This window comes from Lactobacillus sp. WILCCON 0059, from assembly GCF_057197985.1.
This window is the reverse complement of sequence record NZ_JBUBHN010000001.1, coordinates 1,254,685-1,485,370: the sequence shown is the minus strand read 5'-3', so window position 1 is coordinate 1,485,370 and position 230,686 is coordinate 1,254,685. Positions and strand designations below refer to the sequence as shown.

General features: G+C 48.8%; 192 protein-coding genes, 1 tRNA gene and 3 pseudogenes (1 of these 196 cut by a window edge). 151 read left to right on the top strand and 45 right to left on the bottom strand.

Annotation, left to right across the window (positions count from 1 at the left end; all coding sequences use genetic code 11):
• From rpsP to ACYVUT_RS06925, 11 genes are all read left to right on the top strand, one after another.
• Positions 1 to 231, top strand: partial view of a 30S ribosomal protein S16 gene (gene rpsP / locus ACYVUT_RS06975; RefSeq protein WP_002879737.1) — the 3' portion only. Its footprint begins 42 nt before the window's first position; the window shows 231 of its 273 coding nt (coding positions 43–273); the start codon falls outside the window, past its left edge; its stop codon occupies positions 229 to 231.
• A gap of 63 nt (positions 232 to 294) precedes the next feature.
• Complete coding sequence (gene rimM, locus ACYVUT_RS06970; RefSeq protein ID WP_270447732.1) at positions 295 to 798, top strand: ribosome maturation factor RimM; 504 nt, start codon at positions 295 to 297, stop codon at positions 796 to 798.
• Positions 798 to 1,526, top strand: a complete 729-nt coding sequence (trmD, locus tag ACYVUT_RS06965; protein ID WP_484500423.1) for a tRNA (guanosine(37)-N1)-methyltransferase TrmD — start codon at positions 798 to 800, stop codon at positions 1,524 to 1,526. The genes rimM and trmD overlap by 1 nt, the downstream gene beginning before the upstream one ends.
• 19 nt (positions 1,527 to 1,545) lie before the next feature.
• Positions 1,546 to 5,094 (top strand): DEAD/DEAH box helicase, encoded by a 3,549-nt coding sequence (locus ACYVUT_RS06960; RefSeq protein WP_484501740.1) that lies wholly within the window; start codon positions 1,546 to 1,548, stop codon positions 5,092 to 5,094.
• A 121-nt stretch (positions 5,095 to 5,215) separates the two neighbouring features.
• The gene (gene rplS, locus ACYVUT_RS06955; protein ID WP_003612033.1) at positions 5,216 to 5,563 is read left to right on the top strand and encodes a 50S ribosomal protein L19; all 348 of its coding nucleotides are present in this window, start codon (positions 5,216 to 5,218) and stop codon (positions 5,561 to 5,563) included.
• Positions 5,564 to 5,829: 266 nt separating this feature from the next.
• The gene (locus tag ACYVUT_RS06950; RefSeq protein WP_484501739.1) at positions 5,830 to 7,680 is read left to right on the top strand and encodes a bifunctional metallophosphatase/5'-nucleotidase; all 1,851 of its coding nucleotides are present in this window, start codon (positions 5,830 to 5,832) and stop codon (positions 7,678 to 7,680) included.
• Between the two features lie 153 nt (positions 7,681 to 7,833).
• Positions 7,834 to 9,747 (top strand): TerB N-terminal domain-containing protein, encoded by a 1,914-nt coding sequence (locus tag ACYVUT_RS06945; RefSeq protein ID WP_484501738.1) that lies wholly within the window; start codon positions 7,834 to 7,836, stop codon positions 9,745 to 9,747.
• Complete coding sequence (locus tag ACYVUT_RS06940) at positions 9,747 to 11,069, top strand: ATP-binding protein (RefSeq protein ID WP_484501737.1); 1,323 nt, start codon at positions 9,747 to 9,749, stop codon at positions 11,067 to 11,069. The genes ACYVUT_RS06945 and ACYVUT_RS06940 overlap by 1 nt, the downstream gene beginning before the upstream one ends.
• A 23-nt stretch (positions 11,070 to 11,092) precedes the next feature.
• A complete protein-coding gene (locus tag ACYVUT_RS06935; RefSeq protein ID WP_484501736.1) occupies positions 11,093 to 13,327 on the top strand; it encodes a DEAD/DEAH box helicase in 2,235 nt (744 codons plus the stop codon).
• A gap of 56 nt (positions 13,328 to 13,383) precedes the next feature.
• The gene (locus ACYVUT_RS06930) at positions 13,384 to 13,917 is read left to right on the top strand and encodes a hypothetical protein (protein WP_484501735.1); all 534 of its coding nucleotides are present in this window, start codon (positions 13,384 to 13,386) and stop codon (positions 13,915 to 13,917) included.
• A 195-nt stretch (positions 13,918 to 14,112) separates the two neighbouring features.
• On the top strand, positions 14,113 to 14,973 hold the full coding sequence (locus ACYVUT_RS06925; protein WP_484502050.1) for a transporter substrate-binding domain-containing protein: 861 nt from the start codon (positions 14,113 to 14,115) through the stop codon (positions 14,971 to 14,973).
• Positions 14,974 to 15,066: 93 nt separating this feature from the next.
• On the opposite strand, the gene ACYVUT_RS06920 is transcribed toward ACYVUT_RS06925, so the two are convergent.
• Both ACYVUT_RS06920 and lexA read right to left on the bottom strand, forming a co-directional pair.
• Positions 15,067 to 15,915 (bottom strand): GRP family sugar transporter, encoded by an 849-nt coding sequence (locus ACYVUT_RS06920; protein ID WP_439776233.1) that lies wholly within the window; start codon positions 15,913 to 15,915, stop codon positions 15,067 to 15,069.
• 209 nt (positions 15,916 to 16,124) lie between these two features.
• Positions 16,125 to 16,745: a transcriptional repressor LexA gene (gene lexA, locus ACYVUT_RS06915; RefSeq protein ID WP_439776232.1), complete on the bottom strand. Its 621-nt coding sequence runs from the start codon at positions 16,743 to 16,745 to the stop codon at positions 16,125 to 16,127.
• Between the two features lie 152 nt (positions 16,746 to 16,897).
• Between lexA and ACYVUT_RS06910 the strand changes: the two genes are divergently transcribed.
• The 4 genes from ACYVUT_RS06910 (at position 16,898) to ACYVUT_RS06895 (ending at position 21,143) form a co-directional block, all read left to right on the top strand.
• The gene (locus ACYVUT_RS06910) at positions 16,898 to 17,134 is read left to right on the top strand and encodes a DUF896 domain-containing protein (protein WP_484500416.1); all 237 of its coding nucleotides are present in this window, start codon (positions 16,898 to 16,900) and stop codon (positions 17,132 to 17,134) included.
• Between the two features lie 112 nt (positions 17,135 to 17,246).
• The gene (locus tag ACYVUT_RS06905; protein ID WP_296226826.1) at positions 17,247 to 17,471 is read left to right on the top strand and encodes a YneF family protein; all 225 of its coding nucleotides are present in this window, start codon (positions 17,247 to 17,249) and stop codon (positions 17,469 to 17,471) included.
• A gap of 128 nt (positions 17,472 to 17,599) precedes the next feature.
• Positions 17,600 to 19,360, top strand: a complete 1,761-nt coding sequence (locus tag ACYVUT_RS06900; RefSeq protein WP_439776230.1) for an ABC transporter ATP-binding protein — start codon at positions 17,600 to 17,602, stop codon at positions 19,358 to 19,360.
• Positions 19,353 to 21,143 carry an ABC transporter ATP-binding protein gene (locus tag ACYVUT_RS06895; protein WP_484500415.1) on the top strand — a complete coding sequence of 597 codons (1,791 nt, stop codon included), beginning with the start codon at positions 19,353 to 19,355 and terminating at the stop codon, positions 21,141 to 21,143. The genes ACYVUT_RS06900 and ACYVUT_RS06895 overlap by 8 nt, the downstream gene beginning before the upstream one ends.
• Before the next feature lie 57 nt (positions 21,144 to 21,200).
• Here ACYVUT_RS06895 and ACYVUT_RS06890 read toward each other — a convergent pair whose 3' ends face one another.
• Positions 21,201 to 21,635: an ACT domain-containing protein gene (locus ACYVUT_RS06890; protein WP_439776228.1), complete on the bottom strand. Its 435-nt coding sequence runs from the start codon at positions 21,633 to 21,635 to the stop codon at positions 21,201 to 21,203.
• Positions 21,636 to 21,774: 139 nt separating this feature from the next.
• Here ACYVUT_RS06890 and ACYVUT_RS06885 point away from each other — a divergent pair, with 139 nt between their 5' ends.
• Genes ACYVUT_RS06885 through ACYVUT_RS06875 form a run of 3 tightly spaced genes read left to right on the top strand, consistent with a single transcriptional unit; the run spans position 21,775 to position 25,243 of the window.
• On the top strand, positions 21,775 to 22,923 hold the full coding sequence (locus ACYVUT_RS06885) for a homoserine dehydrogenase (protein WP_484500414.1): 1,149 nt from the start codon (positions 21,775 to 21,777) through the stop codon (positions 22,921 to 22,923).
• Positions 22,916 to 24,256 (top strand): aspartate kinase, encoded by a 1,341-nt coding sequence (locus ACYVUT_RS06880; protein ID WP_484500413.1) that lies wholly within the window; start codon positions 22,916 to 22,918, stop codon positions 24,254 to 24,256. The genes ACYVUT_RS06885 and ACYVUT_RS06880 overlap by 8 nt, the downstream gene beginning before the upstream one ends.
• A complete protein-coding gene (locus ACYVUT_RS06875) occupies positions 24,257 to 25,243 on the top strand; it encodes an aspartate-semialdehyde dehydrogenase (RefSeq protein ID WP_484500412.1) in 987 nt (328 codons plus the stop codon). It abuts the gene before it with no gap.
• 81 nt (positions 25,244 to 25,324) lie between these two features.
• On the opposite strand, the gene ACYVUT_RS06870 is transcribed toward ACYVUT_RS06875, so the two are convergent.
• Positions 25,325 to 25,939, bottom strand: coding sequence for a lysophospholipid acyltransferase family protein (locus ACYVUT_RS06870; protein ID WP_439776224.1), 615 nt, complete (start codon positions 25,937 to 25,939; stop codon positions 25,325 to 25,327).
• 70 nt (positions 25,940 to 26,009) lie between these two features.
• Between ACYVUT_RS06870 and ACYVUT_RS06865 the strand changes: the two genes are divergently transcribed.
• The 26 genes from ACYVUT_RS06865 to ACYVUT_RS06740 all read left to right on the top strand — a co-directional run bounded on the left by ACYVUT_RS06865 (position 26,010) and on the right by ACYVUT_RS06740 (position 56,897).
• On the top strand, positions 26,010 to 27,020 hold the full coding sequence (locus tag ACYVUT_RS06865; RefSeq protein ID WP_484500411.1) for a GIY-YIG nuclease family protein: 1,011 nt from the start codon (positions 26,010 to 26,012) through the stop codon (positions 27,018 to 27,020).
• A 163-nt stretch (positions 27,021 to 27,183) separates the two neighbouring features.
• A complete protein-coding gene (gene rpsB / locus ACYVUT_RS06860; protein WP_270447754.1) occupies positions 27,184 to 27,945 on the top strand; it encodes a 30S ribosomal protein S2 in 762 nt (253 codons plus the stop codon).
• Positions 27,946 to 28,007: 62 nt separating this feature from the next.
• Entirely contained in the window at positions 28,008 to 29,036 is a 1,029-nt protein-coding gene (gene tsf / locus ACYVUT_RS06855) for a translation elongation factor Ts (RefSeq protein WP_439776222.1), read from the top strand.
• A gap of 149 nt (positions 29,037 to 29,185) precedes the next feature.
• Positions 29,186 to 29,911: a UMP kinase gene (gene pyrH, locus ACYVUT_RS06850; protein ID WP_296226799.1), complete on the top strand. Its 726-nt coding sequence runs from the start codon at positions 29,186 to 29,188 to the stop codon at positions 29,909 to 29,911.
• A complete protein-coding gene (gene frr, locus ACYVUT_RS06845; RefSeq protein WP_050890309.1) occupies positions 29,911 to 30,468 on the top strand; it encodes a ribosome recycling factor in 558 nt (185 codons plus the stop codon). The genes pyrH and frr overlap by 1 nt, the downstream gene beginning before the upstream one ends.
• A gap of 2 nt (positions 30,469 to 30,470) precedes the next feature.
• Entirely contained in the window at positions 30,471 to 31,202 is a 732-nt protein-coding gene (uppS, locus tag ACYVUT_RS06840) for an undecaprenyl pyrophosphate synthase (protein ID WP_484500410.1), read from the top strand.
• A gap of 5 nt (positions 31,203 to 31,207) precedes the next feature.
• Positions 31,208 to 32,005, top strand: a complete 798-nt coding sequence (locus tag ACYVUT_RS06835; protein WP_439776090.1) for a phosphatidate cytidylyltransferase — start codon at positions 31,208 to 31,210, stop codon at positions 32,003 to 32,005.
• A gap of 9 nt (positions 32,006 to 32,014) precedes the next feature.
• Positions 32,015 to 33,262, top strand: a complete 1,248-nt coding sequence (gene rseP / locus ACYVUT_RS06830; protein WP_439776089.1) for an RIP metalloprotease RseP — start codon at positions 32,015 to 32,017, stop codon at positions 33,260 to 33,262.
• 39 nt (positions 33,263 to 33,301) lie between these two features.
• Entirely contained in the window at positions 33,302 to 34,999 is a 1,698-nt protein-coding gene (locus ACYVUT_RS06825; protein WP_439776088.1) for a proline--tRNA ligase, read from the top strand.
• Positions 35,000 to 35,011: 12 nt separating this feature from the next.
• Positions 35,012 to 39,349, top strand: coding sequence for a PolC-type DNA polymerase III (locus ACYVUT_RS06820; protein ID WP_484500409.1), 4,338 nt, complete (start codon positions 35,012 to 35,014; stop codon positions 39,347 to 39,349).
• 109 nt (positions 39,350 to 39,458) lie between these two features.
• The gene (rimP, locus tag ACYVUT_RS06815) at positions 39,459 to 39,935 is read left to right on the top strand and encodes a ribosome maturation factor RimP (RefSeq protein ID WP_439776086.1); all 477 of its coding nucleotides are present in this window, start codon (positions 39,459 to 39,461) and stop codon (positions 39,933 to 39,935) included.
• Between the two features lie 19 nt (positions 39,936 to 39,954).
• On the top strand, positions 39,955 to 41,151 hold the full coding sequence (gene nusA, locus ACYVUT_RS06810) for a transcription termination factor NusA (RefSeq protein ID WP_439776085.1): 1,197 nt from the start codon (positions 39,955 to 39,957) through the stop codon (positions 41,149 to 41,151).
• Positions 41,152 to 41,160: 9 nt separating this feature from the next.
• On the top strand, positions 41,161 to 41,460 hold the full coding sequence (gene rnpM, locus ACYVUT_RS06805; protein ID WP_072551267.1) for an RNase P modulator RnpM: 300 nt from the start codon (positions 41,161 to 41,163) through the stop codon (positions 41,458 to 41,460).
• A 26-nt stretch (positions 41,461 to 41,486) separates the two neighbouring features.
• Positions 41,487 to 41,771, top strand: a complete 285-nt coding sequence (locus ACYVUT_RS06800; RefSeq protein ID WP_484500408.1) for a L7Ae/L30e/S12e/Gadd45 family ribosomal protein — start codon at positions 41,487 to 41,489, stop codon at positions 41,769 to 41,771.
• 4 nt (positions 41,772 to 41,775) lie between these two features.
• Positions 41,776 to 44,253 carry a translation initiation factor IF-2 gene (gene infB, locus ACYVUT_RS06795; RefSeq protein ID WP_484500407.1) on the top strand — a complete coding sequence of 826 codons (2,478 nt, stop codon included), beginning with the start codon at positions 41,776 to 41,778 and terminating at the stop codon, positions 44,251 to 44,253.
• Between the two features lie 12 nt (positions 44,254 to 44,265).
• Entirely contained in the window at positions 44,266 to 44,628 is a 363-nt protein-coding gene (locus ACYVUT_RS06790) for a ribosome-binding factor A (RefSeq protein WP_270447765.1), read from the top strand.
• Between the two features lie 50 nt (positions 44,629 to 44,678).
• A complete protein-coding gene (truB, locus tag ACYVUT_RS06785) occupies positions 44,679 to 45,575 on the top strand; it encodes a tRNA pseudouridine(55) synthase TruB (RefSeq protein WP_484500406.1) in 897 nt (298 codons plus the stop codon).
• Positions 45,576 to 45,589: 14 nt separating this feature from the next.
• Positions 45,590 to 46,531, top strand: a complete 942-nt coding sequence (gene ribF, locus ACYVUT_RS06780; protein ID WP_484500405.1) for a riboflavin biosynthesis protein RibF — start codon at positions 45,590 to 45,592, stop codon at positions 46,529 to 46,531.
• Between the two features lie 135 nt (positions 46,532 to 46,666).
• Positions 46,667 to 47,710 (top strand): heat-inducible transcriptional repressor HrcA, encoded by a 1,044-nt coding sequence (gene hrcA, locus ACYVUT_RS06775; RefSeq protein WP_439776080.1) that lies wholly within the window; start codon positions 46,667 to 46,669, stop codon positions 47,708 to 47,710.
• Positions 47,711 to 47,721: 11 nt separating this feature from the next.
• Positions 47,722 to 48,339 carry a nucleotide exchange factor GrpE gene (grpE, locus tag ACYVUT_RS06770; RefSeq protein ID WP_484500404.1) on the top strand — a complete coding sequence of 206 codons (618 nt, stop codon included), beginning with the start codon at positions 47,722 to 47,724 and terminating at the stop codon, positions 48,337 to 48,339.
• A 58-nt stretch (positions 48,340 to 48,397) separates the two neighbouring features.
• Positions 48,398 to 50,242, top strand: a complete 1,845-nt coding sequence (dnaK, locus tag ACYVUT_RS06765) for a molecular chaperone DnaK (RefSeq protein WP_439776078.1) — start codon at positions 48,398 to 48,400, stop codon at positions 50,240 to 50,242.
• An 82-nt stretch (positions 50,243 to 50,324) separates the two neighbouring features.
• Complete coding sequence (gene dnaJ / locus ACYVUT_RS06760; RefSeq protein ID WP_484500403.1) at positions 50,325 to 51,464, top strand: molecular chaperone DnaJ; 1,140 nt, start codon at positions 50,325 to 50,327, stop codon at positions 51,462 to 51,464.
• Between the two features lie 122 nt (positions 51,465 to 51,586).
• Positions 51,587 to 53,425 carry a translation elongation factor 4 gene (gene lepA / locus ACYVUT_RS06755; RefSeq protein ID WP_484500402.1) on the top strand — a complete coding sequence of 613 codons (1,839 nt, stop codon included), beginning with the start codon at positions 51,587 to 51,589 and terminating at the stop codon, positions 53,423 to 53,425.
• Positions 53,406 to 54,107, top strand: coding sequence for a class A sortase (locus tag ACYVUT_RS06750; RefSeq protein ID WP_484500401.1), 702 nt, complete (start codon positions 53,406 to 53,408; stop codon positions 54,105 to 54,107). The genes lepA and ACYVUT_RS06750 overlap by 20 nt, the downstream gene beginning before the upstream one ends.
• A complete protein-coding gene (gene recJ / locus ACYVUT_RS06745; RefSeq protein WP_484501734.1) occupies positions 54,104 to 56,380 on the top strand; it encodes a single-stranded-DNA-specific exonuclease RecJ in 2,277 nt (758 codons plus the stop codon). Before ACYVUT_RS06750 ends, recJ begins: the two co-directional genes overlap by 4 nt.
• Complete coding sequence (locus tag ACYVUT_RS06740; RefSeq protein ID WP_439775577.1) at positions 56,370 to 56,897, top strand: adenine phosphoribosyltransferase; 528 nt, start codon at positions 56,370 to 56,372, stop codon at positions 56,895 to 56,897. The genes recJ and ACYVUT_RS06740 overlap by 11 nt, the downstream gene beginning before the upstream one ends.
• 86 nt (positions 56,898 to 56,983) lie before the next feature.
• Here ACYVUT_RS06740 and ACYVUT_RS06735 read toward each other — a convergent pair whose 3' ends face one another.
• Positions 56,984 to 57,286, bottom strand: a complete 303-nt coding sequence (locus ACYVUT_RS06735; protein WP_439775576.1) for an ArsR/SmtB family transcription factor — start codon at positions 57,284 to 57,286, stop codon at positions 56,984 to 56,986.
• Between the two features lie 114 nt (positions 57,287 to 57,400).
• Between ACYVUT_RS06735 and ACYVUT_RS06730 the strand changes: the two genes are divergently transcribed.
• The 3 genes from ACYVUT_RS06730 to ACYVUT_RS06720 all read left to right on the top strand — a co-directional run bounded on the left by ACYVUT_RS06730 (position 57,401) and on the right by ACYVUT_RS06720 (position 60,768).
• Positions 57,401 to 58,288: a cation diffusion facilitator family transporter gene (locus tag ACYVUT_RS06730; RefSeq protein WP_484501733.1), complete on the top strand. Its 888-nt coding sequence runs from the start codon at positions 57,401 to 57,403 to the stop codon at positions 58,286 to 58,288.
• 203 nt (positions 58,289 to 58,491) lie between these two features.
• Complete coding sequence (locus ACYVUT_RS06725) at positions 58,492 to 59,517, top strand: branched-chain amino acid aminotransferase (protein ID WP_439775574.1); 1,026 nt, start codon at positions 58,492 to 58,494, stop codon at positions 59,515 to 59,517.
• 117 nt (positions 59,518 to 59,634) lie between these two features.
• The gene (locus ACYVUT_RS06720) at positions 59,635 to 60,768 is read left to right on the top strand and encodes an AI-2E family transporter (protein WP_484501732.1); all 1,134 of its coding nucleotides are present in this window, start codon (positions 59,635 to 59,637) and stop codon (positions 60,766 to 60,768) included.
• Between the two features lie 120 nt (positions 60,769 to 60,888).
• Here the strand turns inward: ACYVUT_RS06720 and ACYVUT_RS06715 are convergent, their stop codons facing one another.
• Both ACYVUT_RS06715 and ACYVUT_RS06710 read right to left on the bottom strand, forming a co-directional pair.
• Positions 60,889 to 61,836, bottom strand: coding sequence for an LCP family protein (locus tag ACYVUT_RS06715; RefSeq protein ID WP_484501731.1), 948 nt, complete (start codon positions 61,834 to 61,836; stop codon positions 60,889 to 60,891).
• Positions 61,837 to 61,896: 60 nt separating this feature from the next.
• Positions 61,897 to 64,155 carry an HAD-IC family P-type ATPase gene (locus ACYVUT_RS06710; protein ID WP_484501730.1) on the bottom strand — a complete coding sequence of 753 codons (2,259 nt, stop codon included), beginning with the start codon at positions 64,153 to 64,155 and terminating at the stop codon, positions 61,897 to 61,899.
• A gap of 194 nt (positions 64,156 to 64,349) precedes the next feature.
• Between ACYVUT_RS06710 and ACYVUT_RS06705 the strand changes: the two genes are divergently transcribed.
• Complete coding sequence (locus ACYVUT_RS06705) at positions 64,350 to 65,201, top strand: LysR family transcriptional regulator (protein ID WP_484501729.1); 852 nt, start codon at positions 64,350 to 64,352, stop codon at positions 65,199 to 65,201.
• A 134-nt stretch (positions 65,202 to 65,335) separates the two neighbouring features.
• Entirely contained in the window at positions 65,336 to 66,520 is a 1,185-nt protein-coding gene (locus ACYVUT_RS06700; protein WP_439776294.1) for a class I SAM-dependent methyltransferase, read from the top strand.
• Positions 66,521 to 66,592: 72 nt separating this feature from the next.
• Here ACYVUT_RS06700 and ACYVUT_RS06695 read toward each other — a convergent pair whose 3' ends face one another.
• Together ACYVUT_RS06695 and ACYVUT_RS06690 are read right to left on the bottom strand one after the other, a co-directional pair.
• Positions 66,593 to 68,095 (bottom strand): ABC transporter substrate-binding protein/permease, encoded by a 1,503-nt coding sequence (locus ACYVUT_RS06695; RefSeq protein ID WP_439776295.1) that lies wholly within the window; start codon positions 68,093 to 68,095, stop codon positions 66,593 to 66,595.
• Positions 68,096 to 68,117: 22 nt separating this feature from the next.
• Entirely contained in the window at positions 68,118 to 68,858 is a 741-nt protein-coding gene (locus ACYVUT_RS06690; protein ID WP_484501728.1) for an amino acid ABC transporter ATP-binding protein, read from the bottom strand.
• A 516-nt stretch (positions 68,859 to 69,374) separates the two neighbouring features.
• On the opposite strand from ACYVUT_RS06690, the gene ACYVUT_RS06685 reads away from it, so the two are divergent.
• Positions 69,375 to 69,983, top strand: coding sequence for a DUF4230 domain-containing protein (locus ACYVUT_RS06685; RefSeq protein ID WP_484501727.1), 609 nt, complete (start codon positions 69,375 to 69,377; stop codon positions 69,981 to 69,983).
• 84 nt (positions 69,984 to 70,067) lie between these two features.
• Here ACYVUT_RS06685 and ACYVUT_RS06680 read toward each other — a convergent pair whose 3' ends face one another.
• The 3 genes from ACYVUT_RS06680 to eno all read right to left on the bottom strand — a co-directional run bounded on the left by ACYVUT_RS06680 (position 70,068) and on the right by eno (position 73,421).
• Positions 70,068 to 71,558 (bottom strand): DUF6693 family protein, encoded by a 1,491-nt coding sequence (locus tag ACYVUT_RS06680; protein WP_484501726.1) that lies wholly within the window; start codon positions 71,556 to 71,558, stop codon positions 70,068 to 70,070.
• Between the two features lie 34 nt (positions 71,559 to 71,592).
• Positions 71,593 to 71,982, bottom strand: a complete 390-nt coding sequence (locus tag ACYVUT_RS06675; protein ID WP_484501725.1) for a DUF2752 domain-containing protein — start codon at positions 71,980 to 71,982, stop codon at positions 71,593 to 71,595.
• 161 nt (positions 71,983 to 72,143) lie between these two features.
• Entirely contained in the window at positions 72,144 to 73,421 is a 1,278-nt protein-coding gene (gene eno / locus ACYVUT_RS06670) for a phosphopyruvate hydratase (RefSeq protein WP_002879863.1), read from the bottom strand.
• A 303-nt stretch (positions 73,422 to 73,724) separates the two neighbouring features.
• Here eno and ACYVUT_RS06665 point away from each other — a divergent pair, with 303 nt between their 5' ends.
• Positions 73,725 to 74,561: a DegV family protein gene (locus tag ACYVUT_RS06665; protein ID WP_484499007.1), complete on the top strand. Its 837-nt coding sequence runs from the start codon at positions 73,725 to 73,727 to the stop codon at positions 74,559 to 74,561.
• Positions 74,562 to 74,615: 54 nt separating this feature from the next.
• On the opposite strand, the gene ACYVUT_RS06660 is transcribed toward ACYVUT_RS06665, so the two are convergent.
• Positions 74,616 to 75,203, bottom strand: coding sequence for a phosphatase PAP2 family protein (locus ACYVUT_RS06660; protein WP_484501724.1), 588 nt, complete (start codon positions 75,201 to 75,203; stop codon positions 74,616 to 74,618).
• Between the two features lie 247 nt (positions 75,204 to 75,450).
• Between ACYVUT_RS06660 and ACYVUT_RS06655 the strand changes: the two genes are divergently transcribed.
• Complete coding sequence (locus ACYVUT_RS06655) at positions 75,451 to 76,275, top strand: hypothetical protein (RefSeq protein WP_484501723.1); 825 nt, start codon at positions 75,451 to 75,453, stop codon at positions 76,273 to 76,275.
• 70 nt (positions 76,276 to 76,345) lie between these two features.
• On the opposite strand, the gene ACYVUT_RS06650 is transcribed toward ACYVUT_RS06655, so the two are convergent.
• Complete coding sequence (locus ACYVUT_RS06650; protein ID WP_484500388.1) at positions 76,346 to 77,248, bottom strand: LysR family transcriptional regulator; 903 nt, start codon at positions 77,246 to 77,248, stop codon at positions 76,346 to 76,348.
• A 404-nt stretch (positions 77,249 to 77,652) separates the two neighbouring features.
• On the opposite strand from ACYVUT_RS06650, the gene ACYVUT_RS06645 reads away from it, so the two are divergent.
• The 3 genes from ACYVUT_RS06645 to ACYVUT_RS06635 all read left to right on the top strand — a co-directional run bounded on the left by ACYVUT_RS06645 (position 77,653) and on the right by ACYVUT_RS06635 (position 85,484).
• Complete coding sequence (locus ACYVUT_RS06645; protein WP_484500387.1) at positions 77,653 to 79,392, top strand: ABC transporter ATP-binding protein; 1,740 nt, start codon at positions 77,653 to 77,655, stop codon at positions 79,390 to 79,392.
• On the top strand, positions 79,389 to 81,158 hold the full coding sequence (locus tag ACYVUT_RS06640) for an ABC transporter ATP-binding protein (protein ID WP_484500386.1): 1,770 nt from the start codon (positions 79,389 to 79,391) through the stop codon (positions 81,156 to 81,158). Before ACYVUT_RS06645 ends, ACYVUT_RS06640 begins: the two co-directional genes overlap by 4 nt.
• 255 nt (positions 81,159 to 81,413) lie before the next feature.
• A complete protein-coding gene (locus ACYVUT_RS06635; protein WP_484501722.1) occupies positions 81,414 to 85,484 on the top strand; it encodes an EAL domain-containing protein in 4,071 nt (1,356 codons plus the stop codon).
• Positions 85,485 to 85,518: 34 nt separating this feature from the next.
• On the opposite strand, the gene ACYVUT_RS06630 is transcribed toward ACYVUT_RS06635, so the two are convergent.
• A complete protein-coding gene (locus ACYVUT_RS06630) occupies positions 85,519 to 86,418 on the bottom strand; it encodes a YitT family protein (protein WP_439775489.1) in 900 nt (299 codons plus the stop codon).
• Positions 86,419 to 86,492: 74 nt separating this feature from the next.
• Here ACYVUT_RS06630 and ACYVUT_RS06625 point away from each other — a divergent pair, with 74 nt between their 5' ends.
• A complete protein-coding gene (locus ACYVUT_RS06625; RefSeq protein ID WP_484500384.1) occupies positions 86,493 to 87,683 on the top strand; it encodes a CCA tRNA nucleotidyltransferase in 1,191 nt (396 codons plus the stop codon).
• 25 nt (positions 87,684 to 87,708) lie between these two features.
• Here ACYVUT_RS06625 and trhA read toward each other — a convergent pair whose 3' ends face one another.
• Complete coding sequence (gene trhA, locus ACYVUT_RS06620) at positions 87,709 to 88,371, bottom strand: PAQR family membrane homeostasis protein TrhA (protein WP_484500383.1); 663 nt, start codon at positions 88,369 to 88,371, stop codon at positions 87,709 to 87,711.
• 135 nt (positions 88,372 to 88,506) lie between these two features.
• Here trhA and ACYVUT_RS06615 point away from each other — a divergent pair, with 135 nt between their 5' ends.
• From ACYVUT_RS06615 to gtfB, 24 genes are all read left to right on the top strand, one after another.
• Complete coding sequence (locus ACYVUT_RS06615; protein ID WP_439775505.1) at positions 88,507 to 89,352, top strand: DegV family protein; 846 nt, start codon at positions 88,507 to 88,509, stop codon at positions 89,350 to 89,352.
• A gap of 3 nt (positions 89,353 to 89,355) precedes the next feature.
• Positions 89,356 to 89,586, top strand: coding sequence for a YozE family protein (locus tag ACYVUT_RS06610; RefSeq protein WP_484501721.1), 231 nt, complete (start codon positions 89,356 to 89,358; stop codon positions 89,584 to 89,586).
• A gap of 74 nt (positions 89,587 to 89,660) precedes the next feature.
• The gene (ylqF, locus tag ACYVUT_RS06605) at positions 89,661 to 90,518 is read left to right on the top strand and encodes a ribosome biogenesis GTPase YlqF (protein ID WP_439775507.1); all 858 of its coding nucleotides are present in this window, start codon (positions 89,661 to 89,663) and stop codon (positions 90,516 to 90,518) included.
• Positions 90,508 to 91,278, top strand: a complete 771-nt coding sequence (locus tag ACYVUT_RS06600) for a ribonuclease HII (RefSeq protein ID WP_484500382.1) — start codon at positions 90,508 to 90,510, stop codon at positions 91,276 to 91,278. The genes ylqF and ACYVUT_RS06600 overlap by 11 nt, the downstream gene beginning before the upstream one ends.
• 96 nt (positions 91,279 to 91,374) lie before the next feature.
• A complete protein-coding gene (dprA, locus tag ACYVUT_RS06595) occupies positions 91,375 to 92,214 on the top strand; it encodes a DNA-processing protein DprA (RefSeq protein ID WP_484500381.1) in 840 nt (279 codons plus the stop codon).
• A 126-nt stretch (positions 92,215 to 92,340) separates the two neighbouring features.
• Positions 92,341 to 94,515, top strand: a complete 2,175-nt coding sequence (topA, locus tag ACYVUT_RS06590; protein ID WP_439775510.1) for a type I DNA topoisomerase — start codon at positions 92,341 to 92,343, stop codon at positions 94,513 to 94,515.
• A gap of 137 nt (positions 94,516 to 94,652) precedes the next feature.
• On the top strand, positions 94,653 to 95,972 hold the full coding sequence (gene trmFO, locus ACYVUT_RS06585; protein ID WP_439775511.1) for a methylenetetrahydrofolate--tRNA-(uracil(54)-C(5))-methyltransferase (FADH(2)-oxidizing) TrmFO: 1,320 nt from the start codon (positions 94,653 to 94,655) through the stop codon (positions 95,970 to 95,972).
• Positions 95,972 to 96,859 carry a tyrosine recombinase XerC gene (gene xerC, locus ACYVUT_RS06580; RefSeq protein WP_484500380.1) on the top strand — a complete coding sequence of 296 codons (888 nt, stop codon included), beginning with the start codon at positions 95,972 to 95,974 and terminating at the stop codon, positions 96,857 to 96,859. The genes trmFO and xerC overlap by 1 nt, the downstream gene beginning before the upstream one ends.
• Before the next feature lie 116 nt (positions 96,860 to 96,975).
• A complete protein-coding gene (gene hslV, locus ACYVUT_RS06575; protein WP_003618695.1) occupies positions 96,976 to 97,509 on the top strand; it encodes an ATP-dependent protease subunit HslV in 534 nt (177 codons plus the stop codon).
• A gap of 2 nt (positions 97,510 to 97,511) precedes the next feature.
• On the top strand, positions 97,512 to 98,906 hold the full coding sequence (hslU, locus tag ACYVUT_RS06570) for an ATP-dependent protease ATPase subunit HslU (RefSeq protein WP_484500379.1): 1,395 nt from the start codon (positions 97,512 to 97,514) through the stop codon (positions 98,904 to 98,906).
• A 63-nt stretch (positions 98,907 to 98,969) separates the two neighbouring features.
• A complete protein-coding gene (locus ACYVUT_RS06565) occupies positions 98,970 to 99,866 on the top strand; it encodes an aldose 1-epimerase family protein (protein WP_439774645.1) in 897 nt (298 codons plus the stop codon).
• A 182-nt stretch (positions 99,867 to 100,048) separates the two neighbouring features.
• Positions 100,049 to 101,404: a Rib/alpha-like domain-containing protein gene (locus tag ACYVUT_RS06560; RefSeq protein ID WP_484500378.1), complete on the top strand. Its 1,356-nt coding sequence runs from the start codon at positions 100,049 to 100,051 to the stop codon at positions 101,402 to 101,404.
• 151 nt (positions 101,405 to 101,555) lie between these two features.
• A complete protein-coding gene (locus ACYVUT_RS06555; RefSeq protein ID WP_484501720.1) occupies positions 101,556 to 102,290 on the top strand; it encodes a TFIIB-type zinc finger domain-containing protein in 735 nt (244 codons plus the stop codon).
• Between the two features lie 128 nt (positions 102,291 to 102,418).
• Positions 102,419 to 102,490 (top strand) — tRNA-Gln (locus ACYVUT_RS06550).
• 140 nt (positions 102,491 to 102,630) lie between these two features.
• Positions 102,631 to 103,941, top strand: a complete 1,311-nt coding sequence (lysA, locus tag ACYVUT_RS06545) for a diaminopimelate decarboxylase (RefSeq protein ID WP_484500375.1) — start codon at positions 102,631 to 102,633, stop codon at positions 103,939 to 103,941.
• Positions 103,942 to 104,121: 180 nt separating this feature from the next.
• Entirely contained in the window at positions 104,122 to 105,306 is a 1,185-nt protein-coding gene (locus ACYVUT_RS06540; protein ID WP_484501719.1) for an aminotransferase class I/II-fold pyridoxal phosphate-dependent enzyme, read from the top strand.
• Between the two features lie 249 nt (positions 105,307 to 105,555).
• On the top strand, positions 105,556 to 106,767 hold the full coding sequence (secY2, locus tag ACYVUT_RS06535; RefSeq protein ID WP_484501718.1) for an accessory Sec system protein translocase subunit SecY2: 1,212 nt from the start codon (positions 105,556 to 105,558) through the stop codon (positions 106,765 to 106,767).
• Positions 106,768 to 106,785: 18 nt separating this feature from the next.
• Positions 106,786 to 108,351 carry an accessory Sec system protein Asp1 gene (gene asp1 / locus ACYVUT_RS06530; protein ID WP_439775827.1) on the top strand — a complete coding sequence of 522 codons (1,566 nt, stop codon included), beginning with the start codon at positions 106,786 to 106,788 and terminating at the stop codon, positions 108,349 to 108,351.
• Positions 108,351 to 109,904 (top strand): accessory Sec system protein Asp2, encoded by a 1,554-nt coding sequence (asp2, locus tag ACYVUT_RS06525; RefSeq protein ID WP_484501717.1) that lies wholly within the window; start codon positions 108,351 to 108,353, stop codon positions 109,902 to 109,904. The genes asp1 and asp2 overlap by 1 nt, the downstream gene beginning before the upstream one ends.
• 2 nt (positions 109,905 to 109,906) lie before the next feature.
• The gene (gene asp3, locus ACYVUT_RS06520) at positions 109,907 to 110,524 is read left to right on the top strand and encodes an accessory Sec system protein Asp3 (RefSeq protein WP_439775103.1); all 618 of its coding nucleotides are present in this window, start codon (positions 109,907 to 109,909) and stop codon (positions 110,522 to 110,524) included.
• A 4-nt stretch (positions 110,525 to 110,528) separates the two neighbouring features.
• Entirely contained in the window at positions 110,529 to 112,916 is a 2,388-nt protein-coding gene (gene secA2, locus ACYVUT_RS06515; protein WP_484499021.1) for an accessory Sec system translocase SecA2, read from the top strand.
• Positions 112,909 to 113,115, top strand: a complete 207-nt coding sequence (locus ACYVUT_RS06510) for a hypothetical protein (protein ID WP_484499022.1) — start codon at positions 112,909 to 112,911, stop codon at positions 113,113 to 113,115. The genes secA2 and ACYVUT_RS06510 overlap by 8 nt, the downstream gene beginning before the upstream one ends.
• A 9-nt stretch (positions 113,116 to 113,124) precedes the next feature.
• Complete coding sequence (gtfA, locus tag ACYVUT_RS06505) at positions 113,125 to 114,630, top strand: accessory Sec system glycosyltransferase GtfA (protein ID WP_484501716.1); 1,506 nt, start codon at positions 113,125 to 113,127, stop codon at positions 114,628 to 114,630.
• Positions 114,623 to 115,963 (top strand): accessory Sec system glycosylation chaperone GtfB, encoded by a 1,341-nt coding sequence (gene gtfB, locus ACYVUT_RS06500; protein WP_484501715.1) that lies wholly within the window; start codon positions 114,623 to 114,625, stop codon positions 115,961 to 115,963. Before gtfA ends, gtfB begins: the two co-directional genes overlap by 8 nt.
• Positions 115,964 to 116,819: 856 nt before the next feature.
• Here the strand turns inward: gtfB and ACYVUT_RS06495 are convergent.
• The 6 genes from ACYVUT_RS06495 to ACYVUT_RS06470 form a co-directional block, all read right to left on the bottom strand.
• Positions 116,820 to 117,173 (bottom strand): hypothetical protein, encoded by a 354-nt coding sequence (locus tag ACYVUT_RS06495; RefSeq protein ID WP_484501714.1) that lies wholly within the window; start codon positions 117,171 to 117,173, stop codon positions 116,820 to 116,822.
• A gap of 21 nt (positions 117,174 to 117,194) precedes the next feature.
• Positions 117,195 to 117,482, bottom strand: coding sequence for a hypothetical protein (locus tag ACYVUT_RS06490; protein WP_484500365.1), 288 nt, complete (start codon positions 117,480 to 117,482; stop codon positions 117,195 to 117,197).
• An 837-nt stretch (positions 117,483 to 118,319) separates the two neighbouring features.
• Positions 118,320 to 118,640 carry a hypothetical protein gene (locus ACYVUT_RS06485; protein WP_484500364.1) on the bottom strand — a complete coding sequence of 107 codons (321 nt, stop codon included), beginning with the start codon at positions 118,638 to 118,640 and terminating at the stop codon, positions 118,320 to 118,322.
• Between the two features lie 750 nt (positions 118,641 to 119,390).
• Positions 119,391 to 119,603, bottom strand: coding sequence for a hypothetical protein (locus ACYVUT_RS06480; protein WP_484500363.1), 213 nt, complete (start codon positions 119,601 to 119,603; stop codon positions 119,391 to 119,393).
• Between the two features lie 420 nt (positions 119,604 to 120,023).
• Entirely contained in the window at positions 120,024 to 120,506 is a 483-nt protein-coding gene (locus ACYVUT_RS06475) for a hypothetical protein (RefSeq protein WP_484500361.1), read from the bottom strand.
• Between the two features lie 237 nt (positions 120,507 to 120,743).
• Positions 120,744 to 127,052 carry a MucBP domain-containing protein gene (locus tag ACYVUT_RS06470; protein WP_484501713.1) on the bottom strand — a complete coding sequence of 2,103 codons (6,309 nt, stop codon included), beginning with the start codon at positions 127,050 to 127,052 and terminating at the stop codon, positions 120,744 to 120,746.
• 94 nt (positions 127,053 to 127,146) lie between these two features.
• Between ACYVUT_RS06470 and ACYVUT_RS06465 the strand changes: the two genes are divergently transcribed.
• From ACYVUT_RS06465 to ACYVUT_RS06455, 3 genes are all read left to right on the top strand, one after another.
• Positions 127,147 to 127,728, top strand: a complete 582-nt coding sequence (locus ACYVUT_RS06465) for a hypothetical protein (protein WP_484500358.1) — start codon at positions 127,147 to 127,149, stop codon at positions 127,726 to 127,728.
• 209 nt (positions 127,729 to 127,937) lie between these two features.
• Positions 127,938 to 128,822 (top strand): YitT family protein, encoded by an 885-nt coding sequence (locus tag ACYVUT_RS06460; RefSeq protein ID WP_439775545.1) that lies wholly within the window; start codon positions 127,938 to 127,940, stop codon positions 128,820 to 128,822.
• Between the two features lie 66 nt (positions 128,823 to 128,888).
• Positions 128,889 to 129,158, top strand: a complete 270-nt coding sequence (locus ACYVUT_RS06455; protein ID WP_439775546.1) for a PepSY domain-containing protein — start codon at positions 128,889 to 128,891, stop codon at positions 129,156 to 129,158.
• Positions 129,159 to 129,217: 59 nt separating this feature from the next.
• Here the strand turns inward: ACYVUT_RS06455 and ACYVUT_RS06450 are convergent, their stop codons facing one another.
• On the bottom strand, positions 129,218 to 130,075 hold the full coding sequence (locus ACYVUT_RS06450; protein ID WP_439775547.1) for a pyruvate, water dikinase regulatory protein: 858 nt from the start codon (positions 130,073 to 130,075) through the stop codon (positions 129,218 to 129,220).
• Between the two features lie 168 nt (positions 130,076 to 130,243).
• On the opposite strand from ACYVUT_RS06450, the gene rpsU reads away from it, so the two are divergent.
• The 17 genes from rpsU to lpdD all read left to right on the top strand — a co-directional run bounded on the left by rpsU (position 130,244) and on the right by lpdD (position 147,074).
• Positions 130,244 to 130,420, top strand: coding sequence for a 30S ribosomal protein S21 (rpsU, locus tag ACYVUT_RS06445; protein ID WP_002880182.1), 177 nt, complete (start codon positions 130,244 to 130,246; stop codon positions 130,418 to 130,420).
• Positions 130,421 to 130,574: 154 nt separating this feature from the next.
• A complete protein-coding gene (locus ACYVUT_RS06440) occupies positions 130,575 to 131,522 on the top strand; it encodes a PhoH family protein (RefSeq protein ID WP_296226704.1) in 948 nt (315 codons plus the stop codon).
• Entirely contained in the window at positions 131,522 to 132,046 is a 525-nt protein-coding gene (gene ybeY, locus ACYVUT_RS06435) for an rRNA maturation RNase YbeY (RefSeq protein ID WP_439775548.1), read from the top strand. Before ACYVUT_RS06440 ends, ybeY begins: the two co-directional genes overlap by 1 nt.
• Before the next feature lies 1 nt (position 132,047).
• Complete coding sequence (gene cdd / locus ACYVUT_RS06430) at positions 132,048 to 132,467, top strand: cytidine deaminase (RefSeq protein WP_439775549.1); 420 nt, start codon at positions 132,048 to 132,050, stop codon at positions 132,465 to 132,467.
• Positions 132,451 to 133,356: a GTPase Era gene (gene era, locus ACYVUT_RS06425; protein ID WP_484501712.1), complete on the top strand. Its 906-nt coding sequence runs from the start codon at positions 132,451 to 132,453 to the stop codon at positions 133,354 to 133,356. Before cdd ends, era begins: the two co-directional genes overlap by 17 nt.
• Positions 133,356 to 134,105: a DNA repair protein RecO gene (gene recO, locus ACYVUT_RS06420; RefSeq protein ID WP_484501711.1), complete on the top strand. Its 750-nt coding sequence runs from the start codon at positions 133,356 to 133,358 to the stop codon at positions 134,103 to 134,105. Before era ends, recO begins: the two co-directional genes overlap by 1 nt.
• A gap of 265 nt (positions 134,106 to 134,370) precedes the next feature.
• Positions 134,371 to 135,282: a glycine--tRNA ligase subunit alpha gene (gene glyQ / locus ACYVUT_RS06415; protein WP_003618715.1), complete on the top strand. Its 912-nt coding sequence runs from the start codon at positions 134,371 to 134,373 to the stop codon at positions 135,280 to 135,282.
• Complete coding sequence (gene glyS, locus ACYVUT_RS06410) at positions 135,275 to 137,341, top strand: glycine--tRNA ligase subunit beta (RefSeq protein WP_484500354.1); 2,067 nt, start codon at positions 135,275 to 135,277, stop codon at positions 137,339 to 137,341. Before glyQ ends, glyS begins: the two co-directional genes overlap by 8 nt.
• A 25-nt stretch (positions 137,342 to 137,366) precedes the next feature.
• Positions 137,367 to 139,205: a DNA primase gene (dnaG, locus tag ACYVUT_RS06405; protein WP_484500353.1), complete on the top strand. Its 1,839-nt coding sequence runs from the start codon at positions 137,367 to 137,369 to the stop codon at positions 139,203 to 139,205.
• A gap of 4 nt (positions 139,206 to 139,209) precedes the next feature.
• A complete protein-coding gene (rpoD, locus tag ACYVUT_RS06400; protein ID WP_484502049.1) occupies positions 139,210 to 140,295 on the top strand; it encodes an RNA polymerase sigma factor RpoD in 1,086 nt (361 codons plus the stop codon).
• A 42-nt stretch (positions 140,296 to 140,337) separates the two neighbouring features.
• On the top strand, positions 140,338 to 141,459 hold the full coding sequence (gene rpoD / locus ACYVUT_RS06395) for an RNA polymerase sigma factor RpoD (RefSeq protein ID WP_439775071.1): 1,122 nt from the start codon (positions 140,338 to 140,340) through the stop codon (positions 141,457 to 141,459).
• Between the two features lie 35 nt (positions 141,460 to 141,494).
• Positions 141,495 to 142,631: a sigma-70 family RNA polymerase sigma factor gene (locus ACYVUT_RS06390; protein ID WP_439775070.1), complete on the top strand. Its 1,137-nt coding sequence runs from the start codon at positions 141,495 to 141,497 to the stop codon at positions 142,629 to 142,631.
• A 155-nt stretch (positions 142,632 to 142,786) separates the two neighbouring features.
• Positions 142,787 to 143,521 (top strand): DUF554 domain-containing protein, encoded by a 735-nt coding sequence (locus ACYVUT_RS06385; protein ID WP_484499027.1) that lies wholly within the window; start codon positions 142,787 to 142,789, stop codon positions 143,519 to 143,521.
• A gap of 110 nt (positions 143,522 to 143,631) precedes the next feature.
• Positions 143,632 to 144,510: a LysR family transcriptional regulator gene (locus ACYVUT_RS06380; protein ID WP_484501710.1), complete on the top strand. Its 879-nt coding sequence runs from the start codon at positions 143,632 to 143,634 to the stop codon at positions 144,508 to 144,510.
• Between the two features lie 90 nt (positions 144,511 to 144,600).
• Positions 144,601 to 146,085 carry a UbiD family decarboxylase gene (locus ACYVUT_RS06375; RefSeq protein WP_484501709.1) on the top strand — a complete coding sequence of 495 codons (1,485 nt, stop codon included), beginning with the start codon at positions 144,601 to 144,603 and terminating at the stop codon, positions 146,083 to 146,085.
• A 15-nt stretch (positions 146,086 to 146,100) separates the two neighbouring features.
• Positions 146,101 to 146,667, top strand: coding sequence for a UbiX family flavin prenyltransferase (locus tag ACYVUT_RS06370; RefSeq protein WP_484500346.1), 567 nt, complete (start codon positions 146,101 to 146,103; stop codon positions 146,665 to 146,667).
• A complete protein-coding gene (lpdD, locus tag ACYVUT_RS06365) occupies positions 146,664 to 147,074 on the top strand; it encodes a prenylated flavin chaperone LpdD (protein WP_484500345.1) in 411 nt (136 codons plus the stop codon). The genes ACYVUT_RS06370 and lpdD overlap by 4 nt, the downstream gene beginning before the upstream one ends.
• A gap of 114 nt (positions 147,075 to 147,188) precedes the next feature.
• Here the strand turns inward: lpdD and ACYVUT_RS06360 are convergent, their stop codons facing one another.
• Positions 147,189 to 148,634 carry a 6-phospho-beta-glucosidase gene (locus tag ACYVUT_RS06360; RefSeq protein WP_484500344.1) on the bottom strand — a complete coding sequence of 482 codons (1,446 nt, stop codon included), beginning with the start codon at positions 148,632 to 148,634 and terminating at the stop codon, positions 147,189 to 147,191.
• Positions 148,635 to 149,109: 475 nt separating this feature from the next.
• Between ACYVUT_RS06360 and ACYVUT_RS06355 the strand changes: the two genes are divergently transcribed.
• The 10 genes and pseudogenes from ACYVUT_RS06355 to ACYVUT_RS06310 all read left to right on the top strand — a co-directional run bounded on the left by ACYVUT_RS06355 (position 149,110) and on the right by ACYVUT_RS06310 (position 158,963).
• On the top strand, positions 149,110 to 149,430 hold the full coding sequence (locus ACYVUT_RS06355; protein ID WP_439775666.1) for a PTS sugar transporter subunit IIB: 321 nt from the start codon (positions 149,110 to 149,112) through the stop codon (positions 149,428 to 149,430).
• A 162-nt stretch (positions 149,431 to 149,592) separates the two neighbouring features.
• Positions 149,593 to 149,913, top strand: a complete 321-nt coding sequence (locus ACYVUT_RS06350; RefSeq protein WP_439775672.1) for a PTS lactose/cellobiose transporter subunit IIA — start codon at positions 149,593 to 149,595, stop codon at positions 149,911 to 149,913.
• A gap of 21 nt (positions 149,914 to 149,934) precedes the next feature.
• Complete coding sequence (locus tag ACYVUT_RS06345; RefSeq protein ID WP_484500343.1) at positions 149,935 to 150,474, top strand: hypothetical protein; 540 nt, start codon at positions 149,935 to 149,937, stop codon at positions 150,472 to 150,474.
• A 65-nt stretch (positions 150,475 to 150,539) separates the two neighbouring features.
• On the top strand, positions 150,540 to 151,898 hold the full coding sequence (celB, locus tag ACYVUT_RS06340) for a PTS cellobiose transporter subunit IIC (RefSeq protein ID WP_439775668.1): 1,359 nt from the start codon (positions 150,540 to 150,542) through the stop codon (positions 151,896 to 151,898).
• Positions 151,899 to 152,041: 143 nt separating this feature from the next.
• A complete protein-coding gene (locus tag ACYVUT_RS06335) occupies positions 152,042 to 152,368 on the top strand; it encodes a heavy metal-binding domain-containing protein (protein WP_439775669.1) in 327 nt (108 codons plus the stop codon).
• 5 nt (positions 152,369 to 152,373) lie between these two features.
• A complete protein-coding gene (locus ACYVUT_RS06330) occupies positions 152,374 to 153,096 on the top strand; it encodes a PTS sugar transporter subunit IIA (RefSeq protein WP_484499031.1) in 723 nt (240 codons plus the stop codon).
• A 22-nt stretch (positions 153,097 to 153,118) separates the two neighbouring features.
• Positions 153,119 to 153,919, top strand: a pseudogene (locus ACYVUT_RS06325) (glycoside hydrolase family 36 N-terminal domain-containing protein); the annotation flags it as partial.
• A 127-nt stretch (positions 153,920 to 154,046) separates the two neighbouring features.
• Positions 154,047 to 154,925, top strand: coding sequence for an IS982 family transposase (locus ACYVUT_RS06320; RefSeq protein WP_484499368.1), 879 nt, complete (start codon positions 154,047 to 154,049; stop codon positions 154,923 to 154,925).
• Between the two features lie 205 nt (positions 154,926 to 155,130).
• Positions 155,131 to 156,456, top strand: coding sequence for an RNA-guided endonuclease InsQ/TnpB family protein (locus ACYVUT_RS06315; protein WP_484501708.1), 1,326 nt, complete (start codon positions 155,131 to 155,133; stop codon positions 156,454 to 156,456).
• A 773-nt stretch (positions 156,457 to 157,229) separates the two neighbouring features.
• The gene (locus tag ACYVUT_RS06310) at positions 157,230 to 158,963 is read left to right on the top strand and encodes a sensor domain-containing diguanylate cyclase (RefSeq protein WP_484501707.1); all 1,734 of its coding nucleotides are present in this window, start codon (positions 157,230 to 157,232) and stop codon (positions 158,961 to 158,963) included.
• 47 nt (positions 158,964 to 159,010) lie between these two features.
• Here ACYVUT_RS06310 and ACYVUT_RS06305 read toward each other — a convergent pair whose 3' ends face one another.
• Together ACYVUT_RS06305 and ACYVUT_RS06300 are read right to left on the bottom strand one after the other, a co-directional pair.
• On the bottom strand, positions 159,011 to 159,883 hold the full coding sequence (locus ACYVUT_RS06305) for an AraC family transcriptional regulator (protein ID WP_484500339.1): 873 nt from the start codon (positions 159,881 to 159,883) through the stop codon (positions 159,011 to 159,013).
• A gap of 4 nt (positions 159,884 to 159,887) precedes the next feature.
• Complete coding sequence (locus tag ACYVUT_RS06300; RefSeq protein ID WP_484500338.1) at positions 159,888 to 160,778, bottom strand: alpha/beta hydrolase; 891 nt, start codon at positions 160,776 to 160,778, stop codon at positions 159,888 to 159,890.
• A 210-nt stretch (positions 160,779 to 160,988) separates the two neighbouring features.
• Here ACYVUT_RS06300 and ACYVUT_RS06295 point away from each other — a divergent pair, with 210 nt between their 5' ends.
• From ACYVUT_RS06295 to ACYVUT_RS06275, 5 genes are all read left to right on the top strand, one after another.
• Complete coding sequence (locus ACYVUT_RS06295; protein ID WP_484501706.1) at positions 160,989 to 162,185, top strand: MFS transporter; 1,197 nt, start codon at positions 160,989 to 160,991, stop codon at positions 162,183 to 162,185.
• Between the two features lie 127 nt (positions 162,186 to 162,312).
• Complete coding sequence (locus tag ACYVUT_RS06290) at positions 162,313 to 164,205, top strand: alpha/beta hydrolase family protein (protein ID WP_484501705.1); 1,893 nt, start codon at positions 162,313 to 162,315, stop codon at positions 164,203 to 164,205.
• Between the two features lie 120 nt (positions 164,206 to 164,325).
• Positions 164,326 to 165,189, top strand: a complete 864-nt coding sequence (locus tag ACYVUT_RS06285; protein ID WP_484501704.1) for an aldo/keto reductase — start codon at positions 164,326 to 164,328, stop codon at positions 165,187 to 165,189.
• 137 nt (positions 165,190 to 165,326) lie between these two features.
• Positions 165,327 to 166,172, top strand: a complete 846-nt coding sequence (locus tag ACYVUT_RS06280; protein WP_484502048.1) for an alpha/beta hydrolase — start codon at positions 165,327 to 165,329, stop codon at positions 166,170 to 166,172.
• Positions 166,173 to 166,190: 18 nt separating this feature from the next.
• A complete protein-coding gene (locus ACYVUT_RS06275) occupies positions 166,191 to 166,652 on the top strand; it encodes a GNAT family N-acetyltransferase (RefSeq protein ID WP_484500334.1) in 462 nt (153 codons plus the stop codon).
• Positions 166,653 to 166,707: 55 nt separating this feature from the next.
• On the opposite strand, the gene ACYVUT_RS06270 is transcribed toward ACYVUT_RS06275, so the two are convergent.
• Entirely contained in the window at positions 166,708 to 166,926 is a 219-nt protein-coding gene (locus ACYVUT_RS06270) for an antitoxin of toxin-antitoxin stability system (protein WP_439775963.1), read from the bottom strand.
• A gap of 394 nt (positions 166,927 to 167,320) precedes the next feature.
• Here ACYVUT_RS06270 and ACYVUT_RS06265 point away from each other — a divergent pair, with 394 nt between their 5' ends.
• The 3 genes from ACYVUT_RS06265 (at position 167,321) to ACYVUT_RS06255 (ending at position 169,977) form a co-directional block, all read left to right on the top strand.
• Positions 167,321 to 167,755 carry a hypothetical protein gene (locus ACYVUT_RS06265; RefSeq protein ID WP_484500333.1) on the top strand — a complete coding sequence of 145 codons (435 nt, stop codon included), beginning with the start codon at positions 167,321 to 167,323 and terminating at the stop codon, positions 167,753 to 167,755.
• 93 nt (positions 167,756 to 167,848) lie between these two features.
• Positions 167,849 to 169,039 (top strand): glycosyltransferase family 2 protein, encoded by a 1,191-nt coding sequence (locus ACYVUT_RS06260; RefSeq protein WP_484501703.1) that lies wholly within the window; start codon positions 167,849 to 167,851, stop codon positions 169,037 to 169,039.
• Positions 169,036 to 169,977: a hypothetical protein gene (locus tag ACYVUT_RS06255; RefSeq protein ID WP_484501702.1), complete on the top strand. Its 942-nt coding sequence runs from the start codon at positions 169,036 to 169,038 to the stop codon at positions 169,975 to 169,977. Before ACYVUT_RS06260 ends, ACYVUT_RS06255 begins: the two co-directional genes overlap by 4 nt.
• Positions 169,978 to 170,315: 338 nt before the next feature.
• Here ACYVUT_RS06255 and ACYVUT_RS06250 read toward each other — a convergent pair whose 3' ends face one another.
• Positions 170,316 to 171,695: an IS3 family transposase gene (locus ACYVUT_RS06250; RefSeq protein ID WP_484499678.1), complete on the bottom strand. Its 1,380-nt coding sequence runs from the start codon at positions 171,693 to 171,695 to the stop codon at positions 170,316 to 170,318.
• Between the two features lie 42 nt (positions 171,696 to 171,737).
• Here ACYVUT_RS06250 and ACYVUT_RS06245 point away from each other — a divergent pair, with 42 nt between their 5' ends.
• Positions 171,738 to 172,280 (top strand): DNA-3-methyladenine glycosylase family protein, encoded by a 543-nt coding sequence (locus ACYVUT_RS06245; RefSeq protein WP_484502047.1) that lies wholly within the window; start codon positions 171,738 to 171,740, stop codon positions 172,278 to 172,280.
• Between the two features lie 483 nt (positions 172,281 to 172,763).
• Here ACYVUT_RS06245 and ACYVUT_RS06240 read toward each other — a convergent pair whose 3' ends face one another.
• Positions 172,764 to 173,675: a LysR family transcriptional regulator gene (locus ACYVUT_RS06240; RefSeq protein WP_484501701.1), complete on the bottom strand. Its 912-nt coding sequence runs from the start codon at positions 173,673 to 173,675 to the stop codon at positions 172,764 to 172,766.
• 113 nt (positions 173,676 to 173,788) lie between these two features.
• Between ACYVUT_RS06240 and ACYVUT_RS06235 the strand changes: the two genes are divergently transcribed.
• The 8 genes and pseudogenes from ACYVUT_RS06235 to ACYVUT_RS06200 all read left to right on the top strand — a co-directional run bounded on the left by ACYVUT_RS06235 (position 173,789) and on the right by ACYVUT_RS06200 (position 188,606).
• Positions 173,789 to 175,015: an MFS transporter gene (locus ACYVUT_RS06235; protein WP_484501700.1), complete on the top strand. Its 1,227-nt coding sequence runs from the start codon at positions 173,789 to 173,791 to the stop codon at positions 175,013 to 175,015.
• Positions 175,016 to 175,040: 25 nt separating this feature from the next.
• On the top strand, positions 175,041 to 176,621 hold the full coding sequence (locus ACYVUT_RS06230) for an FAD-dependent oxidoreductase (RefSeq protein ID WP_484501699.1): 1,581 nt from the start codon (positions 175,041 to 175,043) through the stop codon (positions 176,619 to 176,621).
• Between the two features lie 209 nt (positions 176,622 to 176,830).
• A pseudogene (locus ACYVUT_RS06225) lies at positions 176,831 to 178,924 on the top strand (DUF262 domain-containing protein); the annotation flags it as partial.
• Positions 178,925 to 179,434: 510 nt separating this feature from the next.
• Positions 179,435 to 182,671 carry a helicase-related protein gene (locus tag ACYVUT_RS06220; protein WP_484501698.1) on the top strand — a complete coding sequence of 1,079 codons (3,237 nt, stop codon included), beginning with the start codon at positions 179,435 to 179,437 and terminating at the stop codon, positions 182,669 to 182,671.
• Complete coding sequence (locus ACYVUT_RS06215) at positions 182,672 to 183,295, top strand: DUF4391 domain-containing protein (protein ID WP_484501696.1); 624 nt, start codon at positions 182,672 to 182,674, stop codon at positions 183,293 to 183,295.
• Positions 183,288 to 185,162, top strand: a complete 1,875-nt coding sequence (locus ACYVUT_RS06210) for a site-specific DNA-methyltransferase (RefSeq protein WP_484501695.1) — start codon at positions 183,288 to 183,290, stop codon at positions 185,160 to 185,162. The genes ACYVUT_RS06215 and ACYVUT_RS06210 overlap by 8 nt, the downstream gene beginning before the upstream one ends.
• A 1-nt stretch (position 185,163) precedes the next feature.
• A complete protein-coding gene (locus ACYVUT_RS06205) occupies positions 185,164 to 188,277 on the top strand; it encodes a type III restriction-modification system endonuclease (RefSeq protein ID WP_484501694.1) in 3,114 nt (1,037 codons plus the stop codon).
• A gap of 110 nt (positions 188,278 to 188,387) precedes the next feature.
• A complete protein-coding gene (locus ACYVUT_RS06200; protein WP_484501693.1) occupies positions 188,388 to 188,606 on the top strand; it encodes a hypothetical protein in 219 nt (72 codons plus the stop codon).
• A gap of 299 nt (positions 188,607 to 188,905) precedes the next feature.
• Here the strand turns inward: ACYVUT_RS06200 and ACYVUT_RS06195 are convergent, their stop codons facing one another.
• The 6 genes from ACYVUT_RS06195 to ACYVUT_RS06170 form a co-directional block, all read right to left on the bottom strand.
• Entirely contained in the window at positions 188,906 to 189,124 is a 219-nt protein-coding gene (locus tag ACYVUT_RS06195; protein ID WP_484499460.1) for a hypothetical protein, read from the bottom strand.
• Positions 189,102 to 190,853, bottom strand: a complete 1,752-nt coding sequence (locus tag ACYVUT_RS06190) for an IS1634 family transposase (protein WP_484501648.1) — start codon at positions 190,851 to 190,853, stop codon at positions 189,102 to 189,104. The genes ACYVUT_RS06195 and ACYVUT_RS06190 overlap by 23 nt, the downstream gene beginning before the upstream one ends.
• A 256-nt stretch (positions 190,854 to 191,109) precedes the next feature.
• The gene (locus tag ACYVUT_RS06185; protein ID WP_484499283.1) at positions 191,110 to 192,453 is read right to left on the bottom strand and encodes an IS66-like element short variant transposase; all 1,344 of its coding nucleotides are present in this window, start codon (positions 192,451 to 192,453) and stop codon (positions 191,110 to 191,112) included.
• The gene (locus ACYVUT_RS06180; protein ID WP_484501692.1) at positions 192,410 to 192,643 is read right to left on the bottom strand and encodes a transposase domain-containing protein; all 234 of its coding nucleotides are present in this window, start codon (positions 192,641 to 192,643) and stop codon (positions 192,410 to 192,412) included. Before ACYVUT_RS06180 ends, ACYVUT_RS06185 begins: the two co-directional genes overlap by 44 nt.
• Positions 192,644 to 192,698: 55 nt before the next feature.
• Complete coding sequence (gene tnpB, locus ACYVUT_RS06175) at positions 192,699 to 193,046, bottom strand: IS66 family insertion sequence element accessory protein TnpB (protein ID WP_484499044.1); 348 nt, start codon at positions 193,044 to 193,046, stop codon at positions 192,699 to 192,701.
• Complete coding sequence (locus ACYVUT_RS06170) at positions 193,039 to 193,221, bottom strand: hypothetical protein (protein WP_050890867.1); 183 nt, start codon at positions 193,219 to 193,221, stop codon at positions 193,039 to 193,041. Before ACYVUT_RS06170 ends, tnpB begins: the two co-directional genes overlap by 8 nt.
• 204 nt (positions 193,222 to 193,425) lie before the next feature.
• Here ACYVUT_RS06170 and ACYVUT_RS06165 point away from each other — a divergent pair, with 204 nt between their 5' ends.
• The 6 genes from ACYVUT_RS06165 to ACYVUT_RS06140 all read left to right on the top strand — a co-directional run bounded on the left by ACYVUT_RS06165 (position 193,426) and on the right by ACYVUT_RS06140 (position 202,130).
• A complete protein-coding gene (locus ACYVUT_RS06165; RefSeq protein WP_484501691.1) occupies positions 193,426 to 193,989 on the top strand; it encodes a restriction endonuclease subunit S in 564 nt (187 codons plus the stop codon).
• The gene (locus tag ACYVUT_RS06160) at positions 193,982 to 195,424 is read left to right on the top strand and encodes an N-6 DNA methylase (protein ID WP_484500323.1); all 1,443 of its coding nucleotides are present in this window, start codon (positions 193,982 to 193,984) and stop codon (positions 195,422 to 195,424) included. Before ACYVUT_RS06165 ends, ACYVUT_RS06160 begins: the two co-directional genes overlap by 8 nt.
• A gap of 79 nt (positions 195,425 to 195,503) precedes the next feature.
• A complete protein-coding gene (hsdR, locus tag ACYVUT_RS06155; RefSeq protein ID WP_484501690.1) occupies positions 195,504 to 198,704 on the top strand; it encodes a type I restriction-modification system endonuclease in 3,201 nt (1,066 codons plus the stop codon).
• 19 nt (positions 198,705 to 198,723) lie between these two features.
• Positions 198,724 to 200,172: a class I SAM-dependent DNA methyltransferase gene (locus ACYVUT_RS06150; RefSeq protein WP_484500321.1), complete on the top strand. Its 1,449-nt coding sequence runs from the start codon at positions 198,724 to 198,726 to the stop codon at positions 200,170 to 200,172.
• Positions 200,162 to 201,664 (top strand): restriction endonuclease subunit S, encoded by a 1,503-nt coding sequence (locus ACYVUT_RS06145; RefSeq protein WP_484501689.1) that lies wholly within the window; start codon positions 200,162 to 200,164, stop codon positions 201,662 to 201,664. Before ACYVUT_RS06150 ends, ACYVUT_RS06145 begins: the two co-directional genes overlap by 11 nt.
• 22 nt (positions 201,665 to 201,686) lie before the next feature.
• Positions 201,687 to 202,130, top strand: a complete 444-nt coding sequence (locus tag ACYVUT_RS06140) for a hypothetical protein (RefSeq protein WP_484501688.1) — start codon at positions 201,687 to 201,689, stop codon at positions 202,128 to 202,130.
• A gap of 77 nt (positions 202,131 to 202,207) precedes the next feature.
• On the opposite strand, the gene ACYVUT_RS06135 is transcribed toward ACYVUT_RS06140, so the two are convergent.
• The gene (locus ACYVUT_RS06135) at positions 202,208 to 203,080 is read right to left on the bottom strand and encodes a helix-turn-helix transcriptional regulator (RefSeq protein WP_484501687.1); all 873 of its coding nucleotides are present in this window, start codon (positions 203,078 to 203,080) and stop codon (positions 202,208 to 202,210) included.
• A 129-nt stretch (positions 203,081 to 203,209) separates the two neighbouring features.
• On the opposite strand from ACYVUT_RS06135, the gene ACYVUT_RS06130 reads away from it, so the two are divergent.
• The 6 genes from ACYVUT_RS06130 (at position 203,210) to ACYVUT_RS06105 (ending at position 210,610) form a co-directional block, all read left to right on the top strand.
• The gene (locus ACYVUT_RS06130; protein ID WP_484501686.1) at positions 203,210 to 204,940 is read left to right on the top strand and encodes an FAD-dependent oxidoreductase; all 1,731 of its coding nucleotides are present in this window, start codon (positions 203,210 to 203,212) and stop codon (positions 204,938 to 204,940) included.
• Between the two features lie 96 nt (positions 204,941 to 205,036).
• Entirely contained in the window at positions 205,037 to 205,660 is a 624-nt protein-coding gene (locus ACYVUT_RS06125; protein ID WP_484500317.1) for a CatB-related O-acetyltransferase, read from the top strand.
• Positions 205,661 to 205,838: 178 nt separating this feature from the next.
• On the top strand, positions 205,839 to 207,575 hold the full coding sequence (locus ACYVUT_RS06120; RefSeq protein WP_484501685.1) for a mucin-binding protein: 1,737 nt from the start codon (positions 205,839 to 205,841) through the stop codon (positions 207,573 to 207,575).
• Between the two features lie 361 nt (positions 207,576 to 207,936).
• Entirely contained in the window at positions 207,937 to 209,136 is a 1,200-nt protein-coding gene (locus ACYVUT_RS06115) for a hypothetical protein (protein WP_484501684.1), read from the top strand.
• A gap of 20 nt (positions 209,137 to 209,156) precedes the next feature.
• On the top strand, positions 209,157 to 209,384 hold the full coding sequence (locus ACYVUT_RS06110) for a hypothetical protein (RefSeq protein ID WP_484500313.1): 228 nt from the start codon (positions 209,157 to 209,159) through the stop codon (positions 209,382 to 209,384).
• Positions 209,385 to 209,554: 170 nt separating this feature from the next.
• On the top strand, positions 209,555 to 210,610 hold the full coding sequence (locus tag ACYVUT_RS06105) for a bifunctional transcriptional activator/DNA repair enzyme AdaA (RefSeq protein ID WP_484501683.1): 1,056 nt from the start codon (positions 209,555 to 209,557) through the stop codon (positions 210,608 to 210,610).
• Positions 210,611 to 210,658: 48 nt separating this feature from the next.
• Here ACYVUT_RS06105 and ACYVUT_RS06100 read toward each other — a convergent pair whose 3' ends face one another.
• Positions 210,659 to 211,489 (bottom strand): M23 family metallopeptidase, encoded by an 831-nt coding sequence (locus tag ACYVUT_RS06100; RefSeq protein WP_484501682.1) that lies wholly within the window; start codon positions 211,487 to 211,489, stop codon positions 210,659 to 210,661.
• Positions 211,489 to 211,929 carry an NUDIX domain-containing protein gene (locus ACYVUT_RS06095; RefSeq protein ID WP_484500310.1) on the bottom strand — a complete coding sequence of 147 codons (441 nt, stop codon included), beginning with the start codon at positions 211,927 to 211,929 and terminating at the stop codon, positions 211,489 to 211,491. The genes ACYVUT_RS06100 and ACYVUT_RS06095 overlap by 1 nt, the downstream gene beginning before the upstream one ends.
• A 143-nt stretch (positions 211,930 to 212,072) precedes the next feature.
• On the opposite strand from ACYVUT_RS06095, the gene ACYVUT_RS06090 reads away from it, so the two are divergent.
• From ACYVUT_RS06090 to pepT, 3 genes are read left to right on the top strand one after another with little or no spacing between them, the layout of a single operon-like run.
• Positions 212,073 to 212,765 carry a tRNA (adenine(22)-N(1))-methyltransferase gene (locus ACYVUT_RS06090; protein WP_484501681.1) on the top strand — a complete coding sequence of 231 codons (693 nt, stop codon included), beginning with the start codon at positions 212,073 to 212,075 and terminating at the stop codon, positions 212,763 to 212,765.
• A complete protein-coding gene (locus tag ACYVUT_RS06085; protein WP_484501680.1) occupies positions 212,758 to 213,558 on the top strand; it encodes a Nif3-like dinuclear metal center hexameric protein in 801 nt (266 codons plus the stop codon). The genes ACYVUT_RS06090 and ACYVUT_RS06085 overlap by 8 nt, the downstream gene beginning before the upstream one ends.
• A gap of 40 nt (positions 213,559 to 213,598) precedes the next feature.
• Complete coding sequence (gene pepT, locus ACYVUT_RS06080; protein ID WP_484501679.1) at positions 213,599 to 214,837, top strand: peptidase T; 1,239 nt, start codon at positions 213,599 to 213,601, stop codon at positions 214,835 to 214,837.
• Positions 214,838 to 215,196: 359 nt separating this feature from the next.
• Here pepT and ACYVUT_RS06075 read toward each other — a convergent pair whose 3' ends face one another.
• The 4 genes from ACYVUT_RS06075 to ACYVUT_RS06060 form a co-directional block, all read right to left on the bottom strand.
• Entirely contained in the window at positions 215,197 to 215,382 is a 186-nt protein-coding gene (locus tag ACYVUT_RS06075) for an LBP_cg2779 family protein (protein WP_439774892.1), read from the bottom strand.
• Between the two features lie 69 nt (positions 215,383 to 215,451).
• Positions 215,452 to 216,021, bottom strand: a complete 570-nt coding sequence (gene lepB / locus ACYVUT_RS06070) for a signal peptidase I (RefSeq protein WP_439774891.1) — start codon at positions 216,019 to 216,021, stop codon at positions 215,452 to 215,454.
• Positions 216,022 to 216,080: 59 nt separating this feature from the next.
• Complete coding sequence (gene lepB, locus ACYVUT_RS06065) at positions 216,081 to 216,647, bottom strand: signal peptidase I (protein WP_484501678.1); 567 nt, start codon at positions 216,645 to 216,647, stop codon at positions 216,081 to 216,083.
• 42 nt (positions 216,648 to 216,689) lie between these two features.
• A complete protein-coding gene (locus ACYVUT_RS06060; RefSeq protein ID WP_484501677.1) occupies positions 216,690 to 217,526 on the bottom strand; it encodes a site-specific integrase in 837 nt (278 codons plus the stop codon).
• Positions 217,527 to 217,753: 227 nt separating this feature from the next.
• Between ACYVUT_RS06060 and ACYVUT_RS06055 the strand changes: the two genes are divergently transcribed.
• From ACYVUT_RS06055 to ACYVUT_RS06030, 6 genes are all read left to right on the top strand, one after another.
• Positions 217,754 to 218,593, top strand: a complete 840-nt coding sequence (locus tag ACYVUT_RS06055; RefSeq protein ID WP_484501676.1) for an alpha/beta hydrolase — start codon at positions 217,754 to 217,756, stop codon at positions 218,591 to 218,593.
• 37 nt (positions 218,594 to 218,630) lie between these two features.
• Positions 218,631 to 218,822 (top strand): hypothetical protein, encoded by a 192-nt coding sequence (locus ACYVUT_RS06050; protein ID WP_439774888.1) that lies wholly within the window; start codon positions 218,631 to 218,633, stop codon positions 218,820 to 218,822.
• A gap of 60 nt (positions 218,823 to 218,882) precedes the next feature.
• The gene (locus ACYVUT_RS06045; RefSeq protein ID WP_484500304.1) at positions 218,883 to 219,473 is read left to right on the top strand and encodes a sugar O-acetyltransferase; all 591 of its coding nucleotides are present in this window, start codon (positions 218,883 to 218,885) and stop codon (positions 219,471 to 219,473) included.
• Between the two features lie 187 nt (positions 219,474 to 219,660).
• Positions 219,661 to 221,544 carry a sugar MFS transporter gene (locus ACYVUT_RS06040; RefSeq protein ID WP_484501675.1) on the top strand — a complete coding sequence of 628 codons (1,884 nt, stop codon included), beginning with the start codon at positions 219,661 to 219,663 and terminating at the stop codon, positions 221,542 to 221,544.
• A gap of 3 nt (positions 221,545 to 221,547) precedes the next feature.
• Positions 221,548 to 224,565 carry a beta-galactosidase, LacZ type gene (gene lacZ, locus ACYVUT_RS06035; RefSeq protein WP_484501674.1) on the top strand — a complete coding sequence of 1,006 codons (3,018 nt, stop codon included), beginning with the start codon at positions 221,548 to 221,550 and terminating at the stop codon, positions 224,563 to 224,565.
• 49 nt (positions 224,566 to 224,614) lie between these two features.
• A complete protein-coding gene (locus tag ACYVUT_RS06030) occupies positions 224,615 to 225,622 on the top strand; it encodes a LacI family DNA-binding transcriptional regulator (RefSeq protein WP_439774884.1) in 1,008 nt (335 codons plus the stop codon).
• A 63-nt stretch (positions 225,623 to 225,685) separates the two neighbouring features.
• Here ACYVUT_RS06030 and asnS read toward each other — a convergent pair whose 3' ends face one another.
• The 3 genes from asnS to ACYVUT_RS06015 form a co-directional block, all read right to left on the bottom strand.
• Positions 225,686 to 226,984 (bottom strand): asparagine--tRNA ligase, encoded by a 1,299-nt coding sequence (asnS, locus tag ACYVUT_RS06025; protein WP_484500301.1) that lies wholly within the window; start codon positions 226,982 to 226,984, stop codon positions 225,686 to 225,688.
• A gap of 59 nt (positions 226,985 to 227,043) precedes the next feature.
• Positions 227,044 to 228,060, bottom strand: a complete 1,017-nt coding sequence (gene asnA, locus ACYVUT_RS06020; protein ID WP_484500300.1) for an aspartate--ammonia ligase — start codon at positions 228,058 to 228,060, stop codon at positions 227,044 to 227,046.
• A gap of 363 nt (positions 228,061 to 228,423) precedes the next feature.
• The gene (locus ACYVUT_RS06015) at positions 228,424 to 229,038 is read right to left on the bottom strand and encodes a DedA family protein (protein WP_484500299.1); all 615 of its coding nucleotides are present in this window, start codon (positions 229,036 to 229,038) and stop codon (positions 228,424 to 228,426) included.
• A 400-nt stretch (positions 229,039 to 229,438) separates the two neighbouring features.
• Between ACYVUT_RS06015 and ACYVUT_RS06010 the strand changes: the two genes are divergently transcribed.
• From ACYVUT_RS06010 to ACYVUT_RS06000, 3 genes and pseudogenes are all read left to right on the top strand, one after another.
• Entirely contained in the window at positions 229,439 to 229,939 is a 501-nt protein-coding gene (locus tag ACYVUT_RS06010) for a hypothetical protein (protein ID WP_484501673.1), read from the top strand.
• An 85-nt stretch (positions 229,940 to 230,024) separates the two neighbouring features.
• A complete protein-coding gene (locus ACYVUT_RS06005) occupies positions 230,025 to 230,525 on the top strand; it encodes a GNAT family N-acetyltransferase (RefSeq protein ID WP_439774649.1) in 501 nt (166 codons plus the stop codon).
• Positions 230,515 to 230,646, top strand: a pseudogene (locus ACYVUT_RS06000) (plastocyanin); the annotation flags it as partial. The gene ACYVUT_RS06005 and the pseudogene ACYVUT_RS06000, both read left to right, overlap by 11 nt.
• Between the last annotated feature and the right edge of the window lie 40 nt (positions 230,647 to 230,686).

The following is a 230,686-nucleotide window of genomic DNA, read 5'->3' as shown; positions in this document are numbered from 1 at the left end:
AAGCCATTTTACCGGATTGTTGTAGCAGATTCACGTGCACCTCGTGACGGCCGCTTCATCGAAGAAGTTGGTTACTACAACCCAGTTTCACAACCAAAGGAATTGAAGCTTGACGAAGACAAGATCTTTGAATGGTTGAAGAAGGGTGCACAACCTTCAGACACTGTTCGTTCACTTCTTTCAGGCGCTGGCTTGATGGCTAAGTTGCACGACGAAAAGTACAACAAATAATTGGAAAAGGTTTGGGGCACTAGCTTCAAACTTTTTTTATTTGAAAAGGAAAAAACAAACAATATGAATTACTACAATGTTGGCAAAATCATCGCGACCCACGGCTTGAAGGGTGAAGTCAAGGTCGCTTTGACCACCGACTTTCCGGAAGACCGCTTCAGAACTGGGTCACGTCTCTACCTGGGCGATGGCAGCCGGGAAGTGACGGTCGCTGCTGGCCGGCCCTTTAAGCAGTTCTGGCTGGTAACTTTTGAGGAAATCACTGATATCGATCAGGCTGAAAAGCTGAAGGGAACGGAAATCTTGATCAGCGAAGAAGACCAGGGGGAACTGCCTGACGGAGTCTACTACTACCGGGACCTCTTGGGCTGCAAGGTTTTCGACGATGAAAGCGGGGAAGAAATCGGCGAATTGACCGATATCGAAGCTCCAGGCGCCAATGACATCTGGGAAGTAACTGACGAAAACGGCAAGAGCTTCTGGCTCCCATACATCCCGCAAGTCGTTAAGAGCGTGGATATTGCTAAAAAAGAAGTCCGGGTTGAATTAATGGAGGGCTTGAGATAGTGAACATCAACGTATTGACCCTTTTCCCTGAAATGTTTACCCCCTTGCAGGTATCCTTGCTGGGCCGGGGGCAGGAAGATGGCAAGTGGAAGTTGAACTTGGTTAACTTCCGCGATTTTTCAGACCGGCCGCACAAATCCGTCGATGACACCCCTTATGGGGGCGGGGCCGGGATGGTTTTGCAGGTGATGCCAATCAAGAAGGCCTTAGATTCGCTTGAAAACAAGGGCAAGGTCATCATTACGGCTCCTCAGGGGAAGACTTTCAACGAGCAGATGGCTCAAGAGTGGTCCAAGGAAGAAAATCTGACTTTCATTTGCGGGCACTTTGAAGGCTTTGACCAGCGGGTTTATGACCTGGCTGACGAAACTGTCTCCATCGGCGACTACGTTTTGACTGGCGGGGAGCTGCCAACCATGAGCATGATCGACGCCACTGTCCGCCTTTTGCCAGGAATCTTGGGCAATGCCTTGTCACCAGTTGAAGAATCCTTCTCAGACGGCCTGTTGGAATATCCGCAATACACCCGGCCAGCTGATTTTGAAGGGCAAAAGGTACCGGAAGTCCTCCTTTCAGGCAACCACGGCAAGATCGATGAATGGCGGCACTACCAGGCCTTGAAGGCCACTAAATTGCACCGGCCGGACCTGCTGGAGAAGCGGAATTTGACGCCAGAAGAGGTCAGAATGCTGCGGCAGATCAGAGCAGACGAGCAGGCAGAAGACTAACTAAGGAATAGGTGATTAGATGACGCTGCAATGGAGAAAGCTTTTTTCCAACCGGATCCTGGACCGGGGAAGGGACTACTGGAAAAGGGACTGGGTTTACGCGCCCAGCTACAGTGAATTGCCTGCTGGCATTCACTGCCGGGTTGGCAAGCCAGGGAACAGCTATGATGTAACGATCGACTTCTCTGACGACTGGAGCGAGATCAAATGGATGGACTGCGACTGCCCCTACGCTGCTGAAGGCTACAACTGCAAGCACGAGGCAGCTTGTTTGTACGCCACGGAGCTTTTTATCGAAGGGATGCAGGCCATCCAGGAACCCTTGACCAGTGATTTGACAATTGACGAGCGCAAAAAGCGTCAGAAAGAGATAATTGACAAAGTATATGGAATGGGCCAGAAATACGTCAATTATATTTTTGACGCTGGCAAGATCCTTGAATCTGTCGACTTTGACCCGGTCCTTTGGGAGCGGATCAATAAAAATCCTGCCTTGGCCAATTTGGGATTTGTCAAGGTGAGTGAAGATGGTGAGCAGCTTCTGACCGCTAAGTCATTCGGCCAGTTTTCTCCCCGTACAGGTCAAGACGAAGAAGCCGAGGTCAAGGTCAGCCCGGATAAAGCGATCGAGCTGAAATGCACTTATGACGAATGCCAGCAGGACCAGATCACTGGACCTTGCCGGCATGAAATTGCCCTTTTGCAGAAGCTGGTCTATATAATCATGCGGGAAAACCCGGGTGAAGTAACCGACTATCAGGCAGACCAGGCCTTGACCAGGGCAGAGATGCTGGAAGAATTCGACCAGGATGCCTTGCAAGACGTTAAGCTTTTGGCTCAGCTGGAAAGCGAGCTTGGCGGATCTTTTTTAGTCAAATTTAAAGTCGGCAAAAAGCGGCTCTATGTGGTGAAAAACATCGAGACCTTCGTAAATGACGTTATAAACTGGCGGCCAATTTCCCTGGGGAAAGAAGAAGTTTTGCTGTCACCGGATTCTTTTGACCCGGCCAGCCAGCGCCTGTTCAGCTTTTTGGCCACGATCGCGGCCGATGGTGCCGATATATACGGGGAGACAAAAAGAAGCATTGAGATTGCTTCCGGCCGAATTGACAGCTTTTTCGCGGCTGTTGAAGGCAGTAAAGTCGAGAATTTGAACAATAAGCAGCTTGTCCCAGCCAAGCGGGGTGAGCTGGAAAAAGCTGACCTCGAAATCGACGATTACCAAGGCCGGGGGATCAGCATTACCGGGTCCTGTCCGCCGGTTCTCCGGGGCATCCAGGCCAGCTACCAGCTGACTGATGAGGCATTTGTAGCTAGCAAGCTTGGCAATATGTTATACGCTCTGTTTAACAATCAAGAAAACATTGACGCAACTTTTGACTTAAACCAGCTGAGCCAATTCAAGGCCACTGTCCTGCCCCTTTTGAAAAAATACAGCAACTTGACCATTAGTCCGGCTGCCCAGCAGCTTTTAGAAGAAGCAGGAGGCCTGGAAAAGAGCCAGCTGCGCCTGGATGTAGAGGGCGATGAAGTAGTTGGCCAGGCCCGGGTCTTTTACCAGGGTAAATCGCTTCGCTTGGGCGAAAGCGGCGAGCGGGAAATTAAGCGGGACTGGTACAAGGAAAAGAAGCTGGCTGAGCTTTTAGAGAAATTTTTTGACCTGGAAGACGGCGACTGCCGCTTGGACAAGGGGGATGACGACGCGGTATACCAGCTTTTGCAAGGGATGCCGAAGTTGCTTTCCGCCTTTGATGAAGTTGAAGTCACCCCGGCTTTTAAAAAGCTCAAGTTTAAAGACAAGCTGAATCTGGCTTTTGGCCTTTCCTTAAGTGACGGGCTTCTGCACCTGGATCTGAAAAGCGACCTCACGCCAGAAGAATTGGCGGAAGTTCTCAGCCAGTACAAGGACCGAAAGAAGTACATCCGCTTGAAAAACGGCAACTTTGTTAACCCGGACAGCCAGGACTTGGCAAAGCTGGCTCTTTTGGCCCAGAATTTGGATTTAACCGCCAAGGATTTTGGCAAAGAGCAGCTGGAAATGCCGGCCTACCGGGCCCTTTACGTCGACCAGCTCTTAAAAGAGCAGGAGATGGGCGAAATTGAAAGAGACGACCACTTCCAGCAATTGATCGACGACTTTGACCAAAAAGAAGCGCCGCTAAAATTGCCAGAAAGTCTGGACAAGATCCTCCGGCCTTATCAAAAGACCGGGACGGCTTGGATGAACCGGCTGGCCCAGCATGGCTTTGGCGGGATTCTGGCGGATGAAATGGGTCTGGGCAAGACCCTGCAGGTGATCAGCCTCCTGGCCAGTCAAAAGGACAAGCCAAGCCTAATCGTGGCTCCGGCCTCTCTGGTCCTTAACTGGGAAGCGGAGTTTAAAAAGTTTGCCCCGGAAATGAAGACCCTGGTTTTAGCCGGCTCTAAGAAAGAGCGCAGCGAACAATTGGCAGATTTGACGGATATCGACGTTGTGATCACTTCTTATGACCTGCTTAAGCGCGATATTGCCAACTATGAGCCGCATACTTTTGTCTATGAAGTAATCGATGAGGCGCAGATGATCAAAAATCCGCGCACAGCCGCGGCTAAGGCGGTTTCTGTCGTCAAGGCCAAACACCGCTTTGCCCTGACCGGGACACCGATTGAAAACCGCTTGAGCGAGCTTTGGAGTATTTTTAACTTCATCATGCCGGGCTTTTTAAAGAGTTACCGGGAATTCAAGAAGGATTTTGAAAGCCCGATCGTTAAGGAAGATGACCAGGACTGCTTGACCCGGTTAAGCCAGATGGTTGGTCCCTTCATCCTCCGCCGCTTGAAAAAAGATGTCCTCAAGGACCTGCCAGACAAGCTGGAGGAAGTCCGCTACGTCGGCATGGGAAAAGAGCAGAGAAAGCTTTATGACGCTGAAATTGCCCGCTTGAAAAAGAAAGTCATGGCTGAGGACGATGAGGGCATCAAGCGCGAGCAGATTCAGATTCTGGCGGCATTGACCAGAATTAGGGAAATCTGCTGCGACCCGGGCCTGCTTTATGAAGATTACAAGGGTGAATCTGAAAAGCGCCTGGCCTGCGTGGATTTGATCAAGAGCGCGATTGACGGGGGCCACAAGGTCCTGCTTTTCTCCCAGTTCACCAGCATGCTGGACCTGCTGGAAGAAAGCCTGAAGGCAGAGGAAATCGGCTTTTTACGGATCGATGGCCAGACTCCTAAGGTCAGACGGCTGACTTTAGTCAACGTCTTCAACCATAAAGACAGTCCGGCTAAGGTCTTCTTGATTTCCCTTAAAGCCGGAGGGACGGGCCTTAACTTGACCGGGGCGGATACCGTCATTCACTATGACCCATGGTGGAACGTGGCGGCCCAGAACCAGGCGACTGACCGGGCCCACCGGATCGGCCAGGAAAAGAAGGTAACGGTCTACAAGCTGATTGCCAAGGATACGGTTGAGGAAGCTATTTTGGACTTGCAGGAAGCCAAGAGCCAGCTGGCCCAAGGTATTTTGACGGCAGAATCTGTTTCCAGCGCCAGCCTGCAAAAGGAAGACTTGCTCAAGATTTTGGACTAAAGAAGCTTGCTTTGCCTGGCCAAAGATGGTATTCTATTAGACGTGGTATTTTGCCAATAAAGATTAGGGGTGTTCCGCTGGCCCAGAGAGGTTGATGAATGCCGTAGAAGGAGAAACAATAATGGATCCATTAATTCAAGAATTGACTAAAGAACAACTTCGTGACGACATGCCTGAATTCCGTGCCGGGGACACTGTTCGTGTTCACGTACGTGTTGTTGAAGGTACTCACGAACGTATCCAGATCTTCGAAGGTGTCGTAATCAAGAAGAAGGGTACTGGCATCGGTGCTACTTACACTGTTCGTAAGATCGCTTCCGGCGTTGGCGTTGAACGGACTTTCCCAGTTAACACTCCACGTGTTGCCAAGGTTGAAGTTACCCGTCACGGCCGCGTACGTCGTGCTAAGCTTTACTACCTGCGGACTCGTAGCGGTAAGGCTGCTCGTATCGCAGAACGTCGTCGTTAATTCTGACAACGAATCTGAAACTGCTTTGCATTTTGCAAGGCAGTTTTATTTTTGCAAAAAATGAGAAAAAACAAAGTGATTTTTTCTGACTAATTATAGTTTTTGCCTTAAAAATAATCCGTGTTTTACCGAGAACATTGCTTAATATATTTGAAAAAAGCAATTGTTTGCCTTTGGTAGCCGAACTTTTCCTGTTAGCCAACTCTTTTTTGCGCTATACTAGCAGCATGCTGTTGTTTAATATTGAGTAATTCACGGAGGAAAACATGGCTAGATCCATCAAAAAAGAACTTGCTGCCCTGCTTTTGGCCGCGGCAGTTTTAGCGCCGGGCCAGGCTAGCGCCAGCAAATTGAAAGTTACCAGCAAGGCTGACACTGCCAGCAAGCCTGCTCAAAGCAAGGACTGGAAGAATTCCAAGAAGTACAGCAAGGACATTCCAGTGCAGTTTTTGAGCATCAATGACCTGCACGGCAACCTGTCAACGACTGGTACGGCAACTCTGGGGCAAAAGAGCTACAGCAATGCCGGTACGGTTGCCCGCCTGGCTGCTTACTTGAATCAAGCCCAGAAGGATTTTAAGCAGAAAAACAAGCAAGGGACGACCTTCAGAGTCGAGTCTGGGGACATGGTGGGGGCATCCCCGGCCAATTCCTCACTTTTGCAAGATGAATCAACCATGCATGCCTTAAAGGCCATGAAGTTTACCATCGGAACCTTGGGCAACCATGAATTCGATGAAGGCTTGGGCGAATTCAACCGGATTCTTTTAGGCAAAAAGCCAATTAAGAAGTACAATTCTGCTGAAATGGCCTACCCCCACCAAAAATCGGGCTTAAAGATTATTGTGGCTAACGTTGTTAGAAAGTCCACCGGCAAGGCACCATATGGCTGGAAGCCTTACACGGTCAAGACGGTCAAGGCAGGCAAGAAGAAGGCCAAGGTCGGCTTTATCGGGGTTTTGACCACGGAAATGCCAACTTTAACGACCAAGAAAAACTACTCTGCCTTCAAATACCTGGATGAAGCCAAGACCATTGCCAAGTATGAAAAGGTTCTGCGCAAGAAGGGCGTTAAAGCAATCGTTGTTTTGGCCCACAAGGGGGTTGAAACGGCAGCAGATAGTAAGGGTAAGCTGACTACCAGCGGCGACAGCGTGAAGATCTTAGAGAAGCTAAACAAGATAGATCCGAAAAATACCGTCGACTTGATTATCGCCGGCCACTCCCACCAGTATGCCAACGCCAAGGTCGGCAAGACCCGGCTGGTTCAAGCTTTGAAGTATGGCCAGGCCTACACTGACTCAATCGGCTACATCAGTCCAAAGACTAAGGACTTCGTCAAGGGTAGCCTGGTTTCCCATGTCTACCCAGTCCTGTCAGCTGCTGATGACCCGAAGACTAAGGACAACAAGACGGTTGCCAAGATTGTGGCTGACGCTGACAAGCGGGTTTCAGCCATCACCAAGCAAAAGATTGCTACTGCCCAAAAGGCGGAAACGATCACTGGCCGGGAAAACAACAATGCTTCCAATGAAAACGCGGTTGGCGACTTGGTCGTTGACGCGCAATTGTCTGAAGCCAACCGGCAAGGTTTCAAGGCTGACTTTGCCATGACTAACGGCGGCGGGGTCCGGTCTGGCCTGGTTGTGGGCAGCGACAAGTCAATTACTTATGGTGCAGCTATGGCTGTTCAGCCTTTTGGCAACAGCCTGCAGGTTTTGACCATGACTGGCAAGCAGATCTTGGCCGCCCTTAACCAACAATACCAGCTGGATGGCCACTACTACCTCTTGATCAGCGGTCTGCACTATGTCTACACCAAGGACGCGGCTGGCAAGGTCAAGATCGTTAAGATTTATGTTGGCGAAGGCGAGAAGACTGAACTCTCTTTGACTAAAAATTACCGGGTTGTAGCTAACGAATTTATCGCTGGCGGCGGCGACCACTTCAGCCAATTTACTGCTGGCAAGAAGGTTGGCATCTTGACGGGAACGGACACGGAAACCTTCATCAGCTACCTCAAGCAGCAGACGGCCAGTGGCAAGCAGATTGCCAGCCCGGCTTTGAACCGTAAGGTAGAAATTTCTGCTGACCAGGCAGCTGCTTTGGAAAAATAGAAATAGGCCGTAAATAGCTTGCAAACAGGCGACAATTAATTTTTGCTAACTTGAAATCTTCCCTCTCGGGAAGATTTTATTTTTGCACGTTTTGGAACTAACGTTCGAAAAATCGTGCTATAATTATGATAAAAACAGCAAGGAGGGGCAGGCATGCGCTTGGCGGAAGTAGCCAACTACATTCAAAGCAAATATGGAATTGAGGCCAGCTATGTCGACCTGGCTGGGCAAACCCTGGCCGCGGTCACGGTCCCAGGAGCAAACGAAAGCTTCGCCCTGCTTCTTAAGAAGGATGGCCGCGAAACGGTTGAACTGAAATGCGGGTCATTGGCTAAGTTTTTGGCTGCCCAGCCGGCTTTTGGACCGGCCATCTTTATGCAGGATCTGGCCTGGATCAGCGTTGATTTAGCAAATCCTGCTTTAAACGACCGCTTCTTTTACAAGACCCTGGATTCTGCCTACCAGAGTTCCCGGCCGCTGGAAGCTGGAAAAAAAGAAGATATAAATAGGCGAGAAAGTAGCGAAGAACAAGAAAATAGCCAAGAGCATGAAATCTACCTGCTAGACGATGAGGGAGAAGACTTCCAAGAAGAAGTGATCCCAAAGCGGCCAGCCTTTTTCAAAGACAGCGACTTTGACCGTCTGCTGGCTGAGAAGGGCAAGCACGTGGTTCCGGAAGGGATCAAGCAGATGCAGGAAAGTTACGACTATCTGGCTGTTCCCCGGCGGGAGAGCAATTTTTACCGGCAGGGGATGCTGATGGCCAATTATGAAGATGACTTTGGTAAAATGGTCCCAATTAACAAGCAGCGGCCAGTCTACCATGATCTGAATGTTGACCAGTTGCGGTCCTATTTTTCCTGGCGGACCAAATTCCGGCAGGGCAAGTACAAGTCTGCTTCTAGCGCCTATATTTACCTTCTGGCCAGTGAATTGGTCTGCCAGATTGGGGTTAAGGATAAAGCCGACGGTCTGCGCCAGCTGCGCCTGCTTTTTGCCAAGTGCGCGGAACAAAAAGATATTTCCACCAGTTGGCAGCAGAAACACATCCTGCAGAATTACCTGGTCTATTATGATTTTCCGCTTGATGAAGTCCGGCCAGCCTTTGAAGACGAGCTGATGCGGGGGGAAGTTTATCATAATCTCCTGTCTGCTGAAGCAAGCGGGCAGGAACTCTACCAAGCCATCTGCTGCTTGTCTTCATATTTGCCCAAGAACAATCCCTTGCTGAAAAAAGAGCCGGAAAAGTTTTATGAACTTTTAGCCCAGGTTTGGCAACAGGTCCGCTTGAACCCTTACCAGCTGCTCAAGCTTTTGGTGGGAGAAAAGACCACTTTTCCGGTAGAAATGTTTGCTGACACGGTCTTCTTCAGCCTTGATCCGGTAAAAGAGGCTGAGCTTGTTTTAGGCCCTGGCCTGGTCTACCGCTGCCAAGGCGGGCAGTGGAGTAATGAAGTCTACTGGCCTTCCAGCCGGCAGAGGCAGCTTTTGGCCAATTTCATGCATGAATTTGACCGCTTAAGCCGGCAGGCTTTTAAACAGGGGCGGGCCCTAAAAGAAAAAGACCTGCCCCCGGCTTTTAAACAGGCAATCGTGCAAGGAATTGCCGACTACCAGGAAATTCTGGCTGAAAGAACCCGGCCAAAGGTTAAAATCAACCTGGCCAGCTTGGACCAGATCCGGGCCGATGCCGCTGAAACCAAGGAAAGCCTGCTGACTGAGGAAGAGCGGCAGCTGGAGGCGGAAGAAGCTGAGATAAGTAAGCAAGTAACTGATTCTTCTGCTGCAGAAGAAAAGCTGACAAAGGACATCGATGAAATGGCTGCCATCGACCTGGGCTTAAACGACACTGAGCAAAAGCTCTTGCTGGCCATATATAATGATCAGCCCTACCAGGACTTTTTGCGCCAGCAGCACCTGCTTTTAAGCGTAGTCGTGGACCAAATTAATGAAAAGATTTTTGACGAAATCGGCGATGCCGTAATCGACTGCGATGGCCAAAAGGCGGAAATCGTGGAGGATTACCGAAGCGACCTCGCTGACTTATTAGGAATTGAGGAGAAATAGTGGAGCAAAAGAAACGGATTCCCAAGCGGATTGCCCAAACAGTTATCAGTTCACTTAAAGGCGGGGTAGTGCCTCGGATCGGCCTGCCCTATATTACAGTGGGCCGGAAGGCGGAAATCGCGGCCCTTTTACATGACGTCGACTTAGTCAAAGAAGGCGGGGCTTCCTTCCGCTTCGTCGTGGGCCGGTACGGGTCGGGCAAGAGCTTTTTGCTGCAGACCATCCGCAATTATGTGATGGACAGGAATTTCATCGTCTTAGACGCTGACCTGTCCCCGGAACGCCGCCTGCAGGGCAGCAAGGGGCAAGGTTTAGCTACCTACCGGGAACTGATCCAGAACCTGGCAACTAAAACCCGGCCGGAAGGCGGGGCCTTAACTTTAGTTTTGGACCGCTGGATCAACAATGTCCAAACGGCAGTAGCCAGCGAAATTTCTTTTGAGGACCCCGGCTTTCAGACCGCTGTTGACCAGAAGATCGTCAGCCAGATTTCTTCTTTGAGTGAAATGGTGCATGGCTATGACTTCGCCCAGCTTTTAGAGCGCTACTACCATGCTTACCTGGCTGGTGACGAAGAGACCAAGGGTAAGGTAGTTAAATGGTTCAGAGGGGAATACCGGCTGAAAACCGAGGCCAAGCAGGACCTGGGCGTCAACATTATTATTTCTGATGAAGACTGGTACGAGTACTTGAAGCTTTTTGCCGTCTTCTTCCGCCAGGCTGGCTACAGCGGCATGTTCATCATGGTCGATGAATTAGTCAACCTCTACAAGATTCCCAACGCCATCTCTCGCCAGTACAACTATGAAAAGCTGCTCAGCATGTATAATGATGCCATGCAGGGCAAGGCCAAGTACCTGGGCATTATTATGGGGGCCACGCCGCAAGCGATCGAAGACCGGCGGCGGGGTGTTTACTCTTATGAAGCCCTCAGGTCCCGTCTGGCTGAAGGCAAGTTTGCCAAAGAAGGGCAGCGGGACCTGTATGCCCCAGTTATCCGCCTGGAGCCCTTGACCGCTGAGGAAATGCTGGTTTTAACTGAAAAGCTGGCTGACATGCATGCCAGCCTTTACGGCTATGAACGGACGATCAGCGAAAAGGATCTGGCTGACTTCATCAAGATTGAATATGGCAGAGTCGGCACGAGCAGCATGATCACCCCAAGAGAAATTATCCGGGACTTTATTGAGCTGCTGGACATTGTCTTGCAGAATCCAGGCCAGACCGTGCAGAGTCTTTTAACAGACGGGGATTTTGCTTATACTGAGCCAGACGCCGTCTCAGATGAAAAGACCAGCGATTTTGCTGAATTTACGATTTAAGATGTGCTAAGGGAAGTTTGTTTATGGATACTTTTTCCCGCTATGCTCCCTTCATCCAGGACTATATTTATTCCCGGGGCTGGGAGACCTTGCGGCCAATGCAGACGGCAGCGGCCCAGGTGATTTTTGATACGGATGACAATCTGCTTTTGTCGGCTTCGACTGCTTCCGGGAAAACCGAAGCAGCCTTTTTTCCCATCTTGACAGATTTGGCGGAAAATCCGGCTGACTCCATTGCCTGCCTCTATATCGCCCCTTTAAAGGCCTTGATCAATGACCAGTATGACCGGTTAAAAGACATCTGCGAAGGCAGTGACGTCCCGGTTTGGCGCTATCATGGGGATGTTTCGGCTTCTCAAAAGCGGAAAATGTTCAAAAGGCCCCAGGGAGTCCTGCAGATAACGCCGGAGTCTTTAGAGAGCCTCATGATCAACAAGCACGCGGATATTCCCCGCTTATTTGGCGACTTGCGCTATGTCGTCATCGACGAGCTGCATTCCTTTTTAAGAAGCGACCGGGGCGGGCAGACCTTTTGCCTTTTAGAGCGCCTAAACCGGCTGGCGGCCGTTAAGCCGCGGAGGATTGGCCTGTCAGCTACTATCGGTGATCCAGGGGCGGCTGGACAGTTTTTAGGGGCAGGATCGGGCCATAAGACCAGGATCCCTAAGGTTAAAAGCCAGCCCCAACGCTGGCGCTTGTCAATGGAGCACTTTTATAAGAGCGGTGAGCAGGCAGGCGAGCATTCTGCCCTGCCGGCCCAAGCCGTTTTAGCTAAGGCCAGTGACCAGGCACCAGAATTGGCTGACCCGGGTCTTGCTTATATTTTTGACCATACTCGGGGCAAAAAGTGCCTGGTCTTTACCAACAGCCGGGAAGAATGTGAAGCTGTCTGTCAAGTTTTGCGGCAGTATTGCGAATATAAGCACGAACCAGACCGCTTCATGATCCACCATGGCAACCTGTCCGCGGCTCTCAGGCAAGGGGCGGAGGCCATCATGAAGGATGAAGACGCCAACGTTACGACCTGCGCGACGGCTACGCTTGAACTGGGCATTGATGTCGGCCAGCTGGAGCGGGCCTTTCAAATTGAAGCGCCCTTTACCGTTTCCGGCTTTTTGCAGCGGATGGGGCGGACCGGCCGGCGGGGCAATCCAGCAGAAATGTGGTTTGTCATGCGCGAAGAGCAGGCCGAAAGCCGGGCCATGCTGCCGGTCTTGATTCCTTGGTCACTTCTGCAGGGGATTGCCCTGGTTGAGCTGTATTTACAAGAGCGCTGGGTTGAACCGCCAAGAGACCACCAATTGCCTTACAGCCTCCTTTACCACCAGACTATGAGCACTTTGATGGCCGGCGGGGAGATGAGCCCGGCAGAACTGGCCTCCCGGGTCTTGACCCTGTCCTACTTCCGCTGGGTCAGCCAGGATGACTATAAAGTTTTGCTCCGCCATCTGATCAAGACCGACCAGATCCAGCTGACGGAAAATGGCGGTTTGATCGTTGGCCTGGCTGGCGAGCGGGTTACCAACAATTTCAAGTTTTACGCCGTTTTCCAAGAAAATGAGGAATACAGCGTTCACGCTGAGTCTGAAGAACTGGGGACGATCGTCAAGCCGCCGCCCTTGGGGGAAAAAATCGCCATTGCCGGCCATGTCTGGGTGGTTGAAGAAATCGACCGCCGCCGCCGGCAGGTCTATGTCCACCAGGTCAAGGGCCGGATTCCGGCTTACTTTGGGGATGTAGCGGGCGACATCCATCCCAAAGTCCTCCAGCAGATGAGGAAGATTCTGGCAGAGGAGCGTCAGTATCCTTACTTGATGAAAAACGCGGCTGCCCGTTTGAGCGAAACCAGGGCAATGGCGCAAGCGGCCGGCCTGCCAGGTAAGCAGCTGGTCAATTTGGGCGCTAAAACCTACTGCCTGTTTCCTTGGACGGGTTCTTATGCCTTCCTGGCTTTGGAGCGCTTCTTGCGCCTTAAATGCGCAAGCCGCTTAGGGCTGAAGAATTTTGACTCAGTCCGGCCCTACTACATCCAGTTCAGCATGGATGTCAGTGAAGGAGACTTTTACCAGATTCTGGCTGAAGAAGCCGCTAAGGACTTTGACCCCTTGGACCTGCTCTATCCTAAGGAAGTGCCAGTTTTTGACAAGTATGACGAATACCTGCCAGATGACCTGGTCAGAAAAGAATTTGCCTATAGCGTCCTGGATTTGGCTGAAATGCGGCGGGCAATCGGAGAGATTACGAGACAAGAGGGCTGAAAAAGATGTACAATAATGTCTAATAATCAAATCTCGATTTTTTAGAAAGGAAATTTATGTCAGTAAGCAAGCGTCCGATTTCCAGTTTTCAAGAATTAGAAACAGCCGCTGATGACAGCGATGAGATACATTTTAAGTTAAACGGCCAGCAGTGGCTTTTAGTTGATGATGGCAATCCTTTGACTCCAGAAAGCAAGACCTTGATCAACTGCGACTTGCCGGAAGAGCAGCAGTTTTTTGCCAATACAGAGGAATTTCTGGCCTGTGAGATTGGGGGGCAATCTTTAGCCGCCTGCTGGCCCCAGATGAGCGAGGTGGCCATTTGGAGCGTGCAATTTGAGAGCTTGGAGGAGTTTGTCCAGGCAATCAAAGACGGCTGCGACATTCAGTTCTCTCTGGAAGGCCGCCAATACAGTCTGGGCCAGTCCAGTGAGCGGAAGGTTTACCGGCAGCTGACCTGGCGCTTGGAAAAAGGCGGGCAGGTAAAGGTAAAAAAATTTGCTGACCTGGACCAGCTCTTAGCCTTTGAAATTGCTGGCAAAAGCTTGGGCAAGCAGTGGTCAGCCATGAAAAATGTCGACTACGGTTGATTTTAATTTAAATTTTTTCGAGGACAAAAACTCCAGGAAAAGGCTTTTCTTTTCTGAAATCATAATTTTTCAAACTTTTCACTGGGCTTAACTTAATAAAATAAGAAAAATAGACTTTTAATATAAACAAAAGAAACTTCCTTGATTATCGGGTATAATGTTAAATAGATCCTATATGATAGAAAGATGAAAAACATGAAGAGACAGCCGCAAACAATTAAGAGAATCATCCAGGCCTTGGCTTTGAGCCTGCTGCTTTTGCTGGCGACCAGCCTGACTGCTTGTTCCAGCAAGCAGGAAAGCAGCTATGCCCGGGCCAAGCAGTCCAAGCAGATTACCTGGGGGGTTCGGCCGGACACGAAGCTGTTCGGGCTGACCAACATCAAAACCGGCAAGATCGAAGGTTTTGAAATCGATCTGGCCACGGCCATCACTAAGCAGATCTTAGGGCCTAAAGGCAAGGCTGTCTTCCGGCCGATCACGGAAAAGACCCGGATCACGCTTTTGCACAACGGCTCCCTTGATGCCGTCATCTCAACTATGACCATCACCAAGGAGCGGATGAAGGTGATTGACTTCTCAGACGTTTACTTTAACGCCAACGAATCGATGATCGTCAAGAAGTCCAGCAAGATCAGAACGATTGCTGACCTTAACAAGAAAGGCGTTGTCGTCATTGCCATCAAGGGGACCGACGTGGCCAATCAGGTGGCCAAGCTGGCACCAAAGGCCAGCGTCAAGCAGTTTGACGATTATGGTTCAGCCTTCAATGCCTTAAAGGCAGGGCAAGGGGACGTCATGATCGACGACAACGGGATTCTGGCCGGCTTGATTGCTGACACGCCGGAATTCACCTTGACCAAGGCCAGTTTGGCTGAGGAGCCTTACGGTATCGGGGTTGAAAAAGGGCAAACCGAAATGCGCCAGGCCATTAATAAGGCCTTGAAGAAGCTGCGGGCCAGCGGTAAATATGACCAGCTGGTTAAGAAGTGGTTTGGTAAGGTCTCCGGCTTTGACGTCAAGCAGGCAGAAAGCCAGAAGGTCAAGATTCAATAAAGAATCAGAATAAGACAGAAAGCAAAAAAGCTAGGAGCGTCAGCTCCTAGCTTTTTTGCTAGCACGTAAAATTTTTGATTTTTATTTTTAGTCTTAAAGAATGGCGCCGACAACGATGAGGCAGAGGCCTGCAAGCGTAGCGACCAGTTCTTTGCCTTGCTTGCGTTCACCTAGCAGGGTCATCCCGCCGATAGTGGAGATGATGACGCTCAGCTGCCCGTAGATAAAGGCGTTAGTCACCCCATTGACTTGCGCGGAGATGATGTAGGCGTAAGCGGCAATACCGAAGCTGATCCCGGCGAAGAGGTCAAGGTAGCTGGCCTTTTCCTTGAAGGCAGCCTTGTTGCCGCTGAAGGCCAGGTAGAGCACTGAACCCAGCAGGATCCCCAGGGTTTGCGGCAGGAACATTGATTCAGCATCAGCCGTAATAGTCTTAGGGAAGGCGGAGTAGGCCAGGTAGCCGACCGTGGTCAAGACCAGGAAAAGAATATCCTTGTTGGTAGTCTTCTGGCTGAAGTCGTCGCCTTTTTCCGTGTAGGCGGTCAAGACAACGCCGACCATGATAATGGCCAGGGCGATGATCCCGAAGATGAAGTCGTTGCTGGTCTTCCATTCACCGAAGATCAAAGCCCCGATGATGGTGTTGCCGACCAGCTGCAGGCCAGTTGAGATCGGCATGGTCTTGCTGACCCCAATCCGGGTAAAGGAAATGAACTGGCCGATTTGGCCGATGGTCCATAGAGCACCGGACAGTAGTGACAGGAAGAAGACCGGCATGGACATGGCCGGATGCTGAATTAAAGTCACGATAATGCCAACGATAGTGGCACCCATGCCGACGCCGAAGATTTGGTTGGCCGGCTTGCTGTTAGGAACCTTGTTGACGATCCATGGCATAACCCCCCAGCCAATGGCTGGCAGTAAAGCAATGATGATATTCATTAATTGAAAACCCCTTTAACTAATAATTTGTCGAATAGTTACTAGGTTAACGGAGTTTTAGGAAAATAGCAATAGAAAACGCTATGAAAATGTCAACCGTTTTCAGAAAACGGTTAAAATAAAAAGATGATTTGCATAAAACAAAGCACCTTTTTCAAAAAATATTAGTCAATATCAGTCAATATTGGTCACTTACCGGCAATAATGAATTAATCAATATTTGTTCTGTAAAGGCCAACAACCTTGCCTAAAATCTGCACATGGTCCAAGATAATTGGATCCATGGCATCATTTTCCGGCTGCAAGCGGTAGTGGAGGTCTTCTTTGTAGAAGCGCTTGACTGTTGCTTCACCGTCATCAGTCATGGCGACCACGATTTCCCCGTTTTGGGCCGTGGTCTGCTTGCGGACGATGACGTAGTCACCGTTCAAGATACCGGCATTGATCATTGAAGTGCCGTGCACCCGGAGCATGAAAAGCTCACCAGCATCACTGGCCAAGTTCGGCGGAAGCGGGAAGTAGTCTTCCACGTCCTGGACAGCCAGAATCGGCTGGCCGGCGGTAACAACGCCGATCACAGGGATGTCTTTAGGCTTGATACCCAAGGCGTCAAGGCCGGCATGGGTGATTTCCAAAGCCCGGGGCTTGGTGGCGTCCTTGATGAGGTATCCCTTGCGCTCCAGTCTGGTCAAGTGGCCGTGGACGGTGGAGGTTGAGGACAGGCCAACAGCAGCGCAGATTTCCCGGACCGTCGGCGGGAAGCCGCGGTTTTCAACGGTATCATAGATGTATTGCAGAATTTCTAATTGTTTCGAGTCATGAGTTGCCATATTTTTTACCTTCGTCAAAAATCTTATTGTCGGTTATTATTTATTTTAGCAAATATTCGGAGAGTTTGCAAACAGGCGTTCTAGGCTTAAAACTTTTTTTATTTTTACAAAGCGAGTACACTATTCATATCACGAGAAAGGTGGCTATGTTTATGGCAGAATCAGATCAAGTAAGACAAAGAATCAATGAATTGTACAAGAAGAAGCAGGAAAGCGGCTTGACGGAAGCAGAAGAAGCCGAACGCAAAGAACTGCACAAGAAGTTTATCGCTAATTTCCGGGCGGGCTTTAGGCAGCAGCTGGACAGTCTGGTGATCGTCGATGACAAAGGCAAGGACGTCACCCCAAAGAAAGCCAAGCAGATTCAGAAGGAAAAGGGCCTCAGATAGGAATTTTTTCTTTAAAAATGGTCTGAAGTTTTGTAAGATAGTATTTGTGTGACTAACGAATACTATCCGCTGAGGCGGATAACAAATTAAGACCAATGGAGGTTTAGCGATAATGAATTTAGGTTTGGCGATTTTCTTGATTATTTTGGCAGCTCTTCTGGGTGCGGTTGCCGGCTTTTACGGTGCCCGGACTTACATGAAGAACTACTTTAAGAAGAATCCCCCAATTACCCGGGAAATGGTTGAAACCATGATGTCACAAATGGGCCAGAAGCCTTCAGCCAAGAAGGTCAACCAAGTGATGAACATGATCAAGCACCAGTCAGCCAAGAACTAGGTTTAAGAGGCAAAGAGCGCTAGGGGAATCCGGGCGCTCTTTTTTTGCGGGCTAGGGGAATTAGAAAAAAAGGTGAAAATGATAGAATTAGGATAAAAAGAAGAAGCAAAGAAAAGAGGGAGGAAAAAATGGATACTTTCAGCAAGCTGGGCTGGTTCTTTAAAGCCCACCGCAAGCGTTATGCCCTGGGGATCACGGCTCTCATCTTGACCTCGGCAGCCAACTTGGTTCCGCCGCGGATCCTGGGCATGATGGCTGATCAGCTGGACACGGGAAAAATCAGCTGGCAGCAGTTTTTTGGATTTGTTTTGGCAATTTTGCTGGCGGCTTTGGCCCTGTACGTTTGCCGCTATTTCTGGCGCAAGCAGATTTACGGCGGGGCGGCAATTTTGGAAAAGGAATTGCGGGGCCGGCTCTTTTGGCATTTTCTGCAGATGGACCGGACCTTCTTTCAGCGCTACCGGACCGGGGACTTGATGGCCCGGGCGACCAATGACGTCCAAGCCGTCCAGAACGTGGCCGGTGACGGAATCTTGACCTTGATCGACTCGATTTTTACCGGGGGGACCACCTTGCTGGCCATGATGATCCTGGTAGACTGGCGCTTGACCCTGGCTGCCATGCTGCCTTTGCCGCTTTTGGCCTTCTGTGCCCGCTACTTGGGCGATCGCCTGCACGATGCATATATGGATTCGCAGGCGGCATTTTCACGCTTGAACAATAAGACCCAGGAATCCTTGTCCGGGATTAAGGTCTTGAAGACTTTTGGCCAGGGAAAAGAGGACGCTGAAGCTTTTAACAAGATGACCTATGAAACGGTTGACATCAATAAAAAGGTCTTCCGGATCGACTCACTTTATGACCCGATGATTACCGTGATCATCGGCATCACCTACATTATCACCATTATTTACGGGGGCCGGCTGGTTCTCAGCAAGACGATCAGCCTGGGTCAGCTGATTTCCTTTGTTTCTTACATCGGGTCCATGGTCTGGCCAATGTTTGCCATCGGCTACCTGTTTAACGTTCTTGAGCGGGGGAGTGCCAGCTACGACCGGATCATGACCCTGCTCAATGAAAAATCTTTGATCGTGGACTCTGATTCTATGGACAAGGAGCAGAAGCTGACCGGGGACTTGCGCTACCACGTGACCAGTTTTGCCTACCCGGATGAACCAGACAAGAATGCCTTAGGAGCCGTTGACTTTGACCTGAAAAACGGGCAGACGATCGGCCTGGTAGGCCGGGTCGGGTCAGGCAAGACGACCATTATCCAGCTCTTGATGCGGGAATTTGACAACTACAAGGGCCGGATTACTTTTGCCGGCCACGACATCCGACAGATCCCCCTGGACGTCTACTTGAAGGAGATTTCCTATGTTCCGCAAAACAACTTCCTGTTCTCCATGTCGGTAAGGGACAATATTGCCTTTGCCAAGCCGGATGCCAGCCAGGAAGAGGTTGAAGCAGCAGCAAAAAAGAGCGCCCTTCACGACGATATCTTGGCCTTCCCGGATGGCTACCAGACCATGATCGGGGAAAACGGGGTTTCCCTGTCCGGCGGGCAAAAGCAGCGGATGTCAATTGCAAGAGCACTTCTCCATGACAGCGAAATCTTGATCTTGGACGATGCCTTGTCAGCTGTTGATGCTAAAACGGAGAAGGCAATTCTGACTAAGCTCCGCCAAGAGCGGGAGAAGAAAATTACCGTCATCGCTGCCCACCGCTTAAGCAGTGTGATGGATGCCGACTTGATCCTCGTTATGCAAGACGGACAGGTGGCAGAAAGAGGAACGCATGAAGAATTGCTGGCCAAGGGCGGCTGGTATGCCCGCATGTGGCAGCGGCAGGAACTGGCCCAGAAAGTAGGTGAAGATGACGATGAATAATGAAGACTTCCAATCAGTCTGGCAGCAGCCGATTTCAACCAAAGAGCAGGGGCAGATTTTAAAGCGGCTCTGGACTTTTGTCTGGCTTTACAAGGCGGAATTATTGACTGCCGTCTTAGGGATGGTGGCTGTTTCCGCTATCAATATGCTCCTGCCGACCTGGCTGCAGTATTACATGGACCATTATCTAAAAAGCGGCCAGGTTGATTTCAGCACGGTCTATTATGTTGCTTTGATTTACGGCATTGGCGTGGTATTTAAGGCGGGCTTCCAGTTTACCTATGAATATCTTTATGCCTTAGCCGGAGAAAAGGCCTTGGAAAAGGTCCGCCGGGTCCTTTACGCAAAAATCCATACCCTGGGGATGCGGTATTTTGACCAGACTCCTGCCGGGTCGATTTTATCCCGGGTAACCAACGACACGATGACCTTGGGCAACTTTATGCAGGTTTTCTCTGCCTTTTTGTTAGGGATCGTGTCCATGGTAACTGCCTTGATTGCCATGTATATGGCTGATCCGGTGGCCGCGGCAATCGTGACGGCCTTTATTCCACTTATCGTTGGGGCAATCTGGCTTTACAACCGGGTCAACTCCAAGACCTATCACGAATACCGGGCCCGCAACTCCTTGATCAACACCAAGCTGGAAGAAAGCATTGCCGGCATAAACGTAATTCAGCAGTTCCGCCAGGAAAAGCGGGTTGATGAAGACTTTGAAAAAATCAACAGCCAGCAGATGCAGACCCGCTTCAAGCTGATCAGAACCAATGGCTTGCTCTTGTCGCCATTTACGACCCTGCTCTATTCTTTAGCCTTGACCTGCGTTTTGGTTTGGTTCGGCTATCCCCTCCGGGCAACTTTTGTCCCGGCCGGGATGATCTATGCTTTTGCCAACTACGTGCAGAACTTTTTTAACCCCTTGTCAGACATGATGAATTCTTTAACTTTCTTCACCGACGGGATCGTGGCCGGCAAGCGGATCTTCAAGATTTTGGACCAGGAAGAGTACGAACCTGAGCAAAAGGAAAAGGCGGACGCTAAGATTACAGAAGGGAAAATCGAGTTCAAGCACGTGTCGTTTTCTTATGACGGAAAGCACGATGTTCTTCATGACGTTTCCTTCACCCTAAATCCAGGTGAGACTTTGGGGATTGTTGGCCATACTGGGTCAGGCAAGAGCTCGATCATCAATGTGATGATGCGGTTTTACGAGTTCCACGATGGCCAGATCCTTTTGGACGGAACCGACATCCGGGACTTTTCCAAGGCGGAACTGCGGCAAAAAATAGGACTGGTTCTGCAGGAACCCTTCATGTTCTACGGGGACGTGGCTTCTAACATCCGCTTGTATAATGACAAGATCACGGATGAGCAGATCGAAGAAGCGGCCAAAACCGTCCAGGCTGACCGCTTTATCGAAAAATTGCCCGGGAAATACCAGGCCAAGGTCATCGAAGGAGGGTCGGAATTCTCCAGCGGGGAAAGACAACTGATTTCCTTTGCCCGGACCCTGGTAACCAATCCCAAGATTTTGATTTTGGATGAAGCTACCGCCAACGTGGACACGGAGACAGAAAGCTTGATTCAAATGGGCCTTAAAAAGCTGCGCCAGGGCCGGACCACCCTGGCTATTGCTCACCGCCTGTCGACGATTGCTGACGCTGACCAGATCATTGTTCTGGACAAGGGGAGAATCGTCGAACATGGCAAGCATGAGGAATTGCTGGCACAGAAGGGCTACTACTATGACCTTTACACCCTCCAGCAAAACCGGGAAAAGTAAAATTGAATTAAATTAAGCTAAAAGCAAAATAAGAGCGCGCCCAGTGGACGCGCTCTTTTATTCTAATCCGGCAAGCTGGAGATTTTTGACGAAAGGGAGTTTTTTCAAATCGCCCAAAAGGGTATTAAGGTCGCCCTCAAGGCCGGCCAAGTCCAAGGACATTAAAACGCTGGCGTGACTGGCCAAAGGAATGGCCTGGGAAATGGTCAAGACCGAGGCCTGGTGGTCAGTCACGCAGGTCAAAACCGCGGACAGGGCCCCGGGCTGGTCGGCTAAGAGCAGGGATAAGACCGCCTGCTGGCCCCGGGAAGGGTCTTTAGCTCTGAAAACATAGTCTTTATAGCGGTAATAAGTGTTGCGGGAGATGCCGACGCGTTCAGTTGCCTCGGTAACGGTGGCTGCCTCCCGGCTGTCCAGCATTTCCCTGGCCGCTAGGACCTTTTCCAGATAGTCGGGCAGGATCTTTTTATGTACGTAAAAATAGTCGGCCATGGCCAATCCTCCTTTGACATATTGCTTTAATTTTTGTTTAATAATAAGTGACTTTCCCCTTGTCAGGCCTTGCGGATAATGATACTATGTTTTTAATTCAAAAACAAGTGTCCCTGTATTAGAAACAACGGAGGCGGGTATGCAAATTGCGATCTTAGGCCGCGGAGTGGTTGGCGGCGGTATTGTCAAGCTGGTTGAAGAGGCGGAAAGTCCGCTTTTGCAGAATGTGAAAATTAAGAAGATCCTGGTGCACCGGGATGAGCAGATCTTAGATGACCAGCACACGACGGACTTTGAGGAAATCGTGGATGACCCGGAAATTTCAGTGGTCTGCGAGTGTATCGGAGGCCTTGAGCCGGCCCACAGCTATGTTAAACGGGCCTTGGAAGCGGGCAAGCACGTGGTGACGGCCAATAAGAAGATGCTGGCGGTTTTCGCGGGTGAACTCTTTGCCTTAGCCAGGCAAAAAGGCCTGGTTTTGGCCTATGAGGCCAGCGTTGGCGGCGGGATTCCTTGGATTGCTAACATCAAGCGGATTCAGCGTCTGGAGCCGGTCACGGCCTTCCAGGGAATTTTTAACGGGACCAGCAACTACATCCTTTCCCAAATGGAAGAAAAGGACCTGGACTTTGCCACCTGCTTAAAAGACGCCCAGGACCTGGGCTACGCGGAAAAAGACCCCAGCGACGACATCGACGGCGGGGATGTTTGTTACAAGGTCTGCCTGTCAGCCTTGACCGCTTTTGGCAAGATTGCCGATCCAGGCCAGGTTGAGCAATGGGGGATCCGGCATTTGACCAAGGAAGACTTCGCCTGGGCTAAGGCAAACGGCCGGACCATCAAATTGCTGGGCCGGGGCAGGCAAGCAGGAGAGAAGCTGTCCTTGCAGGTTTTGCCGGTCATGCTGAAAAAGACCAGTCTTTTGGCTGGAGTGGGCCTTAACTTCAATGCCTTAGAAACTGATTCCGCCAGCCTGGGCCCGGCAACTTTTGTTGGTCAGGGGGCTGGATCCTTGCCGACCGCCCACGCGGCTGTCCAGGACCTCTTGGATCTGGCTGAAGGGAAAAAGGAAATCGTGCAAAGCAGTCAGCCGGCCCAGCTGCTTGATGAAGAAGAGCAGACTTTTTACCTGCGGACTGACCGGGCTGGCTTTTTCCAGGATGTAGCGGCTGAAAGAATCAATGAAAAGGCGCTTTTGACGAAAAAAATGACCTTGACGGCCTTGTCTCGCCTGGTCAAAGAAAGCGGAGACCCGGCAGCCTTTTTGGCGGGAGTGGCAGATGAGTAAAGCAGTAAAATTTGGCGGCTCTTCAGTCGCTAACAGCGAACAATTTAAAAAGGTCAAGCAGATTATTCTGGCTGACCCGGACCGCAAGTACGTGGTGACCAGCGCCTGCGGCAAGAGCGGAAAGGAGGACCACAAGGTTACCGACCTCCTCTACCTCTGCGCCGCCCACATTACCTATGACGTCAGCTATGAGTCGATTTTCCAGACCATCGTGGACAAGTACATGGAAATCAAGCGCAGCCTGGGCCTCAAAATTGACCTGGGCAGAGAATTTGCCAAGATCCGGCAGAATATGGCTCAGAACTTGAACCTGGACTACCTGGTTTCCCGGGGCGAGTACTTGACCGGCCTTTGCCTGGCTGAATACCTGGACGCGGACTTCGTTGATGCCAGCCGGGTGATCCGCTTCCATTATGACGGATCAATCGACCTAAAAAAGTGCCAAGAACTGCTAAAGGCCCAGGTTGACCCGGGCCGGCGGGTGGTGATCCCAGGTTTTTACGGTTCTTTGCCAAATGGGGTCATCAAGGTCATGAGCCGGGGCGGGTCAGATATTACCGGGTCAATCGTGGCTAATGCCTTTGACGTTGACGTCTATGAAAACTGGACCGACGTTTCCGGCTTTTACGTGGCGGACCCGCGCATTATTAAAGACCCTGTCCAGATTCCGCGGATTACCTACTCTGAATTGCGGCAGATGAGCTATATGGGGGCCAATGTCCTGCATGACGACGCGGTTTTCCCTGTTCGGCAGAAAAACATCCCGATCAATGTCCGCAACACCAACTACCCGGAAAATCCCGGCACCATGATCATGAATGACTGCAGCGAACTTGATGCGCAAGAGCTGCCTCATGTCATCACAGGGATTACGGGCAAGCAGAACTTTACGGTCATCACCATGGTCAAGTCGCATGTTTCAGCCGAGGCGGGCTTTTTGCGCAAGGTTCTGGCCGTTTTTGAAAAATTCCAGATCTCGATTGAAAGCGTCCCGGTTACGGTCGATACTTTTTCAATCGTGGTCCAGACCAAGAAGATCGAGCGCTACCTTTATGAAATCGTGGCGGAATTAAAGCAGGAACTGCGCCTTGACGACATCCAAGTCGAAAGCCAGCAGGCCATGTTGGCCGTGGTTGGCCGGGCCATGAGGCAGATGCCGGGGATGTCGGGCAAGATTTTGTCAACACTGGGTGACCAGCAGATCAACATCCGCACCATCAACCAGGCCTGCGATGAACAAAGCATCGTCATCGGGGTTAACAACCAGGACCTGGTTCCGGCAATCAAGGCGATTTATCAGCAGTTTATTAGTGAAGAAAGAGTGGAACGATAAATGAAGATTGGTATTTTAGGTGCTACAGGGGCCGTTGGCCGGCAGATGCTGGAATGCATTGAAGAAAGAAAGCTGCCGGTTGAAGAGCTGCGCGTTTTTGCTTCCGAGCGCTCTAAGGGCAAAAAGCTGTCCTTTGCTGGCCAGGAATTGACCTTGGAAGTGGTCAGCCAGGAAAGACTAAACGGGCTTGACTACGTTTTGGGGGCAGTTTCCAACAGTCTGTCCAAGGAATACCGGCCCTTGGTTGAAAAGAGCGGGGCAGTCTACATCGACAACAGCTCAGCCTTTCGGCAAGAAGATGACGTGCCTTTGGTAGTGCCTGAAATCAATGGCCCAGATGCTTTAGAGCACCGCGGCGTCATCGCCAATCCAAACTGTTCAACCGCCATCACCTTGATGGCTCTGGCGCCAATTGCCAAGTTGTCCCCGATCAAGACCATCAACGCCTGCACCTACCAGGCCGTTTCCGGCGCCGGCATGGGCGGGATCAGCGAACTTAAGGATGAAGTAACGGCTTTGACCAAGGGCGAGAGCGTGGAAGCCAAGGTCTTCCCGGCCCAAATTGCCTTCAATGTCATCGCCGATATTGGCAGTCCTTTGGAAAACGGCTATACGACTGAAGAAATGAAGATGCAGAATGAAGGAAGAAAGATCCTGCACTTGCCAGAGCTCCTGGTTACCTGCACCTGCGTCCGGGTTCCGGTCTACCGGTCCCACTCAATTGCCGTGACGGTCGTTACTGAAGAGCCAGTCTCAGTTGCAGATGCTGAAAAAGCTATCGCGGCTTTTGACGGAGACCTCCTGGTTACCGACCACACCCCGACTCCGCTGGAAAACTCCGACAAGGACATCGTGCAAGTTGGCCGCCTGCGCCGGGACTTGACCAACCCTAACGGCCTTACTCTCTGGTGCACCGGCGACCAGATCCGGAAGGGCGCGGCAACCAACGCCGTCCAGATCATGGAATACCTGGAAAATAACAAGTAAGTAGCAGCAGTAGAAAAAGCATAAAGAAAAAGGATTGAGCACTCCAGCTCAATCCTTTTCTTGTTCTTTTGTCATAATTAATTATTTGGCTTCATAGTGGAAATTCGGGTCCAGTTCCTGGTCGATCTTTTGCCAGGCTTCTTCCAGCTGCTGGTTGTAGGCAGCTTCAGTTTCAGGGGTCAATTTGGTCTTGCGGTCGATAACGATCGGGTCGCCGAAATTGATTTCCATGCCTTTTCTTTTTAATACCCCTTTAAAAGTAAGCGGACCTTGGTAGACAGCCGGGACCAGGGGCCGGCCGGACATTCTGGCGATAACCAGGGCACCGGATTTAAGGGAGGCTGAGTGCCGGGTGCCGGAAGGAAACATGATCAAAGACAGGCCTTCTGACTTTAAGCCCTTGACCGGGATCTTGATGACAGAAGGACCCGGGTGCTCACGGTTGACCGGGAAGGCGTGGGCATTGTTTAAGATCCAGCGGAGGACAGGATTTTTAAAAAGCTCCTGCTTGGTCATGAACATGAATTCCGTGGGGCTGGCGGCCAGGGCAAACAGAATCGGCTCCCACCAGTTTCGGTGCGGGGCAACCAGGATGTAGGTGCCTTCCGGCAGTCTTTCCTTGTGGTGGACATGCAGGTGGCCGTTTAAGACCCAGACGATGAAGCGGACAATCGGTCTGAAAATACGATAAAGCATAAAAGAACCTCCAAATGATGTAGAATAAATTATAACACATCTAAGAATAAGGGACGGGCTTCAGAATTACATGATTGAACTTAAGGAAAACGAACGCATCGATTACATGCTGGGCGAGCAGCTGAAAATTATCCAGGACGGGCAGTCTTTTGCCTTCTCCCTGGATACCCTGCTTCTGGCTTACTGGGCCAAAGAAGCCATCAAAAACCGGTCCAAGGTCGTTGAACTCTGCAGCGGCAACGCGGCAGCCAGCCTCTACATGGCCGCTTTTAACAAGGCCCATTACGACGATGTTGAACTGCAAGAGGACATCGTTTCCAAGGCCAGGCGGTCGGTTGAATTAAACAACATGCAGGACCGGATCACGGTTCACCAGGGAAATGTCAAAGACGCGGGGAGCTTTTTGCGAAAAGACAGCTATGACGTCGTCGTGGTCAACCCGCCATATTTCAAGGCTCCAGCCGGTCACAAGCTGAACCCGGACCGGTCTAAAGCTATTGCCCGCCATGAACTGGAGATCAACTTGGAGGAAATTATCGCCGTCTCAGCAGGCCTGTTGAAAATGAAGGGGAAGATGTTCATGGTTCACCGGCCGGAACGCTTGGGTGAGATCATCAATTACGGCTTTAAACATGACTTAGTCGTCAAGACTGTCCAGCCCTTTGTCTCCAGAAGAGGGCAAGACGCTAATTTAGTCATTGTCGAGGCAGTCAGAAGCGGGAAGGGCGACGGGCTGGTTTTGCGCGATGCGATCGAAGTCCATGAAGCTGATGGGAGCAACACTCCGGCAATTAAGAAGATTTTAGAGGCCAAATTGCCGGAGGAAAAGCATTACTTTTATGTTCTCCTGTGCAGCGATGGCAGCTTTTACGGCGGCTACACCAACGATTTAAACAAAAGGCTACAGGCTCATAATTCCGGCAAAGGGGCCAAATATACCAAGAGCAGGCGGCCGGTTGAAATGATCTATCATGAAGAGTACGCCGACAAGTCAAAAGCAATGCAGCGGGAATATTGGTTCAAGCACCATGACCGGGCCTGGAAGGAAAAATTCCTCAAAGAGCAGGGGGTTAATTTTTAGGCGGAAAAGCTTGCGTTTAAAGGGAAAATCGAGTATGATAGACAAGCGTGCGATTGCACGCTAGAAAACACATCAAGAGCGATCGGCATTCAGGTGCCTAAAGACAAACGGTTGAATGCTGAAATGAACGCTTGAGAGGAAATAACCTAGGAGGAATTTATTTATGTCAGTTGTATCTATGAAGCAATTGCTTGAAGCTGGTGTACACTTTGGTCACCAAACCAGAAGATGGGACCCGAAGATGAAGCCATACATCTTCACTCAAAGAAACGGGATCTACATCATCGACTTGCAAAAGACCATCAAGATGCTTGACGACGCCTACAACTACGTTAAGGCAGTTGCTCAAGACGACGGTGTTTTCCTGTTCGTTGGTACCAAGAAGCAAGCTCAAGAAGCAATCGCTGAAGAAGCTACCCGCGCAGGCCAATACTACGTCAACCAACGTTGGTTGGGTGGTACTTTGACCAACTGGACTACTATCCAAAGCCGGGTTAAGCGTCTGAAGGACTTGAAGAAGATGGCTGAAGACGGCACCTTCGACGTACTGCCAAAGAAGGAAGTTGCTTTGCTGACCAAGGAAATGGACAAGCTGCAAAAGTTCCTGGGCGGTATCGAAGACATGCCACGGATTCCTGACGTAATGTTCGTCGTTGACCCTAAGAAGGAAAAGATCGCCGTTCACGAAGCCAACAAGCTTGGCATCCCAGTTGTAGCCATGGTTGACACCAACACTGACCCAACTCCGATCGACGTAATCATCCCTTCAAACGACGACGCTATCCGTGCTATCCGCTTGATTGCCGGTGCTATGGCTGACGCTGTAATCGAAGGCAAGCAAGGTGCAGATAACGCCGACGTTGAAAAGGAATTGTCTGAAAGTGCTGAAGAAAACTCTGCTGAAGAAGTAGACGATGCTGAATAATTTGTCGTAAACTATCTTTAGAAGAATTCTGTTATTTAGTTTGACCTGGAGGACTTTTTTAAATGGCAAACATTACTGCTAAGCAAGTCAAGGAATTGCGTGAAACTACTGGTGCCGGCGTCATGGACGCCAAGAAGGCCCTGGTTGAAGCCGAAGGCGACATGCAAAGAGCTATCGAAATCATCCACGAAAAGGGTGAAGCAAAGGCTGCCAAGAAGGCTAACCGGATCGCTGCTGAAGGTTTGACTGGCGTTTACGTTGACGGCAACGTTGCTGCTATCGTTGAAGTTAACGCTGAAACTGACTTCGTTGCTCAAAACGAACAGTTCAAGACTTTGGTCAACGAAACTGCTGAAACTATTGCCAAGGGCAAGCCAGCCAACAACGAAGAAGCTATGGCATTGACCATGCCTTCAGGCGAAAGCCTTGAAGAAGCATACGTAAATGCTACTGCTACTATCGGTGAAAAGATTTCCTTCCGCCGTTTCGCTGTTCTTGAAAAGACTGATGACCAACACTTTGGCGCTTACCAACACAACGGCGGCCACATCGGCGTCTTGACTGTTGTTGAAGGCGGCGACGAAGCTTTGGCTAAGCACATTGCAATGCACATTGCCGCAATGAGCCCAAAGGTTCTGTCATACAAGGAACTTGACCCAGCTTTCGTTCGCGAAGAACTGGCTCAACTCAACCACAAGATTGACCAAGACAACGAATCACGTGCCATGGTCAACAAGCCAGCTTTGCCACACCTTAAGTATGGTTCAAAGGCTCAATTGACTGACGAAGTCATTGCTCAAGCTGAAGAAGACATCAAGGCAGAATTGAAGGCTGAAAACAAGCCAGAAAAGATCTGGGACAAGATCATCCCAGGCAAGATGGCCCGCTTCATGCTGGACAACACCAAGGTTGACCAAGAAAACACCTTGCTCGCCCAACTTTACGTTATGGACGACAGCAAGACTGTTGAACAATACCTTGACTCAGTCAACGCTTCCGTAGTAAGCTTTGTTCGTTTCGAAGTCGGCGAAGGCATCGAAAAGAAGCAAGAAGACTTTGCTGCTGAAGTTGCTGCACAAATGAAGAACTAATTTCTTCTAGCAAGAAAAAGGATGGGGAAACCCATCCTTTTTTTGTGGGCAAATTAACTTTTGCAAATTTAAGCTGGTGAAATAGCGTAAATAGGAGAGACAGTTTTCTGTTTTATGGTAAAATAGTTAGAGCTAATTAGGAGGGCATTATGAGTCAAGTTAAATATCATCGTATCATTTTGAAAATTTCCGGCGAAGCTTTGGCCGGGGAAAAGGGAACTGGCATTGACCCAACTGTGATCAAGAAATTGGCACATGAAATCAAGCTGGTTCATGACATGGGCGTGCAGATCGGCGTCGTTTGCGGCGGCGGCAACATGTGGCGTGGTGAAACCGGGGCCAAGCTGGGCATGGAAAGAGCCCAAGCTGACTACATGGGCATGCTGGCCACGATCATGAATGGTCTGGCCTTGCAAGATGGTCTGGAAACTGCTGGCGTGCCAACCAGACTGCAAACTTCAATCTCCATGCGGCAAGTTGCTGAACCTTACATCCGCCGGGTGGCAATCAGCCATATGGAAAAGAACCGGGTCGTTATCTTCGGCGGCGGCACTGGCAACCCTTACTTCTCAACTGATACCACGGCCGCTTTGCGGGCAGCGGAAATCAACGCTGACGTGATCTTGATGGCCAAGAACGGGGTTGACGGGGTCTACACGGCTGACCCGAACCTGGATCCAAGTGCCAAGAAGTTTGCTGAACTGACCCAGCTGGACATGATCTCCAAGGGCCTGCAAGTCATGGACAGAACGGCCAGCTCCTTGTCCATGGACACCCATATTCCATTGATTGTCTTCAACGTCAACACTCCAGGCAACATCAAGCGGGTGGTTGAAGGTGAAAACATCGGAACCATTATCAGAGGTGACAAATAATGAACAACGAAACGATTGCTAAAGCCAAGAGCAACATGAACAAGTCCATCGAAGTCTACCAGAGCAATCTGGCGACTGTCCGGGCCGGGGTTGCCAACGCTTCCCTTTTAGACCGGGTGATGGTTGAATACTACGGGGTACCGACTCCGCTGGTCCAAATGGCCGGGATTACCATTCCAGAACCACGGGTTTTGATGATTACCCCTTACGACAAGACTTCTTTGAATGATATTGAACACGCCATTTTGGCCTCTGACCTGGGCCTTACTCCGGCCAATGACGGTAACGTTATCCGCCTGGTTATCCCGCAACTTACTGGGGAACGGCGGCAGGAAATTGCCAAAGAAGTTGGCAAGCTGGCTGAAGAAGCCAAGATTGCTGTCCGCAATGTCCGCCAGGAAGCCATGAAGGCTTTGAAGAAGCAGGAGAAAGACGGCGAAATCACTGAAGACGAAGAACGGCGCCTGGAAAAGGAAGTCCAGAAGGTCACTGACGAATCAACCAAGAAGATTGACCAAATGGCTGACAACAAGCGCAAGGAAATCACTCAGGGTTAATTATGGATAAGAATAAGCAGCTGAATCATTTGGGGATCATCATGGACGGCAATGGCCGCTGGGCGAAGAAGCGGCACATGCCGCGCTTCATGGGCCACAAGGCCGGGATGGACAACGTTGAAAAGATTGCGCTCGCGGCAGATGAGTTGGGAATTAAAGTCCTGACTCTTTATGCTTTTTCGACGGAAAACTGGGCCAGGCCCAAGGATGAAGTCAATTATTTGATGAACCTGCCGGTCAAGTTTTTTGACAAGTTCATGCCCCGCCTGCAGGCCCACAATGTGAAGGTCAACATCATGGGCTATCTGGATGCCTTGCCGGACTCAACCAGAGAAGTTGTTGAGCGGGCCATGGCAGAAACGGCTGAAAACACTGGCCTGGTATTGAATTTTGCCTTCAATTACGGGTCAAGAAAAGAAATCGTTTCAGCCGTGCAGGCTTTGGCCAAAGAAGCCGCCGAAGGAAAAATTCAGCCTGGCGAAATTACTGAAGACATGGTATCCGCTAAGCTGATGACCGCCAAGTTCGCTCCGTACTCTGACCCGGACCTTTTGATCAGAACGTCTGGCGAGCAGAGAATCAGCAATTTCCTGCTCTGGCAGATTGCGTATTCAGAGCTTGCCTTTACGGACAAGGCCTGGCCGGACTTCGATGAAAACGACTTGGCCGAAATGGTTAAGATTTACCAGCACCGGGACCGGCGCTTTGGTAAATTAGATGAAACAGATAGTTAGGTAATATGAAACAAAGAGTAATTACAGCAGTTGTTGCTTTATTGATTTTTATCCCGGTTTTGATTGCCGGGGGCATGTGGATTGATTGGCTGGCTGCCTTTCTGGCCGCTGTCGGCATCAGTGAAGTCTTCTTGATGAAGAAGCAGATTCTGGTCTCAGTTGACTTTACCCTGGCAGCCCTGGCCACCTTGACCTGGACCGTGCCCAACTCCTTCTTCGGCTTTTTGCCAAAAAACTGGAGCAAGTGGGGCGTATTCTATGCCTTGGTAATGCTGCTCTTGACCTGGACGGTTTTGTCCAAGAACAAGACGACTTTTGATGACATCGGCGTGTACGTTCTGTCAAGTTTGTACATCGGGACTGGTTTCCATTACCTGGCAGCGATCAGAAACAGCGATCCGGCCCACGGCTTGTGGCGGCTGCTGTTTGCCTTCGTGATCGTCTGGACGACTGACACGGCTGCTTACATGGTTGGCCGCAAGTTCGGCAAGCACAAGCTCTGGCCAGTGATCAGCCCGAACAAGACCTGGGAAGGGTCAATCGGTGCCGTGATCATCGCGGTTATCGTTACCGCGATTTACGTCAACCTGGCTCCAGTCGGTGGCGACAAGACCAGCTTGATCATTGCTTCCTTCTTCCTGTCAATCGTCGGCCAGATGGGCGACCTGGTTGAATCAGCCTACAAGCGCTTCTACGGCGTCAAGGACTCCGGCAAGATCTTGCCGGGCCACGGCGGGATCCTGGACCGGTTTGACAGTACGCTTTTTGTTTTGCCAATCGTTGCCCTGATCTTTGGAATTTAGGAGGTAGCCGTGAAAAGTATTCTAGCCTTCATTATTGTTTTTGGCCTGGTGGTCTTTGTTCACGAATTTGGACACTTTTTCGTGGCGAAAAAGGCCGGTATTTTGGTGCGCGAATTTTCAATCGGCATGGGGCCAAAACTGGTTCAGTGGCGGCCCGGACAAACCACTTACACCATCCGCTGGCTGCCTTTAGGCGGCTATGTCCGCCTGGCCGGCCCCGATGAACAGAGTGAAATCGATCCTGGGACGGCTGTTGTCTTGGAACTGAATGAGGCTGGAATTGTCACGCGAATCGATGCTTCAGAATCGGACCTGCCGATTGAAGGCCGCCCCTTGCGGGTGACCAAGGCAGACCTGGTTGATGACTTGACGATTGAAGGATATGAAAACGGGGATGAGAGCCAGCTGGTGACCTACAAGGTCGACCATGACGCGACCATGATCGATGAAACGGGCACTGAGCTGCAGATTGCCCCCCGGGACGTGCAGCTGCCGGCGGCCAAGCCTTGGAAGAAGCTGGCAACCTCTTTTGCCGGACCTTTCATGAATATCGTTTTGGGCTTTGTGGTCTTGATGATTTACAGTTTTGCCTCAGTTGGCCCGGCAACGACGACTGTCGGTCAGGTAGCGGCCAATTCCCCGGCCCAGCACGTTTTGCAAAAGGGTGACCAGATCGTGGCCATCAATGGTCAGAAGATCAGTACTTTTGACCAGGTCAGCCAGGCAATCTCTTCTTCCAAGGGCAAGACCATGACTGTCAAGGTCAAGCGGAAGGGGAGCGAAAAGTCAGTCAAGCTGACGCCAAAATACTCAAAGAAGACTAAGTCTTACCTGGTTGGTATCGTTGCCCAGGCTGACAACTCATTTTCCGCTAAATTGAAGCGGGGCTGGGATTTGAGCTGGCAGGTGACGGGGATGATCTTCCAGGCCCTGGGCAACTTATTCAAGCACTTCAGCTTAAACAAATTGTCCGGTCCAGTCGGGATCTACTCGGAAACCTCTAAGGCAACTTCCATGGGTCTGACCTACATGTTGGCCTTTGTCGGCATGCTGTCCATCAACCTGGGGATCGTTAACTTGATTCCGATTCCCGGCCTGGATGGGGGCAAGCTTTTGCTGGAACTTATCGAGCTCCTGCGGGGCAAGCCAATTCCAGAGGAGCATGAAACAGTCGTTGACTTGATCGGGGTGGTCTTCTTGCTGATTTTGATCATCGCGGTAACGGGTAACGATATCTACCGCTACTTTATCAAATAGTCCTTAAAATAATAAATGTTTAGGAGAATTTAGTTAATTATGCGTCAATCAATCTTTTTCATGCCGACGCTGAAGGAAACTCCAGCCGACGCGGTTGCCAAGAGCCACCAAGTAATGCTGCGGGGCGGCTACATCCGGCAGGTTACGGCTGGTGTCTACTCATACCTGCCGCTGGGCTACAAGGTCTTGCGCAAGACTGAAAAGATCATTGAAGAAGAAATGGCCAATGCTGGCGTGGTTGAAATGATCATGCCGCACATGCTGCCAGCTTCAATGTGGGAAGAATCAGGCCGTTTGCCGAAGTACGGTCCGGAAATGTTCCGTTTGAAGGACCGGCATGGCCGGGAAATGTTGCTAGGGCCGACCCACGAAGAAACTTTTACTGAAGTTGTGGCTAAGAGCCTTAAGTCATACAAGCAGATGCCTTTGCATCTTTACCAGATTCAAACCAAGTTCCGGGATGAAAACCGGCCACGTTTCGGTCTTCTCCGGGGCAGAGAGTTTGTCATGCTGGACGGCTACAGCTTCGCGGCCAGCCGGGAGCAGCTGGACAAGCAGTTTGAAGACGAAAAGGCAGCTTACCTCAAGATCTTCAAGCGCACGGGCGTTGAAGTGCGGCCAGTTATTGCTGATTCCGGGACCATGGGCGGCAAGAACTCCACTGAATTCCAGGCACCTGCCGCTGTTGGCGAAGACACTATTGCCACCAACGCTTCCGGCACTTACGCCGCCAACTTGGAAATGGCGGTCAGTGTTGACACCTTCAAGCAAGAGCCTGAAGAACTGAAGGCAATGGAAAAGGTTGCTACTCCAGGCTGCGATACAATTGACAAGCTGGCTGAATTCTTGCAAGTGCCAGCAACCAGAATCGTCAAGAGCATCCTCTACATCGTTGATGAAAAGAAGAAGGTTCTGGTTTTGATCCGGGCTGACAAGGAAGTCAACGAAGTCAAGCTGACCCACCTCTTGGACTGTGACAGCTTGCGGGTTGCTGAAACTAGCGACTTGGAAGAACTGACCGGGGCTGGCAAGGGCGGCGTTGGCCCGGTAAACGCTGACTGGGCTGACGAAATCGTGGCTGACGAAACCGTTAAGGGCCTTTACAACGTGGTTGTTGGCGCGGGCGAAAGCGATGCCCAATTCATCAATGCCAACCTGGACCGGGACTTCAAGGCTGACCGCTTTGCTGACCTCCGGGTTGCCAATGAAGGCGAACCAGACCCGGTTGACCATGAACCACTGCAGTTTACTACCTCAATTGAAGTTGGTCACATCTTCAAGCTGGGGACCTACTACACGGAAACCATGGGGGCCAAGTTCCTGGACCAAAACGGCAAGTCCCAGCCAGTTATCATGGGCTCATATGGGATCGGGGTTACCCGTCTGCTTTCAGCCGTTGTTGAACAGCACGCGACTGAAAACGGGGTTGCCTGGCCAAAGGAAATCGCGCCATTCGGTATTCACATCATCCAGATGAAGATGAAGGATGAAATTCAAAGCAAGCTGGCCGAAGACCTGGAAGCCAAGTTTGCCAAGTATGACGTCCTTTATGACGACCGTAATGAACGTCCAGGCGTTAAGTTCAACGATGCTGACCTGGTTGGCGCGCCAATCAGAATTACTGTTGGCCGCGACGCTGCTGACGGGATCGTTGAAGTCAAGCGCCCAGGCGACGAGCAAGCACAAAAGCTGGCCGTTACCGATCTGGAAGACTTTATTGCCAGCGAATTAGATTAGGATTGAACTCTCGTGACTGATAAAAACCAACTTTTTCTCAAATTGTTAAAACAGGTCGGCTTCCCGGCAGGGGCAGCTGACGAAGCGGTTTTACAGGCAGGGGAGATAAAAAACGTGGATGTCTACAGAAAAGAACGTAGATGGGATATCCACGTTTTTTTTACTACTCCACTGCGTTTTGAAAGCTACAACGCCTTGAACCAGGCGATTAAGCATGAATTTAACGACTTTGTCGACACCCGCCTGTTCGTTGAAACAGCAGACGGCCAGCAGCAGTACCTGCCAGACTACTGGCACTACGCGGTTGAAAATTCAGAAGTCTTGTCCGCCAATCCAGCTGCTCAGAATTTCCTGGTCGGGCAAACGCCCCATGAGGATAGCGGCCGCTGGATCATTCCGATTAACGGCCAGCTTTTTGACAAAATGCTGGAGCAGCGGCTTTTGGACAGTTTCTCTTTAGAACTGCGCGACTATGGCTTTTTTAACGTCAAGCTTTTAACAGAAGTTGACGAACAGGGCGGGCAAAGTGACTTTGAAAGCCTGGCCCAGCTGGTGGAAGCCCATGAAAAAAACATGCAGGAAGCCTTCCAGCAGGCCCCGGCCAAGCCAAAGCCAGCTCCCCGGCCTAGCTACCAGGGCCGGCGGGGCAAGAAGGCCAGTTTTGGCCCAGGCGCCATCAGTGACAATGCTGAAATCACTCAGCTGAAAGACCTGTCAGAAGATCAACGCAGCGCCGTTGTCGAAGGCCATGTCTTCAAGGCGGAAATGCAGGAACTGCGGTCGGGATCCTTTATTTTTAATGGGGAAATGACTGACTATACCGGTTCTGTCTCCTTTAAAAAATTCGTCCGTGATTCTGACAAGGAAGAAATCGAATACCTTAAAGGAATCAAGCCTGGTGTTTGGATCCGCATGCAGGGCAGCCTTAAAGATGACCAATATGCCCATGACTTGATCTTCAACATCTACAGCATGGAATTAACCGAGCACGTAGGCCGGCAAGAAGCCTACCAAGGCGAAGAAAAGCACGTGGAGCTGCATGTCCACACCAACATGAGCCAGCTGGACGCTACTGCTGACGTGGCAGACATCATCAAGACAGCCAAGAAGTTCGGCCAGCCCGCCATTGCGATTACTGACCATGCTGACTTGCAGGCCCTGCCAAATGCTTTTGAAGCGGGCAAAAAGAACGGGATGAAGGTCATTATGGGCCTGGAAGCCAACATGGTTGAAGACCACGGTCTGCTGGTTTTAAACCCGGCACATATGCGGTATGAAGACCAGGAATTCGTCATTTTCGACGTTGAAACGACAGGTTTGTCCTCGGTTTATGACACGATCATTGAAATCGGGGCCGTCAAGATGAAAAATGGGGAAGTGATTGAACGCTTTGATAAATTCATCAATCCCCACCACCCTTTGTCTGAAACCACGATCAATTTGACCTCGATCACCGATGAAATGGTCCAAGCAGCTGATGACGAAGCTGTCGTGATCAAGCAGTTCATGGACTTTTATGGCAATGATCCCCTTTGCGGGCACAATGTCCAGTTTGACGTGGGCTTTGTCAACGCTGCCTTGAAGCGCTGCGGCTATCCGGAAATCAGCCAGCCGGTTGTCGACACTTTGGAAGTTTCCCGCCTGCTGCACCCGGAACAATCCCGCCATACCCTGGACTCGCTTTGCCGCAAGTACAATGTGGTCCTGGAACACCACCACCGGGCCAACCAGGACGCTGAAGCAACCGGCTACTTGATGTTCAAGCTTTTAGATGCCTTTAATGACAAGTACCAGGAAGACGACCTGGGCAAGATGAACGACTACAGCAACGGTGAAGGCTACAAGCGGGCCCGGCCGACCCATATTACAGTCCTGGCCCAAAACCAAAAGCCTGGCCTGCGGAATTTGTATGAACTGGTTTCCTTGGCCGGAATCAAGTACAACTTCAAGGGGCTGAGAACACCCAAGTCAGAACTTCGCCGCTTGCACGCCGGCCTTTTGTACGGGTCTGCCTGCAGCCAGGGGGAAGTCTTCATTGCCATGATGCAGAAGGGCTATGAAGAGGCTAAAAAGAAGGCGGAATTTTACGACTTTTTGGAAATCCAGCCGCCGTCAAACTATTCCAGCTTGATCGCGGATGGCTTGATCGCCGATGAAAGCCAGCTGGAAGAAATTTTGACCAACATCTATAAGCTGGGCAAGGAGCTGAATAAACCAGTCGTAGCAACCAGTGATGCTCACTATATTGACAAGCATGAAGCCATCTACCGGGACGTTTTGCTGGCTGCCCAAAGGGGTAACCCGAACCGGAACAAGCAACACCCGGACCTGCACTTCTATACTACCCAGGAGATGCTGGATGAATTCAGTTTCATGGGTGAAGAAGTTGCTAAAGAAGTGGTCATCAGCAACCCAAACAAGATCAATGCCATGATCGATGAAGGGGTGCAGCCAGTCCAAGACGAGAGCTTCCCGCCAAAGATTCCGCATACTGCTGAGCGGGTACGCAAGCTGACCTATGACAAAGCTCATGAACTTTATGGTGACCCCTTGCCGGACAACATCCAGGCCCGGCTTGACCGGGAGCTTGATGCCATTATCGGTAACGGCTACGGGGTCGTTTACCTGATTTCCCAGATGCTGGTAGCCAAGTCAGTTAAAGACGGCTACCTGGTTGGTTCCCGGGGCTCTGTCGGTTCCAGTCTGGTCGCGACTATGATGGGGATCACGGAAATCAACCCGATGCCGCCCCATTACCGCTGCCCGAAGTGCAAGAAGTCAGAATTTTTTGAAAATGGCGAATATGCTTCAGGCTTTGACTTGCCGGATAAAAAGTGTTCTGACTGCCAGGTCATGATGGTTAAAGACGGACAGAACATCCCATTTGAAACCTTCCTCGGCTTCCACGGCGACAAGGTGCCCGACATCGACTTGAACTTCTCCGGTGACTACCAGCCAGTTGCCCACAACTTCATCAGAGTTATGTTTGGGCCAAACCACTCCTTTAAAGCCGGTACGGTTGGTACCCTGGCTGATAAAAAAGCGATCGGCTATGCCAAGCACTACCAGGATGAGCACCCGGAAATCAAGATGAACAACGCGGAAGTCGACCGCCTGGCTATTGGGGTTACCGGGGTCAAGGCCACGACTGGCCAGCACCCGGCCGGGATCGTCGTTTTGCCGGATGACAAGGATATCTATGAACTGACTCCTTTGCAGTATCCATCAGATGATATTTCCAAGGAGTGGAAGACGACCCACTTCGACTTCCACCAGATCCACGACAACCTCTTGAAGTTCGACATCCTGGGCCACCAGGACCCGACCATGATCAGAATGCTGCAGGACTTGTCCGGGATTGATCCTTTGACTATTCCAACCGATGACCCCAAGGTCATGTCCCTCTTCTCCAGCCCGGAAGCTTTGGGGGTTACTCCAGAGCAGATCAATTCCAAGACCGGGACCCTGGGTCTGCCGGAATTCGGGACGCCTTTTGTCCGGGGGATGCTGGAAGAAACCAAGCCGTCAACTTTTGCCGAGCTCCTGCAGATTTCCGGCCTGTCCCACGGGACGGACGTCTGGCTGGGCAATGCTGAAGAGCTGATCAATAACGGCACTTGCAAGTTAAAGAGCGTGATCGGCTGCCGTGACAACATCATGACTGACTTGATCCACTGGGGAGTCAAGGAAGAAGTCGCCTTTTCGACCATGGAAACTGTCCGGAAGGGGAAGGGGATTTCTGATGAGAATATGGCCGTCTTAAAGGAAAACAAGAACATTCCAGACTGGTACATTCCGTCTTGTTTGAAGATCAAGTACATGTTCCCGAAGGCCCACGCGGCCGCCTATATCTTGATGGCCCTGCGGGTAGCCTGGTTCAAGGTCTACTATCCGGAGATCTACTATGCCGCCTACTTCTCAGTCAGAGCCGACAAGGTTGACCTGGAAGCCATGAGCCGAGGTAAAAATACAGTTGTCGCCTTGATCAACCGGATCAAGGAAAAGGGGACGGCGGCCACCAAGCTGGAAAAGGACCTGCAGACCTATATGGAACTGGTTAACGAAGCAATTGAGCGGGGGATCAATTTCAAGATGGTTGACATCAACGAGTCTGAAGCCACGACTTACAAGATCGTTGACAAGCACACCATCCTGGCTCCTTTTAACGCGGTTGACGGCTTAGGTGACTCCGCGGCCAAGCAGATCGTGGCTGCCCGCAGTGAAGCCCCATTTTTGTCAAAGGAAGACTTGCAGGTACGAGGCAAGGTCTCCCAGAAGATCATGGACTTTTTTGAAAACAACAATGTCTTAGAAGGGATGCCTGACCAAAACCAACTTTCCCTCTTCTAAGAGCTTCCTATTTACAAGTGGGAAAAATTTTGTTATAATCTTTTTCAGATCGAATATGGTAAATTCGAGTGAGCAGCAATGCTCACTCTTTTTATTACGGAGGAAAATTTTGCCAAAAAACTTAACACCTATCCAAGAAGCAATCGAACCGGTCATTAGCGGTCATGACTGTGAACTTGTTGATTTGGAATATGTCAAGGAAAAGAGTCAAGACTATCTGCGAATCTACGTGGACAAGCAGCCAAACGGGATTGACATCGAAACGATTGCGGAGCTGAGTGAGTTGGTTGGAGAAAAATTGGACTCAATGCAGCCAGATCCGCTGCCAGACCCGTACATCTTGGAATTGTCCTCACCGGGCCTGGAAAGACCGATCAAGAAGGAGCAGGACTGGGAAAAGGCCAAGGGCCAGTACATCCACGTCGGCCTCTACCAAAAGTTGGAAGGCGAGAAGGTCTTTGAAGGTCATTTGCTTGACCTGGACGACCAGGAGATTAAACTGGAAATCAAGATCAAGACCCGGCGCAAGCAGCTGACTATTCCGCGCAAGCAGATCGCCAGCGCCCGTTTTGCAATCGAATTTTAGAAAGAGTGATCCAAAACTTATGTCAAAAGAAATGCTGGAAGCCTTTGACGTCTTGGAAAAGACCAAGGGCATCAAACAAGACGTTATCGTTGAAGCCATGAAGGCCGCTTTGGCCGCTGCCTACAAGAAGAACTACGGCCAGGCTGAAAATGTTGAAATCGACTTTAATGAAAAGAAGGGCGATTTCAAGGTCATGGCTTTGAAGACGGTAGTTGACGAAGTGCAAGACGACCGGGTGGAAGTCAGCTTGAAGGATGCCTTGGCCATCAACCGGGCTTACGAAGTTGGCGACACGATCAAGTTTGAAGTTACCCCAAAGAACTTCGGCCGGACCGCGGCGGCTACGGCCAAGCAGGTCGTAATGCAGCGCCTGCGTGAAGCTGAAAATGCCCACATCGTCAATGAATACTCTCAATATGAAGATGAGCTGGTTACCGGGACGGTTGAAAGAACTGACAACCGTTTCGTTTACGTCAACATCGGCAATGTTGAAGCAGTCATGGACATCAAGCGCGACACTATTCCAGGTGAACACTACAACCCACAAGACCGGGTCCGCGTCTTGGTAACTAAAGTCGGTGCTGACGGCAAGGGGGCCCAGATCCGGGTATCCCGGACTGCCCCTGACGTAGTCAAGCGGCTTTTTGAACAAGAAGTACCTGAAATCTTTGACGGCACGGTGGAAATCATGTCCATTGCCCGGGAAGCCGGCGAAAGAACCAAGATTGCCGTTAAGTCCAACGACCCGAACATTGATCCAGTTGGTACCTGTGTCGGCCCGCGCGGCAGCCGGGTGCAGAACGTGGTCAATGAACTGGGTGGGGAAAACATCGACATCGTTCAGTACGAAGAAGACCCATCTGACTACATCGCCAATGCCTTGAACCCAGCTGAAGTTATCGCTGTTCAGTTCGAAGACGAAGACGATGAAAAGAAGGCCTTCGTGATCGTGCCGGACTACCAGCTTTCCCTGGCCATCGGCAAGAAGGGGCAAAACGTCCGCCTGGCTGCCCGCTTGACTGGCTACAAGATCGACATCCGGCCAGAGTCAGAAGTCGAATTTGTTGACGAAAGCGAAGTAGAAGACGAAACTGAAGTAGCAGAAGATCAAGACCTGGGTCAAGCAGAAGCTGCAGATGAACAAGCAGAGACTGAAGCTGACGAAAGTGCAGAAGCTGAAGAAGCGGAAGACCTGGATCTTGACGAAGAAGAATAGGTGATTTCCTTGAAAAAGAGAAAAATCCCCATGCGGAAGGACTTGTTGACCGATACGATGCAGCCGAAGAAGGATCTGGTCAGAATCGTTGTTGACAAGGAAAAGAATGTTTCTGTTGATCCAAGTGGCAAGAAGCCAGGCCGCGGTGCTTATGTGTCCTTAGAGCCAGAAAAGATCGCTGCTGCCCGTAAGTCAAAGGTGCTGGAACGCAGTTTGGGCGTGAAGGTCGCCGATGAATTTTACGACGAGCTCTTCGCTTACGTGGACCACCAGAAGGCAAGAAAAGAATTATTTGGTGATCAAAAATAATTAACAACCGAGAGAAAGCCTTAAATTTGCTTGGTTTGGCAACCCGGGCCGGAAAGACGGTTTCGGGCACGGACATCGTTTTGGCCAAATTGAAGAAGGGCAAGCTTAAGTGCGTTATCATCGCGAATGATTTAGCAGAAAACAGCCGGGGCGAGATCGAAGCTGCTTTGAAGGCCCACCCAACTCCATTGCTGGACGTCTTCACGGAAGCTGAACTCAGCCAGGCTGTAGGTAAGAAACGCAAAGTTTTGGCATTAACAGATCGTGGTTTTGCGAAAGCCTTGCTGGATAAGATTAAAGAAGGAGTGTGATCTAATGACCAAGAAACAAGAAAACGAAACTTCAAAGGAATTGGGCATGGATAACAAGAAAACCAGCGGCAAGTCTGGTAAATTAAAGATTTCAGTCAGTGCTATTCGCAAGGGCGAAAAGAAGACTGAAGGCAAGAGACCAAATTCCCGCCGCCGGGCAAACAACCACTCTAACGACCACAGCAAGCGCCGCCGGCCAGCAGCCCAAGATTTGCTGAAGGATCTCAAGCAAAAGCAACGGGCTGATGAAGTCCGCTTGGACCAGGAAAGCAAGGCTGCCAAGCAGGAATACAAGAAGTCCTTAAGCAAGGCTGCTGCCAGCGAAAGCAAGCCGGTTGTGAGGAAGGTCGAAAGTGCCGACAAGGCAGCTGAAACTGCAATTGAAGCACCAAAGGTCCGCGGGCCAAAGATCTTGAAGCCATCCCCAGCCCGCCTTAAGCAAAACCAGGCAAGCAGTGAAAAGCCTGCTGCCAAGTCTTCATCTTCTCGCCGGCCAAGTTCCCGGCCAAGCTTTACTGAAGCGCCAATGCCTGAAAACAAGGATAACCGCCGCAGAAACAGCGGCAAGCCTGGCCGCAAGGGGCAAAATGCCTATGCTGACCAAGGCCGGGGCGCAAACAGCGACCGCAGCGAACGGCGCAAGCGCAAGAACAAGAAGCACCAAAATGCGCCACAAGTCAAGAAGCAGGTTACCCAAAGAAAGGATCGTCCGCTTCCAGAAAGCTTTGAATACGAAGTTGGCATGAACGCGCAAGACCTGGGCAAGATCCTCCACCGGGAACCAGCTGAAATCGTGAAGAAGCTCTTCATGCTGGGGATCATGACCAACCAGAACCAGTCTCTGGACAAGGACACGATCGAACTGCTGGCGGCTGACTACGGTATTGAAGCCGTGGAAAAGGTCCACGAAGACATTTCCGACATCGACAACATTTTTGCCCAGGAAATGGAAGAGTCCAAGAACTCTGAAAACCAGGTTGTCCGTCCGCCAGTCGTAACCATCATGGGTCACGTCGACCACGGTAAGACCACCTTGCTGGACCGCCTGCGCCACACCCGGGTTTCTGAACACGAAGCCGGCGGGATCACCCAGAACATCGGTGCCTACCAGGTCCGGATCAACGACCGTTTGATCACCTTCCTGGACACCCCAGGTCACGCGGCCTTCTCAAGCATGCGGGCCCGCGGGGCGGAAATCACCGACATCGTCGTTTTGATCGTTGCCGCTGACGACGGGGTTATGCCGCAGACCATCGAAGCCATCGACCACGCCAAGAGCGCGGGCGTGCCAATTATTGTGGCCATCAACAAGATGGACCGGCCAGGTGCCAACCCTGCCCACGTTACTGAACAGCTGATGCAGTATGAACTGATTCCAGAAAACTATGGTGGTTCAACCATCTTCGTCAACATCTCAGCTAAGACCGGGATGGGGATTGACGAACTTTTGGAAAACATCATCTTGGAAGCCGACATGCTGGAACTGAAGGCTGACCCGAAGCAAAAGGCGATCGGTACGGTTGTCGAAGCTCGTTTGTCCCGGGGCAAGGGTCCAGTTGCCGACGTCTTGATTCAGCAGGGTACCCTGCGGATTGGTGATCCAATCGTTGTCGGTGACACCTTCGGCCGTGTCCGGACCATGACCAACGACAAGGGCCACCAGGTCAAGAAGGCTACGCCATCAATGCCTGTTGAAATTACTGGTTTGAATGACGTGCCGGAATCAGCCGACAAGCTGGTTGTCTTTGATGATGAAAAGACTGCCCGCGCGGTTGGTGAAGCCCGGGCCCAGCAGTCTCTGCAAAAGCAGCGTGAAAATGTTCAGCACGTTACTCTGGACAACCTCTTTGACACGATGAAGCGGGAAAGCATGAAGTCTGTCGACATCGTTTTGAAGGCTGACGTGCAAGGGTCTGCTGAAGCCTTGGCCCAATCCTTCCAAAAGATCGACGTTGAAGGCGTCCGGGTCAACATTATCCACTCCGGCGTCGGGGCCATCAATGAAAGTGACGTTACCCTGGCCAGCGCTTCAAACGCCTTGATCATCGGCTTCAACGTCCGGCCAACGGCAACTGCCAAGAGCCAGGCTGCTCAAGAAGGCGTCGACATCCGCCTTTACAGCATCATCTACAAGGCTATCGATGACGTTAAGGCCGCTATGCAAGGGATGCTGGAACCAACTTACGAAGAAAAGGTTATCGGTAACCTGACTGTTCGCGAAACCTGGAAGGTATCCAAGATCGGGACCATCGCTGGTGCCTTTGTCGACAACGGCTACGTTACTAGAGAATCAGGCATCCGGGTTATCAGAGACGGCGTGGTCAAGTACGACGGCAAGGTTGCCTCACTGCGCCGGTTCAAGGATGACGTCAAGGAAGTCAAGGCAGGCTTTGACTGTGGTTTGACCATTGAAAACTTCAACGACATCAAGGAAGGCGATGAACTGGAAGCCTACGAAATGCAGGAAGTTAAGCCAGGTTAACAGGAGGCTGAAATGAAGCACAGAAAAGGACGGGTTGAAGGCGAAATCCTGCGGGAACTGACCAAGATCATCCGCAAGAACATCCGCGATCCCCGGGTCAGCGACGTGACTTTTACCGCCGTGGAGTGCAGCAATGACTTTTCATACGCGACTGTCTACTACAGTCTGCTGACTGAAGATGAACAGGCGCAAAAAGAAGCGGAAGCCGGCTTGGAAAAGGCTAAAGGAACCATGCGGCACTTGCTCGGCCAGAGCTTGACCATGTACAAGGTTCCGGAACTGATTTTCAAGCGGGACCAGTCCGTGATCTACGGCAGCAAGATCGACCGTTTGCTTGCTGACTTGAAGAAGCAGGAACAAGATCGCCAAAACTAGCAAAAAGCGCCTTCGGGCGCTTTTTTGCGTATAAAGAAGAGGAGAAAAAGATGTTCAACGGAATTATCGTAATCGACAAGGCAGCGGGCATGACCAGCGGGGATGTGGTTTATAAGCTGCGCCGGCTCTTAAAGCAAAAGAAGATCGGCCATGCCGGAACCCTGGACCCGGAAGTCACCGGCGTTTTGCCGGTAGCTCTAGGTCAGGCAACAAAATTGATTGAGCTGATGCATGAGCGGCCAAAAGCTTATGTTGGTGAAGGCATGCTGGGCCTGGCAACTGATTCTTATGACCTGGAAGGGAAAGTTTTGGCGGAGAAAGCCCTGACTGAGCCGGTCAGTGACCAGGCCATCAAAGAGGCCATGCAGTCTTTGACTGGGGAAATCGTCCAGCAGCCGCCAATTTATTCCGCGGTCAGAGTCAATGGCAAGCGGCTCTACGAATATGCCAGAGAAGGGATTCCGGTTGAGCGGCCCAAGCGGTCTGTCCAGGTTTTTCGCTATGACTTGACGCGGCCAAGCCAGTTTGACCCAGAAAAAGGCCGGCAGACTTTTTCTTATGAAGTTGAATGTTCTAAGGGGACCTATGTCCGCAGCCTGGTCAACGACCTGGGCGATAAATTGGGCTTGCCGGCAGTGATGACCAAATTGCGGCGGACGGCCAGTTCTGGCTACAAACTGCAGGACGCGGTCACTTTGGAAGAACTGGCGGAGAATTTGGACCATGCTGAAGATTATATTCAGCCAATCGACAGCTTTTTTGCTGACTACCCGCAATTTGAATTAGACGATGCCTTATGGCAGCAGGTGAAAAACGGGGCCTGGATCAAACTCCCTCTTGATGCAGGCAAGGTCGCTTTGCGGTATAATGAAAAGGTTAAAGCGATTTACCGGGCCAAGGGACAAGGTCTCTACTGCCCGGACCTAATGCTTTTAAGTAATGAGTAATTGAGGGATTAAGTTTGAAAGTAATAAATCTAAGCTATCCGTTCAAGAAAGAACTGACGGCCGGCAAGGTTGTCCTGGCCCTGGGCTTTTTTGACGGAGTTCATATCGGCCACCAGAAGTTGATCAAGGAAGCCCGGATAATTGCAGATGAGAAGGATCTGCCATTGATGGTGCTGACCTTTGACCGCCATCCCAAGGAGGTCTACGCCGGGGTCAAGGACTTTGAGTACTTGAACAGTCCGGAGGAAAAGGCCTACGAAATGTCCAAGATCGGGGTCGACTACCTGGTGATTCTCAAGTTCACTCCGGAATTCAGCCACCTGGCTCCCCAGGCCTTCGTTGATGAGATCATCATGGGCCTTAAGGCAGACACGGTTGTTGCCGGCTTTGACTACAGCTATGGCCCAAAGGACGTGGCCAACATGGAAAATCTGCCGGTTTTTGCCAAGGGCCGCTTTGACATCAAGGTGGTGCCAAAGCAGATTTTTGCCGGGGAAAAAATTGGCTCAACCGAAATCCGTAAGGCTATTAAAAGCGGCAATCTCCGCTTGGCTACAGAATTGTTGGGTCACCCGTATCTAACTAGCGGCAAGGTCGTCCACGGCTTCAGAAACGGCCACAAGCTAGGCTTTCCAACCGCGAATCTGGAATTGGCCTGGCCAAAAGTGTTGCCGAAAATCGGCGTCTACGCGACCATGACCCAGGTGGGGGACAGCTGGTACCAGTCGATGACCAGCGTCGGCTACAATGTCACTTTCAATGATGAGAAGAAGATTTACATCGAATCCAACATCTTTGATTTTGACCAGGACATCTATGGCGAGCAGATCACCATTGCCTGGTACAAGTACTTGCGCGGGGAAGAAAAGTTTGCCGACATGGAAGCTTTAAGCGAGCAGCTGAAGCTGGACCAGGTCGCCAGTGAAAACTATTTTAGTTCCTTAATTGGACAGTAAAAAACGGTCTTTGAAAAGAGACCGTTTTTTTGCGGGATTTTTTTTAGCATTCTCCTTGACTAACTGCTAATTTCTTGTTAATCTATACCATGTTAGCACATGAAAGATGTGAGTGCTAAAAGTGAGGGCGATGTTATGTTGACCGAACGTCAAGAACTTATTCTCAAGACAATTATTCAGGACTTCACCAAGACGCATGAGCCGGTCGGCTCAAAGACAGTCATGAATCAATTGCCGATTAAAGTGTCCAGCGCGACTATCCGCAATGAGATGGCGGTCCTGGAAGAGCATGGCTTGATTGAAAAGACCCACTCCTCCAGCGGCCGGGTGCCATCGACTGAGGGTTACCGCTACTACCTGGACAATTTGGTGCAGCCCCTGCAGCTGCCGGAAGAAATTTACAATCAAATTGGCTACCAGTTTGACCAGCCGTTCAACCAAGTGGACGAGATCGTCAAGGAAGCTGCCAAGATCCTGTCGGACTTGACTGACTACACGGCCTTCGCTGAAGGCCCCGAAGTCAAGAATGTCAGCATTACGGGCTTCAGAATCGTGCCCCTGGCACCCCGGCAGGTCATGGCAATTCTGGTAACCAGCGATGGCAGTGTCAAGAACCAGCTTTACACCTTGCCGCGGCACATCTCAGGGGATGAAATTGAACAAGCTGTCCGCTTGATCAACGACCAGCTGGTCGGCAAGAATTTAAGCGAAATCAACAAGCAGACCTTTGAGCAATTGTCCAGCTCTAATATCGTCGGCAAGAATGCTCCGGAATTTCTGGAGCTTCTGGAAGCCGTCATTAAAGACGCGGCAAGTGAGCAGCTGTACGTTGACGGTCAGCTGAACCTGCTCAATAATACAGAAAACAGCGATTTAAAAGACATCAAGTCGCTTTATGAACTGATCAATTCCAGCTCTTTAGCTGATGAACTGATCGATCTGAGTGACAGTCCCGGCCATTATCCAGTTCATGTCCGCTTAGGGACGGAATTGCAAAACGACCTGCTGAAGGATTTCAGCCTGGTGACGGCTGAATACAGCGTCGGCCGCTATGGCCGGGGAACGATCGCCCTCTTGGGGCCGAGAAATATGCCTTACTCGGAAATGATTGGCTTGATGGAATACTTCCGCCAGGAACTGGCCCGCAAGTTGTTAGATTACTATGGCAGATTTAAATAAGGAGGTTTGTCGTGAGCAAAGAAGAATTTCCAAGTGAGAAGGATTTGCCGCAAGAAGACCAGGAAAAGCAAGCCAAGCCAGCTGAAGCTGACAAGGCAGGCGTAAAAGAAGACAAAAAGGTAAGTGGCGACAAGGAAAAGGCTGACAAGGCAGCTGATTCAGAACTGGACCAGCTCAAGGCTGAAGTTGCCGCTTTGACCCAGAAGAACAAGGACCTGGAAGACAAGTACTTAAGAAGCGAAGCTGAGATTCAAAATGCCCAGCGCCGCTACAGCAAGGAAAGAGCCAACCTGGTCAAGTATGAGTCCCAGCGCTTGGGCAAGGATATCCTGGCCAGCGTGGACAACTTGGAAAGAGCCCTCCAGGTCAAGGCCGACGACGAGGCTTCCAGCCAGCTGAAGAAGGGGATCGAAATGACCCTGGAAGGCCTGGTCAGAGCCTTGAAGGATAACGGCATTGAAGAAATCAAGGCTGACGGTGAAAAGTTTGATCCGACATTGCACCAGGCGGTCCAAAGCGTACCGGCTGAAAATGATGATCAAAAAGACCATGTCGTCCAGGTCCTGCAAAAGGGCTATGTCTACAAGGACCGGACCCTGCGGCCAGCCATGGTTGTGGTTGCCCAGTAAGGCAATTTTTTAACAAAGCAATAAACAAGCAAAAATAATACAAAGGAGATAAAAGACAATGTCTAAAGTTATTGGGATTGACTTAGGTACCACCAACTCAGCAGTTGCGGTTTTGGAAGGCAAGGAACCAAAGATTATTACCAACCCGGAAGGCGCCAGAACTACCCCTTCAGTAGTTGCCTTCAAGGACGGCGAAATTCAAGTCGGTGAAGTTGCCAAGCGGCAAGCCATCACCAACCCGAATACTATTGTTTCCATCAAGCGGCACATGGGCGAAAGTGACTACAAGGTCAAGGTTGGCGACAAGGCTTACACCCCACAGGAAATTTCAGCCATGATCTTGCAATACATCAAGAAGTTCTCAGAAGACTACCTTGGTGAACCTGTAACTGACGCGGTTATCACTGTTCCAGCCTACTTCAACGACGCACAACGGCAAGCAACCAAGGATGCCGGCAAGATCGCGGGCTTGAACGTGCAACGGATCATCAACGAACCAACTGCTTCAGCTTTGGCCTACGGCTTGGACAAGGATGAAGACGACGAAACTGTTTTGGTTTACGACCTTGGTGGTGGTACTTTCGACGTTTCCGTTTTGCAATTGGGCGATGGCGTCTTCCAAGTTCTGTCAACCAACGGTGACACTCACCTGGGTGGGGACGACTTCGACAACAAGATCATCGACTGGCTGGTTGACGGCTTCAAGCAAGAAAACGGCGTTGACCTGTCCAAGGACAAGATGGCAATGCAGCGTTTGAAGGACGCGGCTGAAAAGGCCAAGAAGGACTTGTCAGGCGTATCTTCAACCCACATTTCTCTTCCATTCATCTCCGCTGGTGAAGCAGGTCCTCTGCACCTGGAAGCAGACCTTACCCGGGCTAAGTTCAACGAACTGACTGATGACTTAGTGCAAAGAACCAAGATCCCATTTGACAACGCCCTGCGTGACGCTGGCCTGTCAGTTGGCGACATCGACAAGGTCATCTTGAACGGTGGTTCAACCCGTATTCCAGCTGTCCAAGAAGCCGTAAAGAAGTGGGCTGGCAAGGAACCAGACCACTCAATCAACCCAGACGAAGCCGTTGCTTTGGGTGCCGCAATCCAAGGCGGGGTTATCTCCGGTGACGTTAAGGACATCGTTTTGCTTGACGTTACTCCGCTTTCCCTGGGTATTGAAACCATGGGCGGGGTCTTCACCAAGCTGATCGACAGAAACACCACGATCCCAACTTCCAAGAGCCAGATTTTCTCAACTGCCGCTGACAACCAGCCAGCCGTTGACATCCACGTTCTGCAAGGTGAACGGCCAATGGCAGCTGACAACAAGACTTTGGGCCGCTTCGAACTGACTGACATTCCAGCTGCTCCACGTGGCGTGCCACAAATCCAAGTTACCTTCGACATCGACAAGAACGGTATCGTTAATGTTTCTGCCAAGGACATGGGGACTGGCAAGGAACAAAAGATCACCATCCAATCAGCTTCAGGTCTGTCAGACGAAGAAATCGAGAGAATGAAGAAGGAAGCTGAAGAACACGCTGACGAAGACGCGAAGAAGAAGGAAGAAGTCGACCTCAGAAACGAAGTTGACGGCTTGATCTTCCAAACCGAAAAGACTTTGAAGGAAGTTGACGGCAAGCTCGCAGACAGCGACGTTCAACCAGTCAAGGATGCCCTGGAAGACTTGAAGAAGGCTCAAAAGGACAACAACCTGGACGAAATGAAGGAAAAGAAGGACGCTTTGAGCAAGGTTGCCCAAGACCTGGCTGTCAAGCTCTACCAGCAAAACGCCCAAAACCAGCAAGGCCAAGGCGGTCAAGCAGGCCCAACTGACAATGGCTCAAATGGCGCAAGCGGCGACACTGTTGACGGCGACTTCACCAAGGTAGACCCAGACAAGTAAAGCGACTATAATTAAACAAAAGGAGAAGAACTGCTTGATGTAGTTCTTTTCTTTTGTTAGTAAAAGGAGCAGTAATAAACAGATGGCAGCAAACCGTGACTATTATGACGTCTTAGGCGTGAGCCGGGATGCCAGTGACGCAGAAATCAGCAAGGCCTACCGGAAGTTGGCCAAGAAATATCACCCGGACTTGAACCACGAAGCAGGGGCAGAAGAAAAGTACAAGGAAGTCAATGAAGCTTACGAAGTGCTTCATGACCCGCAAAAGCGGCAGCAGTATGACCAATTTGGCCAGGCTGGCATGAACGGCCAGGGCGGCTTTGGCGGCCAGTACGGTGGTCAGGGCTTTGGCGGAGCTGATTTTAGTGACTTTGGTGACATCTTCAACAGCTTCTTTGGTGGCGGCGCCCGCCAGCAGGTAGACCCGACCGCTCCGCAGCGGGGGGCTGATTTAGACTACACGATGACGATCGACTTTATGGACGCCATCAAGGGCAAGACCAGTGAAATCAGCTACAGCCGGTCAACCACCTGTGAAGTCTGCCATGGTTCTGGGGCTGAAAAGGGGACCCACCCAATCACCTGCGACAAGTGCGGCGGCAGCGGCATGATGACTATTACGCAAAGAAGCGTTTTGGGCATGATCCAGCGGCAGACGACCTGTGACAAGTGCGCGGGCAGTGGGGTCATCATTCAGCATCCATGCCAAAACTGCCACGGCAAGGGGGTCAAGACCCAGAAGCAGACCCTGCAGGTCAAGGTGCCAGCGGGCATCGACAACGGCCAGCAGATCCGCCTGGCCGGCCAAGGCGAAGCCGGCAAGAACGGCGGCCCTTACGGGGACCTCTACATCGTCTTCCGGGTGCGGCCAAGCAAGGACTTCACCAGACGTGGCCAGACCATCTATACGACCGTGCCGATTTCCTTTGCCCAGGCAACCTTGGGTGACGAAATCAACGTCAAGACGGTTTACGGCGACACGAAACTGAAGATTCCGGCCGGCACCCAGCCGAACCAGAAGTTTACTTTAAAGGACAAGGGTGTTCCGAGCCTGCGCGGCGGCAGTTCTGGCGACCAGGTAACCACGGTTGAAATCGTGATTCCGAAGTCCATCAATGAGGCCCAGCGCAAGGCCTTGCTGGAATTCGTCAAGGCCAGCGGCGGCTCCATTGCCCCGCAGGAAAAAGGTTTCTTTGAACGCTTGAAGGAGAAGCTGAGCTAATTTTTTAAAGCAATTTAAGGAGGCAGTCTGAGAGGACTGCCTTTTTTGATGACTGGGAAAAGACAAACGGGCCAATTTCGGGTATAATTGTTTAGTACTTTAGTAAGGATGCGAGAAAATATATGGACTTAGAAAAATTAAAAGACTACCAAAAGCACATCCGCAATTTTTCAATCGTGGCCCACGTTGACCACGGCAAATCAACGATTGCCGACCGGATTTTGGAACTGACGGACACGGTTTCCAAGCGGCAACTGAAAAATCAAATGCTGGATGACATGCCCCTTGAACGCCAGCGGGGGATCACCATCAAGATGAACTCGGTGCAGGTCAAGTACCACGCCAATGACGGGGAAGACTACATTTTCCACTTGATTGACACCCCAGGTCACGTCGACTTCTCCTATGAAGTTTCCCGGTCCCTGGCCGCCTGTGAAGGGGCTGTCCTGGTCGTTGACGCTTCCCAGGGTGTCCAGGCCCAGACCCTGTCAAACACTTACCTGGCCCTGGAAAACGACTTGGAAATCCTGCCTGTTTTAAACAAGATCGATCTGCCTAGTGCCGACCCGGACATGGCCAAGAGCGAAATCGCTGACATGCTGGGCTTAGACGCCAGCGACGCCGTAGAAGTTTCCGGCAAGACCGGGGCAGGGATTCCGGAACTTTTGGAAAGAATCGTGACCGACATCCCAGCTCCGACCGGGGACTTGACCAAGCCCCTCAAGGCCTTGATCTTTGACTCCAAGTACGATGACTACCGGGGGGTGGTCATGTCAGTTAGAATCGAAGAAGGTACGGTCAAGCCGGGTGACGAAATCATGATTATGAACACCGGCAAGAAGTACGAAGTAACTGAAGTGGGCGTCTCCAGCCCTCACCCGGTTAAAGAAGACATCTTGATCGCCGGGGACGTTGGCTACATCACCGCCAACATCAAGTCCGTCCGGGAAACCCGGGTCGGGGACACGATCACCAGCGCTGAAAATCCAACGGCAGAAGCCCTGCCAGGCTACCGGCAGATCCCGCCAATGGTTTACTCTGGTATGTACCCAACTGACAACCGGGATTATGATGACTTGAAGGAAGCCCTGCAGAAGTTGCAGCTTAACGATGCTTCTTTGGAATTTGAGCCGGAAACTTCCCAGGCCCTGGGCTTTGGCTTCCGCTGCGGCTTTTTGGGCCTTTTGCACATGGACGTCGTTCAAGAGCGGCTGGAGCAGGAATTTGACCTGGACCTGATCATGACAGCACCGTCAGTTGACTACCACGCTATCATGCCAAACGGGGAGGTCAAGTTAATCGACAACCCGGCTGACCTGCCAGATGCAGGTGAATACAAGGAGCTGCAGGAGCCTTACGTCAAGGCGGAAATCATGGTGCCAAATGATTTCGTCGGGGCTGTAATGCAGCTGTGCGAAGGCAAGCGGGGCGAGTTCCAGACTATGGACTACCTGGACAAGTACCGGGTCAACGTGATCTACGAAATGCCCCTGGCTGAAATCATTTACGATTTCTTTGACCAGCTCAAGTCCTCAACCAAGGGCTACGCTTCTTTGGATTATGAAATTATCGGCTACAAGGCCACCAACCTGGTCAAGATCGATATTCTCTTGAACAAGGAACCGATCGACGCCTTGAGCTTTATCGCCCACCGCGAAGAAGCCAGAGACCGGGCTGTCCAAATGTGCAGCCTCTTGAAGAAGCTGATCCCGCGGCAAAACTTCCAAGTCGACATCCAAGGGGCAATCGGGTCCAAGATCATTTCCCGGGCCACGATCAAGCCTTACCGAAAAGACGTTACCTGGAAGATCCACACCGGTGACCCGGACCGGCGGGCCAAGCTTCTGGAGAAGCAGAAGCGGGGCAAGAAGCGGATGAAGTCAGTTGGCCGGGTGGAAGTGCCTCAAGATGCCTTCATGGCAGTTTTACGGATGAATGACGATGACATCAAAGGCAAATAAAAATAGAAAAGACCACCCAGTCCGGCGGATTATTCTGCGCGTAGTTGCCGTAATCCTCTTTTTGCTGGGCCTGGCTTTGGTCTTTAACCAGCAGATCAGCGCGTTTTTTGTCAAGCAGAACCAGACAGCCGCTTTAAAGGGCCTGACCCGGGACCAGATCGTGCAGAACCAGAAGAAGAAGGGGATGTACGACTTCAAGAAGGTCAAGTCAATCGACTTTGCCCAGACGACCCGCAGCCGGGTTAAGAATACGGCTGGCGCTATTGGGGCAATTTCCATCCCCAGCGTCAAGCTCTACCTGCCGATCATGAAGGGGCTGTCGGATTCGGCCATGTCAACTGGGGGCGGCACCATGCGGGCTGACCAGAAGATGGGGAAGGGAAACTACCCTTTGGCTGGCCACTATATGACCGATAAAGGCGCCCTTTTTTCACCCCTTGAGCGGGTGAAGCTGGGCAGTATGGTCTACTTGACTGACTTAAAGAAGGTTTACGTTTACAAGATCTACTACAAGAAGGTGGTTGATCCCAGCGCTGTCTGGCTGGTTGCCAACACCAAGAAAAAGATCGTGACCTTGATCACCTGTGCTGATGGCGGGACTAACCGCTGGTCTTTAAGAGGCAAACTGACGGCGATCAAACCTGCCAGCAAGCAGAATTTGGAGATGTTTAAACTTCGATGAAATGGCAAGAAAGAACAGCTGCTCCTTTGGCAAGCAGCTTGGTTGAGGAATTCCAACTTAGCCCGTTAACGGCTAAGTTGTTTTCTTTGCGGGGAATTGACAGCGAAGAAAAAATCGACTACTGGCTCCGCGCCACTGAAAATGACCTGGCTGACCCTTTTTTGATGCATGACATGGACAAGGCTGTGGGCCGGATCAACCAAGCCTTAGATGAGGGCGAAAAGATTACCATTTACGGTGACTATGATGCTGACGGGATTACCGCTACGGCGATTATGACAGAAATGCTGTCAATCATGGGGGCTGACGTCCATTATTTCATTCCTGACCGCTTTAAAGACGGCTACGGGCCAAGTCTGAACCGCTACAAGGAAATTGTGGCCGATGGGACCAAATTGATCATCACCGTTGACAACGGGGTAACCGGGATTGAAGAAGTTGCTTATGCCCAGTCCCAGGGCGTTGACGTGATCGTTACCGACCACCACACCTTCAAAGAAGAGATGCCAGATGCCTATGCCCTGGTGCACTGCAATTACCCGGGCCAGGCTTATCCTTTTGACGACTATTGCGGGGCCGGTGTGGCTTATACCATCGCCCGGGCAGTCTTAGAAGACACGGCCAGCGAATTTTTGGAATTGGCCATGATCGGGACTATTGGGGACATGGTCAAGGTCTCCGGTGAAGGGCATATTATCGTCAAGCGGGGCCTGGAGATGCTGAATGAAAGCTCCCGGCCAGGCTTAAGAGCCCTCATGCACAATGCCGGCCTTACTCCGGGGATGATCGATGAAGAAGACGTTGGCTTCAGCATTGCCCCGCGGCTAAACGCCTGCGGGCGCCTGGCAGATGCCAGCCTGGCCGTAAGGCTGCTTTTGGCGGAAAGTCCGGGTGAGGCCCAGGAATTGGCTGACCAGATCGAAAAACTGAACAATGAGCGAAAAGAGTTGACCCAAGCGACCATGCAGGCGGCAGAAGCCCAAATCAAGACCCGGGGCTATCAGAAAGACGCGACTCTGACTCTTTACGATCCTGCCTGGCATGAAGGGGTCATGGGGCTGGTAGCCAACAAGGTGGTTGAAAAATACCACAAGCCGACCTTGATGCTGACGAAAAACGAAGCCGGCATAGTCAAGGGCTCTGGCCGGTCCAGTGAAGGCTTTAACCTTTTCAACGCCTTAAAGCCTTTTGAAGGCAAGTCCATTACCCAGTTTGGCGGCCACGACTTTGCCTGCGGCCTGTCGACGACAGAAGAAAAATTGAATCAGCTGCGCCAGGACTTTAACCATAGCTTTAAGGCAGGGGAGAAGGCTCCGGAAAAGGTCCAGGAATATGATGGCACGATCAGTCCTTTGGACGTTGATTTGACCAGCGTTTATGACCTGGCCCAGGCTGGGCCTTTTGGCACGGACAACCCTCAGCCGGTCTTTTTGCTTGACAAGCCGCAGATCTCTGGCTTCCGCCCCATGCGGAAGGGCTGCAGTTTCCAGGTGGGCCCGGTCAGGGCGGTTGATTTTGACCATGGCTTAAATCAAACCGTTTTGCCTTACCTGCAGCAGATGCTGGTCAAGCTTACTTCTAACACCTTTAAAGGCAAGACGAATGTCCAGTTCCGGATCGTTGACCTGCATTACGGACAGTCCCTGTATGCTCAGCCGGCCCGGGTCGTTGACTTCCGCGGCCAGGAGAACTTGCTCGGCTTTGCTGACAAGTATCTCTTGTTTGATGAGAAAAATCTCACCCAGGCCATGAACCATTTTGGCATCAGCAAGGAGCAGATTTCCCTGGCCAAGGACAATGAAGACCTTAGCCAGCAGATCGTGTCTGTTCTTGACGTGCCAGCCAATGAAGCCCAACTTAATTTTGTCCTGGCAAAACAATACCGGCAGCTTTACCTCCGCTTCCAGCTGGATCAGCTGCCAGGGCAGGCTCTGCCCAGCCGGGGAAATTTTGGCCTGGTCTGGCAGTACTTTTTGGCCCACCCAGGGCTAAAGCCGAATGATTACATGCAGGCTGCCAGCCAGCTGGGGATGGATCCGGACAGCATCATGTTTATTTTGAGGGTGTTTTTTACCCTTGATTTTGTTAAAATGGAAGAGGACAGATTGCTCCCTAAGCCGAGTCCGGCAAAGAAGTCTTTGGACGATTCAGCCTACTACCGGTCAGTGAAAGCAGAATATGCCTTCGTTAACAAATTACGAACAATCTCTTCGAATGAATTAATTCGCTATGCCAATGGTCTAGCAAATGGAGGATTACAAAATGTCAATTGATTTTAAGAAGTACATTGCCAGCATCAAGGACTTCCCGAATGAAGGGATCATCTTCCGGGACATCACTCCGATCCTGCAAGACGGCGAAGCCTTCGCGGCAGCTACTCACGAAATTGCTGAATACGCCAAGAGCCGGCAAGCTGACGTGATCGTCGGACCAGAAGCCCGGGGCTTTTTGGTCGGGACTCCGGTAGCAATCGAACTGGGTATCGGCTTCGTGCCAGCCCGTAAGCCCCACAAATTGCCACGTGAAGTCGAAGCCGCGGCTTACGACCTGGAATATGGCTCAAACGTGCTGGAAATGCACAAGGATGCTATTAAGCCTGGCCAAAGAGTAGTCATCTGCGACGACTTGATGGCTACGGCCGGCACCTTGCACGCTACTAAGGAATTGATTGAACGCTTGGGCGGGAAGGTTGTTGGGGCAGCCTTCTACATCGAACTGACTGACCTTAAGGGCAGAGAAAAGTTCCCTGATGTGGACATCTTCTCCCTGGTTCAATACAGCGGGTCTTAAGCGCTGAAAAAGAAGAGACAATTAGAAAAACGGCTTTTACGAAAAGGTAAAAGCCGTTTTTATTTGTATTAAAAATGAAAAGTAAACTACTGCAGCTGGTCCAGGTGGTCCAGGTGCTCGGTCATCGCGTCGATGATCTGCACGATATCCTGGTCGTTGATGGAATAGTAGACAAAAGTGCCTTCTTTGCGCTTTTGCACGAAATCATACTGCTTCAAAATGCCCAGCTGCTTGGAAATCACTGGCTGTGAAACGCCAAGGTGGTCAACTATCGCGGAAACCGGGCTTTCGCCATGAGTTCTCAAGTAAAAGAGAATGTGAATCCGCAGGCTGTTGCCCAAGACCTTGAAGAGGCGGGCCGCCTGGTCGATCAGTTCTTCATGTGTCATGAGGGCCTCCTTTCCAGTTATCCCTCTTGATTATATATCATTTTTGGTATATAGTGTAGGTATGATAAAACATACCAAAAACGATATATATTCTAGATTGCGCAGGTACAAATCATGAAAGACCAATCTTCTAAAAGATATTTGTGGGTAACGATTTTCAATGTTGTCATCACCGCCGCGGAAATTGTCGGCGGGATCGTCTCCGGTTCCCTGGCCCTATTGTCAGATGCCTTGCATAACTTAAGTGACGTCATCTCCATTATTGTGGCCTTTGCGGCCAATTTGATTGCTAAAAAGAGCAAGGATCAGCATAAGACTTTTGGCTACAAGCGGGCTGAAACTCTGGCTGCTTACACCAACGGCCTCTTTTTGCTGGCCATCAGCATCTATCTCTTTATCTCTGCCATCCAGCGCTTTAGCAAGCCTGAGCCGATTGAAGGGGGAGTCATGTTCATCGTCTCCTTGGTTGGCTTAGCCGGCAACTTGATCTCCATGCTGATTTTAGGCAAGGGGAGCAAGGAAAACTTGAATGCCCGGGCTCTTTTTTTAAACATGATGTCAGACACCTTGTCCAGCGTTGCCGTCGTTGTGGGCTCACTCTTGATCTACTACCAGAACTGGACCCTGGTGGACCCGATTTTGACTATGGCCGCGGCAATATTTCTCTTGAAAGAGGCTTTTGAAGTCACCAGAGACTCAGCAAACGTTCTGATGGAAACTAACCCTAACCTGGACCTGGCTGCCATCGAAAAGGCCGTTTTAGCCTTTAAGGAAGTAAGACAGCTCCACCACCTGCATGTCTGGCGCTATTGCGACGACACCATCATGCTGGACGCCCACATTGTCGTTGACTCTGGTCTTACCGCCAAGCATATTGAGGAGCTTGATGAAGAGCTTGCTGCTTGCTTGAAAGAAAAATTCGGCATCAACCACGTCACCCTGCAGGCAGAATGCAGCCGGGGGCTGGATGAGGACCTTTTGTCAACCAACAAGGAAAATTAAGAAATAATGAGCTAGCTTTAGAAAATGAGGAAATAGGGGCAAAAAGCTTGATTTCAGCAGGTATTTTGCCTTAGAAGAATTAAAGTTAGCGAAAAATAGCAAGAAAATGAAAATAATTTTAAAATGCCCTTGCCAACTTTCAGAAAGAGTATTATAGTTACTTCTATAAAAACTAGTGATTGAATTTTTTAGGAGGTAATATCATGGCTAAAAAAGATCTCGATTGGGCAAATATCGGCTTTGGCTATCATCAAACCGACAAGCGATACGTGGACTATTTCCACGACGGCGCCTGGGAAGGCGGCAAGCTGATCGATGACCCAAACGTTGTTTTAAATGAATGTGCTGAAACCCTGCAATACGCCCAACAGGTTTTTGAAGGGATGAAGGCCTACACCTGGAAGGATGGCTCTGTTGTTGTTTTCCGGCCAGACCAAAACGCGGAACGGATGTACAACTCCGCTAAGCGGATCGAAATGGAGCCTTATCCAAAGGATAAGTTTGTTGATGCCATCGACCAAGTAGTCAAGGCTAATGTTGACTGGGTACCGCCATACGGCTCAGGCGCGACTCTTTACCTGCGTCCATACGAAATCGGCACGACCCCAATCATCGGCGTTGCTCCAGCAACTGACTACATGTTCAGAATTTTTACGACTCCTGTTGGCCCATACTACAAGGGCGGGGCTACTCCAGTTGCCGTACAAGTTGCGCAATACGACCGTGCCGCACCTCGCGGGACTGGTCACGTTAAGGCCGCTTTGAACTATGCCATGAGTTTGAAGGCGACTGTTACTGCCCACCAGGCTGGTTTTGCTGAAAACATGTACCTGGACCCAGCTACTCAAACCTACATTGAAGAAACGGGTGGCTCAAACATTATCTTCATCGACCAAAACAACCACTTGGTCGTTCCTAAGTCAAATTCAATTTTGCCATCAATCACTAGACGCTCCATTGTATACTTGGCTGAACACTACCTCAACTTGACGGTTGAAGAAAGACAAGTCCGCTTCGACGAAGTTCCATCCTTCAAGGAATGTGCTTTGGTCGGCACGGCTGCCGTATTGTCACCAGTTGGCCGCATCGTCAACGGCGACCAGGTCATCGACCTGCCATCAGGCATGGACAAGCCAGGCAAGTTCATGGAAGAGCTTTACAACACTTTGACTGGCATCCAAAACGGGGAAGTCGAAGCCCCAGAAGGCTGGATCCACCACGTGATGTAAAATCATCAATAAGAATATGATAAAAAATAGCAGTTTTGCAACTGCTATTTTTTTATTGCTTTGGCCAGGGGGAGAAACTGTTATAATAAAAGCTAGTCAAACTAGCGAGGTGGAATGATGAACAAATTTTGGAACCACATTGATCAAAAGTATTTTAAGATTGCCCTCTACTGTCTGGGCACGGTCTTTGCCGGTCTCTTCATCCTGCTTTTGGCCTATGAGTCAACTGGCTTCTGGGTCAGGGTAGGCAAGATCCTGGCGGCGATTGCCCAGCCTCTGACCTATGGCCTGGTTTTAACCTATCTCTTGATGCCTTTGACCAACTTCTTTGACCGGAAGTTTTCCAAAGGCAGCAGCCGGGGAGCAGTGGCGACGGCCAGCCGGTCAGCCGCGGTAGCCTTGACCCTGCTCTTGCTTTTGCTGGTTATTTTACTGGCCGCGACAGCGGTTTTCGTAACTTTTTCCAAGCAGCTGAGCCATTTCAGCCTGGACAGCCTGCAAAGTCTTTATGACCAGCTGAAGGCCCAGTACAGCAGCTTTATCAACGAAATCATGGCCTACCTGCAAAAGCAAGGCTGGTCGACTAGCGGTATAGTCTCCTACCTGCAAAAAGGGGTGGGCCGGGTAACTGGCTTTTTGAGCGACTTCTTCTTCGGGGTGATTTTTGCCATCTACTTCCTCTACGACGGCCAGCGGATCGCGGCTTACTGGAAGAGAAACCTGGGCACCCTCTTAAATAGAAAAGTCATCAATGGCATCAAGGTCTTCCTGGCTGACGCTGACCGGGCCTTCTCTGGCTATATCAGAGGGCAGATCGTCGACGCTTTTATCGTTGGCCTCTTGGTCAGCCTGGCCATGCTGATCGCCAAGGTCCCATATGGCCTTTTGATCGGACTGGTGACCGGACTGGGGAACCTGATCCCCTACTTTGGCCCGATTTTAGGCTATGGGATGGTAATTTTAGCCTGCACCCTCAGCCAGAACATGACGGCCCTGATCGTGGGGATGATCATTCTCCTCTTGATCCAGGCGATTGATGGCAATATCCTCAACCCCAAGCTTTTGTCTTCAGCCATCCATATTCACCCCCTGTACGTCATTGCCTGCGTGATTGCCGGCGGGGCCATGGGCGGCTTTGTCGGGATGCTGATTGCCGTCCCGCTGGGGGCCTTGCTGAAAACTGAATTCGAGCGCTTGATTGCTTACCGGCAAAAGCAGTTGAAAAAAAGCGAAGAGGCAAGGGAAGATTAATTAGCAAGTAGAAAAAACTAACAGCAAAGTAAAAGGACTCGCGAAAGCGGGTCCTTTTTGGTCAGATTAAACAGTAATAAGTATTGAGCATTTAGTATTTAGTAGTTAGTTAAGTTTGCCTTACTGGCCATTAGCCAGCTGGACCTTTTTCAGGCCCGCAGCCTGCCGAACCAGGTTGCTGATTCTCTGCCGCTCTGCCAGGGTGATGTGCTGGTAGGAGACTCCATCTTGGTTAAAACCGCTCCCGTGGGTGTAGTCGGTTTCCAGCTGGTCGCCGCTGGCCAGGTAAGACTTGGCCATCTGGGTCAAGTCACTGAAAGTCAAATCAGTTCTGACCTGGCTGGAGACAGAATTAAGGAAGGCAGGCTTTAAGAGGCTCTGGACATCGGCTCCGCTCTTAATAATGGCGGTCAAAACCTGTCTTTGCCGTTTTTGCCGGCCGTAGTCGCCTTCTGGGTCGTCATAGCGCATCCGGCAGTATTCCAGGGCCTTGTCCCCGTCCATGTGGGTCGTCACGCCCTTTTTGTAGCTGTAGCCTTCGTAGTCAAAGCTCATGAGGGGAGTGATGTCGACTCCGCCCAGCTGGTCGATGATTGACTTCATCCCGCCCATGTTGATCAAGGCATAAGTATTGACTGGAATCTTGAAATACCGGTCTAAGGTCTGGCTGAGCAGCTTGACCCCGCCATAAGTATAGGCGGCATTGATTTTAGAAGGGGAGTATTGCGGATATTGGGGGAAGTTGACCTGGAAGTCCCGCTCGATGCTGACGATGGTTGACTTCTTGGTCTGAGGGTTGAGGACCAAGACCATGATGGAGTCGGTCCGCCCCTTGTAGTCCCGGCCCAAGGCCCCGGTGTCAGTTCCCATCAAGAGGACGACCAGGGGCCTGTTTTTCTTTAAAACTTCCTCCTTGCTGCCATTTTCAGCCGCCTTTAAGCCGCTTTTTTGGTAGGACCGGCTTACGGCTCTTTCCACATTGAAGTAGCTGTAGGCCAGCATGCCGGATAAGATGACCAGCAACAGAATTGCCAGACTCATGATGATTCTAAAAATTCGCTTGCGCATTAAATTCTTCTTTCCCTGTAAAGTTAATTGTCAAAAAATTAGCAAACACACATTTATTTGTTACTTGTTCTTCATGACCGGCTGGTAGACCAGGTCGATCAAGACGGCGGCCAGGAAGGCCACGGCCAAAGAAGTCAAGAGCTCCTTGATCCCGATGGCCGGCATGGCGATCCCGCAAAGAGCCAACAGGCAGGTCAAAAGGATATCGGCGATCTGGACACTGGCTACCGGCTTAGATGGGGCGGACTGCCAGAAGAAGCGCTTGGTCCGGGTGATTAAGACGATCATCATGGCGCTCATAACTAAGAAGACGTAGACCATGGTGCCAACTTGATCATGATTTACCCCGGCCTTTGTTAAGGCTGAGACAAAGGCAAAGCCAATGACGGTCCAGGCAGCGGCCAAGGAAAAAGCGATTTTAGCCAGCTTGCCCATGTCCCAGTTTTCCGGCTTATAAGTGATGTGGGTATTGTCGGTCCCAATCATCATGGTGACCATGTTGTTCATGATCGTGTAGATGACCATGGCATTCAAGGCCATTGGCAGGTAGCCGAAAATAAGATAAGAGAAGGTCAAGAGCATGGTCAGTTCAGCTGTTCTAGCCAGTTTGGTCAAAGACCAGGTGGTCATCCGCTGGTAAACCCGGTGGCCGGCATCCAGGATCTTGACGATCGGCGCCAGGCCGTCGTCTAACAGGACCATCTTGCTACTCTTTTTGGCTACGTCAGCGGCATTTGACACGGCGATGCCGACTTCAGCCTGCTTGAGGGCAGGGGAGTCGTTGACTCCGTCCCCGGTCATGCCGACGATGTAGCCGGCCTTTTGGAAGTATTTCACCATAGCCAGCTTGTCTTCCGGCAGAACATCGGCAATCCCGGCCAGGTCTTCCGCCTTTACTCCCTCTTTAAAGTCGCTGATGGAGATGACTTTGCCAGTCAAGCCGACTTCTTCAGCCACGCTGGTGGCGGTTTTCTGATTGTCCCCGGTCAGCATGATCGGCTTGATCCCCCGCTTGACCAGTTCGGCCAAGGCAGCCTTTGAATCAGCTCTGACCTTGTCTTTAGTGATAAAAATCCCTGCCAAACGGTCATCGAGCAAAATCCCAACTGACCGGCCCAGGCTGAGGTCGACAGCCGCCAATTTTTCAGAAACAGCCGGATCAATCTTGCTGAGCTGCTTGACTGAACCCAGCTTGACGTCGTGGTCGCCAGCTTGCCCTTCAGAATAGCCCTGGCTGGAAGTGAAGGGGGTAAAAGCTTCTGCTTCTTTAACTTGAATCTTTTTCTCTTGCAGGTAGTCCATTAAAGCCAGGTCGATTACGCTTTGGTTGCGCTGGTCGATGGCCAGGCTGGTCAAGGCCAGGACTTCTTCATCTGAGAGCTTTGAAAAATTCGCAAAAGAGGCAACGGCTGTCTTATTTTCAGTAATGGTCCCGGTCTTGTCCAGCAAGAGCAGGTTCAAGTTAGCCGCGTCTTGAATCCCGGTCAGGTCACTGGTCAAAACGCCCTCTTTAGACAGGCGGGTAGCCTCAAAGGAGTTGGAGAGGGCAAAAGTTGAGGGCATGGCCACTGGGATAGAAGCGATGAACATCATGGCCAGGAAGGGCAACATTTCAAGAATGTTTTCGCCCCGGATCACGGCCGCGATCAAGAGGATAACCGTCAAGACTCCGTCCAAAAGGCAGAGGTAGTAGATGATCTTGGTCAAAAGCTGTTGCAGGTGGCCAGGTGCCGCGGACGTGTTGATCAAATTGATGGTCTGTCCGCTTCTTGAATTGGTCCCGGTCGCGCTGACCCTGCCCAGGGCTTCACCATCCATGACGGTCGTGCCCGCAAAGGCGGTGGAGCCGGCTTTTTTGTGGACATTCTTGGCTTCCCCGGTGATTGAGGATTCATCCAAGGTCGAGTCCCCGTCCAAAAGGTCAATGTCGGCAGCTAAAATGTCCCCTCTTTGCAGGTTGACAATATCGCCAACTACCAGGTACTTGGAGTCGATCTTTTGCCAGTGGCCGTCTCTTAATACGGCGACTACGGGGGTCAGCTGCTGGGAAATCGAGCTCAAGACCTTGCGGGACTTCTTCTTTTGCGTGGCTCCGTTGTAGGCGGCAAAGAGCAGCATGAGCAAGACGAAGAGGGACTGGATCCACTTGCCCAGGACACATTCAAGCAGCAGGGCTGCTTCCAGAATCCAGGCACTGAGATTCCAGAGCTTGCCGGCAAATTCCTTCCAGAAGCTGAATTCTGGTTCCGGGACTTGGTTGAGCCCGTCTTTTTTCAGGCGCAGGTCAGCTTCGGCCTGCGTCAAGCCTTTTTCATTCATTCAAACATCTCCTTGTAATTATTCTTCAGTCGTGACGTGTTACATATAGAAGTTATTTTTCTCACTGTTTATTGTAGCCCCTGGGTTGATATAAATAAAATACTGATTTATGATGTTAGATATCGAAAAAGCTGATATCTGTTAACCGGAGAAAGCAAAGAATAAGAATGATGAAATAGAAAAGAGAGGGAAAAATGAATTTCAAGCAGCTTAATTACTTTCTGGTCGTAGCTGAAGAAGGGCAAATTACGTCAGCCGCCAAGCGGCTCTTTGTCGGCCAGCCGGCCCTCAGCTACCAGTTAAAGCAATTAGAAGAAGAATTGGGGGCAAAACTTTTTGTCCGTCAGCCCTACGGAATCGAACTGACTGAAGCTGGCAAGAAGCTGCGGGATTATGCCGGCCAGATTTTGACTTTGGCTAAAAACGCCCAGACAGAAATTACGGAGCTTGACCGGGGCGGGCGGGGGAGAGTTAAATTAGGCTCAGTTTCCTCATCAATTGGTGAACTTCCTTCAAGCAAACTGACGGCTTTTGCCCGCCAGCACCCCGGCGTCTCCTTCGACATCTACGAAGACAATACCTTCGGGATCCTGGACAAGCTGCAGGGCAACCTGCTGGACTTGGCCATTGTCCGCACCCCCTACAACCGGGTCAACTTGAATTTTGTCGACATCAGTGATGAGCCGATGACCGCGGTTACCTGCCAGAATTTTTTCCCTGGCAAAGAAAAGGTAGGCCTAAAAGACCTGGCCGGCCAGCCCTTGGTCATCTACCGCCGCTTTGAGGACATGTTCAAGGAGGCTTTCGCGGAAAAAGGCTTGACCCCAAATTTCGTGGTTACGTGCGATGATTCCAGAACCGCCATCCGCTGGAGTGACTCTGGCCTGGGGCTTGCCCTGGTGCCAGAATCAATTGCCAAAACTTACGCCAAAGGCCGCCTTTACCCGGTTGACCTGGCCAAATGGCGGACCCGCCTGCAGCTGGTCTGGCGCAAAGACCGGGTGGTCACCCCGCTTATGCGGCAGATAATCTCCCTCTATAATTAATTTGCAAGCTGGTATGACAATAAAGTATTATGAAAAAACGGATTTTTACATTATAATAGATAATGATAGTCTTTTTCATTATTTGCTGGAGTTGGCTGAAAAAAACAAATGCATCATGAAAGAGGGAATGCTAAATGTTGGAAAAGACCTTTTATAAGACCCTGCTGAGTCACTCCTTCAACATTCCAGTCAAGGTCAATTACTGGGATGGCAAGTCCGACCTGTACGGCGATGGTGATCCGGAAGTAACCATTACTTTTCATGAAAAGCTTCCGGTCAAGGAGATCACCAGCAACGCCTCCCTTGCTTTGGGTGAAGCTTACATGGACAAGAAGATCGAGGTCGACGGCAGCCTGCAGAAACTGCTCACGGCGGCTTATGAAAGTTCTGAAAGTTTTATGCGGTCGGCCAAATTCCGCCGCTTTTTGCCTAAACAAAGCCACTCAGAAAAGCAGTCAGCCAGTGATATTCAGAGCCACTATGACGTCGGCAATGACTTTTACAAGCTCTGGCTGGACGACAGTCTGACTTATTCCTGCGCCTATTTTACAGATGGCAATAAAGATGACCTAAAAGCTGCTCAGTTGGCCAAGGTCCACCATATTTTAGACAAGCTGCATCCAGATAAGGGCAAGACTCTCTTGGACATTGGCTGCGGCTGGGGCACCTTGATGCTTACGGCAGCCAAGGAATACGGTTTAAAAGTCACCGGCGTTACCTTGAGTGAAGAACAATACCGGCTGGTAAAAGAAAAAATTTCCGAGCAAGGTCTGGAAGACGTGGCTGAGGTCAAGTTGACCGACTACCGGGAACTGGGTGACCAGGAATGGGATTACATCACCTCTGTAGGGATGTTTGAACATGTCGGCAAGGAAAACATGGGCCTTTACTTTAAAGATGTCGCTCGCTACCTTAAGAAAGACGGGGTGGCCTTGATCCACGGGATTACCCGTCAGCAGGGCGGAGCGACCAACGCCTGGATCAACAAGTATATTTTTCCGGGCGGCTATGTGCCAGGCCTGGAAGAAATGGTTGGCCACATCGTGGAAAACGGCTTGCAACTGGCAGATATCGAAATGCTGCGCCGCCACTACCAGCGGACTTTGGAAATCTGGGACCAGAATTTCAACCTGCACAGAAGCAAAATCCAAGAGGAATTCGGGGAACGCTTTACCCGGATGTGGGACCTTTACCTGCAAGCTTGTGCCGCTTCTTTTGAATCAGGCAATATCGATGTCATGCAGTTTCTTTTGACCAAGGGCCCTTCTGGCAAAAATCTGCCAATGACCCGGGACTACATGACTGGTCATAGAGCTTAAAAATGCAAAGCAAAAACTGGAAGCCGAATCAACGGTTTCCAGTTTTTTTGTTTCTATTATCTGTTTTTGCTTTTATGCCCGGCTTGAAGTCAGGTTCATCCGCCGTTCAAAGTAGTTGAGCAGACGGGTTAGAATAAAGGTGACCACGAAGTAGATGCACATGGTGATAAAAAGCGGCATGACCCCGCGGTAGGTCGCGGTTTGAACCAGGCCGGTCTCGTACATCAATTCCCCGACCCCGATGACGGAGACCAGGGAGCTGTCCTTGGTCAAAGTGATGAATTCATTGCCCAGGGCTGGCCAGATATTCTTCAAGGCTTGAGGGAAGACCACGTAGCGGTAGGTCTTGGCCTGGCTGAGGCCCAGGGACCGGGCAGCTTCCGTTTGCCCCTTGTCCACGGAATTGATCCCGGACCGGATGTCTTCAGCCACGTAGGCCCCGGAGTTAAGGCCGATGGCAATGATCCCGGCAGCCAGGGCCGGCATGTTCTTGATCAGCATCCCTACCCCGAAGTAGACGAACATGATCTGAACCATCTGCGGGGTGCCCCGAAGAAATTCGATGTAGCAAACGGCGATAGCGTGCAGAAGCTTGTTTTTAGACAGCCGCATCAAGGCAAAGATGACACCCAGGATCAAACCAATCGTGATGGAGCAAATCGTAATGATCATGGTGTAGCCCAGGCCTGTAGCAAAGTAGCTGGCGTATTTGCTCATGGAGTTGTTCGTCTTGCTTGAGGCCTGCTTCATGGCCTTGGCAGCGGCGGGGATGTATTTCTTGTTAAAAAGGTCCTGCTTTTGGCAGTTGTTGATGGTCTTGTTGATGGCCTTGACCAGGTCGCCTTGCCCCTTGGCTATACCGACAGCGTTGCCCATCTGAGCCTGGCTGAGGCTGGACTTGACCAAGGAAAGGGAAGTGTCGTTAGTGGCGTAAGTCTTGGCGTTCAGTTCACCCAATAAAACCGCGTCAACCTTGCCGGACTTAAGGGCCATGAGCAGGTTGCTGATCTTGGCCAGGCCCTTAAGCTTGATTCCGCTCTTAGCAGCGTTTTTCTTCAAAGAAGTGTATTGAAGCGACCCAGTTTGGGCACCAACCGTCTTGCCCTTGAAGGAAGAAGTGCTGGTGTATTTGGCCTTGTTGGTCTTATTGATGACAAAGTAGTCGGACTTTTCAGCGTAGTAGATCTTGGAGAAGTCGATGCTCTTCTTCCGTTCTGCCGTTGGCGTCATCCCGGAAATGATGACGTCGATCTTGCCGGTTTCCAGGGCAACCAGGAGGGAGTCAAAGTCCATGTTCTTGATTTCCAGCTTGACTCCCAGGTCCTTGGCGATTTGCTTGGCCAATTCCACGTCGACGCCGACGTACTTGTTTTTGCCGTTGACGTTCTTGGTAAATTCCAGTGGTGGGTAGTCAGCTGACATGCCGACGACCAATTTGCCGGACTTTTTGATCTTCTTCATGACCGTCCCACTGGCCACTTTCTTGCTGCTTGCGGCATCAACAGCTGGAACTGCCGCGGTAAAGAGACCGGCCAAGAGCAGGAGGGCGGTCATAATTTTAAAAAGTTTCTTCATCTTGCTTCTCATCCTTTGCTAGCTACGCTTCCAAAATCTTTGCCAAAAAGTCCTTGGCCCGGTCACTTTGCGGGTGGTCGAAGACCTGATCTGGACTGCCTTTTTCCAAGAGGTAGCCGTCGGCCATGAACCAGACTTCATCAGCGACTTTTCTTGCAAAGCCCATTTCGTGGGTGACGACCACCATGGTCATCCCGGTTTGGGCCAAATCCTGCATGGTCTTTAAGACTTCCCCGACCATTTCCGGGTCTAAGGCACTGGTCGGTTCGTCAAAAAGCATCATGTCCGGCTGCATGGCTAAAGCCCGGGCAATGGCGACACGCTGCTGCTGGCCACCGGACAGGCTGGCCGGGGAGTGGTCAGCAAAGTCATCCAGGCCAACTTTTGTCAGGAGCTCATGGGCTAATTTATCAGCTTCCTGGTCGCTCATTCCCTTGACCTTCATCGGGGCCAGCTTGACATTTTCGATGACGGACATGTTGGGGAAGAGGTTGAAACTTTGGAAGACCATGCCCATCTTCTGCCGCAATTGGTCCAGCTCTTCTTCTTTAAGGTCGGTCAGTTCGGTGCCTTCAAAAATGAACTGACCGCTGGTCGGCTTTTCCAAGAGGTTCAGACAGCGCAAAAAAGTACTCTTGCCTGAGCCAGATGGACCAATAACCGTGATGACTTTTCCTTTTTCGATGACGGCATTGATGTCCTTGAGAACTTCCTTGTCGCCGTAATTCTTCTTCAGATGCTTAACTTCGATGATCTTGTTCATGTTTAATCCTTCGTCTAAAAGGACACAAGCAATGAAGAGCTGACAAGCGGCAAAGTTCTGGGCAAGAGTACTTAAAAATGTTCAAGTTGACAGTAATGAAATACTGGAGCCAATGAGCGACTTATGACTGTGACAGCTTTTCATTGCCAGTCCTTGCCTTGCAATGAAACAGCTTCAGTCACCATCATGGATGGTGCTATGTTCGGTGGTGGTAAGTCCTCGTCCTCATTTTGATTTGCTCCTTTTTGAAAAAATAAAAAGTAAAGTAAAGATAAACTTGTAATTAAATCTCTTATTGGTTTTTAATTTTAGCGCAGAAAGCAGACTAATGCAAGGGCAAATGACAACTTTCATGAAAAATGTTGTAAAAATAAGTAAAACAAGCAGATATCCGTATACAGCTAGGAAAAGCAGCTTTTTCCGGCAAATTGCTAAGATATTTAGAAATAACGGCCTTCCTGATTGTTTTTTTCAAGCTGCCTTGCTATGATAGGGGGCACGTAAGGAGGGACTTTTTTGCAAAAAAGAACAGATAAACGGCCTGGCAGAAGGACAGGATTTCTCCAAAAAATAATCGGTATCTTGATTGCTGTGGTATTTTTGGCCGGCGGGATCATGATCGGCCAGCACTTGCCCAGGAAAAGCCGGGACCAGGTAACGGTGGCCACGGTTTCCGCCAAGTTGAAGGCGATCGGGGAACTGGCGACTGAGCAGTACACCTATACCGGCATTTACAAACTGTCTAACGGGCAGATTCCTTTTATTACAAAAAAGGGCTTTACTATGGTCTATACGGCGAATTTCAAGGCCGGAGTCAAGGTCAAGGACATCAAGGTGCAAGTTAATAAAGAGCAGGTAACCGTGACTCTGCCACAGAGCCAGCTGCTGGACAAGAAGATTGACCCGTCTTCAATCAAGTTCTATGACCAAAGCTATGCCCTTTTTAACTGGAACCAAAAAGAAGACATTACTAAGGCTGAGCAGGCGGCTTTAAAGAAGGCAACAGGCGCAGCCAAAAAGTCCGGCCTCTTGTCTAGGTCGCAAAAGAATGCCAAGAAACTGATCAAGCAGCTGCTCCAGGGGACCCTGGACGGAAGGAAATTGGTCATCAAGACGGCTGAATAAAGAAAAAAGTAAAAAATAAATAAAATACGGCATAAAAATACGCTCAAATCAGACTGATCTGAGCGTATTATTTTTTGTCAACTGTTATTCTGCAGGACTGTGGTCAACATGGGTGTGGGAGTATTGGTAACGCCACAGCCAGCAATATAGCCAAGGGGATGCCAGGAAGCCAAAGGGAATTGCCAATACAATCACGAAGACAAGTCCCCGCCATAATATGCCTAAGGCAGTCCCGTCATAAATCAAGCGGTCATTGTTAATGATCTGGTGCTTGGTCTGCCAGCGAAGAATCATATTGTGAGTCCATGGGTAGGCCAGGCCAAAAGTCACTACTAAGAACAGGAATTGGACGATGTTGTAGCCAATGTACTGGAAGGTGTTACCGTCAAAGCGGGAATCTTCTGCGCCATTTTCACCTTCATAGTAGGTGTGGTTCATGTTCCATTTTTGCAGGCCAACAGGGATGAAGAAGGCAAAAAGCCCGCAAGTGATCATTGTCAAGAATTCCCACAGAATCCAGTGGCCCAAAAGAGAAGCACCAGTCCCATTAAAAGTTACCCGCTTGCCGTCAACCACCATGTGCTTGGTTCTCCAGCGCTGAATAGCGCAGTTGAGCCAAGGCGCGGCGAAGCCGCAGGTAATGATGGTCAAAAGGGTATAGAGCAGATAAGTGCCAAACAAGGCAGCTCCAGTCCCGTCAAAGTAGGAGACAGGGCCTGCTTGACCATTCTTGGCTTTCTCAATTTCTTCCTTTTCAGCTTTTTCTTCAGCTTCATGCTTGGCCCGGTAGGTCTGGTAAAAGTCCTGGTAGGCGGCCAGGTCCCGGCTGATGATCGGTTCAACGGCAATGCCTAAGTTTTGCAGCAGGACACGGGAGCAGGTATCGATTCCCCAGACAACGGCCACCCAGCCTAAGATCTTGAAGGTCTGCGTCAAGCCGGGATTGTAATAATTATATGAATATGACTGGTTGATCCCCAGACAGCCCAGGAAGGATAAAACTGAAGCCGCGCCGGTAATCCAGCCCCAGACCGTCCGCTTGCTCTCGTCTTTATACAAAACATGGCCAACTGCTCCAACGCCCAAGGCCGACCCGACCAGGAAGATGGCTCTGACCAAAAAAGTAGCAACCATGAAAACTGCGTAAAAGATATCATTTAAAGGCAGCAGGTACTGGTCATAGATCCAGCCAGACAGGCGGTTCAGCAGCCACAAAGCCACCGTCATGAAAAGAGGGAAGAGGAGGGCAACGCTGGCAAATTTCTCCAAATTGTCAGGCGTCAAGTAGTCCCGCCAGTTTTCCCAGAAATCTCCTGTCTTTTCGCCAGTCGTCTTTAAACCGGAAGTGATGTCTTTGGCGGCATCATCAATGCCCTGGCCTATTTGCTCGCCCATCTGGTCAATGCTGTTGTCAACCTGGCTTATCACTGATTGATCTTTTGGTGCTGTATCTTTGGCTGGAGCCTTTGCAACTTCTGCCTTAGCATCTGACTCAACTTTCTCAACTGGTGCCCCGCACTTTATGCAAAAGTTGGCACCCTCGGGCAATTTAGTCCCGCAGTGTATGCAATACATTATTCCTCCTAAAATAGATAAAAAGCTAAAAAATTTACAGATTTCTGCCCACACCAAAGGAGACCGCGATAAGGAGAAGGATAAGCAGAAAGAGAGTTTCCCCCAGCTTGAAATCTACTTCTCCCTTGAGAACGTAACGGCCTGCCTTATAGAGCAGGTAGATGGCAAAAATCGGCAGCAGGGTCAAGGAAAGGGGATTATACTGCCAAGCCTTGGCAAAATTTCCCTCCAAAATAGCAAGAGCCGCCCGGGTCATCCCGCAGCCGGGGCATAAATAGCCCGTCATTGCCCGAAAAAGACAGGGCAGACCGTGGCCAGTCAAGTGGTAGCTGGCCAGCAGGGCCGAAGCCGCGGCAATTATGATACTCCCATTGCCGATGACTTCTTTAGCCCGCTGTTTAACACTGCCGTTTTCTATACTCATCTGATTAATACTTCTCTTAGGCATTCTTATCTTTATATAAAATTACAAATTATCATTACTAGTATAAAGAGCAGGGGATTAACTGTCAATTCAACTGGCGGAATTTGGGCACAAAAAAAGATCCGCTTATGCGGATCTTTCTTGAGCTAATCTTTTAATGATTAGTCTTGAGCTGGGAAGAAGTCGAGACGTTCGCCGTCACCGAGTTGTTCTTCGATTCTCAACAATTGGTTGTACTTTTCAACACGTTCTGAACGAGCTGGGGCACCAGTCTTCAGTTGGCCGCCGTTAGTAGCAACAGCGAAGTCAGCGATGAAGGTGTCACCAGTTTCACCTGAACGGTGAGAAATCATGGTGTTGTAGCCGTGCTTACGTGAAATCCGGATGGTTTCCAAAGTTTCAGTTACAGTACCGATTTGGTTCAGCTTGATCAATGAAGCGTTACCTGCGCCTTCCTTGATGGCCTTTTCCAGCAAGCGTGGGTTAGTGCAGATAAAGTCGTCAAGAACGATTTGCAGACGGTCCTTGTGGCTTTGAGTGAACTTAACCATGCCTTCAGTGTCGTTTTCGTCGTATGGGTCTTCCATTGAGATCAATTCTGGGAATTCTGCGAGCAGCTTGTCGTAGTATTCTGCCAATTGGTCACCGTCAAGAACCTTGCCTTCCAGGTGGTACTTGCCGTCTTCCTTGTTGTAGTAGTATGAAGCAGCACAGTCACAAGCGATGGCAATGTCTTCGCCAGGAACGTAACCAGCACGTTCGATAGCTTCGTGCAAAGCCTTCAAAGCTTCTTCTGAGTCCTTCATGTTAGGAGCGAAACCACCTTCGTCACCCAAGCCAGTTTCGTAACCCTTTTCTTCCAAAACCTTCTTCAAGGTGTGGTAAGTGTTAACGATCTTTTCGAAGCCGTCACGGAATGAAGTCTTCTTAACTGGAGTGATCATGAATTCTTGGATGTCGATGCCGTTGTCAGCGTGTTCACCACCGTTGATAACGTTGTGGAAAGTTTGAGGCATTGACAAGTCAGTACCGCCAAGGTAACGGTAAAGAGGTTGGTGGGTAGCCTTAGCAGCTGCTACAGCAGTAGCCATTGAAGTACCCAAGATAGCGTTAGCGCCCAACTTACCCTTGTTTGGAGTACCGTCAAGTTCGATCATAGCCTTGTCGATAGCTGGTTGGTTGAATGGGTCTGCACCTTGCAGTTCGTTGTTGATGGCAGTGTTAACGTTGTTAACAGCCTTCATAACACCCTTGCCGCCCAAACGTGAGCCACCGTCACGCAATTCAACAGCTTCGTTTTCACCAGTTGAAGCACCAGATGGAACTTCAGCGCGGCCAACTACGCCGTTTGACAGAGTAACTTCAACTTCAACAGTTGGGTTACCACGTGAGTCAAAGATTTCTCTAGCATGAACGTTTTCAATAACAACCTTGGTCATTAAAAAATCCTCCTTAAAATACGCTGTTGAAGGAATCCTTCGACAGCAAGAGCATTCGCTCTGTAATTATTTACAAGTTCATTATAGTATAAGCTTGTGAATCCGTAAACAGCTGATTTGTTGAAAACGGATACAATAACCAACTTTTTACAAATTTTACTTTTTGCCAAGAATTTTGCCAGCTTTTTTATCTTGAAAGCGGTTAGTGAAAAAATCCCCCAGTACGGCAAAAACTGTTAAAATAGATTTAGAAACAGGTAAGGCAGAAGAAGCTGCCGGAAAAAGTAGAATCGGGATAATATTATGGAAAACGTGAGACTGATAGTTGATTCAAGCGCCAATACTTTGAGCGATCCAAGCCGCGGCCTTGAGGTCGTGCCATTGACTTTGACCATCGGCCAGGAAAATTGGCTCGATGACGAGCAGCTGAACATGGCTGCTTTTTTAGGCAAGATGGAAGCCAGCCAGGAAGCAGGCAAGACTGCCGCTCCAAGCATCCAGCGCTGGCTGGACAGTCTGGAAGGCTGCGAGAAGGCAGTGATTGTGACGATCACCAGCGGTTTGTCGGGGACGTACTCTTCAGCCTTGCAGGCCAGAGACATCTATTTAGAAACCCACCCGCATGCCCAGATCGTCGTGGTTGACTCCCGGTCAGCGGGGCCTGAATTGGAAGTAATTCTGGAAGGAATCGAAGAAATTCTTAAAGATGACAAGCTGCGTTTTGCTGACTTGGAAGCAAGAATTGCCGACTACCGGACCCAGACCCACCTGGTTTTCGTCCTCCAGTCGCTGAGAAATCTGTCTTTAAATGGCCGGGTTTCCCCAGCTGTAGCCAAAATCGCGGGAATGCTGAAGATCAATTTGATCGGGACGGCCAGCGTTGACGGTGACCTGCAGCCTGTAACCAAGGCTAGAGGGATGAAGAAGGCCCTGCGGGAATTGGTCAAGCAGATGAAAGAAGAGAAGTACCAGGGCGGCCGGGTAGTGATTGACCACTGCGAAAATGAGGCCGATGCTGAAAAGCTGAAGGAAATGCTTTTGGCTGAATTCCCTGATGCTGAGATCTCCATCCGGCCGATGCGGGGTCTGTGCTCTTTCTACGCGGAAAGAGGGGGGCTCATGGTCGGCTTTCACAATTAAAAGCAAGAATAAAAAGTCCAGAGTTCTGTTAAATTAGAACTCTGGACTTTTTGTCTACTTCAAAAAGAGAGCGGCGTAGATTGTCTGCACGACTGTAAAACAGAAAACTGACAGAGCAACCGCCCCGATCACGTCAGAAGGGTAATGAGCCCGGAGATTGAGGCGGGAAATAACCACGAAAAGCCAGTAGATGATAAGAAATACGGCGAAATACCGGTCAAACAGCCGGCGCAAAAGAGCGTAGAGAATGAGGCACATGGTTGTCGCCCCTAAGACGTGGCCGCTGGGGAAGCTGTAGCCTTCTTCTTCTGACAGGTGGGCATGAGGGCGGCTGCGCTTGACCAAATGCTTGATGATCACACCCGCCGCGTCGGTCACCCCCAGGGTGGCCAGGACCCAAAGGCCCAGGCGGTAGTTGCCTTCGTTTAAGAGGAGGCCGGCGATCAAGACATCCCAGACAATGACCAGTTTTGGCTCGTTGATAAAGGCAATGATCTTCCAAAAAATATTCTTCTGTGTCCGCACCAGTTTCTTGTGCAGCTTCTTGTCCAGGCGGTTGAAGGCCGGAGAGTAGAGAATGTTGAGAATCAAGACCAGCAGGACCAGCCCTGAGATTGTCAGTGAAATAAGGTCGATTCGCAAATTTTCATTTTCTTTCTAACAAAATTTGACTTGTCCAGTTAAAAATACAACTGGACTTTTACGGAAAATATTCTACACGTCAGCGGCTGGAAAATCAACCATCAAAGGGAAGCGCATACAAAGCTGATAAAAGTTGACCAAGTTTAATGAAACCGCTTGCTTCACAAGAGCCTTTTTGTTAAATTAGACCAGGAGAAAATAACAGTTTGTAAGTGATAAACCGTGTTAGGAGCACATTTAGGGAAAAATGAGAACTAAAAAGAGAATATGTGACATGAATGTGGCGATGATTGACCGGCAGAATCTGCCAGACTTGCTGGCGGAAGGGAAAATCGCGGCCCGGGCGGATGAAGACTACCAGATAAACCAAAATACAGCCGCGGCCTATGACTTCCAGATGGACCTGCTCTTTAGCAAGTACAAGACAATCGTTTATGATGCTGAAGCCGGCTGGGTCTTGCTGAAAAAGAAGACTTGCCGGCGCCTGGTTCATGAACTGAGAAAGAAGGAACCTGCCCATGAGCTGACCATCAAAAAGCAGCTCTGCCGGCAGCTTGGGATGTCCGACCAGTACGTGCAGTCCTTTGGCTCGCATGCTTATTTTTCTTTCTTCATCATGCGCCACAAGCCGCTTGACTTGGTGGGCCTGCACCAAATGAAGCGGTTTGAATGCCTGGACAATTGCGGCCTGTTTTTAACTTTAGACCGGCAATACTGCTTCAAGTTGGACATGCCCAGACAGTCAGGCCGGGGCCAGCAGATCCTGCAGGACTGCATCACCCACAATGCCGCCTTTTTGCACGTGGCAAGTGCCCGGGCAGCCAGCTGGGGCTGCCAGTTAAAGCCTGTTACCCGCAAGTCTCTTTTGAATGACCATGCTTATATCAGAGAAAGCCGGCTGGCAGAAATCAAGGCCATGGACCCCCGGCAGATCCTGGAAGAAGCAGAGGACCACTACTTGAACTACTGCTCTGAAGAATTTTTGAAGGAATTCCGGGCCTGGAACTGGGGCAAGCAGGACATGCGGCAATTGATCAACTACTGCAATAAGTCCTTTAACGAAATCAAATAGGATAAGGCAGAAAAGTGGTAATGAAAAATGCTCATCAAACGATGAGCATTTTTTGCATATGATTATAATTTTAGCCCAGGTTTTGTGCCTTGAGCCAGTTCATCAAGTCCAAAACGTGTTCGTTGAGGACATCCTTGCAAGTAAAGAGGGTCAAGTCTGAGCTGACCTTGACGTCAAGCGGAACCCGCTTTAGGCCGTTAGTTTCGCAATTGTCATCGTCAAGCGGGCCAGCGTATGGCTGGATGGCCAGGCCTTGCTGGGTGTAGACCATCATGGTTTGGGCCACGACGTTGTTGGCGAAGAAGATCCGGCTTTGCTTGCAGTTCTTTTCGATCCGGTCCTGCATCAAGGTAATCAGCGGTGAAGAACATGAAAGGTCCAGGAAGACCAGGTCCTTGCCATCTAGGTCCTTTTCTGAGAGCAGGTCCTTTTCAGCCAGTGGGTTGTCGCTTGGCACCAGGGTGCACCACTTTAATTTGCCGATCGTGTAGGAGGTGAAGTCCGGGTATTTTGGCATGGCTTCCGGGGTAGACAAAACCAGGTCCAGTTCATGGGAGGCCAGCTTTTCAAACAAAACCGGGCTGCTTTCAACGAAGAACTCAATGTTGACGGTATCCCGGCTTCTGCGGAACTGGCGGATGAGGCCAGGAAGGATCTGCTGCTCGGCCAAAATCCCAATCAAGCCGACCTTCAAAGTGATTTGCCCTTCTGACATGGCGATCCGCTTAGCCTTGGAAACAGCGGTCCGGTAGTCGTTAAGCTCGCTCTTGATGCTGTTGTATAAAGACCGGCCGGCCGGGGTCAGCAGCATCTTGCGGCGGGAGCGGCTGAACAGCTGGTAGCCCAGTTGCTTCTCGATTGAGGATATAGCCAGGGAAACCGCTGGCTGGGACATGTTCATGTTTTGTGCAGTCTTGGTAAAGCTCTGCGTCTGCGCGGCGTTTACAAAGATCTCTAGGTGTTCAATTCTCACGGGTTTACTAAGCTCCTCATAATAAAAAGATTGAAATGTCAGATAGATATATGCTACGCGTATCAAACAGTTCTGATATAATAATATATCAATTCCACAAGAAATAAAAACACTTGTTATTAAAAAAATCGAAACTTTTAAAAAAAGCAATTTTTCTCTAACAATTTCTAATTTTTGCGGCTAAAAAGCGCTGCCAGAAAATAGAAATAGAGATATTTGCTATTAAAAAGTGATTTTGCTTGATATTATGACTAAACTTTATTGCTAATCAAAGAAAAAATCAAGTGGGAAAGCTGGAAAAATGATAGACTTAGAAATAATTTTAGAAAAATCCCATTGTCAATTTTAATAAGAATAAAGTATGATAGAATCTTGAAGTATCAAAGAATTTAAGGAAGTGGCATATGAAATACGTCTTTAGCTATCTCAAAGACTTTAAAAAAGAGAGTATTCTGGCTCCGCTGTTCAAGCTGCTGGAAGCTCTTTTTGACCTGTTCGTTCCCCTGGTTGTGGCCAGAATTATCGACTATGGGATTAAAGAAGGAAACCGGGCTTATGTTTTCCAGCAGACCGGTCTTTTGGTAATATTGGCAATTTTGGGCATCAGCGCCAGCATTACGGCCCAGTGGTTCGCGGCAAAGGCCAGTGTCGGCATTGCCAGCCAACTGCGGCAGGTGACTTTTGACAAGGTCGAAAACTTCAGTTTTGCCAACCTGGACCAGCTGCCGCCCAGCACCTTGATCACCCGCTTAACTAGCGATATCAACCAGGTGCAGACCGGCTTTAACATGGCCCTGCGGCTCTTATTGCGAAGTCCCTTTATCGTTTTCGGCTCAATGATCGCGGCTTTTACGGTCAACTTTAAAGCAGCTTTGATCTTTGCCGTGGCGATTCCGCTTTTGGCCCTGGTCGTTTTTGGCATTATGCTGATCAGCATCCCCCTTTACCGGAAGGTACAAAAGCGGCTGGATGAAATTACCCGCCTAAGCAATGAAAACCTGGCCGGGGTCCGGGTTATCCGGGCCTTTAGAAAAGAAAGATCAGCCGTGGCCAAATTTGATGAAAAGGTCTCAGCCATGACCAAGCTGAACGAGTTTGTCGGCCGTCTGTCAGCCGCCATGAACCCGGTAACCTATGTCATGATCAACATCGCGGCTATCGTCTTGATTCAAGTTGGCGCTGTTCAGGTAAATACCGGCTCCATGGCGCAGGGGCAAGTAGTGGCTCTTTACAACTATCTGGCCCAGATGATCGTGGAACTGATCAAGCTGGCCAGCCTGATTATCACTATCAACCGGGCCTGGGCCTGCGGGGACCGGGTTGGCCAGGTCCTGGCCACGGAAAATGGCTTGACCTATCCAGAAGAAGGGCCTAAGGTCAAAAACAGTCAGGTCGACTTTAAGAACGTATCCTTCACATACCCGGAAGCTGCCGCGCCAGCCGTCGCCGGCTTGACTTTTACAATTAAGCCAGCTTCAACCGTCGGCATTATCGGAGGTACGGGCAGCGGGAAGAGCACCCTCTTGCAGCTGCTCACCCGTTTTTATGACTGCGGGGAAGGGGAAATTAAGCTGGGCGGTACTTCTTTAAAAGATTTGACCAAAGAGGAACTGCTGAACCAGTACGCGCTTGTGCCGCAAAAGGCCCAGCTTTTTGCCGGCAGCATCCGGGACAACTTGCTCATGGGCAATCCTAAAGCCAGTGACGATGATCTGTGGCAGGCTTTGGAATTAGCCCAGGCTAAGGAGGTCGTCTTGGCTAAGCCCGGCCAGCTGGACTTTAAACTGGAGCAGGAAGGACGCAACCTGTCCGGCGGGCAAAAACAGCGCTTAACGATCGCCCGGGCCCTGGTCAAGCAGGCTCCCTTATTGATCCTGGATGACAGCGACAGCGCCCTGGACCTGGCGACGGGAGCGCGCCTGCGGCAGGCTCTGGCCAGCTTAAAGGACGTGACCAAAATCCTGGTTTCCCAGCGGGCTTCCAGCATCATGCAGGCTGACCAGATTCTGGTCTTGGATGATGGCAACCTGGTGGCCAGCGGCAAGCACGAAGAGCTTCTGGCCAATTGCCAGGTCTACCAGGAAATCTACTACTCCCAGTTCCCTGAGGAGAAGAATAATCAAAACAAGGAGGAAACGCTGTGAAGAAGCAAGACAAAAAAATGGACAGCTGGCAGGCAATGAAGCAGCTGCTGCCAATCATCGGCCGCTACCGGCTCCTCTTGGTCATCAGCATCATATTAGCGGCAGTTTCCGTTATCCTCCAGCTTTATGTGCCGATCATTTTTGGCCGGGCCATTGACCAAATCGTTGGCCAGGGCAGAGTTGACTTTCCGGCTATTGGCCAGGATTTGGTCCAGATCTTGCTTTTGGTTCTGGTCTCAGCAGCTGCTACCTGGCTGATGGGCCTTATCAACAATAAACTGACTTACCGGACTGTCCAGGACATCCGGGAAAAGGCCATTCGGCAACTGCAGCTTTTGCCTCTGTCATATTTAGACCAGCACCCAAGTGGGGACATCGTCTCCAGAATCATCGCGGACACTGACCAGCTCTCTGATGGTCTTCTCTTGGGCTTTTCCCAGCTTTTTACCGGGTTGATCACCATTGTGGCCACCTTGGTCTTCATGTTCAGCCAGTCGGTGGAAATTACCCTCCTGGTTTTAGTCCTAACTCCTTTGAGCTTCATCGTGGCCCGCTTTATTGCCAGCCGGTCTTACCAAATGTTCAGAAAGCAGAGCCAGACCAGAGGCGAGCAGACCAGCTTGATTGAGGAAATGGTCAATGGGGTTAAGGTGGTCAAGGCTTTTGGCTATGAAAAAACTGCCTCAAGCCGCTTCGCTGAAATCAACCACCGCCTGCAAGAATACAGCCAGCAGGCGACCTTTTATTCCAGTTTGACCAACCCGGCAACCCGCTTCATCAATTCCCTGATCTATGCCCTGGTTGCCTTGGTGGGCGCTTTTGCCATCATGGGCGGGCGCTTGACCGTTGGGGGCCTTAGCGTTTTGCTTAACTACTCCAACCAGTATATGAAGCCTTTTAACGACATCAGCTCAGTCATTACAGAGCTGCAAAATGCTGCAGCCTGTGCCGGTCGGGTCTTTGAACTGATCAATGAAGAGGCGGAAGTTGACCCGGTTGACTTAAATAAATCCGATGAAAATCTGGGTGAGGTCAAAACGGCTTCAGTTGTCTTTGATCACGTGAACTTCTCCTACCAAAAAGACAAGCCTTTGATCCGCGACTTCAACTTGACTGCCAAGCCGGGGATGCGGGTTGCCCTGGTTGGGCCGACTGGCTGCGGGAAGACGACCACTATTAACCTCCTCATGCGTTTTTATGATGTTGATTCTGGCGGAATCTATTTAGGCGATACCAACATCAAGGATATGTCCCGCCATGCCTTAAGACGCAATTTTGGCATGGTCTTGCAGGATACCTGGCTGGAAGAGGGGACTGTCCGGGACAATCTGGCTTACGGCAAGGAAGATGCCACGGATGAGGAAATTATCGAGGCAGCTAAAGAAGCCCACAGCTGGGGCTTTATCCGCCGCCTGCCGCAAGGGCTTGATACGCCTCTTTCCGCTGACAGCCTGAGTGCCGGGCAAAAGCAGCTGCTCTGCATCACCAGAGTCATGCTGCTGGATCCGCCAATGCTGATTTTGGATGAAGCAACCAGTTCAATTGATACTAGAACTGAAATGCTGATTCAAGCAGCCTTTGATAAATTGATGCAGGGCCGGACCAGCTTTATTGTCGCCCACCGCTTGTCGACGATCGTTAATGCTGACTTGATCTTAGTCATGAAGGACGGGCAGATTATTGAACGAGGCAAACACGATGACCTGTTGGCCAAGGGCGGCTTTTACAGTCAACTATACTACAGCCAGTTTGCCAAATTGGCATAATAATGAAAAAATTACCGCTCTCGGGATTGAGAGCGGTTTTTTCTGTGCTAAGACAGGTGTTATCGTGTTTTTTGTTTTACAAAAAATTGTTAAACAATTATGATTTCCCCAAAAAGTATTGAGGAATTTAGTATAATTAGCTTGTGAACATATCTTATTACGTAAATTGCTTAGATAGAAGCTGGTAAAATGATTGAGAAAGATAATCTGACAAATTTCTTGCGAAAGTCTTTTACTTATATTCGAGAGCCCTTTATGGTTTTGGAAGTCAAAGACAGACAAATGGAAATTGTCTATGCCAATAAAAAGCTGCTGGACCTGTTTGCCTGCGAAGACTTGCCTCAATTTGCAATATTTGCCCAGGAAAAATTGCTGCCGCCTTTGAAAGAACAAGAGCCGGATCACGCGGGAGCTGTGCTTGACAGTGACAATGCGGTGATAGAGCACCTTAGCGTTGAGGATCGCGTGGGTCAAGAGCATTTGCTTAATTTGGAAATCCGCAAGGCAGAAGCCGCTGGTTTTGATCTGCGTCTGTGCTACATCACTCCGATCAACATCAACCGGGACCTTTTGACTGGCTTGCTGGATTTGCGCTCTTTCCAGGAAGTTGGCCAGACCCGGACAAAAGAAATGATCAAGCAAGGCAAGCACGTTTCCCTTATCTCTTTTGACTTGGTGGGGATGAAGGACTACAACAACCAGTATGGCTTTAAACAAGGCGATGACCTGCTTCGTTTTGTCGCTGACTGCATCAAGGAGAGTTTTGGCGACCAGGCCTGCACCCGGTCGGGGGAAGACCGCTTTTATGCCTACTGCGAGGAATATGGCCTGGAAGACAGGCTGAAGGAATTGGTTGACCGGATCAGAAGCCGGCGGGAAGTCCGGGTTGGAGTGGCCAACCTGGATCTGGCCAAGAGCGATTTTGACAGTGCCTGCAACCAGGCCCGGGTGGCTTGCGAATCTTTGGAAGACCCTTATAAATCTGGAATCGTCTACTATGATGAAAAACTGGACCAAAGACACCGCCTGCAGGAATACATCTTAAACCACATTGATGAGGCCCTGGAGAAAGGCTGGGTTCAAGTTTACTTCCAGCCTGTCATCCGGACTTTGACAGACAAGGTCTGCAATTTGGAGGCTTTGAGCCGGTGGATTGACCCTAAATATGGGATGATCTCTCCAGGTGTCTTCGTACCTGTTTTGGAAGGGGCTAACCTGTCCTACAAGCTGGACTTGTTCGTCTTGAACTACGTGGCTAAAATGCTGGCCGACCGTTTTCAAAATGGCCAGGATGTGGTTCCAGTTTCGATTAACATTTCCCGGTCTGACTTTACTGTGATTGATCCGGTGCAAGAAATTTCCCAAGTGGCAGATCATTACCAGATCAATCATCAGCTGCTCTGCATCGAAATCACTGAAACTGCCGTAATGCAAAGCCAGCACGACATTGTTGAGGCGATTGACCGCTTCCACCAGCTGAATTTTGAAGTCTGGATGGACGATTTCGGCAGTGGCTATTCCTCTTTGAATGCCTTAAAGGATTTTGACTTTAACGAAATTAAGATCGATATGGCCTTTATGCGCGATTTTAATGACCGGTCTAAAAAGATCGTCTCTAAAGCCGTGGCCATGGCCAAGTCTTTGAAAATCCATACTTTGACGGAAGGGGTGGAAACTGAAGAGCAGGTTGCTTTCTTAAAGAGTATCGGCTGCGAGCGGATTCAAGGCTTTTACTACGGAAAACCTCAACCAATGAAGGAGCTGGAAGCCAGTCTGGCCTTCAAGAAGCTTTCCTTTGAGAATCCAGAAGAAGCCAAGATGTACAGCAAGCTGGGCCTCATTGACGTGATGGTACCCCAGCCAATCACGCTCTGCGCTTATGATGGCCAGGAGTGCCGGATCTTTTTTGAAAATCAGGCTTTTAAGGAGCTCCTGGGCAAGAATAAGATTGACCAAGACTGGTTGATGAAGATTGCAGAAATGGCAGTCGTCCAGCATCAGAAGGTTGCCAAGACCTTTATCTATGACAACCGCTATTCCCAGATATCTCTTTTGCCAGTTGTTGAAGGGCACAATGTCTGTCTGATGGAAATGCGCATTGATGGGACGATTGGCGAGGTTGGCGACCGGGAATTTGCCTTGAATTCTTCTTTAAAGAACATTTTGCCAATTTACAACCGGATCTACTTGCTTGATTTTGCCAAAGACAGCTGGGACGTAATCGCCAGCGATTTGCCGGGGGAAAAGACGGGGATCCAGCGCAACGGCATTCAGAGCTTCCGCTATGATTATGGCTTAAGATGCGTGATGCATGATGACCTGGCCAAATGGCGCAACCTGCTGGATTATCAAAGTTTGCAGGACCGGCTGGACAATCTGGACAACAAATGGTTCACGACCAGCTTGCGTACTCAAATTAAAAACGGCGACTATGCCTGGGCCGATTATACGGTGATCAGCTACCAGAACCAGCAATACATCCTCTTGGTCAAGATCGACACCCAAATTGAAGAAAGCCAACGTGAAGGTTTGCTGAAAAACATCATGAAAAATCAGCACCAAAGCTTGGATAATGCTTTTGGCGACGTGGAAAACCAGGTCTGGAAGACGATTATCAAAGAAAGTAATCTGAAAATCTTCTGGAAGGACGCGCAAAGACGCTTTGTTGGCGTCAGCCAGGCTTTCTTGGACTTCTACGGCTTCAAGAGCCAAAGTGAGCTGCTGGGCAAGACGGATGATCAAATCGGCTGGCACGTCAACAATAAGCCTTTCAGAGACGATGAGTTGGAGGTCCTGCAGACGGGCCAGCCTGCCGTAAATGCCAAAACCACGGCGATAGTCAAAGGTGCTCTTCATCAAATCGTTGCTTCGAAGTTTCCAGTTTTTGAAGACGGCAAGGTGATCGGTCTGGTCGGCTACTTTGACGACGTCAACTTGAAAAAGACCGAAAGCCACAAGCCACTGGAGAGCAGGGGCTTTGACTACCTGGCCAACTTCCTCGATGCCTCCAGCCTGGTGCCAGAACTAGCCCAGTTTGATACGGCTTGGAAGCACGATAAGCAGAGTTATACCGTCTGCTGGTTGGAAATCAGCAATTATAGCAACTTGCAGATGAAATATGGTCAACGTTTTTGCCAGCTTTTGATTGAAAAGTGTGCCAAGCTGATCAGCCAGCAGGCAAGCAAGAGTGCTATTTTGGCCCGGGTTAAGGATGCGTCTTTCATCATCATCAGCAACTTCTTGGCCAAAGAAGAAATGCAGACAGAAGTCGATCAGCTGCTCAAAGAATTAAAAGGAGTCTGGAATATCGGTGGCTTTGATTGCAAGTTGAAGCCAATTGCCGGCCTGGCCCAAGCCAGTGAAGTTGCTAATGGCCAGGAGGCAATCAACCTGGCTAACCGCCGCAGCCAAAGCCAGACGGTCAATCCAGTCGATTTCCAGGTCTTTGACGAATACTTGGACCTTCCTTTGCCAATGGTGGTCAACAAGCCACTGCTTAGCGCCCACGGCGACAAAGTAATTGATACTATCAACATCTTTACCAATGAGCGCTATTGTGAGCTAGTTGGCGTCAATAAGGGGCAGCTGTTTGGTGAACGTTATCTTGATTATGTCTCCGGTGAAGAAGAGTGGATGACAAGCAGCTTGAAGGCCTTAAAGGGCTATGCCGTAAGCGGCCAGTGCTATTGCCGGGCCCTGCGCAGCTGGGTCAGCTACTACAGCAAGGCGTCAACCGTGCCAAACTGCGTGGTGACAGTCTTTGCTGTGGATGATAGAGACAGTGCAGAAATCAAGCGGATCGTGGCAACTGATGCTGAGTTCTTTGAAGCTAACCAGCAGCTTCTGGATGACCGCAAGTACTTCAGAGCAATCCAGAATGCCTTGCAGGAAATTGGTGACGTGACTCAGGCTTCGCACGCGGTGCTTTTGGAAATCGGAACTGACAGCTTCTCAATTAACTACGAATGGACAGCTCCTTATGCCCAGCCGGTTGAAGACAGGCTCGAAAACATCAGCAACCGCTTCTTGAAGCCTTTCAGCGACTTGCTGCAAAGGAAGGATTATCTGCTGATTCCTGATGTCAAGGAATTTGCCCAGAAGCAGGCTGATTTCAGTGAACAGGAAGAATTTTTGGATAAGTACGCTATTGACCAGCTGCTGCTTGTGCCCGTGAAGAATGAGCTTGGCAAAACGATAGCTTACTTGATGCTCAGCAATGCTTATGTCAAGGGCCAGATCGACCCGGTTCGCTTGCTCAAGCATTTGGCTCCAGTATTTGCCAAAAAGCTGCGGACAGCAGCAGAGCGGATTGGAAAAGACGATTAATGTATGAAAAAAGGAGTCACATGCGTGACTCCTTTTACTTTCTGATAAATAAGCTGGATTGTTTGGTCTTGTAACTGAAGCCTTCGCCCAGAGCTTCGTTGACGTCAAAGAAAGTGATGAAGGCTTTGGGGTCTTCTTGCTTGACGATTTTCTTTAATTCCGGGATTTCCCTTGGCGACAGGACCAGGTAGATCATGTGGCGGGGATCGCTTGAATATCCGCCTTCAGCATTGATGTAGGTAAAGCCGCGTTCCAGTTTCAAGTCGATCAGTTTGGCGATATTCTTGTAGTTTTGGGAAATGATGAAGACCCCCTTGGCCCGGGTCCCGCCTTCAGTTACCAAGGCCATGACCTTGGAGAGAATAAAGCAAGACACCATTGTGTAGCCAACGTGGAAAAAGTCCAGGTAGGACAAAGAGCAGGCCAGGGCTAAAAAGTCCAAAGCCAGAAGGCCCTTGCTGGGGGTGATAGCATATTTTTCCTGCAAAACCCGGGCGATAATATCACTGCCCCCAGTCGTGCCGTTAAAGCGGAAGACCAGGCCTAATCCCAGTCCCGACAAGCATCCGGCCGTGACCGTGGCCAGGAAGGGGTCGTGATGGAGGGGAACTTGGTCTATAATAGACTGCAGGGTCCACGCGCTCAAGAAGAAAGACAGGCAGAGGGTTCCCCAGACGGTATAAATCATGGCCCGCCTGCCCATATACTTAAAGCCTAAAAAGATCAAGGGAATGTTGATGATGAAGGTGCTGATACCAGGGTTGATGCCCCAGAAGTGGCGGATAATCAAGGTGAAACCCGATAGCCCCCCGTCAGCCAGCTTGTTGGGAATCGACACCATGTCCACGCTGAAGGCGTAGATGGCTGAGCCCAGGGCAATCATCAGGATATCGATCGTGTCACTAGTGGTCCATTTGAATTTTGGCTTGTTCATTTCGATACTCCTTTCTTTTATAATTCCCCATGCGTAATCAATTTTAGCAAAAAACAGTCAAGGTGGAGAAGAAGATGACTAATACTCGTATAACTGAAGTTTTTACCCAGGCCATGCCGGTCCTGGAAAAGTTGGAAGAAGCTGGTTTTGAAGCCTATTTCGTCGGCGGCTGCGTCCGCGACCTGCTCTTAGAGCGGCCGATTCATGACGTGGACATCGCGACCAGTGCTTATCCGGAAGAGGTCAAGGAGACTTTTGCCAAAAGCATTGACACTGGCATCCAGCACGGAACCGTGACCATCCTTTATGGAGGCTCCAGCTACGAAATCACGACTTTTAGAACCGAATCCGGCTACCAGGACTTCCGCCGGCCGGACAAGGTCACCTTCGTGCAGAACCTGGATGAGGACCTAAAGCGGCGGGACTTTACCATCAATGCTTTGGCCATGAACCGGCAAGGGGAGATTATTGATCTTTTTGACGGTCTGGGCGACTTAAAGCGCCACGTTATCAAGGCGGTCGGAGTGGCGGAAGAACGTTTCCACGAGGATGCCTTGCGGATGATGCGGGCAGTCCGTTTCATGAGCCAGCTTTCGTTCAGCCTGGAAGAAAAGACCAGGCAGGCAATTATTGACAACCACGAGCTTTTAAGCAAGATTTCCGTGGAAAGAATCAGAGAGGAGTTTGTCAAGCTGGCTCTGGGCAAGGACAGCCGCCGGGCCTTCCAGGACTTTTTGGCAACGGGCTTGAGCGAAGAATGCCCGGGCCTGGCGGGGAAAAAAGACCAGCTCTCCGTCTTCACTGATCTTAAGGCGGGCCCAGACGACGAAGCAGTTTTTTGGAGTTTGATCGCCGTTTTAATCAACCTGCCGGCTGATCAGATCTCAGCTTTCATGCGGGCTTGGAAGAACTCCAATGCCATGAACCAGCGGACCAGGCAGATCGTGGCTGCTTTTGACCTTTTGTGCCGGGGGAAAGTAAGCGACTTTGACCTTTTTGAAATTGGCCAGGAGAACCTGGAGGCGGCTTTAAAGCTGGCCAGCCTCCTGGGTCAGCCACTGCCTACCCAGGTCCTTTTAGACCGGTATAACCGTCTGCCAATCAAGGAGGCGGGGAAGTTGGCCATTGACGGCCAGTGGCTAATTAAAGAGGGCGTTAAGCCTTCACCCGAACTGGGCCAGCTCTTGCGTAAGGCTCTTGAGGGAGTAGTCAGCGGCCAGGTGGAAAACAACCCAGAAGCAATCGCGGAATTTTTGGCAATCTAAAAGGCGCTGGTGACCAGCGCCTTTTTTAGACATAAAACAAGACTGAGAAGAAGATCAAGATGGAGCCCAGCAGAACGAAGAGGTGCCAGATAACATGGCTGTAAGGCAAGCCCCGCATAGAAAAGAAGAGGCAGCCGAAGGTATAAGCAATGCCTCCCCAGACTAAGAGCCAAAAGCCGGTTGGCCCCAGGCTGTAATAAAGCTGGCTGCCTGCCAGAATCACCATCCAGCCCATGGCGATATAAAGGATGGTGTCGCCGATCACATGCTTGCCTTGGTTAAAGATATAATAGAGGATCCCAAAGACCGTCAAGGCCCAGATAATGCCGAACATGACCCAGCCCTTTGCCCCGCCGATGGTGACCAGGGTATAAGGGGTATAGGAGCCGGCAATGGCGATAAAGATCGAGGAGTGGTCAAAGATCTGGAAGACCTTGTTTGCCTTGGTAAAGACCAGGCTGTGGTAGAGGGTTGAGAAGAGGTAAAGCAGAATCATGCAGGAGCCGTAGATGGCAAATGTGGTCACTCTTAGGGCGCTGTGGGTGTGGGCGGCCCGGATTACTAAAACGACCAGGCCAGCGATTGAGAGGCCAAAGCCAATCCCGTGCACGACGGCTGAGAGCACATTGTCAATGATATAGTAAGATTTGGGCCGGTCTTCAGCCGGTTGCCAAGGATTAAAAGCCATATAAAGTACCTTTCAGTTTTGATCAATTAATTATAATTTTTAGCCGAAAATTTGCTATACTAAACTCTGTATTAAGTCTAATTCTATCACAACAGAGAAGCTGATAGGATAATTTGGAAATTGAGGTCAGTTAAATTGTCTAAGATCAAGATCATGACGGATTCCTCAGTACAGCTGAGTCCGGAAGAAATTGAAAAATACGGTATTACGGTGGTGCCCCTGTCGGTGACGATCGACGGACATACCTACACGGATGGCGTTGACATTACCCGGGCCAACTTTATCCAAAAAATGGATGAGGCGGAAAAACTGCCCAAGACCAGTCAGCCCCCGGTCGGCTTGTTCGTGGAAAGAATGGAAGAACTGACGGCTGACGGCAGTGAGGTTTTGGGAATTTTCATGGCCAAGACCCTGTCCGGGACGGTTGACTCCGCCCGCCAGGCAGCGGAAATGGTAGCTGGCAAGATCACGGTCATCGACTGCGGCTACACTGACCGCTCGCAAGGCTACTACTGCATTGAGGCGGCCAAGGACGCGGAAGCGGGCAAGGAAATGGATGAAATCCTGGCCCACCTGGACCAGATCGGCAAGAACATGTACCTGGAAATGATGGTGCCCAACCTGCAGAACATTCTGGCTGGCGGCCGCTTAGGCAAGTGGGCCGGCCGGGTGGTTTCAGCATTGAACTTCCATGTCGGCCTGACCATGAAGGAAGGCAGCTTAAACGTTCCTTACCGGGGCCGGGGCAAGAAGTTCATCAAGAAGTTCGACGACATGCTGGTCGACCAATTAAAAGAACTGGGCGACAAGGTCAAGTACGTCGGCATCTCTTACGTTGACACCAGAGACAAGATGGAAGAACTTGCCCAGCGCTTCAAGGAAGTCAACCCGGGCCTGGAGATCCTGGTCCAGGAAACCAGCCCGATCATCATCACCCACGCTGGCCATGAGGCCTACGCGGTCATGTTTTACACGGAGTAATATATGGCATACCGACAAAGTTTTTACCAGTTTCTGATGACTCTGCGCGATCCGGAATCAAATAGCGACCTGGCTCAGTTTGCCAATAATGCCCAGTTTGACTCGACCTTCCCCAGACAGGAACAGGACCGGACCAAATTGTCAGAATACTTGGAAGAAAATGCCGCCTACCTGCCCAGCATGACGATTTTTGACGATGCTTACCAGGCTTACGAAGAGAAAATGCAGTATTAGTAGTATTTTTAGGATTCAATGAAAAGCACGAAAGGGAGCCCAGGCTTCCTTTTCTGCTGTTATTGGGAGGAAAAATGACTAAAATTCAATGGTATCCAGGCCACATGAACAAGGCCAGGAATCAACTGGAAGAAAAATTAAACTTGATTGACGTTGTTGTCGAAGTTTTGGACGCGCGGATTCCCAGCGCTTCCAGAAACCCGATGATCAGTGACCTGGTTGGCGACAAGCCCCACTTGATTATTTTGAACAAGGCCGACCTGGCTGACCCGGTGATGACCAAGCTCTGGCAAAAGAAATTGCAGGGGCCGCGCACCTTGGTCATGGCCATGGACGCCCAGCACAACACCAACATGCAGGCTCTGATTACTCTGATCAAGAAGGCAGCCAGTGAAAAGGTTAAGAAACTGGAAGAGAGAGGGGCCTCCAACCCGATCATCCGCATCTGCTTAGTTGGCGTGCCAAACTGCGGCAAGTCCACCATCATCAATCGCCTGGTTGGCCGCAACGTCGCTATCACCGGGGACCGGCCAGGGGTAACCAAGGGCCAGGCCTGGCTGAAGACCCCTTACGGCATTCAGATTCTGGACACGCCAGGGATTCTCTGGCCGAAATTTGAAGACCAGGACGTGGGCTATAAGCTGGCTGCTTTTGGGGCGATCAAGGACACGATTTTCCACGCTGACGACGTGGCTCTTTTCGTCATCAAGCAACTGCGCCAGTACTACCCGGCCTACCTGGCCAAGTTCGCCAACTGCACTAAGGACAAGCTGGAAAATATTGGGGATACCGACCTGCTTTTGGCCATGACCCAAAACAACGGGATGCGGGATGACTATGACCGCTTCTCTCTCTTTATGCTACAGCGGTTAAGAAAGGGCAAGCTGGGCCGGATCAGCCTGGACCGGCCAAGTGCGAATAATGAAAATTAATGAAATTAAAGACCTGCTGCAAGCAGATTCAGTCGCGCCTGCCATCTTGGCGGAGTTAGCCAAAGATGACCGCAAAGGGGTTCAGAAGCTGCTGGAAAGTTACCAGCGCCGGCAGGAAAAGCTGGCTAAGCAGAAAGAGGCTTTTTTGGCCCGCTTTTCCTATGAAAAAGACTTTTGGGCAAAGGGGCAGCTGGTGGCCGGGGTCGATGAAGTCGGCCGGGGACCCTTGGCTGGACCGGTAGTGGCTGCAGCCGTGGTCTTGCCGGAAGATTTTTCCTTATTGGAAGTCAATGACTCAAAGAAGCTGAGCCCGCAAAAGCGCCTGGCCCTTTATCCCAAGATCCTGGAGCAGGCGATTGCCGTGGGCGTCGGGGTCATGGACAACAAGGTGATCGACCAGATCAATATTTACGAGGCTGACCGCCAGGCCATGAAGCAGGCCGTGGAAGCTTTGAGCACAAGGCCAGATGCTCTTTTGGTCGACGCCATGAATGTCCCGGTGGACTTGCCGCAAGTAGAATTGATCAAGGGGGATGCCAAGTCCAACTCAATTGCCGCGGCGTCAATCGTGGCCAAGGTCTTCAGAGACTCCTTGATGGACGATTACGCCCGTCTTTATCCAGACTATGCCTTTGACCATAATGCCGGTTATGGAACCAAGGATCACCTGGAAGCATTAAGAAAATACGGTCCAACCCCGATTCACCGCCTGACCTTCAGTCCGGTGAGCGAGATGGTGGGACTTAAAAAGGCTGACTAGTTCAGCCTTTTTTCTTTTAGGCAAAAAAGCCGAAAATTTTGCAGAGATAAAGGAAAAAATGGTCTTTTTGGCGTAATAGTAAGTGGAGGGAAAAAGATGAACAAAACCGAATTCTTACTGCGCCTAAAGCTGCAAAAGGGCCTCAGCTATCTGAAGATATTGCAGGTCATGCAGCAGATGCCCCCGGATGAGGACGTGGACCATGAATGGCTGAACTGCCTGGAACTACCAGATGAAATCCTCTACCGGGTGGAGGGGGCCTTTTTAAGCGATCGCTACGAAAGTGCCATTGAAAACTTACAAAAGAATTTCAAAATAATCAGTTTCTTTGACGATGCTTATCCGGTACGTCTAAGAGAAATTTATCGGCCGCCGATTCTGCTTTTTGCTAAAGGGGACTTGTCTTTGCTGGAAAAAGAGGTGACGGTGATCGTGGGTTCAAGAACGCCCAGCCCGTATTCCGGCAGGGTGATTGAGAACCTCATGCCTGTTTTGCTGAAGAAAAAGCAGGTGATTGCCAGTGGCCTGGCTAAAGGCGTTGATGCCATAGCCCACCAGAATGCCTTGAATTTTGGCGGCAAGACCATCGCGGTCGTGGCTAACGGACTAAATTATTTTTACCCCCGGGAAAATACTATCCTGCAGCAGCAAATCGCTTCCCGGGGCCTCCTGCTTAGCGAATACCTGCCCGACACGCCGCCAAGGCCCTTCCGCTTTCCAGAGCGCAACCGGATTTTGGCCGGGATTTGCAAGAACGTGATCGTGACCGAAGCCAAAGCCCATTCAGGATCTTTAATTACGGCAAATCTGGCCCTGCAGGAAAACAGAAATGTCTTTGCTGTTCCAGGCGCCATCACCAGCCCCTTGTCGGCGGGCACCAATCAGCTGATTTCAGCCGGGGCGACCCCGGTCATCGACAAGGAAATCAACCTGTGAAAGATTAAATTCAAGTAAAAATTGCCTGTCTGCTCCCTTAAGTTAATTTTCTTTTGGTTGACAATTCCGGAAATTATTTCTATATTGAAGAAGATTTAATTTCAATTTTAGTGAAAGGGGCATTTGATGCCTGCTACAGCAAAAGAAGACAAGAGCAAGAGCAGTAAAAAGACCACGGCTGCCAAGAAGAGCAGCCCGAAGCGGAAAAAGAGCAAGGTGAAAAAAGACCTGGTCATCGTGGAATCTCCAGCCAAGGCCCACACTATTGAGAAGTACCTGGGCCGGAAGTATCACGTGATCGCCTCTAAAGGACACATCCGGGACTTGCCAAAGTCCCAGATGGGGGTCGACATTGACCATGACTACCAGCCAAAATACATCTCCATCCGGGGCAAGGGTGACACCATCAAGGAACTGAAGTCTGAAGCCAAGAAGGCCAATAAAGTCTACCTGGCTTCCGACCCTGACCGGGAAGGGGAAGCTATTGCCTGGCACGTGGCCCATGTTTTAGGTTTGGACGAAAAAGAAGCCAACCGGGTAACCTTCAACGAAGTTACCAAGGACGCGGTCAAGGATGCCTTTAACCACGCCCGGACCATCGACATGGACACGGTTAACGCCCAGCAAGCCCGCCGGGTCCTGGACCGTTTAGTCGGCTACTCTTTATCGCCGATTCTCTGGTCCAAGGTCAAGAAGGGCCTGTCAGCCGGACGCGTTCAGTCAGTTGCCTTGAAGCTAGTCATCGACCGGGAAAAGGAGATCAAGGCCTTTAAGCCAGTTGAATACTGGACGATTGAGGCCGAATTCGCCAAGGGCAAGGACAAATTCCAAGCGTCCTTTTACGGCGAAGACGGCAAGAAGACGGAATTGCCTAATAACGAGGCCGTCCAGAAGCTGCTGGCCAAGTTTGACAAGAAGCAGCCATTTACGGTCAGCAAGGTAGTCAAAAGAGAAGTCCGCCGGCAGCCAGCCGCGCCTTTTACGACTTCCACCATGCAGCAGGAAGCCAACCGGCGCTTGAATTTCCGGACCTCAAAGACCATGAACATTGCCCAGCACCTGTATGAAGGGATCTCCCTGGGCAAGGAAGGCACGGTCGGTTTGATCACCTACATGAGAACTGACTCCAAGCGGATCTCACCGGTTGCCCGCCAGGAAGCAGCCAAGTTTATCGACGAGGAATACGGCAGCGACTTCGCGGTTAAGAAAGAGCGCCATTTCAAGAACCAGGGTGACGCCCAAGACGCCCACGAAGCCGTCCGGCCGACCAGCGTCTACCGGACGCCGAAGTCCCTGGAAAAGGTTTTGACCAAGGATGAACTCCGCCTCTATACCCTGATTTGGAGCCGCTTTGTGGCCAGTGAAATGACTCCAGCCGTCTTTGACACTGTCCGCTACGACTTGACCCAAAACGGGGTGACCTTCAGAGCCAGCGGGTCAGTCATGAAGTTCGCCGGCTACACTAAGGTCTACGACAACAGAAGCGAAAAGAACGTGGCCTTGCCGGCACTTGAAGAAGGTGACGAGGTCAAGCTGACCAAGTCAGACAACAAGCAGCACTTTACCCAGCCACCGGCCCGCTATACTGAAGCCAGCCTGGTCCGGGCTCTGGAAGAAAACGGGGTTGGGCGGCCGTCAACTTACGCGCCGACCATCCAGAACATCCAGTCCCGGAACTATGTCAAGCTGGAAGGGCGGGCGATCGTGCCAACTGAACTGGGCGAGATCGTTGACGGCCTGGTTGAACAGTTCTTCCCGGACATCACCAGTGTTGACTACACGGCCAAGCTGGAAGATGAACTCGACGAAGTCGAAGAAGGCAAGAAGGACTGGGTCAGCGTGGTTGACCAGTACTACAAGCCATTCTCCAAGGAACTGGAGAAGGCGGACAGCGAGATCCAGAAGATCCAGATCAAGGACCAGCCAGCTGGCTTTGACTGCGAGATCTGCGGGGCGCCGATGCTGGTCAAGATGGGCCGCTATGGCAAGTTCTACGGTTGCTCCCGCTTCCCGGACTGCCGCCACACCCAGACCATCGTCAAGAAGGTCGGCGTTACCTGCCCGAAGTGCGGGAAAGGGGAAGTATTGGAGAAGAAGTCCAAGCGGGGCCGGAAATTCTATGGCTGCTCCCGCTATCCAGACTGCGACTTTGTCTCATGGGACAAGCCGATCAGCCGGGTTTGCCCGAACGACGGCCACTTCCTGGTTGAAAAGAAGCGCAAGGACGGCATTGTCGTTCTCTGCCCGAACGGCGACTACAAGGAAGAACCTAGAGAAGAACAAGGCGAAGAAGCCGAATAAGCAGAACAAGCCAATAGATAAGCAGAAATGTCACCAATTCCTTGGTGGCATTTTTATATAGAGCGTGCGAATAGGCAGGGAAGAGCTTTTTCGGTAAAATAGCAAGTAGATAATTTTTAAGCGAAGGATTGAAACAAATGACAGAAAAAGTTACGGTAATCGGCGCCGGTCTGGCCGGCAGCGAAGCAGCTTGGCAGCTGGCTAAAAGAGGGATTAAGGTCGACTTGTATGAAATGCGGCCAAAGAAAATGACCCCGGCCCATGAAAGCGGCAATTTCGCGGAATTGGTTTGCACCAACTCCATGCGGTCCAACCAGCTCTCAAACGCTGTTGGCCTTTTGAAAGAAGAAATGCGGCAGATGGACTCCCTGATCATGCAAGCCGCTGATGCCTGCCAGGTTCCAGCTGGCGGGGCCCTGGCAGTTGACCGGGAGCTTTTCTCCAAATACGTGACTGACAAACTGACCAGCCTGCCGGAAGTGACTATTCATGATGAAGAAATCACCGACCTGCCAACTGAAGGCATCACTATTATCGCGACTGGACCATTGACCAGCGATGCTTTGGCTGAAAAGATCCAGGATTTTGAAGGGACAGACAGCCTCCACTTCTTTGACGCGGCAGCCCCAATCATCGCGGCTGACTCCATCGACATGGACATCGTCTACAAGAAGAGCCGGTATGACCGGGGCGAAGCCGCCTACCTCAACTGCCCGATGACCAAGGAAGAATACGACCGCTTTGCTAACGCCCTGGTTCACGCGGAAACGGCAGAAATGCACGGCTTTGAGAACAGTGAAGTCTTTGAAGGCTGCATGCCGATTGAAGTCATGGCTGCCCGGGGGGCCAAGACCATGCTCTTTGGTCCTTTAAAGCCTGTTGGTCTGGAGAACCCGAAGGACGGCAAGACCCCTTACGCGGTCGTCCAGCTCCGCCAAGACAATGCCGCTGCCTCCATGTACAACATCGTGGGCTTCCAGACCCACCTCAAGTATGGGGAACAAAAGCGGGTCTTCCAAATGATTCCGGGCTTGGAAAATGCCCGCTTCGTCCGTTATGGCAAGATGCACCGGAATACTTACATGGCCAGCCCGGAAGTGTTGAAGGCCAGCTACGAAGCTAAAAAGCAGCCGGGCCTCTTCTTTGCCGGCCAGATGACCGGGGTGGAAGGCTACGTGGAAAGTGCCGGCAGCGGCCTGGTGGCCGGAATCAACGCGGCCAGAGAAGCATTGGGCAAGGACACGGTTGAATTCCCGGTAACGACGGCTCTTGGCTCCATGGCCCACTACATTACGACCACTGACGCCAAGCACTTCCAGCCGATGAACGCCAGCTTTGCCTTGATCCCGGGTCTGGAAGGCAAGAAGATCAGAAACAAGCGCGAGCGCCACGAAAAGATCAGCGAGCGGGGCCTGGCAGACCTGGCCGCCTTTAAGGCAGAGAAGCTGGCTGACTAATGACCCTTGAAGAGCAGTTTCTTTCTTACTTGAAAAATGAGCGCTCTTACAGCCCTAAAACCATTCTGGCCTACCAAAAGGACATGGCGGCGGCTGAAAAATTCTGGCAGGAAAATGGGGGCTTTCCCGGCTGGGATAAAATTTCCCGCCGGGACCTGGAAATTTACCTGCAGGCGCTTGGGCAAAAGCTGGCTTCCAGCACCTTGTCCCGGAAATTGTCCAGTCTTAAATCTTTTTACCGCTTTTTGACCAAGCGGGGCCTGGTTAAGGCTGACCCGACCGTGGTTATTCAGCTTAGGCGGGGGAAGAAAAAGCTGCCTGAATTTTTCTACCAGGATGAAGTTGGCCAAGTCATCAAGACGTTAAATGATGGCAAACCGTTAACAGTCCGCAACCGGGCAATCCTGGCTCTTTTTTACGCGACCGGGATGCGGCTGAGCGAGCTGACGGATTTGAAAATCAGCCAGCTTGACCTGGAAAACGGCATGATTTTAGTGCACGGCAAGGGCAACAAGGACCGCTATGTCTTTTTTGACCAGGAGAGCAAAAAGTACCTGGAAGATTATCTGCAAGCTGCCCGGCCAAGTTTATTGAAAAATGAGGCAGATACTGGGGCAGTTTTTTTAAATAGCCGCGGCAAGCCAATCTCAAGCCGGGGGGTAGCCAAAGTCGTCCAGCAGATCTTTCAAAAAGCCGGCCTGACGGCCGGCGCCCATCCCCATGAACTTCGCCATAGCTTCGCGACCGCCATGCTCAACAACGGGGCGGATTTAAGGAGCGTGCAGGAGCTTTTGGGCCATAAGGACTTGTCAACGACTCAGATTTACACCCACGTCAGCATGCAGCAGCTGACGGCAGAATATCGCCAGCATTTTCCCCGAAAATGAGGAAAAGTGTTATTATGAAAATAGCTGGAAAGCGTCAATCATTTTGGCTTTTCAGCAAGAATTTTAAATGACGAAAACAAGAAAACAAACAGAAAAGCCAAAAAACGGAGGAAAAAATGACAACGATTTGTTCAGTGAAGTACAATGGCCAGACGGCCATTGCCGGTGACGGCCAGGTGACCCTGGGCAAGAGCATTATTGCCAAGACAACGGCCAAGAAGATCCGCCGTATTTACCATGACCAAGTAGTGATCGGCTTTGCCGGCGGGGTGGCGGATGCCGTCAGCCTGCAAGAAATGCTGGAAGGGAAGCTGGAAAGCTACAGCGGCGACTTGCGCCGGGCAGCGGTGGAAATGGCCCAGTCCTGGAGAAAAGACCCGGCCTTGCAGAAATTGGAAGCCATGGTAATTGCTTTTAACGACCAGGATCTGCTCTTGATCTCCGGGAACGGGGAAGTACTTGAACCAGACGAAAGCGTAGTGGCGATCGGCTCTGGCGGCTACTATGCTCAGGCGGCAGCCGTGGGGATGCTGCGGCACGCCAGCGGGATGACGGCCAGTGAAATCGCCAAGGAAGCGGTCAACATTGCTGCTGACATCGATGTCTTTACCGACCACGAAATTGTTACGGATGAAATCGAGGAAAAATAGGGATGAGAGAGAAAACGCCAAAGCAGATCGTTGAGCTGCTGGACAAGTACATTGTCGGGCAAACTGAAGCCAAGAAGTCAGTGGCTATTGCCCTGTACAACCGCTACCGCCGGGCCCAGCTGCCAGAAAACGTGCAAAAGGACATTACGCCAAAGAATATCTTGATGGCTGGGCCAACTGGGGTCGGCAAGACCGAAATTGCCCGCCGCCTGGCGGACATCGTCGACGCTCCTTTCGTCAAGGTTGAAGCTACCAAGTTCACTGAAGTCGGCTACGTGGGCCGGGATGTGGAATCGATGGTCCGGGACCTGGCCAATGAAGCTGTCCGGATCGTGGAAAAAGAAGAGTTCGCCAAGGTTGAAGGCCAGGCCATCCGCCAGGCCAACAAGACCCTGGTCCGCCTGCTGGTGCCGGGCGTGAAGAGAAACAACCGGCAAAACCAGATGCAGCAGATGCAGGAAATGATGCAGAGCCTGCTGGCTGGCGGCGGGATGCCGGAAGAAACTGAAGAAGTCACTGACGAAATCAGAAACCAAAGACTCAGCGTGGCTGAAAAGCTGGACCGGGGGCTCCTGGAAAACGAAGAAGTCACCATCGAAGTCGAACAAGCGCCTAAGGCCAACCCAATGGGCGACATGATGGGGCAGATGGGGATGGACATGTCCAGCATGCTGGGCGACATGCTCCCTAAGCGGAAGGTCAAGCGGACCCTGCCGGTCAGCCAGGCCAGAAAGCTTTTGGTCCAAGAAGAAGAACATAAGCTGGTCAACTATGATGACATCTACCAAAAGGCCATGGACCGGGCCGGCCAAAGCGGGATCATCTTCATCGACGAAATTGACAAGATTACCGCGGCTGACAAGCGCAACTCCGCCGGCGTCTCAAGAGAAGGGGTTCAAAGAGACATCCTGCCGATCGTTGAAGGTTCAACCGTAAGCACCAAGTACGGTCCCCTGTCAACCGACCACATCCTCTTCATCGCGGCCGGGGCCTTTGCCGAAAGCAAGCCGAGCGACCTCATTCCAGAACTGCAGGGCCGTTTCCCAATCAGAGTTGAGCTGAATGCCTTGACCAAGGACGACTTCGTCAGAATCTTGAAGGACCCGCAAAATTCCCTCTTGAAGCAGTACATTGCCTTGCTGAAGGCTGACGGGGTGGACCTGGTCTTTACGGCAGAAGCAGTCGACAAGATTGCCGAAATCGCCTTTGAGGTCAACCAAGGGACTGATAACATTGGTGCCCGCCGTCTGGCCACTATCTTGGAGAAGCTGCTGGAAGAAGTTCTCTATGAAGGGCCGGACATGGAAATGGGGCAAATTACCATCACCCAGGCCTATGTTGAACAGAAGTTAAGTGATATCGTCAAGAATAAGGACTTGACCAAGTTCATCCTGTGATAAGTGTAAAAATGCAATTGAGTTTAGAAAAAAAGAAAAAATAAGAGTATTAAGGGGCAAATAATGGATTATACTATCGAAAATGAAATTCTTAAGGTTACGGTGTCAAGTCACGGGGCAGAACTCCAGAGCGTCATTGGCAAGCATATTGGCAATGAATACATCTGGCAGGCTGACTCGGAAGTCTGGGGCCGGCATGCTCCAGTCTTGTTCCCAATCGTGGGCAAGCTGAAAAACGATGAGTACAGCTATCAAGGTAAGAGCTACCACATGACCCAGCATGGTTTTGCCCGTGACATGGAATTTGCCCTGGAAGAGCAAAGCAAGGAAAAGCTGACCTTCCTTTTGACGGACACGGAAGAAACCAGAGCCGTCTATCCCTTCAAGTTTGAATTCCGGGTCAGCTACGAGCTTTTGAACAACATGATCAAGGAAAGCTTCCACGTCACCAACAAGGGTGAAGGGGACATGATCTTTGGCGTCGGCGGCCACCCAGGCTTTGCCCTGCCAGTTGAAGATGGGGTCAAGAAGGATGACTTTTACCTGCAGGTCAACCCGGCAAAGCCGCGGGCAATGGTGCCGCTGGAAAACGGCCTGCTCAACTGGGAAAAGCGGTCCCTAGCGCCAACTGAAAGCATGATCACCATTACTGACGACCTGTTCAAAAATGACGCCATGGTGCTGGTGATGCGGCACCCGGACAACAAGTTCTCCATCAAGACGGAAACCAGCCGCTTCCATATCAATGTCAGAACTGACTCCGCACCATACGTGGGTGTTTGGTCCCAGTATCCAAAGACCGGCAATTACGTCTGCATCGAACCTTGGTGGGGGATTGCTGACCTCACTGATACCGACGGGAACCTGGAAAACAAGAAGGGGATGAACCGCTTGGCCAGTGGGGAAGACTTTGAAGCCAGCTTCCGCATGTCCTTCCACAGCAAGGTCCGGAGCGAATAAAATAGAGAAAAGCAAAAGTGATTTTTTGCATGAGCTGCCTGAAGCGGGCAGCTTTTTTTATACCCAAAAAGGTCAAAAATATTCTGAAAGCGGGAACAAAAATCAAACGATTTGGACTATAATTAGGGCATAAAGTATGTGTTTGTAAGAAATAGTTGAATTGTGTTTTGGAGGAATAAAAAATGAAGAAGCTGTACAGCGCCCTCGCGGCAGCCGCTTTGACTCCCCTTTGCCTTTTAACGGGCCAGGTAAGTCAGGCCAGTCAGGCAAGCGAATATAATCCGGAGGTCAGAAACTTGCAGGTACGGGAAGGCAACTACCGGATTGCCCGGGACCTGGTCAAGAATGCCAACAAACTGCCAGCCAACACGGTTTATGAATTCGTGCCCGAGCCCAATTTCGCCAAGGCGGGGACCTATCAGACCAGGATCCGCCTGCTTTACCCGGACAACTCAATGGAGACCAGCCAGCAAGTGACCGTCAGCGTTTATGACCATGCTTGGAAGGCTAAGAAGACGGTCAAGAAGCATAAAAAGGTTAATAAGAAGAAGGCCAAAAAGCGGGTAAAGGATGCCAAGCGCTACCAGGCTAAGGTGACGGGGAAGACGACTGCTTTTGGCCAGGCTTTTAAGTCAAAGCGCCTGGTCACCAACCGGGCAAAATTGCCGAAGAAGACCAGCTTCCGCTTCGCCAGAGTGCCAAACTTCAAGCGGGCCGGGACTTACTACACGGCCGTATTAGTCACCTATCCAGACAAGAGTCAAGAATATACTCGCCAGGTCAAGGTGACGGTCAAGCGGCAGACGGACAAGAGCAAGTACCAGCCGAAGATCAAGGGCAAGACCGTCGCTTATGGGGCAAAATTGACTGCTAAGTCCTTAATTAAAAACGCCAAGTCCTTGCCTAAGAAGAGCAAGTACCGGCTCTCGCAAAAGATCAACACTAAGCAAGCAGGGACTTACTTGGTCGCTGTCAAAGTGACTTACCCGGACAAGAGCTGGGAAGTGACGCCTTTTGTTAAAGTCAAAGTCAAGCGGCAGACAGACAAGGCCCGCTACCAGGTCAAAGTCCGCTCAGGAGTGGTAAAGGCCGGGCAGAAATTGACTCCGGCTCAGCTGGTAACCAACCTTTCCAGTCTGCCAAAGAAGAGCAAGTTTGCCTTCACTGCCCAGCCAAATTGGCAAAAGGCTGGCAGCTACCGGACCAAAATCCAGGTAACTTATCCGGACAAGAGCAAGGAGACCAGTGCCTTTTTGACGGTAACTGTTAAAGATCCAGCTGATTCCACCCGCTACACGCCGGTCCTTTTGGCTGCCCAGACGCAAGCGGGCAAGCCAATCGCGGCTTCCAGCTTGATCGCCAACTTTGCTTCTTTGCCTGACGGCAGCCAGGCCAGTTTCGTAACGGCGCCAGATTTTGCCAAAGCAGGCAGCTATAAGACCCAGATCAAGGTGACTTACCCGGACAAGTCGACCTGGACCAGTTCTGAATTCATTATTGAAGTTGCTGCTCCGGCCGCAAGCACACAGAAAAACTGATATTTTTAAGAATATTTTTCAAAATCAAGACTTTTCCGGTCTTGATTTTTTGTTTTTTAACCTGCCTTTTTATAGGAACTTTTGCTATAATAGCGATTAGTAAGCGGTTACAATGGAAAGCATGAAAGATCAAGAAAACATGGGGAAAACGATGAGGAAAATCAAATGTGAGCTTTGCGGACAAAGAGATTTATTAAAAGAGGGCGGCCGTTTTGTCTGCCAGTCTTGCGGGGCAGCCTATTCAGCCAGTGAACTGCGCCGGCAATTTGACTTGAAAGACCGGGCAGAAATTTACGCTGAAGCCAAGCAGGCCTACCGGGCTAAACGCTTTAAGCAGGCCAGGCAGCTTTACCTGGCCCTGGCAGATGAAGGGGACCAGCAGGCAGCTTTTTACGCTGCCCTTGCTGGCAGCCAGCTCGATTCCGCGGCTGATTTTGCCCCACTTTTGGGCCAGCTGCGGGCGGCTTTGGCAGCCAGCCGGAAAAGTGGGGGAGAAAGCTACTTTGCTTTTGCCAGCCGGGCTCTGGGTGAAGTGATCGTCTTTGCCCTGGCACTTGAAGAAGAATACGAAGAAGATTTCCAAAAGCAGGCTCAGCGCTTGGAACTTAGCTCTAGGCAGACTTTAGAGAAGGCCCACCGGAAGATGCAGGAAGAAGCAGGCCGGGCCTGGCTCTTGATGAGCCGAGCAGCCCACCTCTGCGTTGGGGAAAGCGATGATTTGGCAGCAGCCAATTCATACTTCTGGGAGCTGGTCGATGCTATTATTGATGACTTGAGCATCAACCAGAAGCGGGGCACGATTGTCATCGGCAACGTAAATGAAGAAAGAGCATATTTTGCAGGTTTGAAGGCCGAGGAAAAGGCCAAAAAGCTGGTCAATAGTTAACTTTTTAAAGTCATTGCGGGAGAAAGCAAATTTTTTGTAAAAAAAGGCTTGCCAAGAATTAAAAAGTTAAGTATCATATAACTTGATCGGGGGATGCGAGGAGCCGTCCCTTGGTTGAAGTTTGAGATTGCGTTATAGCCAAGTGGTAAGGCAACGGTTTTTGGTACCGTCATGCGCTGGTTCGAATCCAGCTAACGCAATTGTTAGGAAGACACCCAGCTGGGTGTCTTTTTTGTTTTTCTGCTTTACTAAATCACCTGCCTTGACCGGATTCGGCAGGAAGGATAAACTTATTACTTAAGTTGATTAGATTTTTTAGAAAAAAAGATGAGGTAAGACCGTGAACGGATTAATCAAAGCAAGCGATGTCAATCAAGCCGGCCATTTGCAAATTGCCGGGGTAGATGCCCTGGAACTGGCGGCCAAGTACCAGACTCCCCTGCAGGTGTTTGACGTGGGCAGAATCCGGCAGGCAATTCGGGCCTTCAAGCGGGTCTTTGAAGAAGAAGGAGTAGACTACGAAGTCAGCTATGCCTCAAAGGCTTTTTCCTGTCTGGCTATCTACCAGGTGATCAATGAAGAAGGCGGCCATACCGACGTCGTTTCCGGCGGGGAACTCTGGACGGCCATGAAGGCGGGCTTTCCCATGGATAAGGTGAGCTTCCACGGCAACAACAAGAGCCGGTCAGAACTGGAATTAGCCGTTGATCAGGGAGTCGGGGTAATTATTGTCGACAACTTCCATGAAATCGACTTGCTCAGCCAGGTTCTGGAAGAAAAAGACGCAAGCAGCAAGGTCATGCTCCGGGTTACTCCCGGCATCAGCGCCCACACCAACGAATACATCCAGACTGGACAGGTTGACTCCAAGTTTGGCTTTGACATGGAAAGCGGCCAGGCGGACCGGGCTTTAGAACTTGTCTTGGCCAATCCCCGGATGAAGATGGCCGGTATCCACGCCCATATCGGCTCGCAGATTTTTGACGTCCGAGGCTTCGTGGGCTGCGCTGACAAGCTCTGCCAGCTGGCCACGGCCTGGAAAGAAAAGTATGGCTATGAAGCTGACATCTTGAACGTGGGTGGCGGCTTCGGCATCCACTACACCGACCAAGACCAGCCGCTTCCAGCTGAAGAATTTGTCCGGGCCATCGTCAAGGAAGTCAAGAACAAGTGCCAGGAGAGCGGCTTGAAATTGCCGGCTATCTGGATTGAACCAGGCCGGTCAATCGTCGGCCCTGCTGGCTGGAGCCTCTACACGGTCGGCTCAAGAAAGGACCTGCCGGGTTACCCAAGCTATGTTGCCCTTGACGGGGGGATGGGGGACAATATCCGGCCAGCTCTTTACCAAGCCGAATATTCAGCTGTTGTCGCTGACCGCCCCCAGGCAGAAGATGAAGAAAGGGTCAACCTGGTTGGCAAGTACTGCGAAAGCGGGGATATTTTGATCAAGTCCTGTCCTTTGCCAAAAACCGAACCTGGCGACCTAGTTGCCCTGTTAAGCACAGGTGCCTATGGCTACTCCATGGCGTCAAATTACAACCGCAATCCCCGTCCAGCCGTGGTTTTCGCTGAAGACGGACTTGACCAGCTGGTGATCAAGCGGGAAAGCTACGACGACTTGATTGCCAATGACTTAAAATACCAAAAATAATCCTGGCATATTTTTAACAAAATAAACTTTTAGCCGGCGCAGAATTAAGAAAATGATTTTTCATTTGAGAAAAAATAGACAAAGTTAGCTATATTTGCCGCTTTGCTTAACAAACTATGCTAAAATAGGCTTAAATGTTAAGTTGCTGTTCTTTTTGATTTAAATGAAGAGGTTTTTCGAATGCCAAAATTAGCGCAAGATTTACTGCCGATTATCAACCACAAGCTTGATGCTGTGGTTCCTTCAGATATCCGCCGTTTTGACAAGTACGTGTCCCAGTTTGACGACGTCGTTAAGCTGACCCTGGGGGAACCAGACTTGAATACCCCGGAACACATCAAGCAGGCAGCCATCCGGGACATTGAAAACAATGACAGCCACTACGGCCCGCAGTCTGGTAAGCCGGAACTGCTCAAGGCCATCAGCAAGTACGTTAAGGGCTTAACCGGCGTTGACTATGACCCGGAAAGTGAAATCACGGTGACTGTCGGGGCAACTGAAGCCTTGACCTGCACCTTGTCGGCTCTGTTGAATGACGGTGACAAGGTGATCGTGCCAACTCCAGTCTGGTCAATGTATATGCAGCTGGTCTGCTTGACCGGGGCTACGCCAGTTGAAGTTGACACCTCAGACACCGGCTTTGTCTTGACTCCAGAGAAGCTGGAAGAAGTTATTGAACGGGAAGGCAAGGGGGTCAAGGCGATTATGCTGAACGACCCGACCAACCCAACCGGGGTAACCTACCCTAAGGAAGTCATTGAAGGTCTGGCTGAAGTGATCAAGAAGCACCACATGTACGCCATCAGTGACGAAATCTACTCAGAATTGATCTACGGGGATGCCAAGCACTACTCCTTGTCTACTTATATCCCAGAGAGAACTATCTTTATTTCCGGTCTGTCCAAGTCTCACGCCATGACTGGCTGGCGGCTGGGCTACATCTGCGGGCCAGCTGAAATTATGGCCAGCGTGCGGAAGATGAATGACTTCATGATCACGGTCGTGACCAACAACGTGCAAGCTGCGGCTATTGAAGCCTTGACCAACGGCCTGGATGACCCGAAGGAATTCAGAGACATTTACCAGCGCCGGGTAAACTTCATGGAAAAGGGCTTGAAGAAGCTGGGCTTTGACATGGCCTTGCCGCGCGGCGCCTTCTACATCTTTGCCAAGATTCCTGAAAAGTACCAGGGTGACGACGTTGGCTTTGCCAAGGCTTTGGCCAAAGACGCCAGAGTCGGCGTGATCCCGGGCAGCTACTTTGGTGCTGGCGGGGCAGGCTACGTCCGGATGTCCTACGCTTCCAGCGATGAAGCCCTGCAAGAGGCTCTTAAGCGGATTACCAAGTTTGTGGAAGCAGAATAATAAATTTTATTAGATTATTAAAGTACGGTTATCTTCGCAGAAGCCGTGCTTTTTTCTTTAGCGGCCAAAAAGTGGCGGAAATTACCATAAGGGCTGGCCCTATGTTATTATTTAAATAGTAAGCAATGCCGTGCTTGCGTGACCTATTTTCAAAAGAAAAGACAATATGAAATGATTTTTTCTATAGGATAAAAGAAATAACGTGCCGGGTATGCTCTTGAAATCTAGTGAAATGTAGTGATGATAATTATGGGTAAAAAGGCCTCTTTAAAAGATTTGGGAATAAGCACGATTCTGACCAAAGCATGGTGGTCCGTGCTTTATTTAGGGATCTTTGTTTTTGGCAAGCATATTCCCCTGCCTTTTGCCAAAATGCAGATCGGCCAGCCGAATGTTTTGCTCGTGGCAACGGGGGGCGACAGCAGTCAGGCCAGCCTCTTTTCTTTAGGGATCAGTCCTTGGATGTCAGCCATGATCATCACTGGGATGCTGGCTCAGCTCCGTCTGCCGATGATGTCTAAGATGACCGAGAAGAAGATGGACATCTGGCAAAAGACCTTGACCTTTTTCTTGACCGTGATTCAAGCAACGGTGATGCTGCGGGAGTTCCAACTGACCAGCAGCAGCTTTGGCACCCGTCTGGCTGCCGGCCTTTTCCTCATGACAGGCAGCTTTCTGTTGATCTGGCTGAGCGTTGAAAATGACAAAAATGGCCTGGGCGGAATCAGCTTGATTCTGATGGCCAACATGTTCTTTACATTAATGAAGTCTTTTGCCAATGGCCTCATCCCGGGCCTCAGCGTCCAAAGCGCCAATATTGTCCGGGCCCTGGCTCTCTTTGTCATTCTCCTTTTGGGAGTAATTACAGTTATCTTGACCAATGCTGAGCGCCGGGTGCCGGTAACCAAGCTCTTGATCAGCGCAGAATTTGGCTCAGAGTCCTACCTGCCGATCAGAATCCTGCCAGCTGGCTCCATGCCAGCCATGTTTGCCACGACCATGTTTGTCTTGCCAAAATATCTCTTGCAGTTTTTCTACAATTTGTCTTCTTGGAAACTGTTCAAGCAGTTAGCCAATGCCTTTGACTTAAGCCAGGTCAGCGGCCTTATTCTTTACTGCTTGATCCTGGTGGGGCTGACTTACGGCTTTTCATATATCTCAATTGACCCGGTCCAGCAGGCTGACGACATGCAGAAGTCAGGTGACTATGTCCCTGGCTGCCGGCCGGGCAAGGAGACGGAAAAATACCTCCGTCACTTGATCAATATTTTTTCTTTCGTCAGTTCGATCTATTTCGTGGTCTTTACTGGTCTGCCGCTGGGCCTCACTCTGCTTGACGCAAAATTGTCCAGCTTGGTTATGCTGCCCAACTACGTCATTATCTTAGCTGGCTTTGGGGCAGCGATTGCTGAGCAGATTGAAGTCCTGCAAATCAGAGGTCAGTACCGGGGCCTGCTTTAGGAGAAGGGAGGAAAAAGGATGTATTATTTCGTGCCATCGTGGTACAGACGCGACCGGACCTGGCTCAGCTACGGGCAGATCTGGTTTTTGAACAGCGGCCTTATTCACTTTGACTTTGACGACAGCATCAACCAGATCAGGATGTTCAAAGATGAGGGGCAGCCGGTCAGAATTCTGACTTTGGGCTACCTGCCCAGCATTGGCAACTTCCTCTTCCGGCACAACATTCTGGACGCGGAAAGCGACAATATTTTTGACCTGATGCAGGGGATTCCGGCCGACCAGGTGGTCAGAAACGTCAACTACCTGGACTTCAACTGGCCCAAGGACTGCAGCTTCGTCTACAATGCCTTCAACATCCTGGTTTACCGGGAAGATGAGCTTTACGCCCGGATCCGGATGGGGGTTACCGGCAATTTGATTCAGATCGAATTTGTCCGCCAGGGCTACAAGTACCGGACCATGTTCTTTGACTGGCGGGGCTTTTTGTCCAGCATCCTCAACTACGACAATGAAGGCCGCTTTGAAAGCCGGGTCTTTCTGAACCCGGAAGGCGAGGAAGTTTTCCGCAACAACAAGGATGATTCGGTGACCATTTTTTCCGCGGCCCAGGATCGCTTTAAAAAGAGCCACTACGACTCGATCACGGACATGATCAGCGAGTATTTGGACAAGTATTTCGCTGAAAATCTAGAGCCCGACGACTCCTTTATCATCGCTGCCAGCCGCCGGCACGACCAGTTCCTTTTGGAAAAATTAAAAGACTACAAGACAGTAATTTCTTATTATGGCCACCGGACAAATTTTGATGACCCCCATGTTTTTGAAACAGCCAAAATGGCCAGCATGGTCATCGCCGATTCTGACTATACGGTCAATTTGATGAAGGAAAATGGAGTTGAGCACGTCGTCCAGCTGCCTCCCCTTGATACGGACTTGACTATGGGTGAAAGCGACAGGGAACGCCTGCTCAAGGTCATGTTCATGACGGGCGGCTTGTCTGAAGAAGTGATCAAGCTGGCTTTAAAGGAGCTTTTTGACGTGATGGAAAGCAATAAGCTGGTTGAGATCAACTTCGCTGACTACGCCGGCTTTGACCAGTTTGGCATCTTGGACCGCTTGATCAAAGATGAAATGGCCAAAAGAGACTGCAAGTACCGCTACTGCTTTTTAAGAGCCAACCAGTCCCTGCCTAAGGAAATGGAAGCAGATGACGATGATGAAGAAAACCGGGTCCGCCGGATCAACTATGTCACCATTCACTCTGACACGGACTTGATCAAGATTCTCAAGCCTATGCGGCTCATTGTTGACCTGTCAGCCAGACCGGAAATTTTCCTGCAGGTGGTCGGCATCAGCACTGGCATCCCCCAGATCAATCTGGTTAAGTCCGATTATGTCGATGACGGCAAAAACGGCCTCCGGATTGGGCAGATTTCGGATCTTGCCGGGGCTCTGCACTACTATTTAGACGGGCTCAGCAATTGGAACCGGGCCAAGATGTACTCAGTCGGCAAGATCAACAACTACACGGCCGCCAAGATCGTGAAGGAACTGTCAGACGCGGTAGGAGGGAAGGGTTAATGGATTATTTTTTGCTTTATGGGGTAAAAGAATACCTGCCGCCCGTGCCTGATCGGGAAAACGCCAAATGGTTTCGGGCCGGCTACGGGGAAATGGATGACTTGATCAAAGAGCTGAAAGCAGACAAAAAGCTGGGCTTCAGGGGCTTTCAAGGGGCCTGGCTGATCGACTTGCCAGAAGATGAGGATATACCCGCCCTGGCCAAAAATCTAGACGCCTACACGATCATGGTGGATGATGACTTGAAAGATGAAGAACTGACTGAAAAAGCCGCCTTCTTTTTTAAGTCCAAGCAGGTCCGCTTCGTGCACTTTGCCAGCAACAACCAGGCCTTTGACTGGATCGAAAGCCGTCTGTTTGGCGGCCAGGTCGGCAGCAAATTGGATGTCTCCAGCATGGAAGTCAACCCCCTCTTCAAGGGCAGAGTAGAGTTTAACGGCTTTGAAAATGTCCGCCTCAGCGGGAACTTCGGTGACGAATTCTGGCCGGTGATCAACTGGCGGTGGGGGATGTACTGCGACAAGGACCGGACCCTGGAACTTTGGCCCCAGTTCTTCAAGGATGCCAGCGTGGATATCCGCCTGGCCGTTTATGAGAACAACCCCGGCATTGCGGATAATGTCCGCCGCCGGGTCGTGTTCACGGAAGCTGACATGAAAAAGTGGCTCCTTTTTGAAGGAACCAACCCCGGCTCAATCTTAAACGTCAGCTTAGAAGCCAGAGGCGAAGGCAACTTGACCATGGGCAACATCCACTACCGCTGGTCCAGACGGGGCCTTGGCGCTTTTATCGCGGGCGGGGAAGACTTGGTCGACAGCAAGCGCGACCCTTTGATCACCTACTTTAACCCTGGTGACCTTAAACCGCCACTAAATATCTACTTTTCCGGCTACCGGACGGCGGAAGGCTTTGAAGGTTTTTACATGATGCGGTCCATGAAGGCGCCCTTTATGCTGGTTGGCGACCCCCGCCTGGAAGGCGGCGCCTTTTACCTGGGCAGCCAGGAACTGCAAGAGAAGCTTGTGGCCAGAATCCAGGAAAAACTGGACTGGCTGGGCTTTGACCACCATCAAGTAACTATGTCCGGCCTGTCGATGGGGACCTTTGGGGCCCTTTATTACGGCTCAAAGATTGAGCCAGGAGCTATCGTGGTCGGCAAGCCTTTGGCCAGTCTGGGCAAGATGGCCCAAATGGAAAGAGACTACCGCTATGGGATTTTCCCGACGGCTTTAGACGTTTTAAACGCTGGTTCGCCAGATGACAACTGGCGGGGAGACTTTGACGAAAGAGCCAAGGCTTTGGATGACATGTTCTGGACGGCTTTTGACAAGGCCGAATTTTCTAAAACTACCCTGGCTATTGCTTATATGGAGGACGACGACTACGACCCCCATGCCTACCGGGACATTATGCGCAGCTTCAGCCGGCGCAAGCAGGACAGCAAGATCATTGCCAAGGGCTTTCCCGGCCACCACAATGACGCGACCGGTCCCTTGGTCAAATGGTTCAGAACCCAGTACGGGGCAATTTTGAAGGATGAATACGGGCGATAGAGATGCAGAGCATTTATTGGAATGAAAATTGCAGTCCTTTTTGGCGGGGGATCTCCGGCCGGGACCAGCAGAAATACCGGAGCGGCTTTGCTTATACGGGCAGCACGGTCAAAGCGACTGGCCACGCCTATATGTATGGCTCCAAGATCATCCGCCGGGCCAGAGACGACGTCTTCTTTTATAACGGAGCTCTGCCGGCTGGCTCGGTCATCTATAAGTGGGACATGGTCTACAGCTACAGCACCGCCCACGCCATCCCGTCACTTCCGCTTTTGATCAATGGTCGCAAGTACCTCTTCCGGATTCTGGCCGAGGCTGACCAGGAAGCGGGCTTTTACCTGCGCCTGGTGGCTTTTGACCGGGAAGACCACATGGTTAAGCTGCAGATCATTCATGGCCAAGAGGGAATTTTTGCCTTTCCGAAAGAGGCCAACTACTATACGATCGAACTGGTTGGGGCGGGCTGCCACCAGCTGGTCTTCCACCGGATTGACGTGGAAGAGATTACTGATGAAACGGACATCAGCCAGATCGACTGGGAAAAAATGCATGAAGAAAACGAGCACCGGCGGCTCTTGGCGGCCCAGGTAGTCGACCGGTACTTGCGCAGAAGGGAGTAAGGCCATGGCCGCGATTGGAAGTCTGTTTTCAGCGGATTACTGGGATCTGAGGAAGATCCGCCAGGTCTTAAAGAAAGTCAACCGGCTTAAAGAGCCCATGCGGCAATTGACTGATGATCAGCTCAAGGGCAAGACTGCTGAATTTAAAAAGCGGATAAAGCAAGGGGCCAGCGTGGACAGTTTATTGGTTGAAGCTTACGCTGTCGTCCGGGAAGCCGACTGGCGGGTTTTGGGGATGTTTCCCCATGACAGCCAGGTGATGGGAGCAATCGGGCTTAACTACGGCAATATTGTCGAAATGAAGACCGGGGAAGGCAAGACCCTGGTCGCCACCATGCCTCTTTACCTTAATGCCTTAAGCGGAGACGGGGCGATTTTGGTGACGACCAATGAATACCTGGCCAACCGGGACGGGGAAGAAATGTCCCAGGTCTACCGCTGGCTGGGCCTTACCTATGCTACGGGTTTTAGTCTGGAAGGCGAGAAGCTGAAGGTCAAGCAGAAGAAAAAAATCTACAATTCTGACATCGTTTATTCAACCAGCGGGGCCCTGGGCTTTGACTATCTTTTGGACAACATGGCCCAGGAAAAAGACGAAAAGTACATGCGGCCTTTTAACTACTGCATTGTCGACGAAGCCGACTCAGTTTTGCTGGACATGGCCATTACTCCCCTGGTCATTGCCGGCTTGCCCAAGGTCAAGTCCAACTATATCGGAGTAGCTGACGAATTCATCTACTTTTTGTCAGAAGATGATTATGAATTCAACGAAGAGCATAACAATGTCTGGCTGACTGAAGCTGGGGTCAAGAAGGCAGAAGAATTTTTCAGCCTGCCCAATCTCTATGACGGCGAGCATACGGAATTAGTCCGTTGCATCAACCTGGCCTTAAAGGCCCACTGCCTCTTTGAAAAAGAAGAAGCCTACGTGGTCGGCGCTGACGGAGAGGTTGCCCTCTTGGACAAGGAAAACGGGCGGATCCTGGAAGGGATGAAGCTGCAGGCTGGCCAGCACCAGGCTATTGAAATGAAAGAGCAGCTGGATTTGTCAGATGACCAGCAGGCCATGGCTTCAATTACTTACCAAAGTCTCTTCAGAATGTTTAAAAAGCTCTCCGGCATGACCGGGACTGGCTATTCTGCCCGGGATGAATTTTTCAAGATTTACGGGACCAAGGTGGTCCGGATTCCGACCAACCGGCCGGTCATCCGCAAGGACCTGCCAGACCGGATCTATCCAGATCTGCCAAGCAAGCTTTTAGCCTCACTGGAAGAGGTCAAGCGCCTGCATGCCTTGGGGCGGCCGGTTTTGATCATTACCGAATCGATTGCCGTTTCTGAAATCTATTCAGAACTTTTGCTGAGAGAGCAGATCCCCCACAATGTCTTGAATGCCAAAAACGCGGCCAAGGAAGCCACCATCGTCAAAGAAGGCGGTCAGGTCGGGGCCGTTACGGTGGCCACGACCATGGCTGGCCGGGGGACCGACATCAAGCTGGGGCCGGGCGTGGCTGAACTGGGCGGCTTAGCCGTCTTAGGGGTGGCCAAGATGAGCTCCAGAAGAATTGACGACCAGCTGCGCGGCCGGGCCGGCCGGCAGGGCGACCCGGGAACAAGTGAATTTTTCGTTTCCTTGGAAGACGATGTGGTCATCAAGTACGGTCCCTTGTGGCTGGACCGCTACCGGCAAAAGTACCATTCAGAAGACTTGAACCTGACTCAGGTCCATGAACTAAAGAACTGGCGGATCAGGGAGGCTCTTAATTCTGCGCAAGTCAGAAGTGACGAAAGCGACTATGATATCCGCAAGCAGCAATTGTCCATGGGAGCCAGTGACGAGATCCAGCGTGAGCAGGTATATGAGACCCGGAACCAGATTATTTTTTCTGATGGGCTCAATTACGATTTAGAAGGCTGGATGAAGCAGCTTTTCAGTGATTTTGTCCGCCAGCATCCGCGTTTGGAGAAAAGGGAACTGCGCCGTTTTATCCTGGACAATCTTTCCTATGGTTTTGACGATGACTTAAGCCAGCTGGATTTGAATAATTCAAAGGCGGTTGTTGCCTACTTGCTGGCTGTAGCTGAACAAGAACTAAAGCGCAAGGAAGAATATTTTGACGATGAAGCGGAGAAAAAGCGCTTCTACAATCTGGCCGCCTTAAAGGCCATCGATGTCTGCTGGATCAAGCAAGTTGACAACCTGCAGCAATTGCGGCAGATGGTGGCCATGCGGACATCGGCACAAAGGGACCCGATGAATGAGTACCACCACGCGGCTTTAAGCTCATATAAGAAGATGTGCCGGGAGATCAAGCGGCTGACCATTCGCAATGTGTTGATGAGCAGCATCACGATTGACAAGTTCGGAAAAAAGGATGTTTACTATGTCTGAGATTGATAAGCAGGAAAAGCAGAGAAGCGATGAGCAAAAGGATCTCTTGACGGCTCATATGAACAGCCAGCTCAAGGGAGCAAGGAACCAGTACGTCAAGCCCGCCAAGCCGAAAAAGACCATCTACCGGACTTTCGGTTTGGTAATCACGGCGGCGATCATCATCAGTATTTTGCTGGCGATTTTTAAAATGATCTAGGTAATTAACATGACAGTTTACAGCATCAACAAGGGAATCGGCTGGGCTTCCAGCGGGGTCGAATACGCCCAGGCCTACCGGGGACAGGTTTTCCGCAAATTGGGCGTGAAGGCCAAGTTTATTTTTACTGATTGGATCAGCTATGAAAATATTGCCCACTTGACTAGAAATCTGGGCTTCAAGGACCGGGAGATCATCTGGCTGTATACCTTTTTTACCGACTTTGAAGTCAGGGCGGGCAGCTTCACTCTGGACGACTTGGAAAAAGTCTTGCCACCGATTCTTGAGCGCAAGCCAATGAACAAGGCGGTCCGCTACATTTTCGCCAATGACTTCTGGGCCACGGCATATTTGAAGGATTTGACTTCGGGCATAGTTGACCGGGTTGAATACGTGTCCGGGGCCAACCTGGTCAGAAAGGACTATTACAGCTACGGCCGCTACTGCAGCGAGTTTTATGCTCCGGAAAACAATCGGGCCAAGCTCTACCAGCGCCGTTTTTACAATGAAGATGGGACGGCAGTTTATGATGAAATCATCGATGGTGACCAGGAAATCTTCAAGTTCAAGGATGACATTCTTTACTCTAAGCATGAGCTCTTGATTAAGATGCTGCAGGAATTGAATTTTTCCAAAAAAGACATCATCTTGATCGACCGGGCTGAAGACCAGGGCCAGGAAATCCTGGAGAACCGGGGCAAGGCCCGGGTAGGGACGATTGTCCACGCCGACCACTTCAGTGAAGCAGAAACCAATGACGACACCATCCTTTGGAACAATTACTATGAGTATGAGTTCCAGCATGCTGACCAGATCGATTTTTACGTAACGGCGACAGACCTGCAAAAAGAGCTGATGGAAGAGCAGTTTTTAAAGTATAAGGGTAAAAAGCCTCAGATCTATGCGATTCCAGTGGGCAGCTTGAAAGAATTGAAAAAGCCAGATTTTGCCAGCCGTCAGCCTTTCAGTCTGGTGACGGCCTCCCGTTTAGCCAGTGAAAAGCATCTGGACTGGGCTATTCGGGCGGTGGCCAAAGCCAAGAAGGCCTTGCCGGAACTGACTTTGGACATTTACGGGTCGGGCTCGGAGCGGGCCATGCTGGAAGAAGTGATCAAGGAAGTCGGAGCTGAGGACTATATCCATTTAAAAGGACACCAGCAGATGGATGATATTTACCAGCACTACCAGGCCTATTTGACCTGCTCAACCAGTGAGGGCTTTGGCCTCACCTTGATGGAGGCAGTAGGGTCGGGTCTGGCTATGGTCGGCTTTGACGTCCGCTACGGCAACCCGACCTTTATCGCCGACGGGGAAAACGGCCTGCTTTTGCCATATGACCGGCTGGCAACCGTGCCAGAGCATGTCAGCGAAATGTCCCGGGCGATTGTCAAGCTGTTTTCTTCAGATTTAGCCGCCATGTCAGAGAAGTCCTATGAGATCGCTGGCAAGTACAGGGACAAGCAAGTTGCCAAGTTATGGAAAAAGGCCATAGAAAGTGAGCTGCACCGTGATTAATCTTTTCTATGAATACAATGAAAAAAGCCAGGACCTGGAAAGGTCGTTGAAACTGGCTGGCTATCAGCAGCCAAGCGTGGTGATAATGGACAACGGCTTTTTGCCAGAGGGAGTCGAATCACCGCTTAAGTACTTTTTAGGCCTGGCTGGATCGAGCTTCAAAGGCCGTCCACGCTACTTTAACGAGATTGACCTGCCAGAGTTCTGGGAGATCAAAGCTGACTCGCAGAGCGGGGAAGTGCTGGATCATGGGCAGAAGCGGGCCAACATCCGCTACTGGAAAAATAACCGCCGCCGGCAGGTCAGCCAGGTTGAATGGCTGGATAATTCCGGCCGGATCCGGGTAATTGACCACTACAATCAGTGGGGCTGGAAGTACGCGATAACGAGCTGCGATAACAGCGGCCGGCAGGCAATGACCAGCTATTTTGCCTCTAACGGCCAGGAAGTCTTGATCCAGAACCATCTAACCGGGGATTATACTTATAATCTGCCAGATGGGGGCATCTACAACTTTAAGAACATCAACCAGCTGACGGCCTATTATCTGGAAGAAGCTGACTTTGACCTGGATGAAGTGATCTTCAATTCCTTGGGCAACTGCCTTTTTACCTTGATCCAGCTAAAGAAAAAGCCGTCCCGCAATCTGCTTTTCTGGCAGGAAATCAGTCAAGGAAATGTGCCGGAAAACATGCTGTATCTTCTGGAAGACAACCTGCCAGGCGGCCGGGTGATTATCCAAGACAGGGCTGAATATGAAAAGATCACCGGCCAGCTGGACCGGCAGATGGCTGAGAAGGTCAAGTACCTGGGGACAGTGTATCCGTTCAAGAGGGAAAACCAGGCCAGAAAACGGGCCTTGATCTTGACCAATTCCGACCAGATCGAGTGTCTCAAGCAGCTGGTTGAAGGCTTGCCGGACTGGCACTTTGACATTGCCGCCGTAACGGAAATGTCCGGCCGATTGATGAATTTTGGCCATTACGAGAACGTGGCCCTGTACCCGGTGGCAAGAAATAAAGATGTTGCCCGCCTGCTGGAAGAAGATGACCTCTACTTGGACATCAACTATGCCAATGAAATCCTGCAGGCCGGCCGGCAAGCCTTTGAAAACCGGCTGTTGCTGCTTGCTTTTAGGGACACTCTGCATTCGCCAGAATACGTGGCAGCGGAGAATATTTTCGCGGCCGGGGATGCGGCAGGGATGATTGACGCTATTAAAGATTTGGCAGATCCTCAAGAATATGCCCGCCTGCTTAGCTTGCAAGAAGACCATGCTGGGTCTGAAAAGGCAGAGCATTTCCGGGAACTTTTGGCAAAGAGCCTGCAATAAGAAATTTTTTAAGTCCGCTTTCAAGAGCGGGCTTTTTTGATAGCGCTAAAAAGGTTGAAATAATAGCATTTTTGTAAACATCTATGACTATTTGTTCTAGCGGTCGTGTTATAATTAAAAAATAAAGGCCCATTTTAACTTTTTAGCCGGACGGGCGGATTTAAAGACAAGCTAGCTAGCGATAATAGGCGTCTGCCCGGCTTTTTTACACGATAGGGCAGAAGAAACAATAATACTTTAAATATAGTGAAATGTACATGATTAGCTTATATCTTGCGTAAGAAGTTATAAGCAACTGTTTAAATGCGAGCATTGGGAGTTGATGAAAGATGTCGAAATCCAAGAAAAACAAGAAAGAAAAGAGAGAGGTCCAATTCTCTGCCAAGGCCAAGGAAGCTATCAAGAAAGAGGAGAAGGACAGCAAGCGCAAGCTGAATAAGGAGAACGCGGTCAATGCCAATACTCGCGCGGCGTTAAAGGGGATCACTGCTTTAGGCGCCTTTGCCGGCGGGACGGCAGCGGCCAACGCCTTGATCGACAACAAGGCATTTGGGATTACTTCTCAAGTTGAGGCGGCGGTTGACGCGACCAAGGATACGGCCAGCTTGAACTCTGTTGAAGTGAGTTCTAATGAGAATGTCAATGAGTCTTCTCAGTCAGACACTTTGAGTCAAAGCCAGAGCCAGTCAAAGCAGCAGTCATACGCGGATTCAAGCACAGCTAGCCAGACCCAGAGCGAATCACAGACGACCTCTCAAACTGAATCACAGACTAATTCACAATCTGAATCAGCCAGCGAGTCAGAAAGCTTGTCTGTAAAAGACAGCCAGGAACAAAGCAGCAGCGTCAGTGAAAGTCAATCGGCAAGCTCAAGCCAGTCAGAATCTACTAGCCAAGCTGCCAGCAAGTCTGCATCTGAATCTAATTCAAAGTCAGAAACTGTATCTGAAAAGTCAGAAACTGTATCTGAATCCAAGGCAGAGTCTGAATCCGAATCAAAGTCAGAAACTGTATCTGAATCCAAGACAGAGTCTGAATCCGAATCAAAGTCGGAAGCAGAATCCGAATCAAAGTCAGAAACGACCTCAGAATCAAAGTCGGAAGCAGAATCTGAGTCAAAGTCAGAAACTAAGTCATCATCTGAAACGCAATCTGAGTCAAAGAGTGAAGGCAGCCAAAGCGAAAGCCAGACGGCCAAGGCTAAGATCAATCTCTTTGCTGTTCCGGCAAATCAGGCAAACACGACCAGCATAACTTTGTCAGAAAGCCAGGACAGCCAGCAGACCAGTACGGAAGCTTCAGCCTCCCAGTCACTGTCTGAAAGCTTAGAGCAGCAAGCTTCTATTGACCAGTCCCAATCAGCCAGTGCTTCAGAAGAAGCCAGTCTGTCAGCTTCAGCCAGCGAGTCAGCCGCGGTTGTTGAATATAACAGCAACCTGCAGGTGGCCCAGGCAGAAGCAAGTAAAACCCAGCTGCAGACCTTGTCAACGACTAAGTACTTTGGAAGCAATGTTGACAATGGCAAGTACCAAGATCAAAACAATTACACAAACGCTAATATCATTTACGGGAATTACGGCTACTCCTACTACACAGGCGGCTACAGCGGCACTGGCACTAACATGAGCCAGACTACGGTTGGCTTTGATGCTTCTACTGGCAAGACTACCTACTTAATTGAAGTTAACCCAACAGGGACCGCTGAAGGTACGCAAAATGTGACGATCTCCGGCTTGAGCAGCAATGCAACTGTTAAGCTTTACAAGACCAGTTCTAGCTATTTGAGCTCACAAGACGTTAACACGGTTATTGACCAACTGGATGACCAGGACAATTTCAGTCAAGTAAGTGTAAATGCTGACGTTTCAAACGGTCAAACCAGCTTTAGCGTGGATACTGACAGAACGACCGGCTACTGGATCTTCACTAATACTGAAACTGGCTACTACTCATACGTAGCTGTAGTTGAAGATACGACCGATCTGACAGCAGGCAGTCAAGTGGCGACAACTGTCCAGCAGGGTTCACAGACCGCTGGAGTTACGACTAGTTTTGATGCAAGTCAATACCAAGCTGACAGTCAGTCCCTGTCAACAGAAGCATCTGGCTCAATTGAAGAAAGCCTGTCGACTTCTGTGTCAGAACATGAGTCTCAGTCTAAGTCAGTTAGCGCGGTTGCTTCTGAGAGCGAGTCTTTGAGCAAGAGTCTGTCTGAAAGCGAAAGCCAAGCGGCCAGCCAGTCAGTTTCTGCTGCGGAATCAGAAAGTATGGCCAACAGCCTGTCAGAGTCTGTCCGCTTGAGCACTTCGGCTTCTGAAAGCGAGTATTTAAGCAAGAGCCTGTCTGAAAGCAAAAGTCAGTCAGTATCAACTAGTCTTTCAGAAAGTGAACTGGCGGAAAAAGATGCTGAAGCCAGCTTGAGCCTGCAGGACAGGGATGCATCACTTTTGGCAAGCAAGGAAGACGCGGAAGATGCTTCAGAAAGCGCCAGCGCGTCAACCAGCACCAGTTTGTCAGAATCAGCAGATGCATCACAGTCAGCCAGCGCGGCAGAATCTCTGTCTAAAGAAGAAGCCAGCGAATCAGAAAGAGTTTCAGCAAGCACTTCCGCGGTTGCGTCCGCATCAGCTTCTGTTTCAGAATCACTCTCAGAATCAGTCAGAGAATCTGAAAGCACCAGCAGATCAAGAGCTGAAAATTACTCCCTGAGTGTTGCGGACTCCATGAGCACTTTAGCCAGCCAGACGGCAGCCAACAAGGGCTTCTTGCTGTACGAAATTAAGAATACGACTCTCGGCAGCGGCTTCTACAGCGCGAAAACTCTGTCAGACCTTAAAGGGTACATGAACTTGTCAACTGGGGTTATTACCTGGGAAGTAACATACCAGCCGAAAGTTCAGTCGGGAGAAGACGCATACTTTGGTTTCTTCGTAAACAGCATGTCTGGCTTGGAAAAGGCTGATAATATTACTGTATACTCAGTCGCTACTGGCGCGGTAGTTGCAGCATACAGCTCAAGCAGCAGTAACAACACTCTTTACAACGTCAACAACACTTTTAGTAGAAATGACGGCAAGGGCAAGCAGGCGCTGGGCTTTAACGTTAACAGTTCCCAAGTCGACGAAAGCAAATTCTATGGTCGTTACTACGGGGATGCTTATACGACTAGCAATAAGATTGATACGTCAAGTGGCGTGGTGGTTACTTTCACTACTAAGATCCCAACTGATAATTTGAGCGACTTTGCGTCAATTGTTAACAACGTCCTCGTTGAAGTTCAGGCAGACGAAAGTGCAACTTCATCTGTTGTCCACGCTACTGGTGCTGAACAAAACTCTGGGCAACATAACCTGGGTGCCATCATGGCGGGTTACAAGAACTCCTACGTTAAGAATGGTTTTGACAACTCCAACAGTGAGGCTCAGTCTCAATCAGTCAGCCGGTCAACTTCTGAATCACAAAGCCAGTCAGAAGAAGCTGAACGCAGCAAGTCAGCTTCAACTAAGCAAAGTGAAGAAGACAGCCGCAGTGACAGCCGGTCCAAGTCATTGGATGAAAGTTCATCAGAATCTGCTTCTAGAAGTGAATCAGCATCCAAATCTGCTGAAGAATCTGCTTCAACCAGCGAAGCTAAGAGCACGAGCAGATCACTTTCCAGAAGCGAATCCCGTTCCAAGCGTGACTCAGTTTCCAACTCTATTTCAGAGAGCAAGTCTTTGTCGACTTCATTGAGTGATTCTATCTCTAACTCAGAATCTGAAAGCATCAGTGAAGAAGCAAGCAAGAGCGAATCTATCAGTGCAAGCGAATCAGCAAGCTTGAGCAAGAGTGCATATGAATCGACTAGCAGCTCCCAGTCCGAAAGTCAGTCTAGAAGTCTTGCTTCAGAATCTGACAGTCAAAAGGCAGAGAGCGACTCAATTTCAGCATCACAAAGCTTAAGTCAGCAGATTTCGGAAAGTGAAAGTGCATCAAAGAGTGCTTCTGAGGCTAGTGAATCAGCATCCAAGTCACTTAGTGAATCTAAGTCAACTAGCGTGAGCGAATCGGTTTCTAGCTCTCAAAAGTTAAGTGAATCAGTTTCAGCATCAAAGAGCGCGAGTGAGTCAGAATCTGCTTCTGTCAGCCAGAGTCGGTCTAACTCAGTTAGCCAAAGCAAGTCTGCAAGCCAAAGTGTTTCAGCTTCTAAGTCAGCTAGCTTGAGTGAATCTGCAAGCCAGTCAAGAAGCAAGTCTGAATCAATTAGCACAAGCAGATCCGTCAGTGCTTCTGTCAGCCAGTCTAAGAGCAAGTCTGAATCTGAATCAGCAAGTACGTCACTGAGTGAAGAAATTTCTAAGGTTAAGTCTGAATACGAGTCTGACTCAACTAAGATTTCGGAGCGGTTGAGTACGATTGAATCAGCCAGTTTGTCAACTGCAATTTCTAAGAGCACGATCAGCAGCAAAGAAGCTTCTGAGAAGCTCTCAGAAATGGAAAGCCAATCAACTTCGTACTCTGAAAAGATCAGTAAGTCAATTAGCGCGTCAGAATCAACGAGCAAGGCGGAATCAGAAAGTGCAAGTCAATCAACGTCTAAGTCTTTGAGCGACTCAGCAAGCCAGTCGACTTCAACGTCTAAGTACTTGAGTGAGTCAGAATCGACGAGCAAGGCGGAATCAGAAAGTGCAAGTCAATCAACGTCTAAGTCTTTGAGCGACTCAGCAAGCCAGTCGACTTCAACATCTAAGTACTTGAGTGAGTCAGAATCGACGAGCAAGGCAGCATCAGAAAGTATAAGTCAATCGACGTCTACATCACTGAGTGAATCAATTTCAGATAGTGAGTCAAAATCTACTTCAGCAAGCGAGTCGGAATCAACTTCAACAAGCGAATCCGAATCCGCTTCTGAGAGTGAATCGATCTCAACTAGTGAATCTGAATCAACGTCAGCAAGTGAGTCCGAGTCTGAATCAACTTCGGAAAGCGAATCTGAATCCACTTCAGTAAGCGAATCCGAGTCTGAATCAACTTCGGAAAGCGAATCTGAATCCACTTCAGTAAGCGAATCCGAGTCAACTTCGGCAAGTGAATTCGAGTCCACTTCAGCAAGTGAATCTGAGTCAACTTCAACGAGCGAATCCGAATCTGAATCAACTTCAGAGAGTGAATCAGAATCCACTTCAGTAAGCGAATCCGAGTCAACTTCAACGAGTGAGTCCGAATCCACTTCAGCAAGTGAATCAGAATCAACTTCAACGAGTGAATCCGAGTCCACTTCAGCAAGTGAATCTGAGTCAACTTCAACGAGCGAATCCGAATCTGAATCAACTTCAGAGAGTGAATCCGAATCCACTTCAGTAAGCGAATCTGAATCCAAGTCAACTTCAGCAAGTGAATCAGAATCAACTTCAACGAGTGAATCCGAATCCACTTCAGCAAGCGAGTCGGAATCAACTTCAGAGAGTGAATCTGAGTCCGAATCCACTTCAGCAAGTGAATCTGAATCCGAGTCCACTTCGGCAAGTGAATCAGAATCAACTTCAACGAGTGAATCTGAATCAACTTCAGAGAGTGAATCAGAATCCACTTCGGCAAGTGAATCAGAATCCACTTCAACGAGCGAATCCGAGTCCACTTCAACGAGTGAATCTGAGTCCACTTCAGCAAGTGAATCCGAGTCCACTTCGGCAAGTGAATCAGAATCCACTTCAACGAGCGAATCCGAGTCCACTTCGGCAAGTGAATCAGAATCAACTTCAACGAGTGAATCTGAATCAACTTCAGAGAGTGAATCAGAATCCACTTCGGCAAGTGAATCAGAATCCACTTCAACGAGCGAATCCGAGTCCACTTCAACGAGTGAATCAGAATCCACTTCAGTAAGCGAATCCGAGTCAACTTCAACGAGTGAGTCCGAATCCACTTCAACGAGCGAATCCGAGTCCACTTCAACGAGTGAATCCGTGTCCACTTCAGCAAGTGAATCTGAGTCAACTTCAACGAGCGAATCCGAATCTGAATCAACTTCAGAGAGTGAATCCGAGTCCACCTCAGCAAGTGAATCAGAATCCACTTCAGTAAGCGAGTCGGAATCAACTTCAACGAGCGAATCTGAATCCGAGTCAACTTCAACGAGCGAATCCGAGTCCACTTCAGCAAGTGAATCAGAGTCCACCTCAGCAAGCGAGTCGGAATCAACTTCGGCAAGTGAATCAGAATCCACTTCAACGAGCGAATCCGAGTCCACTTCAACGAGTGAATCTGAATCTGAATCAACTTCAGAGAGTGAATCAGAATCCACTTCAACGAGCGAATCCGAGTCCACTTCAACGAGTGAATCAGAGTCCACTTCAGCAAGTGAATCCGAGTCCACTTCAGTAAGCGAGTCGGAATCAACTTCAACGAGCGAATCCGAGTCCACTTCGGCAAGTGAATCAGAATCAACTTCAACGAGTGAATCTGAATCTGAATCAACTTCAGAGAGTGAATCAGAATCCACTTCAGCAAGCGAGTCGGAATCAACTTCAACGAGCGAATCCGAGTCCACTTCAACGAGTGAATCAGAATCCACTTCAGCAAGTGAATCAGAATCAACTTCAGAGAGTGAATCTGAATCAACTTCAACGAGCGAATCTGAATCCGAGTCAACTTCAACGAGCGAATCCGAGTCCACTTCAGCAAGTGAATCAGAGTCCACCTCAGCAAGCGAGTCGGAATCAACTTCGGCAAGTGAATCAGAATCCACTTCAGTAAGCGAATCCGAGTCCACTTCAACGAGCGAATCTGAATCCGAGTCCACTTCAGCAAGTGAATCAGAATCCACTTCAGCAAGCGAGTCGGAATCCACTTCAGTAAGCGAATCCGAGTCCACTTCAACGAGCGAATCTGAATCCGAGTCAACTTCAGCAAGTGAATCCGAGTCAACTTCAGCAAGTGAATCAGAATCCACTTCAGCAAGCGAATCCGAGTCCACTTCAACGAGCGAATCTGAATCCGAGTCAACTTCAGTAAGCGAATCAGAATCAACTTCAACGAGTGAATCAGAATCCACTTCAGCAAGCGAGTCGGAATCCACTTCAGTAAGCGAATCCGAGTCCACTTCAACGAGCGAATCTGAATCCGAGTCAACTTCAGCAAGTGAATCAGAATCAACTTCAACGAGTGAATCAGAATCCACTTCAGCAAGTGAATCTGAGTCCACTTCAACGAGCGAATCCGAATCTGAATCCACTTCAGTAAGCGAATCAGAGTCCACTTCAACGAGCGAATCTGAATCCGAGTCAACTTCAACGAGTGAATCTGAGTCCACTTCAGCAAGTGAATCCGAGTCCACCTCAGCAAGTGAATCAGAATCCACTTCAGTAAGCGAGTCGGAATCAACTTCAACGAGCGAATCCGAGTCCACTTCAGCAAGCGAGTCGGAATCAACTTCAGCAAGCGAGTCGGAATCAACTTCAACGAGTGAATCTGAATCAACTTCAGAGAGTGAATCAGAATCCGAGTCCACTTCAGCAAGCGAGTCGGAATCCACTTCAACGAGCGAATCAGAATCCACTTCAGTAAGCGAATCCGAGTCAACTTCAACGAGTGAGTCCGAATCCACTTCAACGAGTGAATCCGAGTCCACTTCAGCAAGTGAATCTGAGTCAACTTCAACGAGCGAATCTGAATCCGAGTCAACTTCAACGAGCGAATCCGAGTCCACTTCAGCAAGTGAATCAGAGTCCACCTCAGCAAGCGAGTCGGAATCAACTTCGGCAAGTGAATCAGAATCCACTTCAACGAGCGAATCCGAGTCCACTTCAACGAGTGAATCTGAATCTGAATCAACTTCAGAGAGTGAATCAGAATCCACTTCAACGAGCGAATCCGAGTCCACTTCAACGAGTGAATCTGAATCTGAATCAACTTCAGAGAGTGAATCAGAATCCACTTCAGCAAGCGAGTCGGAATCCACTTCAGCAAGTGAATCTGAATCCGAGTCCACTTCGGCAAGTGAATCAGAATCCACTTCAACGAGTGAATCTGAATCAACTTCAGAGAGTGAATCAGAATCCACTTCAGCAAGTGAATCTGAATCAACTTCAGAGAGTGAATCTGAATCAACTTCAACGAGCGAATCTGAATCCGAGTCAACTTCAACGAGCGAATCCGAGTCCACTTCAGCAAGTGAATCAGAGTCCACCTCAGCAAGCGAGTCGGAATCAACTTCGGCAAGTGAATCAGAATCCACTTCAGTAAGCGAATCCGAGTCCACTTCAACGAGCGAATCTGAATCCGAGTCAACTTCAGCAAGTGAATCAGAATCCACTTCAGCAAGCGAGTCGGAATCCACTTCAGTAAGCGAATCCGAGTCCACTTCAACGAGCGAATCTGAATCCGAGTCAACTTCAGCAAGTGAATCAGAATCCACTTCAACGAGTGAATCAGAATCCACTTCAGCAAGTGAATCAGAATCCACTTCAACGAGCGAATCCGAATCTGAATCCACTTCAGTAAGCGAATCAGAGTCCACTTCAACGAGCGAATCTGAATCCGAGTCAACTTCAACGAGTGAATCTGAGTCCACTTCAGCAAGTGAATCCGAGTCCACCTCAGCAAGTGAATCAGAATCCACTTCAGTAAGCGAGTCGGAATCCACTTCAACGAGCGAATCCGAGTCCACTTCAGCAAGCGAGTCGGAATCAACTTCAACGAGTGAATCTGAATCAACTTCAGAGAGTGAATCTGAATCCGAGTCCACTTCAGCAAGCGAGTCGGAATCCACTTCAACGAGCGAATCAGAATCCACTTCAGTAAGCGAATCCGAGTCCACTTCAACGAGCGAATCTGAATCCGAGTCCACTTCAGCAAGTGAATCAGAATCCACTTCAGCAAGCGAGTCGGAATCCACTTCAGTAAGCGAATCCGAGTCCACTTCAACGAGCGAATCTGAATCCGAGTCCACTTCAGCAAGTGAATCCGAGTCCACTTCAACGAGCGAATCCGAGTCCACTTCAGCAAGTGAATCCGAGTCCACCTCAGCAAGCGAGTCGGAATCAACTTCGGCAAGTGAATCAGAATCCACTTCAACGAGCGAATCCGAGTCCACTTCAACGAGTGAATCTGAATCTGAATCAACTTCAGAGAGTGAATCAGAATCCACTTCAGCAAGCGAGTCGGAATCCACTTCAGCAAGTGAATCAGAATCAACTTCAACGAGTGAATCTGAATCCGAGTCCACTTCAGCAAGCGAGTCGGAATCCACTTCAACGAGCGAATCCGAGTCCACTTCAACGAGCGAATCCGAGTCCACTTCAGCAAGTGAATCCGAGTCCACCTCAGCAAGTGAATCAGAATCCACTTCAACGAGTGAATCCGAGTCCACTTCGGCAAGTGAATCAGAATCCACTTCAACGAGTGAATCTGAATCAACTTCAGAGAGTGAATCCGAATCCACTTCAGCAAGCGAGTCGGAATCCACTTCAACGAGCGAATCCGAATCCACTTCAGCAAGCGAGTCGGAATCCACTTCAGCAAGCGAGTCGGAATCCACTTCAACGAGCGAATCCGAATCCACTTCAGTAAGCGAGTACGAGTCCACTTCAACGAGCGCAAGCAGCTCTGAATCCACTTCACCAAGTGAGTCTGGTTCAACGAGCACCAGTGGTTCCGAATCAGCTTCTTCAAGTGAATCTAGTTCAACGAGCGCAAGCGGCTCTGAATCCACTTCACCAAGTGAGTCTGGCTCAACGAGCGTGAGTGGCTCCGAATCCACTTCACCAAGTGAATCTAGCTCAATGAGCACTAGCGGGTCCGAATCAACTTCTTCAAGTGCGTCTGGTTCAACGAGCACCAGTGGTTCCGAATCAACTTCTTCAAGTGAGTCTGGTTCAACGAGCATCAGTGGCTCCGAATCAACTTCTTCAAGTGAGTCTGGCTCAACAAGCACCAGCGGTTCCGAATCAGCTTCTTCAAGTGAATCTAACTCAACGAGCACCAGTGGCTCTGAATCAACTTCCACAAGTGAATCTGGCTCAACGAGCGCAAGTGGTTCCGAATCAGCTTCCTCAAGTGCATCTGGTTCAACGAGCACCAGTGGCTCCGAATCAGCTTCAACAAGCGCATCTGGCTCAACGAGCGCAAGTGGTTCAGAATCCACTTCCACGAGTGAGTCTGGTTCAACTAGTGCAAGTGGCTCAGAATCCGCTTCAACGAGCGCAAGTGGTTCCGAATCGACTTCAACCAGTGAGTCTGGTTCAACAAGCGCAAGTGGTTCCGAATCGACTTCAACCAGTGAGTCTGGTTCAACGAGCACCAGTGGCTCCGAATCCACTTCCTCAAGTGCATCTGGCTCAACTAGTGCAAGTGGCTCAGAATCAACTTCCACGAGTGCATCTGGTTCAACGAGCGCAAGCAGCTCCGAATCCACTTCAACAAGCGCATCTGGCTCAACGAGTATAAGTGGTTCAGAATCCACATCCTCAAGTGCATCTGGTTCAACAAGCGTAAGTGGTTCAGAGTCCACTTCCTCAAGTGCATCTGGTTCAACGAGCACAAGTGGCTCCGAATCCACTTCAACAAGCGCATCTGGCTCAACGAGTTCAAGTGGTTCAGAATCCACTTCCTCAAGTGCATCTGGCTCAACTAGTGCAAGTGGCTCAGAATCCACTTCCTCAAGTGAATCAAGTTCAACTAGTGCAAGCGGCTCAGAATCCACTTCCTCAAGTGCATCTGGCTCAACGAACACCAGTGGCTCAGAATCCACTTCCTCAAGTGCATCTGGCTCAACTAGTGCAAGTGGCTCAGAATCCACTTCCTCAAGTGAATCAAGTTCAACTAGTGCCAGTGGTTCAGAATCCACTTCAACCAGTGAGTCTGGTTCAACAAGCGCATCTGGCTCAACGAGCACAAGCGGTTCAGAATCAGCTTCAACAAGCGCATCTGGCTCAAATAGTGCAAGTGGTTCCGAATCGACTTCAACCAGTGAGTCTGGTTCAACTAGTGCAAGCGGCTCAGAATCCACTTCCACTAGTGAATCTGGCTCAACGAGCGCAAGTGGTTCAGAGTCCACTTCAACAAGCGCATCTGGCTCAACTAGTGCAAGTGGTTCAGAATCAACTTCCACTAGTGAATCACTTAGTGTAAGTGAATCGGAAAGCATTAGTCAATCTCAGAGCGTAAGCAGTTCTACGAGTGAAAGCCAATCGACTAGCGAATCCTTGAGCACCTCTGCAAGTCAAAGTGCAGCCCAGATTCCTAACACTGGCAACACTCCAATCGTTCCAACGATCCCGGCTACTAACACGCCAACCACGCCAACTGCTCCAGCAACGCCGACCGCAACTGCAACGACTAACGCTGCAACTCCTGCAGCTACCGCAACGACTGCCGGTACGACGACCGTCCAAGGCACTGCGGCTACGACTAACGGTACTACCAACGCTGGTAACACAACTAATGCAGGTAATACCACCAACACTCCAGCTCAAAACTCTACGAGCACTAGCGTTGGTTCTATCACTGCTGACAGTTCCGAAGGTTCAGTAACTGCTTCCGTTGGCAACTCTGAAAGCACTAATTCTGAATACCAGGCTTCCGTGAGCGCATCAATTTCTCAATCAGAGCTTGAGAAACTGCAAATGTCCGCTTCCGAACTGGCAAGTATGAGTGACCCGACCTCCGCTGAACAAAGTGTCGTAACTTCTGTCTCAGCTAGTGCGTCTGTCTCAACTTCAGAATCAACATTTAATTCAAGTGTGGCTAGCTCCCAGAGCAACAGCCAAATTAACTTGAATCGGTAATTTCTATAATCAATAATTGATTTGAAAGCGTCTAAACTCTTATAGGGTTTAGGCGTTTTTTTATATAAAAAGTTGTGGGAAAAGCCCCAATAATTTATGAAAAAGCTGTATCATAAATAAGGATGTTCATTGCTTTGTCTTCTAATAGGCGGGGCAAGGCCAGTGGCCACAGGTTGCTGATCCTGTTACGACGGAAAGGAAAGCAGAAAATGAAGTTATTTGATTTGAATCGCTTGTCACGAAATTACGGCTTTTTGGTAAAAATTGGTACGGCGATTCTTTACTCAGTCATGGTTGCCGTAGCCTTGAACTTCTTCTGGCATCCCGGCCACATCTATTCTTCCGGGATCACAGGTTTCGCGCAGATCGTCAACACCGTGACCAGCCGCTACATGCCATTTACCATCCCAACTGAAGTGATGTACTTTGCCTTGAACGTGCCGCTCTTTATCCTGGCCTGGTTCAAGATCGGCCGCGAGTTCACCGGCTATACCATCTTCGCGGTTGCCATGTCCACGATCATGATGCGCTTTATCCAGCCAACTCATTTGAGCCTGGACCCAATCCTCTGCGCCATCTTCGGGGCAGCTGTCAACGGGATCGGGACGGGTATGGCCTTAAAGAGCGGGATCTCTACGGGTGGCTTGGACATCTTGGGTATCGTTGTCAGGAAGAAAACTGGCATGAACTATGGTAAGTTCAATATCTTGGTCAACTTGATCATCGTTTTGATCGCTGGCTTTCTCTTTGACTGGTCCAGAGCCCTTTATACGGCCTTGAACATTTTTATCAATGGCCGCTTCATCGACTCAGTTTACACTCAGCACAACAAGTTGCAGGTAATGATCGTTACAGAACATCCCAATGACATTATTGAAGGGATTCAAGAAAAAATGCACCGCGGGATCACCATCTTCCATGACGTGGAAGGGGCCTACGGGCACACTGAAAAGACCGTCCTTTTAACCATTATCGACACTTACGACCTCTACGACATCCGGACCACAGTAGAAAAATGTGACCCCTTTGCCTTCATGAGCGTAACCGAAGTGCAGAAAGTTTATGGCAGATTTAGAGAACAAGAAGTTGTTTAGCTATTGAAAAATATTAAAAAGCAAATTATACTTGTGTTATACAGAATAAGTGAGGTGGTGAAATAGATGCCAGATGGAAGGGACAACGGCCGCTATCAACCTAAATATATTGGCTTGGATTTGGCGACTGAGATCGCCACTACTTACGCTAAACAGCACGGACACCACAATGTCAAGCTGCTGATGACCAAGACAAGCCCTGACAAACGGTCAGAGTATTTTTACGTCTTCAGCGTAACTGACAGCATGAGCGAGAACGGCAAGAAGGAATATTTCATTTTAGTTGATCCAGTTTCTGGAGAAGTCTTCAGAGTGGATGAAAGTCCGCTGAGATAAAAGAAAAACGCGCGCTTACGTTTCCTGTAAGCAGCGCGTTTTTTTACGCAAATATTTGATTAATCTTCTTCGTAGCCCAGGTGGTTCATAATCAAAGCCGCGGTTTCTTCGATTGACCGTTCAGCCACGTTGATCACGAAGCAGCCCAGCTTCTTATACAAAGCCATGGCACTGTCCAGTTCGGCATTGATTGAGTCCATGTTAGAGTATGCCGTGTCCGGATCCATCCCGTAGCTGATCATTCTTTGCCGGCGGATGCGGTTGAGCACTTGCGGGTCGTTGGTCAAGCCGATGATCTTCTTCGGGTCGATTTGATAGATTTCCTTTGGAATGTGGGTTTGCGGCACCAGCGGCAAGTTGGCAACTTTCAGCCCCTTGTTAGCCAAAAGCAGGGAAAGGGGAGTCTTGGAAGTCCGGGAGACCCCTAAGAGAACAACGTCAGCTTCCAAAAAGCCCCGCGGGTCCTTGCCGTCGTCGTACATAACCGCGAATTCCATGGCGGAAATCCGGTTGAAGTACTTGTTGGTCAGTTGGTGGTTGGCACCAACCACGCCGCTTGGCTTCATATGGGTCGTCTGGCTGATGGCCTCAATGATCGGGGACAGAATGTCGATGTACTTGGCCTTGTGTTCCCGGGCAAATTTGATGATTGGCAATTGCAGCTTCTCATCAATCATGCTGTAGACAATGACCAGGTTAGGGTATTGCTCAATTTCTTCCAGGGTAGCGGCCAGCTTCTTTTCATTGGTCATGAAAGGATAGCGGCGGTAGTTGACTTCCGCGTCAGGGAATTGAACGGCAGCTGCTTGAGCATTGTTGAAAGCCGTTTCCCCGGCTGAGTCGGAAATAATGATAATGTTGATTTCCATCTTTTCTGTCTTTTCCGTTTGCTTGTTTTCTGCTTTATTTTCAGTCATATAGATCACCTCATCAATTATATTATACCGGATAATGCGCTTTCTGGATCTTTGCCGAAAAAACTTTTCAAAAAATCTGCCCAGGCTATTGACGATTAGTCGATTTTTGCTATAATTTAGATAAATGTTTATGGCAGCAATGCCAAGAAATGGAAGGAGGGATCACACATGGCTAAGACTATCGTTCACGAAAACGAGTCTATTGATGATGCTCTTCGTCGTTTCAAGCGTTCCGTTTCTAGAAGTGGTACTTTGCAAGAATACCGCAAGCGTGAATTCTACGAAAAGCCAAGCGTTCGCAGAAAGTTAAAATCTGAGGCCGCTCGCAAGCGTAGACATTATTAATCGACTGAAGCTCTCGTGAAAACGGGAGCTTTTTTCTTGCTTGATTTTCCGTGTTCTCTTTTGGCCTAAATCGTGTATCATTGGTTTAGAAGAGTATAGTCTGGCGGGCAGAGATGTGCTTGCCCGCTGGTTTGAAAATGAAGGAGTTCTTTTATTGGAAAAGAAGTTTTTGCCCCACAGCAGCGAAAATATCCAGAAGCTGGTGGGCGTCAATGACAGCAATTTGAAGCTGATCGAAGAAGGCTATGAGGTCACTGTTACCGACCTGGGCGGCCAGATCAAGGTCGCTGGTCCAGAAGAGCAGGTAGAGACCGTTTTGCGGGTCTTGAAGGCCCTGGATGGGGTAGCCAGCAACGGGATCAACTTAACCCCGGCGGATGTGGTCAGTGCCATGAAAATGGCTGACCGGGGGACAACTGAATACTTTGGCGACCTCTATAAGCAGATCTTGATCAGAGACGCCAAGGGCCGGCCAGTCCGGGTCAAGAACATGACCCAGAAAAGTTACGTTGAAGCCATCAACAAGAGTGACGTGGTCTTTGGCATTGGACCCGCCGGGACCGGGAAAACCTTCCTGGCTGTAGTCTGCGCGGTTGCTGCCTTTAAGCGGGGGGAAGTTTCCAAGATCATCCTGACCCGGCCAGCAGTTGAAGCTGGGGAATCCCTGGGCTTTTTGCCAGGGGACCTTAAGGAAAAAGTTGACCCTTACCTGCGGCCAATCTATGACTCCCTTTACGCCATCTTAGGGCAGGGACCAACTGACCGCTTGATGGAGCGGGGCGTTATCGAAATCGCTCCTTTGGCTTACATGAGAGGGCGGACCTTAGAAGAAGCCTTTGTCATCTTAGACGAAGCGCAAAACACGACTGATGCGCAAATGAAGATGTTCTTAACCCGGTTGGGCTTTAACTCGAAGATGGTGGTCAACGGGGACATGACCCAGATCGACCTGCCAGGCAAGGCCCACAGCGGTTTGATCACGGCCCGCAATATCCTGCAGGGGATCGACCAGATCAAGTTCGTGGAATTCAGCGCGGCTGATGTTGTCCGGCACCCGGTCGTGGCAAAGATTATCAAGGCATATGAAGAGGAAGGTAAATAATGCAGGGAATTGACGTAAGCTACAGCGATGAAGTCGGCTTTTTGACTAAGGGAGACCGGGACTGGGAAGACTGGATCATGCAGCTGCTCCTCATGGCGAAAAAGGAAATCGGCAAGGACAATGCCCAGGAAATGAGCATCAACTTTGTTGACGAAGACCGGTCGCAAGCCATCAACCGGGATTACCGGGACAAAGACCGGCCAACCGACGTGATCTCTTTTGCCATTGAAGACGGCGACGACGGTCTGGACCTGGCCATGTTCACCCAGGACCCGGACTTCACTGAAGACATCGGCGACCTGTTCATGTGCCCGAGCGTAATCGAGCGCCACAGCAAGGAATACGGCACCGGCTTTGACCGGGAATTTGGCTATACGATCGTGCACGGCTATCTGCACTTGAATGGCTATGACCACATTGAGCCGGATGAAGCCAAGGAAATGTTTGGCATCCAGGGCAAGGTCTTGGAAGACTATGGCCTGCCCCTGTACCCGGACCAATTAGACGAAGGAAGAGGGAAGTAGCATGAACGAGTTAGAGGAAAAGCTTTTCTCACTGGCTAAGGATCATTTGGCCGACGCCTATAGTCCTTATTCGCACTTCCATGTGGCCAGCGCTTTGGCAACGGAATCGGGGGAGATTTTTACCGGGGTCAATATCGAAAATTCTTCTTTTGGCCTGACCAACTGTGCTGAACGGACGGCGATCTTTTCCTGGGTCAATGCTGGCCGGCCGGGCAAGATCAAGTGCCTTTTGATCATCGGCAACACTGACCGGCCGATTTCCCCTTGCGGGGCCTGCCGGCAGGTAATGAGCGAGTTCATGGATCCGGAAACGGAAGTAATTCTGACCGACAGTCAGGGCGACTTTGAGCGCTTTACAGTTGAGCAATTGATACCATACCACTTCACAGAAAAGGACATTCAAGATGGGGCAAACAAGTAAACACAAGTCAGGTTTCGTAGCACTGGTCGGCCGGCCAAATGTCGGCAAGTCAACCTTGATGAACCGCTTAATCGGGCAAAAGGTGGCGATTACCTCAGCCAAGCCGCAAACCACCAGAAACAAGATTTCCGGCATTTACACTGAAGATGACATGCAAGTTGTCTTCGTTGATACGCCAGGGATTTTCAAGAGCCATTCCGACCTGGACGAATACATGGACAAGGCCAGCCTGTCTTCTTTAAAGGACGTTGACTTGGTCATGTTCATGGTTGACGCTAAAAAGGCCGGCAAGGGCGAGGAATACGTGGCCAGTCTATTAAAGGATTTGGATATTCCGGTATTTTTGGTCATCAACAAGATCGACCAGGTACACCCAAATGACCTTTTGCCAATCATCGACTCCTACCAGGCTGTCGGCAAGTTCGCGGAATTTTTGCCAATTTCCGCCCGGCAGGGCAACGGGGTCGACGACTTGCTCAAGACCTTGAAGGACTACCTGCCAGAAGGGCCGCAATACTACGCTTCAGATGAAGTGACTGACCGGCCGGAATACTTCGTGGTGGCCGAAATGATCAGAGAGCAGATTCTCCGTTTGACTGACCAGGAAGTTCCCCACTCAACTGCCGTTTGGGTCGACCAGATGAACCAGCGGATCAATGGCAAATTGCAGATTGACGCGACGATTTTTGTGGAAAAAGACGGGCAAAAGCGGATCATCATCGGCCAAAGAGGGGCCATGATCAAGCAGATTGGGATGCGGTCCAGAAAAGAAATCGAGAGCTTGCTGGGCGAGAAGGTCAACTTGAAGCTTTGGGTCAAGGTGCGGCGCAACTGGCGGCAGGACCCGGCCTTCCTCAAGTCCATCGGCTATGACAAGAAGGACCTTTAATGGCCGCTGACCTGCTCGACGTTCACGGCCTGCTTTTTAAAAGGCAGCAGTATAAAGAGGCTGACCTCTTGGCCAAGCTTTGGACCAAGGAACTGGGAATCGTCACGGTCATCGCCAAAGGCGGAATGCGGCCCAAGTCTCAGCTGGCCGCGGCTGTGTTGCCTTTTACGGAAGGGACTTTTGGCATTTTGACCCGCTACAAGGGGATCAGCCAGCTGCGCACTTATAAGAAGCTCAGCCAGCATGATGAGCTTTTCACCGATTTGGATAAGAATGCTTACCTGTCCTATCTTTTTGACTTGGCTGATCATGCCTTCAGTGAGTACCAGAAACTGGGCGAATACTATGACTTATTGCTAGTGGCCTTTGACCGGATCGTGGCTGGCCAGGATCCGGAAATTATTTGCCAGATCGTTCAGTTGCAACTTCTGCAAGCCTTCGGGGTGGCTCCTCAGCTAGGGGCCTGCGTTATCTGCGGCAAGGAAAAAGGAATTTTTGACTATTCTATTGCCGCCGGAGGTGTGGTCTGCAGCGACCATTTCCGCTCTGTCAGCCGCCTGCACCTGTCGCCAAAGGCCACGGCCTTGCTAAGAACCCTGGGCCTTTTGCCAATCACCCGTTTAGGCAACATCCAGATCAGCGAAGATTTGAAAAAGGAAAGCCGGCGGGCTATAGCCCAGATATATCAAGCAACCGTTGATTTGAACCTGCCCAGCCTTCGCTTTTTAAATGAGGTCCGGGGCAGCTGATTTTCCTAAAAAAACATGAAAAGAAAAGGAATTTGTGGTAAAATAGCCTGTATATTGGTAATGATGAGGAAATAGAAAAGTACCGCGGCAGCGAGTATCGGTTGGTGGAAGGATACAGCGGGAAAAGGCCCCTCTAGCCAAGCTAATTAAGAGCAGGAGGCAAATAGGCTTCCTGAATTAGGGTGGAACCGCGAATACTTTTTTCGTCCCTATGCAAAAGTAAAATTGCATAGGCTTTTTTTATGGCCTTGCATAGGAGGTAACTATGGCACAAAAATTAGATATTCAGACCATGATCTTCAAGCTTGAACAGTTCTGGGCTTCAAAAGGCTGCATGATCATGCCGTCATATGATGAAAACAAGGGTGCGGGGACGATGAGCCCTTACACCTTCTTGCGGGCAGTCGGGCCAGAACCTTGGAAGGCCTGCTACGTTGAACCTTCCCGCCGGCCTGCTGACGGACGTTACGGGGACAACCCGAACCGGCTCTTCCAGCACCACCAGTTCCAAGTCGTTTTAAAGCCGGCTCCGCTGGAAATCCAGCAATACTACCTGGATTCATTGAAGGTTCTGGGCATTGAACCTTTGGAACACGACATCCGTTTCGTTGAAGACAACTGGGAAAACCCATCCATGGGCTGTGCCGGTGTCGGTTGGGAAGTCTGGCTGGACGGGATGGAAGTTTCCCAATTTACTTACTTCCAAACTGTCGGCGAACTGGACGTTAAGCCTACCATGGGTGAAATCACCTACGGGGTTGAACGTCTGGCTTCCTACATCCAGGACGTCAACTCAGTCTTTGACCTGGAATGGGGCGACGGCGTCCTTTACCGGGACATCTTCAAGGAACCTGAATACGAACACTCCAAGTACGCTTTTGAAGAAAGCGACCAGAAGCAATTGCTGGAATTCTTCGACACTTACGAAAGAATTGCCAAGCGCCTTTTGGGCCAAAACCTGGTTCACCCGGCTTACGACTACATCTTGAAGTGTTCCCACACCTTCAACCTGCTGGACGCCCGCGGGGCAGTTTCAGTAACTGAACGGGCAGGCTACCTGCACCGGATCCGCAACATGGCTCACGAAGTAGCGGTTAAGTTTGTGGAAGAACGTGAAAAGCGCGGCTTCCCATTGTTGAAGAGTGCACAAGCAAAGGCGGAGGCAAGCAATGACTAAAGACTTTTTATTTGAAATCGGCGTTGAAGAAATGCCAGCCCACGTGGTCAGCAAATCAGTCAAGCAGCTGGCTGACAGAACTGGCAAGTTCTTGAAGGAAAACGGCCTGGGCTTTAAGGAAATTCAAACCTACTCAACTCCCCGCCGCCTGACTGTCCTGGTCAAGGACCTGGATGAAAAGCAGGCTGACGTGGATGAAGTTAAGAAGGGGCCGGCCAAGAAGATCGCCCAAGACGCTGACGGCAACTGGACCAAGGCCGCTATCGGCTTTGCCCGCGGCCAGGGGATGAGCGCCGACGATATTTACTTTGAAGAACTCAAGGGCGTTGAATATGCCTACGTGCACGTGCAAAAGGCCGGCAAGGAAGCCAAGGAAATCCTTTTGGGCCTGGACGAAGTAATCAAGGCCATGACTTTCCCGACCAAGATGCGCTGGGACTCCCAGGACTTTGAATTTGTTCGCCCGATCCACTGGCTGGTCGCTCTTTACGGCAGCGAAGTAGTGCCAGTTCAGTTCCTGGACATCACTGCTGGCCGCAAGACTGCCGGTCACCGCTTCCTGGGCGACAGCGTGGTTTTGGCCAACGCTGACGACTACGTGGAAGCTCTCCGGGACCAATATGTCATCGTTGACGCTAACGAACGCAAGGACATGATCGTTTCCCAGATCAACGACCTGGTAAACAGCCACAACTGGCAGATCAAGCTGGACGCCAGCCTTTTGGAAGAAGTCAACAACCTGGTTGAATACCCGACTGTTTTTGCCGGCTCATTTGACCAAAAGTACCTGGAAATCCCGGATGAAGTCTTGATCACTTCCATGAAGGACAACCAGCGCTACTTTGAAGTCTATGATCAAGAAGGCAAGCTGATCAACCACTTCATCTCAGTCAGAAACGGGAACAAGGACCACCTGGAAAACGTGATTTCAGGTAATGAAAAGGTCCTGGTTGCTCGCCTTGACGACGCGGTATTCTTCTACGATGAAGACCGCAAGTACCCGCTCAGCCACTTCGTTGACCGGATGGACAGCGTTTCCTTCCACGACAAGATAGGTTCTATGGCGGAAAAGATGACCAGGGTCCGGATCATCGGCGACTACCTGGCTAAGCGTTTCGGCTTGTCAAGTGAAGAAGTGGTTGACTTTGACCGGGTAAGCGGCTTGTACAAGTTTGACCTGGTAACCCAAATGGTTGGCGAATTCGCTGAACTGCAAGGGGTTATGGGGATGCACTATGCCCGTCTGGCTGGCGAAAACGAAAACGTTTCTGTCGCTATTAAGGAACACTACATGCCAACCACGGCGGAAGGCGAGTTGCCAAAGACCAAGGTCGGCGCCCTTTTGTCAGTTGCTGACAAGCTGGATACCATCATCGCCTTCTTTGGTGCCGGGATGATTCCTTCATCATCAAACGACCCATACGCTTTGCGCCGTTACGCTTACGGGATTGTCCGGATTCTCTTGAACGAAAACTGGTCCCTGCCATTTGACCAGGTTATTCCGGAAATCGTTGAACTCTTGTCAGGCAAGACCCCGGCCAAGCTGCCGCAAGGGGCTGAAGCAGACAAGCAATTGGCTGACTTCATCCGTGACCGGATCAAGCAGTTCTTGCAAAAGAACAACTACCAATACGACGTTATCGACGCCGTTCTGGCCTCAAGCGAACAAGACCCAAGCCAGATCCTGGCCGCAGCCAAGGTTTTGCAGCAGCACCACGACGACGAAGCCTTCAAGCCAGTCGTTGAAAGTCTGACTAGAATCGCCAACATCTTGAAGAAGGCTAAGTTCACTGACGCCAAGGCAGTTGACCCGAGCTTATTTGAAGACAGAAGCGAACAAGACCTTTATAATGGAGTTGAAGCTTTGGCCAATGTCAAGGACCATGCGGAACTTTATGAAGCCTTCGTTGCCTTGCAAGGGGTAATCGACCGCTACTTCGACGTCAATATGATCATGGCTAAGGACGAAGCAGTCAAGAACAACCGCTTGAGCCAGTTGGCAGCTGTCAATGACCTGGCCAAGCGCTTGGGCGACTTGAGCAAGTTGGTTATCAAGTAAATTTTTGAATAAAGGGTGAGGCAAATTGGCTGGAAGAATTTCGGAAGATTTTATCAATGAAGTTCGGGGCAGCGTAAACATTGTTGACGTGATCAGCCAGTATGTATCACTGGAGAAGAGAGGCAAAGACTATGTAGGTCTTTGCCCTTTTCATCAAGAAAAGACCCCTTCTTTCAGCGTCAACCCGGACAAGCAGTTCTTCTACTGCTTTGGCTGTCACAAGGGCGGTAATGTCTACAAGTTCATCATGGAAAAGGAGGAAGTCACTTTTCCAGAAAGCGTTGAAAGAGTAGCGGAATTCGCCAATATCCCCATGCCCCAGGAATACCAAGACCAGCCGGTCAAGCTGAACCCCTTGATGCAGATGCATAAGGACGCGGCGGACTTTTACCAACAGGTTCTGCTGACCACAAAGATTGGGGAAAGGGGCCTGGAATATGCCAGACAGCGGGGTCTGGACGATGACCTGCTCAAGCACTTCAAGATCGGCTATGCCCCAGGCAAGTCGGACCTGCTTTTGACTTACTTAAGAGGCGAAGGCTATACGGAGGACCAGCTGGAAGAAAGCGGCCTCTTTGTCAAGAGCCAGGACGGCCGCCTTTTTGACCGCTTCAGAGACCGCTTGATGTTTCCAATGAGCGATGAAAGCGGCCACCCAGTAGCTTTTTCAGGCAGAAGAATCAGCGATGACCCGGAAGAGCCCAAGTACTTGAACAGTCCGGAAACCAGCATCTTCAACAAATCCGACCTCCTTTTCCACTTCTCTGAAGCCAAGAAGCATGCCAGAAAAGAAGGACACCTGGTCTTGTTTGAAGGGCATATGGACGTGATTTCCGCCTACAAGGCCGGGATCAAGACAGGGATTGCCTCCATGGGGACCAGTTTGACCCAGCAGCAGGTCTACATGATCCGCCGGATCACCAAGCAAGTCGTCATCAACTACGACGGCGACGATCCGGGCCAGCACGCTACTGAGCGGGCAGTGGGCCTCTTCAAGCAAGCTGGCAACTTTGACCTGGGGATCGTGATCTTGCCAGACAAGCTTGACCCGGATGAATACGTCAAGCAGTACGGAGCTGACAGCTACCAGGCCGCAATCAAAGGTGCCATTTCAACCACCGACTTTTTCCTGCAGCGCTTGAAGAAGAAGTACAACTTAAACAACGAGCGCGAACAGGTGGCATATTTAAGCGAGGCAGTCGCCGAGATCGCTGCCCTGCCCAATCCGGTTGAACAAGACTTGTATGTCAGCCGCTTAGCTAAGGAAACCGGCGTTTCGCTGGATGCTTTGAAGGTTAACCTGTCAAGGGCCCGCCGCAAGCAGCGCCGGGTTGTCCAGCACACAAATAACGAAGTCCTGCCAGAGCCAGCCCCCTTGGCGCCAGCAGAAGCTCCCCAGCCGGTTACCCGGGCGTTAAAAGCACAGCAGCGCCTGCTTTATGCCTACATCTATTCTGATGAGGCCCGCGACTACTTGCTTATCAATGGCTTTGTTTTTCCCAACCCGGAATACGAGCGCCTGGCCAAACTTTGGCTCAATTACATTGAAACTCATGAAAATGTTTCATTAAGCGGCTTTTTAGATTTTATTCCTGAAGAACTTCAGAGTATAATTGTTAGTACTGACATGACCGAGCTGCCGGGAGAAATTACCCTGGAAGAGCTCGAAGCGCAGGTACGGGTACTCAACCTGTGCAAGATAGATGATGAGATCGACCGCCACATGCAGGCGATTGCAGACGCGCGTCGGCGAAACGACCAAACGGAAATTTTGCTGGAAACACAGGCAATTTTGCAGCTAAGACAGCTGAAGCTGCAAGAAGAGGAGGCAGTTAGTGACAAAAGAAAAGCAAGCCAAGGATAATGAAATGTCCCTGGAAAAGGCGGTTAAGCTGGTTGTTGAAGGAGTAAAGGCCAGCCACCAGATCACGGAAGCTGCATTCACCGATCGCTTGATCAAGCCTTATAAGCTGGAAGGCAAGGCAGTCGAACAGCTGGTCCAGGAATTTGAAGATAATGGGATCAGCATCGTTGATGAGGCCGGCAAGCCTTCCAAGCTGGCCTTAACCAAGCAGAAAAATGTTGAAAAGGCCGAACTGAACAATATGGCGGCCCCGACCGGGATGAAGATGAATGACCCGGTCAGAATGTACCTAAAGGAAATCGGCCGGGTCAACCTTTTGACCAGTGAGGAAGAGGTGGCCCTGGCCAAGCGGATTGAAGCCGGCGATGAGGAAGCCAAGCAGGAACTTGCCGAAGCCAACCTGCGTTTGGTGGTCTCGATTGCCAAGCGCTATGTCGGCCGGGGGATGAACTTTTTGGACTTGATCCAGGAAGGGAACATGGGCCTCATGAAGGCGGTCGACAAGTTCGACTACCGGCTGGGCTACAAGTTCTCAACTTACGCGACCTGGTGGATCCGGCAGGCCATCACCCGCGCGATTGCTGACCAGGCGCGGACGATCAGAATCCCGGTGCACATGGTGGAAACCATCAATAAACTGATCCGGATCCAGCGCCAGCTTCTCCAGGATCTGGGCAGAGACCCGGAACCGGAAGAAATCGGGGCAGAAATGGATCTGCCGGTCAAGAAGGTCAGAGAGATCTTGAAGATTTCCCAGGAGCCAGTTTCTTTAGAGACACCAATTGGGGAAGAAGACGACTCCCACTTGGGTGACTTTATCGAAGACAAAGACGCGATGAGTCCTGAACAGCACGCGGCCAACGAGATGCTGAAAGAGCAGCTGGCCGAAGTTTTGGACACCTTGAGCGACCGGGAAGAAGAAGTCCTGCGCCTGCGTTTTGGCTTGGACGATGGCAAGACCAGGACTTTGGAAGAAGTCGGCCAGCATTTTGAAGTGACCCGGGAACGGATCCGGCAAATTGAGGCCAAGGCCCTCAGAAAGCTCCGCCACCCTAGCCGGAGCAGCCAATTGCGGGATTTCTTAGATTAATGTGCAGCAAGATGCTGCGTGTGATAGAGTGAAGGCAATCAAATGACAGACAAAGCAAAGCAGACAGGAAAGGCAGACCAGGTATCTCTGGCTGATGCCGTTAAGTTAGTTGTTAAGGATGTCAAGAAGAGCAAGCAAATTTCTGAAAAGGAATTTACCGACCGCTTGCTGAAGCCTTACCAAATCGAAGGCCGGGCGGTCGATCAGCTGGTGCAGGAATTTGAAGACAACGGGATCAGCATTGTCGATGACAAGGGCGAACCGTCCAAATTGGCCCTGGCCAAGCAGAAAAATGTTGAAAAGGCGGAGCTTGAGCACTTGTCAGCTCCAGGCAGCCGGATGAATGACCCGGTCCGCCAGTACTTAAAGCGGATTGGCCGCGTCAGCCTGCTCAGCGGGGATGAAGAAGTCCAGCTGGCCAAGCGGATTGAAGCCGGTGACCAGGAAGCCAAGGATGAACTGACCAATGCCAACCTGCGTTTGGTGGTTTCCATCGCCAAGCGCTATGTTGGCCGGGGGATGAGCTTTTTGGACTTGATCCAGGAAGGGAATATGGGCCTGATGAAGGCGGTCGACAAGTTCGACTACCGGCTGGGCTTCAAGTTCTCGACCTATGCGACCTGGTGGATCCGGCAGGCCATTACCCGGGCGATTGCTGACCAGGCGCGGACGATCAGAATTCCGGTGCACATGGTGGAAACCATCAATAAGTTGATCCGGATCCAGCGCCAGCTTCTCCAGGACTTGGGCAGAGACCCGGAACCGGAAGAAATTGCTGCGGAAATGGATTTGCCGGTCAAGAAGGTCCGGGAAATCCTCAAGGTGGCGCAAGAGCCAGTTTCGCTTGAGACGCCGATTGGGGAAGAAGACGACTCCCACTTAGGCGACTTTATTGAAGACAAGGACGCGACCAGTCCAGAGCAGCATGCGGCAAGTGAATTGCTGAAAGACCAGCTGGCTGAAGTACTTGACACTTTGACTGACAGGGAGGAGAATGTATTGCGTCTGCGTTTTGGTCTGGACGACGGCAATCCCCGGACTTTGGAAGAAGTCGGCCGGGTCTTTGGGGTGACCCGGGAGCGGATCCGGCAGATCGAGGCCAAGGCCTTGCGCAAGCTGCGGCATCCTAGCCGGAGCAACCAGTTGCGTGACTTTTTAGAGTAGTAAATTTTTAGCAGAATAAGAACAGGGCGGATTGAATGGCAAAAGAAAATGCTTCTAACGTAAATGATTTTCCACTGGAAAAAGCAGTTAAAATGGTGATTACCGGTTTAAAGAAGACCAAGCAGATCAGCGAAAATGATCTGAAAGCACGGCTCTTGGTGCCGTATGGTCTGAACGATGCCGAAACTGCCAAGCTGGTAGAAGAGTTTGCGGACAATGGGATTAGTATCGTTGATGACCAGGGTGAACCGTCTGCTCTGGCCCTCAAGGCTGAAGAAGAAGCTGAAAAGAAAGAACAAAAAGAACTGGTCGCTTCCAGCGACAATGACCGGGTTTATGACTCGGTCCGGATGTATTTGAAGGAAATCGGCAAGGTTCCGCTGTTAAGCCGGGATGAAGAAGTAGAAGTAGCCAAGCGGATTGAAAACGGTGACGAATCAGCCAAGGATGAACTGGCCGCCGCCAACCTCCGTCTGGTGGTCTCCATCGCCAAGCGCTATGCCAAGCACAACGGGAAGATGGGGATCCTGGACTTGATCCAGGAAGGCAATATCGGCTTGATGAAGGCAGTCGACAAGTTCGACTACTCCAAGGGCTTTAAGTTTTCAACTTATGCAACTTGGTGGATCCGGCAGGCCATTACCCGGGCTTTGGCTGACCAGGACCGGATGATCAGAATTCCGGTCCACGTGGTGGAAAGCATCAACAAGATGAACCGGATCCAGCGGACCCTGCAGCAGGATTTGGACCGGGATGCCAAACCGGAAGAACTGGCCGCGGAAATGAATGAGCCTTTGCAAAAGGTGCAGGAAATCATCACGGTGGCCAAGAACCAGGAAACCGACTCTTTGGACAAGCCAGTCGGTGAAGAAGGGGATTCACAGTTAGGGGATCTTTTAGAAGATAATAAAGCGATCAACCCGGAAGAATATACCGCTTTTGAAATGCTGAAGGATCAACTGTCCGGCATGATGGGTGAATTCTTGACTGACCGGGAAGCTAAGGTTTTGAAATTGCGCTTTGGCCTGGAAAATGACGAACCGCATACCTTGGAAGAAGTTGGCCGCAGCCTGGGCGTTACCCGGGAACGGGTCCGGCAGATTGAAGCCAAGGCCGTCAAGAAGCTGAAGCACCACTCAGACCTGCTTCAGGACTACTTCTCAGCAGAATAATATATTTGACTAAGAACATGTTTCCAGTTATTGGAAGCATGTTTTTTTGCTTCGTATTCCAGGCCCGAATAGATAGAAATTAAATGCGAATTGTTGCCTGGCGGCGAGTTTGCTAAATTAAAAGCAAGCTATTAAGATTTTTAGGAGGTAGAAAAATGCCAACAGGCGCGATTGTCGATGCCTTGTCCGTTTTGATTGGCGGACTTTTGGGCGCATTTGGTGGCCACTTGTTAAGTGACGAATTTAAACGGGATTTGAACTTGATCTTCGGGATCTGTTCGATGGGTATGGGGGTCATGGCAATTGCCCCGATGAAGAACATGCCCGCGGTAATTTTTGCCTTGATTTTGGGGACAGTGATTGGCCTCGCTTGTCACTTGGGCCAGCTCTTCAACAAGGGGGCCATGCTCATGCAGGCTCCGATCAGCAAGCACTTTCCAGCTGAAAAGCTGGGTTTGACTCATGATGAGTTCGTCAATCAACTGGTTACCAGCATTGTTCTCTTTTGTGCCAGCGGGACTGGGATCTATGGGAGCCTGACGGCAGGGATGACGGGTGACAACTCGATTCTGTTCTCTAAAGCGATTCTCGATCTCTTTACGGCGGCTATCTTCGCCTGCAATTTGGGCTATGTGGTCAGCCTGGTCGCGATTCCGCAATTCTTGGTTTTGTTCTTGCTTTTCGTTTTGGCCCAATTCATTCTGCCTTTAACCAACAACACGATGATTATTGACTTCAAGGCCTGCGGGGGCTTTTTGATGCTGGCAACCGGTTTTAGAATGGCCAAATTGAAAAACTTCCCGATTGCGGATATGATACCGGCTATGATTCTGGTAATGCCGTTTTCCTGGTTCTGGGTCAACGTAGTCTTAAAGGCCCTGGGAGCTTAATAACGATAAAAAATGGACGGTTTAGCCGGCCATTTTTTGCTTTTGACAGAAAAGTTGAAAAGGCAGATAATCTTTCATAAAGCAAAACAGTGAACAGAATGGAGAAGAGCGTGTTAGACAAAATTCAAGCCTTTGTATCTCTGGCCGCCAGCTTGAGCTTTTCACAGACAGCTGATGAATTGTATACCAGCCAAAGTACGGTTTCCAAGCATATCGCGGCTCTGGAGAAAGAGATCGGGATGAAGCTGTTTGAAAGAAGCAGCCGCCGGGTCCGCTTAACCAAAGAAGGCGAGTACCTGCTCCCCTATGCCCAGCGCCTTTTAGCGGACAGCCGGCAGTTTGACCAGGCAGTAGCTGATTGCCGGCAAGAGCAGACTAAGACCCTGGACCTGTACGCAATCCCTACCATGACCAATTATGATTTCTTCAAAGCCGTAACAGCCTTTATGGGCCGGCATCCAGAGCTTGACCTGCTTTTTCATGAAGGTGAGTCTCAAGACTTGGCCCAAAAGCTCCGCCGGCCCCAGGACCTGCTTTTTTTGCGCAAGTGGGATGAAAAACTGGATCCGCGTTATGACTATCTCTTTTTTGAAGACGATGAACTGGCCCTCTTTGTTTCAAGCAAGTCCCCCCTGGCTCAAAAGAAGCGGGTAAAATTGTCAGATCTGGCTGGAGCCCGTTTTTTGACTTTAGGTGAACGGACCTATTTTGAAAAGAAAATTGTCGCTGCCTGCCAAAAAGCTGGTTATGAGCCGAATTTCGTCTACCAGGGCGAGCGGATTGAGGCTATTTTGGAAATGGTCCGCCAGCAGCTCGGGATTGCCCTTTTGATGAAAAAGTCTGTTTCTGCCAGCCAGCTTGCCGGTATCAAGTGCCTGGATTTGACAGAAAAGATCGAAAGCCAGCTCTGCTTGGTCCGGCTCAAGGGGCGGCACAACCAAGCCCAGGAGCTTTTTTGGCAAGAGATGAAGAATTCCAGTTTGGAATAGATCGCTAGCGACTTAGAATTGCAAGTCCGGCTCCCGAAATCTACAATGACAGTAATGATAGACAAATTTGCAATTAAGGAGCGCGAAAAAATGACTGAAAAAATTACTGATCCTTGGGACCTGCGCAAGGTCCTGCGGGAAATCGCTGACGACCCGGAAAATTATCATGAAACAGATCTAGCAATTGACCCGGACGCGGAAATTTCCGGCGTCTACCGCTACATTGGGGCTGGCGGTACTGTTGAACGGCCGACCAAGGAAGGCCCGGCCATGATGTTCAACAACTTGAAGGGCTTTGACAATACGAGAGTCTTGATCGGCCTCATGGCCTCAAGAAGACGGGTTGGCAAGATCCTCCACCATGACTGGCAGACCCTGGGCCGCTTCTTGAAAGACGCCGTTGAAAACCCGGTACACCCATTTACCGTACCCAAGGAAGAAGCCCCAGTCCAGGAAGTAGTCCACCTGGCGACTGACCCGGACTTTGACCTCAGAAAATTGGTACCAGCCCCAACTAACACTGAATATGATGCTGGCCCATACATCACCTGCGGCCTGGTCAAGGGGTCAATGCCAGACAAGTCCATGACTGACGTTACCATCCACCGGATTTGCATTGAAGGCAAGGATACGATGGGGATGTACATCATGCCTGGCGGCCGTCACATTGGCCACTTCCAAAAGGAATTCGAAAAATTGGGCAAGCCGATGCCAATTACCATCAATATTGGCTTGGACCCGGCCGTAACGATTGGGGCAACTTTTGAACCGCCAACAACCCCGCTGGGCTATGATGAACTCGATGTGGCAGGTGCTCTGCGCCAGGAACCGGTCCAGCTGGTCGATGGGGTGGCAGTTGACGAACAAGCCTTAGCCCGCGCCGAATACGTCATTGAAGCTGAAATCATGCCAAATGAGACCATCGTTGAAGACATCAACACTCATACCGGCCACGCCATGCCGGAATTCCCAGGCTACAACGGGGATGCCAACCCAGCCGTTAACCTGGTTAAGGTCAAGGCCGTAACTTGCCGCAGAGATAGACCAATCATGCAAAGCGTGATCGGGCCAAGTGAAGAACACGTATCAATGGCCGGGATTCCGACTGAAGCATCAATTTTGGAACTGGTCGACAAGGCCATCCCAGGCAAGGTGGTCAATGTCTACAACCCGCCAGCCGGTGGCGGCAAGCTGATGACCATCATGCAGATTCACAAGGAAAATGAGGCTGATGAAGGGATCCAGCGGCAGGCAGCCATCCTGGCCTTTTCCGCCTTTAAGGAACTGAAGACGGTCTGGCTGGTCGATGAAGACGTGGATATTTTTGACATGAATGACGTCGTTTGGACCATGAATACCCGCTTCCAAGGGGACATGGACATCATGGTCCTGTCAGGGATGCGGAACCACCCGCTTGACCCGTCAGAGCGGCCGGAATACGATCCTAAGTCCATTCGCTTCAGAGGGATGAGTTCAAAGACGGTGATCGACGGGACCGTGCCATTTGACATGAAGGACCAGTTTGAACGGGCCCACTTCAAGGAAGTGCCGGACTGGAAAAAGTACTTGGACTAAAGAAAGACTGAAGAGATGAAGAGAATCGTTATTGCCATGACTGGGGCCAGCGGGTCAATTTACGGGATCGACCTGTTGAAAAAGCTTAAAACCATGCCGGAAGTCGAGACCTGGCTGGTCATGAGCGACTGGGCCAGAAATAATATTGAAATTGAGACTGACTATACCGTAAAACAGGTAGAAGACCTGGCTGACCATCTGGCTGACAACGGCAACCTTGGCGCGGCGATCTCTTCAGGCTCTTTCCAAGTCGACGGGATGGTGGTAGCGCCGGCCAGCATGAAGACAGTAGCTGGGATTGCCTTTGGCTTTGACCAGGACTTGATCATGCGGGCCAGCGGAGTCATGATTAAGGAGCAGAGGAAGCTCATTCTGATGCCGCGGGAAACTCCCTTGTCAGCCATTCACTTGGAAAACTTCCTAAAATTGGCCAGACTGGGCGTCCAAATCATGCCTCCGATTCCCTCATTTTATGGCCGACCGGAAACGATCCAGGACCTGCTGGATCAGACCAACATGCGGGTCTTGGACAATCTGGGCATTGCCAGCAATTTTGCCAAAAGATGGGGGGAAGGGCAATGAATCAGAAGCAGATTTTTACCGTCAAAGAAGCCGGCTATGAAATCCAGGCAGAAGTGACCTTGGCTAATAAAGACCTCCTGGTCAACCTGCTAGGCGGGGACCTGCCGCATTTAGGCGGAGTCTTAACCTATGACGCGTCCAGCCAGGAAGTTGAGGAAGTCAAGCTTTTCAGCCATGATGGCCGCTACCACAAGGATATCCTCCTGGCTCAAGTCTTTTTTGAAAAAATCAAAGCCGACTTGCCCGGCAGCATTACAATCTCGGCCGGTGTCCATGTCGACGGGATCAGCCAAGAGCAGATCGCGGCGTCTATGGCAATGACGGAAGAGCTGGCAAGGCAATGTACTGCCTGGCTCAAGGAGCAGAAGGGCTTCAAAGAACCGGTCTACAGCAGCCACTTCAAGTAGAAAAAGTAAAAAAACAGAGATAAACAGAAAAAAGCCAGCAAGATCACAAGCAGATCTTGCTGGCTTTTCGCGTTTTTGTCTAGGGTTTGGTATGGCAATAATAATTAAAGAAGATTAGTCAAGGTCTTCCCCGTTGGACTCGATGACCTTCTTGTACCAGTAGTAGGAGTCCTTTGGGGTTCTGCTGAGGTCGCCAACGCCTTCGTCGTTCTTGTTGACGTAGATGAAGCCGTAGCGCTTGTCCATTTGGCCAGTCCCGGCAGAAACCAGGTCGATTGGCCCCCATGGCAGGTAGCCCATCAGGTCAACGCCGTCGATGGCCACAGCCTTTTCCATTTCGCTGATGTGCTTCTTGAGGTAGTCAACCCGGTATGGGTCGTGAATCTTGCCGTCTTCGACCTTGTCGTAGGCACCCAAGCCGTTTTCAACGATGAAGAGCGGCAGGTGGTAGCGGTCAGTCAAGTGGTTCAAGGAAAGGCGGAGGCCGACTGGGTCAATTTCCCAGCCCCAGTCGCTTCTTTTCAGAGTTGGGTTAACGGCCACAGCCTTTTCCAGGTCGCTCAGTTCATCGGCTGAGACCTTTTCGCTGGAGACAGTAGTTGATTGGTAGTAAGAGAAGGCGACGTAGTCAACAGTCCCTTCCTTAAGGACAACCCGGTCTTCGTCAGTGATGTCTGGCCGGTAGCCATGCTTTTCAATGTAGGCTTCAACTGCCTTCGGGTATTCGCCAAAGACTTGGACGTCAGAGAAGAAATCCCGGTGCTGCTCGAACTTGTCGGCCAAAAGGGCGTCTTCTGAGCTTGGAGTCAGTGGGCGGACTGGTGAGTAGTTGATCATCAAGCCGATCTTGAAGTCAGGGTTGATCTTGTGGCCGATCTTGACTGCCAGGGCGCTGGCCACAAATTCATAGTGAGCAGCTTGGTACATGGCAGCTTCTTTTTCTTCGTCGGTCATGCCGTCCTTAAAGAGGATGCCGGAGTTGGTTGCCATCAAGAAGTCGTTGTTGAAGGCACTCTGGTTGTCGATTTCGTTAAAGGTCATCCAGTACTTGACCTTGTCCTTGTAGCGCTTGAAGCAGACTTCAGCGAAGCGGACGAAGAAGTCGATGGTCTTGCGGTTGGTGAAGCCGCCGTAGTTCTTGGCCAGGTTGAATGGCATTTCAAAGTGGCTCAAAGTGATGACTGGTTCAATGCCGTACTTGTGCATTTCGTCAAACAGGTCATCGTAGAACTTCAAGCCTTCTTCGCTTGGTTCAGCGTCATCACCATTAGGGAAGATTCTAGTCCAGGCAATGGAGGTTCTGAAAGCCTTGAAGCCCATCCCGGCCAGGAGCTTGATGTCTTCTTTATAGTGATGGTAGAAATCGATGGCTGAGTGGTTCGGGTAGTTCTTCCCTGGCAAGACACCGTCAGTGATCTCCCGTGGCTTAGTAGCTGAACCGACCGTCATGACGTCAGCAACGGACACGCCCTTGCCGCCAACGTCCCAGGCACCTTCCAATTGGTGGGCGGCTACCGCGCCGCCCCATAAAAATCCTTCTGGCATTTTAGCAGAATACATTGAGCAAAACCTCCATTACTAATTTCACTTTTTCGCTATTTTCATTACTCGAGTGCTTACTTACAAGTTTTCATATCTTGGTAAGTAACCGCTTTCGACTCTGATTATAGATTGTATTCACGGTTATTGCAAGTTGCGAAAAGAAAAAATATTGCACTTTTTCTTCTTAGAGAAAGAAAACTGAAAGATGTGAAAGCAAGAAACTAAAGTTGAAAGCGTCATAACAGGCTTATTGCTTTGCCAAAAACTTACTTCTTAAGTCCAAAATAAGAGTCTTAAGTCGATAAAAACATGTTCTTTTATTTTTTCTAAAAAAATAAAATAGCGATTCAAGGCTGATATTACGCGGATTTTAGCCTGTTTTTACTCAGCAGGCAGAAGAAAAATGTAATGAAAGCCATTTACTTTCAGCTGAAAGCGGTATACACTGTAAGCGTAAACAAACAACACAAAAAAAGTCTAGGAGGAAATAATTATGGCTACTAAAACCATTATGTTGAACTGTGCGGCTGGTATGAGCACCAGCTTACTCGTTAAGAAGATGCAAGAAGCTGCCAAGGCTCAAGGCAAGGACTACGAAATCTTTGCCTGCCCGGCTTCTGAAGCCGACACCAAGCTGTCCACCATGGATATCAGCTGCGTATTGCTTGGGCCACAAGTTGGCTACATGAAGGGCGACTTTGAAAAGAAGCTTGAAGGTACTGGCATTCCAATGGGCGTTATCCCAATGCAAGACTACGGGATGATGAACGGCAAGAAAGTTTTGGAATTTGCTGACAGCTTGATGGCTGAATAGGATGATATAAATGCTTTTGGCAGAAGGGGAGAGCTGCTAAGGGCATGTGATGATGAGTAGAAGTAGAAATAAGGTAATTGAAAAATGGCTGAATTAAACGATACTTCAGAAACTTTAAAGCAAGCAGCAGAAAACCAGCAAAGCCGGGAAGAAGAAACTTTGATGGCTGCCATGGGCTTGATTGCCAACGGCGGTAACGCCAAGAGCTTGGCCTTTGAAGCAATCCGCCTGGCTAAGGTTGGCAAGATCAAGGAAGCAAGAGAGAAGCTGGAAGAAGCAGACAAGTCTCTGCTTGACGCCCACAACTCACAAACGGACATGTTGACTAAGGAAGCCCAAGGCCAGCACACCCACGTGACTCTTTTGGTTGTCCACTCACAAGACCATTTGATGAATGCCATCACCTTCCGTGACTTGGCGGGAGAAATGGTTGACTTGTACGAAAAGCTTTACGCAAGCGGTGCTCTGAAGACCGAAGCGTAAGCGCAAGGGAGGAGAGCAAGCATGTCTGCAAAAATCAAGAAGCAAAAGCAAAAAATGAAGCAAGACCAGACATATGTGGACAAACGGCATGATGACCGGGTGCGCTACGCGTACTTTGCCCGCTACATGATGGTTCGCTACTTCGTCATTGCTTTCTTTTTCGCCAATTTCTTCTGGCTGCTGGTTAGCTATTCAGCCAATACCCAGCCGGGGATGATTTTGTCGGCTGTAGCTACCGTTTGGTGCATGGTCAGCGTGATTGAGCAGCTGGGCAAGCTGCACAACAAGCAGGCAGATGTGCCAAAAACTCGGCACTACCTCATTTTCCAACTTGGCCTCAATTTGGTGATGAGCATATGCTTGTTTACTCCTTTGAAGAGTTTGATCTATCCTTTCGCAAGCAGTAAGAGTTCTGTTCAAGCCTTGCTCTGCATTTTGTTGATCGGGATGGCCGCTGCGGCAGCTGCCCTTGTCCGGATTCATAATATTTGTCTGGGGAGAGACAAATATTTGCCGCTGATCCGCAATGCGGAAAAGAGTCGGGCTTTGGATCAGGAGTAGGTCCTTATTGCAATTCAAAGAGGATTATCGAAAGTTAATGAAGAGAAAAAATAGGGGAGAATATCATGGCTGAAGCACAAAGCTCATTCAGAGATAAACTCGCGACTGGCATTGGGAAGTTTGCTGGTTCACGTTTTGTTAGATCAATTATCGATTCAGGTTATGCGGTAATTCCATTCACTATCGTCGGGGCGATTTTCTTGATCCTGACTGTTCTGCCGCAGGCCTTTCCAATTCCAGGATTTGCTGCCTTGTACGCAAATACGCTCGGCAAGTTCTCAAACATGTTCACGGTTGTTTACAACGCCAACATGGGTATCCTGTCACTGATCTTTGGTGGGCAGTTTACTTACTCATACGCTAAGATCTACCAACAAGAAGAAAAGATCAACATTGTGCCACTTAACGCCTTGTTCATGATGCTGATGGCAATGTTCATCACTGTGCCGCAAATGGTCTTCAAGAACGGTTCAATTCAATTCGTTCAATCACTGAAGGCTGACAACATCATCGGTGGTGGTATCCAAGTTTCAACTTCAGGTGTTACCAGAATTGGTACGACTGGTCTGTTCACGGCGATCGTGATCGGCTGGCTGACTGTACAGATCTACCGCTTTACGGTTAAGCACAACTGGCAAATCAAGATGCCAGATGTCGTTCCAGCTGGTGTTTCCAACTCATTCAGTTCATTGATTCCTGGCTTCTGCGTTGCATTTGTAGTTGCTACTATTAACTTGATCCTTGTTCTGATGGGCACTGACATCTTCAAGGTTATGTACGTGCCATTCTCATTTGTCGGCAACATTGCCGGTACTTGGTGGGGGTTCTTGATTATTGTCTTCTTCATCCACTTCCTGTGGTGGTTCGGTATCCACGGTGCCAACATCATGAATTCATTCTACACTCCAATCGCTTTGGCCAACCTTGCTGCCAACGTTAAGGGTGCTCACAACTTCTTTGCTGGTGACCCAATGAACGCCTTCATCATCCTCGGTGGTTCAGGTTCAACCCTGCTGATCGCTTGGTGGATGGCTGGCCGCGCCAAGTCAACCCAGCTGCGGGAAATCGGTAAGGTTGAAGCTGTTCCAGCATTGTTCAACATCAACGAACCATTCCTGTTCGGTTTGCCAGTAGTCTACAACGTTAACTTGTTTGTCCCATTCATCGGCGCGCCAATGGCTACTGCCATCGTTGCTTACATCTTCCACGCAATCGGTTTCATGCCTGACATCAAGGTGCAACAACCATGGCCAACTCCAATCGGCCTTGGTGGTTACCTGGCTACCTTGTCATGGAGAGGTGCTGTTGTAGCGATCGTCTGCGCGCTCGTAGCCTTCGTAATTTGGTATCCATTCATGAAGCGCTTTGACCTTAAGACTTACAAGAAGGAACAAGAAGAAGCTAAGCAAAACGCTAATGCTTAATTAGCAATAGATTAGCAAAAAGCTGCCTTAGGGCAGCTTTTTTCATTGCTTTATAATGCTACAAAAGTATAGAAAAAATCCTTCAAAAGCCTTCTATTTGTGCTACAATCTAGGAAACGTTTAAAGAAAACGAGGTAATTGAAATGGAAAACAAAATGTTGGTTGTAACGACGGAATCCATCCCTGGCCGCAAGTACGAAGTGATCGGTGAAGTGTTTGGCGTAACCACTCAGTCAAAGAACTTTGCCTCTGACTTTGGGGCTGGCCTTAAAAGCATGATCGGCGGGGAAATCAAGGCCTACACCAAGATGCTGACGACTTCAAGAGAAGTGGCCCTGGACCGGCTCAGAGAAGAAGCAAAGAATGTTGGTGCTGATGCCGTGGTCATGATGCGCTTTGACTCAAGTTCAATCGCTGGTGATATGCAGTCAGTCGTAGCTTACGGGACGGCTGTTAAGTTTGTAGATTAAGAAGTTTGACAGCAATAAAAATACTGGAATCAGTCGATTCCAGTATTTTTTATTTTGCGGTAATTATTACAGCAGCTAACCAGGTCAAATTCAAGATTGCCATGCTGCTTTTGCCTGCGATTTTCCTGGCCTTAAGCATGCTGATGTTTGCCAAAAAGGTGATTTTGTCAGATCAAAAGCATGCGGAAATCGTTGCTGAATTAGAGAAAACTTGGGGTAAGCAGTTTGAAAATGATGGTGCGGAAACTAAAACAGATTCAGCCAAAGATGTAAAGCAATATTTGACAACGCCAGTAGCAGGTGAATTATTACCACTTAAAGACAGCAGTGATCCAAACTTTGCCAGTGGCAAGATGGGCCGTTGCTTTGCTATCAAACCTAATGACGGCCGAGTTTACGCTCCGTTTGACGGGGAAGTTGCGGCCAGCTTCGCAACTCGGCACGCGATCGGTCTTAAGAGCGCTGATGGTTTGACGATCTTGATCCATATTGGGATTGACACGGCCAAGCTGAACGGCACTGGCTTTGTACAGTATGTTGTCCAAGGGCAAAAGGTCCAGAAAGGCCAAGAACTTATTGAATTCTGGGACCCAACCATCAAACAGCACGGCTTAGATGATACTGTGCTGGTCACCGTCTTAAACTCAAAAGACTTTGAAAAGCTGGCAGTTACTGAAGAATATGGCAAGACAGTCAAAGCCGGTGATCCGATCATGAAAATCAAATAAGTGGCAGCAAGAAGGAGAAAAAATGTCAGAACTGATTGAATATGATGCAAAAGAGCAGGTCTTTCACCTGCACAACCAATCTATTTCTTATCTATTTTCAGTTGTTAAGGGCGGCACATTAAGCCATCTGTACTTTGGTAAACGGGTTAAGGGCTACCATGGCGAGTTAACCTACCCGGCGGTGGATCGCGGCTTCTCCGGCAACCTCCCAGGGGATTTGGACCGGACATTTTCCCGGGATACCTTGCCGAAAGAATATAGTACTGCTGGTGAGATGGACTACCACTCACCGGCAACAGTTGTCCGTCAGTCTAATGGGTCTAATGCCCTGTTCTTACACTATACTGGTTATGAAATCGCGCAGGGCAAGCCCAAGCTTCAGGGACTTCCAGCAGCTTACGTCGAAAAGGAAGACGAGGCTGAAACTTTAACGATCAAACTTACCGATGACCTAACGGGACTGAAATACCATCTGCTTTATACTATTTATCGCGACCGGAATGTGATTGCCCACAGCGTTCAGGTATGCAATAAAGGCGAAGAGAATGTCTACCTGGAAAAAGTTGCTTCCATGCAGATAGATCTGGTTGGCCAGGATTTGGAAGTCATTACTTTGCCTGGCGCGCATGCTAATGAACGCCATCCACAAAGATGTGGCTTGGTGCAAGGCCGGCACGTGTTTGAATCACGCCGGGGCTCATCGGGCCATCAAATGAATCCCTTTGTGGCTTTGGTTGAGCCAAAGACTGATGAGTTTAGCGGTGAAGCCTGGGGACTTGCTCTGGTATATTCCGGCAACCATGAATTCGAATTGGAAAAAGAGTTACTAATTAGTAATAAGTAATATAGAACTACGCGTGGTGCTAGTTGAAATATAGTTTCAATTTCTTAACAAAAAAGGTCCAACATTGTAGACTCTAGTTGGAAAAAAGAAAGGAGTCCTTACAATGTTGAACCAACTACAGATTAAACGTTATAGTCACCGTTTGCAAGTGGAATTTCGAACTTTGTCGAAAATCTGCAAGAAACTTTATTACAAGTACGCTCCATCTCGGTTAACTCACCGTCGCAATGCCAGTCTGGTAAAGGTTCCAGACTACGAAATTATTGCATTACTTGTCTGGCAAGCTGAGGAAGGTATATCTTCTCAGCGCAGATTTGCTCGCTGTTGGGGACTTTGTGGGCTCTCCAGATCTCGTTTCAATCGCAGAGCTAGAGCGCTTCTTGGCATCACTGTTCAGATCGTCAACGAACTAAACTCAAGAGTCGATCTGTCTGATCAGTACATGATCATTGACAGTCTACCCATGCCTTTGTGTCAGCCAATCAGAAACCGCAGAGCTAAAGTGTTTGAAGGAATTGCCAACATTGGCTATAACTCAACCAAACAGTTTTACTATTACGGCTTTAAAGGCCACTTTGCCGTAGCTCAAGACGGTTATGTTCTTGGCTATGTAATCACACAAGCATCAATACACGATGCAAAAGAAGCAGAAGAGCTGATTCTCACTACCCATCCCGAAGGGCACTTTATTTTAGGCGATGAAGGCTATATAGGCAAGCAGCTGCACGATACTCTCAAGATAAACGGCTATATACTGTGGACACCTTACCGGAAAAATATGAAAGGTGCTAAGCAGCATAACAAAAGAGAGCTAATGGCAATTCGCCGAACGATCGAGAGTGTGTTCTCTGTACTAAAGTACTACGGAATTGAAAATATTCTTGCAAGAAGTACAGACGGTTTCCAACAAACCGTCGAGATAATCGTACTAACTTACAATATCAGCTACATCCTACAGAGATATGGACTCAACTTCTTCAACTAGCACCACGCGTATAGAACTATATCGAAAAACATAGCATAATGTTCTTGTGAAAGAAAACGAATCTATTTCAATAGAATTTAACTGTGTTGCACCTATGATTTTAATCAAAAGATGCAACAAATTTTTTGGCTCTTTTTCAAACGTATGTTTGGAAAAGAGCTGGGATACGTGCTAAAATATGCTTGTCGAAAAGAGGTGAAGACAAATGGCAACCAAAAGGACTCACGTATATCGTTTATATCCAGATGCTACTATGGCTCACGTCTTAGATCAGTGGTGTGACTACCGCCGTTATTGCTACAATAAGGCCCTAGAACTTTGGAACGCTACCTATTCGGAGTACCGTATGTTAGTTAGTCCAGAGATTCTGACGGAATTCAAGAAGCCAAAAGAAGAACGGCAATTTACTGAAGAGCAGAAGTTATTTATATCTAGATACTACCCAACCGCAGCACTGATTCAGAAAAAGCTTACGGCAAACAAACAGTCATGGGAAAGGCAGATTTCTTCGCGTATCCTGCAGCAAGCATGTGCTGACTTGGGCAAATCGTTCAAGAAGTTTGCCAAAGATAAGGCACTCAAAGTTAAAAATGGTGCCGGACACCCCGTTTTTCAATCCAAGAAAGCCAAACGCCAAGGCTTTAAATTGAATCAAGGCGTGGTTCTCGCAAAGGAAGGCAATCACGGAAAGCTGACCTTGCCCGTCCCAGCACCTTATAAGGGTGAGTGGCATAGCATAAGATTTTCTGAAATCCCCAAAAATGCGGAATTTGGGACGATAAGCTTTTACCGTGAACACGGCCATTACTACATGGCGGTTCCTTACAAGTATGAGACGCCACCATACATTCACAAGCATACGGGTAAGAAGACAGGGATTGACGTCAATGTCAGTCATTTCAATGATGCAGAGGGGGAACACTATTTTCTGCACAAGGGAAACAATGGCGCCGTCAAGCTGGCAAGAGTCTATGAGAACATCAAGCACAAGCAGCGGATTCTGGCAAGAAAGCTGGAAGAAAATGGCCAGATTGCCGGGAAGCGCTCAAAAAGCTATCAAAAAGCGAGAATCAAGCTTCAGAAGCTTTACGAGCGTGCTCACCGCATGCAGGATGACGCGATGCACAAGTACACGACTCACCTTGTCAGAGAATATGATGCAATCTGCATTGAGGATCTGGACGTCAAGGGCATGCTTATGAGCCATGTCGCTTCAAAAGGCGTGCACCGTGCGCTGTTTGGACGCTTTCGCAGCTATCTCGAATACAAGTGCAAGTCTGCCGGGGTCAAATTGGTGATTGCCAATCGCTTTTATCCAAGCACCCAGCGCTGTGCAGCGTGCGGCAACGTCAAGAAGGACGATGAGAAGATTACTCTTTCTGGCAATAAGAAGCATGGCACCAAGCACAATGAATATGTGTGCTACAACAAAAAATGCCCGAACTACAATAAGGTTGTAGATCGGGACATGAATGCAATGATGAATCTTACTTTTTTGATTGATCATCCAAGATACAATAAAGCATTGTAAAGAATTGAAGGATCCACAAGGATCCATGCGGGCAGGCTAATGGCCGGAATGCCATCTGTTACTTGAGCAGTTGCGTAAGCGGCTGTTTCGGTGCAGATGGCTCACCGGACGGGAAGCCGATAAGTTGTTTTGGCAGCAATCGGTTTCTACGACCGCGCATGCAATTCCTCAAATGGAAGAACATGCGAGAAGCGAGTTCAGAACTCGTGAGACAGTTCGGTTGCTCATCTTCGGATAAAGGCATTGTCTGCGGCTTCAGCCGTACAGGTGATGTGAGCATATCGAGTGCAGAGATCGCCCACGCTGTCAATGCGAAAGCTTGGCAGTGAACGCTCGTGAGAGAAATGGAAGCCGGCAGAGTCCTATGTTATGTGCTGGGTATGTTCCAGCCAGGCTTGTCGGTGCTGGAAGTAGAGATATCGATGATGTGATAGTCGCAAAGCTGAATATCTTGACCATAATGTGAACCAGCCGGTATCAAGCACACATTCTTCCACATTTCTTATAGCACTTTTCATCAAAGATTTACCACTTTAAGGCAATTGTGGATTAATTGCATTATTGCCATGAACTTCTCTAAAACAAATAAGTTAGGTACAGCGAAAAAGCAGTTTCCTTCGGGAAGCTGCTTTTTGTCTGCATAAAGATATATCAATAAAATAGACAGCAAATTATCATAGAAAACATAAGATCCGGTTGTCAAAGGAACTTTTTAGGATAATAATGGTTCATATAGAATAAAAGACTTATGGATATTGGATGTGTTGATGAGAATGAAAAAGAGATGGTGGATTAAGCTGCTGGTGGTGCTATTTGTGTTCTTCACCAGCGCGGTGGTCATTGGTATTAATGTCTACAGGACCGGGCAAAACCTTGCCCAGCGCTACCAGGCACGGACAGAGCTGAACGCTCAGCTGGCCAGCGACTATTTTAAAAAGGAGCTGGAAGAGGGGCAAAACGTTACTGAAAACATTGAATCAGGTACTGTCGGCAATGAAGGCAATACGGCTGTCTTTACCAGAACAGCCAAGTATATGCTGAAGAGATATGACGGTATCTATTCTTTGCAGCTGATCCACAAAGGGCAGAGCCAACGGGTTTACCAGGACAAGGCCAGTGAAAGAGGGAAATCCAGCCTCCTGGCTGATCCCCAGGTCAAGGCGGCTTTCAGCTATTGCCGGCAAAAGAAGATCAATGGCATTGTTGGCCCAATCAAGACTGGGGAGGGCCGGGATTCGCTTGCGGTTTGCCAGCCGGTTTTCATCAAGGGCAAGTTCTGGGGTTATTCAGTTGCCTTGATTAAGAAAAAAGATCTGTTTGAACCAACCTTTAAGAAGTTGGACAAACTGGGCTATTATCACTGCTTGTCTAAAACACATATAGTGAATGACAGCTATTATGTCTTAGACTCAAACATGAAAACTGTAGGCCCACGTTCAGCAGTTTCTTTCCGCTTGGGGGGATGCACGTGGAAGCTGGAGGCAGTCAGAAAAGATGCTGGGCAGATGCCGCGGGAAATCAAATCCAGCCTCCTGACAGGCATTTTGACGGTGGTGATCAACACCGCTTTGGCGGCTATCCTGGTCAATTATTTTGAAAGAGGCCGGAAACTGGCCAAAATAGTTGACACTGACTATTTGACTGGTTTGATGAGCCGGCAGGCCTTTGACCGGGAAGTCGGCAAGTACTTTGCGAACAATACAGGTAAGCCGGCAATCGGCGCCTTGATCGACATCGATGACTTCAAGTACATCAACGACCTCTATGGCCATGAGGCAGGCGACGCGGCTCTTAAGTCCTTTGCCCGGGTTTTAGATGAGAATTTCGACCAGCTGGGCCTGGTTGGCAGAAATGGCGGTGATGAGTTCGCGGTCCTTTTGGAGCAGACGACGCTGACAGAAGGGCGGATGATTTTCAATAAGCTTTTTAAGCAAAAACTGACCTTCAACTACCAAGGAAAAGATTATCCTTACTCGATTTCCTTGGGCTTTGCCGCTTATCCTGACCAAAGCCAATCTAGAGAAGAGCTGATGTACAAGGCTGATGTGGCTCTGTACGCCGTCAAGATGACCGGAAAAGGCGCGATGGCTGGCTATCACCCAGATATGATGAAAGAAGGGCGGGCGCAATTGGGCTTCAACCTGCGGGATCTGGCGGTTAACCTGCCAGGCGCCTTCTTTATCTACCGGGAAGACGACGGGCGGATCCTTTTTGCCAATAATGAGCTCCTCAGGATCATGGAGTGCTCCAGCAGGGAAGAGTTTATCGAATATGTAGGCCAGAAGGTTAAGGGCTTGATTGCTCCAGAGGACTATGACCAAGCTGTTAAGACCTGCAAGGAGCAAGTAGGAGACGGCGATGAAGGTTTGGCTAAGCTTGACTACCATGTCATCACCAAAGAGAGCCATAAGCGGATCTACATGCATGCCGTGGCCCACATGGTCAAAAATGACTACTTTGGCAAGATTTATTACGTCATTATCGGCCCGCGGCCAGTGCAAAAATAGAAAAATAGCAAGCGAAAACGCGTCCTATTAAGCAAGGACGCGTTTATTTATTGTCTGAAGTTTTTGGAGTTCTTTTGCCTGATCTCGCTGGCACTTTCCTGGTAGCATTCAACCAGTGCCCGGTTCATGGACCTGAGACCACTAAAGCCGCACTGCTCAGCGATCGTTTCCAATGTGCCTGGATCGGTTAGAAGCAGTTTCCTGGCCGCGCGGGCTCGCAGATTCCGCAGATAGGCGGCAACGGTGATCCCCATGTTCTTCTTGAAAAAGCGGGCCAGGTATTCCTTAGAGATATGGGCGTGAGCCGCGATCTCGCTTAAACCGATTGGAGTTTGATACTGGTCGTAGATATAGTCCAGTATCTCCTGCATCCTTTGGGTGATAAAGAGCTTCTTTCCCAGCTCCAGCTGGCGGGGAATCGTGAAGTCTTCCAGCAAGATTTCCAGCACTTCCAGGCTTAAAGCGCAAACCTTGATTTCCCGCAAATCATCTTCCGGTCTTGACCAGGAGTCGTAGATGGCCCCCAGCTTCTTTTGCAGGAGCTGGTAAGCAGCCTGCTGCATTTTTGAAAAAGTTCCTGGATCATTGATCGCAAATTCCAATTCGCTAATTTTCGGGAAAAGACCAGAGACGAAGTTGTAGGGATAGATCATGGACAGGGCCTGGCCATCTTGGTTAGTCTCAATGCTGTGAACGGACTGAGAGTTAACCACGATAATCCGGCCAGGAGAGGTCTGGTAGGTCTGGGCGTCAATCTGGAACTGGTCGATTGACCCGGCCACCGTGTAGCTTATTTCGATTCCTTGATGCCAGTGAGGCGGGATTTCGCTAGGCGTTTCACCATCTGGCAAGGGAAAAGTCATCAGCCAGATAGGCAGGTTGCCGGTTGGCTTGACCAGTTCGTGTTCCAGTTCAGCCATGCTGTTACTTCTTTAGATACTTTCTGAAGAAGTTAAGTTCATCCAGGTTGCATTGCTTGGCGATGTCGTCTCTTTGGTTGCAGTGGAAGACGTGGCCGCGCGGGTTGTCGTTGTCGCCATAAATGTGCAATTCATGCGGGATTTCCTTGGCCAAAAGGTAGCCGTCCAAGCGAACAGCAGAATCGTGCAAAAAGTCCTGGTTGGCGGTCATGATGAAAAGTGGCGGCAAGTTTTGGGTCAAGTACTTCTCCGTGTCCAGCATCTCTTCTTTGCCCTTGACTGCTTCCGGGGTAAAGTAGGCGCCAGGTGCTCCATTGGTAAAGCCCGGTGTGAGCATGAAATAGGCTCCGCAGTTAAGCGCAGCTGCTCTAATTGTCAATTTAGGCAATTCGTAGGCAAAAAGTTGGCGGAACTTATCGTTAGTCAAGATGGCCAGGTACTGCTCTTCCATCTGCCCGCCGGCTGAGTCGCCGACCAGGAAGACATTGTCAGTGTCCAGGTCGTATTCAGCTCCATGTTCAGCTACCCAGTGCATGACGCGGTTGACGTCATCCAGCTCGCTTGGGAACTGGACGTCTGGAGCCAGACGGTAGTTGAAGTTGACAAAGGCAAAGCCTTCCTTAGCCAGGCCCATTCCGTAGAACTGGTAGGTTTCTTTAGTCCCATAGACCCAGCCGCCGCCATGGATGCTGATGATGACTGGCACTTTGCCAGTCCGGTCTTTAGGCAGGTAGATGTCCAGCAGGTTCCACTTTGGGTCTGGCCCGTAGCTGATGTCATTGATTCTTTCTACCTCTGGAATTTCGGTTGGCAGGCCTTCGTCACGTTTGTCGTCGCCGGCCTTGAATTCACTGCGCAGCTTAATAACTGCTTCTGCTAATTCTTCTTTAGTCATGATATTCTCCTTTCATTTGTAAGCGTTTAACTAGATTATAGTCATTATCCCAGGAATTGGCTAGGGCAAAAAGTTGACCGCAAAGAGGCGGAAATTGATCTAAATAAAAATAGCAAGGTCAACAAGCGCCGGATTTCTGACAAGTTATGACATTGAAACCGCTTGCTCAGAAAGCTATCATAGTTAGCAAACAAGCAGGAGGTTTTGAAAATGTCTGAGAAGAAAAATGTTAAAGACAAGGCAATCTTTAAAGTTTCGCTCTTGTCCATATCTTTATATTTGATGATGGCTCCGCAGATTGCTTCGGCTCTGCCTTTGATGTACAAGGCTTTTCCAGGGGTAAGCAAGGCTGGAGTTGAGTCTTTAGCCACGGTGCCGAACTTTGGGATTATCTTGGGGTTAGTAGTCAGTCCGGTATTGATTCGGTTTATAGGAGAGAAGGCAACGATCATTTTTGGACTGCTTTTGACTCTCTTGGCTGGGACCTTCCCGATGTATGCAAGTCAATATGGGCCGATCTTGGTATCCCGCTTTTTGATCGGGCTAGGAATTGGTCTATTTAATTCCCTGGCCGTCAGCTTGATTCCACAGTTCTACAAGAGCGATGAAGAAGAAATGGCAACTATGATTGGCTATCAAAATGTGATGGGCAGCGTTGGCGCGGCAATTTCATCCTTCTTGATCAGCTACTTGGTTACGATCAGCTGGCATGCCGCTTTCGCGATCTACTTCCTGGTCATCCCGTCCTTGATTCTTTTTGCAATCTTCGTTCCTTTGCCAAAGAAGCAGGCAGATGTGGCAAGTAAGCAAAAGAAGTCTAAGCAGCGGATCAATGGCAAGGTTTGCTTGATTGCAGCCTTGATGTTCTTGATCTTCCTTTTCTATATGCCGATGTCCTACAAGCTGCCGACTTTGATCGTGGAAGAACATTTAGGCTCTTCCAGTACTCCGGCCCTGGTTGCCGGGATTTCAACCTTGATCTCGATTCCGATTGGGGCAAGTTTCGGCTTTTTCTTTAAAAAGCTGCATGACAAGATTTTCCCAGTTGGTTTCGCGATTGTTACCCTGGGCTTCTTGATTACGACTTTTGCCAGCAGCCTGGTCATGCTGTTTATCGGCGTGATCGTCTTGGGCTTTGGCTTCGGTTTGGGCGTGCCTTACATGTACAACTGGCTGGACTGGGCGGCGCCAGAAGGCAGTGTCAACCTGGCTACTACCATCGTTCTGGTCTTAGTTAACCTTGGCTGCTCGGTTTCGCCAACCGTGGTTGACTACTTAAGCGGCCTCATGGGCAGCAGCAGTTCCCGGACAGCCATGCTGGTCAGCACCATCTTCTTTGTCTTGATCACGGTCTACGCCTTTATCCACTATCTCAAGGTGCACAGAGTGGCTGTTAAAGCAGAATAAAATGAGTATTCTAAAAGAAAGCTGGCTTTGTCCAGCTTTTTTTGCTAAAAATTAAGTCCAGCTGAATCCTTTAACTTTGCTATAATGAAGTCACCTTTAAAAGTAAAAGCAGGAGGAAAAAGAAAAAATGGAAGCAGTCAAAGCAGAAGATTTGTATCAGGTTGTCAGCCTGGGCAACTTGCAGGCTAAGGGCAAAAGGGCAGTACTGGCCAGAAACCAGGCCAAGGCTGACGGGGAAGGCTACTGGAACTGGCTGGACGTCTTTGAAAATGGCGAGCTCAAGCGCTTGACGACTTTGGGGCAAGAGAAGAGCTATGCCTTAGTAGATAAGGCGGTCTACTACACTGTTCAAGAGGGCAAAGAAGGCAGCTTGCTTTATAAGCAAGAACTGGACCAGGCCAGTCCTGAAAAAGTAGCAACTTTCAAAGCAACCGGCTATCAGGTAATCAATTCAGTAGCAGGCCGCTACCTACTTTTAAGCAGAAGGGTAGACCTGGCTGAGAAAAAATCCAGCGACTACCAGGTTCTGGATGAACTGCCATACTATTTTAACGGCCAGGGCTACATTAACAAGCTCCGCGACCGCCTCTACGTCTGGGACCTGGAAGAAGAAAAGCTGACTGAACTTTTCAAAGCTGAGCCAGACTTTACGGTTATGGAGACCTTTGTAGTTGGTGAAAAAGTCTACGTGGTGGGGGTCAGCTACCAGACCCGGCGGCCCTTTGACGGGGCGGTCTATGAAGTTGACCCAAGAACAGGAGAAGCCAAGCTCCTTTTAGCAGCAGGCAAGGCGGAAGTTTCAGCAGTTTTTGCCTTGAAGGATCAAGTCTACTGCTTCGCCAACACCCATAAAAAGACCGGTTTAAATGAAAATCCGGAATTCTACCGCTTGACTGAGGATGGTCTGGAATTGGCAGCCCACTGGGACAATTCCGGACAGAGCGCTATCGCCGGGGACTGCGGGGTGATCGGCGGCAATGCTTTTGACGTCTATGGTGACAAGTTTTACTTCGTGACCACCATCGTTGACCACGATGAAATCTACGTTTTTGACGGACAGGAGGTTAAGCCGTTTTTTGCTACGGACGGCATCATCAAGGGCTTCCGCTTGACTGGAGAAGACGAATTTTTCCTGGAAGCCGCTTTTGCCAACGAACTTTTGGAATTCTATCAGGTGAAAAATGGCCAGGCAGAAAAATTGTCCAACTATAATGACCAACTTTTGGCTGGTAAATACGTAGCCAAGGTCAATGAAGTAGAATATGAATCAGCTGAAGACGGAAAGCAGCACGGTTGGGTGCTCTTGCCAAAAGACTACCAGGCGGGTAAAAAGTACCCGGCAATCCTGGATGTTCACGGCGGTCCCCGCGCTACTTACAGCAAGTCCTTCTTCCATGAGATGCAGGTTTGGGCAAGTAGCGGTTACTTTGTCTTCTTCTGCAACATCCATGGGTCAAACGGGCAGGGGAACCAGTACGGCGACCTGCGGGGCCGCTACGGGACGGTCGACTACGATGACTTGATGAAGTTTACCGACGCGGTTTTGGCCGCTTATCCAGACATCGACCAAAGCCGTTTAGGCATCACTGGTGGCTCTTATGGCGGCTTCATGACCAACTGGGTGATCGGGCACACGGACCGCTTCCAGGCGGCAGCTTCCCAGCGGTCTATCTCTAACTGGCTGAGTTTTGAGCACATGTCTGACATTGCCCCGGAATTTTGCGTTGACCAGGTTGGGGCAAGTGAAGACGATGATCCGGAAAAGGTATGGCTGCACTCACCTCTCAAGTACGTGAAAAAGGTGAAGACGCCGACTCTTTTCCTCAATTCAGATGAGGACTACCGTTGCCCGGTCGAAGAAGGGATGCAGATGTTTCATGCTCTGCTCTCTCACGGCGTGGAAAGCCGGATGGTGGTCTTCCACGGAGAGAACCACGAACTGTCCAGAAGCGGGCGGCCAAAGAACCGCTTAAGCCGGTTAAATGAAATCCAGAACTGGTTTGACGGGCACTTGAGATAATGAAAAACTCCCTGAAGCAATATGCGGTAAATGCATAACAGACCATCAAGAATAAGCATTGTACATATTATTTCCACCTTCCTATAATTAACATAGAATTGAAATTGAGGAGGAAAAAACATGTACGACAAGCTGATGACTTTAAGTAATGGAGTGCAGATTCCCCAGATGGCTCTGGGTACTTGGTTTATTGCTGATGACAAGGCTGCAGAAGCAGTCCGGGAAGCGGTAAAGATCGGCTACCGGCATTTTGACACGGCCCAGGCCTACGGCAATGAACGCGGGGTCGGCGAAGGGGTCCGGACGGCCGGGATTCCAAGAGAAGAAATTTTTGTTACCTCAAAGGTCGCCGCGGAAAACAAGTCCTATGAATCAGCCGCGGCTTCAATTGATGAGAGCCTGGAGAAGATGGGCTTGGACTATATCGACCTGATGATCATCCACAGCCCGCAGCCATGGAGAGAGGTCAACCAGTCAGACAACAGATACTTCGCGGAAAACCGGGAAGTCTGGCGGGCGCTGACCGATGCCTACAAGGCAGGGAAGGTCAAGGCGATCGGTGTTTCCAACTTCTTGAAAGAAGATATCGACAACATTTATGACTGGGCAGAAGTCAAGCCGATGGTCAACCAGATCCTTTGCCACGTATCAAACAGCCCGCTTGACTTGATCGATTACTGCCAGAAGAAGGATATCGTTGTTGAAGCATATTCCCCGATGGGTCACGGCGAAATCATGAAGCAGCCAGAACTGGTCGAAATGGCCAAGAAGTACGGGGTAACTGTTCCTCAGCTCTGCATCCGTTATGACATCCAGCTGGGGACGGTCGTTTTGCCGAAGACGGCAAATCCTGAACATATGAAGACCAACGCGGATGTGGACTTTGTGATCTCAGACGAGGATATGGAGACTTTGAAGAATGTCAAAGTGATCAAAGATTACGGAGACAGCGGCGTCTTCCCAGTCTACGGCGGAAAGATGTAGCAATAGTTTTTGAATATAATCTGCCCTGCAATGTCAGTCAACGTTTTTGCTGCTTGCAGGGCATTTTTATGCTTACTATTTGTCAGTGAGGAATCATCCAGGTAGAATAGAAATTGGCAAATAAACAAATTGGAGAGATGAAAAGAATGAAGACAAGAAGCAAGCATTTGGTAAAAATTATCCCGCTTATGTTGACCGGATTGCTTTTCCTGACGGGATGTCAAAGACAGCTGACTAAGACAGAAAAGAAGGCCCAGGCAAAGGAAACGGTGACCTTCTTCTTCCATGGCTACGGATCCAGCATCAACGCGGAAAAACATATGGCTGAAGCGGCCAGACGGGCGGGCAAGACCAATGAAGTTTTGGAAGCCACGGTCAACGAAAACGGGTCAGTCAAAATCAAGGGGAAGCTGGTTAAAAAGCCTAAGAATCCAGTCGTTTTAGTTGGCTTTGCCGACAACCGGAATCCCGACTACCATAAGGACGGCTGGTATGCCTATAAGGCAGTCAAGACGGCCCAGAAGCAGCTGGGCTTTTCCAAGATGAACCTGGTTGGCCACTCCATGGGCAACATGGCCATCAGCTACATGATCATGGATTATTCTGCTAAGAAGAATTTCCCAAAGATCAAGAAGCAGGTTGACATCGCCGGCCACTTCAACGGGATAATTGGCTTTGACAAAAATTCAAACTCAAGTCTGGATGCATCCGGCAAGCCGAAGAAGATGAATTCGACCTACCAAGAACTGACGCGGCTCCGGAAGGTCTATCCAAAGGGGATTGACGTCCTTAACATTTACGGTGATACTGGTAAGCAGTCAGACGGCAGGGTCTACAACAATTCTTCTAAGTCGCTCAAGTATCTTTTAGTCAAGGCTAAGAGTTACAAGGAATTGAAGATCACGGGCAAGGGTGGCCAGCACAGCCACCTGCATGAGAACAGCCAGGTGGACCAGGCCCTGCAGAAGTTTTTGTGGGAGTAGGAAGGAAAGAGGCAGAGCATGACAGCGGAACTCATAGAACTTGATGAAACATTTGCAAACGATTTTTGGCGGCTGAGAAAAGAGCTGTTTACGGAACTGGGGGAGGTCGCTGAAAAAGAAGATTTGTCCGCCCTGGAAGAAGCAACAAAGCAGTACTATCTGGCCCACATTGGGCGGGATTTAATCAGCTGGGGGATGCTGGAAGACGGAAAACTGGCGGCAACTGGTTCGCTTTGCCTTTTTAGCCGGATTCCCTACGCGGAGAACCTAACCGGACAGGAAGGCTATATCTTGAACATCTACACTTCACCTAAGTCCAGAAAGCAGGGCTACGCCAAGCAAATTGTCGATGAAATAATCGACTATGCCCGTAGAACCGGAATCAAACGCCTTTGGCTGAATGCCAGTGAAGACGGCGAGAGCGTATACGAAAAGAAGGGCTTCAGTAAAAAGAATAACGAGATGGAGCTGTTTTTGTAGAAAAATAAGGCCAGGCGCTATGGTAAGTGCCTGGCCTTTGTGCTATGCTTCCGGTCTATGTTAATCCTCTGAACGCTTCTTCCTGCTTACATTCAGTGTATTTTTTGTCCCAATCTGGATCACGGAATGGATTTAAACTCTCTGGAACAAAAACGATTATTCCATCTCTTCCCTGGTAGACGCTGTACTCTTCAGCATCAGCTACGATATTCTTCGGAATCGGGAGAACTTTCGAGTCGCCAACTTGTCTTATTTTTGCTCTGTTTTCTGTCATTTGGGGTCTCCTTTCAATTCCATTGCTTACACAAAGTATATACCGGAAAAGACAATCAAGCCAAAAGATTCCGAGCGGCAAAACATGTCCTTTAGGAAATATCTACCCAAAACCTTTCAAGCAAACTGCTTGGAAGGATTTTTTGTGGGAAAAACAAGATCCGTGTAGCAGGTTGGCCCGAAAAAGTCAAATTCAATAAGTAAGAAATAATGTGAATTGCTGCCAGAATCTAAATATTTCGCGAGAGACCGGGACTTTTCTTAAAGGCTAATTAAATAAGTTGGGTATTTTATTATACTTTCATACCGATATTGCAATCAGATTTGATGATTATTATAATATGCATTAGAAAGAATAGGATTATTACTTATAAGAGATGAGAGAGGACCGAACCATGAACATCAAAAAGATTGTTAAGTTGGCTATCCTGCCAGCATCACTGATTGCTTTATCACAGACCAGCCTGCCAAGCGTTATTGCCGACGCCTTGACTCCAGCTTCTACTGGCAGTACGGCAGCCGTAGCGCAAACCGCCAAAAGCGCTGACGTGGCCAGCATCGCTGCTCTTGCCGCAAAGGCAGAAGGCGGAAGCGGCGCGCTTGGTGAAGGCTGGGTAGTAGTTCCAGGCATCCCAGCTAAGCCAGGTATTCCAGCTAAGCCAGGCGTACCGGGCAAGCCAGGTATTCCAGGCAAACCAGGCATCCCAGGCTACGGGTCTCTTGCTTCAACTGCGGCAACTGCAGCCACAGCCGCAACCGCGGCGACTGCCGGCACTGCAGCAACGGCTGCAACGGCAGCTACTGCTCCTACGGCAGTCAAGGTCAAATAGCCCCCAGTCATTCAAAGGGGGTGGTGATTTATCAGTCAGACAATTTTTGAAATATCACTAACGGGCGTAATCATTTATGTCCTCTGGGTCTTCTTGCTTCTGGCCGCGGGGCAAAACGGCAAGTCAATTGAGCTTGATCCCTTATTGGCTAAGGGCTACCAGCTGGTCTTGCTGGTTCCGGCCATGAATGAAGAAGGCATCATCGAGCAGACCATGCGCCTGTTTTTAAGGGAAACGGCGAATTTACCCAATGTAAAAATGGTCATCATCGATGATGCGTCCAGTGACGACACGGCCTACTTGGTTAAAAGCTTTAGCAAGCAGGCTGGCGGGAAAATCCAGCTTCTGCAACGGCAGCTGCCCCAGGCCCAGACAGGCAAGGGCAATGCTCTTAACTTGGCCTACCAGCAAGTCGTTATGGACAATAGCGACCCGGACCATTTGATCTGCGGCGTTTTGGATGCGGATGCCTACATGGCAGAAGAAAGCTACCAGAAGGTCATCCAATATTTTGCCCAGGATGAAAAACTGGACCTGCTCCAGACCAGGGTAGGGATGCTGGAGACCAGAAATTGGCTGCAGATCATGCAGGACATTGAGTTCACGGTCATCAACGACTGGATTCAGAACACCAGAAACCGCTTGGGCAACGCGGCGGCATCAGGCAATGGCCAGTTTATCCGGGTATCCTCGGTGACGGCCCAGCGGCCATGGGGCAACGCCTTGCTGGAGGATTTTGAGTTCAGTACCCGCTTTTTGCTAGAGGGGAAGAAGACTTTATATGCCGGGGATGCGGTGGTTTATCAAGAAGCCATCGACAAGCCCCGCCCCTTTATCAAGCAGCGGGCCAGATGGACGCAAGGAGGGCTTGACTGCCTCTTTGGCTACTGGCCGAGAGTTTTAAAGAGTCACCGGATCAACCTGCCAGCTAAAGCTGAGATGTCATTTTACATGCTGATACCTTTTGTCACCTTGGTTACAGGGATTGCCAGCTTGATCGTTTTTGCCTTTACCTTGAGCAATTTCGATGACTACTGGAGGCTCTTAGCGATGATCGTGGCAGTCAACATGATTTTCAACATGTATATCATTGTCCAGTACCAGCGGGCCAGCCAGACAAAGCAATATGGGCTTTTGATCTGGACCGTGTTAACTTTTGCTTTTTATAATTACTTGCTTTACCCGGCGATCGTGATCGCTTTTTATAAAAAAATCAGCGGACGGACCAACTGGGTTAAGACAACACATGGAATTAAGAGAAAAATCGGGAGGAAAGTCTCATGAAAAAATGGAAGTCAACTTTAATGGTGGCAAGCGCCACTTTAGGGATGTTCTTTGCCTTTGGCAACAGCAGCGTTAAGGCTGATGACGTAAACGACACGGCTAACACGACTGCCGTGCAAACGCAAACTGTTCAGACCGCGCAAACCACGCAAACTACTCAAACTGCTACCGAACAGACAACTGGCAGCAGTTCAGAAACTGCTGTTACGGCAAGTCAAGCAACTGAAGCAACGACTGCCAGCGAAGCAACCACTGCAAATCAAGCAACTGAAGCAACGACCGCAGATACGGCAAGCAAGGCTGAAAACGCGGCAACTTCAGAAAAGTTAGCAACTGACTTAGTGGACACGGCTGCAATTGCCGGCACTGCCGAAACTGCAGCAACCGCTCCAACTGCAGGCACTGCTGAAACTGCGGCTACTGCACCGACTGCTGGTACTGCTGGCACTGCAGCTACTGCTCCAACTGCTGGTACTGCCGGAACTGCTGGCACCGCTGGTACCGCAGGTACTGCCGGTACTGCAGGTACTGCTGGTACCGTTGGTACTGCCGGAACCGCTGGCACTGCCGGTACTGCTGGTACCGCTGGTACTGCCGGTACTGCCGAAACTGCGCCAACCGCTCCAACCGCTCCAACAGCTCCGACTGCCCCGACCGCTCCAACTGCTCCAACTGCACCTACAGCACCGACTGCTCCAACTGCTCCAACAGCACCTACAGCACCGACTGCACCTACGGCCCCAACCGCTCCAACAGCACCAACTGCTCCAACTGCCCCGACTGAACCAACTAAGCCAACTACTCCAACTTGCCAACGCTACGTTGTCGTTGTAATTGTCCGGGTTCACTACTACAGTTACCGCAGCTACAGCTGTCGTCCATTCTTTGCAATGAACCATTGCTTCCGCAGCTGCGCTTGGATGCCATTCTTTTTCTAAGCCGGCAGCTCTGACTTAAATACATTTTGTCTCCAATACAAATCAACTCTCTCTATTTGCTTAGAGAGAGTTTTTGCTGGCTTGGAAGCTGGTAAGATTTGTCGGGATATGAAAGGAAAAAATAGGGGATAGAGAAAACGATGTCGAGCTGGGTTATAATTAAGGCAGTACGTTTTGGAGAAGTGAATAAGGAGGATGCGGCATGAAAGAGGACTTTTTTCCATTCGGAGATCGGGAGATTTCTTGGCTTAAAAGCAGAGACCCACAGCTTGGGACATTTATTTCACGAATGGAAAAGCCGAAAATGATGTGACCCCCAAAATTGGGACAATTTAGTATTACGCCGTTAAGGTTGTTAAAACATGATTCCGATATTCAATCGGGGTCATGTTTTTTCGTCCTGTCTTGATTCTTACGTTGTTGTAGTAATCGATGTATTTGTGAATAGCTTGTTCAAGCTCATTTAAGTCCTTGTATTTATGTTCTTGGCCGTAGAACATCTCCCGCTTAAGAATGCCGAAGAAGCCCTCCATTAAGCCGTCATCAAGAGAATTACCCAACCTGGACATACTCTGATCGATCCCTCTGTTAGCCAGAGCGGCTTGATATGCTTGGTGCTGATATTGCCAGCCACGGTCTGAGTGGAAAATAAGCCCGTTAAGAGCCGGGTGCTTCTCAAATGCGTCATCTAGCATAGTCATCACTTGCTTAAGGTCTGGGTGCCTAGAAATGTTGTAGGAGATGATTTCTTGGGTACAACCATCGATAATTGGAGAAAGGTAGAGCTTTTGATCTTTAAGATGGAATTCAGTCACGTCGGTAAACCAATGTCTGTCTGGAATAATTGCGTAAAAATTGCGCTTGATTAAGTCTGGCTTGATCTTGCCTTGAACGCCGTAATAGCTGCTGTATTTACGTTTCTTGCGGATTGCGATGGCGAATAAGCCCATCTTTTGCATGAGCCTCTGCACCTTCTTATGGTTGATTTCATAGCCTTCCCGGCGAAGCTGTCCGTAGATTCGCCGGTACCCATAGCGTCGGCTGTGTTCAAGAAAGATCTCTTTGATTCTATCCATCAGCTTCTGGTTACCAGAATCCTTATCAGGCTTATGGATTTGGTAGTAGTAGTTACTTCTTGAGATATGAGGCAATCCAGGGTTGGCATTGATAACGTCGATAATGTACTTAACGCTAAGCCGCAATTCTTGCCTTAATTCAGTGATTGCACGAGCTAATTTTTCTTTTCTTGGCTCTTCCGTTCTTGAATTAAGGCCTCCAATTTTTTTATGTATGCAAGCTCGACTGTAAGCCTCTTTACCTGCTCTTCCAGCTCTTTGATCCGTTGTTTGTCCTTGCTTTTGGGCATTCTTGGGTGGTCTACCTTTCTTCTTGGTAATGACAGTATACCCGTTTTCTTTGAAAGAGCGAAGCCAATTTGCAAGAATTCCTGTATTTGTAAGCCCTAAGTCTAAGGAAACCTGCCTAAGAGCTTCACCACCTAGCAGAACTCTATCAATGGCAGCAAGCTTGAAATCAGCAGTATATTTCTGTTGTGGGCGATCCAAAATGTCTTCGCCATGCTTTTGGATCAAGTCTACCAAATATTGGATTCCTCCGCGCTCCATCCCATATTTTCGGCTGAGGTAGGTGCCTCTTCTATGATCGTCTACCCATTCGTGGTAAATAGCGAGTTTGATTTCTTTAGTGTATTTAGTCATGAAAATAACCCCCGAAATTAGTGTCCTAATTTCGGGGGTCATATCAAAAGAAAGCTGCTTCCGGATCTTTTTTCCGGACTTATTTTTTACATCATTTCACAGCAGATCTCGGCAAAAGCGGCAGAAACGGAGTGGGCGCGATATCAAGAACTGTTTTCACCTATCGTGCCGGAAAACATCTGCCGCTTCTCTCCGGAGGAATTGCAGAAGAGCGGCACAACGCTTCGAAGAGCTGGGTACATAAGGCATGCTGCGGAAATGCTCTCAGGTGGAACAGTGGATCTGATGGCTTTAACCAGGTTGGATGATGCAGCTTTTATCAAAGAGATCACGAAGTTTCCGGGCATCGGGGAATGGACAGCACAGATGCTTTTGATCCACGTCTTGGAAAGGCCGGATGTCATCAGCTTCAAAGACCTGGCCGTCCTTAGGGGGATGCGCATGGTTTATCAGATGCCTGAGATTAGCAGGGAGTTTTTTGAACAGAAAAAAGAATTATATTCTCCATATTCGACGACAGCGAGCATCTATTTCTGGGCAATTTCTACAGGAAAAGTGTCACAGAAAAATGCTACGGACAGATGAATCATAGAATAGTTAGACGTGTTAGAATAATTTGAATAGTTGCCATTACACGACCTCTGTATTTTGCAGGAGTCGTGTAATTTAGTTTATTGGGAGAACATTTTAACCCATGAATAAACTTGTGATGGGCTGATATTGAACCTAGGAGCTACCAGATTTCTTCCTTCATCGGATTTTAGATAGTACCTTACAAAATCCAGCTTAAAGTCTACAGAGTATTCCTTGCTAGCCCGCTTAACGTTTAGACTTTCCAAGCCATTTAGCTCCGCAGTTTTTACCTATGTATGAATTATCGATGGGTTGATATATTTTTGACTAATTCCTTATACGAGCTTCCGCCGTTTAGACGATCAGAAGAAATTCGTACTTTTAGTTAAGATGAATATTTGGTCTTAAAAATACCCCACAATTGTTAGATGTCTGTGTCTAACAATTGTAGGGTATTTCACATCTAGAGAGAGTTTTTATCGCTGGATTTCTTTTTTACCAGCGCTGTTTTTCCACGTTGATGGCATATTTAAGGGCCTTGATTAGATTTTGAAGTTGCTTGTTAGCACTATTTTCTCGGAGATAGCCGACGCTGTACGTGATCCGCAAGGGATAATCCAGCTTGACATAATTGAGGGTCTTGCTGTCGGGATTAAAAAGGATGCTAGGCACGATGCCAACGGCCACGTTCGCTCCAGCGTATATTGATAAAATTGCCGTGTCATAGCTGTCGGTGACATTTAAATATGGGTATTCTTCGTTGATCTTATATTTCAGTTCATTGATCGAGGGGATCAAGTCATTTCCATTCCAGAGTAGGATCCGCTGACCGGAGAGTTCCTTTAGAGACAGGCGTTCTTGACCGGCCAGGGGATTTTGCTTGGAAACAGCCACGGAGAAGCCTCCACTCAATAAAGGTGAGCTGGCCAGTTCCTTGTCTTTGACAAACAGATCACCTTGAAAAAGCAGTAAGTCTATGGTTTTGTTCCTCAAGCTTTCAAGAAGGTTTACCTCGCCGTTGGGATCAAGGAAGATCAAGTTGATTCGGTAATGGTACTTTTCATTGACTAGGGCAATGAATCTGGGCAAAAAGCTGTCTTCAAAGGGGATGTCAGTAAATCCGATGTTGAAGGCTGGCTGCTCGCTGAGATCATTATTTTGAATACTGACAACCGTCTCTTCAATAATTGCATCTACTAGGGACAGCTTATTCCATAAGAACTGCCCGTTAACGGTCAATTCAAGTTTATGGTGGGCAAAATTTACCAGCTTGGTATCCATTTCACTTTCCAGCTTCTTAATATTCTTAGAAACGGCTGGCTGGGACATAAAGAGCTCTTCAGCCGTCTTACTATAATTTAAAGTTCGCCCCAAGGACAAAAAACATTTGATTTGTGTGCTATTCATTGTCGAGTATTCCATTCAGTTATAGTGATATTCTAACCGGTTTGCGCAAACTGGCGCAAACTCCAGTATCATTCTAAATGTAAACGGATTAAAAAGAAATAGGAGCAAAGTAAATGAATGCGGGAAAAGCAAATAAACGCCCCTGGATAGTCATGGGGGCGATCGGACTGATTTCAGCTGCCTGTTTAGGATCAAGCATGGTGTTGATGGGATCTTTTCTGCCATCGCTAGCTACGGCAATGCACGCGTCGGTAGCAACGATCTCATACTACTACACAATTCTGGTTTTGGTTATGGCGGTGATGATGAAGGTAGTGCCGAGGGTTTTGGCCAGCGTGAATAACAGTCTGGTTTATCTTGCTGCCACGGTTTTAATTACGGTCAGCCTCTTATTGATTGGCCACATAAGCCAGCTGTGGATGTTCCTGGCTTTGGCGGTCGTGATCGGAATCTGTATTTCCTTTATGAACTTCGTGCCAGTCGGAATTTTGATTGACAACTGGTTCAATGAAAAAGTCGGTTTGGCGACTGGCTTGTGCTGGGCGATCACCTCAGTCTTCCAGGGAATCATGAGCCCGCTTCTATCGACTTGGATTGGTGATATGGGCTGGAAGAATGCCTTGAACCTGTTGGCAGTCATTGTCGGGGTCTTGAGCATTCCATGTGCCTTTTTGATCAAGTTCACGCCGGAACAAGCCGGGACTAAGGCGTATGGGAAAAAGGCGGTAGTTCAGGAACATGATGTAAAAGAAGTTTCAAGCAGCGCAATTTTGCACAGTTCAGCCTTTTGGATCGTGACCTTGTTGATGTGCGTGTTGCAATTCCCGTCGGTAGCCAACCAGATGTTTCCGACTTATGCCGGGGCTGTCGGCTTCCCGGCAACGGTTGGCAGCTTCATGGTAACCGCTGCTATGGTCTTTGACATCTTCCTCAATCCCTTGGTTGGGATGACGGATGACAAGTTTGGTGCGGAAAAAGCCAGCATCGGCTGGATGATTGTCGGCCTTTTGTCTTTGATCTTGCTGGTGTTGGCAACGAACGCCCACTCAGCAGGCTTGGCCATCTTTGCAGCCGGGGTTAATGACATCATCTATGTTTTCCTGGGTACAGGGATTACAGCTCTGTCGCAGACTGTGTTTGGACCAAGGGCCTTTGCCAAAGGTTTCTCCATGGTTGGGACGGTTTCCTTTATTATTGGGGCTTTCGCGATGCCGGTAAACAACATGATCGCGGAAAAGTTTGGCGGCTTCAACGCTGTTTTCATCTTCTTTGGGATCTTAACGATTGTAGCAATGCTTTTGATTGCCATCAGCGGCAAGAAGCATTTTGAAAAAAGTTAAAAAATAGATAAGCAGGTATATAAAAATGGAAAAAGTATATGACGTATTGGTGGTTGGGGCCAGCAATGCTGGTGGTTTCGCGGCGGCAGCAGCTGCTGAAAGAGGCGCGAGCGTTTTGATAATTGATAAGGCAGGCAGCACGGCTTACCTGTACCGGGAGACGATTGCCTCACTGAGCAGCAAAGTTCAGCAGGAGGCTGGGATCAAGATTGACCGTAATGAATTGATAAACTTTTTGATGGAATTTGCCCAAGACAATGCAGACCAGCAATTGCTAAACACTTGGGCAGACAAGAGCAGTGAAACGGTTGACTGGCTGGATGAAGAAATCTTGCGGCCACATGGTGCCTACTTGCTGGCAGAAGCTGATGCCCACTATGAAACGCCAATGAACAAGGCCTTTCCAACAGGCAATGAGGTAACCCGACCTGATGGAGAATACTGGCAAATGGGCTATGGGCAATGGGTTTTGGACAAGGCAGAAGAAAATGGGGCGGAAATCCGCTGGCAGACTAAGCTGCAGCACTTGCTTATGGAAAATGGCAAGGTTATTGGCGCAGTTGTTGAGGATGTCAAGCAAAAGCAAAGCTACATGATTTTTGCCAAAAATGTCATCATTTGTACGGGGGGTTATGGGTCAAACAAGGCCTTGATGGAAAAGTGGAATCCATTGGGCCTAAAGACTAACATGTACACGGACAGTCAAAGAGACGACGGTTCAGGGATTGTGGCAGCCATGGAAGTTGGGGCAGCCAAGGATGAAAGCCCAGCATCGATTGTCTTCAACCGGGCTGCTGTACCGGTCGGGACCAATGCCAAGGACTTCTATGAAGTCGATCTGACCCCGCCAAACGACCCAGGCTACTTGTGGTTGGGCAGCTACCCATTCTTGCGGGTCAACTTACGGGGTGAGCGTTTCTACAATGAAAGCGCGCCGTACCAGTTTGCCATGAACGCGGCTTCTCGGCAGCCAGGCTACATGCAGGCAATGATCTGGAATGAAGAGACCATGGATGACGAGCATTTGAAGTCAGTTCATACGCTTGGATGTTCCCGCTTGGGCTTCCCAGGCATCTATACAGCTGAAGAAGCCCGCCAAGAAGTAGAGGACCGGCTGGCAGAAGGCCTGGTCAAGAAGGCTGACACGGTTGAAGAGCTGGCAGAGAAATTGAACTTGCCAGTTGAAACCTTGAAAAAGACGGTCGCACGCTACAATGACCTTTGCCACCAAGGCAAAGACGAAGACTTCGGCAAGGAAAGCTACCGGATGCTGTCGCTTGATCAAGGTCCATACTACGGCGCGATGCTTGGCGGCCGTTTGCTAGCAACCCTTGACGGCTTGCGGGTCAACACCAAGATGCAGGTTCTGCGTGAAGACGGGGAAGTTATTCCTGGCTTGTACGCGGCCGGCAACTGCTCAGGCGGTTTCTTCTTTGGGGCATACCCAGACCATGTCCCGGGCTTGACGGTCAGTCACGCGCAGACTTTTGGTCGCTTGGCTGGACAGATCGCGGCTGGTGAGGAGCGGCAAGTTGTGAAAAAGGCTACTCCGGTGAAGGCAGATGTAAGCAGTTCCGCCAGTCATAGCAGCGTTGAACACTTTTAAGGCTTTTACAAATTTCTGATGATGAATCCCTCTAAGTTTGACTTAGGGGGATTTTTTGCTTTGAATAAAAACGAGAAAAAAGATTGAGTGGGGTTACCAGTCTTATGATAATTGCTTTGAGAGTGTGTTTTGGTGGTGATTAAAGGAAACGAAGGAAGTCGCAAAATGCTATCATATAAGTATCTACATGGAACGTGAGGAAGGAAAAAATGAAGGGTACTGCGATACCAATTTATGAGATGTTTGACGGCTCAAAGACCAAGTTGCAAATTCCGGTGTATCAACGAAATTATGATTGGAAGGTTCCAAACTGCCAGCAGTTGTTTGATGACTTAGTTAATATGGTTAAAGAGCACAGGGATACCCACTTCTTTGGCAGTATAGTCGAAATTGGAGGGGATTATAGCAGTAGACTTCAGATTATCGATGGTCAACAGCGTTTAACTACTGTGTATCTTCTTATCTTGGCTATGGTTAAGCTTTTAGAAGGTGACCAAATTGAAGCGAAAGATCCTGACTTGGTTGCTGAAGAAATCGAAGAAGACTATTTGATATGTCGGCATGTGAAAGACAAAGAGAATATGGACCATTATAAATTGCAGCCGGTCAAGCATGATGCAAAAGCCTTGATAAAACTATTCGGACCGGAATCAGACTATGTAAAAGAGTCTAATCAGACGACCAACTTCAAATTCTTCCAAGATGAGATATTAAAACAAAGAATCACGGTTGATGAGCTTTGGGATGCAATTCAGCGGCTTATTGTAATTGATATTTCACTCAGACAAGGGGAAGATGATGCCCAGCTGATTTTTGAAAGCTTGAACTCCACCGGTGTTGATTTGACCGAAGCCGATAAAATTAGAAACTTTGTCTTGATGAATCTTCCAGCCGACCAGCAGGAAGAATTCTATAACAAGTATTGGCATCCGATCGAACTTGATACGGAAGAAGGCAACGAGTATCACGTTTCAGAGTTTATCCGTAACTACTTAACCTTCAAGCTCAAAAAGGTACCTGCAATGGGCAAGGTCTATCTGGTCTTTAAGCGTTTCATTGAGCAGAAAAAGATGACCACGGAAGCTGTTTTGCAGGATTTGCTCAAGTATGCGGGTTACGAGAAACAGATCAGAAAGTCGCAAAGTCCAAGTGAGAAGGTAAACGTGTTGCTTAAGCGTTTGGCTGTCTTGGAAGTGAGTGTTACCAGACCGTTTATTCTGCCGCTTTTTGACTACTGGCAAGAAGGTAAAGTCAACGCTGATGAAGTTGCCGCTGTTTTGGGGAGTATTGAATCGTACATTTTCAGACGACTAATTTGCGGGATGCAGAACAATTCATTGAACAAGCTATTTGCGACCCTGTTCAGCGACTCCCTTAAGTACGTTGACCAGTCAGACAACTATGTTGACATCATCAATTACTTGCTTCTGTCTAAAGCAGAAGTCTCACACTTCCCGACAGATGATGAATTTGCGGAGAGCATTGAGACTAGGGATGCCTACAACATGCGGCAGCAGACCAAGTATTACATCTTTGATCGCTTAGAGAACCAAGATTCACTTGAAAGAGTCAATGTCATTAGCGGGATGCAGAACAATCGATTTACGATTGAGCATATTATGCCGCAAACGTTGTCCAGTGCGTGGAAGAAAGAGCTTGGGGATGATTATCAAGCGATTTATGACCGTTGGGACAACCGTCTCGCCAACTTGACTTTGACGGCCTATAATTCGAGCTACAGCAACAAGAGTTTTTACGAGAAAAAGACGGCAGAGAACGGGTTTGATCATAGTGGGTTTAGACTGAACGATTTTGTTAAGGGATGCGACCAGTGGACTGAAAAGGAATTGATAGAACGCAGTGAACTGTTGAAGCAGACAGCTTTGAAGCTCTGGCCAATGCCAAGCAGTAATTTTCAGCCGAAGGTTGTCGAAAATGAAGTTTATGGACTTGATGACGATAACAACTACGCTAACGTGAAGATCGCGTCCTACAGTCTGATGAACACACCTTACAAGCTGCCTAAGCGTACTTGGAAAGAGATGTATATCGGAGTTGTGCGGGCACTCTATGAGCTTGATCCTGCCCCTATGCGCCAACTAATTGCAGGCGATCGAACTAAACTTGAAAAAGTACTGATTGACCACCCAGAAAACGGCTTTAGCCAAGTCGCTGACGGTGTTTACCTGTACACGAGCACTGATAACTGGAACAAAATCCACAAGTTAAGAGACTTGTTTGACTTCTATGGCATTGACCAGAGCGAGTTGCAGATTGAGGTTGTGTCTGGGAAGAAGGAATAAGGTCGAAAGAGCTTCTATACTTGTTATGGAGTGTCGTTATCGTATACGGTATTTCAGCTGTAGGCCTTTATTCTTTGTGTTTTTTCTAATAAAATAGAAGGTATTATAATACCATTTTTAGTACCTCATAAGACTGAATACTTCATAACGATGAATAGATTATCCAAAAAATGGGGCCAATTTGGCTCCATTTTTATTCTATGGATGTGATTGGTTAAAAATGAACTCAACTCAACTCAACTCAACTCAACTCAACTCAACTCAACTCAACTCAACTCAACTCAACTCAACTCAACTCAACTCAACTCAACTCAACTCAACTCAACTCAACTCAACTCAACTCAACTCAACTCAACTCAACGGAGATTATTTAAGTCTTCGTCTATTTGTCAAGCAATTTACACTGGATTCATCTGCCCTTTTGGGGATAGGTGGATCCTTTTTGTTTGCAATACGAGAGCGGATGGTTTGTCATCCGCTTTTTGGCATGCAGAAATGGGGGTGTAAGTCGTGGGAGTAGAAACCTTTAATAACACAACTGAGGTAGTGAGAGACGACTTGAAGAAGCAGATTAAAACTAACAGCAAAGTTTCTGTTGCTGCAGCCTGCTTCTCGATTTATGCCTACCAAGCCTTAAAAGATGAATTGGAAAAATGCTCTGAGTTTCGCTTCATTTTTACTTCACCAACGTTCGTACCTGATCAAATGCCAAAAGAGCGTCGTGAGTTCTACATTCCGCGGATTACTCGAGAAAAGAGTTTGTATGGTACTGAGTTTGAAGTTCGCTTAAGAAATGAACTTAAACAGAAGGCAATTGCCAAAGAGTGTGCCAACTGGATTCGGCACAAAGCTCGTTTTCTAACCAATACGACAGATGAGAGTATAAACCAATTTTTAACGGTAGAAAATTCCGAGAATACCTACACTTACATGCCGTTTAATGAATTCACGACTGTTGGATTGGGATGTGAGCGTGGCAACACTATGACCAACATAACTACGAGGCTCGATAATCCAGCTAGTCATGCCTTCTTAAATACGTTTGAATCAATTTGGCAGGACAAAGAAAAAATGGTAGATGTAACTGACGAAATTATCGATAAAATCTCGTCAGTCTATCAAGAGAACTCTCCAGAGCTGATTTACTTTATGACTCTCTACAACGTCTTTAGTGAGTTTCTGGCAGACGTGTCTGAAGATGTGCTGCCAAACGAAGCAACTGGGTTCAAAAACAGCGTAATCTGGAACAAACTCTATAACTTCCAAAAAGATGCAGCTCTAGGGATCATCAACAAACTGGAGCAATACAATGGCTGCATTTTGGCCGACAGTGTCGGTTTGGGTAAAACATTCACTGCACTAGCAGTAATCAAGTACTACGAAGGGCGCAATAAGAGCGTATTAGTCTTGTGCCCGAAGAAGCTGTCAGAAAACTGGATGACCTACAAGGGAAATCTGGTTAATAACCCGCTCTATAAAGATCGTTTCCGATACGATGTCCTTTATCACACTGACCTCTCAAGAGATCATGGTAAAACAGCGACAGGTTTACCAATTGAACAAATCAATTGGGGAAACTACGACCTAGTAGTAATTGATGAAAGTCACAATTTCCGAAATGGTAACGGGACCAACACACATGGCGGCGAGAAAGAAAACCGGTATATGCGTCTGATGAATCGAATTATTAGAGCCGGGGTTAACACCAAAGTTTTGATGTTATCAGCGACTCCCGTAAACAATCGCTTCAATGATCTTAGAAATCAACTTGCCTTGGCTTATGAAGGCGTACCAGATGAGATTAACGAGAAGCTCAATACCGAATCGGACATCGACACGATCTTTCGTAGAGCTCAGACTGTCTACAATGCTTGGTGCAAGCGGCCTGAAGAGGAGCGGACTACAAAGAACTTATTGAGAGAACTGGATTTTGACTTCTTTGAAGTTTTAGATGCTGTCACGATCGCGCGGTCTCGGCATCACATCCAAAATTACTATGACACTACTGAAATTGGCACATTTCCTAAACGATTAAAGCCAATCAGCCTTTACCCTAAGTTAACTGATAAGCCTGGAGCAATTAATTACAAAGACGTGTATGAGTGTTTAAACCAGCTAAATCTGGCTATCTACACACCAACGAAATATATTTTGCCAAGCCGGCTGTCAAAGTACGTTTCTGAAAGAGAAACTGAGAAATTCAGAGTTGGTCGTGAATCTGGGATTCAACGTTTGATGAGTATTAACCTTCTGAAAAGAATGGAAAGCTCAGTCCACTCATTCTTGCTTACCGTGCAAAAGATATATGCATACATGTGTGACACTTCAGATGCAATTGATCGTTTCCAAAAAGACGGCAAAGGAAAGCTTAATGAATTAACTGACTTATCAAACGCGGCCACTGACTTTGATGAAGATGATCAAAATACTGATATCTTCACAGTAGGTAAAAAGGTTCAGATTGATTTGCGGGACATGGATTTTGTTTCTTGGCAGCGTGAAATCAAAGCTGATATAGATGTATTGGACACCTTAATTCATATGACCGAAGACATCTCTCCAGAATATGATTTTAAGCTCAACCAATTATTTGAAGTTATCCGTAATAAAGAAGAGCACCCTATCAATCCAGGAAATAAGAAAATTCTGATCTTCACTGCCTTCGCAAACACTGCTGAATATTTGTATGAGAACATTGCTCCTCGTGCTAAGGAAATTGGGTTGAATACTGCTCTGGTGACTGGGAGCATCGAAGGAAAGACAACTATTCCGAATTTTAGAGCAGAGATGAACCATATCTTGACCTGCTTTTCACCGATGTCTAAGGACAGGAATGTTGTCTACCCGGAAGATACTGACAAGAATATTGACATCTTAATCGCGACCGACTGTATTTCTGAAGGCCAGAATTTGCAGGACTGTGATTTCTGCATCAACTATGACATTCACTGGAACCCTGTGCGGATTATCCAGCGTTTCGGCCGAATTGACCGAATTGGCAGCAAGAACAAGGTTATTCAGTTGGTCAACTTCTGGCCTGATCTGACACTTGACGAATACATCAATCTTAAAGATCGTGTTGAGACCAGAATGAAGATCTCCGTAATGACCTCAACAGGGGATGACGACCTAATCAACCCAGAAGAGAAGGGAGATCTGAATTACAGAAAAGCCCAGTTGAAGCGTTTGCAAGAAGAAGTAGTCGATCTGGAGGACATGAACGAAGGTATCTCAATTACGGATCTAGGGCTAAACGACTTCCGGATGGACTTACTTGCTTACATGAAAGAACACAAGGATCTAGACCGTTTGCCTCTTGGTATTCATGCCGTTGTTCATGGTGATAAGCCTGGGGTGATCTTTGTACTAAAGAATGTGAACAAGAAAATAAATATCAAAGACAGGAACCGCCTTCATCCGTTCTACATGGTCTACGTAGATATGGATGGAGAGATTTTGGTTAACCATTTACAGCCGAAAGATATCCTTGACCAGATGCGGCATCTGGCAAAAGGAAGAAATGAACCAGATAAAGAGCTGTGCAAGGAATTCAACCGAGCAACAAAAGATGGTCGTCAAATGCAAGAGGTCTCAAAGCTCTTAGAAGATGCGATTGGATCGATCATCGAGGCAAAAAATGAAGAGGACATTGAGAGTTTCTTCTCTGCAGGTACCACTACTTTTCAATCTGGTGGTTTCTCTGGCTTGGATGACTTTGAATTGATTGACTTCTTGGTGGTGATATAAATGATTGATTTCCCAGAAAGCACAAAGACTAACCGACGGATCCCTAAGGAAGCATTTTACAAACACTTATCACTGAGTACAGCTCTGAAAAGCAAGTTTGTGTCAGACATCAGCCGTATTGTGGCTGAAAATAGCTTGACTAAAGAAAATCTGAACTTAGTTAAGGACTCGGAAATAAAAGAAATTCTACTGCTGTCTATTGAGCTTAAGAAGCAGGACTACGACCAAAGGATTATTGAAGCAATAGCAAAAGCCAACCCGCATAAACTTGTCTTTCTGATGAGCTATGAAGATCAGAGGCAACTAGCTGTTTACTATCAGAAGCTCTATTTGACTGAGTGGATGCCGGAAGGAAAGATCGAGCTCCACCTTTCTGGCGATAATCTGGAGGATATCTGGAGTAGTTTAGTCCGACAGATAGCAATTGGACCAGATGCTCAGAGCAATTCAAATATGAGTCTTGATGATCAGCTGAACAGACTTGCCGAAATAAAGCAGTTGCAAACACAAATTAAGAAATTAGAGAAAGCTGCCTGGGGAGAGACCCAGCCAAAGAAGAAATTTGCTCTTTATCAAGATTTGAAAAAGTATAAGGAGCAGTTGGAGGTATTAGAACGTGGATAAGCTGAAGATGCATACGCCAGATATAGCGGAGCAAAACTATAAAAAGTTAGCTGCACTATTTCCAGATGCAATAACTGAAACAAGGGATGAGGATGGCAATATTATTCGTGCAATTGATAAGGATGTATTGATGCAAGAAATCAATACTAAGGTTATCGATGATGGCCAGGAACGATACCAATTTACGTGGCCAGATAAACGTAAGTCTATGGTTATGGCGAATGCTCCAATTTCCAAAACTTTACGTTTAGAAAAAGAAAAGTCAGTTGGTCGAGATGGTACACCTGGAGGAGTTGATTCTGAAAACATCTATATTGAAGGGGACAATTTAGATGCTCTAAAGCTATTACAAGAAACATATCTCGGTAAGGTAAAGATGATCTATATTGACCCTCCTTACAATACTGGGAATGACTTCATTTATGAAGATGACTTTGCCCAGAGTGCTGATGAATACGCTGATAATAGTGGTCAAACTGATGAAGAAGGAAACCGTCTTGTTCAAAATAGTGAAAGTAACGGGCGATTCCATACTGACTGGCTGAATATGATTTATCCGAGACTTAGAATCGCCAAGGATCTGTTAGCTCCAGATGGTTTGATCTTTATATCTATTGATGATAATGAATTCGGTAATCTAAAGAAAATATGTGATGAAATATTTGGAACACAAAGCTTTTTAGCCACTTTTGTTTGGAAGAGACGATCATCATCTCAACTGGATAAAAGTAAGTGCTCAACAGATCATGAATATGTGCTAGCTTATAAAGGGGAAAAATTCACCGCATTACGTGGAATCGATAAAGATTATAAAGGATATTCAAATCCAGACAGTGATCCTAGAGGCCCATGGACACCAGGAGATCTGACTGTAGGGATGACAGCGGATATGCGTCCCAATCAATATTATGATCTGGTTGATCCAAAGACTGGAAAGGTTTATAAGCCAAATTACAATCGTGTCTGGTCTTATATCCCGGAATCAATGAACCAATTGATAAAAGAAAATAGAATCGTTTTTCCTGAGGATACTTCCAAGCGGCCTATGAGAAAACGATTTGCATCTGAATTAAATTCAGCCACAAATCCACAATCAACATGGTTAAGTGATGTTGGAATGAATATTGAAGGTACGAAACAAATGTATGACCTTTTTGGAAAATCTTTTTTTCCGTATACAAAACCTATGTCGCTCATAAAGTCTCTCATTCTACAAGCAACTGAAACAGATTCAATCATTGTAGATTTCTTTTCTGGATCAGCAACTACTGCGCAAGCTGCTATGCAATTAAATGCTGAGGATGGCGGAAAGCGTAAGTATATTTTAGTACAATTGCAAGAAGAAACAGATCAGAAGAGTGAAGCTTATAAATCCGGTTTTAAAAATATTTGTGATGTAGGTGAAGAACGCATCCGTCGTGCTGGCAAAAAAATCAAGGAAGAAACAGACGCTGATATCGACTATGGTTTCAGATGTTTTAAAGTCGACTCATCAAACATGAAGGATGTCTACTATGCTCCAGCAGATGTTGAACAACTTAGGCTGGATGGCTTTGAAGACAACATTAAGGAAGATAGAACGCCAGAAGACTTATTGATTCAAGTTATGTTAGATTTGGGTATCCTGCTTTCATCAGATATTGAGACCCAAGATATTGCTGGCAAGAAAGTTTTCTCTGTTGCAGACGGTTATCTCCTTGCTTGTTTTGATAAAGATGTGACCGAAGAAACAGTGACCGAAATTGCGAAGAAGAAGCCATTTTATGCGGTTCTACGGGATAAGAGCATGTCTAATGATAGTGTTGCTGCGAATTTTGAACAGATCTTTGAAACATATAGTCCAGAGACTGTAAGAAAGGTTCTATAAGATGGCTGACATGAAATTTAAATTTACGATCCAACAATACCAAACAGATGCTGTGAATAGCGTAGTTAATGTTTTTAAAGGTCAACCAAAGCAGGGTGTTGTCAGTTACCGACGTGATGTTGGTAAGGAGTATGAGATCAAGTTTTCCGATTCAGAAGTAATAGATAATACTTATCTAGCTGGTTTCTCCAATGCACCAGTGGCTTTGTCGTCAGAGCAACTTCTTAATAATATTCGTGAGGTACAAAAAGAGAATAATATTAAAGAGTCCTCAACTCTTGCCAAACATATGGGTTCATGCTCTTTGGATGTTGAGATGGAAACTGGTACTGGTAAGACCTATGTCTACATCAAGACCATTTTTGAGTTAAATGAGCGATATGGATGGAATAAATTTATCATTGTTGTACCATCCATTGCCATCCGTGAGGGCGTACAGAAGAGTTTTCAAATGATGGAAGATCACTTCATGAACGATTACGGAAAGAGAGCTAACTTCTTTGTGTACAACTCAAAGAATCTAACAGAAATTGATGATTTTAGTTCTCGTGCAGATTTATCTGTCATGATTATCAACGTACAAGCCTTTAATGCTCGAGGTAAGGATGCTCGTAGGATTCGAATGGAGTTAGACGAATTTGCTAGCCGTAGGCCGATTGATGTTATAAAGGCTAACCGTCCAATCGTCATTCTTGATGAACCTCAAAAGATGGGTGGTAAGAAAACACAGGAATCCCTTAAAGAGTTCAATCCTCTGTTTACCTTGAACTACTCTGCAACGCATAAGGAACACCATGATTTAGTTTATGTTCTTGATGCACTTGATGCTTACAAGAAGAAGTTGGTTAAGAAAATCGAAGTCAAGGGGTTCGACATCAAGAATCTACGAGGGACAGACGGGTATCTATATCTAGAGAATATTGTTATTTCACCAAATCATCCGCCAAGAGCACGGTTAGAATTTGAAATTAAATACAATAAATCAATCAATCGTGAAGTTCGGATTCTCGGAGTAGATGATGACTTGTACTCCCTTTCTAAAGGATTGGAGCAGTACCAGGGCTACCACATCAATGATATCGACCTTATAAATGGCCTGGTTACTTTCACTAACGGTGTTGAGATCCATACTGGGGAAGTTCAAGGGGATGCTAGTGAAAAGGATATTCGTCGAGTTCAAATCCGCGAAACTATACGTTCGCACTTCGAGAAAGAGAAGGATCTCTATAACCGAGGCATTAAGACTTTGTCACTATTCTTTATTGATAAGGTTGAACATTATCGTAAATACGATGACGAAGGCAATGAAGTCAACTCGGAATATGGCCAGATGTTCGAGGAAGAATATAATTCTATCTTGAACGAATATCTCACGCTATTTGATACACCATATGAGAAGTATCTCAAGAGTATCGATGTGAAGAAGACTCATGCCGGTTATTTCAGTATCGATAAGAAGGGGCATAAGATTGACTCCAAGATAAAGCGAGGTTCTGATATCAGTGATGATGAATCAGCCTATGAATTGATTTTAAAGGACAAAGAGAAACTTCTTTCTTTTGATAATCCAGTTCGTTTCATCTTTTCTCACTCTGCTTTGCGTGAAGGTTGGGACAATCCGAACGTCTTCCAAATTTGTACGTTAAAGCACGGTGGTGATAGCACTACTAATAAACGTCAGGAAGTTGGGCGTGGACTCAGAATCTGTGTTAACCAAGATGGGGATCGGATGGATGAACATATTTTGGGTGCAGAAGTTCAAGACGTTAACAAATTGACCGTCATTGCAAGCGATGGCTACAAAGACTTCGTTTCATCCTTGCAAAAGGAAATTAAGGACGACTTGTATGAGCGTCCAACCAAGATAACGCTGGACTTCTTTGAGAATAAGCAAATTAAGCATAATGATGAGGTTGTCACTATCAATAAGGAACAGAGCAATGTAATTATGCACTATCTGATAAAGAATGATTACATTGATGATGACGATCACGTTACGGATACATACCGAACGGATGTAGCTAATAATACTCTTAAACCTCTACCTGAAAAATACGGGGTGAGAGAGATAACACCCGAAATTCATGCCTTGGTTCAAAGTGTCTATGATGATCATGCCTTGGATGACTTTGTTTTGGATGGCCGGAAAACGAAGATTCCAGAGAATAACTTGAATGACAATTTCAATAAAGAAGAATTTCAAAAGCTGTGGCAGCAAATCAACCACAAGTATAGTTATACTGTTCACTTCGAAAGCAAGGAATTAATTGAAAAATCCATCAATTCTATTAACAGCAAGCTGTATGTTGCTCCGCTCCAGTATACGGTAACAAAGGGTACACAAGGGGAAGAGTGGTCTGCTGACAGTGTGAAAGCAGGTGCTGGCTTTGTTTCTGAAAGCCGTCAAACCTATACACTTACACGTGGTGAAACTAGTCAAGTTAAATATGACTTGATTGGTAAGGTTAGTGCTGGGACTCACTTAACACGTAGAACCGTCGTAAAAATATTGAAGACAATACAGCCGGCAAAATTCAAGATGTATCAATATAACCCTGAAGAATTCATTTCAAAGGTAATTAAACTGATCAATGAGCAGAAAGCAACTATGATCGTGGATGATATCACCTACAATGAAACTGAAGGTCGTTATGATTCAAGTATCTTTACACTTGAGAAGAACCATGAATTTTCTAAAGCTTACAGAGCAAAAAAGAATGTTCAAGACTATGTATTTGCAGATGGGTCTGCAGAAAAGTCAGTTGAACGAAAATTTGCAGAGGATATGGACTTAGATGATAAGGTTGCTGTTTATGCTAAATTACCTCGCGGTTTCCAGATTCCAACTCCGGTCGGCAATTATGCCCCTGACTGGGCAATTGCCTTTAAGAAAGGTAGTGTAAAGCATATTTACTTTGTTGCTGAAACCAAGGGCTCGTTGAGCAGTATGGATTTGCGACCAATCGAGCAAGCCAAGATTAAGTGCGCAAAGAAACTATTCAATGAAATGTCAACGGCTGACGTAATTTATGAGCAGGTAGATTCCTTTAAGAGTTTGCTTGATATGATGAATGAGATACCAGATAAAGAAGACAATAACGAAAAGGAAAGTTAGGACCCAAGTCTTCTAATGTGTAGAGCTCGGGTAGATCGGCTATAATTGGTCTAAAAGCTTTATGATGTAACTAAGAGAGCTTATATGTATGATATGCAAGGAGCAATAATATGAAATATGAATTTCATAATGCAAACGATGGTACTACGTTAACGAGTGAAGATGGAATACTTTTTTATTCTTCAACAGCTATATTGTCTAGAGTTGGAAATACATTGGTGGATAATCAAAACAATAAAAAGTATAGGATTGTTGATAATAAATTCATTTACCTAAAAGAAGATAATGGACAAGTCGTTGATGGGCAACCTTATGTGTGGTATAGATAAATGATAATTCTCACTTTATTAGATACTGATAAGGCGTAAAATTATTTTACAATCATATCGGTAATTCAAGTGTTAGTGTTCCCGTTTATATCTTAATGGCTAGCATGACTCCGATAGAATGTGAAAGAGGTAACCCCAAGTAAAAGACGATCTTTGGGGTTATTTTTGTCACCCTATTTTTTGTAATTTAGCTTAACAACGGTTGAAAAGCGGAACTAGAAGTAGTATAGTGCTAATTTCCCAGGATTTTACAACTCAAACCACACGGTTGGCAGATTTTCTGCCAACCGTATTTCTTTTTATGCATGACTTTCTAGAAACGCGAGGATCTCAGCTTTGGTTCGGGTACTTTTATCAATAGCTTTTAGTAATTCCTCCTGCTCTCGGTGCTTCTTGAGCTCATAGAGGGCATCAAGCTTCTCTGACGCTTTATCGCAGCGCTCTTTGAGGCGCCGGAGCTGTTCTTCTGTTTGGGAGATCTCGGCTTCAATTGTTTTAATACTCTTCGTTCTCGGCATCTTCATCATCGTCTTTCTGTTCTTCCGGCATTGCGGCGTTCTTAATGTCTTTTCCAATCAGTCTTGCCTGTGCTTTGATCCATTCTTCGTCTAGCCCAAAAGCGCCTAGTATTACTTTCTGGGTGGCTGTGACTGCGTGATCTAGCTTATAGTTGCCGTTCGGCTGGCGTATCAGCTCAATCTTTTCGAGCTCTTTCAGTGCTGAAGGCACGCTCAGATAGTTAGGCTTGCCCGGCATTTCGGCTTTACGCTTTCTCAAAAGCGTGTAAATTCTTGCCCGGATTATCAAAGCGATGAACTGAATGAAGATCTTAGCTTCAGCTGCCTGGCTGCTTGCGACTCTAAATGAGCGGTTGCCAAGGAAAGTCTTATCACTGCCAAACAGCTTCTCTGAGATATCGCGGCTCTTGTAAAGGTTCAAAGCTTCTGAAGCCGTCATCTTTTCGGAGGTCACGATCGCGAAATAGCCGCACAGCTGCAGCTCTCGTTCGATGACATCTTCCCGTTCCTCGTAGCCATAGAACTTGTCTTTGTGGTAGGTGAGCTTGAAGTAGTGCTCGTATCGTTTGGGAAGCTTGTATTCTCTGCCTTTTATCTTGTCCATCTCGGCTTCCATTCGGTCCAGATCAGCTTCCAGTCTGGCACGCTCGCTGGCCTGCTTCTTGGCCTTGTAGTAGATGTGGAAGTAGCGGTCAGTGTCGTCATCCGCGTACAGTTTGGCTTTAACAGTCATGCCGTAAGTCCGGTATGCCTTGATTGAGCAGGCTCTCTTTGATTCGAATTCACCCATGTGCTCCATGATCAAGCCGTGCACAAAGGAGGCTCTGCCTTTAACCATCATCACGAAATCATAGTCGCACGAGTCCATGAATTGAATATTAGCCTTACTGAAGTACCCGCGATCAAGGATGAAGCCTATCTTCTTATAGCCGTAGCCGCGAATCTTCTCCAGCATGTATTTCAGCTGCGAGACGTCAACGATACTGCCCGGGTAGCTCTCGTAAAGCAGGGGCTTCTCATTGGTCATATCGTAAGCAATCGAGTAGTTGATGATTGGTGCGCCAACGTCATTCTTAGGGTGACCGTATTCAGCCATCTCAATATCTCCAGCCTTGCAGTTCTTGTTGGTGGAGTCATAGGAAACGTAGATTTTCTCATTCTTGTCATGGGTGGCGTTCCAGCTGTTCAAGAAGTCGACCCTGTCATTGTCATCGATCTCGCGAATGAAGCGCGAGATTGTAGAGTCGCTGTAAATCTTGTTCTGTGGCGTCATCAATGGATGGTTGTAGGCATAATCCGGGAAGTGCTGAGCCACGTTGCTTTCTGCGATAACAGAGTAAGCGGCCAGGTCAAGGAGCAGTCCTTTTCCCCGATCATCCCAGCGCTTCAAGTGTTCAGCGAGCTTGTAGTCTTCAATAATTCGTCTGACTACAGAGAAGGCACCAATTCGAATACAGCTGCTTCTGGATTCATTGACTGGTTCAGCCGCCGTTCCTTCGGCGGGAATCTCAACATCAGGGAAGAATTTTTCGAAGTTGGGGTTAGGGAACATCATTCCCGGATGATCAGGGTCAGCTTTCCCAATGGTCGTTCTTCTGGCGACGTTGTATTTCTTCTCGGGAAGGTACTCTCTAGCATAAGTGTATTCGATGTAGGTAGTCTTGCCTCGTTTATTTCTGGAAATTTTACCAGTGTTCTTAGGAATATTTACTAGGCAGTTGTAGTACATGATGCTCTCCTTCATTGAGTATGATATCATACTCAAATTATAACATAGAAAAGCACATCAATGCAAGCAAAGATGTGCTAAAAATACAGTATTTTTGCGGCTTTAGAGCACTTTCTCAGAGGACTTGAGTTTGATTGGCCTGGGAAGTTAGCATATAGTTATGTTGTTCGGAAGTGTAATGTAAGCACCCAATAGCAGAGTATATTAAAATCCCATCCTAGCAATGCTAAGATGGGATTAATCAGTTTATGGGACTTTACTTGCAGTGGAGCTGAACATTCTCAGCCCATGGTAAATAGGCTTCCAGACGTTGATTGTCTAATAATGACAGCTCATTGGGCAGCTTGTCTAGAAGATAGTTGATATATTTGAATTGATCCAAGCCATTTTGCTTGGCAGTTTCGAGTATGCTCATAATGATAGCCATGGACTTGGCGCCGGAACTGCTCTGTGAAAAGAGCCAGTTCTTGCGTCCCATGACGATCTCTTTGACTGCTCGTTCTGCTCTGTTGTTGGACAGTTCAAGGCGACCATCTTTTAGAACGTTCATGAACTTGTCCATGTGCTTTATGCAATACTGGAAGGCCGTCCCCAGCTTGCCGGAAGGCAACACGGAGATTGATTTCTTGGAGCACCAGTCGGAAAACTTCTCTAGCAGAGGCTTTAATTCAGACTGACGCTTCTCGTATCTCTCTTCAGCGGAAAGATCTTCCCAAGCGTGCTCCAGGCTAAACATTTGATTACAGTAGTGGATCCCTTGATTAGCCACTGAAGTTGCGTCTGATTCTCTAGCCTTGTCTTTAGGCAAGGAATCATGGAATTTGCGTCTTGCATGAGCCATACAGCCTACAAGAGTCACATCCTGTTGGCTTAATCGTAAATAGCCAGGATATTGATCACAATGAAGGTATCCGCTGAAGCCTGTGAGGAAATCCCACGCTTCGGCACCTTTTCGTGATCCATGGTGATACAGGACAATCGGCTTCTCGGCATGCTTGCCTGATAAGAAGGTCCAGACGTAGTCTTTAGCTCTTTCGCTGTCTAAGACTCGATATGGCGTCTCATCTGCGTGAATGACATCCAGCTTTAGCAGCTCTTTTCTCAAGAGCTCGTAAAGGCTGGAGAGGTAGTACTCGCAGACTTTGATATGCCAATTCGAAACCGTCTTGTGATCAAGCGGAAGGCCCATGCGCCGCAAGTCTTTCTCCTGTCGGTAGGCAGGAACCTTGAGAACATACTTCTGATAGATCGTATCAGCGATCAAAGAAGCTGATCCAAGACTGTTGGTTAACGGTGCCTTGGGTACAGGTGCTTTGATAATCTTGTCAGCTGGTGCCTCATCACTGCAGTGCTGGCACTTGTAAGAGTGTTGGATGTGATCGATTCTCTTAACTTGGGCTGGAATGTACAGCAGCTCTTTTCTAGCACAGAAGCTGCCGATCTCTTTCAGCTCGTGCTGGCAGTCTGGACATGTAAGGTCATCCAAACGATGATGAACCTCCTCGCCCGGCAGAGAATCTAAGATATCTTGCTTTCTGCCGACTTGCTTGCGTCTCTTATAGGTAATAGTTTCGGTAACGCGAGGGTAAGTCCTCGTCATCTTGAGAGGCGTTGTCTTCCTCAAAAAGGCTCAGCTGATCTGGGTTGACAGCTCTCTTCTCGGAGGACTTGCCATAAAGCTTATTAGTCAAATAAGCAACTTGTTCAGTAAGAAGGGCAACCTGCTTGAGCAATTCTTCGTTATTTGCTTTGAGCGTTTCAATTAAAGCTGAAGTTTCTTTATCAGTCATGGTTGTTGTCCCTCCTTGATTCATAATCATAAGAATACCAGAAAAGCTCGTGAAATCAATAGAATTCACGAGCTCTTGCAGTATTAATTTTAGGATCAATGGTAAAGCCTTGCATCAAGCGCATGACTTGTTCATCGGACAACTCTCGAACTTCGTCTTCATTGTTCGGCCATGCCAGCTTCCCGTTCTCAAAGCGTTTATAGAGCAGCCAGAATCCCTGGCCGTCCCAATATAGTGCCTTGAAGCGATCTCTTCGGCTGCCGCAGAAGAGAAAGACACTTCCAGAGAAGGGATCGAGATGGAAGCTCTTCTTAACTATGTAAGCAAGCGAATCGATTCCCCGGCGCATGTCGGTCTTACCGCAAACAATGAACACTCGACCTAATTCAGCCAGATTAATCATGGCTCAAGAACCTGTCCACGACTTCGAGCATAAGCTCGCTAGTGGCATCACTGTAAAATGACAGCTCAACTCCATTGGACTTCAGATTGAGAACGAGCCTGTTCTTTGGAAGCTTATTCCTAGGTCTGAGTTTGCCCTTCGGCAGCTCAAGCGGTACGATTGGATGTTCAGTCATAATATCGTGTTCCTCCGTATTCAATTGTTAAGAACAGTATATGACTATTGCCCGGGGGGTGATAGATACCGCGCTATTGGGTGCTTACAGTGTAATTAGCTTTTACAACAATCTAATAGTGCTTCTTTGAAAGTAAATGAAGGCTTCTTACGCTCTTTATAAGCTGTAATTAAACAATACAACAGGAAGAAGAGGAACAATGTGATGGAAACACAGAAACTGAAAGAGATTGCCGAATTATCTTTCGGTAAAAACAGCAGTAGAATGACCAAAGAAGAGCAAGAAAACATCTATAATGTAGATTCTCTTAAACAAGATCTAAATTATCTAGGTGAAATTAAACCGTCAAAGCAGGTTGGCACTTCAGCCACCTTTAATGAAGGGGATTTAGCCTTACGACTTATTAATCCTCAAGCAGCCGTAGTATCGCCGGCTACTGCAGGCTCAATCCTTTCCTTAAACTTTGCAAAAATCGTTCCTAATCTGACAAAAGTGGATGAATGGTATCTTTGCTATTACTTAAATGAAGCAGAAGATGTTCAAAAGCAAATCGAATTATCAGCGCAAGGGCAAGTCTCAACGATTAAGCGCTTGGGAGCAAAGTTTTTGCGCGAGCTGAAAATTGTCTTGCCTGATCTGGACAAGCAAAAGGAATTAGGTCAGATTTATCGCAATTGGTTGATCTATCGGCATCAAATTGAAGAAGCCCTTGTACAGCAAGAACAATTAGTTTTCAACGCAATTGCTAAGGAGTGCACCAATGATTAGCAAAGAAAAAATTGATCAAATCAGCAAAGATATAATACTGAGAAGTGGATTCGGCTTTGAAAATGGCAGTGCTACTTTCGGATTGGTAGCTTACAAGATCTTGTCTGATCGACAAAAAGCAATAAAGCCGGTAGACGAAGATGAATCAAAAGATAAAATTGGCTACTACATTGAACCTAACTATTTGTTTGAGAAGGTTGCTCAAAGAGCTCGCACAAATTCAGAAAATTGGAATGAAGCATTTCAGAAGTTCGCAGTCACCAACCCACTGCTTTCAGATATGTTTATCTCAGAGTATCCGCATCTTGGCGAAATCAAAGATAAGTCATTAGAAGACTACCTTACGACTTGTGATTTCACGGGATTTTCTGTAACTGAATCAAGTTACTTATTTGATAAACTGTTGGAAAATTATTATTCAGATCAAAGAAAGATGTATTTAGGCGATGCCCCCGTACAGACGAGAAAATTGATTGCTGAAATTTTGGCCAGTGAGGCAAAGAAAGGGAAGGTATCAATATTTGACCCTGTAGCAATGTCTGGATCACTCTTGCTAGCTATGAAAGAAAAGTTTCAAAGTCAAGTGGAACTGTTTGGTGAAGAATTTTCTCCAAATACACTTCGTTTGTTAAAAATGAATATGCTGGTTCATGGGATAAACACTCAAATAATTCATGATAACTTCGTTAGGGGAGATTTTCTGAAAGACGAAGAGCTTGGCGCAAACAGTAAATTTGACATGATTCCAATGATACCGCCATTTTCAAGACATTGGGATGCAAATCCAGAATTTTTGAACGATCCTTGCTTCTCTGAGGTTGGAGTATTACCTCCTAAGTCTAAAGCTGACTACGCGTATGTGTTGAGAGGATTACAACATCTGAGTGAAGATGGAACTATGGCTGTAATGTTGCCAACTGGCGCACTGTTTAGATCAGCGGCTGAAGGTGAAATTCGAAAATACCTTTTGGAAAAGCAAAATATCCATGCAGTAATTTCACTGCCACAAGGTGCACGTAATTTCACTGCTATCTATACCGTGCTACTTATTTTCAAAAAAAAGAAGACAGACAAGATATTATTTATTGATGCAAGTCGAGATGGAGTAAAGAACGCTACTCGCTTAAAACAGAATTTTCTTACCGAAGAAGGGGTTAATAAGATACTGCATACTTACCGCAACCGAGAAGAAGTAGATCGTTATTCAAGATTGGTCAACTTAGATGAAATTCGTGAGAATGACTATAATTTGAACATTCCACGCTATATCGACACGTTTTCTGAGAAAAAGATCGATGTTGAAGCAACGATGTCATCCATATCAGCGAAGCAGAAGGTAATTGAACAGAGCAAAAAGGAAATGATCGAGCTGCTGAATAAGCTTGACACTCCAGAAGCCCGCCAGGCCATCAAAGCCGTAAGTATCTCTGAATAATTGCGAAAAAGTCGGTATAATTAAGCTAGCAATAATTCAATAATAGATATGTGTGGCTGAAATAAGACGAGGGATTACAATGAGCAACTTTAGTTATAGCGGACAAGATTACCAAAGATACGCAGACTTAGCTATGTCCGCGGAAAAAATGATTTTTGATAGCCCAGAAGCCAGTCTAGTATCATTTGGCATCTTTGCTGAGCAGCTGACTCAAGAAATCTTTAAACTTGATGGCCTGGTTGACTGGAATTTGAATCAAAAAGAACGTATCGACAAAATGCGGCGCTCCTCCAACGATTATCCTGACAGTGTGACCTATTACTTAGACGACATTCGCCGGCGGCGGAACAAGGCTGCTCACGACAGTAGCTATCGGCCGACAAAAGATGCTGCTTTAAAGGTTGATAAAGAAGCGTACGTCATCTGGACCTGGTTCTTAGAGACTTTCACCCAAGCTGAAATTTCAGACTACGTAGATCCAGTTGACAGCCATAAGGCCGTGGTTAATGAATCTGAAAAAATCAAGCAGCTAGAAGCTGAGATTGCAAAATTACGGAAGCAAACTCCTGTCCAACCAGTTTCAGCAGAGACCAGACAGAAGCGGCATGAGATCAACCTTGATTTTGCTAAACGGCACAAACTGACTGAAGATGAAACCAGAGAACTGATTGACCAGCAGCTTAGGGATGCCGGTTGGAAAGTTGACTCTAAGAAGTTGAACAATTGGACTAATCACACTGTGCCTGAAAGTGGACAGAACGTTGCCATCGCTGAATGGAAATTTAAAAACGGTGAAAGAGCGGACTACGTTTTGTTTATGAACAAAAAGGCTGTGGGTATTATCGAGGCCAAAAAGTATGACCAAGCCGTGCAAGGCGCTTTGGAGCAAGCCCGGGACTATTTGAAGGATGCCAAAGCAGAAGCAGACTCTGATCCATATAAGGTTTCAGAGGCAGATTTTATCTTTAGCACCAATGGTCGGCCTTATCTTGAACAATTTAAGGAGCAGTCTGGCATCTGGTTCTGGGATGCCCGCAATCCTGACCACCCCGACCGGGCTCTGGAATCTTGGTTAACTCCAGCTGACTTGAAAATGAAGATGGATGCCGAAGTCGAAAAGACCGCGGATGAAAGCTTAGCCGAGGACACGGATTATCCAGATTTTGCGGCTCGTGACTACCAGATTGCAGCTATCAAGTCGATTGAAGAAGCCATTCGTGATCATAAGTCAAAAATCTTGTTGGCCATGGCCACTGGTACGGGTAAAACCAGAACCGCAATTAGTCTGATGTACCGTCTCCTTAAGCATAAGCGGGCCCGCCGGATTCTCTACCTGGTTGACCGGCAGTCCTTGGCTGACCAAACAGCAATTGCTCTTAAAGATGACAAAGTCAATGGCCAATCAGTTAGCGATATTTACAGCGTTGCTGAATACTCGCAAAAGGTTCCGCAATCAACAGACAAAATCCATATATCAACTGTCCAAGGGATGGTCAACCGGCTCTTTAATACGGAAGATGGAGAAAGAGAAATCTCTCCTGGTACTTATGACTTCGTGATTGTCGATGAAGCTCACCGGGGCTACTTTGAAGACAAGGAAATGTCTGATGAGGAAGTCAAGTTCTATGACCAAAGTGACTATGTCAGCCAATATCGGCGGGTTGTCGATTATTTTGACGCAGTTGCAATCGGTATGACGGCAACCCCAGCCTTGCAGACAGTTCAGATTTTTGGTCAGCCTGTCTACACCTACAGCTACCGGCAAGCAGTCTTGGATGGTTACTTGATGGACCACAATGCTCCGCACGTTATCAAAACCAAGCTCTTAGAAGAAGGAATTCATCTGAAGAAGGGGGATCATGCAAATGTCTACAACTATGACAAGCAAACCCTTGAACAGGTAGAATTGCCAGATGACCTGGATTTTGACGTCGATTCCTTTAACAGAAAGGTCGTTAACGAGAGCTTTAACCGAATCGTTTGCCAAGAATTGGTCAAGCAGCTTGATCCAACTGATCGGGACTTAGGCAAAACCTTGATCTTTGCGACTAGGGATGATCATGCCGATATGATTGTTCGATTGCTGAAAGAAGAGTTTGCTAAAGCTGGTCGTCCAGTAGGAGCGAACGTGATTATGAAGATTACGGGTCAAGACCGTCACCGTGAAGATCACATCAAGGAATTTAAGAATGAAGAGTTCCCTAACATCGTTGTCACGGTTGACTTGCTGACGACAGGGATTGACGTGCCATCAATTGCCAACCTTGTTTTCTTGCGGCGGGTGAAGTCCAGAATTCTCTTTGAACAGATGCTGGGTCGGGCAACCAGAAAGTACGAAGGTATTGATGCCTTCAACATTTATGACGCGGTTGGCCAGTTTGAAAGCATGGCTAAGTATACTGACATGGGCCAAGTGGTTAAGGAAAAGTATGTCCACAGAAGCATCATGGATATGTACAAAATGATCGAAAAATCTGAAGATGAGGACGACTACCGCGAGTACCGGACGCAGCTGGTAGCTAAGGTGCAGCGTAAGCTTCAGCGAATGGACGACAAGCAGAAAGAAAAATTGGCTAAAGCGGGTCAATTCCAGGAAGACTTGACTGTTTGGACACGTAAGCTGGAAAACATGGCAAAAGAAGAGCTTTTGGCTACGAAAAATAAACTCGATTTAATCGAAGAATTTCGGTTAAAGGAGAATAAAGCTGTGATCTCAAATGAAGAAGACAAGCTGATTTCAAGTGAACAGGTTTTTGGCGATAAATTGGAAGAGCCAGACGACTACTTGGAAAGCTTCAATGCTTTTATAAAGAACAGCATCAATGAAGTAGCAGGCCTGCAGCTGTTGATCAACAGACCAAGAGACTTGACTTTGAATGATCTTAACCAGATCTGCGAAACCCTGGAAGCTAGAGGCTACCGCGAGCAAGACTTGCAGACGGCTTGGAAGAAGACGAACAAGGAAGCAACGGCTGCTAACATCATCAGCTTTATCCGCAAGGCGGCGATTGGTACGCCTCTTCAATCAGAAGATGAATTGATCAAGCGGGCCATGGACAAGGTTTATGGAATGGCTGATTGGACTGTTCCGCAAAAGAAGTGGCTGCAGAGAATTGAGAAGCAGCTGAGAGAAAACAATATTTTAGGGCCAAACGCGCAAGAAGCATTTGATGAGAACGCGACCTTCAAAGCTAAGGGTGGCTATAAGATGATGCAGCGGGTATTTGACAATCATGCTGATGACATCGTAAATACGATTAACGACATAATGTTTGCCTAAAGAGTAAGAGAGGAAATACATGAATAATCAAGAAATCGTTCAGCGGTTATGGAATGAATGTAACGTTCTGCGGGATGATGGGGTTACCTATCTGGACTATCTGACGGAATTGACCTACATTCTGTTCTTAAAGATGAGCAAGGAACAAGGCCAGGAAGAGCAGATTCCGGAACAGTACCGCTGGGATGAACTGGTCAAGCGGGATGGTGAAGACCTGCAGCAGTACTACAAGCAGATGTTGCTGGACTTGGGGGATGCAAGTAAGACCCCAAATAAGAAGCTGAATGTTATCTACGCTAACGCGACGACAAGTATCAAGGATCCAAAGAATTTGTACAAGATCATCCATGTTATCGATGACCTGGACTGGTTTACGGCTAAGGAAGAAGGCTTAGGCGCGCTTTATGAAGGGCTCTTGGAAAAGACAGCTAATGAGACCAAGTCAGGGGCAGGTCAATATTTCACTCCGCGGCCACTCATTAACATGATGGTTGAAATGGTTCAGCCTAAGGTTGGGGAAAGACTGAACGACCCGGCTGCTGGGACTTTTGGCTTTATGGTTGCTGCCAACGATTACTTGCGTGAGCAAACTGATGACTACTTTGACCTCTCAGCTAAAGAACAGGATTTTGAAAAGCACGAAGCTTTTTCCGGGATGGAATTAGTGCAAGACACCCATAGATTGGCATTGATGAACGAGTATCTGCATGATATGGATGGCCGTTTGGAATTGGGTAACTCCTTGTCTGCTGCTGGTAAGTGGATGAAGGACTTTGATGTTGTTCTGACTAACCCGCCTTTTGGTACGAAAAAGGGTGGTGAAGGGGCAACTCGTGACGACTTGACTTATTCAACGTCTAACAAGCAGCTGAACTTCTTGGAAATCATCTATAACTCACTGAACCGTAGCGGTCATGCCCGTGCAGCCGTCGTTGTGCCGGACAACGTGCTTTTTGCGGATGGCGTGGGTGAAAAAATCCGGCTTGACTTGATGAATAAGTGCAACCTGCATACGATTCTGCGCTTGCCAACGGGGATTTTTTACGCGCAAGGCGTGCAAACCAATGTACTGTTCTTTGATAGAGGGACGACGGATCAAGATAACACCAAGGAAGTTTGGGTCTACGACATGCGCCATAACATGCGGAGCTTTGGTAAGCGCAATCCTTTGAATAAGAAGGACTTTGAAGGATTTGAAAAAGCCTACTGCGTTGATGATCGAAGCAAGCGGGTGGAAGACTATGACGCGGAAAAGAACCCGAATGGCCGCTGGAGAAAGTTCAGCATCGATGAAATCAAAGCACGTCCTAATACCAGCTTAGACATCTCTTGGATTGGCGACGAGGAAGACAAAGAGGATCGTCCATTAAGCGAATTGCTAAGCGATATGGTGGAGAAGTCGCAAAATATTGCTGACGCGGTTAGTGCTTTGCAGAAGGCCTTAGAAGGGGTAAGCGATGAAGACTAATCTGAATGTTGATACGCAAGCGCTTAGAGAGAAGATTCTAGATCTAGCCATGCGGGGGAAGCTGGTTGAACAGGATGCCGGGGATGAAAGTGCAACTCTAAATTTGAATCGTGCACGCAAAGAAATTGAAGATGCACATGCAAGAAAGATGCTTCGACAAAATAAATATGTTGAAGCTAAGAAGCCTCCGTATTTTCCAAAGGAATGGGAGGCAGCAAGGCTTACTGAAGTGTGCATAAAAGAGGATAGCGCAATTAAACGTGGCCCATTTGGTAGTGCTATCAAGAAAAGTATGTTTGTGCCTAAAAGCGCTGAAACTTTTAAAGTATATGAGCAAGGAAATGCTATTAATAAAAGTGTTGATTATGGTAACTATTTCATGCCGAATAGCGAATTTGAGCGACTTCGTGGATTTGAAGTAAAACCCGGGGACATTATTATTAGTTGTGCGGGAACAATCGGTAAATATTATGTATTACCACCAAATTGTCCAAGAGGGATTATCAACCAAGCGTTAATGAAGTTGACAATTGATGAATCTATAATGTACAAAGAATTTTTCTTGCTTGCATTTGACCATATAACAGACCAACTGATTGCCAATGCCAGGGGCTCTGCGATGAAGAATTTGGCATCATTAAAGTATTTGAAAAATGAGGTTGTTTTTCCTCTCCCTCCATTGGCAGAGCAGAAGCGAATCGCAGCAAAGGTTTCGGAGCTGTTTGAACTGATCGATGTGATTGAGAAGAACAATACTGAGTTCCAAGATCTTGAACAGGCAATGAGATCGAAATTGCTTGACCTTGCAATGCAAGGCAAGTTGGTAGAGCAAGATCCTAGTGATGAGCCAGCAAGCGAACTGTTGGAGAAAATTCAAGCTGAGAAGGCAGAGCTGGTGAAAGAAGGCAAGATCAAGAAGAGTAAGAAACTTCCAGAGATTACTGATGATGAGAAGCCTTTTGACATTCCAGATAGCTGGGAATGGTCTCGTTTTGGAGAAATATCTCTTAAGAATATCGGTGGAGGGACACCAGATAAAGGTAATCCTAAGTATTGGAATGGCGAAATACCGTGGATGACGGTAAAAGACGTTCACGAGGGCGATATTTACGAGGATAAGACTAGAGATTCTATTACTACTTTAGGTTTAGAGAACAGTAGCTCAAATTTGATTCCTAAAGGAAATCTAATTGTCGTTATGAGAATGGGAGTTGGCCGTGCAATCATTTCAAAGATAGATACCGCGATAAATCAAGACCTTAGAGCTTTTATTTTCTCTAATGACATAACCAAAGAATATTTAGTCAACATATTTTCAGTATTAAATTTGCCAACATCCGGAACAACGGTTAAAGGTATCAAACTTAATGATTTATTAAAGGTGCCGATCCCTTTGCCTCCACTGGCAGAGCAGAAGCGAATTGTGGAAAAGCTGTCAGAGCTGTTCGGGCAATTGGAAACTATCAAGCAAAATTTGACTACTGTTTCCTAGAAATTGTTAGGGGGTCACTTCCATGCCGCATCTGAAGTTGCAGTCAAATGACTTTACGATCTACTTTTGTCTCGACAAGCGTAATACCAATTCAGAGTGGATTAATTCCTCAATTGAAGTTATTCATAACGAGAGTCAAATCTTCTCAGTCAAACCATTATGGTACAACGATGAGCCGGAGACACTACTAAGTGAGGTTGAAGCTTTTCTCCAAGGCATAACAAGATATGAGCAATTTTCTTTAATAGATGATCCCACAGTCGAAATTTCATTTGATCATGAGGATCAAGTATTGACCCTTCGACTATACTATAGTTTTGACTTAGCAGATCACTTAACGATCTACTTAGAATACGATCAAGCGACCTACCTGCGCGAATATCTAAAGCTCTTGCTTCATAAGACAGAAAAGAGTTCGCAAGCTGTTCAAGAATTGCTTGATGCAGGTATTTTTCAAGGAGACTGAAGGCCAACGAGAAGAACTAGCCAAACCACCAAATGACTTCGGTACAACACCGGAGTCATTTTTCTTTCAGCCGAACTTCATCCCTCCCGCCGCATCTTCCTGTACTCGCTCGGCGTCAGCCCGGTGGCCATTTTAAAGGCCCGGTAATAGGTACTGACGCTAGGGTAGCCGACGATCTCACTGATCTCCTCGATACTCTTGGTCGTCAGCTCCAGGAGCGACTTGCTGATCGACACCCGAGTCTCCGTCTTCAGCTGGCTGAAAGTCTGGTCAAAAAGCTGCCGGATCAAGCGGGATAGATACTTGGGCTGGTAACCGAAGTGGGCAGCCATTTTTTCCAGAGTCACGTCTTGAATATTAGCTACCAAATAGTTCATGATCATCCCCGTCCTGGTCATCGGATTAGCATAGTGGACATTGCTGCTGGGAAAATGCGATGAATCCAGCCGGACTCTGGCGTGATAGTGCCGGGAAAGCTCTGTCAGAAAGCCCGCGCAGGCCAGAGACAGTTCATAATCAACGAAATAGCCGTCTTCACCTGCCTCAGCAATCTTCTGGCAGAAGTTCAGCCCCTCATGGCAAATCATGTTGTCCAGACCAGTATAGTGCACGTAGCTCTCTGCCTGGTCCAGGTCCTTAAAGATGTCGTGGACCAGCCCGTTATTGGCCATGGTGAGCATGTCGAGCACCACCTGCCGCTTAAAGTCCAGACTGACCAGTCTTATTCTGAAGTCATCTTTGTTGAAAAAAGCCAGCCGGGGAAACTTCCTTGAGATCACGATATCATAGGCAGCCAGCTGACAGGGCAACTTGTTTAAGACTGCATGACAAGGAGAGAGGACTTCAACTAACTCCAAGTGAAAGTCTGAGCTATTTTCTTCGCTATCTTTCTCAATAAACGAATCATGGCTAATCTCAATACTGTCAATGACTTCCAGCTCTTTAAACATTTTCTTGCTCCCTTAAATAGTTACTTTTTGCTAATGATTTAGATACCTTGCTTAATTACTATTATACTTTCTTCACGATACAATGTAAGCGGTTAAAGAAAATGAGTAAGGAAAGCAAGGAGAACTACCATGTCATATCAAGACGGAAAGTACCAAACTGAAGCAGAAGGCCTGCACGGCCCGGTTAAAGTCGCTACCACCATTACTGGCGGGAAGATCAGTGCTATCGAGGTCCTGGTCGGGGCTGGTGAATACCAGTCTAAGGCTAACGACGTCATTGCCAACGAAATCATCGCCGCCCAGTCAACGGATGTCGATGCTGTTTCTGGCGCCACGGTCTCTTCTAACGCCATCATGACCGCTGTTAAAAAGGCCCTGCAGGAAGCCAGCGGGGAGAGCCAGGACAAGACTAGCGAAGAATTGACCACTGACCTGGCGATTGTCGCTGCAGGCCCGGCCGGCTTGGCTGCGGCAGTCTCTGCTGCTGAACAAGGAGTCAAGGTTGCAGTTTTTGAAAAGGAAAAAATCACCGGCGGGACCGCCAACATGGGCATGGGGCCACTGGGGATCAACACTAAGATCCAAAAGGCCAACTTCAATGAAATCTCAGTTGCCGAAGCCTTGAAGAACCAGATGGAATACACTCACTACCGGGCTAACGGCCGCCTGGTTGCCCGCTACTTCAAGCAGTCTGCCTCAACCATCGACTGGCTGGAAGGCATGGGGGTCAAGTTCGCCGGGGCTTTCCGTTACTTTAAGGAATCCAACGCTACCTGGCACATCGTTGACCCAGGAGATGGCAAGATCGGACCAGGCTGCGCCTCTGCCATGAACAAGGCCTTGACCAAGCGGGCTGAAGAACTGGGCGTCAAGTTCTACCTGGAGACGCCAGTTAAACAGCTTTTGACCGAAGATGGCAAGGTGACCGGCTTAGTTGCTGAAAGCGAAGCGGTCAAGTACACCGTCCATGCTAAAGCCGTTGTAGTTGCAACTGGCGGCTACGGGTCAAACGCTGAAATGCTGAAGGACCGGCAGGGATTTAACCTTGACAAGGATTTCTTCACCTTCAACGTGCCTGGCATCAATGGCGAAGGCTTGAAGATGATGTGGGAAGCCGGTGCCCAAAAGTACGGTGATACGGTTGAAATGATCTACATCCTGCCGCACAACTTGGAATACATGGTCGCCGACGGCGTCCTGCGCCAGCCAAACCTGATGATCAACCAGAAGGGCGACCGCTTTATGGATGAAGGGATGCTGGGCAACACTACTTTTTCCGGCAATGCCATGTTTCTGCAGCCGGGCCACTACGCCTATGTCATCATGGACCGGGCAATTTTGCAAAAGTACCAGAAAGTCGGCCCGGACATCATGGACATCGTCCACCCGGCCGCTGGCTTCAAGATGCTGGACCCGGTGATCAAGAAGGCAGAAGAGAATGGCTATGAGGCCATCATTACGGCTGACAGCGTCGGCGAATTGGCTGAAAAGTTGGACATCCCAGTAGATAAACTCCAAAAGACCATCGACGATTACAACAGCTACTGTGATCATGGCCAGGATAGAGAATTTTTCAAAAATCCTGACTACCTCCACAAATTGACCGGGGAAGGCGGCTACCTGGTCGGCAAGTTCTACAGCGGTGCTTATGGCACGGTTGGCGGCGTTAAGATTGATGAGAACTGCCAAGTCCTGGATGACGAAGACCAGGTTATCCCAGGCCTTTTCAGTGCCGGCTCTGATGCTAACACCATCTACGCCGACAGCTACAACTTTACCCTGCCGGGCAACACCATGGGCTTTGCCGTAAACTCCGGCCGCATCGCCGGCCTGGAAGCAGCCAAATTCATTGAGGAATAATTTTTCTGCAAAATCCAACAGATGTGCTGAAACTGTGCTTTTCTTTTCATGTCTTTCTGGCGCATAATAATGGCCATAGACGAAAGGAACACAATTATGAAAGAAACAGAAATGATTTACCTCAAGGACACAGTGAAAAGCAGCAACATTATCGCCGGAAAGTACACCTACTATGCCAAGGAAAAGGCGGATGAAGATTTCGAAGAAGACTGCGTCCTTTATAACCGGGAAGACCGGGCCAAACTGATCTTTGGCAGCTTCACCAGCATCGCTAATGGCGTCCGCTTCATTATGCCAGCAGCTAACCACTCCATGAACTCTATTTCCACTTACCCCTTCATGGCTGTCAAAAAGGACTGGTACGAAAGATCCAGCATGCGGGCTGAAGACATGCCGGTCAAGGGGGACACGGTGATCGGCAGTGACGTCTGGATCGGCCGGGGAACAACCGTCATGCCAGGCGTCAAGATCGGCAATGGCGCTGTCATCGGCAGCCGGGCGGTTGTTGCCAAAGACGTGCCAGATTACGCTATCGTTGCCGGTAACCCGGCCCGTCTCATCCGCTACCGCTTCGACCAGGAAACGATTGCTTTTCTGAACAAGCTGGAATGGTGGAACTTCTCTGATGAGCAAATCGAAGAAGCCATCCCGTTTTTAACCAACCTTGACTTGGAAGAATCAAAGGCAGGCCTCTTAAATATCAAGAATAGGGCAAAGTAGACAGAACAATAGAACAGCAAAAGACGACTGACCTGGGTCAGCCGTTTTTTTCGTCTCGAATAATTGATGAAGCATTATTCTTTCTTTACGATAGTCTGGGGTGCTTGTATTATGGCGATTGCTTGTTTGATATAATTTAATTACGGAAATGATTTGTCTAATTTAGGAGAACAGAAAAATGGAACTCACAAAAATTATCACTGGCGTATCAGCCTCAGTCGCACTGCTTTCAGCAGGTGCTTTTATCTCTGTAGTACCGCAAGCAAGCGTACAAGCCGCATCTAAGTACCAAGTACGTGTATCTAAGAAGGCTTATGTCTACACCTCAAAGGGCAAGAAGACCAAGAAGTCTTACAAGAAGAATGCCAAGCTGACCGTTTACGGTACTAAGACTATCAAGGGGAAGAAGTACTATAGCCTTGGCAAGGGGCGGTACATCCGTACTAGCAATGCCAAGAAAGTATTTGTTCGCTACAGCTATTCCACGCAGACTAAGAAAATCACCAGAACTATTAAGCTCTTTCAGCCAACAGGTGAGAAGAAGGTAATTCAGAATGCCTACATCAAGCGGAGTGTGAAGACTGATAACAAGACCAAGAAAATGACTTATGGCAAGTGGAGTACTTCTTTTTGGAAGAAGTATACTGTAGCCAAGGTAGAAGGCTATACCGCCAGTCGTTCTAGCGTAGGTGCGGCTAAGGTAACTTACAAGCGAAAGAATCAGACTATCAAGGTGACCTACAAGAAGAATGCTTCAGCGGCTAACAGCAGCTCAAGTACTAACTCATCTTCTACGTCTAAGCAAACTAATAGTGGATCAAATGCTTCTAGTAGTTCAAGTTCTGTTAAGAAGACCTTTACTGTAAAAGCAAATAAGGCAATAACAACGTCTCGTGGAAAAGAATACAAATACACTATGTATTCAAGAAATGGTTCTTCCTTTGTAAATGAAGGCGAAACTACAGCGATGGATGGTGAACAGACATTTAAAGTTTCTAAGCAAGCAACTGATTCAAAAGGAAATACCTACTATTATGTTACAGATACGGATGACAATAAATATTGGGTATTATCAACTGATACAGATAAGCCAGTTACACCACCAGCTGTAAAGAACACTTTATCCATCATATCTGCAAACTTCAACGTTAAGAGAGATATTAGCTCAGCAGACGGAAGCAAGAATATTGATATGTTTACTTTGAATTCCGATAACACGCTGAGTAGAAAGAAGAATGCTGCAACAACGGAATATTTTGAAGGAGCCTACTACCCTATTGTTTATCACGTATCAGCAACTGCTACGGACAAGAATGGCGTAAAGTGGTACAACATTGCTGATCCATTGGACAACAATAGTTCAGTCTGGGTAAAAACTGACGGTTTTACCAATACTAATCAACCAGCTGGCTCAACTCATCCAATTTTAGTTTGGGATGAATATTGGCAGAAAAAGACCTCCGAAGATTTCCTTAAGTTATTGAACGATATTAGAGCTAAAGCTGGAAATGGAGCTAAGCCATTAGTTTATGCATATGATAAGCAAGATGAAGTAAATCGAGTTGTAAAGAAATATGCTGAAAAATCAGCTGCAAGTGGATATGAAAATTTTTACCACACTACTAATGGTATTGATATTAAAAGGGATGCTGAGAATAATAATGGAGTGTCATTAGGAAAGAGTATGAACGATGTTAGTTCAGCCAAGATGGCGTATTCCCTATTAGATTCTTTTAAGCAAGCTATTAGGGCAGAAAAAGAAACCTATGATACGGGCCATACTGGATTTGGCCAAACTACTGGTCACTATATCAATATCATTAATCCTACTTTTAAAAAAGTATGTATTGGCTCAACTGCTGTTACTATCAATGGTAAAGCATATGTCGTTGAATACCAAGAATTCTGGAAGTAATATTAGCGGCTAAGCTTGCAATTACCCGTTAAACCCCGTAAAATTGACTTAGGTCGGGTTAGCACGACCTAGTAGTATTATTTTTTGGTCGGCCGTCCTTGTGACGGCTTTTCCTTTACCCTTCTGAATAGCATTACATCAAGATAACTAAACCAGAAAATAGCATATAGATGGCAAAAGGCTCTGAGTACCCAAACTTAGGGCCTTTTGTTACGCCTTATTAGATTTGCATTTACCGCTTCTAGCTCTAATAGAGTACCTATCTTGGAAAATGTGCCTACATTTCTATTTATATATGTTCCATTTTAGGCACAATAATGGTATACTGTAGGTACAGAAAGTTGAAAGGAATGACCAAAAAATGACTACTACATTTGTACAAAAAGTTAACGTAAAACTCGTCAAGAAGGGACGTAAGTATTGGAGCTGTATTCAGCATTGGCAAGGCCATGGCGGCATTGAACGTGATTACGAAGTCAAAATGCTGATCGATGATTCCAACAAGGATATCGAGGCAGGAACAGAACTCACTGACTACCTGGTTGAAGTCCAAAAGGAAGAGAGCAGATACGGCACTAAGCGCCTCCTTGTCCCAATCGGCAGTAAGCAATACGAAGATGAGCGTTCTGAAAGCATCTATAACGCCTTCAAGAACAAGTGGGAGGATGAGAGTTTTATTCCATCTCCTAGTGACGTTAGATATGCTGAAGATCAAAGAGAAGAACTCAAAAACCTCAACGTCACTGAATATGACGAAGAGATCAGTAAACTTGTCCGTTTAGGCGTTGCTAGACGGAATATCAAGTATATCCGTGAACAGTTCGCTGATGACATGTACATCAACGAAAAGAGAATCGATAACTTGCATCATCTTGGCTGCTTTATCTATGATGATGAGCTTGCAGAAATGCGGAGAAAAAAGGTAGAAGCTCAGCAAGCTGAACGTGAAACCAAACGGGCAAAGAGAAAGCAGTGGCTAGAGAATCACTTTACTCGCCAGATTCCAGCAGACCGCAGCTCTGAGCCTAAAATTGGTAGCATGACTGTCTTGGCCAAGAAGGCAGCAAATGGAGACACTACTTACCGTGCAGGGAAGTGTATCTCAAGCCGCTTTGTCAGTGACGAAGACAATGTATCTGGCTATGGTGACATCTACTATGTAGAGTACGAAGATGTCTCTGATACAGATGCAGGCAAGGAACTGATTGAAAAGTACAAGGCCCAAAAGGAAGCTGGTAAAAAGGCAAAGGAATGGCGTAAGTCACTGCGTAATTTAGCAAGCTGGGTAGAAGAAAACAATCAGTTGGACGATAAGCGCATCAATTTGAGATTTAATGACTTAACCATGCTTTTTGACGATCAGAATATCTATGGTGGCGGTGAAACTATTGCTTTAGACACTGATAAGAAGCAAGTTTGGTACATCATCCATCACCATGCGGACGGTGACAACTGGGCTGCTAACAATATCTACTTTAGTGAGCAGGCACCAGATGGCTTCGGTGACGCTGAGCTCGCCAAAAGCGGCGTTAACTGCGTCTCCTTGAAATTGTCAGCATAACTAAAAAAGAGGTAAAAAATGTGGACAAGATAGAGCTAAATGAGGAAAGCTTGAAATACATTCATAAAGCAGAAGCATTGCTTAAAAATCAAAATAACAGTCGGAAGATGATTGCTGAAAGAACAGGGATTCCATATCAGACAGTACGTCATTTTGTATCTAGTCCTGAGCGCTTAATGCACACCAAGTGGCCCTTGGTCATGCTGCTGGCACAGCTTTATGATGAATTAAGTGAAGAATCAAAGTAGAAAGTAAAAAATCAGCAAAAGAACGACTGACCTAACTCAGCCGTTTTTTCGTCCCAAGCAATTGAATCTGCCTTTTTCAGAAGCAAAAACTGGCTAAATATGTTAAAGTTTCATATAGATGAAAGTGCTTTTTGAAAACTTTCTACTGCTTGACAACGAGGAGAAGAGCTATGGATGACAACGAAATGTGGCAGGCAGTCCAAACTTGCGACCAGGCTTATGATGGAAAATTTTATTATGTCGTGAAGACTACCAAAATCTTTTGCCGGCCTTCTTGCAAATCAAAAGTTCCTAAAAGGGCCAATGTTGAATATTTTACTACGCGGGAAGCAGCAGAAGCAGCTGGCTACCGTCCCTGCAAGCGTTGCCGGCCTGACTTGCCTGCCTATGATCCGGACCGTGAGCTGGCTGAAGCAAGCAAGGCCGTGGTTGATCACTATTTCAGCGACCAGGAACAGCTGAATAATAAAATTAAAGAGCTTGGCGCAAGTAAAAAGCACTTGTCGTTGCTGTTCAAGCAATATTATGAAATGCCGGTCAAGGATTATTTGACCCAGGTGCGCACTGATGCCGCCAAACAGGCCTTGCAGGCTGGGGCCAGCGTTCTCGATGCAGCCGGCGCCGCTGGGTATGAAAATATATCAACTTTTTACGCGCATTTTCGCCGGCAGACCGGAATGCCGCCGGCAAAGTACAGGCAGATTTTTGCCAGCAATATCAGCCGAGCCGTGATGGACACGCCAATTGGACCGCTCAGGATTATTGCCTCGCAAGACGCCATTCTCTGCATTGAACCAGCAGGCGTGCAGCAAAAGCTGGCTGGCAGGGATGCAGACAAAATCCCGGCTGACCGGATCATCCCCGGCGACCCGTCAAGCGACTTGGTCGAGGCCTGCAAAGCGGAACTATCTGAATATTTTGCCGGCCAAAGGCAAGACTTTGATCTGCCTTTGAATCCGAAAGGAACGGATTTTCAGAAGAAAGTTTGGGAGCAGCTGCGGCAGATCCCGTATAGCGAAACCAGAACTTACAGAGAACTGGCGGAGATGACGGGAAGCAAGGAGGCCTCACGGGCCGTGGGCATGGCAAACCACTGCAACCCAATCTTGATCTTAATTCCTTGCCACCGGGTCATTGGGGCTGACGGAAGCCTGACTGGATACGCGGTGGGCCTTGAAGCTAAGCGTTATCTATTAGACCTGGAAAAGGGCGGGGTAAAAAAGTGAGCAAACTAAAAGACGGCTGATTAATTTCAGTCGTCTTTTTCTCTATCTCTATTTGATAAATGACTTCAAGTAGTGGTAAGGGTGCTTGCTTTCTTCCGCCTTCAGCTTTTTCTTCTTAGCCGCCAGCTTCTCGTTGTAGCTGGTCGCCTTGGCATTGTAGCTGGTTGCCTTGGCGTTGTATTCCTTGACATCTGCTTGCAGCTTCAAGCTGTCAGTAATCACCTTCATCGGGTTTAGCCAGGTGCCGTTGTCCCGCCAGTAGTTCTTGTAAGGGTGACCATGCTTGCTGATGTAGTCAGCGCTAGTCTTGGTGATCCCCAGGTGCAGGTGGGAGTCAGTCAGCCGGCCAAGCTTATCGCCCAGCTTGACCTTCTGATCTGCCTTAACCATAATGTCGGACCGGTTAGCAAAACCTTCCTGGTAAACTTCCACGTAGCCATCTGGAGAAACGACCCAGATGTACCAGCCAAGACCCGTGCAGTAGGCAACTTTCTTAACCGTCCCCGGGTGAATGGCCAAAACCGCTGCCTTGTTGCCGACCTCGCTCCAGCCAAAGTCCCAGCCGTCATGGAAGTAGGACTTCTTCGGGTAGACCCGCCGGCAGACGTCGGTCTTCCCGTAGCGCTGGCCAGACAGGTACTTGATCTTCTTGGTGTAGCACTTGGCGAATGGATAGCCCCAGATGTCCTTTTCAGCCACCGTCTTCTTGGCCTTCAAGGCCTTGGGCTGGGTCGCCACCAGCTTGATATCCTTTTCCACCGGATAGTTCTTGATGTAGAGACCCGCGAAAGCGAAGAGGGCGGCAAAAAGTGCCACCGTCACGACCCCGCCCCAGATCCGCTTGCTCTTATTCTTATTATTTTTCTTTTTCTTGCTCATTAATATAAAAAGTCCTTCTTGTCCAACAATACATGCTCATCAATGTCACTTTTTAAAAAGACTTCCAGGTCCCGGTCAAAGTTGTAGGCTAACTGCCGCTTAGGCAAGTCGCTGATCTTGACCCATTCCAGTTTGCCTTCCCTTGAAGCGTGGAGACTCCCTGAGAACTGATCTGCCCGGTAGAAGAAGACCAGGTAGCGCCGGTCCAGCTTGTCAAAAAACTGCTTGAAGCCAACCAAGCGGGGACTGACGATGTCTAAGTTGGTTTCTTCTTTGACCTCGCGAATGACTGAATCATGAAAAGACTCATGTTTTTCAATATGACCGCCCGGGAAAGCCAGACCTGGCCAAACCGGATCCTCCCGGTCGATGGTCAAGACCCGGTCCTGGTCCACGATCATACACATATTAGTTAAAGTTGTAGGCTCCGTCCGGTCCATTTCCCTTTCTCTTTGCCTCCTGTCATCCAAAATGCTGACAAAACTACTCCCAATTATAGCACAGAGATTATTTTTTTGCAGAAACCGCTTTTTGCCAGCTGACTTATGATAAAATCTACTTTTGGATAAAGGAGCGCTTACTAATGAATTTAAGACTTAACAGACTTGCCGAAATGGTTGATCCAGGCAGCCGCTTGGCCGATATCGGCACCGACCACGCCTACCTGCCCATCCTCCTGGTAGAGAGCGGCAAGATCAGCCACGCCATCGCCAGTGACGTTGCCGCTGGCCCCTTGGAGAACGCGAAAACTGACATCGCCGCCGCTGGCCTGTCGGAGGCAATTGAAACCCGGCTGGGTTCAGGCCTGGAAACCATCAAGGAGAGTGACCAGATCGACACGGTCGTCATCGCCGGCATGGGTGGCAAATTGATGGTCAACCTGCTCTCTGAAGCTGCCTCCCGGGGCGTCTACTACCCAACTTTGGTCCTTGAAGCCAATATCGGGGAAAATACCGTCCGCCGCTGGTTGATGGTAAACAAGTATGAGATCGTCGCTGAAGACATCGTCTATGAAGCAGGCCACATCTATGAACTGATCAAGGCCAAACTGACTGACCAGGTTCACGAATTGACTGTCCGCGAGCAGGAATTTGGTCCCTTGCTCTTAAAGAACAAGACTGATGTTTTTTATAAAAAGTGGCAGGGGCAGGAAGCCTACTACCAAAAGCTCTTGGCTAACCTCAACAAGGCCCGGGAAAAGGACTTGACCCGGATCAAGGAAGTCGAAGACTTGCTGGCCATGATCAAGCAGGAATTAGGTGAGGAAAATGACTAAAGTAAAAGACATTGTTGCTAAACTCAATGAAGCTTTCCCGGAAAGCATCGCCAGCGCCGGTGACCCGGTTGGCCTGCAGATCGGCAGCCTGGAAGCACCGGTCCACAAGATCCTGGTGACTTTAGACGTCCGGCCAAACGTGGTCGATGAAGCTATCAAGCGGGGAGCTGACCTCATCGTCAGCCACCACCCCTTGATCTTCCGGCCGGTTAACAACCTGGACTACAGCGACCCGCAAAAGGCGATGTACGCCAAGATTATCGCTAATGGAATCACCGTTTACTCCATCCATACTAACTCTGACAAGGCCCAAGACGGGTCAAGCGACTGGCAGGCTGAAGAGCTTGGCCTCTTGGACGTAACGGGTTTTGCCCCCGATGACGATGGCATCGCTATTGGCCGGAAGGGCCGCCTGCCTAAGGCAATGAAGGCCATTGATTTTGCCCACTACGTCAAGGAAAAGATGGGGGTGGACATGGTCCGCTTGATCTGCGCTGACCAGGATAAAATGGTGGAAACTGTCGCCTTTGTCTGCGGGGACGGGAACAAGTTCTGGAAGCAGGCTTTACGAGATCATTGTGACGCCTACATTACCGGTGATGTCTACTACCACACTGGCCATGACATGATTTCGTCTGGTTTGGTAGTGGTTGACCCGGGCCACTACACGGAGAAGCTCTTCAAGTATGAAGCTGCCAAGCGCCTTAGAGCCTGGCAGAAGGAAGAGGGCTGGGAGCTAGAGTGCATGATCAGCGCTGAATCAACCGATCCCTTCCGGAATATTTTTGACTAAGTGAAATATTTTTGATTATGTAAAGGTAAAAGGAGAAAAAATGGAATACCCAACTTTGCTGCCAAGATTTTTGAAGTACGTCAAGATCAACTCCCGGTCAGACGAGCACTCTGACCGCTTCCCATCCACCCAAAGAGAAGTGGACTACCAAATGGTCATCATGAAGGAACTGGAAGAATTGGGCTTAAGTGACGTTCACTACAACGAAAAGGCCGGCACGGTCATCGCTACTCTTCCTTCCAACGTTGACTGGGACGTGCCGGTCATGGGCTTTTTGGCTCACTGCGACACGGCTGACTTCAACTCAGAAAACGTTAAGCCGCAGATTACTGAAAACTACGACGGGGAAAGCAAGATCCAACTGGGCGACAGCGAGTTCTACCTGGATCCGGACGTTTTCCCGAACTTGAAGAAGTACAAGGGGCAGACCATCATCTCAGCTTCTGGTGACACACTTTTGGGCGGGGACGACAAGTGCGGGGATGCCGAACTGGTAACCTTTGCTGAATACCTCCTGGCTCACCCGGAAATCAAGCATGGGGAAATCCGCCTGGGCTTCACGCCAGACGAAGAAATCGGCACTGGTGCTCAACACTTTGACGTGGATGACTTCAACGCTGCCTTTGCCTTCACGGTTGACGGGGAAGGCCCGGGCAAGCTGGACTGGGGGACCTTCTCAGCAGCTCAGTTTGAATTGGACATCCAAGGCGTTAACGTCCACCCAGCTGTAGCCAAGGGGCAGATGATCAACGCTATCCAAGTCGGGATCGATTTCCAAAACTCCCTGCCGCAAGACGAAGTGCCGGAAAAGACTGAAGGCGAAGAAGGCTTCTACCACTTGATGGACTTCTCTGGTACGGTTGACAACGCCCACCTGGCCTACATCATCCGTGACTTTAAGCGTGACGGCTTGGAAGCCCGGAAGAACCTGGTCAAGGGAAAGGTGGCTGAACTCAACACCAAGTACGGGGAAAGAATCAAGTTGAAGATGTGGGACCAGTACTACAACATGGCTGATGAACTGGCCAAGCACATGGAAATCATTGATCTGGCCCGGGATGCCTACAGAGCCTGCGGCTTGACTGAAATCAACGAAGAACCAGTCAGAGGGGGCACGGACGGGTCTCAACTGACTTACATGGGTCTGCCTTGCCCGAACCTCTTTGCCGGGGAAGAAAACATGCACGGCCGCTACGAATACACGGTTCTGGAATCAATGTGGAAGGCTGTTGACGTCATGATCAAGATGGCTGAACTGCAAGCTGACCGGAACAAGTAGGAGTAACAAGAAAAGAATAACTGAAGGATAGGAGCTGCTCTAGGGCGGCTCTTATTTTTTGCCTGTGAATAACTTGGCCGGAGATAGGGTAAAAAGATACCGTGGAACAAAAATCGGAGAAAAAGGCTTACAGAGCTGAAAAAGAAAATGCCGTAATAGCAGGCTTTAAAGCCTGCGATAGCGGGTTAAAGTTAAATGATAAAAATGGCAGCTGTTAAGAAAATAATAGCTGCTATCCTTGATATAACAAGCTTTTTGTCCTTTTACACTTTACGTAAAATGTAAAATAGTTAGCGTGAAACAATGAAGGGATAAAAAGAAAAAGGGCAAAATAAAACCGGGCCGTTTGGCCCGGTTGATTACATTTGGCTCTGGAGATAGTCCAGCATCTGGTTGATTTCATCGCTGGTAAAGTTGCCCCGCCCTTGCTTCATGGCGTGCACCTTTTCCACTGAGAGGTGACTGGCAAAGGCCAGGTTAGTGTCGCTCACAGCGTGCTTGCTTTGAAATTCGATAATTGCATCCGAAAGTTCTTCTGGTTTCATTGATCTTCACTCCTTAATAACTTTATTTTACCATTTTTTTAAAAGCTAGTGAGGGAGCTTCAGATTTTTTTAGTAAAAGTTGGTGCTGATCTGGGTAACTGGCCAGTAGCGAAGGACTACCTTGCTTAAGATTGAGCTTCTGGAAACCGCGCCGAAGCGGCGTGAGTCGTTAGACACGTCCCGGTGGTCACCCATGACCCAGTACTGGTTCTTCTTCAGCTTGACCTTGAAGTTATTAGTATAAGTTACCCCAGCTAAGTGGTCGGCTTTTTGATATTTATTGTTTAAATACGGCTGGGCCGTCTTCTTGCCGTTGATGTAGAGGACGTCGTTTTTAGACTGGACCGTGTCACCAGGCAGGCCAATCAGGCGCTTGATGTACATGGCTCCTGGCTGGTTAGGCGCCTTGATGATGACAACATCGTTTCTCTTTGGCGTAAAGCGGCGGACGGCAATCAAGCGGTCACCATCTTCAAAGGTCGGCTGCATGGATGGGCCGGATACCACTTCATTGGCTAAGAAGAAGGAGAAGACTACATAGTAGACTGAGACGAAGACCAGGAACATGACCAAGACGTCCCGGAAAAACTTGCCCCAGCTCTCTTCTTCAGCTGCTTGCTTATTCTTTTTACTTGTCATTTTCTGTATTTTTTGCTCTCTCTGTCACACTCTGATGATTTGATCCCTTTGCTTGCCTCTTAATAGAAGCTGGTGCTGATCTGGGTAACTGGCCAGTAGCGCAGAACTACCTTGCTCAAGATCTTACTCCGCTTGACTGGGCCGAAGTAGCGGGAGTCCTTGGAAACGTCCCGGTGGTCACCCATGACCCAGTACTGGTTCTTCTTCAGCTTGATCTTAAAGTTGGTCGTGTAGTTGGTCCCGGCTAAGCGGTCAGCCTTCTTGTACTTGTTGTTAAGGTATGGCTGGGCCGTCTTCTTGCCGTTGATGTAGAGGACGTCATTCTTGGACTGGACCGTGTCACCTGGCAGGCCGATCACCCGCTTGATGTACATAGCGTTGGCCTGGTCTGGTGCCTTGATGATGACAACGTCGTTTCTCTTAGGGGTAAAACGGCGGACAGCGATCAAGCGGTCACCGTCTTCAAAGGTCGGCTGCATGGATGGGCCGGACACCACTTCATTGGCTAAGAAGAAGGAGAAGATCACATAATAGATTGAGACAAAGACCAGGAACATGACCAGGACGTCCCGGAAAAATTTGCCCCAGCTTTCTTCTTCAGCAGCTTGCGTATTCTTTTTCTTCATTGGATTAAAAATCTCCTTTACTGACTATTAACTTATTATAGCCTATTTTTTTGCAGGGGCGGCGTCTGGGCCGGCCTTTTTTAGCATCTCTTCAGAAAATGGAATGAGATTGCACTGGGCAGCGTTGTACTGGTAGTAGGCCAGGCGCTTTGGCGGGCAGCGGAAAATGTTCAGGAGCTCCTTGTCAGAATACTTCTGCTGGCTGATCAAGGAATAGATATAAGAGAGGCGGAGATTGGTCAAAGTGATCGGCATAGGGGAGAGGAGGTCCTTGTCGGCCTTGACCAGTTGCATGATATTGTTGGTGCTGGCGTATGCTTCGCCGGATCTGGAGGCAAAGATATAAGGATCCGGGTCCTTCTCAAATGAGAGTGTTCCAGTTAGGTAGTCAGTCATCTCAGCCAAATTGTCCTTTACATCGCTATAGCGAATTCCAAGGAGCTCCTTGGCCTGGTAGCCCAGGGCAAAAAGCTGCAGCAGCCAGAGAGTCAGCGGCTGCTTGACGTAGGGGATAAGGGCAGGCAAATGGTCTTGCCAGCCAATCACGTAGGTCTTCCGCCGCTCAAAAGAGTAGCCTTTGAGGTCCAGGAGCCGGTAGGTTGGGGTAATTCCGGCCAGGGCCAGGTAGTAGAAGTACTTTTTGATATAGGAGAGGTACTTGTTGACGGTCGTGACCTGCAGATTTTCTTTAGTCGACAACTGCTGCAGGTAGTCGCGGACGTTGCTGGCCGTGATTTCATTGACATCACTGGATGGAAAATTCACTTCAGCATAGGTAAAGAAGTGGTCCAAACAGTAATCGGCATTCTCAATTGACTTGGGGCTGAGCCTTTGCGGGCCCCGGCACCAATTTTCAAAGCCTTCTTGGTGAGGATACATGACGTGCTCCTTTCTATTTTGCCTTTATTTAAGCATCCTAATTGTTACTACAATAATTATAACACACTAACGCGGCTTCGCCGCGCCCAATAAAACCTCGTTAGCAAAAGGTCGAGTCTACTTTATTAAGATTGTCCTGTTCGATTGACTTCCCAGCAAAAAATCCAGTAAAATTGAAGCAAATTAGAGAAAAAGATGAAGAAAGATAGAACAAGGGGATAGTTTATATGGACAAGCATTTAAAGAAAACCGGGATAGCCGTCGCTTTATTATTAGCGACGCTGGGTCTTTCGGGTTACCAGCAGCAAAAAGTAGAAGCCGCATCAAGCAAGCGGGCTCTGCGGCCTACTTTTTTTATCCATGGCTATAGCTCTAGCATCAAGGCGGAAGAATTTTTGGCCAAAGAGGCTGTTAAGTCAGGTGCCTGCAAGCAAGTCATCAAGGCTGAAGTTGACACCCGTGGCCATGTCAGATTAAGTGAGAAACTGTCCAGAAAGGCTAAGAACCCATTGGTCCTGGTTGGCTTTAAAGACAATCGCAATCTCAACTACAATCGCGATGCCTGGTATGCCTACCAAGCAATCAGAGCAGTCAAAAGAAGCCAGAATTTCAAGCAGATGAACTTGATTGGCCACTCAATGGGGAACACGACAATCAGCTACATGCTGATCAACTACGGACAAAAGAAGTCCTTCCCAAAGCTTAAGCGGATGGTCAGCATTGCCGGCCACTACAATGGAGTGCGCGGGCAGGGACTGAAAACTTCAAAAGACAGAAAGAATGGCCGCCCATATAAATTGAGCAGAAATTACCGCCATTTACTGGTCTTGCGGAAGATTTTCCCTAAGGCCCGGGTACTGAACATCTACGGTGATTTGGAAGACGGCAGTCACTCAGATGGTCGGATCAACAATTCTTCAACCCTGTCCATGCGCTACTTGGTTAAAGCTAGAGCAAAAAGCTACCGGGAAAAGAAATTTACCGGCCCAATGGCTCAACACAGCCGCTTGCGGGAGAACCCGAAGGTCTTGAAGACAGTGGTTAAGTTTCTTTGGCCAAATAAGTAAGAATGCAGAGTTGAAATCGTATTTTTAGGTAACTAAGATGAAAGAACAAATTCTAGATTTCTGCCAGTTGTTCTACGCTGTGTTCAGCATGATTGTTTACGGCAACTTGTGGCTGAACCCGGGCAATTTTCTTTTCCGCGTTCTCTTCACCTTGATGTTTGCCTATTCAGCCTATCTGCTGGTCCTCTCTAGCAAAAAGATTTGGCAAAAAATTCAAAATAAGAAATGACCTGTGATTAATCTCCAGTGCTAAACTGAAACTGTAGCTTAATAGAAAATAGGTGAAAAAATGACGACAGAAAAAGAAAAGATGCTGGCAGGCCAGGTCTACAATCCTGGCCAAGACGAAGGCTTGATGGCAGAACTGGCTGCCTGCAAGGCCAAGTGCCTCCGCTACAACCAATTGACGGCTGGAGCTGAAAGAAGGGAGCTCTTAAAGGAAATCCTCGGGCAAACTGGTGAAAACTGCCATATTGAACCAAACTTTTGGTGCGACTATGGCTGGAATATCAAGGTTGGCGAAAACTTCTACGCCAACCACAACTTGACTGTCCTGGATGCCGGCGGGGTGACTTTTGGCGACAATGTATTCATCGGCCCTGACTGCGGCTTCTACACTTCCGGCCACCCGCTAGACGTGGAAAGAAGAAAGGCCGGCCTGGAATATGCCTATCCGATTACTGTCGGGAACAATGTCTGGATCGGCGGGGGAGTCCGGGTGGTGCCAGGCATCTCAATCGGTGACAATTCCGTTATCGGGGCTGGCAGCGTCGTGGTCAAAGATATCCCGGCCAACTGCGTGGCTGCCGGTAATCCTTGCCGGGTCATCCGGGAAATTACTGAAGATGACGCGACCAGTGACTTGAACTGGAAGAAGTAAGAGATAAGAATAATCGGTAAAAACTAAATTCAGTCAGTACAAGTAAATAGCAGCAAATGACTCTTTGTAAACAGCAAAGAGTCATTTTTTGTTTACTAAAAATATTTTTGGTAAAATACCTTGATTTGTTTAGTAAACAAGTCTATACTGTAAGCGTAAACAAGTTAAAGATCCAAAGGAGAAAATCATGAAGAAAAAGCTTGTCTCACGCTTGTCGTACGCGGCCGGTGCCTTTGGCAACGACGTCTTCTACGCGACTCTGTCAACCTACTTTATCGTTTTCGTCACCACCCACCTCTTTAATGCCGGTGACCACAAGATGATCTTTATCATCACCAACTTGATCGCGGCTATCCGGATCGGAGAAGTCCTGATCGACCCCTTGATCGGGAACGCAATCGACCGTACTGAAAGCCGGTGGGGAAAGTTCAAGCCCTGGGTTGTGGGCGGGGGGATCATCAGCTCCCTGGCCCTCCTGGCCCTATTTACCGACTTTGGGGGACTCAACCAAAGCAATCCTGTTGTTTACTTAGTAATCTTCGGCATTGTTTACTTAATCATGGACGTCTTTTACTCTTTTAAGGACACTGGCTTCTGGGCCATGATCCCGGCTTTGTCCCTGGATTCCCGGGAAAGAGAGAAGACCTCTACTTTCGCCAGAGTCGGCTCTACTATCGGGGCTAACCTAGTCGGGGTGGTCATCACTCCAATCGTCCTCTTCTTTTCGGCTAGCAAGGCCAACCCCAACGGGGACAAGCAGGGCTGGTTCTTCTTTGCCTTGATTGTTGCCACAATCGGGATTCTGACCTCAATTGCCGTTGGCCTGGGCACGCATGAAGTTAAATCAGCTCTGCGGGAAAGCAAGGAGAAGACGACTTTGAAGCAGGTCTTCAAGGTCCTGGGGCAGAACGACCAGCTCCTCTGGCTGGCCTTTGCCTACTGGTTCTACGGCTTGGGCGTCAACACCTTGAACGCTCTTCAGCTTTACTACTTCTCATACATCCTGGGCGATGCCCATGGCTACAGCCTCTTGTACACCATCAACACCTTCGTCGGCCTGGTTTCTGTTTCCTTCTTCCCATCACTGGCCAAGAAGTTTAACAGAAAGCGCCTCTTCTACGCCTGCATTGCGGTAATGCTTTTAGGGATCGGCATCTTCTCAGTTGCCAGTGGTTCCCTGGCCTTGTCCCTGGTTGGCGCTGAACTCTTCTTTATTCCGCAGCCTCTGGCCTTCCTGGTCGTTTTGATGATCATCTCTGACGCCGTTGAATACGGGCAGCTGAAGACAGGCCACAGAGACGAAGCCTTGACCCTGTCTGTCCGGCCTCTGGTCGACAAGTTAGGCGGGGCACTGTCCAACTGGTTCGTTTCCTTGATCGCCGTTACTGCCGGCATGACTACTGGCGCAACTGCTTCAACCATCACCGCTCATGGTCAGACAGTTTTCAAGCTTGCCATGTTTGCCTTCCCGGCTGCCATGCTCTTGATAGCAGTTTTGATTTTTGCAAAAAAGGTCCTCTTGACCGAAGAAAAGCACGCAGAAATTGTTGACCAGCTGGAAGCCCAGTTCAGCCGAAGCCATGCTCAAAAGCCGGCGCAAGCTGAAAGCTTCACCCTGGCTAGTCCCTTGTCCGGTCAGTTGATGAACCTGGACATGGTAAACGACCCGGTCTTTTCAAAGAAAAAATTAGGCGACGGTTTTGCCCTGGTGCCAGAAGACGGGAAAGTCTACGCGCCATTTGCCGGTACTGTCCGCCAGCTGGCTAAGACCCGGCATTCCATTGTTTTAGAAAATGAACACGGGGTCTTGGTCTTAATCCATATTGGCCTGGGTACGGTCAAATTAAACGGGACTGGCTTTGTCAGCTACGTTGAAGAAGGAAGTCAAGTTGCTGCTGGCCAGGAAATCCTGGAATTCTGGGACCCGGTCATCAAGCAGGCCAAGCTGGATGACACGGTTGTCGTGACCATCATCAACAGTGAAACTTTCGCAAATAGCCAGCTGCTCTTGCCAATTGGCCACAGCGTCAAGGCTCTGGACGATGTATTTAAGTTAGAAGGGAAGAAATAGAGAATGAACAATAAGCAAGCAAAAAGAGTTGACCAGGCAGACCTGGCCTGGCTGACTGACCCGGAAGTCTATGAAGTTAATGCAATTCCTCCGCACTCAGACCATGAGTCCTTCCAAAGCCTGGAAGAATTAGAGGAGGGCAAGTCCAGTTTAGTTCAGTCCCTGGACGGGGACTGGCTGATCGACTACGCTGAAAACGGCCAGGGACCAGTCAACTTCTATGAAGAAGGCTTTGACGACAGCAATTTTAAGTCTGTCAAAGTACCAGGCAACCTGGAATTGCAAGGCTTTGGCCAGCCGCAGTACGTTAACATCCAATACCCATGGGATGGCAGTGAAGAGATCTTCCCGCCGCAAGTTCCAAGCAAAAATCCTCTTGCTTCTTATGTCAAATACTTTGACCTGGATGAAGCCTTCTGGGACAAGGAAGTCAGCTTGAAGTTCGATGGGGCGGCAACAGCCATCTATGTCTGGTTGAACGGCCACTTCGTTGGCTACGGGGAAGACTCCTTTACCCCTAGCGAATTCATGGTCACCAAGTTCCTCAAGAAGGAAAATAACCGCCTGGCTGTAGCTCTTTACAAGTATTCTTCCGCTTCCTGGCTGGAAGACCAAGACTTCTGGCGCCTGTCTGGAATTTTTAGATCAGTTACCCTCGAGGCTAAACCAATTCTGCACTTGCAAGATTTGAAACTGACTGCCAGCTTGACGAATGACTACCAAAAGGGGAGTTTGCAGGTCGAAGCTGATATTGCCTACCGGCTGCCAAATGCCAGCTTTAAGCTGGAACTGCGGGACAGCAGAGCTGACCTGGTGGCTGAAAAAGTTGGTCCGATCAGAAGCGGAAAGCTGGAATTTACCTTAACTGATTTGCCGGTCAAGCCTTGGAGCGCGGAAGAGCCAAACCTTTACCAGGTCCGCTTGTCCCTTTATCAACTAGGCAGTTTGCTGGAAGTCAGCCGGCAGGATGTTGGCTTCCGCAATTTTGAATTAAAAGACGGGATCATGTACCTCAATGGCCGGCGGATCATCTTCAAGGGAGTCAACCGGCATGAGTTCGACAGCAAGTTGGGCCGGGCCATCACTAAAGAAGACATGATCTGGGACATCAAGACCATGAAGCAAAACAATATCAATGCCGTCCGCTGCTCTCACTACCCGAACCAGTCTCTCTTTTACCGTTTGTGCGATAAATACGGTCTTTACGTTATCGACGAGGCCAACTTGGAAAGCCATGGCACCTGGGAAAAGGTCGGCCACGAAGATCCAAGCTTCAACGTGCCGGGTGACGACCAGCGCTGGCTTGGAGCCAGCCTGTCCCGGGTAAAGAATATGATCGCCCGGGACAAGAATCATGCTTCAATCTTGATCTGGTCTTTAGGCAACGAATCATACGCCGGCACCGTCTTTGCCCAAATGGCTGACTATGTCAGAAAGGCTGATCCGACTCGGGTCCAGCACTATGAAGGGGTAACCCACAACCGGAAGTTTGATGACGCGACCCAGATCGAAAGCCGGATGTACGCTCCTGCCAAGGTGATTGAAGAATACCTGACAAAGAAGCCAGCCAAGCCGTTTATTTCAGTTGAATACGCCCACGCCATGGGGAATTCAGTTGGCGACTTAGCTGCCTACACGGCCCTGGAAAAGTACCCGCACTACCAGGGCGGCTTTATCTGGGACTGGATCGACCAGGGCTTGGAGAAAGACGGTCACCTTCTTTACGGGGGAGACTTCGATGACCGGCCGACTGATTATGAATTCTGCGGGGACGGCCTGGTTTTTGCTGACCGGACTCAGTCGCCGAAACTGGCCAATGTCAAGGCTCTCTATGCCAACCTCAAGTTAGAAGTAAAGGATGGGCAGCTCTTCCTCAAAAACGACAATTTATTTACCAACAGCTCAGCCTATTACTTCTTGACCAGCCTCTTGGTTGACGGTAAATTGACCTACCAGAGCCGGCCTCTGACCTTTGGCCTGGAACCAGGTGAGTCTGGCACCTTCGCTTTGCCTTGGCCGGAAGTTGCAGATGAAAAAGGGGAGATCGTCTACCAAGTAACAGCCCACATAAAAGAAGACCTGCCATGGGCACCAGAAGGCTTCACGGTAGCTGAAACAGAAGAAGCAGCTGAGAAACTGCCGGAATTCAAGCCAGAAGGGCGGCCGGAATTAGTTGATTCTGACTTCAACCTGGGCCTTAAGGGGAAAGACTTTAAGATCCTCTTCTCTAAGGCCAAAGGCTGGCCGGTTTCCATCAAGTATGCCGGCCGGGAATACTTGAAGCGGCTGCCAGAATTTACCTTCTGGCGGGCACTGACTGACAACGACCGGGGAGCTGGCTACGGCTATGACCTAGCTAAGTGGGAAAATGCCGGCAAGTATGCCCGCTTGAAAGATATTGGCTACGAGATCAAGGAAAACTCTGTTTTAGTTAAGACATCCTTCTCACTTCCAGTTGCCTTAAAGGGCGACTTGACTGTGACTTACGAAGTAGACGGCCAGGGCAAGATTGCAGTCACCGCAGACTTCCCGGGAGCAGAAGAAGCTGGCCATTTGCCAGCCTTTGGTCTGAACTTTGCCCTGCCAAAAGAACTCAGCGCTTACCGCTACTATGGCCTGGGGCCAGGCGAAAGCTACGCTGACCGCTTGGAAGGCAATTATCTTGGCATTTACCAGGGAACAGTTAAAAAGAACTTCACTCCATATCTGTGCCCGCAAGAAGCCGGCAACCGGAGCCAGGTCCGCTGGTACCAGCTCTTTGATGAAAAGGGCGGCTTGGAATTTACTGCTAACGGGGCAGATTTAAACCTGTCTGCTTTACCATATTCTGTAGCACAAATTGAAGCAGCTGATCATGCCTTTGAACTGACTAATAGTTACACCTGGGTCAGAGCTTTAGCGTCCCAGATGGGGGTCGGCGGGGATGACTCATGGGGGCAGAAGGTTCACCCAGAGTTCTGCCTGGATGCCCGGCAAGCCCGCCAGCTCCGTTTGGTAATTCAGCCCCTTTTTACTGAATGACATGCTACAATTAACTTAACAGCATGAAATTTTAGTAAAAGTAAAGCGAGTGAAGAAGATGGCAACAATCAGAGAAGTGGCCAAGGCAGCCGGCGTATCGCCAGCAACGGTTTCCCGGGTCTTGAACTATGACCAGACCTTGTCGGTCAATGAGGCAACGCGGCAGAAGATATTTGAGACCGCTGAAGCCATGCACTACCATAAGAGCCGTAAGACCAGAAAGAGCAAGCAAAAGCGCCTGGCTATCTGCCTCTGGTGTGACCAGGAGCAGGAGATCAAGGACCTTTATTACTACTCAATCAGAAGCAGCGCGGAAGCTGAAGCCAAGAAGCAGGGCCTGCAGAGCCAAGTCGTTTACGTGGGCGATCCTTTGCCCGATCCGGCTGCTTTAAGCGGGATCATCATGATTGGTTACCAGCAGTATCCAGCCAGCCGCTTAAGAGAAGTCCAAAAGACAGGCCTGCCCCTGGTCTTTGTCGATACGGACACCTTGAAACTAGGCTATTGCTCAGTTGTTGCCGATTTTGACCAGGCCATGCAGGAGGCTTTAGAAGTTTTTTGGCGGCAGGGCAAGGAGCGGATCGCTCTCTTAGATGGTGATTTAGACAGTAATTTTGACAAAAATAACTTGATCGACTTCCGCTTCCGCGACTATAAGAAGAGCCTCAAAGCCCGGGAGCAATATGACTCGGACCTGGTTTACGTAGGAAACTTCACCCCTCAGTCTGGCTATGAAGCCATTAAAGAAGCCCTTAAGTCCGGATCTTTCCCTGAAGCCTTGATCGCTGCCAATGATGCTATGGCTATCGGGGCCTTGAAGGCTTTTAAAGAGGCCGGGATCAAAGTGCCAGAAGAGGTTAGTCTGATTTCCTTTAATGACACAACTGCCGCCGAATTTGCCAACCCTGCCTTGACCAGTGTGCATGTTGAAACCCAGCAGATGGGCCGGGCCAGCGTCAAGGTCATGAAAGACCTGCTGGAAGATGATGAGGCAGGTATTTATAAGGTCACTTTCCCAACTAAACTCGTTTACCGGGAGTCCTGCCCAAGAGAATAGGGCATAATGACAGCAAAGAAATAGCTTGGAGATCAATTTTCTCCAAGCTATTTTTCGTATATATTATGGCTGCATTCTGTTGATCATTCTTGGGAATGGAATAGCTTCACGAACGTGGTCCAGCTTGCAGATCCAGGCGATAACCCGTTCAAAGCCCATCCCGAAGCCTGAGTGCGGCACGCTGCCGTACTTTCTCAAGTCCAGGTACCAGGAGTAGTCATCCAGGTTGAGGCCTGCTTCTTCTATTTGCGCCTTCAAGGTGTCGTAGTCAGCTTCACGTTCTGACCCGCCCATAATTTCCCCGTAGCCTTCTGGCGCTTCCACGTCGGCACAGAGGTAAGTCAATGGGTTTTCCGGGTTCTTCTTCATGTAGAATGGCTTGATTGCTACCGGGTAGTTGACGATGAAGAATGGCCGGTCGAATTGTTCTGACAGGAAGGCTTCGTCTGGCGCGCCGAAGTCGTCGCCCCACTTGAAGTCCTTGCCGGCTTCTTGCAGCATCTTGACCGCGTCATCGTAGGACAGGCGGGTGTAGTTGCCCTCTGCGGCTGGGCGCAGCTTGTCAAGGTCCCGGCCCAGGATACTTAATTCGTATTCACAGTGCTCCAGGACTTGGCCAACTACGTAAGACAGGAAGCGCTCTTGCAGGTCCAGGGATTCATCTTGGTGCATCCAGGCCATTTCCGGTTCCATCATCCAGAATTCAGTCAAGTGCCGGCGGGTCTTGGAAGCTTCTGCCCGGAAGGTTGGCCCAAAGGTAAAGATCTTGCCGAAGGCTTCTGCCCCGACTTCCCCGTAGAGCTGGCCGGATTGTGACAGGTAAGCATCGTGGTCGAAGTAGTCAATGTGGAAGAGTTCCGTGGTCCCTTCTGGTGCTGAGTGCATCAACAAGGGAGCATCAAACTTCACGAAGCCTTCGTTTTCAAAGAAGTCGACCGTGGCCTTGAAGATCCGGTTTCTGATCTGCATGATGGCAAATGGCCGCCGGCTTCTCAGCCAGAGGTGACGGTGGTCCAAAAGGAAGTCGATCCCGTGTTCCTTGTTGGTGATCGGGTAGCCTTCGTTGTTGGAAACAACTTCCAGGTCGCTGATCTGGATTTCGTAGCCAAAGTGGGACCGGGCGTCTTCATGGATGGTCCCAGTGATGTAGAAGGAAGCTTCCTGGCGCAGGCCCTTAGCTGCTTCAAAAACTTCCTCGCTGACATTGTTCTTGCGGACAACGCCTTGGAAGAAAGCCGTACCGTCTCTTAATTGCAGGAAGACGATCTTCCCGCTGGACCGCTTGTCAGTCAGCCAGACATGCATTCTGACTTCTTCATCTACGTGCTTGCTTGATTCTCTGATTGAAATCAATTCTGTCATGTTTATCTCTTTACCTCGGTATTTTGTTTGTATAGTTTGTTGTTTTTGTGTTGATTCTTTTACAGAAGCTGGATTCTCGCTGCCTGGCATTTTTCTACGATGTCGTCAGGCCAGATGCTGGCTTGGACTTCACCGATGTGGGCCTTGCCCAAAAGCAGCATGCAAAGTCTTGACTGGCCGATCCCCCCGCCGATTGAGTAAGGAAGCTCACCCTTAAGTAGTTCCTGGTGGAAAGGCAGAGCCAACCGGTCTTCAGCACCGGCAAGCTTCAATTGCTCTTTCAAGCGGTCTTCATCAACCCGGATGCCCATGCTGGAGACTTCAAAGGCCCGTTGCAGCGGTTCGTACCAGAAGAGCAGGTCACCGTTTAAAGTCCAGTCATCGTAGTCTGGTGCCCGGAGGTCATGCGGCTTCTTGGAAAGCGGGAGGACGCCGCCGATGTGTTCCAAAAAGACTGCTCCCTTTTCCTGGCAGATCTTGTCTTCCCGCTCGCTTGGAGTCAAGGATGGCCAGCGGGCTTCCAGTTCTTCGCTGGTTACGAAGCTGATTTCTTCTGGCAGGTGGTAGGCGGCTTGCGGGTAGAGGGCACGGACGTGGTATTCCATCCCCTTGATGGTTTCGAAAATCCGCTGAACCGTTTGGCGGAGGGTTGCTTCAGTCCGTTCGCTCTTGTCGATGACCTTTTCCCAGTCCCATTGGTCAACGTAAACTGAGTGGAGGTTGTCCAAGACTTCCTCGTCTTTTCTAATGGCGTTCATGTTGGTGAAGAGACCTTCGCCGCGCTTGAAGCCGTATTGCTTGAGGGCCCAGCGCTTCCACTTGGCCAGGGAGTGGACGATCTGCAATTCGCCTTCATCCCCGTCATGCAAGGTAAAGGAAACGGGCTTTTCCCAGCCAGAGAGGTTGTCGTTTAAGCCGGAAGACTTTTTGACAAACATGGGAGCGGAAATTCTTTCCAGATTCATCGCGGTCCCAAATTCAGTCTGGAAGGTTTCCCGGATGTAGCGGATTGCCTTTTCCGTTTCGCGGATGGTCATTTTCGGATCGTAATCACTTGGAATAACTAATTTAGCCATATCTTTTGCCTCTGCTAAAAATCTAATACTTGTCAAAGGGCATAAAAAGAGCCTTTCATCCCCAAAAACTACAGGGACGAAAGGCTTCTTTCCGCGGTACCACCCACCTTGTTCTAAACGAACCACTTCGAGCACTAACATGCTCTAGCAGGGTAACGTCCTGCAGGCGGCACGGCTTACTGCGACTTCAGCCGGCGATCTGGAAAAAGTGTTATTCAAAAAGCCAGGGTCTGTTGCCTTTCCACCAGCCGGCAACTCTCTAAAAGATTGTGCTTTCCTACTCGTCTTCTTCATCTTTGCGTTATTTGATTAAGTAAAATTCTAATACGGATTTAATTTTTGTCAAGATCAAAGGCAAAAAAATTATTTTTTAAAGAGCAAGCCCTTTTTCTTGAGCAAGTAGACAGCGGCGGCAATGACCACGAAGGTGAGCAAAATGATCATGCTGAGGCCTTCAAATTCCTGGACGACTTGCTGGTAGGCGCTGCCGGCAAAGCGGCCAGCGTAGATCAAGACCGTGTTCCAAATTGCCGTGCCCAGGATGGTGTAGAAGCTGAAGCTGATCAGCGAGAACCGGCTCATGCCGGCAGGCAGGGAAATCAGGCTGCGGACGACGGGAATAAAGCGACCGAAGAAGGTGGCTGTGCGGCCATGGGCATTGAAATAGGATTCGGTCTTGGCAATTTTTTCTGGGGAAAGGCCGAAGCGGCGGCCTAGTTTGCTGGCGGCAAAACGGGAAAGGCGGTCTTGATCAAAGAAGCTGCCGATCCAGTAAAGGACGATCGCGCCGATGAAGGCACCGATTGTGGAGGCAACGATCGCGCCAGGGATGGACAGGTTGGCCGACAGGGTCAGGAAACCCGTAAAGGTCAGGATCAATTCGGAAGGGATTGGGGGAAAAATATTTTCAGCTGCAATCAACAAGGCAACGGCGACATAGCCATAGTTTTGAATCAGCTGCGTGATTGTCTCGTTCATGAGTTGTTCTACCTCTAATCTATTCTATCTGTACTTTCGTAAATCCAGAATAACAAAATAAAGGGTGGAAGAGGGGATTTGCCCGGCATCTTTAAGAGATAATTTGGAATTGCTTTACAAGTATTTAACTTTACTTTTTTAAGCACACAACAGAATTTGTTGAAGCTTTTTTAGTCTTTTGCTTAAGAAAAACAAGAAAAGAAATTAAACAATTTTTATGCACAATTTTGGGAGATTGTCTGTTATAATCGTTTCAACGCATTAAGGAATTGCCTTATAGAAATAAAGAAAAGAAGCTTACAAGCTGTTTTTTCTGACTAAAGGCGAATCTTGATGCCAGGAAAATTGAATATCATTCGTACTATACTATGTCATTAAATTTATTCAAGGAGAGGTAAATATGACTAACGTAACTATCGAACAAGCAGTTAAGGGCTATCTTGTATTCTCAGCTAAGGAAGGCAAGCTCTTCCGTGAAGGCCGCAGCTACCTGGCAGGCAAGACCTACCACAACCGCTACCTGGCTATCTACGAAAAGCTGGAAGACGCTGTTGTCAACGCCAGCCAATACCCAAGCCAAGAAGGCATCACCATTTACGAAGTAAGTGGCTGGGGTCAAGTAACTGACTTTGGCAAGAGCAAGGTTACTGAATGGCTGAAGCTGGACCAAATCGTAGCTAAGAAGGAATGGGTTGCTCTCTTGGGCAAGCACACTAACTCAAACTACGCAAGCCTGCGGATCCTGGCAGCCAAGCTGAGCAAAGACGCAGCTGTATTGAAGAAGCTCGCACAAGACAAGAACCAGCAAGTTCGCAGCGCCGTAGCTAAGAACGTCAACACTCCAGCTTTGGTTCTGGCTAAGTTGGGCGTGGCTGCTGAAGTTAATGCTATGGCTATCTAAAGGCTGACAATTTTTACAAAGAAATAAACGAGGCGCGTTCTCTGGATATCAGAGGCGTGCTTTTTGCATTCAAGGAGAAAAAGCATTGAAATTCGACCAAGCAAGAGCAGAAGATTTAGGCAGAATCGTGGAAATCGAAAGAGCTGGTTTCAATGAGGCAGAAGCCGGAAGTCCCGCTCAGTACAAAGAGAGAATTCAGAAATTTACCGGGAGCTTTTTGGTAGCCAGAAATTTGAAAGATGAAGTTATTGGCTTCATTACCGGCCCAGTCGTTGCTAGCAAGTACGACTACATTGAAGATTGGATGTATGAGAAAGAAACGGAAAGTCTGCCGGGACTTGGCGGCAACCAGATGGTTTTGACTATTGCTGTTCACCCGGATTACCGGGGGCAAGGGATCGGCAGCCAGCTTTTGGCCAGATTCGCGGAAACCGCTAAGGAAATGAAGCGGGGGCGGATCGCCTTGACCTGCCTGGAGGACCGAGTGCCTTTTTACGAAAAGAATGGCTACGTCAACCATGGGCAAGCTGAGTCAGAGCATGCCGGGGAAATCTGGTACAACATGATTAAAGAGATTGAAGGCTAATGTGCCAAAGCGGCAGGGCAATTCCATCAAGTGAGGCGGCTTAAAGGAAAACGAGCTGCCGATGTGGATCGCTGAAATGGATTTTAAGATCGCGCCGGAAATCCTGGCCAGCATGGAAGAATTGGTAATCGACGGGATGCAAAGGCTGAAGCAGGGCGTAC

Bases quoted from the DNA above. Each gene is read 5' to 3' on its own strand.
- rimM (WP_270447732.1), top strand. From the start codon at position 295: ATGAATTACTACAATGTTGGCAAAATCATCGCGACCCACGGCTTGAAG.
- ACYVUT_RS06960 (WP_484501740.1), top strand. From the start codon at position 1,546: ATGACGCTGCAATGGAGAAAGCTTTTTTCCAACCGGATCCTGGACCGG.
- rplS (WP_003612033.1), top strand. From the start codon at position 5,216: ATGGATCCATTAATTCAAGAATTGACTAAAGAACAACTTCGTGACGAC.
- ACYVUT_RS06950 (WP_484501739.1), top strand. From the start codon at position 5,830: ATGGCTAGATCCATCAAAAAAGAACTTGCTGCCCTGCTTTTGGCCGCG.
- ACYVUT_RS06945 (WP_484501738.1), top strand. From the start codon at position 7,834: ATGCGCTTGGCGGAAGTAGCCAACTACATTCAAAGCAAATATGGAATT.
- ACYVUT_RS06935 (WP_484501736.1), top strand. From the start codon at position 11,093: ATGGATACTTTTTCCCGCTATGCTCCCTTCATCCAGGACTATATTTAT.
- ACYVUT_RS06930 (WP_484501735.1), top strand. From the start codon at position 13,384: ATGTCAGTAAGCAAGCGTCCGATTTCCAGTTTTCAAGAATTAGAAACA.
- ACYVUT_RS06925 (WP_484502050.1), top strand. From the start codon at position 14,113: ATGAAGAGACAGCCGCAAACAATTAAGAGAATCATCCAGGCCTTGGCT.
- ACYVUT_RS06920 (WP_439776233.1), bottom strand. From the start codon at position 15,915: ATGAATATCATCATTGCTTTACTGCCAGCCATTGGCTGGGGGGTTATG.
- lexA (WP_439776232.1), bottom strand. From the start codon at position 16,745: ATGGCAACTCATGACTCGAAACAATTAGAAATTCTGCAATACATCTAT.
- ACYVUT_RS06910 (WP_484500416.1), top strand. From the start codon at position 16,898: ATGGCAGAATCAGATCAAGTAAGACAAAGAATCAATGAATTGTACAAG.
- ACYVUT_RS06905 (WP_296226826.1), top strand. From the start codon at position 17,247: ATGAATTTAGGTTTGGCGATTTTCTTGATTATTTTGGCAGCTCTTCTG.
- ACYVUT_RS06900 (WP_439776230.1), top strand. From the start codon at position 17,600: ATGGATACTTTCAGCAAGCTGGGCTGGTTCTTTAAAGCCCACCGCAAG.
- ACYVUT_RS06895 (WP_484500415.1), top strand. From the start codon at position 19,353: ATGAATAATGAAGACTTCCAATCAGTCTGGCAGCAGCCGATTTCAACC.
- ACYVUT_RS06890 (WP_439776228.1), bottom strand. From the start codon at position 21,635: ATGGCCGACTATTTTTACGTACATAAAAAGATCCTGCCCGACTATCTG.
- ACYVUT_RS06885 (WP_484500414.1), top strand. From the start codon at position 21,775: ATGCAAATTGCGATCTTAGGCCGCGGAGTGGTTGGCGGCGGTATTGTC.
- ACYVUT_RS06880 (WP_484500413.1), top strand. From the start codon at position 22,916: ATGAGTAAAGCAGTAAAATTTGGCGGCTCTTCAGTCGCTAACAGCGAA.
- ACYVUT_RS06875 (WP_484500412.1), top strand. From the start codon at position 24,257: ATGAAGATTGGTATTTTAGGTGCTACAGGGGCCGTTGGCCGGCAGATG.
- ACYVUT_RS06870 (WP_439776224.1), bottom strand. From the start codon at position 25,939: ATGCTTTATCGTATTTTCAGACCGATTGTCCGCTTCATCGTCTGGGTC.
- ACYVUT_RS06865 (WP_484500411.1), top strand. From the start codon at position 26,010: ATGATTGAACTTAAGGAAAACGAACGCATCGATTACATGCTGGGCGAG.
- rpsB (WP_270447754.1), top strand. From the start codon at position 27,184: ATGTCAGTTGTATCTATGAAGCAATTGCTTGAAGCTGGTGTACACTTT.
- tsf (WP_439776222.1), top strand. From the start codon at position 28,008: ATGGCAAACATTACTGCTAAGCAAGTCAAGGAATTGCGTGAAACTACT.
- pyrH (WP_296226799.1), top strand. From the start codon at position 29,186: ATGAGTCAAGTTAAATATCATCGTATCATTTTGAAAATTTCCGGCGAA.
- frr (WP_050890309.1), top strand. From the start codon at position 29,911: ATGAACAACGAAACGATTGCTAAAGCCAAGAGCAACATGAACAAGTCC.
- uppS (WP_484500410.1), top strand. From the start codon at position 30,471: ATGGATAAGAATAAGCAGCTGAATCATTTGGGGATCATCATGGACGGC.
- ACYVUT_RS06835 (WP_439776090.1), top strand. From the start codon at position 31,208: ATGAAACAAAGAGTAATTACAGCAGTTGTTGCTTTATTGATTTTTATC.
- ACYVUT_RS06825 (WP_439776088.1), top strand. From the start codon at position 33,302: ATGCGTCAATCAATCTTTTTCATGCCGACGCTGAAGGAAACTCCAGCC.
- nusA (WP_439776085.1), top strand. From the start codon at position 39,955: ATGTCAAAAGAAATGCTGGAAGCCTTTGACGTCTTGGAAAAGACCAAG.
- infB (WP_484500407.1), top strand. From the start codon at position 41,776: ATGACCAAGAAACAAGAAAACGAAACTTCAAAGGAATTGGGCATGGAT.
- ACYVUT_RS06790 (WP_270447765.1), top strand. From the start codon at position 44,266: ATGAAGCACAGAAAAGGACGGGTTGAAGGCGAAATCCTGCGGGAACTG.
- truB (WP_484500406.1), top strand. From the start codon at position 44,679: ATGTTCAACGGAATTATCGTAATCGACAAGGCAGCGGGCATGACCAGC.
- hrcA (WP_439776080.1), top strand. From the start codon at position 46,667: ATGTTGACCGAACGTCAAGAACTTATTCTCAAGACAATTATTCAGGAC.
- dnaK (WP_439776078.1), top strand. From the start codon at position 48,398: ATGTCTAAAGTTATTGGGATTGACTTAGGTACCACCAACTCAGCAGTT.
- dnaJ (WP_484500403.1), top strand. From the start codon at position 50,325: ATGGCAGCAAACCGTGACTATTATGACGTCTTAGGCGTGAGCCGGGAT.
- lepA (WP_484500402.1), top strand. From the start codon at position 51,587: ATGGACTTAGAAAAATTAAAAGACTACCAAAAGCACATCCGCAATTTT.
- ACYVUT_RS06750 (WP_484500401.1), top strand. From the start codon at position 53,406: ATGACATCAAAGGCAAATAAAAATAGAAAAGACCACCCAGTCCGGCGG.
- recJ (WP_484501734.1), top strand. From the start codon at position 54,104: ATGAAATGGCAAGAAAGAACAGCTGCTCCTTTGGCAAGCAGCTTGGTT.
- ACYVUT_RS06740 (WP_439775577.1), top strand. From the start codon at position 56,370: ATGTCAATTGATTTTAAGAAGTACATTGCCAGCATCAAGGACTTCCCG.
- ACYVUT_RS06735 (WP_439775576.1), bottom strand. From the start codon at position 57,286: ATGACACATGAAGAACTGATCGACCAGGCGGCCCGCCTCTTCAAGGTC.
- ACYVUT_RS06730 (WP_484501733.1), top strand. From the start codon at position 57,401: ATGAAAGACCAATCTTCTAAAAGATATTTGTGGGTAACGATTTTCAAT.
- ACYVUT_RS06725 (WP_439775574.1), top strand. From the start codon at position 58,492: ATGGCTAAAAAAGATCTCGATTGGGCAAATATCGGCTTTGGCTATCAT.
- ACYVUT_RS06720 (WP_484501732.1), top strand. From the start codon at position 59,635: ATGAACAAATTTTGGAACCACATTGATCAAAAGTATTTTAAGATTGCC.
- ACYVUT_RS06715 (WP_484501731.1), bottom strand. From the start codon at position 61,836: ATGCGCAAGCGAATTTTTAGAATCATCATGAGTCTGGCAATTCTGTTG.
- ACYVUT_RS06710 (WP_484501730.1), bottom strand. From the start codon at position 64,155: ATGAATGAAAAAGGCTTGACGCAGGCCGAAGCTGACCTGCGCCTGAAA.
- ACYVUT_RS06705 (WP_484501729.1), top strand. From the start codon at position 64,350: ATGAATTTCAAGCAGCTTAATTACTTTCTGGTCGTAGCTGAAGAAGGG.
- ACYVUT_RS06700 (WP_439776294.1), top strand. From the start codon at position 65,336: ATGTTGGAAAAGACCTTTTATAAGACCCTGCTGAGTCACTCCTTCAAC.
- ACYVUT_RS06695 (WP_439776295.1), bottom strand. From the start codon at position 68,095: ATGAAGAAACTTTTTAAAATTATGACCGCCCTCCTGCTCTTGGCCGGT.
- ACYVUT_RS06690 (WP_484501728.1), bottom strand. From the start codon at position 68,858: ATGAACAAGATCATCGAAGTTAAGCATCTGAAGAAGAATTACGGCGAC.
- ACYVUT_RS06680 (WP_484501726.1), bottom strand. From the start codon at position 71,558: ATGTATTGCATACACTGCGGGACTAAATTGCCCGAGGGTGCCAACTTT.
- ACYVUT_RS06675 (WP_484501725.1), bottom strand. From the start codon at position 71,982: ATGAGTATAGAAAACGGCAGTGTTAAACAGCGGGCTAAAGAAGTCATC.
- eno (WP_002879863.1), bottom strand. From the start codon at position 73,421: ATGACCAAGGTTGTTATTGAAAACGTTCATGCTAGAGAAATCTTTGAC.
- ACYVUT_RS06665 (WP_484499007.1), top strand. From the start codon at position 73,725: ATGGAAAACGTGAGACTGATAGTTGATTCAAGCGCCAATACTTTGAGC.
- ACYVUT_RS06655 (WP_484501723.1), top strand. From the start codon at position 75,451: ATGAGAACTAAAAAGAGAATATGTGACATGAATGTGGCGATGATTGAC.
- ACYVUT_RS06645 (WP_484500387.1), top strand. From the start codon at position 77,653: ATGAAATACGTCTTTAGCTATCTCAAAGACTTTAAAAAAGAGAGTATT.
- ACYVUT_RS06635 (WP_484501722.1), top strand. From the start codon at position 81,414: ATGGTTTTGGAAGTCAAAGACAGACAAATGGAAATTGTCTATGCCAAT.
- ACYVUT_RS06630 (WP_439775489.1), bottom strand. From the start codon at position 86,418: ATGAACAAGCCAAAATTCAAATGGACCACTAGTGACACGATCGATATC.
- ACYVUT_RS06625 (WP_484500384.1), top strand. From the start codon at position 86,493: ATGACTAATACTCGTATAACTGAAGTTTTTACCCAGGCCATGCCGGTC.
- trhA (WP_484500383.1), bottom strand. From the start codon at position 88,371: ATGGCTTTTAATCCTTGGCAACCGGCTGAAGACCGGCCCAAATCTTAC.
- ACYVUT_RS06610 (WP_484501721.1), top strand. From the start codon at position 89,356: ATGGCATACCGACAAAGTTTTTACCAGTTTCTGATGACTCTGCGCGAT.
- ylqF (WP_439775507.1), top strand. From the start codon at position 89,661: ATGACTAAAATTCAATGGTATCCAGGCCACATGAACAAGGCCAGGAAT.
- ACYVUT_RS06600 (WP_484500382.1), top strand. From the start codon at position 90,508: ATGAAAATTAATGAAATTAAAGACCTGCTGCAAGCAGATTCAGTCGCG.
- dprA (WP_484500381.1), top strand. From the start codon at position 91,375: ATGAACAAAACCGAATTCTTACTGCGCCTAAAGCTGCAAAAGGGCCTC.
- topA (WP_439775510.1), top strand. From the start codon at position 92,341: ATGCCTGCTACAGCAAAAGAAGACAAGAGCAAGAGCAGTAAAAAGACC.
- trmFO (WP_439775511.1), top strand. From the start codon at position 94,653: ATGACAGAAAAAGTTACGGTAATCGGCGCCGGTCTGGCCGGCAGCGAA.
- xerC (WP_484500380.1), top strand. From the start codon at position 95,972: ATGACCCTTGAAGAGCAGTTTCTTTCTTACTTGAAAAATGAGCGCTCT.
- hslV (WP_003618695.1), top strand. From the start codon at position 96,976: ATGACAACGATTTGTTCAGTGAAGTACAATGGCCAGACGGCCATTGCC.
- hslU (WP_484500379.1), top strand. From the start codon at position 97,512: ATGAGAGAGAAAACGCCAAAGCAGATCGTTGAGCTGCTGGACAAGTAC.
- ACYVUT_RS06565 (WP_439774645.1), top strand. From the start codon at position 98,970: ATGGATTATACTATCGAAAATGAAATTCTTAAGGTTACGGTGTCAAGT.
- ACYVUT_RS06560 (WP_484500378.1), top strand. From the start codon at position 100,049: ATGAAGAAGCTGTACAGCGCCCTCGCGGCAGCCGCTTTGACTCCCCTT.
- ACYVUT_RS06555 (WP_484501720.1), top strand. From the start codon at position 101,556: ATGAGGAAAATCAAATGTGAGCTTTGCGGACAAAGAGATTTATTAAAA.
- ACYVUT_RS06540 (WP_484501719.1), top strand. From the start codon at position 104,122: ATGCCAAAATTAGCGCAAGATTTACTGCCGATTATCAACCACAAGCTT.
- secY2 (WP_484501718.1), top strand. From the start codon at position 105,556: ATGGGTAAAAAGGCCTCTTTAAAAGATTTGGGAATAAGCACGATTCTG.
- asp1 (WP_439775827.1), top strand. From the start codon at position 106,786: ATGTATTATTTCGTGCCATCGTGGTACAGACGCGACCGGACCTGGCTC.
- asp2 (WP_484501717.1), top strand. From the start codon at position 108,351: ATGGATTATTTTTTGCTTTATGGGGTAAAAGAATACCTGCCGCCCGTG.
- asp3 (WP_439775103.1), top strand. From the start codon at position 109,907: ATGCAGAGCATTTATTGGAATGAAAATTGCAGTCCTTTTTGGCGGGGG.
- secA2 (WP_484499021.1), top strand. From the start codon at position 110,529: ATGGCCGCGATTGGAAGTCTGTTTTCAGCGGATTACTGGGATCTGAGG.
- ACYVUT_RS06510 (WP_484499022.1), top strand. From the start codon at position 112,909: ATGTCTGAGATTGATAAGCAGGAAAAGCAGAGAAGCGATGAGCAAAAG.
- gtfA (WP_484501716.1), top strand. From the start codon at position 113,125: ATGACAGTTTACAGCATCAACAAGGGAATCGGCTGGGCTTCCAGCGGG.
- ACYVUT_RS06460 (WP_439775545.1), top strand. From the start codon at position 127,938: ATGAAGTTATTTGATTTGAATCGCTTGTCACGAAATTACGGCTTTTTG.
- ACYVUT_RS06455 (WP_439775546.1), top strand. From the start codon at position 128,889: ATGCCAGATGGAAGGGACAACGGCCGCTATCAACCTAAATATATTGGC.
- ACYVUT_RS06450 (WP_439775547.1), bottom strand. From the start codon at position 130,075: ATGACTGAAAATAAAGCAGAAAACAAGCAAACGGAAAAGACAGAAAAG.
- rpsU (WP_002880182.1), top strand. From the start codon at position 130,244: ATGGCTAAGACTATCGTTCACGAAAACGAGTCTATTGATGATGCTCTT.
- ybeY (WP_439775548.1), top strand. From the start codon at position 131,522: ATGCAGGGAATTGACGTAAGCTACAGCGATGAAGTCGGCTTTTTGACT.
- cdd (WP_439775549.1), top strand. From the start codon at position 132,048: ATGAACGAGTTAGAGGAAAAGCTTTTCTCACTGGCTAAGGATCATTTG.
- era (WP_484501712.1), top strand. From the start codon at position 132,451: ATGGGGCAAACAAGTAAACACAAGTCAGGTTTCGTAGCACTGGTCGGC.
- recO (WP_484501711.1), top strand. From the start codon at position 133,356: ATGGCCGCTGACCTGCTCGACGTTCACGGCCTGCTTTTTAAAAGGCAG.
- glyQ (WP_003618715.1), top strand. From the start codon at position 134,371: ATGGCACAAAAATTAGATATTCAGACCATGATCTTCAAGCTTGAACAG.
- glyS (WP_484500354.1), top strand. From the start codon at position 135,275: ATGACTAAAGACTTTTTATTTGAAATCGGCGTTGAAGAAATGCCAGCC.
- rpoD (WP_484502049.1), top strand. From the start codon at position 139,210: ATGTCCCTGGAAAAGGCGGTTAAGCTGGTTGTTGAAGGAGTAAAGGCC.
- rpoD (WP_439775071.1), top strand. From the start codon at position 140,338: ATGACAGACAAAGCAAAGCAGACAGGAAAGGCAGACCAGGTATCTCTG.
- ACYVUT_RS06390 (WP_439775070.1), top strand. From the start codon at position 141,495: ATGGCAAAAGAAAATGCTTCTAACGTAAATGATTTTCCACTGGAAAAA.
- ACYVUT_RS06385 (WP_484499027.1), top strand. From the start codon at position 142,787: ATGCCAACAGGCGCGATTGTCGATGCCTTGTCCGTTTTGATTGGCGGA.
- ACYVUT_RS06375 (WP_484501709.1), top strand. From the start codon at position 144,601: ATGACTGAAAAAATTACTGATCCTTGGGACCTGCGCAAGGTCCTGCGG.
- ACYVUT_RS06370 (WP_484500346.1), top strand. From the start codon at position 146,101: ATGAAGAGAATCGTTATTGCCATGACTGGGGCCAGCGGGTCAATTTAC.
- lpdD (WP_484500345.1), top strand. From the start codon at position 146,664: ATGAATCAGAAGCAGATTTTTACCGTCAAAGAAGCCGGCTATGAAATC.
- ACYVUT_RS06360 (WP_484500344.1), bottom strand. From the start codon at position 148,634: ATGTATTCTGCTAAAATGCCAGAAGGATTTTTATGGGGCGGCGCGGTA.
- ACYVUT_RS06355 (WP_439775666.1), top strand. From the start codon at position 149,110: ATGGCTACTAAAACCATTATGTTGAACTGTGCGGCTGGTATGAGCACC.
- ACYVUT_RS06350 (WP_439775672.1), top strand. From the start codon at position 149,593: ATGGCTGCCATGGGCTTGATTGCCAACGGCGGTAACGCCAAGAGCTTG.
- ACYVUT_RS06345 (WP_484500343.1), top strand. From the start codon at position 149,935: ATGTCTGCAAAAATCAAGAAGCAAAAGCAAAAAATGAAGCAAGACCAG.
- celB (WP_439775668.1), top strand. From the start codon at position 150,540: ATGGCTGAAGCACAAAGCTCATTCAGAGATAAACTCGCGACTGGCATT.
- ACYVUT_RS06335 (WP_439775669.1), top strand. From the start codon at position 152,042: ATGGAAAACAAAATGTTGGTTGTAACGACGGAATCCATCCCTGGCCGC.
- ACYVUT_RS06315 (WP_484501708.1), top strand. From the start codon at position 155,131: ATGGCAACCAAAAGGACTCACGTATATCGTTTATATCCAGATGCTACT.
- ACYVUT_RS06310 (WP_484501707.1), top strand. From the start codon at position 157,230: ATGAAAAAGAGATGGTGGATTAAGCTGCTGGTGGTGCTATTTGTGTTC.
- ACYVUT_RS06305 (WP_484500339.1), bottom strand. From the start codon at position 159,883: ATGGCTGAACTGGAACACGAACTGGTCAAGCCAACCGGCAACCTGCCT.
- ACYVUT_RS06300 (WP_484500338.1), bottom strand. From the start codon at position 160,778: ATGACTAAAGAAGAATTAGCAGAAGCAGTTATTAAGCTGCGCAGTGAA.
- ACYVUT_RS06295 (WP_484501706.1), top strand. From the start codon at position 160,989: ATGTCTGAGAAGAAAAATGTTAAAGACAAGGCAATCTTTAAAGTTTCG.
- ACYVUT_RS06290 (WP_484501705.1), top strand. From the start codon at position 162,313: ATGGAAGCAGTCAAAGCAGAAGATTTGTATCAGGTTGTCAGCCTGGGC.
- ACYVUT_RS06285 (WP_484501704.1), top strand. From the start codon at position 164,326: ATGTACGACAAGCTGATGACTTTAAGTAATGGAGTGCAGATTCCCCAG.
- ACYVUT_RS06280 (WP_484502048.1), top strand. From the start codon at position 165,327: ATGAAAAGAATGAAGACAAGAAGCAAGCATTTGGTAAAAATTATCCCG.
- ACYVUT_RS06275 (WP_484500334.1), top strand. From the start codon at position 166,191: ATGACAGCGGAACTCATAGAACTTGATGAAACATTTGCAAACGATTTT.
- ACYVUT_RS06270 (WP_439775963.1), bottom strand. From the start codon at position 166,926: ATGACAGAAAACAGAGCAAAAATAAGACAAGTTGGCGACTCGAAAGTT.
- ACYVUT_RS06265 (WP_484500333.1), top strand. From the start codon at position 167,321: ATGAACATCAAAAAGATTGTTAAGTTGGCTATCCTGCCAGCATCACTG.
- ACYVUT_RS06255 (WP_484501702.1), top strand. From the start codon at position 169,036: ATGAAAAAATGGAAGTCAACTTTAATGGTGGCAAGCGCCACTTTAGGG.
- ACYVUT_RS06250 (WP_484499678.1), bottom strand. From the start codon at position 171,695: ATGACTAAATACACTAAAGAAATCAAACTCGCTATTTACCACGAATGG.
- ACYVUT_RS06240 (WP_484501701.1), bottom strand. From the start codon at position 173,675: ATGAATAGCACACAAATCAAATGTTTTTTGTCCTTGGGGCGAACTTTA.
- ACYVUT_RS06235 (WP_484501700.1), top strand. From the start codon at position 173,789: ATGAATGCGGGAAAAGCAAATAAACGCCCCTGGATAGTCATGGGGGCG.
- ACYVUT_RS06230 (WP_484501699.1), top strand. From the start codon at position 175,041: ATGGAAAAAGTATATGACGTATTGGTGGTTGGGGCCAGCAATGCTGGT.
- ACYVUT_RS06215 (WP_484501696.1), top strand. From the start codon at position 182,672: ATGATTGATTTCCCAGAAAGCACAAAGACTAACCGACGGATCCCTAAG.
- ACYVUT_RS06205 (WP_484501694.1), top strand. From the start codon at position 185,164: ATGGCTGACATGAAATTTAAATTTACGATCCAACAATACCAAACAGAT.
- ACYVUT_RS06200 (WP_484501693.1), top strand. From the start codon at position 188,388: ATGAAATATGAATTTCATAATGCAAACGATGGTACTACGTTAACGAGT.
- ACYVUT_RS06195 (WP_484499460.1), bottom strand. From the start codon at position 189,124: ATGCCGAGAACGAAGAGTATTAAAACAATTGAAGCCGAGATCTCCCAA.
- ACYVUT_RS06190 (WP_484501648.1), bottom strand. From the start codon at position 190,853: ATGTACTACAACTGCCTAGTAAATATTCCTAAGAACACTGGTAAAATT.
- ACYVUT_RS06185 (WP_484499283.1), bottom strand. From the start codon at position 192,453: ATGACGAGGACTTACCCTCGCGTTACCGAAACTATTACCTATAAGAGA.
- ACYVUT_RS06180 (WP_484501692.1), bottom strand. From the start codon at position 192,643: ATGACTGATAAAGAAACTTCAGCTTTAATTGAAACGCTCAAAGCAAAT.
- tnpB (WP_484499044.1), bottom strand. From the start codon at position 193,046: ATGATTAATCTGGCTGAATTAGGTCGAGTGTTCATTGTTTGCGGTAAG.
- ACYVUT_RS06170 (WP_050890867.1), bottom strand. From the start codon at position 193,221: ATGACTGAACATCCAATCGTACCGCTTGAGCTGCCGAAGGGCAAACTC.
- ACYVUT_RS06165 (WP_484501691.1), top strand. From the start codon at position 193,426: ATGGAAACACAGAAACTGAAAGAGATTGCCGAATTATCTTTCGGTAAA.
- ACYVUT_RS06160 (WP_484500323.1), top strand. From the start codon at position 193,982: ATGATTAGCAAAGAAAAAATTGATCAAATCAGCAAAGATATAATACTG.
- hsdR (WP_484501690.1), top strand. From the start codon at position 195,504: ATGAGCAACTTTAGTTATAGCGGACAAGATTACCAAAGATACGCAGAC.
- ACYVUT_RS06150 (WP_484500321.1), top strand. From the start codon at position 198,724: ATGAATAATCAAGAAATCGTTCAGCGGTTATGGAATGAATGTAACGTT.
- ACYVUT_RS06145 (WP_484501689.1), top strand. From the start codon at position 200,162: ATGAAGACTAATCTGAATGTTGATACGCAAGCGCTTAGAGAGAAGATT.
- ACYVUT_RS06140 (WP_484501688.1), top strand. From the start codon at position 201,687: ATGCCGCATCTGAAGTTGCAGTCAAATGACTTTACGATCTACTTTTGT.
- ACYVUT_RS06135 (WP_484501687.1), bottom strand. From the start codon at position 203,080: ATGTTTAAAGAGCTGGAAGTCATTGACAGTATTGAGATTAGCCATGAT.
- ACYVUT_RS06130 (WP_484501686.1), top strand. From the start codon at position 203,210: ATGTCATATCAAGACGGAAAGTACCAAACTGAAGCAGAAGGCCTGCAC.
- ACYVUT_RS06125 (WP_484500317.1), top strand. From the start codon at position 205,037: ATGAAAGAAACAGAAATGATTTACCTCAAGGACACAGTGAAAAGCAGC.
- ACYVUT_RS06120 (WP_484501685.1), top strand. From the start codon at position 205,839: ATGGAACTCACAAAAATTATCACTGGCGTATCAGCCTCAGTCGCACTG.
- ACYVUT_RS06115 (WP_484501684.1), top strand. From the start codon at position 207,937: ATGACTACTACATTTGTACAAAAAGTTAACGTAAAACTCGTCAAGAAG.
- ACYVUT_RS06105 (WP_484501683.1), top strand. From the start codon at position 209,555: ATGGATGACAACGAAATGTGGCAGGCAGTCCAAACTTGCGACCAGGCT.
- ACYVUT_RS06100 (WP_484501682.1), bottom strand. From the start codon at position 211,489: ATGAGCAAGAAAAAGAAAAATAATAAGAATAAGAGCAAGCGGATCTGG.
- ACYVUT_RS06095 (WP_484500310.1), bottom strand. From the start codon at position 211,929: ATGGACCGGACGGAGCCTACAACTTTAACTAATATGTGTATGATCGTG.
- ACYVUT_RS06090 (WP_484501681.1), top strand. From the start codon at position 212,073: ATGAATTTAAGACTTAACAGACTTGCCGAAATGGTTGATCCAGGCAGC.
- ACYVUT_RS06085 (WP_484501680.1), top strand. From the start codon at position 212,758: ATGACTAAAGTAAAAGACATTGTTGCTAAACTCAATGAAGCTTTCCCG.
- pepT (WP_484501679.1), top strand. From the start codon at position 213,599: ATGGAATACCCAACTTTGCTGCCAAGATTTTTGAAGTACGTCAAGATC.
- ACYVUT_RS06075 (WP_439774892.1), bottom strand. From the start codon at position 215,382: ATGAAACCAGAAGAACTTTCGGATGCAATTATCGAATTTCAAAGCAAG.
- lepB (WP_439774891.1), bottom strand. From the start codon at position 216,021: ATGACAAGTAAAAAGAATAAGCAAGCAGCTGAAGAAGAGAGCTGGGGC.
- lepB (WP_484501678.1), bottom strand. From the start codon at position 216,647: ATGAAGAAAAAGAATACGCAAGCTGCTGAAGAAGAAAGCTGGGGCAAA.
- ACYVUT_RS06060 (WP_484501677.1), bottom strand. From the start codon at position 217,526: ATGTATCCTCACCAAGAAGGCTTTGAAAATTGGTGCCGGGGCCCGCAA.
- ACYVUT_RS06055 (WP_484501676.1), top strand. From the start codon at position 217,754: ATGGACAAGCATTTAAAGAAAACCGGGATAGCCGTCGCTTTATTATTA.
- ACYVUT_RS06050 (WP_439774888.1), top strand. From the start codon at position 218,631: ATGAAAGAACAAATTCTAGATTTCTGCCAGTTGTTCTACGCTGTGTTC.
- ACYVUT_RS06045 (WP_484500304.1), top strand. From the start codon at position 218,883: ATGACGACAGAAAAAGAAAAGATGCTGGCAGGCCAGGTCTACAATCCT.
- ACYVUT_RS06040 (WP_484501675.1), top strand. From the start codon at position 219,661: ATGAAGAAAAAGCTTGTCTCACGCTTGTCGTACGCGGCCGGTGCCTTT.
- lacZ (WP_484501674.1), top strand. From the start codon at position 221,548: ATGAACAATAAGCAAGCAAAAAGAGTTGACCAGGCAGACCTGGCCTGG.
- asnS (WP_484500301.1), bottom strand. From the start codon at position 226,984: ATGACAGAATTGATTTCAATCAGAGAATCAAGCAAGCACGTAGATGAA.
- asnA (WP_484500300.1), bottom strand. From the start codon at position 228,060: ATGGCTAAATTAGTTATTCCAAGTGATTACGATCCGAAAATGACCATC.
- ACYVUT_RS06015 (WP_484500299.1), bottom strand. From the start codon at position 229,038: ATGAACGAGACAATCACGCAGCTGATTCAAAACTATGGCTATGTCGCC.
- ACYVUT_RS06010 (WP_484501673.1), top strand. From the start codon at position 229,439: ATGACTAACGTAACTATCGAACAAGCAGTTAAGGGCTATCTTGTATTC.